The sequence below is a fragment of the Cupriavidus ulmosensis genome, assembly GCF_977008105.1.
This window is the reverse complement of the sequence record NZ_CDRMWP010000001.1, coordinates 225,260-450,252: the sequence shown is the minus strand read 5'-3', so window position 1 is coordinate 450,252 and position 224,993 is coordinate 225,260. Positions and strand designations below refer to the sequence as shown.

The window sequence follows — 224,993 nt, the reverse complement described above, 5'->3', positions numbered from 1 at the left end:
ACGCGCGCGCGCCAGCGCCACGAACTCGCGCACGTCGTGCACCGGCAGGCGCGCATCCACCACCAGCACGTTGGGCGAGGTCGCCACCAGCGAGACCGGCGCAAGCTGGCGCACGGGGTCGTAGCCGAGATGGCGCCACAGCGTCGGCGCCGTGACCAGCGGGCCGTTGATGGTCAGCAGCAGCGTGTAGCCGTCGGGCGCGGCGCGCGCCGCCATGCCGGTGCCGATATTGCCGCCGGCGCCGGGGCGGTTCTCCACCACCACCGGCTGGCCGAGCGACGCCGACAGCTTCTCGGCCAGCAGGCGCGCGATCAGGTCCGGCGAGGAGCCGGCCGGAAACGGCACCACCAGGCGCACCGGCCGCTCGGGCCAGTTGCCGGCCGCGCGCGCGGGAAACGCCAGCGCGGCGGGCACGGCGGCGGCAAGGGCCATCAGGACGCGGCGGCGGGCCGCGATGCAATCTTGGGACATGAGACAGGACCAGGGCGGCCGGACATCCGCGTCGGCGCGGGCATCACCGCCGGGAAAGGAAATGAAGGGGAAAAAGCGGCGCGCTCACTCGTCGCGCGCGTCGCGCTGGAGCAGGCGCGCCACCGCGTCGGCCACCGGCAGGCCATCGAACAGCACCGCGCACACCGCGCGCGTGATCGGCATCTCCACGCCGTGCGCGGCGGCCAGCGCCGCCACCGCCTGCGCGCAGCGCACGCCTTCGGCGACGTGGCCGAGGTCGGTGAGGATCTGCTCGAGCGTCATGCCCTGCGCCAGTTGCTGGCCGACCTTGCGGTTGCGCGAGAGGTCGCCGGTGGCGGTCAGGATCAGGTCGCCCACGCCGGCCAGGCCCATGAAGGTCTCGACGCGCCCGCCCAGCGCCATGCCCAGCCGCGTCATCTCGGCCAGGCCGCGCGTGACCAGCGCGGCGCGCGCGTTCAGGCCCAGGCCGAGCCCGTCGCTGGCGCCGGTGGCGATCGCCAGCACGTTCTTGACCGCGCCGCCCACCTCGGCGCCGACCAGGTCGTCGCTGCCGTAGATGCGCATGGCATGGTGATGGAAACCCTGCTGCGCCAGATCGGCCAGCAGCGGCGAGGTGCCGGCCACGGTCAGCGCGCACGGCAGGCCGAGCGCCACCTCGCGGGCGAAGCTGGGGCCGGTCAGCACGCCGAACATGGCGTCGCCGAGCCGGCCCGCGGCGTCGAGCTCCTCGCGCACCATCTGGTGCGGCAAGGCATTGGTGACGGCCTCGAAGCCCTTGCACAGCCACAGCATGCGCAGGCCGGCGCGGCGCGCGGCCAGCCGGCGCGTCATCTCGCGCAGGCCGGAGACCGGCGTGGCGACGATCAGCAGGCCGTCGGGATCGGCATCCACGTGCGCGGCGGCGCGCTCGAAGTCGGCCTGCACCGCGAGCCGCGCCGACAGCGCCACGCCGGGCAGGTAGGTGGCGTTTTCATGGCTGGCGCCGATCGCCGCCAGCCCGGCGGCCTCCCGGCCCCACAGCACCACGTCGTGGACCGCGGCCGCATGGCTGGCCAGCGCGGTGCCCCAGGCCCCGGCTCCGAAGACAGTGATTTTCATGACGCTTTGCCTCGCTCGAACGGCCTGCCGGCCGCGTGGCCCGCCGGGCGGGCCGGAAAACACAAAACGGGGCACGTGGCCCCGTCTTTACCGCATGCCGCGCCAGGATCCGAGGATCAGTGGCGGGCCTGGCTGCCGTCGGGCATCACGATGCCGCTGTTGCCGCCCTGGGCCGCTTCGGCTTCCTGCATGGCCGCCTGCAGGCGTTGCTCGTAGAGCGCCTGGAAGTTGATTTCCGACAGGTGGATGGCCTGGAAGCCGGCGCGCGTGATCACGTCGGCGATGTTGCCGCGCAGGTACGGGTAGAGGATGGTCGGGCAGGCGATGCCCAGCAGCGGGTCGAGCTGCTCCACCGGCACGTTGCGGATGTCGAAGATGCCGGCCTGGTGCGCTTCGACCAGGAAGGCGACCTTGTCCTGCACCTTGGTGGTCACGGTGCCGGTCACGACCACTTCGAAGATGCCTTCCTGCAGTTGGGTGGCACCCACGTTCACCTGGACTTCCACGGCCGGCGCTTCGGTCTCGAGGAAGATGGCGGGCGAGTTCGGCTGTTCGAGCGACATGTCCTTCAGGTACACGCGCTGGATGTTGAAGAACGGCTGGTCTTCCTGCTGATTGTTTTGCTGGTCGCTCATGAAAGGCTTCCGGGAATGGGCATTGGACGCCAGATACCGCGGCCGCGAGCCCCGCGGGCGGCTAAGGCCCAGGCTGGCGACCCGGGTCGGCACCCGGTTGGGAGGGTAGGAGTATACCATTGCTGGCCATACTCCCCCCTAAGAACCACACGTGCGAGTTTCCCCGCATGCGGCTCAAGCCTTTTACAAAATGTTCAATCGAACACCGGTTTCACAACAGTTTTACCGTAGTGATGTACTTGCTTATGGCAGTCCGGATGTAGCAGCACACGATTCCCTAGAGCATCTGAGCCTCCGTGAGTACGGTACTCGATGTGATGGTCTTCCCATCCCGTCTCCTTGGTAATCTTGCCTTCACACACCGCGCACAAGCCCCGCTGGGACATATACAGTTTGATCCATTGCTTTCGGTGCAACATGCTTTCCAGCATGCGTTCCTGCCGCAATGTCTCGCCATACCGTTCCTGCGCTGGATCGAAAGGATGGTAATCCCCTCGAATCTTCTTGTGCCGCCGGATAGGCGTACTCGCGAGTGAGTACAGCTCCAACCAGTAGCTACTGCCATTGCTTTCCGCGATGCGAGTACCAAACACCCAGTTCCGTTCACCGATTGAGCCGAAATACTTCCGTCGCACCCATTCAGCGTTCTTCCCTCGATGCCGCCGTTTCGCCCACCGCCATAGAGCCCTAAATACATCGCGCTCCACACGTGTAAACGCCGCTTTCGCAACCACTGGGCTGTGATACTGCGCCCAGCCTCTTAGCATCGGGTTCAGCAATCGGATGAGATCCTCCTGCGTCACCGCCTTGTTGGCACTAACGGTCTCCTTCACCTTGCGATAGAACGTTTGCACGTTTTTCTTGCTCGGTTTGATGAGCAGCGTTTCCGAGTATTTCCGGAAATTCCACCCTAGGAAATCGAAGCCGTCAGCGACATTGACAATCCGCGTTTTCTCCGTCGATAGTGTCAACCCCCGTACTGCCAGGAATTGCTCTACCCACGGCTTCACCTCGTTTTCTAATACCTCCGGCGTACAGCCAGTGATCACGAAGTCATCCGCGTACCGTACAACATTGACCTTGAGCTTTCGCAGATTGTTAACCCCCAATTTTGTCCGAAGGGACTCTATCAGTTGTCGTTCCAACCCGTTCAGTGCCACGTTTGCCAGAGTCGGGGAAATGATGCCCCCCTGTGGCGTTCCGGCTTCGGTCGCCTGAAGCTGGCCCTGAAATACCACGCCAGCCTTCAGCCATTTCCGCAGGATCACTTTGTCCATCCGGACATTGCGCTCCAGCCAGTCATGGCTGATATGGTCAAAGCAGCCTTTAATATCCGCTTCCAGAATCCATTGGGCCGAGACCTTTCTGGACAGGTTGACGAATAGCTGAGACATGGCATCCGCAGTGGAGCGATTGCTCCGAAACCCATAAGAGTTCGGATCGCTCGTTCCTTCGGACACCGGTTCCAGCGCCAGCAGATACAACGCTTGCATGGCCCGATCCAACATGGTCGGAATGCCCAGGGGGCGCTCCTTCCCGCTAGATTTGGGGATGTAAACCCTCCGTAATGGCATGGGCCGATACCCCCGGCGCTTCAACCGTCCGATGGCTGCCCACCGGACTTCAGGCGAGTCCCACAGTTCACGGTCGACGCCAGCCGTCCGTTTCCCTTGGTTCTCCGTCACCCGTCTTACCGCCGATGCTTTGGCGGAGAACGAGCGGGTCAGAGACCGTTGCAAGGCTTTCACCCTGCGCCAGTCCCCTTCCTGTGTCGCCTTCGCAATTCGAATCTGCATTGCTCGAACATTCCGTTCGACGCGGCGCCAATTAATGTCGCCCCATCGCTCTGGAATGCCGGAGGGCGCAGATTCATCCTTGCGGATCAATGCTTCCATGCTGCTCTCCTATCTTGAGGACTTCCCCAAACAGCAGAGACAACATGCCCCTTGAGGGACACATTGCCCCTCAAGGGAAGAAAATTAAACAAGCGAGTTCAGTCAGCCGTCTTGCGACGAAAGACCAGTTGGAAGTCTGCCCGCTTTCGCGTGGGATGATGTTTCAACCCCTATCCGGACCATTACAGCCCGGCATTCGCTTTCTCCAACCTCCCATACCCGCACAGCCGACAGCGTCCCTTGCGGTTCGCCTGCCTGAGCCAAACTGCGCTCCGGCAGCCATACGGGCTTACCACGTTCCCCGCGCGTTACACGACTGGGTTAGGGCCTGCCTCTTCGCCGGTGGTCTGATGACGACGTATTCCGAGTTTCCAGCGGAATATCCGACCACGTACCTTTTGGTTGATGCCTATCAGCAGCTTTGGCACCGTCATATTCACGGCGTTTACCAGCAGTTCACTTACATTACCCATACCAGCCAGCCTAGCTCCTCGACCCCATTGCTGCTGGGAGTCTCTGCCCACCGTCCTCACAGAGGATGGACACCCTTGCGGGGGCTACATTGTCAGGAGAGCTTCACACCCCACCGTTACCAGTGACGCATGTCTCCCTAGGCTACTGCTAGTCGCATAGCAGGTTCTCTATCAGAACACCCTCGCGGGTGAGTCCGACCGAACCATAACGCGCAGAGCTTCCGCTCCGGGACCTCACTTCCTTACTTCATGTGCTCCTTTACCAGCGAGCGCTTGACGACGGCGGTCTCTTTCGAGCGCATGCCCTCGTCCCAAAGAACGTAGCGCCGACCCTGATGGGTCGGTTTAAATGCTATGTAGCAGACAGGCAACGAAACAGAAGTTGCATCTCCACCCGCATCCTCCGGAGAGGGTGCGTACCGCAAAGACATCTGCCCAAAGGCAAGCGTCCCCGCCTTTGGGCAATGGCTGGAAATCCATCCAGCAAATAGCAAGCTGAGAGTTAGCCGATACGTTGGCCTTCCCACAACACATGGACTCGCCCCGGCCTTGCGGCTGGGCTTGTCAAAGCAAGAGATGGTTGAGATTGGACGGTTCTGGCCGAGGCCTTCCCCTTGTCTCAACAAAGGTCGATGCTCCTTACGTTGGAGCTACCCGGACACGATAGTGCGTGTCGCACGAAAACGCATATGGTACATGACGCGGGTGGCGAATTCACCCGCATCGCGGCTAGGAATTTGCCTCAGGCCGCCAGCAGCGGCACCAGGCCGCCCTTGCGGTCGAGCGCCGAGAGGTCGTCGAAACCGCCCACGTGGGTCTCGTCGATGTAGATCTGCGGCACCGTGCGGCGGCCGGTGCGGGTCATCATTTCTTCACGCTTGCCGGGTTCGCGGTCGATCAGGATCTTCTCGATCGACTCCACGCCCTTGGCCTTCAGAAGGCGCTCGGCCATCTGGCAATACGGGCAAACTACCGTGCTGTACATCACAACGCGGGCCATGCGGTTCTCCTTGAGACTAGAAACTGGCGCGGCTCGGGGCGGCCGGCGGGACAGCCGGCCCGGCACCCTGCCGCGCCCGGCGCGCGTCTTACTTGACCACCGGCAAGCCGGCTTGCTGCCATGCGGCCAGGCCGCCTTCGAGCGAATAGACCTCACTGTAACCGGCTTCCTTCAGCGCTGCTTGGCCCTTGCCCGAGCGCTGGCCGGTCTGGCACACCACGATGATGGGTACGGACTTGTCCTTTGCAAGGCCGGCGGCGCGGCTGGCCAGGTCGGCGAGCGGCGCGCTCTTGGCCTGCGGCAGGTGGCCCTTGGCGTATTCGGCGGCCTCGCGGATGTCCACCACCACCGCGTTGCGCCTGTTGATCAGCTGCGTCGCGCCAGCCGGGTTGACCGACTTGCCGCCCAGGGAGCCGCGCGAGATGACGGGCCAGGCCAGCAGGCCGCCCGACACCACGGCGATGGCGATCAGGGCAAGGTTGTTGTAGTCGGCGAAGAAATTCACGTTGGCATTCCGGTGGGTTGAGTCGGCGGCATTATAAAATAGACGGTTTCGCGCCCGCGAGCCGGCATTGTCTCCTACTTGACACATGAACGGAGCGAGTGACATGGCGCGCACCGGTTTCTCACGCTTTGGAAGCAGCATGTACAAACTCGTTCTCATTCGTCACGGCGAATCCACCTGGAATCTCGAAAACCGCTTCACCGGCTGGGTCGACGTCGACCTGACCGACACCGGCGTGGCGCAGGCCAAGCAGGCCGGCAAGCTGCTGCGCGAGGGCGGCTTCGCCTTCGACGTAGCCTATACCTCCGTGCTCAAGCGGGCCATCCGCACGCTGTGGCACGTGCAGGACGAGATGGACCAGATGTGGATCCCGGTGCGCAACGAGTGGCGCCTGAACGAGCGCCACTACGGCGCGCTGTCCGGCCTCAACAAGGCCGAGACCGCCGCCAAGTTCGGCGACCAGCAGGTGCTGGTCTGGCGCCGCAGCTACGACACCCCGCCGCCCGCGCTGGCGCAGGACGATCCGCGTGCCTCATACGACGACCCGCGCTACGCCGGCGTGCCGCGCGAGCAGATCCCGCTCACGGAATGCCTGAAGGACACGGTGGCCCGCGTGCTGCCGCTATGGAACGAATTCATTGCACCTGACATCAAATCCGGGAAGCGCGTGGTGATTGCCGCTCATGGCAACAGCATCCGCGCGCTGGTGAAGTACCTGGACCAGGTTTCGGATGACGACATCGTTGGCATCAACATTCCCAATGGCACCCCGCTCGTGTACGAGCTCGACGCCGAACTGCGTCCGCTGCGCCATTACTACCTGGGCGACCAGGAAGCGATCGCCGCATCGCTGGCCGCCGTGGCCAGCCAGGGCAAGGCACGCTGAGGCCAGGGCCGGGCGCGCGCCGCCGCGCGCTGCCCGGCCTTGGCTCGCAGCGGGTCAGGCCTTTTTTTCCACTCCCTCTTATACTGTCGGACACAACCGGCCGGTGTGACGCACCAGGCCGGGTCCGACACCGCATTTTCCTCACACGTTCAGGCAGCCCTCATGCGTAAGACGCTCAAGAACATCAGTCTTGTTACTGCCGGACTCGTCGCCGGCGTGCTGGCTACCATGCAACTCTCGGCCACGGCGCAGAATTCGTCCGGGCCGCTGCCGCTGGAGCAGTTGCGCCTGATGGCGGACATCTTCGGCCAGATCAAGCGCGAGTACGTGGAGCCGGTCGACGACAAGAAGCTGCTGACCGAAGCCATCAAGGGCATGGTCGCCAGCCTCGACCCGCATTCGGCCTACCTGGACGAAAAGGACTTCAAGGAACTGCAGGAAGGCACGCGCGGGCGCTTCGCCGGCCTGGGCATCGAGATCTCGCAGGAAGAAGGCCTGGTCAAGGTCATCAACCCGATCGAGGACACCCCCGCCTTCCGCGCCGGCATCCAGCCGGGCGACCTGATCACCCGCATCGACGACAAGCCCGTGCGCGGCCTGCCGCTGGAGCAGGCGGTCAAGCGCATGCGCGGCGAGCCGGGCACCAAGGTCACGCTGACCATCTACCGCAAGAGCGACGAGCGCACCTTCCCGGTCTCGATCACGCGCGCCGAGATCCGCGTGCAGTCGGTCAAGGCCAAGCTGATCGACAACGACCGCCTGGCCTGGGTGCGCCTGACCAGCTTCCAGGAACGCACCGTGGCCGACCTGGGCAAGAAGCTCGACGAGCTGGCCAAGAAGAACCCCAACCTCAAGGGCGTGATCCTCGACCTGCGCAACAACGGCGGCGGCGTGCTGCAAGGCGCCGTGGGCGTGGCCGCGGCCTTCCTGCCCGACGACGCGACCGTGGTCTCGACCAACGGCCAGGTGCCGGACGCCAAGCGCGTCTACAAGGCGACCTTCAACAACTACCGCCTGTCGTCGCTCGAGGACGATCCGCTCAAGGACCTGCCGGCGCTGTACAAGAAGATCCCGATGGTGGTGCTGACCAACGCCTACTCGGCCTCGGCTTCCGAGATCGTGGCCGGCGCGCTGCAGGACCACAAGCGCGCGCTGATCATGGGCAAGACCACCTTCGGCAAGGGCTCGGTGCAGACCGTGCGCCCGCTGACCAACGACACCGGCATCAAGCTGACCATCGCGTACTACTACACGCCGACCGGCAAGTCGATCCAGGCCAAGGGCATCCGCCCGGACATCCCGGTCGACCAGAACCCCGAGGGCGATCCCGACGACGCGCTGATCACGCGCGAGATCGACACCGAGCGCCACCTGCACAACAAGCAGGAATCGGAAGAGCCGGAGATGAACGAGCGCGAGCAGCGCCGCGTCGAGGAACTGCGCCGGCTCGAGGAAGAAAACGCCAAGAAGACGCCGGAGCAGCGCGACCAGGAACGCAAGAAGAAGCCCATCGAGTTCGGCTCGGCGGAAGACTTCATGCTGCAGCAGGCCGTCGCCCAGCTCGAAGGCCAGCCGGTCAAGCGCTCCAAGTCCAGGCTCGAAGCCGTGGCGACCTCCGACAAGCCGGCCACCAAGCCCGCGCCCAAGAGCACCGCGCCGGCCAAGCCCGCCACCAAGGACAAGGCGCCGGCGAGCGCGCCGATCGGGACCCCGCTGGGCACCCCGACCGGCAAGACTCCCTGAGATCCCGACCGGAAAAAGCGGCCCTGCGGGGCCGCTTTTTCGTTGCCAGGCATGAAGGACGCAAGGACGCATGAACGACGACCAACTGCTGCGCTACTCGCGGCACATCCTGCTCGACGAGCTCGGCATCGAAGGACAAGGCCGGCTGCTGGCCGGCCACGCGCTGGTGATCGGCGCCGGCGGGCTGGGCGCGGCCGCGCTGCCCTACCTAGCCTCGGCCGGGGTCGGCACCATCACGGTGGTGGACGACGACGTGGTCGACCTCACCAACCTGCAGCGCCAGGTGATCCACACCACCGCCAACGTCGGCCGGCCCAAGGTGGAGTCGGCGCGCGAAGGCATGCTGCGCATCAATCCGGACATCGACGTGCGGCTGATTGCCGCACGCGCGGGCGAGCCGGAACTCGCGCGGCTGGTCGCCGGGGCCGACGTGGTGCTCGACTGCAGCGACAACTTCGCCACGCGCCAGGCCGTCAACCGCGCCTGCGTGCGGCACCGCGTGCCGCTGGTGTCCGGCGCCGCGCTGCGCTTCGACGGGCAGGTCAGCGTGTTCGACCAGCGCCAGCCCGGCGCGCCGTGCTACGCCTGCCTGTTCCCGCCGTCGCAGCCCGCGCAGGAAGCCGCCTGCGCCAGCATGGGCGTGTTCGCGCCGCTGGTGGGCATGGTCGGCACCGTGCAGGTCGCCGAGGCGCTCAAGCTGCTGGCGGGCATCGGCACCAGCCTGGCCGGGCGCCTGCTGATGGTCGACGCGCTCGGCATGGAGTGGACCACCATGCGGCTCGCCCGCGCGCCGGACTGCGAGGTCTGCGGCGGGCACGACGGCGGGCACGGCGCCTAGCAATCCGGCTGGCGGCCAGGGACGATTTGCGGGGGCCAGGGCCTCGCCTCAACCGCTGTCCCGCGCGCGCAGGACGGCCCGCCCCGGATGGGCGCGAATGCGCTCGATCCGGCTCGCATGAGCTCGAATGGGAATCTGAATCCGAATGAGAGGAATTCCCGCCAGGACGCGGCGGATGGCGGCAGCACCGGACGGCGCCGCGCGGATGCGGCCACTGCGTTCTCGCGAACTTGCGGCCGACTGCCAGGCTTACTGTTCGCCCGGCTCCATCTGCGATTGCAGATAGTTCGGCAGGCCAACCTTGTCGATCAGGTCGATCTGCGTTTCCAGGTATTCGATGTGCTCTTCGGTGTCGGTCAGGATGTCGACCAGGATCTCGCGGCTGACGTAGTCGCCCACCGATTCGCAGTAAGCGATGCCTTCCTTGACCGTGGCGTGCGCGCCCTGCTCGAGCTTCAGGTCGCACTTGAGCATTTCCGGGGTGTCTTCGCCGAGCAGCAGCTTGTTCAGGTCCTGCAGGTTGGGCAGGCCGTCGAGCATGAGGATGCGTTCGATCAGGCGGTCGGCGTGCTTCATCTCGCCGATGGATTCCTTGTATTCCACCTCGCCGAGCTTCTTCAGGCCCCAGTGACGGTACATGCGGGCGTGCAGGAAATACTGGTTGATCGCGGTCAGCTCGTTCTTGAGCTGCGCGTTCAGGTGTTGGATGACCTTCTTGTCACCTTTCATTTGGAGGCTCCTGTAGCATCGGAACCCCGCATAAACGCGAAGCGGCGCAAGATGCGCCGCATGCAGTCTGGAAATGGGAAAACGCCCCGCAACCTGGAAGTTGCGGGCGAGTTCAGGCAACCAGCTCGGTTTGCTGGTCGTTCGCGACTGCCGGGTCCCGAGTGTCCATTATGGCACGCGGACCTGAGGACGAACAGGACGAAATGTCCACCATCTGGATGGTGGCGACCGTGACGCTGCGCACCGCGGCCACGCCTTCGCACAGCACCTGCTGTGCGCAATCGCGGCAGCGCCCGCAGCAGGTGCCCACGCCCAGCGTTTCCGCCAGTTCGTCGAGCGTTTCCACGCCGAGATGCACGGCGCCATGGATTTCTCGGTCGGTAACCTGGTTGCAGATGCAAACGTACACAAATCCCTCCTTGGGGCAGGGGTGACACCGGCATGTCACCCGCGATGTACGCCAGAATATCAGAGATCGAAAATGATAACAATTCCCATTAAGCCACAAAGGGTACATGCCCGGAAAGCGCCACTCGGACGGCGTTGCCGGCATGCGGGAGGCGTCACAGCGCTGTCTTGAAGTGCCGGATACCGCGCCCGCGGGCGTGGTATCCGGCAGAAAAACCCCAAGGCGGACAGGGTTGTCAGAGCTGCTTGAGCGCGCAGGCCAGCTCGTCCGGCTCGTAGGCCTCGAGCACCTGCCCCACCAGGCGCTCGAGGCGCTGGCAGTCGGCGTGGAGGACTTCCTGCTTGACCCGCAGCAGTTGCGAGGGATGCATCGAGAACTCGCGCAGGCCCATGCCCAGCAGCAGGCGCGTCATGGCCGGGTCGCCCGCCATCTCGCCGCACACCGCCACCGGCACGCCGGCGTGGTTGGCCTCGCGGATGGTGCGCGCGATCAGTTGCAGCACGGCCGGGTGCAGCGGGTCGTACAGGTGCGCCACGGCGTTGTCGGCGCGGTCGATGGCCAGCGTGTACTGGATCAGGTCGTTGGTGCCGATCGAGAGGAAATCCATGCGCCGCAGGAACAGCGGCAGCATCAGCACCGCGGCCGGGATCTCGATCATGGCGCCGACCTTGAGGTTGGGGTCGAAGGCCTGGCCGCGCGCCGCCAGCTGGCGCTTGGCCTGGGCGATCAGCTCCAGGGTCTGGTCGATCTCGCGCGCGTGCGCCAGCATCGGGATCAGCAGCCGCACCGGCCCGAACGCCGAGGCGCGCAGCAGCGCGCGCAACTGGGTCAGGAACATGGTCGGCTCGGACAGCGACCAGCGGATCGCGCGCAGGCCCAGCGCCGGGTTGAGCGCGGTCTCGAAGTCATCGCCGCGGTCGCCGCGCCCGTCCCTGCCGTCGCGCCCGTCGAGCGGCTTGTCGGCACCGATGTCGATGGTGCGGATCGTGACGGGCAGCCCGTGCATGGCATCCACGGCGCCGCGGTAGGCCTGGAACTGTTCCTCCTCGTCGGGCAGCTCGCCGCGCCGGTTCATGAACAGGAACTCGGAGCGGAACAGGCCCACGCCGACCGCGCCCGCGGCCAGCGCCGCGCTGGCGTCCTCGGCCATCTCGATGTTGGCCAGCAGGTCGATCTCCAGCCCGTCCAGCGTCACCGCCGGCGTATGGCGCAGGCGCTGCAGGCGCTTCTTCTCCAGCGCGCGCTCGCTCTGGCGGTGGCGGTATTCCTCGAGGATGATCGCCGACGGGTCCACGATCACCAGCCCGGCGTCGCCGTCGATGATGACCCAGTCGTCCTGGCGGATCAGCTCGCTGGCGCTCTGCACGCCCACCGCGGCGGGGATGTCCAGGCTGCGCGCCACGATGGCGGTATGCGAGGTGCGCCCGCCCAGGTCGGTCACGAAGCCGTGGAACACGGTATGGCGGAACTGCAGCATGTCGGCCGGCGCGATGTCGTGCGCGACCACGATCACGCCCGGCGCGGGCTCGCCGTCCGGCGCCAGCGAGGACGGCGGCGCCGGGGCCGGCGCCAGCATGGCCGCGCCGGCCAGCACCTTGAGAATGCGCTCGACCACCTGGCGGATGTCCGCCTTGCGCTCGCGCAGGTACTCGTCCTCGATTTCGTCGAACTGCCGCATCAGCTCTTCGAGCCGCGTGGTCAGCGCCCATTCGGCGTTGTAGCGGCGGTTGCGGATCAGCGCCTCGGGCTCGCGCGCGAGCGCCTCGTCGTCGAGGATCATCGCGTGCACGTCGAGAAAGGCGCCCATCTCCTCGGGCGCCTCGCGCGGCAGGTCCCGCTTGAGCGCGGCGAGCTCGGCGCGCACCACGGCGCGCGCCGAGCGCAGGCGCTCGACCTCGTCGTCGAGCCGGTCTTCGTCGACCAGGTAATGGGAGACATCGAGCGCGGCAGGCGCCAGCAGATGCGCGCGGCCGATGGCGACGCCGCGCGAGACCGGGATGCCGTGCAGGGCAAATGGCATGTACCGCTCCGTCAGGAACGTTTAAAGAAATCTGGCCAGGGCCAGCAGTCTCAGGAGCCGTTGCGGAACGCGGCGAGGCGGCCCCGGCCGGGCGCGCCGTGGCGGACGCTGCCGCCGCCTGGTCCCGCTCGGGCCTTTACTCTCCCTCGCCGAAGCGGTTGGCGATCAGCGCCAGCAGCGCGTCCATCGCCTCCTGCTCGTCGGGCCCGTCGGTCTCGATGGTCACGGTCGAGCCGATGCCGGCGGCCAGCATCATCACGCCCATGATGCTCTTGGCGTCGACCTGCCGGCCATTGCGCGACATCTTGACCTGACTCACGAAACTGCCCGCCAGCTGCGTCAGCTTGGCGGAAGCGCGGGCATGCAGCCCGAGCTTATTGATGATGTTGGTGTCCCTCTGCAGCATATTTGTCGGGATGATTTGCGATCTGGTTCTGGACGGTGGTGGAGCCTACCTGCAGCACCCCTTGCGAGCCGCCGGCCAGCGCCTTGAGGGCGAGCTGGTCGAGCTTCTCGGTACGGTAGCAAATGGCGCGCACCAGCATGGGAAGGTTGACGCCGGCGAGCACCCTGACGCGGCCCGGCTCGGCCAGGCGCGCGGCGATGTTGGCCGGCGTGGCGCCGAAGATGTCGGTCAGCACCAGCGCGCCGTTGTCCTCGCAGATTTCCGCCAGGCGGCGCCGCGCTTCGGCCAGCACGGCGGCCGGCTCGGCGTCGGGCATGACGTCGATCGCTTCGAGCCGCTGCGGCTGGCCGCAGTAGACGTGGGCGGCGCACTCGCGCAATGCCGAAGCCAGCGGGGCGTGCGCGATGATCAGGATGCCTGCCATGGTGGTGAATCCGTTGGATTGACGCGATTGTAGCAGGCGCTCCAGCCCGCGAATCGGCCAGGACGCCCCGCCTCCGGCGGGGCGCTCAGGCCGCGCGGGCCTGCACCGCCTGCTCCAGCGCGTCGATGAACATGGCGGCCACCCGGAAGCCGGTCTGCTGCGTGATTTCCTGGAAGCAGGTCGGGCTCGTCACATTGACTTCGGTGAGGTAGTCGCCGATCGCGTCCAGCCCCACCAGCAGCAGGCCGCGCTGCCACAGCCCCGGCGCCAGCGCCTCGGCGATCTCGCGGTCGCGCCGCGACAACTCCTGCGCGCGCCCGGTGCCGCCCGCGGCCAGGTTGCCGCGCACCTCGCCGTCCTTGGGAATGCGCGCCAGCGCATACGGCACCGGCTTGCCGCCGATCAGCAGGATGCGCTTGTCGCCGTCCTTGATCTCGGGGATGTAGCGCTGCGCCATCAGCGTGCGCGCGCCATTCTCGCCCAGCGTCTCGATGATGGAGCCGAGGTTCAGGCCGTCCGCGCCGACGCGGAAGATGCCCATGCCGCCCATGCCGTCGAGCGGCTTGAGGATGACGTCGCGGTGCTCGGCGTGGAACGCGCGGATGCGCTCGGCATCGCGCGTGACCAGGGTCGGCGTGATGAACTGGGGATACTTGGCGATCGCCAGCTTCTCGGAAAAGTCGCGCACCGCCTGCGGCTTGTTGAACACGTTGGCGCCATGCGACTCGGCCAGCTCCAGCAGCCAGGTGCTGGTCACGTATTCCATGTCGAACGGCGGGTCCTTGCGCATCAGCACCGCGTCGAAGCCGGTCAGCGGCTGCAGCGACGGCTCGCCGGCGCGGTACCAGTCATGGGCGTCGCCGGTCAGCTGCAGCGGGCTCGTGACCGCCTCGACCTGGTGCGCCGACAGCGACAACTGCGACTGCAGGCAGACGAACAACGTGTGGCCGCGCGCGGCCGCCTCCACCATCATGGCGTAGGTGGAGTCCTTGTAGGTCTTGAAGGTGTCCAGCGGGTCGGTAATAAACAGAATGCGCATGATGGCTCGTCCCGGGTGACAGGATCGCCGCGCGCGTCGCGCGGCACGTCGGGGCGCCGCCCGGGGGCGGCGCCGCCTTACAGAATCGGATTGGGGTCGGTCTTCTCGAGTTCCAGCGAGGCCGCCAGCAGCGCCAGCCGCGCCACCACGCCATACATGTAGAAACGGTTCGGCACCGCCGCGCCCGGCTTGGCATGGCTGTCCGGGATGCCGTTGGGCGCGAACGCCAGCGGCACGAAATGCATGCCCGGCGCGTTCAGGTTCTCGTCGTTGCCGCGGCCGGTGTGCACGCGGTAGAAGCCGCCGACCACGTAGCGGTCGATCATGTACACCACCGGCTCGGCCACCGCCTCGTTGACCTTCTCGAAGGTGTGCACGCCTTCCTGGATGATGACGTCGTTGACCTCGAGGCCTTCCTTGACGACGCTCATCTTGTTGCGTTCCTTGCGGTTCAGCCCCTTGACCTCGGACGGGTCGCGCACGGTCATGATGCCCATGCCGTAGGTGCCCGCGTCGGCCTTGACCACCACGTAGGGCGTTTCCTTGATGCCGTACTCGCGGTACTTCTTGGCGATCTTCTTGAGCACCGCCTCGACCGAGTCGGCCAGCGCTTCCTCGCCCACGCGCTCGTGGAAATCGATGCCCGAGCACTTGGCGAAGTACGGGTTGACCATCCACGGGTCGATGTCGATCAGCTTGGCGAACTTCTTGGCCACCTCGTCATAGGCGGCGAAGTGGCTGGTCTTGCGCCGCGTCGACCAGCCCGCGTGCAGCGGCGGCAGCAGGTACTGCTCGTTGATATTCTCCAGGATCGGCGGGATGCCGGCCGAGAGATCGTTGTTGAGCAGGATCGAACAGGGATCGAAGTCCTTCAGGCCCAGCCGGCGCCCGCGCACGCCCAGGCGCGCCAGCGGCTCGACCACCAGCGTCTGGCCGTCGGGCAGCTCGATCGGGGTGGGCTCGGTGATGTCCTCGGACAGCGAGCCCAGGCGCACGTTGAGCCCGGCCTGGCGCATGATCAGCGACAGGCGCGCCACGTTCTGCAGATAGAACATGTTGCGCGTGTGGCGCTCGGGGATCAGCAGCAGGTTCTTGGCGTCCGGGCAGATCTTCTCGATCGCGGCCATCGCGGCCTGCACCGCCAGCGGCAGCATCTCCGGCGCGAGGTTGTTGAAGCCGCCCGGGAACAGGTTGGTATCGACCGGGGCCAGCTTGAAACCGGCGTTGCGCAGGTCCACCGAACAGTAGAACGGAGGCGTATGTTCCTGCCATTCCAGCCTGAACCAGCGCTCGATGGACGGCGTCGCGTCCAGGATCTTTTTTTCCAGTTCGAGCAGCGGACCGTTCAGCGCGGTGATGAGATGCGGGACCATATACATCCTATTGATCGTCTTTATCGTTCGCCCAGATTGTAGAGGAACGGCCAATTGGCTGCTGGCGCCGCCTGAATAAGCATATGCGAGCACCGGCAAGAGGATGAAGAATATGGGGGTGGCGGGCCGGATTAAAAGGGGGACGCAAAGGGGACCGCGCGCCAGCCGCCAGCCTCCCGGGCCGAGGGCGGCGCCGGGGCGCCGGGACAAAAAAAAGCGCGACGTTCGTCGCGCTTTCAAATGGCCTGACAGATACGGGGAGCGTTCTGCAGGTGGAGGAAACTGCCTCACTCGCACTGTATGTGCGCCGCCCCCCTAAAACAATTGAAGCTTTTTAAGATCGGATTTAAGCACTTGGCGAAAAGTCCATGTCGGCAGTGTGCGTAAGGCACCGCCGGGCGCCGGCGGCGCACGATGCCGGCAGGTTCGGCGCCAAAGCCGCCACGATGCCGGCACCAGAATGAAAAAAGCCCGGCACAAGGCCGGGCGAAACTCCTGAGAGAAGATTCCCAATCAGCTCTCCAGCACAACACCTTTACGATCAGGCCTCATACGCGGTCTCGCCGTGCGAGGTAATGTCCAGACCCTCGCGCTCTTCTTCTTCCGGCACCCGCAGGCCGATCAGCATATCCACCAGCTTGTAGGCCACGAAGGCCACCACGCCGGACCACACGATGGTGGTCAGCACACCTTCGAACTGGATCCACACCTGGCCGGCGATCGAATAGTCGTCGGCGACCTTGTTGGCCACGTAGTCGTAGACACCCGTGCCGCCCAGGCTCGGCGCGGCGAACACGCCGGTCAGCAGCGCACCCAGGATGCCGCCCACGCCGTGCACGCCGAACACGTCCAGCGAGTCGTCCATGCCCAGCAGCTTCTTCAGTCCGGTCACGCCCCACAGGCACAGCAGGCCCGCGGCGATGCCGATCACGATCGAGCCCATCGGGCCGACGAAGCCGGCCGCCGGGGTGATCGCCACCAGGCCGGCCACGGCGCCCGAGGCACCGCCCAGCATCGACGGCTTGCCCTTGCTGATCCACTCGCCGAAGGTCCAGGCCAGCACCGCGGCGCAGGTGGCCAGCAGCGTGTTGACGAAGGCCAGCGCGGCGCCGCCGTTGGCTTCCAGGCCCGAGCCGGCGTTGAAGCCGAACCAGCCGAACCACAGCAGCGAAGCACCCACCATCGTGAAGGTCAGGCTGTGCGGACGCAGTGCCTCGCGGCCGAAGCCGATGCGCTTGCCGAACATGAAGGCACCCACCAGGCCGGCCACGGCCGCGTTGATGTGCACCACCGTGCCGCCGGCGTAGTCGAGCGCGCCCTTCTGGAACAGCCAGCCGCCCTTGGCCGTGGCCGCCGCGCCTGCTGCCGCGTCGGTGTAGGCGTCAGGACCCGGCCAGAACCAGACCATGTGGGCCATCGGGATGTAGGCGAAGGTGAACCACAGCACCACGAACACCAGCACCGCCGAGAACTTGGCGCGCTCGGCGAAGGCGCCGATGATCAGGCCGCAGGTGATCGCCGCGAAAGCGCACTGGAAGGCGAAGAAGGCCAGTTCCGGCACCACCACGCCCTTGCTGAAGGTCGCGGTCACGGCGTCGGCGACCAGACCCTTCATGAAGAGCCGGTCGGTGCCGCCGAAGAAGGCGTTGCCCTCGGTGAAGGCGAAGCTGTAGCCGTAGATGGCCCACAGCAGCGACACCAGCGAGAAGATCACCAGGCACTGCATCAGCACCGACAGCATGTTCTTCGAACGGACCAGGCCGCCGTAGAACAGGGCCAGGCCGGGCAGCGTCATCAGGATGACGAAGGCGGTCGCGACCAGCAGCCAGGCGGTGTCGCCCTTGTTGGGCACAGGTGCCGGGGCAGCCTCGGGCGCGGCGGCCGGTGCGGCGGCGGCCGCCGCGGCAGGCGCGGCCGCTGCGGGCGCGGGCGCGGGTGCCGCGGCAGCGGCGGCCGGGGCCGACGCTTCGGCGGCAGGCTTGTCCTGCGCCACGGCTTGCGTGGCCAGGCCGAGGCCGGCCGTGCCCAGGGCCAGCGCCACGGCGCCGGTTGTCAGGATGCGCTTGAACCAGGATTTCATGTGATTAACCTCTTGTCGTTGGGCTGTGCGTCACAGCGCATCGCCGCCGGTCTCGCCGGTGCGGATGCGGATGACCTGCTCGATCGGGGCGACGAAGATCTTGCCGTCGCCAATCTTGCCGGTGCGCGCCGATTTTTCGATCGCCTCGATGGCCCGGTCCACCACGTCGTCCGGGACCGCCACTTCGATCTTCACCTTGGGCAGGAAGTCGACGATGTACTCCGCGCCCCGGTACAGCTCGGTATGGCCCTTCTGGCGACCGAAGCCCTTGACCTCGGTCACGGTGATGCCGGACACGCCGACGTCGGAGAGCGCTTCGCGCACCTCGTCGAGCTTGAACGGCTTGATGACAGCGATGATGAGTTTCATCCGATTTCTCCTCTGGGCAGCACGGCCGAGTATGCACCGGCCGCCCGCCCTACCTCACGCTTGTTTAGAAAGTCTTGGTGATCGAAGCCCAGGCCGTGGCACGGCCGACATAGCGGCCGGAGGTATTGGTATAGACCGAGCGGTGCGCGTTGGTGTCGATATACGCGATCGCCAGCGCGAAACCCTTGCCCAGGTCCTTGGTCAGGCCCAGCTTCCAGTCCGTGTACGAGGCGCTGTCCACGTGCTTCACGTTCTGGTAGCCGATGTGCGCGTTCGCCGTCAGGTCCCAGAAGTTCAGCGGCACGTTCGCGCTCAGGTCCACGTAGTAGCTGTAGCGGCTGTCGGCATAACCGAACAGGTTGGTCATCGACTGCGAATACTTCAGGAACACCGGGCCGTAGCCGGCGCCAACATAGAGCTCCGTCGTGTTCGGGCGCGTGTAGCCGTTCGGGTAGTCGCCCGGGTAGTAGTACTGCAGCACGCCGGCGTCATAGTTCCACTCCAGTCCGGCGATGGTCACGGTATTCTTGAAGCCGGCGTAGAAATCCATCTCGATCGGCGCCGACACGTCCGGGTTGCTGTCGTCGAGCCAGCTGATGCTCGAGTTCCAGTTGCCGATGTAGAAGCCGCTCGAATGCGCGTAGTCGAACCCGCCCTGGATGGCCGGGCGGCGGTTGGTCTGCATCAGGCCGCGATAGCGATATTCGCTGGCCAGCGTCACGTTGGCCGAGAACGTATGCGGCGAGGCTTCTTCAGCGGCGGGAGCGGCGGCGGGGGCGGCCGCCGCGTCCGGGGTGCTCTGGGCGTAAGCTGCGGGAACAAGACCGCAAAGCACGACTGCACTGGCGCTGACTGCAAAGGCCAACTTCTTCATGGATTTCTTCTCCTTTTTTTGGCTCGGTACTCGTGTGTTTGAATAAATGTAAAACGAGGCTCCTGGTTTCATTACTGCAACTGCCGTGCCAGCCTCACGGACCCCGCCGGCCACGGTTTTTGTGCAGATTGAATCCCTCCCCGATCCCCCCGCCACGGACCGCCGCGAGGGCATCCACACGTCAAAAGGTGTTACCAGGCCGCGCTGGCGCTTTCCCGGCGGCGCGCGAAGCGCGATAATCGGCCCATGCCGGCGGCATGTGCCGAGTGCGCACCGCGTTTGCCCGCGCCCCCGGGAGGCTGCACCGCGATGCAGCAGAGCGGAGCCGCCCACCCATCATCCGCACCAACGCGGTGCAAAAGGAGAATCACCATGAAACCGACCGACCTGTTCAACGACTTCCAGGCCAAGGTCAGCGAGGCGCTGCGCAACTCGCCCGCCAAGGACATCGAGAAAAACGTGCGCAGCATGATGGCGCAGGGCTTTTCCAAGCTCGACCTGGTCACGCGCGAGGAATTCGACGTGCAGTCGCAGGTGCTGGCCCGCACCCGCGCGCGCCTGGAAGAACTGGAAGCGCGCGTGCTCGAGCTGGAACGCCGCGCCGCCGGCGGCACCGACACCCCGGCTGCCGGCTGACGCGCTTGCCGCGTCGCCGCCGCTGCATGGTCCCGGATGGCGTCCCGGATGGCGTCCCGAATATGGTCCCGGACCGCGCCGGGACACCGGGAAGCCCGGGCCGCAGCCCGACCCGCCACGATGGCCGCCGCACTCCGGCGGCCATTTTCGTTAACACTTCCGCAACGCCGGCGGCGCCGCGATGAGCCTCGCCCTGCTGCGCAGCCGCGCCCTGACCGGGCTGGAAGCCCCGCTGGTGTCGGTCGAGGTCCATCTCGCCAACGGCCTGCCCGCCTGCAGCATCGTCGGCCTGGCCGAGACCGAGGTCCGCGAAAGCCGCGAGCGCGTGCGCGCGGCCATCCTCAACAGCCGCTTCGAATTCCCGAACCGGCGCATCACCGTCAATCTCGCGCCGGCCGACCTGCCCAAGGAATCGGGGCGCTTCGACCTGCCCATCGCCCTCGGCATCCTCGCCGCCAGCGGGCAGATCCCGCTCGACGGGCTGGACGCCTGCGAGTTCGCCGGCGAGCTGTCGCTGTCCGGCGCGCTGCGCCCGGTGCGCGGCGCGCTGGCCATGACGATGGGCCTCGGGCGCGACAACGCCGCGCGCGCGGCCGCCGGCGCCGGGCCGGCGCGCGCCTTCGTGGTGGCGGCCGAGAACGCCCCCGAGGCCGCCCTGATCGACGGCGTCACCGTCTACGCGGCGCGCTCCCTGCTGGAAGTCTGCGCTCACCTTGGGCCGCTGCCCGACGGCCGCCTGCCGCGCGCCGAACCGCTGGTCGCGCTCGCCGACAATGGCCCGGACTGCCCCGACATGCGCGACGTGCGCGGCCAGGCCCAGGCCCGCCGCGCGATGGAGATCGCCGCCGCGGGCCAGCATTCGGCGCTGCTGGTGGGGCCGCCCGGCACCGGCAAGTCGATGCTCGCGCAGCGCTTCCCGGGCCTGCTGCCGCCGATGACGCTGGAAGAAGCGCTCGAGTCGGCCGCCGTGCAAAGCCTCACCAACGCCGGCTTCCAGCCCGCCCGCTGGCGCGAGCGGCCCTACCGCGCGCCGCACCACACCGCCTCGGCCGCCGCGCTGGTCGGCGGCGGCGGCAATCCCCGGCCCGGCGAGATTTCCCTCGCCCACCACGGCGTGCTGTTCCTGGACGAGCTGCCCGAGTTCGACCGCCGCGTGCTCGAAGTCCTGCGCGAGCCGCTGGAATCCGGCCGCGTCACCATCTCGCGCGCCAACCGCCAGGCCGACTTCCCGGCCCGCTTCCAGTTCGTCGCCGCCATGAACCCGTGCCCGTGCGGCTACCTCGGCCATCCGTCCCGGCCCTGCCGCTGCACGCCCGACCAGGTCCAGCGCTACCAGTCCCGGCTCTCCGGCCCGCTGCTCGACCGCATCGACCTGCAGATCGAGGTGCGCGCCCAGGATCAGCAGGACATGCTCGACGGCCCGCCCGGCGAAGCCAGCGCCGATGTACGCGAGCGCATACTGGCCGCGCGCGCCCGCCAACAGGCGCGCCAGGGCAAACCCAACGCCGCCCTGGCCGGCCGCGAGATCGACGAGCACTGCCCGCTCGCGCCCGAGGCGCAAGCCATGCTGCGCGCCGCCATGACCAAGCTGGCGTGGTCGGCGCGCGCCTATTTCAGGGTATTGAAGATCGCCCGCACGGTGGCGGACCTGGAAGGCGCCGGGCTATTGCAGCCCGGTCACGTGGGCGAGGCCATCCAGTACCGGCGCGCGCTGCGCGGGCCTTGAGATGGTCTCGGGAGGGTCTTGGGCGAATGCCCTCAGCCGCGCGGCGGCACGGCCACCGGCGGCTCCGCCGGCGGCGGGTCTTCCTCGGGCGGCAGCGGCAGGTCGGGCGGCACCCCCGGCGGCCCGGGCTCCTCCACCGGCGGCACGGTATGGAACGGACGCCCGGACGGCAGGGCCTGCAAGAGGGAGGGACTGCGCATGGCTGGACTCCGCAACGGGACAATGCACCTATTTAAGCAAACCCGCGCCCCCGTGGCCAGCCGCGATGCGGCCGGCGCGGGCGGGCCCGACGGTCAGGCCGGATGGCGCCGCACGAAGAACAGCGCCGTGCCCACCGCCACCAGCACGCTGCCGAACACGCGGTTCTGCCAGCGCATGGCGCGCGCGTTGCGGAACAGGCCGCGCATGCGCGAGGCCAGCAGCGCGTAGCCGTGCATCACCACCAGGTCCACGCCGCACATGGTCGCGGCCAGGATGGCGAGCTGCGGCGCCAGCGGATGCGTGGGGTCGATGAACTGCGGCAGCACCGCCACCATGAAGATGATGCCCTTGGGATTGGTCACGTTGGTCAGCAGCCCGGTGGCGAAGCGCCGGCGCGGGCTCAGCGCGGCCACGCGCGGCGCGGCGGCCGCGTCCTCGGCGGCGGCCGGGCTGTCCTCCACGCGCGCGCGCCACTGCTGCACGCCCAGGTAGATCAGGTAGAGCGCGCCGATCGTCTTGACCACGGCGAAGGCGTGCTCGGAAGCCAGCAGCAGCGCGCCCAGGCCGCCGCCCGCCACCAGCAGGATGATCACCAGCCCCGCCTGCAGGCCGAAGATGGTGGTGGTGGTCTTGCGCAGCCCGTAGGACAGGCCGTGGCTCATCGACAGCACCGCGCCCGAACCCGGCGACACGGCAATCACCCAACAGGCCGCGAAATAGGCCAGCCAAACTTCCCAACGCATGACATCACTCCTTGAAAAAACGTTGCGCCAGTCCCGCACTCAGAACGGGTGGAAACCCGTCAGGAACTGGTCGACCTGCTCGGCCTGGCGCTGATCGCGCGCGGCGTCGCCGGCCTCCAGCACCACCGCCTGGTAGACCCGCACGCCCGAGGCCACCAGCCGCGCGGTCAGCCGGCGCGGCGCCTGGTCCTGCGGCGACACCGCCGCCACCTGCACCTCCACGCCCGGCAGCGCCACCGCCGGCGTGGCGGCGGACATCACCGTCACCTGGCGCGTCTTGACCGCGTCGGGCGCGTGCGGCCCGAGGTTGCCGAGCAGCCCGGCCTGCATCGATTCGAGCGCGGCCTGGCGCAAGGCGGCGTCGTCGGCGGGCAGCGTCACCACGCCCACGGCGAACAGGGTCTCGTCGACGCGCGCCGCGTCCATCGTCATCGGCAGCTTGCGCCCGGCGATGGCCACCTCGCGCGCCGCGCCGGTCGGCTTGCCCGGGTAGAGCGCGGCGTAGGCGCCCTCGCTGGACTGGATGGTGCGCCAGTCGTAGCGCGGCGAGCAGCCGACGAGCGCGCAGACGGCGGCGGCCGCGCCAAGGGCGGACAGCGTGGACGGCAGGCGGGACAACCAGGCGTGGGGCATCGCGGCGGCGGATAGGGCAACGGTCCTGCGGACGGCTGCTGCGTGGTGGTGCGGTCCCGCGCCCGCGGGCCGGCGCGGCGCCACGGGTACGGACGGAAGCCGCTATTATCGGGGAACCCGCGCGCCAGCGCGTATTCTTGCATTCCCCACCCCCCACCCCCACCCCCGCCATGCCGAGCCTGCCCCGCGCCCCGTCCCCGATGCCGCCGCCATGCGCGCGCGCCCGGCATGCCGTGGCCGCCGTGCTGCTCGGTGCCGCCCTGCTCGCCGGCGGCGCGAGCGCGCTGGCCGCGCCCGCTCACCTGCCGCCCGCCACCGACCTCGCCGCGCAGGGCGCGGCCGCCGCCGGCAAGGGCCAGCCGCTGGTGGTGCTGGTCAGCCTGCCCGGCTGCGTCTACTGCGAGACCGTGCGCCGCAACTATCTCGGCCCGCAGGCCGCCGCCGGCGAGATCGAGGCGCGCGAGCTGGACATGACCGCCGCCACGCCGCTGCGCAATGCCGACGGCACCATGACCACCGCGCGCGACTGGGCGCGCAGCCACAACGTGTCGGTGGCGCCCACGGTGCTGTTCCTCGACGCCCGCGGCCGCTCGCTGGCCGCGCCGCTGCAAGGCCTGCAGCCGGATTTCTACGGCGCCTACCTGGAGCAGGCGCTGGACCAGGCCCGCGCGGCGCTGGCGGCGGCGCCACGCTGACGCCGCCCGGCACTGCGGCCAATCGCCGCAGCCTGGCCGCGCCCGGAATTGCCTCCGGCAGCGCTTCGGCCGCGGCAGTAGAATGGGAGCTTATCCCCTGACCCGCCGGCAAGCATCATGACGACCTCGGCTTCCCCCGCCATGTCCACCCCGACCACCCGCGCCGCCCAGCGCAAGCTGTGGCCCGTCATCGGCGCCGTGGTGCTGGTCGCCGTGCTCGGCTTCTTCGGCTACCGCGCGATCGCGCCGGCCAACGCCGCGCCCCCCGCCACCTTCACGCTGCTGTCGGGCCAGAAGATCAGCACCGCCGACCTCAAGGGCAAGGTCTACCTCGTCAACTTCTGGGCCACCAGCTGCACCACCTGCGTCAAGGAGATGCCGGAAATGGTCCGCACCTACGACAAGTTCAAGGGCAAGGGCCTGGAGTTCGTGGCGGTGGCGATGAGCTACGACCCGCCGATGTACGTGATGAACTATGCGCAGACGCGCCAGCTGCCGTTCAAGGTGGCGATGGACTCCGACGGCGCCGCCGCCAAGGCCTTCGGCGAAGTGCAACTGACCCCGACCACCTTCGTGATCGACAAGGACGGCCACATCCTCAAGCGCTACGTGGGCGAGCCCGAATGGGACGCGCTGCACAAGCTGCTCGACGACGCGCTGGCCAAGGCCGTCTGACCCGCCTTCTTTCTCGTCTTTCCCCGCCTCCGCCAGCCTTTGCAGGCACTTTCCCGCAGCGTTTCCCGCTGACAGGGCCACGCGCGCAACGCTGCGGCTTGCGCGCGCGGCCTGTATAGATATACAGTTACCGGCAGCCGTTTTTCGCCCTCGTCCCGCCCATGCCGGGCAGCGCACATGCGCGCCCCCGCAGCCCAGAGGCTCCTGCCGTGCTACTCGATTCCGCCCCCGCTGCCACCCCTACCGCCCCTGCCACCCCTATTGCCGTTCCCGGCGACGCCCCTCCGGCTTCGCCCGCCACGCCGCCGCCGCCCGCCGCGGAGGTGCCGCCGCATCTCGCGAAGCTGAATCCCGAACAGCGCGCCGCCGTGACGCACGAGGCGCACTCGCCGCTGCTCATCATCGCCGGCGCCGGCTCGGGCAAGACCAACACGCTGGCGCACCGCGTGGCGCACCTGGTGCTGGGCGGCGCCGATCCGCGCCGCATCCTGCTGCTGACGTTCTCGCGGCGCGCCGCCGCCGAGATGGGGCGGCGCGTGGAGCGCATCGTCGACCAGGCGCTCGGCAACCAGGCCTCGGGCGCCGGGCGCGCCGCGCTGCAATGGTCGGGCACCTTCCACGCCATCGGCGCGCGCCTGCTGCGCGAATACGCCGAGACGCTCGGCCTGTCGCCCGCCTTCACCATCAGCGACCGCGGCGACGCCGCCGACCTGATGAACATGGTGCGGCACGACCTCGGCCTGTCGGCGCAGGCCACGCGCTTCCCGCGCAAGGAAACCTGCCTGTCGATCTATTCGCGCGTGGTCAACACCCAGGCCCCGCTCGAAGACGTGCTCAAGCACTGGTTCCCGCGCTACGCCCAGTGGGCCGACGCGCTGCGCGGCCTGTTCGCCGGCTACGTGGAAGCCAAGCAGAAGCAGCAGGTGCTGGACTACGACGACCTGCTGCTCTACTGGGCGCAGGCGCTCGGCGAGCCGGCGCTGGCGCAGGACATGGGCGCGCGCTTCGACCACGTGCTGGTCGACGAATACCAGGACACCAACGCGCTGCAGGCCGCCATCCTGCTGCGCCTGAAGCCGCACGGGCGCGGCCTCACGGTGGTCGGCGACGACGCGCAGTCCATCTACGCGTTCCGCGGCGCCACCGTGCGCAACATCCTCGATTTCCCCACGCGGTTCTCGCCGGCGGCGGACATGGTCACGCTGTCGCAGAACTACCGCTCCACGCAGCCCATCCTGTGCGCCGCCAACGCCGTGATCGGCCTGGCCGCCGAGCGCTTCACCAAGGACCTGTGGTCCGAGCGCGCCTCGGCCGAGAAACCGCACATCGTGGTGGTCAACGACGAGGCCGACCAGGCCCGCTACGTGGCCGAGCAGATCCTGGCGCGGCGCGAGGCCGGGCTGGCGCTGATCTCGCAGGCGGTGCTGTTCCGCGCCGCCGACTACAGCGCGCAGCTCGAGATCGAACTGGTCCGCCGCAACATCCCGTTCGTGAAGTTCGGCGGCCTGAAATTCCTGGAGTCGACGCACGTCAAGGACGTGCTGTCGGTGGTGCGCTGGATGGAGAATCCGCGCGACCGCATGGCGGCCTTCCGCAGCCTGCAGTTGATGCCGGGCGTGGGCCCCAAGACCGCCGCGCGCGTGCTCGACGCCATCGAGGTCGCCACCGAACCGCTGTTCGCGCTCGAATCGTTCGAGGCGCCGCCGGCCGCGGCCGAGGCGTGGCCGGAATTCGTCGCGCTGGCGCGCGTGCTGATGGCGCCGGCCGCGCCGTGGCCGTCGGTCTTCGAGCAGGTGGTGGCGTGGTACCAGCCGCACCTGGAGCGCATGCACGACGACGCCCACGCGCGCGCCGCCGACCTGCAGCAGCTCGAGCGCGTCGCCGCCACCTACGCCTCGCGCGAGCGCTTCCTGACCGAGCTCACGCTCGACCCGCCCGATGCGTCGAGCGACGAATCCGGCGCGCCGCTGCGCGACGAGGACTACCTGATCCTGTCCACCATCCACTCCGCCAAGGGCCAGGAATGGAAGGCGGTCTACGTGCTCAACGCCGTGGACGGCTGCATGCCGTCGGACCTCGCCACCGGCACCACCGAGGAAATCGAGGAAGAGCGCCGCCTGCTCTACGTGGCCATGACGCGCGCGCGCGACCACCTGGACATCGTGGTGCCGCAGCGCTTCTACGTGCAGCAGCAAAGCGGCTTCGGCGACCGCCACATCTATGCCTCGCGCACGCGCTTCCTGCCCAACCGCGTGATGCCGCTGTTCCACAGCCGGGCGTGGCCGGAGCCGCCGCCGGTGCCGCAGGCCCCGGCCAAGGCTTCGCTGCCGAAGCTGGACCTCGGCAGCAAGATGCGCGACATGTGGCGCTAGCCGCCGCGCCTCAACACATTTCGGCGCATCACGGCACATCCCGGCACATCTCAGCGCAGATCGGCGCTAATCAAGCGCCTCAGTGCACCGCGGCGCCCGCCGCGCGCGCCACCGCCACCAGCGCGCCCGCGCGCAACTGCGCGGCGATGGCCTCGATGTCGTCGGTCATGTAGCGGTCCATGTCCAGGAACGGCACGCGCTCGCGCACGAAGCCGAACACCGCGCGCCCGGCCGGCGACAGGTGCGCCACCGCCCCCGCCAGCTCGGCCGCCTGGCACGCGGCCAGCAGTTCCACGGCGAGGATGTACTGATTGTTGTCGATGATGCGGCGCGCGTTGCGCGCGCCGATCAGGCCCATGCTCACCACGTCCTGGTTGTCGCCGTTGGACGGCACGCTCTGGATGCTGGCCGGGCTGCAGATGGTGCGGTTCTCGGCGATCAGCGCGGTGGCCGGATACTGCGCGCCGGCAAAGCCGCAGCTCAGGCCCTCGTTGGCCGCCGCCAGGAACGCCGGCAGGCCGTTGTTCAGGTGCGGGCTCAGCAGGCGGTTCAGGCGGCGCTCGGACACCACGCCGAGCTGCGTCGCCGCGATGGCCAGGAAGTCCATCGCGAACGCCACCTGCTGGCCGTGGAAATTGCCGCCGTGGAACAGCTCGCTGTCGTCGAAGAACAGCGGGTTGTCGTTGGACGAGTTCAGCTCGCGCTCCACCACCGCGGCGCAGTGGCCCAGCGTGTCGCGCACCGCGCCCAGCACCTGCGGGATGCAGCGCAGCGTGTAGGCCTTCTGGATGAACACGCCGGTGCCGGTGTTCTTCTCGGCGCCGGCGCGCGTCTTCATCTCGCCGGCCAGCTCGCCGTGGCCGGACAGGCGCGTGGCGCCCGCCAGCAGCGCGCGCATGTTGGCGGCGGACTGCACCTGCCCGGGGTGCGGCTTGGCGATGTCGTGGCCGTGCGTCATGAAGGCGTCGGCCGAGGCGTTCAGCCCTTCGAGCGCCAGCGCGGCGATGATCTCCGCCTGCGTCACCTGCGCGCGCATGGTCTCCAGCAGCAGGCACGACATGCCGGTCATGGCCGAGGTGCCGTTGATCAGCGCCAGCCCTTCCTTGTAGGCCAGCTTGATCGGCTCGATGCCGTGCTCGCGCAGCACCTGCGCGGTGGGCGCGGTGCCGCCGTCGGCCAGCAGCACCTTGCCTTCGCCGATCAGCGTGATGGCGATGTGCGACAGCGGCGCGAGGTCGCCGCTGGCGCCGAGCGAGCCGACCTGCGGCACCGCCGGCGTGATGCCCGCTTCCACGTAGCGCAGCAGCTGCTCGATCACCAGCGGGCGCACCGCCGAATAGCCGCGCGCCAGCGCGTTGGCGCGCGCCACCATCATGGCGCGCACTTCCTCGCGCGCGAACAGCGGGCCCACGCCGGCGCAGTGGCTGCGCAGCAGGTTTTCCTGCAGCGCGCGGCCATGCTCGATGTCCACCCAGTTGTGGACCAGCTCGCCAAAGCCGGTGGACACGCCGTAGATCGGGATATTGGCCGAGGCCAGTTGCTCGAAGCGCGCGCGCGCATCGGCCACGTGCGCGCGCGCCGCGTCGTCCAGCCGCGCGGCGCCGCCGCGTGCCACCTGCGCCACCGCGGCGGCGGTCAGTTGATGTCCGTCGACCCGCACGGTCGCGCCGGCCTCCAGGGATACCTCGTTCATGGCTTGTTCCGGATGAGCTGTTCGGAGGCACGCCGGGCGGCGCGGGGCCGCGCGGCATGCAGAGCCCGCGAGTGTATCAAGAGATGCAGCCGGCGCCGGCCGCGGCCCGCCGGCGGCCCTTCATGGGCCTTTCATCGGCCCGTCATGGGCCCTTCACAGGCCGTAGCGCTTGATCTTCTCGTACAGCGTGGCCTTGCCGACCTGCAGCAGGTCGGCCGCCTGGCTGACCGCGCCGCCGGTGCGCGCCAGCGTGTCGGCGATCACCGCGCGCTCGTAGTGCTCCATGCGCTCCTTGAGCGGCGTGGAGTCGTCCGGCGCGTCGGCGCGCGCGCCGCCCTCCGGCACGCCCAGCACGAGGCGGTCGGCGGCGTTGCGCAGCTCGCGCACGTTGCCGGGCCAGGCGCGCTGCATCAGCGCCTGGCGCTGCAGCTCGGACAGGATCGGCGCGGGCCGCTGGTAGCGCACCGCCGCCACCAGCATGAAATGCTCGAACAGCGGCACGATGTCCTCGCGCCGCTCGCGCAGCGGCGGCAGCGGGATCGTCACCACGTTGAGCCGGTACAGCAGATCCTGGCGGAAGGTGCCGTTGGCCACCAGCGTCTCCATGTCGCCCTTGGCCGCCGCCACGATGCGCACGTCGATGCCGATCGAGGCATTGGAGCCGAGCCGCTCCAGCGTGCCCTCCTGCAGCACGCGCAGCAGCTTGACCTGCAAGGCCAGCGGCATGCTCTCGATCTCGTCGAGGAACAGCGTGCCGCCCGAGGCATGCTCGAGCTTGCCCACGCGGCGCTTGCCCGCGCCGGTGAAGGCGCCGGCCTCGTGGCCGAACATCTCGCTCTCGAAGATGGCCTCCGGCACCGCGCCGCAGTTCAGCGCCACGAACGGCGCCTGGTGGCGCGTGGACAGCGCGTGCAGGCTGCGCGCCACCAGCTCCTTGCCGGTGCCGGTCTCGCCGTTGATCATCACCGGCACGTCGGTGGCGGCGACGTTGGCCACCAGCATGCGCACCTGCTCGATGGCCGGCGAGCGGCCGATGATGCGCGTGCCCGCCGCGGGCCCGGCCAGCTCGCGCCGCAGCGCGTGGTTTTCCAGTTCCAGCGCGCGCCGCTCGAGCGCGCGGCGCACGGTCTCGGTCAGGCGGTCGGCGCCGAACGGCTTCTCGATGAAATCGTAGGCGCCCTCGCGCATGGCCTGCACGGCCATCGTGATGTCGCCGTGGCCGGTGACCAGGATCACCGGCACGCCCGGCGCGGCGTTGCGGCAGTGCTGCAGCAGGTCCAGCCCGCTGGCGCCGGTCAGGCGCACGTCCGTCACCAGCACGCCGGGAAACTCGGCCGACAGGTGCGGCATGGCGGCTTCGGCCGAAGGCAGCGCCAGCACGTTGAAGCCAGCAAGCTCCAGGCTCTGCGCGGTAGCCTGGCGCACCAGGGGTTCGTCTTCGACGAACAGGACACGCAATCCGTCTTGCATGGCAATGCTCACTCGGTATGGGTAGGGGAAGCGGCGTCGGACGCCGCGGACACCGCCCCGGCGCCGTCCGGCGCGGGCGCGCGCCGCAGCACCACCACGAACTCGGCGCCGCCGCCGGCGCGGTTGGCCGCGCTCAACTGGCCACCGAACTCGCGCACGATGGAGGTGGAGATGGCCAGGCCCAGGCCCAGGCCCTGGCCGATTTCCTTGGTGGTGAAGAACGGTTCGAACAGCCGCGGCAGCGCGTCTTCGGCGATGCCGCCGCCATTGTCGCGCACCGCGATGCTGACGGTGTCGCCCTGCTCGCCGACCACCACCTCGACGCAGGGCGCCGCGGGCGCGGCGGCGGCCAGCGCATCGAGCGCGTTGCCGAGCAGGTTGAGCAGCACCTGTTCGAACTTGAGCTCGTCGGCCCACACCGCCGGGCCGGGCGCCGCCTGCAGGCCTTCCACCCGCAGCGCCACCGCGCCCAGGCGCGGCGCCATCAGCGCCAGCACGTGGTCGAGCGCGGCGCGCACCGGCACCGCGTGGCGGCGCGGGCGCGCCTTGCCGGCGAACAGCTTGAGCTGGCCGGTGATCTTGCCCATGCGCGCGGTCAGGTCGGCGATGGCGGCGAGGTTGTCGGTGGCGGCATCCAGCTTGCCGCGCTCGAGCAGCACGCGCGTGTTGTCGGAAAACGTGCGCAGCGCCGCCAGCGGCTGGTTCAGCTCGTGGGTGATGCCGGCGGCCATCTGGCCCAGCGCCGCCAGCTTGCTGGCCTGCACCAGCTCGTCCTGGGCCGCGCGCAGCTCGCTCTCGGCGCGGGTGCGCTCGGCCACCTCGGCCTCGAGCTGCTCGTTGATCGCCATCAGGTCGGCGGTGCGCGCCTCCACGCGGCGCTCCAGTTCGTCGTAGGCGGCTTCCAGCAGGCGCCGGCCGTACTCGATGTCGCGCGCGCGCTGGCGGCGCTGGCGCCAGTTGAACAGCAGCAGGCACATGCAGGCATAGGCCAGCGCCGCGCCCAGCGTGGCGTTGCGCGCGCTGGCCAGCACCGGGTCGAGCGCGGCCATCACCTGCATGGTCCAGTCGGCCGGGCCGACCTTGCGGCTGATCTCCAGGTAGCGCTCGGCGCCGCCGCCGGTGCCGATGCGCACCAGCCGCGCGCCGTCGCGCAGCACGGCCTGGGTGAGCCAGCGCGTCACCGGCGACTGCAGCGCCTCGAGCGGCAGCGGCCTGACCGCCTGGCCGTGGTACTGGCGCGTGCGGTCCAGCTCCGTCTGCAGCGCCGGCGGCAGCGGGCGCAGCGTGCGGTACTGCCAGGCCGGCACGGAGGACAGGAAGATCACGCCGTGGTCGTCGCTCACCATCACCGGCTCGGTGCCGCCGGCGCCGGCGCGCTGGAACCACTCCAGGTTGAGCTTGACCACCGTCACGCCCACCACGCGCCCGCCCGACCGGACCGGCTGGGCGATGTAGTAGCCGGGCTCGTCGCTGGTCACGCCGATGGCGTAGAAGCGCCCGACCTGGCCGCGCGCGGCCATCTGGAAATAGGGCCGGAAGCGGTAGTCGGTGCCGACGAAGCTGCCCGGCAGGTCATGGTTGCTGGCCGCCAGCGCGATGCCGTTGGCGGCGATCACGTAGGTGGCCGAGGCGCGCGCGCGCCGGTTGACCTCGGCCAGGTAGCGGTTGGCCGCCGCCACGCGCGCGGGATCGTCGGGCGCGGCCAGCAGATCGTGTACGAAGGGATGGAGCGAGACCAGCGCGGGCAGGAACTCGTAGCGGTCCAGCGTGCTTTCCAGCGTGGCCGCGTAGCGGTCGGCGCGCGTGGCGGTGGTCTGCTGCAGTGCGTCGATGCCGCGCTGCACCGAGACCAGCCAGGTCAGCGCGCACAGCAGCAGCAGGCCGGCGGCCAGCGCCGCGGCAAATCCCCGCAGCGTCCCGCCGCCCTCGCCCGGCGCGTGCACCAGGCGGTCGGAAGCGGGATCATGCACGGCGAGGAAATCGTCGGAATGTGGCATCGGCGCATGCGTTGGGACACGCGCCGATGATACCCGCTGGCGGGCGGCGCCGGCGGGCGCCGCGGCCGGCCCGCGGGCGCCGGCGGCGTCCTCAGCGGGCGCCGGTGCCGGCTTCGGCAAGTTCGGCCGTGCCATCGCCGCCGCCGCGCAGCACGCGGTCGAGCTGCTTGCGGTCGAGCTCGCGCTCCCAGGCCGACATCACCACCGTGGCCACGCCGTTGCCGACGATGTTGGTCAGCGCGCGGCACTCGCTCATGAAGCGGTCGATGCCGAGGATCAGCACCATGCCCGCCACCGGGATGTCAGGCACCACCGCCAGCGTGGCGGCCAGCGTGATGAAGCCCGAGCCGGTCACGCCGCTGGCGCCCTTGGAGGTGATCATCGCCACGCCCAGCACGGTGAACTGCTGCAGCAGCGTCAGCTCGATGCCGGTGGCCTGGGCGATGAAGATCACCGCCATCGTCATGTAGATGTTGGTGCCGTCCAGGTTGAACGAGTAACCCGTGGGCACCACCAGGCCCACCACCGACTTGGAGCAGCCGAGCTTTTCCAGCTTTTCCATCAGGTGCGGCAGCGCGGCCTCCGACGAGCTGGTGCCCAGCACGATCAGCAGCTCTTCCTTGATGTAGGCGACGAAGCGGAAGATCGAGAAGCCGGTGAAGCGCGCGATCGTGCCCAGCACCACCACCACGAACACGATGGCCGTGAAGTAGAACGTGCCGATCAGCTTGAGCAGCGGCACCAGCGAGCCCAGGCCGTACTTGCCGATGGTGAAGGCCATCGCGCCGAACGCGCCGAGCGGCGCGACCTTGGTGATGACGTGCACGATGTGGAAGAACACCTTGGAGACCTGCTCGACGAAGTCGAACACGATCTTCGAGCGGTCGCCCATCGCCGCCAGCGCCGAGCCGAAGAACATCGACACCAGCAGGATCTGCAGGATTTCGCCGTTGGCGAACGCGCTGAAGATCGTGTCCGGGATGATGTGCATGAAGAAGTCGACCGTGCTCTGGCCGTGCGCCTGCTTCACGTACTGCGAGATCGCCTTGGTGTCCAGCGTGGCCGGATCGATGTTGAAGCCCACGCCTGGCTTGAGCGCATGGGCGGCCAGCAGGCCGATCAGCAGCGCGAAGGTGGAGACGATCTCGAAGTACAGCAGCGCCTTGCCGCCGACCCGGCCGACCTTCTTCATGTCGCGCATGCCGGCGATGCCGGACACCACGGTACAGAAGATGATCGGCCCGATGATCATCTTGATCAGCTTGATGAACGCGTCGCCAAGCGGTTTCATGGCCACGCCGGTATCGGGCCAGTAGTGTCCGAGCACGATGCCGACCGCGATGGCGAACAGCACCTGCACGTACAGGATCTTGTAAAAGGGTTTCCTCATGATGTCATCCTCGGTGTTTTGACCGTGCCCGCCGCCGCGGCGGCGGCAGGATCGCGCGCCCTTCTCGACGAGGACGCGTCTGGTTTAAGCATCGCAACCGCCGTGCCAGCCCGGCGCCACGCGACAACCTCATGATTCCAAACGGGAATTCTCCAGGCGCAGGCGCGCGCACTCCGGCTTTCCGGAATTCCGGAAAGCGCGCGTCCGGGAATCCGTACGCCGGCGCCGGCATAGGTGCCCGTTACGCCACCCGCGAGCGCGGCCGCCACGTTCCCGCCCGGCGGCGCCGCGGCAAAGCGGTAAATCGCCGCGCGCAACGCCGTATAATTCAGGGCTTCCACCTGACCCAGCGGCCGGCGCACGCCGGGCACCAGCCTCCGGTGCCACAGATCGCCGACCTCCGCCGACACCCGACGACATCCGCCGAGCACGCATGAGCAGCTTCTACCAGCACCACGTTTTCTTCTGCCTCAACCAGCGCGACGACGGCCGGGCCTGCTGCGCCGACCACAACGCCCAGGCCATGCAGGAATACGCCAAGAAGCGCTGCAAGGCGCTCGGCATCAACGGCGAAGGGCGCGTGCGGATCAACAAGTCCGGCTGCCTGGACCGCTGTGAACTCGGCCCGGTGCTGGTGGTCTATCCCGAGGCCGTCTGGTACACCTTCGTCGACGAGCACGACATCGACGAAATCATCGACAGCCACCTGGTGGGCGGCAAGCCGGTCGAGCGCCTGATGATCGACCGCTGAGCCGCCGGTCCGCGCCCGCCGCGCGGACACCCCTGAATCCCCGGCATCGCTGCAAGCCCGCGCGCCACCGCGCCGGCGCCAGCCATACCGCCATCCAGTTCCCTGCTTCCGGTTTTCCATGAACGCGCATACCCAGGTACTCACCATCACCGGCCCGGCCGGCGCCATCGAACTCTCGGTGGACCTGCCGCAGGGCCAGGCGCCGCGCGGCCTCGCGCTGGTGGCCCACCCGCATCCGCTGTTCGGTGGCACCAAGGACAACAAGGTGGCGCAGACCCTGGCGCGCAGCTTCGTGCAGCTCGGCTACGCCACCGTGCGCCCCAACTTCCGCGGCGTGGGCGGCAGCGCCGGCACCCACGACAACGGCGTGGGCGAGCAGGACGACCTGCTCGCCGTGATCGACTGGATGCGCGCGCAGACCGGCTGGTCGCCCGAGGCCGCCACGCTGCCGCTGGCGCTGGGCGGCTTCTCGTTCGGCAGCTTCGTCGCCAGCCACGTCGCCCGGCGCCTGGCCGAGGCCGGCACGCCCGCGCAGCGCCTGGTCATGGTCGGCACCGCCGCCAGCCGCTGGCAGGTGGCCGGGGTGCCGGCCGACACCATCGTCATCCACGGCGAGCAGGACGAGACCGTGCCGCTGGCGAGCGTGTTCGACTGGGCGCGCCCGCAGGAGCTGCCCGTGATCGTGATTCCCGGCGCCGACCACTTCTTTCACCGCAAGCTGCACCTGATCAAGCAGCTCGTCGTCAATGCGTGGGAGCGGTGACGCGGCAGCGCTTCTGCCCGCCCCGCCCGCGCCTTGCCCGTACCCATTTTTTTGTCGGAAACTGAAACATGTTGAATAGAGCCACGCCGCTTCTCGCGTCCGCCAACACGTCCGTCCTGGCCGCCGCCGCCACCGCCGCCGTGGTCGGCGCCGCCACGCTGCTCGCCCCCGCGCCCGCGCGCGCCCAGGGCGTGCCAACGCCGCAGGTCGCGGCCAAGTCCTGGATGCTGTTCGACGCCACCAGCGGCCAGGCCCTGGCTTCGCAGAACGCCGACCAGCGCATCGAGCCGGCCTCGCTGACCAAGCTGATGACCGCCTACCTGGCCTTCGCCGCGCTCAAGGAAAGGCGCCTGACGCTGGAGCAGACCGTGGTGCCGACCACGCTGGTGCTCAAGGTCAAGAGCGACGAGTCGCGCATGTTCCTCGAGCCCAACAAGCCGGTCAGCGTGCAGGACCTGCTGCTGGGCCTGATCGTGCAGTCCGGCAACGACGCCGCGCTGGCGCTGGCCGAAGCCGTGGGCGGCTCGGAAGAAGGCTTCGTGGCGATGATGAACCGCCAGGCCCAGCAACTGGGCATGAAGAACACCCACTTCACCAACACCGACGGCATCCCCGACCCGAACCACTACACCACGGCCAACGACCTGGCCACGCTGACCACGCGCCTGATCAAGGACTTCCCCGAGTACTACGGCATGTACTCGCAGAAGGAATTCACCTACAACAAGATCCGCCAGCCCAACCGCAACCGCCTGCTCTACATCGACCCGACCGTGGACGGCGTCAAGACCGGCCACACCAAGTCGGCCGGCTACTGCCTGATCTCGTCGGCCAAGCGCCCGCTGGCCAACGTGCCGAACGGTTCGCGCCGCCTGATCTCGGTGGTGATCGGCACCGCCACCGAAGCCGTGCGCACGCAGGAAAGCCTGAAGATCCTCAACTACGGCTTCCAGTTCTTCGACACGCTGCGCCTGTACGACCGCGGCCAGGTGCTGGCCACGCCGGACATCTACAAGGGCCGCGCGTCCACCATCAAGATCGGCGTCAAGGACGAGACCTTCATCACCGTGCCCAAGGGCACGGGCGCGCGCATCAAGCCGGTGCTGGAGCGCCAGGAGCTGCTGGTGGCGCCGATCGCCGCCGGCCAGCAGGTCGGCACCGTCAAGCTGATGGACGGCGCCACCAAGGTGGCCGAGTTCCCGGTGGTGGCGCTCGAGGAAGTGCCCGAGGCCGGCTTCTTCGGCCGCCTGTGGGATACCATCCGCCTGTGGTTCAAGCGCAAGTAAGCAGGAGGGCTTTGCCATGAGCACCGACGACCCCAAGGGCAGGCCGGGCGACATCCCGCCGTCCGAATCGCTGATCGAATACCCCAGCCATTTCCCCATCAAGGTGATGGGCAGCATGCAGGACGGCTTCGCCGAAGCCATCGTCACGCTGGTGCAGGAGTTCGACGCCGACTTTCACGCCGGCAAGCTGGAAATGCGCCCCTCGCGCAACGGCAACTACCTCGGCCTGACCATCACCGTGTGGGTCACCAGCCGCGAGCAGCTCGACGACCTGTACCGCGCGCTGACCTCGCACCCGATGGTCAAGATCGTGCTGTAGTTCGCGCTCCTCTCCTGCTTGCGGGAGAGGAGACGGGGGTTGCGAATGCTGCCGTGCTGGAAAAAACCGGCGGCTTCGTTTCTCGCCTCTGCGCTGGGAAAAACCGCTGGCTCCGCTTGATGTGGCTCCTAGCTAAACCGCCCCTCTCCCCGGCCCTCTCCCCGTGAGGGGAGAGGGGGGACACCTTGCTTGGGCCAGCTCTGGCGGTGTGGGCCCATTCGCGGGCTTCGTCGATCGCCCCGGGGGGGGGGTTCCTCCCCTCTCCCGCCCGCGGGAGAGGGGCCGGGGGAGAGGGCGGGGGCTTGCGAATGCCGCCGTGCCGAAAAAACCCCCGGCTTCGTTGCCCGCCGCTGCCAGCCCCAAAACCAAAAAAACCATGAACACCATCACCCTCAAGCCCGGCAAGGAAAAATCGCTGCTGCGCCGCCACCCCTGGGTCTACGCCACCGGCGTGGCCGCCACCGAAGGCCGTTGCGAGCCGGGCAGCACCGTGATCGTGCGTGCCGCCGACGGCCGCTTCCTGGCGCGCGCGGCGTACAGCCCCTCTTCGCAGATCCGCGCGCGGGTGTGGAGCTTCGACGAGAACGAGCCGGTCGACCACGCCATGTTCAAGCGCCGCGTGTCCGCCGCGCTCGCGCACCGCAAGCAGTGGGTCGCCGACAGCAACGCCGTGCGCCTGGTCTTCGGCGAGTCCGACCGCCTGCCGGGCCTGATCGTCGACTACTACGGCAGCGGCGCGGGCGGCCAGCTGGTGTGCCAGTTCAACTCGGCCGGCGTGGAAGCCTGGAAGGACGCGCTGGTGCAGGCGCTGGTCAAGGAAACCGGCTGCCCCAACGTCTACGAGCGCTCCGACGCCGCCGTGCGCGAGCGCGAAGGCCTGCCGCTGGTCACTGGCGTGCTGGCCGGCGCCGAGCCCGACCCGGCGCTCAACGTCACCGAGCACGGCGTGCGCTATTACGTGGACGTGCGCAACGGCCACAAGACCGGCTTCTACGTGGACCAGCGCGACAACCGCAAGCTGGTCGGCGACCTCGCCGCCGGCCGCGAGGTGCTCAACTGCTTCTGCTACACCGGCGGCTTCTCGCTGGCCGCGCTGCGCGGCGGCGCCACCGCCGTGACTTCGATCGACTCGTCGGGCGAAGCGCTCAAGACCGCCGCCGGCAACGTCACGCTCAACGGCTTCGACCCCGCGCGCGCCACCTGGCTCGACGCCGACGTGTTCAAGACGCTGCGCCAGTTCCGCGCCGAGGGCCGCCAGTTCGACCTGATCGTGCTCGACCCGCCCAAGTTCGCGCCGTCGGCCCAGCACATCGACCGCGCCGCGCGCGCCTACAAGGAGATCAACCTGGTCGGCATGCAGTTGCTGCGCCCGGGCGGCCTGCTGTTCACGTACTCGTGCTCGGGCGCGATCAGCATGGAGCTGTTCCAGAAGATCGTGGCCGGCGCGGCGACCGACGCGCGCGTCGACGCGCGCATCCTGCGGCGCCTGTCGGCCGGCACCGACCACCCGATGCTGGCGGCCTTCCCCGAAGGCGAATACCTCAAGGGCCTGCTGCTCGAAAAAATCTGAGGCCGCGGCGGCGCCGTTTCCGGCAATGCCAGGCAGCCCGCCCGCCGCGCCAGGCAGCGCGGCGGGCTTTTTTTTGCCGGGACTCAGACCTGCGCGAGCCCGCCGTCGACAAAGAATTCGGCGCCGTTCACGAAGCTGCTGTCGTCCGACGCGAGGAACAGCGCGGCGGCGGCGATCTCGGCCGGATCGCCGACCCGGCCGAGCGGCGTGGCGGCCGCCAGGTGGCCGTAGATCGCATCGGCCTGTCCTTCGGGCACCAGCCCGGTCAGCCCGGGCGTGCGCGTGGCCCCGGGGCTCAGCACATTGACGCGGATGCCGCGCGGCTTCAGGTCGAGGATCCACGAGCGCGCGAAGTTGCGCACCGCGGCCTTGCTGGCGCTGTACACGCTGAACGCTTCGGTGCCCGAGGAGCCGGCGGTGGAGCCGGTCAGGATCACCGAGGCGCCATCCTTGAGCAGCGGCAGCGCCTTCTGCACCGTGAACAGGGTGCCCTTCACATTGGTATCGAAGGTGCTTTCATAGTGCGCCTCGGTGATCGTGCCGAGCGGCGCGAACTCGCCGCCGCCGGCATTGGCGAACAGCACGTCGATCCGTCCCGCCTCCTGCCCGACCAGCGCGTAGAACCGGTCCAGGTCGTCGAGGCTGGCGACGTCGCCGCGCAATGCCGTGACATTGCCGCCGAGCTGCGCGACCGCGGCGTCGAGCGCATCCTGGCGGCGGCCGGTGATGAAGACGCGCGCGCCTTCGGCGACGAAGCGCCTGGCGGTGGCCAGGCCGATGCCGGAACTGGCGCCGGTGATGACGGCGATCTTGCCTTCGAGTTTGTTGCCCATGCTGCGATTCCTTGCGGTGTCTTGCGGCCTGCCACCATTGGCACGCCGGTGTGGGAGCAGAATAGGCCGCGCCCAGGTGCGGAACAAGGCAGCCTGCGGCAAGGGATCGTTCTATATTTGCAATAGTTCAAAGGAGCCACTTTTGCCCGCCGCAGCCGACCTGCCCGATTTCCCCGACGTGACCGACATGCTGCTGTTCGCCCAGGTGGTCGAGCACGGCGGCTATACCGCCGCCGCGCGCGCCACCGGCATGCAGGCATCGAAGCTGAGCCGGCGCGTCGCGGAACTCGAGGCGCAGCTCGGCGTGCGGCTGCTCCAGCGCACCACCCGCAGCGTCACCGTGACGGAGATCGGGCAGACGCTCTACCGGCATTGCGTGGCGCTGCAAAGCGAGGCGCGCGCGGCGCGCGAAGCCGTCGAGCGCGTGCGTTCCGCGCCGCAGGGCGTGGTGCGCCTCAGTTGTCCGCCCGGGCTGCTGCGCAGCGACGTGGCGGCCATCCTGTCGCGCTACCTGGCCGAACACCCGCTGGTGCGCATCGACCTGGTCGCCACCAACCGGCGCGTCAACGTGGTGAAGGAAGGGTTCGACATCGCCATCCGCGTGCGGCGGCCGCCGCTCGACGACTCCGACCTGGCCGTGCGGCCGCTGGGCGACTCGGCAATGGTGCTGGTCGCCAGCCCCCGCCTGCTCGCCTGCTACGGCCATCCGGCCACGGTGGCGGCGCTCGCCGGCCTGCCCACGCTGGGCACCGCGCGCATGGCCGACAAGCACGTATGGCCGCTGCGCGGGCCGGGCGGCACGGAAGTGCCCTTTCATCACGTGCCGCGGCTGGCGACCGACGACATGTCCACTCTGCTGCATGCCGCCTGCGATGGCGCCGGCGTGGCATGCCTGCCCCACAACTTCGTGCAGCGCGCGCTCGACGAAGGCGCGCTGATCCGCGTGCTGCCGGAATTCCGCCTGCCGGTCGGCATCGTCCACGCGGTATTCCCGAGCCGGCGCGGGCTGGTGCCGGCGGTGCGCACGCTGCTCGACGCGCTCGTGCGCGGCTTCGGCACGCCGGCCGCGGGCGGGCGCTAAGGCGATGCGCGCGCGGGCGCCTTCCGCTAGCGCGCCGCCCCGCGCCGTCATCGCCGCCGCCGTCATCACGTCTTCATGCGAACGTCTTCGGTCCGTCACAAAACCTGCCTATAGTCCGCTGTGCGGATGCGGCATTGGCAGGTGTCCTTCCGCCTCTTCCTATCAGTCTTCGTGGTAGTTGCCCCGCGGCGTAGCGGGGCTTTTTTTTGCCTCGCCGGCGCTGCTGGGCAAGCGGCGCTGCCCCGCGCTCGCGTACCAGCGCGCGAATTCCAGCGGCGGCATCGGCCGCGCGTACAGGAAGCCCTGCATGAACGACACGCCGCGCGCGCGCAGGTAGTCGAACTGCACCGGCCGCTCCACGCCCTCGGCCACCAGCCCGGCGCCGAGGCGCTGCGCCAGGCCGATGATGGTGTCCAGCACCGGCGCGTTGCCCTGCTCCGGGTCGATGGCCTGCACGAAGCCCTTGTCGACCTTGAGCAGGTCGAACGGAAACCGCTGCAGGTACGACAGCGCGCAATAGCCGGTGCCGAAGTCGTCGATGGCCACGCGCACGCCCTCGGCGCGCAGGGCATGCAGGTTGCGCTGCGCCTGCTCCGGGTTCTCGACCAGGCCGCGCTCGGTGATTTCGAGCACCACCACCGGCTGGCGCGCCGACACCTCGGCCAGGAAGGCGCGCATGTCGGCCAGCAGGCCCGGGCTCGACAGGTGCTCGGCGGCGAGGTTGATGCCGAGGTGAAACCCGGGCCGGGTCTGCCAGCCGCGGAAATCGCGCGCCACCATCTCCAGCAGGTGCCGCGTCAGCGGCACGATGACGTGGGTCTGCTCCGCGGTGGCGATGAAGGTATCGGGACGCACCGGGCCCGTGCCCGGGCGGTCCCAGCGCAGCAGCGCCTCCGCGCCCTCGCAGCGGTCCTCGGCGGCGCTGTAGACCGGCTGGTACTCGACGCGGAACTCGCCGTCGCGGATGGCGCGCAGCAGTTGCTCGCGCTCCGAGCGCCGGCCCTGCTGCAGCCGGTGGCAAAGGAACACCAGCACGCCCGACAGCAGCACCGCGAACGGCATGAAACGCTGCAGCAGCTCGTGCCACGCGGCGTACAGGCGCGCGCGCAGGCCGTGCACGCGCACGCCGATCCGGGTGCCCGACACGTCGGCGTCGCCCTCGAACAGCATCGAGGTCATCGCGCGGGTGGCCTCCGGCACGCCGCCGCGCAGGGCGATGCCGTCGCCCACGCGCAGCTCCAGGCTGTAGCCGCCGAGCGGCGCCACCGCCTGCAGCAGGTCGAGCAGGTGCTGGCCGTCGACGATGGTCAGCACCGAGCGCGCGCCGCCGGATTTCTCCACCAGCAGAGCCGGGCGGTCCGGCATCAGCGGCGAGCCGCTCACCATGCGGGTCCACGGCTTGCCGGGCACCCTGGCCGGGAACGCCTTGACCGAGGACAGCGGGTAGTCCACCGGGCCGTCGATCGACGAGCAATAGATGCGGTCGTGGTCGGTCAGCAGCACGGAGCGGAAATACGGCTCCAGCGAGCCCACGCGCGCCAGCTGGTTGGCGATCGGCGCGCACGGCTGCTCCGTCAGCGGCAGCAACTGGCCCGCCACCAGGCGCGCGTGCCCGAGTATGCTTTCCGCCCGGTTGCGCACGAGGTCGGCGACCTGCATCGCCTCGCGCCGCTCGTGGCGGCGCGCCTCGGTCCAGCTCAGCACCGCGCACAACAGCAGCGGCACGAGCGCGACGCAGGCCAGCAGCAGATGGCGGCGCCACGGCGGGCGGTCCGAGATGGCCGATTCGGACAAGATTGACTCCCTGTGATGAAAAGCGCCGGTGCCCGGCGAGCGGAGCGCGTCGCCCGGGCGCGGCGCTCCGGCATGATCAAAGCCCGGCTATGGTACGGCGATGGCTTCGCAGCCGGTGAAATTGGCGCACGAGCGTGGCGCGCGGGCAGCTTGCAGATGTCTCGTCTTTTTTATCGAACAGGAATTTTCCGATATCGTCCGATAAATTTCCGATAAATTTCCGATAAGCGTCCGGCAGCGTCTGATCGAATATCCGGATCCGGTCCCGCGAAAACGGATGCCTTGCCGTTTTTTCAAGACACTGCCATCGCCATGAGGCGAGGTCAATCATATCTATGCCGGCATTGTGGATTCCCCTCATTGCCGGCGGCCATTCCCGCGCCAAATTGAACTCCGTTCTTCCATTTCGCCACTCCCGGCCTGATTTCGCGGCGAATTCTCCATGAAATAAGGCGGCCCGCACTTCAATCGCGCGGGCAATTGATATAAAACAATCAATAAAGAAATTTCCGAAACGAATTCACGAATTGTTTTTAAACCCGGCATGGCGGGCGGCATGACGACCGCGGCACATTACCGGAAAATGCCGGCGGAAACGTCACCGAAAGCGGAACCGAAAGCACCGCCAGGAAGGACGCGCGGCCACGCGCCAGGAACCGAACGGCCCGCCGCCCTACCGCGCACCCTGCCCCATCGCCGCGCGCACGCCGTTGCAGTGCCGCACCATGTTCGGCCGCGACAGCACGAAGCGCTTGAGCGGCGTGTCGATGTCGTAGCAATGGATGTTGGCGACGAAGCCGTAGATGCCCGCGTCGGTGCTGGCCGGCGCGTCGCCGAACAGGAAGGCCCGCTCGCCGATCAGGCGGGACACCACCGCAAGGTCGGCCATGCCCCGCGCATACACCTCGTCCCGCTCGTAGCGCCCGATGCCCTGGTAGTAATAGCGCTCGAAGTTGTACTTCCGCGCGGCGAGGAGCGCGTCCTCGGTGAGGTCGGCATGCGTGCGCAGCAGCGCCGCCATGAACGCCGGCCAGTAGCGCTCGTCGCGCCAGCGCGAATACGACATCACCCAGTACAGGTCGTCCAGCGTGCGCCGCACGAGGTGATCAAGGTCGCGCTGCGCGTCGGTCAGCGCCGCGTCGATGGACAAGCCGTAGTGCTGCGTCAGGTGGCGCACGATGGCGTCGCTGTCGCCGATGGCGTGGCCGTCGTCGTCCACGTAGGGCAACTGCGCGCGCGGCGCCGACCGCGCGTCGAGGATGTGGCGATGCCCGAACGCCAGCCCGCACAGCTTGAGGAACGCGAAGACCTTGAGGCCGTAGGGATTGTTGTCCTCCACGCCGAACAGGTCCGGGTAGGAATAGAGTGTGATCACGCGGCGCTCCTTGCTGGCGGCCAGCCTGGCACGAGGGTCCCCGCAGTGTTCGGGAAATGGCCGCGCAAGGCAAGCACCAGCGCGGCGGGCGCGGCAGGCGGGCGCCCACGCCGCCACATTCGCCGGCGGCGCGACGGCGCCGATGCCTGCGGCGTCACCTCATGCTGCGTCGCCGCGCGCGGACCAGCTTGCCAGGCCGCCTTCGTTGAGCGCAGGTATCGCCGCGAACGCGCTGGCGATGAAATCCATGAACACCGCCGCACGCCGCGGCAGCAGCCGGCTTGCCGCATAGACGATCTGGATCGGCACCGGCGGCGCGGCATGCTCGCGCAACAACAGCCGCGCCTGTCCGCTGCGCAGCGCGTCCTCGAACAACCAGGGCGGTGCGTAAGCAATACCGACGCCGGCAAGCACCGCGGCACAAACACCGTCGGGCGAATTGACGCGAAAGCGCCCGGCGACGGCAACCTCGCCGTCGCGGAAGCGCCAGATGCTGCCCGAGGACAGCAGCGTGTAGACGATGCAGTCGTGGTCGCGCAGTTCGGCGGGCGTGCGCGGCTCGCCGCGCCGCGCCAGGTAGTCGGCGCTGGCCACGCATACCCGCTCCGACATGCCGATGCGCCGCGCGCGCAAGGCGCTGTCCTTCAACGTGCCGATGCGGATCGCGAGGTCCGCGGCTTCGTCGACGAGATCGACATAGCGGTCGCTCATCAGCAAGTCGAGTTCAAGCTTGGGATAGCGCTCCAGCAGCGGCGCCACCAGCGGCAGCAGGTGGATCCTGCCCAGCGTGGTAGGACATGCCACGCGCAGCAGCCCCGATGGCTGCGCATCGCCGCGAGCGGTCGATTCGGCCTCCATCACGGCATCGAGCACGCGCCGCGTCTCGGCGTAATAGCGCTCGCCCTCGGGAGTCAGCGCGAGCCTGCGCGTGGAGCGGTGCAACAGGCGGGTGCCGAGGTGCTGCTCCAGCGCCGCCACGTGGCGGCTGACATTGGGCTGGCCGATGCCCAGCTCTCGCCCGGCCGCCGAAAAACTCCCGGTTTCCACGGCGCGCGCAAAGCAGGTCATCAACAGGAAGCGGTCCAATCTTCACCTCACCGTGGCAATTCATGCAATCAGAGCATGAATCATATACGTTCCACCCCACTTATCGGCCAGGGCCCGGGAGCGCATTCTCTGCGGCAAGGCAAGCAGCATCCGCTGCCCGAACCACGGCATTCCCATCCCAGAGAAAAAGCATGTCCCGACTGCAAGGCAAACGCACCCTCATCACCGGCGGCACCAGCGGCATCGGCCTGGAGACCGCCAGGCAATTCCTGGCCGAAGGCGCCCGCGTCATCGTCACCGGGGTCAATCCCGAATCCATCGCCAGGGCCCGCGCCGAACTCGGCTCCGAAGTCCTGGTCCTGCGCGCCGACTCGGCCAGCGTCACCGCCCAGCAGGCGCTTGCCCAGGCCGTCAAGGACCACTATGGCCAGCTCGACGTGGCATTCCTCAATGCCGGCGTCGCGGTATGGATGCCGGTCGGCGACTGGACCGAGGCGATGTTCGACCGCACCTTCGATACCAACGTCAAGGGTCCCTACTTTCTGGTCCAGGCGTTGCTGCCGGTATTCGCCAGTCCCGCCTCAGTCGTGCTGAACACCTCGATCAACGCGCACGCCGGCGCCGCCCGCTCGACCGTCTATGCCGCCAGCAAGGCCGCGCTTCTCAGCATGGCCAGAACGCTGTCGGGCGAACTGCTGCCGCGCGGCATCCGCGTCAACGCCGTCAGCCCCGGGCCGGTGGATACGCCGCTCTACGACAAGCTGGGCATCCCCGATGCGTATCGCGCGCAGGTCAGCCAGGACATCGTCAAGACCATCCCCGCCGGACGCTTCGGCAAGCCGGAGGAAGTTGCCAGCGCGGTGGTCTACCTGGCGTCGGATGAATCGGCGTGGACGGTAGGCTCGGAGATCGTGGTCGACGGCGGGCGGCTGCTCAACGGGTAAGCACGCCTGCCGGGCTGCGCCACGGATCCTGAAACGATCGCTAAGGCCGCGCGTAGGCCACCAGCCCCTCGACCAGCGCATCGAACGTGACCCGGCAGCGCGGGCTGTTGCGCAGGTCCTCGTGCATCGTCACCCAGGTGTCGAGCTGCATGGAGAACGCGCCTGGCAGCACCCGCGCCAGCGTGTCGTCACGCGCGGCGAGCGCGGCCTGGCAGATACCGATGCCGGCGCCGCTGCGGATCAGCGCGAGCTGCGCGAGGTCGCTGTCGGTGCGGATCGAGAACGCATCGCGGTCGAAGCCCGTGAAGGACCGGCTGGCCGCGCGCACGAACGCGCTCGGCTGGTCGTAGCCGATCAGCGCGTGCCCGGCCAGCTCGCTGACCCGGCGCGGCGCGCCATGCCGGGCGAGGTAGTCCTTGCGCGCGTGCAGGCCGATCTCGATGTTGCCGACGCGGCGGGCAAGCAGTTGCGCCTGCTCGGGCCGCATCATGCGCACCGCGATGTCGGCCTCGCGCCGCAGCAGGTCCTGCACCCGGTTGGTCAGGACCAGCTCGATCTTCAGTTCCGCGTGCCGGCGCCGCAGGCGCTCGACGATGGGCGGCAGCACCTCGACCCCGACCACCTCGCTGGCCGACACGCGCACCACGCCGCGCACGCCTTCGCCATAACCGGAGGCCGCGCGCTCGAGCGAGGCGGCCGTGCTGGCCATGATCTCCGCGTGGGCGCGCAGGCCCAGCGCCACCTCGGTCGGCGCGAGGCCGACCTGCGAGCGCGTGAACAGGGCCACGCCCAGCGCCGCCTCCAGCGCCGCGACGTGGCGCCCCACGGTCGGCTGGGTCAGGCCCAGTTCGCGCGCGGCGCCGGACAGCGAGCCGGCCTTCAGCACGCCGAGGAAGGAGCGGTAGAGTTCCCAGCCGATATTCGAGGTCATGCGTAAATGTATAGCGACTAGTCGGAATTCGGTAATTTTCGTTTAGTCCATCCGCTCGCAGAATACCGCCATCGACACGCCTTTTCGGAGAGCAAGATGGCAAACGGCAACACGGTCCTGGTTCTCGGCGCCACCGGCGGCGCCGGCGGCGAAGTGGCGCGCCAGTTGCGCGACGCGGGCTGGGACGTGCGCGCGCTCCGGCGCGGCGCGGCGCACGCCACCGGGCGCAGGGACGGCATCCTGTGGCTGCGCGGCGATGCGCTCATCGCCGCGGACGTGGCCAGCGCCGCGGCGGGCTGCGCGGTGATCGTCCATGCGGTCAACCCGCCCGGCTACCGCAACTGGCAGCAGCTGGTGCTGCCGATGCTCGACAACACCATCGCCGCCGCCATCGCGCAGCGCGCGACCATCGTGCTGCCCGGCACGGTCTACAACTACGGCGCCGACGCCTTCCCCGTGCTGCGCGAGGACGCGCCGCAGCACCCGGCCACGCGCAAGGGCGCCATCCGCGTCGAGCTCGAGCGGCGCCTGGAACAGGCCAGCCGCGCGGGCGCCCGCGTCATCATCGTGCGCGCCGGGGACTTCTTCGGGCCGGGCGCCGGCAACAACTGGTTCTCGCAAGGGCTGGTCAAACCCGGGCAGCCGGTGAAGACCATCCGCTACCCGGGCCGGCGCGGCGTCGGGCACCAGTGGTCCTACCTGCCCGACGTCGCCCGCACGATGGTCGAGCTGCTCGCGCGCCGCGACACGCTCGACGCCTTCGCCGCGTTCCACATGGCGGGCCACTGGGACGCGGACGGCACGCAGATGAGCGGCGCCATCCGCCGCGTGGTGGCGCGCCGCACCGGCGCCGCGCCGCGCGTGGCCGCCTTCCCGTGGTGGCTGACCGCGCTGGCGTCGCCGTTCGTGGCGACGCTGCGCGAACTGCGCGAGATGCGCTACCTGTGGAACACGCCCGTGCGCATGGACAACGCGCGCCTGCTGGCGGTGCTGGGACACGAGCCGCACACCCCGCTCGACGAAGCGGTGGAGGCGACGCTGGCCGGCATGGGGAACCTCGCGCCCGGCGGGCCGAAGGCAATGGCGGCGGCATGAGGCCGCGGACGGCGGCGATTGCTGCTCTGCACCGTACCGCGGTACGGGTTTATGCCGACTTTTCGCCGCCCCCGCGTTGCGGTCTACTGAACGCGCATCAAGACGTGGCTGGAGCGTGGACCCGTACCGCTGTGCTTGCCATCGCGGTGCCCGCCATCGACCTTCGGCCGTGGATTCCTATATCGGGAGACGACATGGTGACCAAGCAGGATGATGCCTTCGTTTTGAAGAACCTTCTCGCACTGGCAGCACTGGAAGCCCTCGGCGGCGCGATCGCGCTGGGGTTCGCGTTCAACCTCCTGACCTGACGCGGGGACAGCCCCGGGGAGCACGCCGGCCACGGCCCCGAGCGCGGCTCCCCACCCGCCGCAAGCCGGCGCAGGCGCAGGCCCATGACGGGACTTCGCCGGCGCCTTCCCGCCATCGCGAACCGCGGCGCTTGCAAATTTCCATGCCTTGGGTAAAATGCGCGGCTCAGCTTGCCCAGGTGGCGAAATTGGTAGACGCACTAGGTTCAGGTCCTAGCGGTGGCAACACTGTGGAGGTTCGAGTCCTCTCCTGGGCACCACGAAGCTGTATTGCAGTGAGAAAGCAGTAAAAAGACAGTGAGAAGGTAGCAACAAGCAATCCGTCAGAGCCCCGCAAAGCCTCGTGCCCGCGGGGTTTTCTGTTTTCCGGCGCCGGTTTTTCGCCATGCCACTCGCCACGCCCCGCCAGCCGCGCGCCCGCGCTTCACGCTCCCCGAAGTCTCCTGACAGAAACTGACAGCAGCCTGGTCTATGCTCCCGCCAGCAGACCGAACGGCGGTCTGACCGGCACGAGACCCATGACCAAAGCTGCGCCAGCTCCGCTGAAACTGGCAATGGACACGCAGCGCTTCCGCCAGCTGGCGAAGCGCCTGCGCGCCGTTGCGCCCGACTTCGACGACAAGACCTTTCTCTCGGTCGCGCTCGACGGCCTGGAAGACCTGACCCTGATGGCGCGCGTGCGCCGGGCGAGCGTGGCCATCCACGCGGCTTGCCCCGCCGGCTTCGACGGCGCGCTGCGCATGCTGACCGAAGCCGCGCCGCATATCGGCGCAGGCTTCATGTCGCTGGTGCCGCCCGACTATGTCGGACAATACGGGCGCCATGCCGGACGCCGCGCGTTCGATGCCTCGATGAACGCGCTGAAGTTCTTCACGCAGTTCGGCACGTCGGAATTCGCGGTCCGGGAATTCCTGCGCGACGACCTGCCGCGCGCGCTCGCCATCATGGAAACGTGGTCCACGGACAGCAGCGACGCGGTGCGCCGCCTCGCCAGCGAAGGCAGCCGCCCGCGCCTGCCGTGGTCCTTCCGGCTCGGCGAGATAGAAGCCGACCCGGCGCTGACCGCGAACATCATCGACAACCTGCGCGCGGACGAGAGCCTCTACGTCCGCAAGTCGGTGGCCAACCACCTCAACGACATCACCAAGCGGCATCCGGACTGGGTGCTGGACCGGGTCGAGGCCTGGGCCGCCGGCAATCCGCGCACCGCGTGGATCGTGAAGCAGGCGCTGCGCACGCTGGTCAAGCAGGGCAACCCGCGCGCGCTGACGGTGATCGGCGCGGGCGCCGCGCCGCTGGTGGAGATCGGCCGGTTCGCCGTCACGCCGGCCAGCATCGCGCTCGGCGACGCGGTCACGCTGTCGTTCGAGCTGGTGTCGACCTCGCCGGCGCCGCAGCGGCTCGTGGTCGACTACCGGATCACCTACGTGAAGAAATCCGGCGCGACCTCGGCCAAGGTGTTCAAGCTCAAGGCACTGTCGCTGCCGGGCGGGCAGCGCGTGTCCGTGCGGCGCAGCCAGCATATCCGCGACTTCACCACGCGCACCCACTACCCGGGCCGCCACGAGGTCGAACTGGTCGTGAACGGCCGGCGCATGGCGAGCGGGTTCTTCGATCTGCGCTGCTAGCAAGCCGTTTCGAGAAGATCGGCGCGGCAAGTACCGCTTGCGGGCGAACCATCCGCGGCACCCTTGGCGCGGCCGCCGGCACCGTGTTAATATACGATTCGTTTACGTTTCGTATATTAAAAAACATGGGTATCGTCAAGATCTCGGACCAGATGCACGAGAACCTGCGCCTGAGCAGCAGTGCACTGTCCCGCTCCATCAACGCGCAGGCCGAGCACTGGATGCGCATCGGCATGCTGGCCGAGCTGTACCCGGCGCTGAACCACGCGCAGATCTGCCAGCTGCTCATGCGCGCCGAGCAGGCCGGCCATTTCGACCTGGCCGCCATCCTGGCCGACGAAGCGCCGCGCCTGGCCGCCGCCGGAGGTGCGCGATGAGACGCGGCGTTCCGATCAAGTCGCCGGCGGAAGTCGCCCGCGCCCGCGAGGCCGGCAAGCTGGCCGCCGACGTGCTGCGCATGATCGCGCCCCACGTGAAGCCCGGCGCCAGCACCGAGGACCTGGACCGCATCTGCCACGACTACATCGTCCACGAACTCAAGGTGACGCCGGCCAACATCGGCTATCACGGCTACCAGAAGACGCTGTGCGCGTCGGTGAACCAGGTGGTGTGCCACGGCATCCCGTCGCCGGCCAGGGTGCTCAAGGCCGGCGACATCGTCAACCTCGACGTGGCCATCATCAAGGACGGCTGGTTCGGCGACACCAGCCGCATGTACTTCGTCGGCGAGCCCGCGCCGCTGGCCCGCAAGCTGGTGCGCACCACCTACGAGGCGCTGCTGGCCGGCATCCGCCAGGTGCGCCCCGGCGCCACGCTCGGCGACGTGGGCCACGCGATCCAGACGGTGGCGCACCGCGAGGGCTTCAGCGTGGTGCGCGAATACTGCGGGCACGGCATCGGCACCATCTACCACGACGAGCCGCAGGTGCTGCACTACGGCAACCGCGGCGAAGGGCTGCGCCTCAAGGAAGGCATGGTGTTTACGATCGAACCGATGATCAACGCCGGCAAGCGCCACGTCAAGGAACTGCCCGACGGCTGGACCGTGGTGACGCGCGACCACTCGCTTTCCGCGCAGTGGGAGCACATGGTGGCGGTGACGGCGGACGGCGTGGAGATCCTCACGCCGTGGCCCGACGGCCCCGGCGAATACGAAGGCATCTAGCCGCGTCCGATGCGCGTGCGGCGCGCCGCGTCACAGCGGCGAAGCGCCCGAGCCCGCCACGGTGGCGACGGCCAGGCCCAGGCACTGCCCGCATCCGGGCGGCCGGGGAATTTGTGGACGGAAAACCGCTCGATTGTAGGCGTCCGGCGGCGCGCGCCGCGCGAAGCGCCGCGCGCGAATGTGGCCGACCGCACCGTGCACGATATTTCCCTTGGCCGCCGGTTAACGGCGTATGCTGGATGCGCCCTCCGGCAAGCAATGCACCACCACGCCACAGGAGTACATCATGGCCAAGAGTCAACTACGCGGTAATCGCGAAGCCAAGAAACCGAAGCAGCCCAAGAAGCCCGCCGCGCCGGCCACCCCGTTCGGCGCCGTGCAGTCGCGCGTCGGCAACGATGGCGCCGCCAAGAAGAAGTAGCCTCCCCCGCGCCGCGCCGGACCCGGCGCAGGCAGGCGCCGCCACACAGCCGCCGGTTTCGCATCCCGCCAGGTCTTGCCCGATTTAAGTCTTGCTTAAGACTCGGCCCCTAGACTGGGAGCACTCAACAACCCGGATAGGTGGTGCCATGACCCCCCAAGAGATGCAAGCGCTGGAAGGCTTCCTGAACCAGCTGACGCAGGCCCGCGCCGGCGTGAAGGACCCGCAGGCCGACGCGCTGATCGCCGAAGCCGTCGCCCGGCAGCCCGATGCCGCCTACCTGCTGGTCCAGCGCGCCATGCTGCTCGACCACGCGCTGGCCTCGGCCAGGACCCAGATCACCACGCTGCAAAGCCAGTTGCAGGCCGCCCAGGCCGGCGGCGCCAGCCGCTTCCTCGACACCGAGAACGCCTGGGGCGTCCACGCCAACGCCAACCCCAGCCCCGCCGCCGCGGCGCGCCCCGTCATGGCGCCGCCGCCCAGCGCGCCGGCACCGCTGCCGCCGGAACCCCAGGCCATGCCCGCGCAGGCGGCCCGACCCGGATTCCTCGGCGGCGGCTTCGGCAGCGCGCTGGGCGGCATCGCCACCACGGCGGCCGGCGTGGCCGGCGGCGCGTTCCTGTTCCAGGGCATCGAGAGCCTGTTCCACCGCAACGGCGGCGGCGGCTTCCTCGGGCAGTCCGCCACGGGACAGGCGCCGACCGAGACCGTCGTCAACAACTTCTACGGCAGCGACGACCGCGCGCTGGCGGACGGGCGCGACACCGGCGTGGATGCCGCGCTGGACAACGGCGGCCTCGACGACGGCCTCGACGATTTCCTGGACGACGACTCGTTCAACGCCTGATCCGGCACGTCACGCATGCGGCGCGGGCATCGCGCCGCGCCGCATTCCCGCCAGCCGCCGCCATCGCCGGAAGCCCTGCTCAACGCGCGCCGTATTCGTCATGGCGGCGCCACCACACGCCGGTCTCGTTGCGTCCCCTGGGCGCGCGGTCCAGCCACTGGTACATGCCCCACAGGCCGTCCAGCCCGCGCGCGTAGGTGGAATAGGTGTGATAGACCTCGCCGTCCTCCAGCACGAACGCGCTCATGCCCGGCCGGTCGCGCGAGTAGGTGGGCGCGTCGGTGCCGCAACTGGCGGCGAAGCGCGCGACCGGCTCCGGCACCGGCGCCGCGTCCATCGCGTGGCCGCCACGGCGGTAGTTGTATTCCACGTCGCCCGCGCGCTGCTGCGCCTCCGTGACCGCGACGTTGAAATCGAAGTTGAAGTCGCCGCCGAGCGAGGACGCCCACGGAAACGTCCAGCCCATGCGCCGCCGGTACGCCAGCAGCTTCGCCAGCGGCGCGCGCGACACCGCCGCCAGCGTGACGTCGTGATGCGCCAGGTGGACGGCAAAGCCGTCGAAGCCGTCCGCGAGCGCCGAGCAGGACGGGCAGCCCGCCGTGTAGTCCGGGCCGAACATGAAGTGATAGACCAGCAGTTGCGAACGCCCGCCGAACAGGTCCGCCAGCGAGGCCGCGCCCGCCTCGGTCTCGAAGCGGTACGCCTTGTCCACGCGCACCCACGGCAGCGCCTGCCGCTGCCGCGCCAGCGCGTCGCTGCGCCGCGTCAGCGCCTTCTCCTCCTCCAGCAGCGCAAGCCGCGCCGCCAGCCATTCCTCGTGTGTTCCGGTGATGTGCGTGGTCATGGTTCGTCCTCCTTGGCTTGGCCCGCGGCGCCGCATCCGGCGCGCCGGCCGATGGATGGTCGTGTGCTAGATTAGCCCCGGACATCGAACGGCGGGAGTGACAAGCGTGGCGGGATTCCGATGGACTCGCTGATCACGGCGGCAGCACGCGCGCTCGCGGCCGGCGATCCGCTCGGCGCGCTCAACCGGATCGCCCTGCGCGACGACGCGCCCGCGCTCGCGCTGCGCGGCATCGCGCTGGCGCAGCTCGGCGATTTCGCGCGCGCGCGGGCGCTGGTGCGCGGCGCCGCGCGCGCCTTCGGCCCGCAGGAAGCCGTGGCGCGCGCACGCTGCGTGGTCGCCGAGGCCGAGATCGCGCTGGCCGCGCGCGACCTCGGCTGGCCCGCCCGCGCGCTCGACGCGGCGCGCGCCACGCTCGCCGCGCACGGCGACCCGGTCAACGCCGCGCATGCGGGTTATCTCGCCATCCGGCACCTGCTGCTGACCGGCCGCGTCGACGCCGCCGGGCACGCGCTCGCCGCGCTCGACCCCGCGCCCCTGCCGCCCGCGCTGCGCGCCGCCCACGAGCTGATCGCCGCGGGCATCGCGCTGCGGCGCCTGCATGCGCAGGCCGCGCGCGCCGCGCTCGCCCGCGCCAGGCTCGCCGCGCGCGACGCGGGCATCCCCGCGCTGCTGGCGGAAGTCGAGCACGCCGGCGCCGTCCTCGACACGCCCGCCGCGCGCGTGGTCGCGCATGGCGAGTCGCGCGCCGTGCTGCTCGACGAAGTGGAAACGCTGCTGGCATCGCCGGCGCTGGTGGTGGATGCCTGCCGCCACGCGGTGCGCGACGCCGGCCACGCGGTCTCGCTCGCCACGCGCCCGGTCCTGTTCGCGCTCGCCCGCGCGCTGGCCGAGGCGTGGCCCGCCGACGTGCCGCGCGACACGCTCATCGCGCAGGCCTTCCGCACCCGGCACGCCGACGCCTCGCACCGCGCGCGGCTGCGCGTCGAGATCGGCCGGCTGCGCGCGTTGCTGCGCGCGCTGGCCGGCGTGGACGCCACGCCGCGGGGCTTCGTGCTGGCGCCGCGCAACACGCGCGAAGTGGTCCTGCTGGCGCGCCCGGTCGAGGACAAGCACGCCGCGCTGCTGGCCTGCCTCGCCGACGGCGAATCGTGGTCCAGCTCCGCGCTGGCGCTCGCGCTCGGCGCCAGCCAGCGCACCGTGCAGCGCGCGCTCGACGCGCTGGCCGCCGCCGGCAAGGTGCAGCCGTGCGGCCACGGCCGCGCGCGCCGCTGGATGACCCCGCCCGTCCCCGGATTCGCGACGGCCTTGTTACTCCCCGCGCCGCTGCCGAGTGAGTAGGATGCACTCCACCACCGCGTGACCACGAGGACAGACATGAAACCATCCGCAGCCGAAATCCTCCGCGAATACGGCCCCTTCCCCGGCGTCGACCAGATCGGCGGCGTCACCTACGACGGCCGCCACGTCTGGTTCGCCAGCGGCGACAAGCTCAACGCCCTAGACCCGGCCAGCGGCGAGACCGTGCGCGCCATCGCGGTCCCCGCGCACGCCGGCACCGCCTTCGACGGCCGCCACCTGTTCCAGATCGCCGAAGACCGCATCCAGAAGATCGACCCGCAAAGCGGCCGCGTGCTCGCCACCATCCCGGCGCCCGGCGGCGGCGCCGTCTCGGGCATGGCATGGGCCGAAGGCACGCTGTGGGTCGGCCAGTACCGCGAGCGCAAGATCCACCAGGTCGACCCCGAGACCGGCGCGGTCCTGCGCACCATCGCGTCGAGCCGCTTCGTCACCGGCGTCACCTGGGTCGACGGCGAACTCTGGCACGGCACCTGGGAAAACGAGCAGAGCGACCTGCGGCGCATCGATCCGCAAACCGGCGAAGTGCTGGAACAGCTCGACATGCCGGCCGGCGTCGGCGTGTCCGGGCTCGAGTCCGACGGCGCGGACAGGTTCTACTGCGGCGGCGGCAACAGCGCCAAACTGCGCGTCGCGCGCCGGCCCGCGCGCGGCGCGGCCGGCGCCGCGGACGAATGAGCGGGCGCGGGCGCCGCGCTCAGTGTTTCTCCGCGGCATCCCTCTCGGCGCGCTGGAAAGCCGGCACCTCGGACAGCCGCAAACCCTCCGGCACGCGCGCGCGCTTGGCATGGCCGACGCGCTGCGCGGGATAGATGCCGGTGTGGCCCGAGAACAGATAGCTCACCACGCAGGCGATGCCCGCGAACACGCCCACCTCCGGGCCGAACAGTTCCATCGCCATGATGGTCGAGGCGATCGGCGTGTTGGCCGCGCCGGCGAACACCGCGACGAAACCCGCGCCGGCCAGCAGCGGCACCGGCAGCGGCAGCACGTAGGCCAGCGCGTTGCCGAGCGTGGCGCCGATGTAGAACAGCGGCGTCACCTCCCCGCCCTTGAAGCCCGAGGCCAGCGTCGCCACCGTGAACGCCATCTTGCCGGCGAAGTCGTAGGCCGGCAGCGGCCCCTGGAACGCCGCCACGATGGTCGGGATGCCCAGCCCCAGGTACTTGTCGGTGCCGATCAGCATGGCCGCGCCCGCGACCACCGCGCCGCCCAGCAGGGGCCGCAGCGGCCCGAACGCGACGCGGCGCTTGAGCGCGCGCGACAGGCGGTGCGTGGCCTCGGCGAACGTCATGCCGGCCACGCCGAAGACGATGCCCGCCAGCACCATCGCGCCCAGCGTCAGCGGCCCGGGATGCGGCACGAACGGCACCGCGTAGACGGTGTGATGCACGCCCAGCAGCGGCGGGATCAGGTCGCCCACGATGGCCGCCACGAAGCACGGCAGGATCGCGTCATAGCGCAGCCGCCCGATCGCCAGCACCTCCAGCCCGAACACCGCGCCGGCCAGCGGCGTGCCGAACACCGAGGCAAAACCCGCGCTGATGCCCGCCATCAGCAGGATGCGGCGCGCCTGCGCGCCGAGCCGGAACAGCCGCGTGAGGTAGTCGGCAAAGCTGCCGCCCATCTGCACCGCCGTGCCCTCCCGCCCCGCCGAGCCGCCGAACAGGTGCGTGACCACGGTGCCGGCGAGAATCAGCGGTGCCATGCGCTTGGGCACGATGCGCTTGGGGTCGTGGATCTCGTCGATGAGCAGGTTGTTGCCGCCCTCCACCGACTGCCCCAGGTAGTGATAGGCCAGCCCGACCGCGAGGCCCGCGAACGGCAGCAGCCACAGCAGCCACGGATGTGACACGCGCGTGGCCGTGGCCCAGTCCAGCGCGGCCAGCAACGCGGCCGAGCCGGTGCCGGCAAGCACGCCGGCGGCGGACGCGAGAACGAGCCAGCGGCCCAGGTAAGGCAGCATCGCCAGTTGTTCCGGCGGAACGAATGTTTTCTTCATGATGACCAGATTCGCAGAACACAAACCTGGACGGCGGGACGCCGCATGGTGATCGCATAGACGCGAGCCTACGACTTCCCTGTCCAGGAATTCGTAGGCATCATCAGCCGACAAGGTTGCTGCCGTCGGCGGTTAAGGGAGGCATGCCATCTCCGCAAGCTGTGCATTTTGCCGCAGCCCGATGCCGGGCGCAAGCGCCCGGCGCGCGCCAGGCCAGCCGGCCGGGTCAGTCGTCCCAGCGCACGCCCGCGAAGCGCTCCACGAGGTAGTTGACCAGCGCCCGCACCTTGGGCGGCAGGTGCTTGCGCGACGGATACACCGCGTAGATGCCGAGCTCGATGGCGCGGTAGCCCGGCAGGATTTCCACGAGATCGCCGCGCCGGATGTCGTCGGCCAGCATGAAGCTCGGCTGCAGCAGGATGCCGCCGCCGCTCAGGCCGATGGCGCGGCAGGTGTCGCCGTTGTTGCAGCGTACCGCCGGCTGCGTCTGCACCGTGGCCTCGCCCGCCGGGCCGGTGAAGGTCCATTCATTGCGCGAGGCGAAGTGGCTATACGCGATCACCTTGTGCGCCAGCAGGTCCGCCGGCCGCGCCAGCGGCGGATGCCGCGCCAGGTACGCCGGCGCCGCGCACAGGCGCATGCGCGTGCTGGCCAGCCGGCGGCCCACCAGTGACGAATCCTCCATGCGCGCGATGCGCACCGCCACGTCGAACCCCTCCTCCACCAGATCCACCACGCGGTCGTTGAGGCTGATGTCGAGCTCGATCTTCGGGTGCGCGCGCATGAAGTCCGCCCACAGCGGCGCGAGGTGCGCGATGCCGAAGCTCAGCGGCGCGTTGACGCGCAGCACGCCCGCCGGCTCCTCCGAGCCGGACGCCGCTGCGCCCTCGGCCGCGTCCATCAGCGCCAGCACGTCGCGCGCCTGCTGGTAGAAGATGCGCCCCTCCTCGGTCAGCGACAGCCGCCGCGTGGTCCGGTGCAGCAGCCGCACGCCGAGCCGCGCCTCCAGCGCGTTCACGTAGCGCGACACCGCTGCCTTGGACATGGCCAGCGGCTCGGTGGCGGCGATGAAGCTGCCTTTGTCCACCACCGTGCAGAACACCTGCATCTCGAGGGCGCGATCCATTTATCTCACCTGCCTTTGTCTCACCTGCCGGGATGATTTGTCGCATTAGACCATCTTTATCCCTGCAACCGAATCTATACACTCGGAATCACGTTCCTACCGATTTGCAGAGGCCCCCATGAACACCCCGATGCAGCACGCATCCCCGGTTCTCTTCGTCTCCCACGGCGCGCCCACGTTCGCCATCGAACCGGGCCTGGCCGGCGCCAGCCTCGCCGCGCTCGGCCAGGCGCTGCCGCGCCCCGGCGCCGTGGTCGTGATCTCGCCGCACTGGCACACGCGCGGCGGCGTGCGCATCGGCGCCAGCGCCGCGCCGGCCACCATCCACGACTTCGGCGGCTTCCCCGAAGCGCTGTACCGGCTGCAATACTCCGCGCCGGGCCAGCCCGCGCTGGCCGCGCGGATCCAGACGCTGCTCGGCGCCGCCGGCTGGCCCGCCACGCTCGATCCGCAGCGCGGCCTCGACCACGGCGCCTGGGTGCCGCTGATGCACCTGCTGCCCGCGGCGGACGTGCCCGTGGTGCAGGTCTCGCTGCCCGCGCCGCTCGCGCCGGCCGACGCGCTGCGCCTCGGGCAGGCGCTGCGGCCGCTGCGCGAGCAGGGCGTGCTGATCGTGGCATCGGGCAGCCTCACGCACAACCTGTACGAGTTCCGCGCGTCGCGCGACGGCTCGCCGGAGGCGGCCGGCGATGTGGCCGGCTATGTGGTCGACTTCGCGCGCTGGACCGCCGGCGCGCTGCGCGACAGGCAGCGCGACAAGCTGCTGGCCTACCGCGACCTCGCGCCCGGCGCCGCGCGCGCGCACCCGACCGACGAGCATTTCCTGCCGCTGTTCGTCGCGCTCGGCGCCGCCGGCGAAAACTACACGCTGCGCGTGCTCGACGGCGGCATCACGCACGGCGTGCTGTCGATGGACAGCTATCTGTTCGACGGCCCGCCGGCGCAAACCCAATCCACGCAGCCCGAGCAACGCGAGGTGGCCGCATGAACGACGCGAACGGAATCGCCAGCCTCGAACTGGAACCCCACTCCGGCCTGCACTACCGCCGCGCCTGCCAGCCGCAAGCGCCGCGCGCGCGGCTGGTGCTGCTGCACGGCGTGGGCGGCAACGAAACCAACTTCGCCGGGCTGGAAAGCGACTGGCCCGACGGCCTCGAAGTGCTGCTGCTGCGCGCGCCGCTGCGCATGGGGCCGTCCGGCTTCGCGTGGTTCCCGGTCAGCTTCACCGCCGGCGGCCCGGTCATCGACGCCGCGCAGGCCGAAGCCAGCCGCGCGCGCGTGCTGCGCTTTCTCGACGCCCTGCCGCCGCTGCCCACCGTCGTCGCCGGCTTCAGCCAGGGCGGCATCGTCAGCGCCAGCGTGGGCCTCAGCGCGCCGCACAAGGTCAGCGGCTTCGGCCTGCTCAGCGGCCGCATCCTGCCCGAGATCGAACCGCATATCGCCCCGCCCGAGGCGCTGCGCACGCTCGACGCCTTCGTCGCCCACGGCCGCCACGACGACAAGCTGCCCGCGTTCTGGGCCCAGCGCGCCGACGCGCTGCTGGCGCGCCTCGGCGTGCGCCGCGAGACCCGCCTCTACGACATGGGCCACGAACTGGTCCGCGCGGAAATCGCCGATTTCGCGCAGTGGCTGCGCCAGACCCTCGACCTCGGTTCGCCGCGCGCGGGCCGGGCATGAATACATCACACAAATGACAATCATTCGCATTTATAATCGTGCGCACCTCGACAGAACCAGGTTCTCCCGGCCGTGCTACGCGACCCCGCCCACCTCACGCTGTTCGCCACCCTGATACGGCACTATGACGACCTGGTCGACCACGTCCGGCGCCGCTTCGGCGACCGCCATTTCGCCCGCGACGTGGTGCAGGACGTCTGCGTGCAGGTGCTGGAGCGCCCGCCGGCCGGCATCGTCGCCAGGCCGCTGGCGTTCCTGCGCCACGTCTCCACGCACCGCGCGATCGACCGCTACCGCGCCGAGCAGGCCCGCCAGCAGGCGCTGGACGAATGGGCCGCGGTAACGCAGGCGCATGGCGCGAGCGCGCCGGACGGCGCCCAGGCACTGGCGTTCCGCCAGCAGGTGGACCGGCTCGCGGCGTGCATCGCCGCCCTGCCGCCGCGCTGCCGGGACGCCTTCGTACTGCACCGGCTGCACGACCTGCCGCAGGACGAGGTGGCCGAGCGGCTCGGCATCTCGCGCGGCATGGTGGCGCGCCACATGGCGCGCGCCATGACGCTGCTCGCGCCGGCGCTTGACGAACTGGCCGCCAGCGCCCAACCTCCGGGGTCCGCCTCATGAAGCCGATTGCCGCGCCAGCCCGGGCCAGATCCGACGCGCCCATGACCGAACCATCCCCGCCCTCCTCCCAGCCATCCCCGCCATCCCCGCCCGCGCCGGCCGATCCGCTCTCGCCGTACCAGCAGGCGCTGCGCGAGCGCTTCCCGTCGGTGGAGGCCATCACGCAGGCCGCCCAGGCGCGCCGCGAGCGCCGGCGCCGCGCGCGGGCCGGCACCGCCGCGTGCGCCGCGCTGCTCGCCGCGGCGCTGTGGGTGACCGATCCCGCATACCGCACCGATCACGTTACCGCCGCGGCCGGCCAGCCCGCCACGCAGGTGCTGGCCGACGGCAGCGAGATCGAGCTCGACCGCGGCAGCCGCGTCGACGTGGCCTGGCACCTGCGCTCGCGCCGGCTCACGCTGGCCGCCGGCGAGGCGCTGTTCCGCGTCGCCCACAGCCCGCGCGCATTCACGGTGCAGGCCGGCGACACGCGCGTGCGCGACATCGGCACCGTGTTCGACGTGCGCCGGCATGACGGCAGCACGCGCGTGGTGGTGCTCGAAGGCGCCGTGGAAGTCAGCGCCGGCGGCGGCACGCGCCGCGTCGGCGCCAACCAGCGGGTGGACGTGCCTGACGGCGGCGCGCCGTCGGCGGCCAGCCGCGTCGACGCCGAGCGCATCACCGCCTGGCGGCGCGGCAAGCTCTCGTTCGACGGCCTGACGCTGGCCGAGGCGGTGCGCGAGATGCAGCCGTTCACCGCGCGCCGCATCGTCATCGACGACAGCCGGGCGGCGGCGCTGCGCCTGTCCGCCGAGTTCGACCGCGACCAGGCCGACGCCATGCTGCCGCTGCTGCCCGGCATCCTGCCCGTCACGCTGCGTACCGCGGCGGACGGCAGCGCGCACCTGGCGCTGCGGGCCGGACAGGGCGGCAACTAGCGGCGGCCGGCGAACATCGGCAAACCGCGGCGGCGGCGAACCCCGGCCGCCGCCGCGCACCCGAAAATTTTTTCCGCGCGCAGGTGTACATCGCGCGCCTCCTGCTCGGCAACTCTCTGACAAGGCCGGATGCACCGGCCGAATTCGGGAGAAATCATTGAAGCCGATCGTTCGTAACCAGCCCGCGCGCCGCCCGGTGGCGCGGCTGTTGTCTCTGGCCGTGCCGGCCGTGGCCGCGCTGTTCGCCGCCGGCGCCATCGCGCAGAGCGCCGCGCTGGCGGTCGACCTGCCCGCGCAGCCGCTGGCGCAATCGCTCGCGGCGCTGGCGCGCCAGGCCGACGTGCAGATCCTGTTCTCGACCGCGCTGGCCGAAGGCCACCGCGCGCCGGCCGTGCGCGGCTCGCTCAGCGTGGAAGACGCGCTGGGCCGCCTGCTGGCCGGCTCGGGGCTGCGGCTGGTGGCCAACAGCCCGCGCACCTACACCATCGTCGCCGCGCCGGCCCCGGGCGCCGAAGCCACGCTGCCGCCCGTCACCGTGCGCGCGCTGGCCGACCAGCCCGAGCCGCCCGCCGGCCTGGCCTACCGCGCGGACAGCGCCAGCCTCGGCGCCCTGGGCAACAAGGCGCTGCTCGACACGCCCTACAGCGTGGACGTGGTCACGCGCGCGCTGATGGACAACCAGCAGGCGGGCTCGCTGGTGCAGGCGCTCAAGAACGACGCCTCGGTCTCGCCCACCAGCAACAACATCGGCGGCCTGTCCTCGCAGATCGCCATCCGCGGCATCGGGCTGGACCTGCTCAACGGCCGCAAGATCGACGGCCTCAACGTCTTCGGCTGGAGCGGCGACCTGCCGCTGGAGCACTTCGAGCAGCTGCAGGTGCTGCGCGGCGCCACCGGCTTCCTCTATGGCTTCGCGCAGCCCGGCGGCACGGTCAACTTCGTCAGCAAGCGCCCCACCGACACGCCCGTGCGCAGCGTGCTCACCTCCGTCACCGGCAGCGGCACCTTCCTGCTGGCCGGCGACCTCGGCGGGCGCTTCGGCCCCGACGACCGCTTCGGCTACCGCGCCAACCTGGTCGGCGAGGAAGGCGACAGCTATGTCACCGACGGCGGGCGCGTCAAGCGCGGCTCCGCCTCGCTGGCGCTGGACTGGCGCATCCTGCCCAACCTGGTCTGGAGCGCGGACGCGCTGGGCATGGACCGCGTGGTCAAGGGCTCCTCCACCTGGGGCCTCTTCCCCAATGCCAGCGGCACCGACAGCGACTTCACCGTGGCGCAGCCGCCCGGCCCGATCCGCGGCAGCAAGCGCATCTTCTCGCCGTTCACCAGCTACGAGACGCGCGCCAAGGTCTACGGCACCGCCGTCGACTGGGGTTTCGCCGAAGACTGGAACGCGCGCCTGGCCTATCGCGGCTCGGTCATGGACCGGGTCTACCTGAACGGCTCCGTCTACGCCAACGCGCAGGGCGACTACACCGAGGCCCAGTACGGCGGCACCGACCGCTTCAAGACCGACGACGCGCAGGCGCTCGTCACCGGCAAGGCGCGCACCGGCTTCGTCTCGCACGACCTCGCCTTCGGCCTGTCCTACGGGCGCACCCGCTCCTACTATTCGAGCGTGTCGAACTACGCCGTGCTCGGCACCGGCAACCTCGCCAACCCGGGCAATTTCGCCAACCCCGGCATCGCCGCCGAGCCCGCCGACACGCTCGGCAGCTACGCCGCGCAGCGCGCCGTGTTCGCCTCGGACACGCTCCATCTCGGCCAGCACTGGGACGTGGTGGCCGGCGTGCGCCGCAACAGCATCAAGGACACCATCAACCATTACGACAAGAGCGCCACCACGCCCACGGCGGCGCTCATCTTCAAGCCGGTGAACTGGCTGTCCACCTACGGCAGCTACGTCGAGTCGCTGGAGCAGGGCTCGACCGCGCCGCTGTCCGCGGCCAACGCGCAGGAAGTGTTCGCGCCGCTCAAGAGCAAGCAGATGGAAGTGGGCGTCAAGGCCGAGCGCGCCAACTGGTCCGCCAACGCCGCGCTGTTCCGCATCAAGCGCGGACTCACGTACACCAATGCGTCGAACGTGTTCACGCAGGACGGCGAAGCGCGCTACGACGGGCTGGAACTGTCCGCGCGCGCGCAGGTGACGCCGCTGTGGCTGGTCAGCGCCAGCGTGCTGTTCCTCAACGCCCGCAACGAAAACGTCGCCCAGGAGCTCAACGGCAAGCGCGTGGACGGCACGCCCAAGCAGCAGGCCGCGCTGTACACCGAATACCGCCTGGCGGACACCGGCTTTACGCTCACCGCCGGCCTGCAGTACTACGGCGCGCGCCCGATCGACGCCGCCAACACCGCGTCGGTGCCGTCGTACACGCTGCTCGACGCCGGCGTGCGCTACGTCACGCGCGTGGCCGGCAAGCGCGCCACGGTGCGTTTCAACATCGACAACCTCGCCGACCGGGCGTACTGGCTCACCAGCGCCTCGTACCTGACGCAAGGCGCGCCGCGCACCTTCATGCTGAGCGCGCAGGTCGATTTCTGACCCTTCCCTCCCTGCCGCGCCGGCTGCCTCCGCCGCCGGGCGCGAACCCCGCCGCCGCGCGCGCCGGCGTGCGTCGCCATCCTCACTAGGGTTTTTCCCGTGTGAGTAGCGGGCTGTGACCCATGCCCGGCGTCTTCGGCCTATAGTCGTATCGACCCTCCCGCAAGAATGGAGGGAACGACAACGACGGAGACGACATCTTGTCCACCACGCTCACCCCAGGCGCACGCCGGCCCGGCCACGCGGCACGGCCGCGGCGGCAGGATCGTGCCGCATCGCACAACGCCGCCTCTCCCCTCCCGACAACCGCCATGTGAAGCACGCAGGCGCGCGACATCATGCGAGACACCGCCCGCGGCGGACCACGCCCGTCGAACCCTTCGGAGCAGACACCGTGAAAACCATTCCCATCGTGCACATCCGCGAGCGCGGCGATGCAGCGCACAAGACCACGCCGACGCTCACGCGCCGCTCGCTGCTCAAGGGCACCGGCGTGCTGATCGGCACGCTGGCCATCGGCAGCCCGCTGGCGCTGCTGGCGCCGTCGACCGTGTGGGCGCTAGAGCTCGCCGCGCTGGACCAGGGCGAAGGCGAGGCGCTGCTGCGCATGGGCCGCGTGCTGTACCCGCACGAGCGCCTGCCGGACGCCGTCTACGCGCTGCTGGTCAAGGACCTCGACGCCGCCGCGGCCAAGGACGCCGCCGTCGCCAGCCAGCTGCGCGCCGGCGTGGCCTCGCTCGACAAGCTCGCCGGCGGCAGCTTCACCGCCGCCGCGCCGGACCGGCAGCTGGCCGCCGTCAAGGCGCTCGAAGGGCAGCCGTTCTTCGACACCGTGCGAGGCAAGTGCGTGACCGCGCTCTACGACAACGAAATGGCGTTCGCCACCTTCGGCTATCCCGGCTCCTCCTGGGAAAAAGGCGGCTACATCCTGCGCGGCTTCCAGGACCTCAAGTGGCTGCCCGCGCCGCCCGCGGCGGCGAGCCCGCCGCCGTACATGGGCTGACGCCGGCGGCAGTCCCCCGATCCGGCCGCAGAGCCGGGGCAAGACGCAACCCGGACGCAACCCGGACACAACCCGAGCCGCGCGCCCGGGCCCACAAAGGAGACATGCACATGGCCAAGTTCGACTTCGGCGACGACTCCGTCGTCGTCATCATCGGCTCCGGCGCCGGCGGCGGCACGCTGGCCAACGAGCTGTGCCAGAAAGGCGTCAAGGTGGTGGTGCTGGAAGCCGGCGGCACGCAATCCAACGCCAGCTTCATCAACGACGAATGGAAAGCGTTCAGCCAGCTCGCGTGGCTGGACAAGCGCACCACCTCCGGAAGCTGGCGCGTCGCCAAGGACTTCGCCGGCCTGCCCGCGTGGATCTGCAAGACCGTGGGCGGCACCACCACGCACTGGGCCGGCGCGTCGCTGCGCTTCCAGGAACACGAATTCCGCGCGCGCACGGTCTACGGCGACATCAAGGGCGCCAACCTGCAGGACTGGCCCCTCACGCTGCGCGAACTCGCGCCCTACTACGGCAAGGCCGAGGACAAGATGGGTGTCACGCGCACCCACGGCATCCCCGGCCTGCCCGGCAACAACAACTTCAAGGTCATGTACAACGGCGCCACGCGCCTGGGCTACAAGGAAGTGCACACCGGCAACATGGCCATCAACAGCCGCCCGCGCAACGGCCGCGCGCGCTGCCTGCAGCTCGGCTTCTGCTTCGAAGGCTGCAAGAGCGGCGCCAAATGGTCCACCCTCTACACCGAACTGCCCGAAGCCGAAGCCACCGGCAAGTTCGAGCTGCGCACGCAGGCGCACGCCACGCGCATCGAGCACGACGACAAAGGCCGCGTCAACGCCGTGCTCTACGTGGACGCCGACGGCAAGACCCAGCGCCAGAAAGCGCGCATCGTCTGCGTGGCCGGCAACGCCATCGAAACGCCGCGCCTGCTGCTGCTGTCCGCCTCCAGCCTGTTCAAGGACGGCCTGGCGAACTCCTCCGGACAGGTCGGGCGCAACTACATGCGCCACATGACCGGCTCCGTCTACGCCGCCTTCAACGAACCCGTGCACATGTACCGCGGCACCACGATGGCCGGCATCGTGCGCGACGAATCCCGCCACGACACCAAGCGCGGCTTCGTCGGCGGCTACGAGCTGGAAACGCTCTCGCTCGGCATCCCGTTCATGGCCGCCTTCCTCAACCCCGGCGGCTGGGGCAGCGACTTCACGTGGTGGATGGACCGCTACACCAGCCTCGCCGGCATGTGGCTGGTCGGCGAAGACATGCCGCGCGAAACCAACCGCGTCACGCTCAACCAGAACGTCAAGGATCAGTGGGGCAACTACGTGCCCAACGTCCACTTCGACGACCACGACAACGACATCGCCATGCGCAGCCACGCCTACACCCAGGCCGAGCGCATCTACGGCGCGGTCGGCGCCATCAAGACCTTCCGCACGCCGCCCTACCCGTCCACCCACAACCTCGGCACCGCGCGCATGAGCGCGCGCCCCCGCGACGGCGTGTGCAACAAATGGGGGCAGACCCACGACATCCCCAACCTGTTCATCAGCGACGGCAGCCAGTTCACCACCGGCGGCTCCGAAAACCCCACGCTCACCATCGTGACGCTCGCGATCCGCCAGGCCGACTACATCGCCGCGCAGATGTCCAGGCGCACGATCTGAGCGCGGCATCCGAGCGCCCCCCTGCCGCCAAGGAGGCCCCCATGTGCGAATTCTTCGTCACGGCCGACCCGATCCACTACGAATCCCGCACGCGCTCGGTGCGCATCCACGGCGTGCACACCAGCATCCGCCTGGAGAACTTCGTCTGGGACACGCTGGCCACCCTGGCCGCCGAAGAAGGCATGACCACCAACGCGCTGATCGTGCAGTTCCACGACGAGATCATGCTCCACCGCGGCGACGTGCAGAACTTCACCTCGTTCCTGCGCGTGACGTGCCTGCGCTACCTGCGCCGCAAATGCGACCGGCTCGAAAGCGCGCAGGAAAGCCTGACCGAACCCGCGCCGCCCCCGAAGAAAACCACCGTCACCACCCACTAATCATGGCCAAGCTGATCCACACGATGATCCGCGTGCGCGACCTCGACGCATCGCTGCGCTTCTACGACGAAGTCCTCGGCCTCAAGCCTGCCCACACGCTGGATTTTCCGGACTTCGCGCTGGTGTATCTGCGCAATGCCGAGAACGATGTCGAGCTTGAGCTCACGTTGAACAAGGGGCGCGAGGAGCCCTATACGCATGGCGACGGGTACGGGCATGTGGCGGCGGTCGTTGACGATGTTGCGGCCACGCATGCGGCGCTGACCGCGGCCGGGTACAGTCCGCTGCCGGTCAAGGAGTTCAGGGTTGGGGAGGAACTGCTGGCGCGGTTTTTCTTTATCCAGGACCCTGACGGATACAAGATCGAAGTCTTGGAAAGGCATGGGCATTATCGGTGAGGTGGCGTCCGGGTCAGACCGTTGTCATGCAACCGGGATAGCGTGCGAAGACTTACAGCCCGGAGAAACACCCTGCTCCGGAGGGGAATCCAGCGAAGGCAAGCATCTGCAGAATCCCCCTCGGGAGGATTGCGATGCGGATACCGCTACTATTGCTGCTGATCGTGACCGGCACGGGCGTCCAGGCCCAGACGATCTATCAATGCCGAAATGCCGCGGGGAAAGTCACGCTCCAGGATTCACCTTGCCCGGACAGCGCCAAGACCGAACTGACTCGCAAGTCCATCGGGCAGCTTAACGCCGAGGATCGTGCGCAGCCGTTCGTGATTGGGGATCAGCAATCCGCCAAGCGGTTGGCGTCCAGCATTGTCTGCCCTTCCCTTCGGCAAACGTACACGGCAAACCTGGCTTGGTCGGAGCGCGCGATGGCGCGCGGCGATGCAGCGGAGGCACAGCGGGCGGCGGAGGCGGTTCAGAGGACGGGGGCGCAGATTTCGGCCAATCGGTGTGAGTGACCGGAAACGTCCCCTGGGCTACACAGGCACAGTCCGAAAATCAGCACTCTGCGATGCCCCCTCTCCGCCACACTGGACGCAAATCGACACCGTGACCTATCATCACTACGCCATGAGTCACGCTCTCGTCACCCCTCGTCTGCTCACCTGGTCCCGCCTGCGGGCCGGGCTGTCCGAGTTCGACGTGGCGGACAAAATCCCCGTGAAGCCAGAGAAAGTCTTTGAGTGGGAGGTAGGCGATAGCCAGCCCACTTTCAAGCAGGCACAGAAGTGGGCCCTTCTGTCTCACATACCGTTCGGATTCCTGTTCCTGAAGGAACCACCCTCTGACGAACTGCCGCTGCCGGACCTGCGCACGCTGGGTGGCGCGGCGCCGGCCCGGCCGAGCCCCGAATTGGTCGATGCGGTAAAGGACGTTCTCTGGAAGCACGGCTGGTATCTGGACTATCTCAAGGAACACGAGTTCGGGCCGCTACCGTTCGTCGGGCGCTTCACCAGCCAGAGCCCTGTCAAGGAGGTCGTCGCGGACATGCGGAAGACGCTGCATGTTGCAGAAAATGCCGCGCGGCCGACCCATGAAGAATTCCTTCGCACGCTCATAGCAGCTGCCGAGTCTGTCGGCATACTCGTGATGCGCAGCGGCATCGTGGGCACCAATACCCATCGCAAGCTCGACGTGGGCGAATTCCGCGGCTTTGCCATCAGCAACCCGCTGGCGCCCGTGGTGTTCATCAACAGCGCCGATGCGCCGGCAGCGCGACTCTTCACGCTCATCCACGAATTGGCGCATGTCTGGATCAACAGCAGCGGCATTTCCAGCGTATCGGTGAACGCCAACCAGCGGGAAGAGATTTTCTGCAACGCCGTTGCCGGGGAATTTCTCGCGCCGGAGGCCGCCTTCCGCCAAGCCTGGCGCGGTGATGTCGACTGGAAGGAGAATCTTCCCGTGCTCGCCGCCGACTTCAAGGTCAGCAAGCTGGTCATTGCCAGGCGCGCCGCCGATCTTGGCCTCATCGCCAGGGAGGCCTACAGCGGCTACTACCTCGCCGAACTCCAGGCATACCGGGACAAAGACAACGGCGGCGGGAATTTCTACCGCAACGCCGGCGCCAAGAACAGCGCGCGCTTCAGCAGAGCCGTGCTGGCGGAGACGATGCGAGGCAACATGCTGCTGCGCGACGCCGCCAGGCTACTCGGTATCCAGCCATCGAAAATGAAAGCCTACGCCAGTACCGTCACCGAATGAAGCATCTGCTCGACTCCAACACGTTGATTGAGGCAAAGAACCGGTATTACAGCATGACCTTCTGTCCGGCTTTCTGGCAGTGGGTTCATGGCCAAAATCAGTTGTTGCAGGTAGGCAGCATCTCTATGGTTGCCGACGAGTTGAAGAAGGGCAACGACGAACTGGCCCAATGGGCCAAGGACAATGCAGGGCTTTTCATGGATGTCAGCGACGACGCCACGCAGTTGGCCTTCGTGGATGTTGCACGTGTTGTCGCCGAACAGGCACCAGTGATGAAAGTCGGTGCCCTTGAAAAGTTCATGGCCGGAGCCGATCCTTGGTTGATTGCCAAGGCTATGGCAACCGACGCGATTGTGGTCACGCATGAGGCTTTTCACAGGGATGCTCGTAGGAAGTTCTTGATTCCGAATATTTGTCAGCACTTTGGCGTGCCGTGGATGAATACGTTTGAATTGCTAGATAAGCTTGGGGCGCAGTTTGTGTTGGCGGCTTAGTGTTTTCTTGGTGCTCTACAATAAGGCTGCCGTTAAGCCTCCCTCCACCCACACGGCGGACGCAGCGCTTGCTAATGGTAAGAGTATTGCCCCCGCTCCAGATCTCTTGCATTGCTTAAACTAGTAACTGCCGATAGGCTTTCGTTGCCAGTCTAGTTCGGCAATGGTTCACGTTTCAACAGCGGTCATAGATTACGAGCCTGCCACTGGCCGCTGTCGGCCATGAGCAGTCGGTCAACGTCTGCCCTCAAATTGTGTGCAATCCTTGTCCAAAATAGAGGTCGTCGATGGATGGATGTTGAGTCCTCGTGAGGCTCGTCGACCTCCTGTAGGTGATCGACGGGTGCCACACGGCAAGGCAACTTAAACCGTACGGCCGCTGCGTTGACCCGTTGCGCAGTGAAGCCGCAATGTCTGGTGAACCGGTCGTGCGTGCGGCTGCGATTGCTGGCCCACTGATCCCGCGCGCCATGCCCGGACAGGGTGCGCGGCGCGGCGTTGCCCGGCGCCTGGAGATGACCAGTGCCGGTCAGTCCGAGCGCTTGGGCTATGACAATGAGTTCGGCGGGCGTTGTCCAAAAAGGATATCTACAACCCCGCCATCGGCATATCCGCGGGGACCGTCGGTATACGCCCCAAGGGGGTTTCCTTCAATGAGCGTGGTGCCAAACGAGTTCATGGAGCGCTTCCCCCCTGCGTAGAGCGATTCCAAAGATGACAACGAAGACAATATAGAGCTTTCGAATGGTCTAGGTCACGCCCAGGAGCGAAATTGAGCGTAACAAGCGGCGCACAAGCCGACATCAAGAGCGTCGGAGGCGTTGTACACCGAAAGCTAATATCCACGGGCCGCGTCGTGATTCGATTAAACTAGAGCCTCAGTCGCCAATGGCGCACCTTTTGAAACCGGTGTTAAACGTGAGAATACAATGCGCTGGCAAGATCTAGAACGCGAAGTAAAAAAAATCGCGGAATCCGTGTGGTCAACGAAGGCCGAGCCCGAAGATATTGCCGGTGTTCGGTGTGACGTGGTCTTGAAGACTAAAAAGGACTATTGGATTTTAATAGAAGTATCAAAGCGCGATGACATCAACAAGCTGCGCGATGATGTCGCCAAACTAAATGTGATGAAGCAAGGACTATTTGCACGAAGAATCTTCTCTGAGTGCTACTTTGTCACACTTGGCGATCACAATTCGTTAAGGACTACGGGCGAAGCGCTTGACGTTGATGTCCATAGTCTTGAGACATTTGCGTCAAAATTTATTGGATCATCTCAGTACATCACCGAACGACTGCGAAGTCCATTCGGAAGTGCGGTCGATCCCGACACCGGCGAAGTGGACGAGAAATCCTACACCGCAATACGTTATTTCGATTCCGCTGATCGGGAATATTCTATAGAAAATATAGTATCCGCTCTCAAATCGGGAAAGAAAATTGTTCTGACGGGCGAGTTTGGTTCTGGAAAATCTCGTTGCATTATGGAAATTTTCAAAGACCTAATTCAATCAAATGGTCAATTTCCACCTATAGCAATCAATCTTCGCGAAAACTATGGCGTAAAAAAGTTCAATCGACTTATATCAGATCATTTGGATAGTCTAGGACTAGGGGAGTACACGGACAATATCGTTCGTAGTGTACGAAGAGGGCAGCAAATCCTTCTTCTTGATGGATTTGATGAAATAGGATCACAGGCATGGTCTGGGGACCCGAACAGACTCAGAGAAACGCGAAAGCGTAGCTTGGAAGGGGTTCGTGATCTCATTGCGAATTGTGCTAATTCGGGAATTTTACTGACGGGGCGTGAGCACTACTTTTCCACTCACGAGGAAATGGCAGAATGTTTGGGCGTGGCTTTATCGGATATTTTGCTCCTAAAATGCCCAGAGGAATTTTCTGACGAGGAGCTTGGGGATTATCTGAAAACAAACACTGCGCTCAAGTCGGTCCCCCATTGGATGCCTCGCAAGCCGCTAATATGCCAATTGCTGGCGCGGCTCAGTCCTGAGGAAGTTGATCGTATCGAGTCAGCGGCAGAAGGTGAACTTGAATTTTTTGAAAGCGTATTTGACGCGATTTGTGCTCGAGAAACTAAGCTGAATCCCGCAATTTTCAAAGACAGCTTGAAGAGTATTTTGTTGCTGCTAGCGCAGCGCACTCGAGAAAAATACGAAGACGAAGAAAAAATTACTGCTGAAGAGATCAATCGAGTTTTCTTTGACGTGACTGGGGCCGCGCCTGTTGATGAGGCAGCTCAATTACTTCAAAAGCTTCCGTACTTAGGTCGTACGGGAGAAGGCGGAGCCGAGCGCATATTCGTTGATGATTACGCGAAAGATGGTTTGCGAGGTATTGCGCTGGCCAGGTCTGTGCAGAGATTTGACAAGGATCTTCCTCGGCAGAATTGGATTAAGCCTTTGGGTCAGCTCGGACTGCGGATGCTAGCGCGCAACGCCGGTCTAGGCCACGACACCGAAAAATTTGCAAAACACTGTTCGGCACATGTAAATAACCAGGTGGGTTGTGATTTCATAGCGGCTCGTGTGTTGTTAGAAGACGATGAGATTGATTTTCATGGTTTTAGTATACATGATGGTCGAATCAAAAATCTTATATTGATTGATATCAAGATTAAAAATTTGTCCGTGAACGCCGTTGAGATAGAGGAGCTTGTAATCGAGGGCGTTGAGTTTGAAGCAGCGCGTTTTTCGGATTGCATGATCGAAATTTTGAAAGGCGCATCTGATCTTTCGGGATTTAAGGATGCCTTCGTCAATCCAACAATTGGCAAAAGCGAGGATGCATCGTCGGCGGCACGAATCAGCGAACTCAATCTTTCGAATTCTCAGAAGACTCTGTTGGCGATTCTCAAGAAGCTTTTTTTCCAAAAAGGGCGAGGACGTCGCGAGGATGCGCTTTTGCGCGGCGCAGAGCGGTATTGGGACCGTGACGCGGCAGATGGTGCAATTCAATATATGATAAATAACGGGATTATCATCTTAGGCGCCGGCGATGAGGGGGCATTATATATTCCACAGAGAAAACATACCCGACGAATTTCTCAAATAATGAAAATGCAAAACAATTCCAAGGATGATTTGTGGTTGCTAATGAAATAAAAGTTGCCGAAGTGCTGGCGTACTGAATGCGGGGAGGCTTGCGCGACTTAATGTCGCGCAAGCCCTTTATTTTGATTAAAAAATATTATTTAATACTATTTCATCGACGTCTACCAAGGCATCCATGCCGCCGTTGTGCAAGATGGTTTCCCGATTCGGTCTCACGTCAATGAGGTAGCAGCACAACCGACGTTTCGCATAAGGCACCGCAAAGCTTCCGCGCGACGGCATTGCAAACGAGCACATTGCGGATTGCGGCAGCTATGCGGCGAATTCCAGCGACACACTTGGACCGACGCTCGAAACGTCTGCTCGCGAAGTAGAAACTGCCATTGGGAGCACGCGAGGCACGGGCCGATGATGGCCGATTGGGTGAGGTCGCCAGCGGCCGCTTAGTGCACTGCGGCTTGCAAAATCTGGATTCGGCTGACTGACCGGTTTGATGAAAGTTGCCTGACCGGAGTGGGTCGGCAGCAGCCTTCTGACAGCCTCGCCCAATGTCCGCTTACCGACCCCTCCCTTAGCTCAAAAAAAATGGCCCACGAGTTCAAACACCTGTGATCCATTCCCTGCAAACAACAGTCAGCGTTCTAGATAGGCTAGGTCCAAGAGACACTTGTCTCACCCATCAACCACCCCCTCCCGCCCCGCCACCCCCACCATCTCACTCAACGCCAACACCTCCCCCGCCAGCTCCGCAGCCAGCGAAAAAACACTCTCCCGCTCCATCGGCTGCAAGCCGTTGGCCGAGCCATCGGCCACCACGAAATCGCTGGCCATCAACAACAACGCATGCAGCTGCGCAGCCTTCAATACCGCAAGGCTCAGGGGATTTTCATGTGGAAAGCGCGCAGTCAAGGACATGTCTGCGCCGTTGTGGTCGGCGGTGATGCCGTCTCGGGTGTGCTGGTGCATTGGGCGTTCTCGCAGGCTGAAATAAAGTGTCCGCCGGATGCCGGCGGCTCGTCCTTCGTATTCAGGCTGCTATTCCCGGTCGCCGCAGAAAGCGGCAACGACTAGAGTCTAGCTCCGAGTTGGCGTGCGATTTGATAACTTCTGTTACCAACCGCAGATTTTTTTGCACCCCTGAACGCCAGTCCCACAACCGCCTGCAACACCCTCCACCCTGGCATTTCAGCAGTCACAGCAAACGCCTCGCTCAACTGCGGCGACGCAGGATCAGCAAACGCGCGCGCCTGGACCGAGCCCAAAGTCACTGCATGCGCAAGCACCCGGCACATGTCCGTCTTCAGCAAGAACATGCAACAAGGCCCCGCATTGCGGGGCCTTCAGGCTGTTGATGAAGTCGGCCTGGCGCTTTGTGGCACGCTGCTCTCCCGTGTGCGGGGCAGCGGCGGGGGAGGAAATCAGGTGCTCTGCAAAGTGACCGCGTTCGTCATTCGCAAGCGCTCTGCCCTCTCCCCCGCCCCCTCTCCCACTGCGCGGGAGAGGGGAGCAAACCGGGAAGTCAGTCAGCAGATCAGCAACCACGCAGCGCGGGGCCACGCCGCTGCAATACCTGCACCACCTCAAGCCTTCCGGTGCGCATCCTTATCCAGCTCACGTTCCGCCGCGTCGCCAGTGGCACCCTTGTAGTAAAGATGCACGCCGATGGCCAGCGAGTCGTGGCGGATTTCCTGCAGGGTCTTCCACGCCTTGTCGGGTTCCTTGAACACGAGGTAGTGCGCTTCCTGCGCGATCAGTTCGGCCGTCTGGTGCAGCCCGTGGTTGTGCAGCGCGCCGACCAGGGCGTCCAGGCTGCGGTGGGTGCGGGCGTCGGTGCGCGGGTAGAGCATGTGCAGGATGGCGACGTTCTTCTCGGCGACCAGCGCTGACAGGGCGACGACGATTTCCTGATGGTTGAGCGCCGTGACCACGCGATCGGGGTCGCCGATGTGCCTGGAGAACAGGGCTTCGAGGATGGAACTCATGAATGCACTCCTTTGCTGCTGACTACTGGCTGGGGACGCGCGCCGGCCGGGCCGGCGCTGCTGCCTGGTTCCGTGGCCGTCGCCTTGCGGCGGCGCGGAAGCCTGGCGGTTCACGAAATGTACGCCTGGGATTGACCTAGGGGAAACCCTGATTCAGTCAATACACTGTTCTGCAAAAGAAACAATTTGCGCGGAACCAAGCTGCATATGCACCAGTCACCGCGCGCCATCTCGTATGGGTTTAACGGATGAGGCGTATGCGCCGTGTACCGGGGCGGGCTCCGGGCTTGTATCCGTTTCTTACACGCGCCCGCGCCGGCCAGCCGGCCGTAGACTGGCGCGTCTAGCCAGCCCCCAACGCCGCCGCGCGGAAACTCCCTATAATCGAACGATCGTTCACATCCCGGGCGCTGGTCGCGGCGCCCGCCGTGGTTCAGGAGACACCATGCCCGCCGCCAGACAATTGCCGAAGGTCCTGCAGAACCTCGCCCTGCCCGTCATTGCCTCGCCGATGTTCATCGTCAGTTATCCGGAGCTGGTGCTGGCGCAGTGCAAGGCGGGCATCGTCGGTTCCTTCCCCGCGCTGAACGCGCGCCCGGCGGAGGTGCTGGGCGACTGGCTGACGCAGATCGAGGAGGCGCTGGCCAGCTTCCGCGCGGCCAACCCGGGCGCGCCGGTGGGGCCGGTGGCGGTGAACCAGATCGTGCATGCGTCCAACGTGCGGCTGGAGCATGACATCAAGGTGTGCGTGGACCACAAGGTGCCGATCTTCATCACCTCGCTGCGCGCGCCGCCCAGGGAGATGATCGACGCGGTGCACAGCTACGGCGGCATCGTGCTGCACGACGTGATCAGCATCCGCCATGCGCAGAAGGCCATCGAGGCCGGCGTGGATGGCCTGATCCTGGTGGCGGCCGGCGCGGGCGGGCACGCGGGCACGCTGTCGCCGTTCGCGCTGGTGGGCGAGGTGCGCAAGATCTTCGACGGCGTGATCGCGCTGTCGGGGTCGATCGCCACCGGCGAGGCGGTGCTGGCCGCGCAGGCGATGGGCGCGGACTTCGCCTACGTGGGCACGCGCTTCATCGCTTCGCAGGAGGCGCACGCGAGCGAGCAGTACAAGCAGTCGATCACCACGTCGGCCGCGGCGGACATCATCTACACCAACCTGTTCACCGGCGTGCACGGCAACTACATCCGCGAGAGCATCGTGGCGTCCGGGCTGGACCCGGAGAACCTGCCGGAAGCGGACAAGAGCAAGATGGATTTCTCCAGCGGCGCGTCCAAGGCGAAGGCGTGGAAGGACGTGTGGGGCGCGGGCCAGGGCGTGGGCCAGATCCACGATGTCCCGGCCGCCGGCGAGATCGTGGCGCGCATGAAGGCCGAGTACGACGCGGCGCGCGCGCGCCTGGGGCTGGCGGTCTGAGCGCGAAGCGGCCGCCCGCCGGCTCCGGCACCAACGCCGACGCAGACACTGACGCCGGCGCCAATGCCGGTACCGGCGCCGCCGTGTGCAGCCACCGCGAGCGCTTGCTGCGCGCGCTGTTCGTCGCGCTCGGCGCGCTCAGCCTGCTGCTGGGCATCGTCGGCATCTTCCTGCCGGTGCTGCCGACCACGCCGTTCGTGCTGCTGGCCGCGGCGTGCTTCGCGCGCGGCTCGGAGCGTTTTCATGCGCGGCTGCTGGCGCATCCGCGGCTGGGGCCGCTGGTGCATGACTGGCAGCAGCACCACAGCGTGCCGCTGCGCGCCAAGTGGCTGGCCATCGGCACCATGTGGCCGTCGATGGGCGCCACGGCGTGGCTGCTGCGCGAGCGCCCGTTCGTCTCGGTCGCCTTGCTGGCCTGCGCGGCGGCCGTGACCACGTGGCTGCTGTGGCTGCCGACGCGCCCGCGCGGCGGCTATCCGCCGTCCGCCCCGGACGGCGAGGCCTGAGCGGCCGGCTCAGGCCGCTTCGTTTGCCCGCGCGGCCACCGCCAGCGCGCGCGCCTTGTACCAGCCGAAGTAAGCCACCGTCAGCACCGCCAGGAACGGCACGCCGAACACCAGCGTCATGCGGAATGCCTGCGTGAACGCCGTGGTGAGCATCACGGCCAGCATCAGCCCCGCGCCGAGCAGCGTGAGCACCGGAAAGCCCCACATGCGAAAGCGCAGCGGCGCGCCGCCCCGGGCATGCCACGCGCGGCGGAAGAAGTAGTGGGTGACGAAGATCATCATCCACGTGAACAGCGCGCCGAACATCGACACGGCCATCATGATGGTGAACGAGGCGTCGGGATAGAAGATGCTCACCAGCGTGGCGATGGCGATGCCGCCGGTGGACAGCAGCAGCGCCGGCAGCGGCACGCCGCGCGCGCTGAGCTGGCCGAGCGGCCGCGGCGCGTAGCCGGCGCGCGAGAGGCTGAACATCATGCGCGTGGTGATGTAGAGCTGGCTGTTCATGGCCGACAGCGCGGCGATCAGCACCACGAAGTTGATGACGCCGGCCGCGCCGGGAATGCGGATGGCTTCCATGACCTTGACGAAGGGGCTCTGGTCGTGGCCGGCGGCCGTCCACGGCACGATGGCCAGCATCAGCGCGAGCGTGAGCAGATAGAACAGCACCAGCCGCAGCATGGTGGAGCGGAACGCGCGCATGACGGCGCGCTCCGGGTCCTGCGCCTCGCCGGCGGCCACGGCGATCATCTCGATGCTCAGGTAGCTGAAGATGGAGACGATCACCGCCACCCACGTGCCGCCGATGCCGTTGGGAAAGAAGCCGCCGTGCGCGGTGTAGTGGTGGAAGCCGGCCTGCCGCGCGCCGTCGCCGACCAGCGTGGGCGCGCCGAAGACCACGTAGGCGCCGAGCAGGATGAAGCCGACGATGGCGGCGATCTTGATGACCGAGAACCAGTACTCCACCGCGCCGAAGATGTTGACGCTCAGCGCGTTGACCAGCACCAGCGCGCCCGAGAACGACACGATCCAGAACCAGCCCGGCACCGCCGGCAGCCAGTACTTCATGTAGAGCGCGGTGGCCGTGACCTCGGCGCCGACCGCCAGCACGATGCAGGCCCAGTAGGCATAGCGCACCAGGAAGCCGGCCAGCGGCCCGACGTAGTGCTCGGCATAGGCGCCGAACGAGCCGGAGGTCGGGTGCGCGACCGTCATCTCGGCCAGGCAGCCCATCAGCAGCAGCGCGATGCACGCGCCGATGGCGTAGCTCACCAGCACGCTCGGGCCGGCAAAGCCGATGGCGAAACCGCTGCCGAGGAACAGCCCGGTGCCGACCGCGCCGCCGATGGCGATCATGGTCATCTGGCTGGCGCTGAGGCTGCGCCGCAGCCCTTTCTCGCGCTCGACGATCTGCTGGAACTGCTGCGGGGGATTTGTCATGGCTTGTCTCCTTCGTGTGCGCGGCCGCGCCGGCGCGAGGCCCGCGGTTGCCGCATCGTCCCTGGACCGGGGACCGGATGATGCGAAGCGCCGCGGCTCAGAAGCTGTGGCGGATGCCGAGCGCCACGCCGGTCTGGTTGCCGCGCCCGGGCAGTTCCGTGGCGGCGCCGCCGCTGACGATGTTGTGGTCCACCGTGCCGTACAACTGCGTGCGCCGCGACAGCGCGTACTCGGCCAGCGCCACGCCCGTGTAGCGCCTGCCGCCGTTGCCGGCGATGCCGTTGGCGTTGCGGATGCGGTCGTAGTAGAAGACGGCGGTCAGCGTGAGCGCCGGCGCCATCTGATAAGCGAGGCCGGCGTAGACGGTGTCGTCCCGGCGCGGGTTGGCCGTGAAGGTGCCGTGGGCGACGGTGCGGGCGGCATCGTTGAGCGCGGCGTCGAGCGAGCCGGTGGCGTCCCGGCCGCCGAGGTAGCCGAGGAAATACCTGCCGGCGCCCGCCGCGTAGCGCGCGGCCGCGCCCCACATGCGCTGCGCGTTGCTGGCGGCGTCGCGCGTCTCCTGGTACACGCTGCCCACGCTGACGGCGCCGGCGGTGTAGGCGGCGCGCGCGCCCCAGTACGCGTTGCGGCCCACGCTGCCGGGCTGCTCGCCGAAGCCGTAGCTGGCGCCCACGTTGAGGCCGCCGAAGGTGCCGTCATAGCTGGCGGCGTTGTCGATGCGGCCCGCGGTGATGAAGTACGGCCAGTAGTTGGCGGTGTAGTTGGCGATGGTGAGCAGGTCGAAGTCGCCGAACAGGTTGAAGCCTTCGGTGGACTGGCGGCCGAGCCGCAGCGTGCCGAGGCGGCCGGACAGGCCGACGTAGGCGTAGCGGCCGAACAGCCGGCCGTTCTGGTTGGTGTGGCCGGTCTGCGGGTCGAAGCCGTTTTCCAGGCGGAAGATGGCCTTGAGGCCGGAGCCCAGCGTTTCCTCGCCGCGCAGGCCAAAGCGGCTGTTGGTCACGGCGCCGTTGGCCAGCGCGATGTCGTGGTCGTTGGCGGCGTTGGCGTGGGTGGTGAAGCGCAGGCTCTGGTCGACGATGCCGTAGAGCGTGGCCGAGCCCTGCGCGCTGGCGCCGCCTGCGGCGAGCATGCCCGCCAATAGCGGCGGTCCGAATGTCTTCATCGATGCGTCTCCTCTCTTTTTTGTTTTTCCGGCTCCGCGCGCCTCGCGGCGAACGGACCAGCCTGATGCGCGGCACTGCATGCCAGCCAGTGCTTTTACGCTCAGGGAGAGGTATATTAACAAACAGATAATTGAATTTTCTTCGACTTTTTATCGCATCAAATCGTTTTGCGCTGCATTTATTTCGCCAAATAACGATTTCGCGGTTAAATATTCAGAATGAAACTTGACCTGATCGATGTCCGCATCCTGCGCCACCTGACCCGCGACGGAAAAACCACCAACCAGGAACTGGCCGAGGCGGTGAACCTGTCCGCCTCGGCATGCTTCCGGCGGGTGAAGCTACTGGAAGAGGCCGGCGTGATCGCGGGCTACCGCTGCGTGCTCGACGCCAAGGCGCTGGGCATGGAGTTCGAGGCACTGGTGCAGGTGTCGATGCGCACCGACGTGGAGCGCTGGCACGAGAATTTCGTGCAGGCCTTGAACGACTGGCCGGAGGTGGTGACCGCACGGATCGTGTCGGGGCCGTCCAACTATGTGCTGACTGTGCGGGCACGGAGTTTAGAGCATTATTCTGAGTTTGTTGTCGATCGGTTGCATAAGGCGCCGGGGGTGATGGCTATTAATTCTCATATTGTTTTGGCTACAGTTAAGAGGACGGGGTCTGTTCTTGATATCTTGGAGATTTGATATTTCTCTATGAAAAAACTTAAATTCAACGGCCTAATGTCAAGATCAAAATCAACATCAAAGTCAAAATCAACTTCAAAGTCAAAGGCTTTCGCTCCCCCGGAGCGACCTACTTTCTTTTCCCCGAAAAGAAAGTAGGCAAAGAAAGCGGGCTGCCTGGCCGGCAGGGGCAGAAACGTTGGGGTTTCTTGTTGTTGGTGGTTTCGTCGTGGGGCCTGTGGTTCTGCTGGCATCCTGCCATTACCGGTGCGAGCGGCCACGATCTGGCTGGCGGTATGGGTTGCGGGGTCAGACCTATGATGGCGGGCGCACTGCTGGTTCGGGCATCTGCCGTTACCGGTGCTGGCGGTCACGGCGTAGCACCGGCACTGGTTTCGTGGTGGGCGTGGTGGACCCCGCGCGGGTGTGCGGGGTTGCTTTGAACCGGATTGCCTCTCAAGTCAAAACCGTTTGGCACTGAGATCGAATGGGGCCACCACGCCCACCACGAAACCAGCACCGCCCCTACGACGATCCCCTCCGCCCCGGTCGCGGCAGCAGCCCGAAGGGCCTGGGCCACCGCCATCATGCAGCGCCACCACGAATCGAACACCACCCGAGAGACAGTGGCCGCCAAGACCGGTACCGGCAGAACCCCAGCAGAACCACCACCCCCACCACGAAACCACCAACCCAAGAAACCCTGTTCGGCTCTGCCCCTGCCGGCCAGGCAGCCCGCTTTCTTTGCCTACTTTCTTTTCGGGGAAAAGAAAGTAGGTCGCTCCGGGGGAGCGAAAGCCTTTGACTTTGACTTTGACGTTCAGCCGTTGATGTTAAGCCGTTGATGTTAAGCCGTTGACTTTGACGTTCAGCCGCCGACGTTAAGCCGTTGACTTTGAAGCCAAGCAGCACAAATAAACCACTCCCCCTCACTCATAACTCCTAGCATCCTCAATAACCCTCCCATCCTGCGGCAACGCCCCCACCGCCACAAACCGTACCTCCCCACGCAACCGCAACACCTCCCGCACCGATTCCCCGATCGCGCGGGCCAGGTTCTCGTCATTCCCCACAGCCTCGCAATGCAGGGTCATCACATCGGCTCCCACGCGGCCCGTGACGATGAGGCGAGCGGCCCGCACTTCGGGATGCCGCCGCATGACCTCCCCAACCTGTCCGGGATGCACGAACATGCCCTTGACCTTGGTGGTCTGGTCGGCGCGGCCGAGCCATCCCTTGAGCCGCAGGTTGGTGCGCCCGCACGGGCTGGCTTGCTCGGCGGAGCCGGCCACGAAGGCGGAGAGGTCGCCGGTGCCGAAGCGGATCAGCGGATAGTCGCCGTTGCCGAGCACCGTCACCACCACCTCGCCGACCTCGCCGTCGGGCATCGGCTGCGTGCCGCCGGGCTCGACGATCTCCACCAGCACGCCTTCGTCCACCACCCAGCCGTCCGCGCCCTCGCTCTCGTAGGCGACCAGGCCGACGTCGGCGCTGCCGTACATCTGCTGCACGCGGATGCCGCGCTCGCCGAACCACGCGCGCAGCGAGGGCGGCAGCGCCTCGCCGGAGACCAGCGCCTTGCGCAGGCTGGTGCACGGCAGGCCCATCTCGTCGCCCTTCTCCAGCAGGATGCGCAGGAACGAGGGCGTGCCCGCGTAGGCGGCCGGCTGCAGGCTGGCCAGCGCCTGCACCTGCGATTCGGTCTGGCCCACGCCGGCCGGGAACACGCAGCAGCCCAGCTTGTGCGCGCCGCTTTCCATCATCATGCCGGCCGGCGTGAAGTGATAGGAGAAGGTGTTGTAGACCAGATCCCCGGCGCGAAAGCCCGCGGCGAACATGGCGCGCGCGATGCGCCACCAGTCCGCGCCGTGGCCGTCCGGCTCGTGAATGGGGCCGGGCGACTGGAAGATGTGGCGCAGCCCGCCGAGCGGCGTGGCGTTGAGCCCGCCGAGCGGCGGCGCGGCGCGCTGCCGCTGCGTCAGCTCGGACTTGCGCGTCACCGGCAGCGCGGCCAGCGCCGCGCGCGAATCGAGCGCGTCCGGGTCCACCTCGCGCAGCAGTTGCGCGAAGTACGGCGCGTGCGCCTTGGCGTGGGCCACCTGCCGGCGCAGGTCCGCCAGCAGGGCCTGCGCGCGCGCGGCGGGCGCGCGCGTTTCCAGCGAATCGAAGTGTTCGGACATGGTTTGCGTATGAGTCGCGTGAATAGGGGCGATGCGGAAATCAGGCGAGCCAGCGCTTCCGGCGGCGATAACTCTTGACGTCGCGGAACGAGCTGCGCCCGCCGCCCTCGCCGTCGTTGGCCGCCACGCCGAGGTAGAACTCCTTCACGTCCTCGTTGGAGCGCAGCGCCTCGGCGGCGCCGTCCATCACCACGCGGCCGTTCTCGAGGATGTAGCCGTAGTCGGCGTAGCGCAGCGCCACCATCGTGTTCTGCTCGGCCAGCAGGAAGCTGACCTTCTCGCGCTGGTTGAGGTCGCGCACGATCTCGAAGATCTCTTCCACGATCTGCGGCGCGAGGCCCATCGAGGGCTCGTCGAGCAGGATCATGCTGGGCTTGGCCATCATGGCCCGGCCGATCGCGCACATCTGCTGCTCGCCGCCGGAGGTGTAGCCGGCCTGCGACTTGCGGCGCGTCTTCAGGCGTGGGAAATAGGCGTAGATGCGCTCCAGCGCGTCGCGCGTCTCGGCGCGCGAGAGGCCGCGCGTGTAGGCGCCGGTGAGCAGGTTTTCTTCCAGCGTGAGGTGGGCGAAGCAGTGGCGCCCTTCCATCACCTGGATCACGCCGCGCCTGACCAGCGCGTTGGGCGTGAGGCGGTCCACGCGGTCGCCGCGGTATTCGATGGAGCCCTTGGTGACGTCGCCGCGCTCGGCATGCAGCAGGTTGGAGATGGCCTTGAGCGTGGTGGTCTTGCCCGCGCCGTTGGCGCCCAGCAGCGCCACGATCCGGCCTTCCGGCACGTCGAGCGAGACGCCCTTGAGCACCAGGATGACGTGGTCGTAGATGACTTCGATGTTGTTGACGGACAAGAGGGTCATGGTACGGCTCGGTTGGTGGTTCTTTCTGGCTGCGCCTGGCGTTTTCCTGCTCCCTTCTCCCACTTCATGGGAGAGGGGAGCAAACCCACAGCATCAGGCCATCACGACTTCATGCACCCCGGCGTGATTCCCTTCTCCTTGGCGAACTGCGCGGCGGTGGCCTTGAACAGCGGGTGGATCAGGTTCTTGTTGCCTTCGATCCAGTCGGACACCACGGTCCACCTGGTGCCGTCCCATTGCTGGATCTTCACCTTGCCGGAGCCTTCGTGGTTGTCGCAGCTGGTCTTGATCTCGGGCAGCAGGCCGGTGGCGCCGAGCTGCTGCAGGCGCGCGCTGGTGAGGTTGAGGTTCTCGAAGGCCCAGCGCATGTCGTCGCCGCTCATGACCTTGCCCTTGCCGTACTTGGCCTGGGCCACGCGGATGGCTTCCACCGTGACCACGGCGGCGGACACGCCGCGGTTGTAGAGCACGGAGCCGACCTTGTTGCGGTCCTGCATGTTGCCCTTGCCGGCGCCGTAGACCACCTTGTCGATGTCGGCGATGACGGGCACGGTCTTGCCGGCCACGTTCCAGGTGGCGCTCATGTAGCCCTTGGCGGCGTCGCCGGCGGGCACGGTGTCTTCCTCGGAGCCGGCCCACCACGAGCCGATCATCTTGTCGCGCGCGTAGCCGACCTTCTGCGCGGCCTTGAGCGCGGTCTGGTTCATCACGCCCCAGCCCCAGAAGATCACGTAGTCGGGATTTTCCTGGCGGATCTTGAGCCACTGCGCGCCCTGCTCGTTGCCGGGATGCGCCACCGGGATCTCGACCAGGTTGAACTTGCCAAGCTTGGCCTCGGCTTCCAGCGCCACGATGGGCTCCTTGCCGTAGGCGGAGTCGTGGTACAGGTAGACGATCTTCTTGCCGGCGAGCGAGCCGCCGTTCTTGCCGGCCAGGAACTTGACGATGGCCGAGACCTGCATCTGGTAGGTGGTCACGAGCGGGAAGGCATAGGGGAACACCGAGCCGTCCACCGCGTCGGTGCGGCCGTAGCCCATCATCACCAGCGGCACCTTGTCGGCCGAGGTCTTGTCCACCAGCGCGTAGGAGATGCCGGTGGACATGGTGTGGTACGCGGTGCCCTTGCTGGCCGCGCTCTTGGACTTCAGGCGCTCATAGCATTCCACGCCCTTGGCGTTGTTGTACTCGGTCTCGCACTCTTCCCAAGAGAGCTTGACGCCGTTGACGCCGCCGTCCTTGAGGTTGACGTAATTGAGGTAGTCGATGAAGCCGCCGTAGAAGGACTGCCCGTTGGCGCCGTACGGCCCCACGCGGTAGCTGGGCAGCGCCACGAACTGCTCGCCGCTCTGGGCCTGCGCGGCCGGCGGCGCCAGCAGCGCGGCGCACGCGCCCGCGGCCACGGCGATGCGCCGCAGGTTGCGAATCAGGATGGTCATGACAGTCTCCTTCACCTTGGCAGGTGTGTGTTTGTTATGGAATACCCGTTTTGCTTGGTCCGACCTCGAAATCTCGTCAATGTCTCAATGCGGGAACGGCCACAGCCGCAGCTTTTCCTTGGCGATCTGCCATAGCCGCGCGAGCCCGTGCGGCTCTACCACCAGGAAGAAGATGATGAGCGCGCCGAACACCATCAGCTGGATGTGCGACACCGCCGCGTTGGTGAACGGCAGGTGCAGCAGCGCGGCCAGCGGCGGCAGCACGTTGTCCAGGAAGATCGGCAGCAGCAGGATGAAGGCCGCGCCGAGGAAGGCGCCGAGGATGCTGCCCACGCCGCCGATGATGATCATGAACAGCACGCGGAACGACAGGTCCAGCGAGAAGCCGTCCGGCTCCACCGAGCCGAGGTAGCAGAACGCATAGAGCGCGCCGGCCACGCCGCAGTAGAACGAGCTGACGGCGAACGCCAGCAGCTTGGTGCGCATGAGCGGGATGCCGATCACCTCGGCGGCCACGTCCATGTCGCGCACCGACATCCACGCGCGGCCCGTGGACGAGCGCACCAGGTTCTTGGCCACCACCGCCAGCACCGTCACCAGCGCCAGCACGAACAGGTATTTCTTCACGGGCGTATCGATGGCGATGCCGAACAGCGCGAGCTTCTGCGCGGTGATCACGCCGGAGGAGCTGTTGTTGGAGAACCAGGGAAACTTGGTCAGCGCCCACACCACGAAGAACTGCGCGGCCAGCGTGGCCACGGCGAGGTAGAAGCCCTTGATGCGCAGCGACGGCAGGCCGAACGCCACGCCGACCAGCGCGGCGGACAGCCCCGCCAGGATGAACGTGAGCAGCACCGGCAGCCCTTCGATGCGCAGCTGGAAGTTGTACGCGGCGTAGGCGCCCACCGCCATGAACGCGGCGGTGCCGAGCGAGAGCTGGCCGGCGTAGCCGGTCAGGATGTTGAGGCCGAGCGCGGCCAGCGCGAAGATCAGGAACGGGATCAGGATGGCGGAGAACCAGTATTCCGACGCGGTGAACGGAATCGCCACGAAGGCCACCGCCATCAGCACGGCGAAGCCGATGCGGTCCTGGCGGATCGGGAATACCTGGCTGTCGGCCTCGTAGGTGGTCTTGAACTGGCCGGCTTCACGATAGAACATGGGGTTGTCTCCTGTTGGGGCCGTGCCGCTCAGACGCGGTCGATGTGTTTTTCGCCGAACAGCCCCTCGGGCCGCACCAGCAGGAAGAGCAACGCGAACACGTAGGGGAACCACCCTTCGATGCCGCCGAAGTTGCCGCCGAACGCGGACTGGAACACCGGCGGAATGTAGATCTCGGCCAGCTTCTCGGACGCGCCGATGATGAGCCCGCCGACGATGGCGCCCGGCACCGAGGTGAAGCCGCCCAGGATCAGCACCGGCAGCGCCTTGAGCGCCGTCAGCGTCAGCGCGAACTGCACGCCATTGCGCGAGCCCCACAGCATGCCGGCCACCAGCGCGACGAACCCCGCCACGCCCCACACGATGGCCCAGATATGCTGCAGCGGAATCCCCAGCGACAGCGCCGCCTGGTGGTCGTCCGCCACCGCGCGCAGCGCGCGGCCGACCTTGGTGAACTGGAAGAACAGCGCCAGCGCGCCGACCAGGATGCCGGCGATGGCCGCCGCCGCGAGGTCGAACTTGGACAGCACGATGTTGAAGCGCGTGAGGATGGCCTCGATCGGCTCGTCGACGATGCCGAGGTTGATCGGCCGCACTTCGTTGCCGAACAGCAGCGGCCCCAGCCCTTCGAGGAAGAACGACAGGCCGATGGTGGCCATGAACAGCGTGATGGGCGGCTGGTTGACCAGCTTGCGCAGCACGAAGCGCTCGGTGCTGATGCCCACCACCAGCATCACGCCGAACGCGCCGATCACCGCGGCCCACATCGGCAGGCCCTTGTCCATCAGCCCCACCACCGCGAGCGCGGCGAAGTAGACCATCGCGCCCTGGGCGAAGTTGAACACGCCCGAGGCCTTGTAGATCAGCACGAAGCCGAGCGCCACCAGCGAGTACATCAGTCCCGACAGCAGGCCGCCGATCAGGATCTCGAAGAAGAACGTCATGATGTTCCTTGTTCCCTGTTACCTGGATCCCGCGCGTCAGTGGCCGGCGCCGAGGTAGGCGCGGATCACGTCCGGGTTGGCCTTGACCACGTCGGGCGTGCCGTCGCCGATCTTCTTGCCGTAGTCGAGCACCACCACGCGGTCGGAGATGTCCATCACCACGCCCATGTCGTGCTCGATCAGCACGATGGTGGTGCCGAACTGGTGGTTCACGTCGAGGATGAAGCGGCACATGTCCTGCTTTTCTTCCACGTTCATGCCGGCCATCGGTTCGTCGAGCAGCAGCATGGACGGCTCGGCCGCCAGTGCCCGCGCGAGTTCCACGCGCTTTTGCAGGCCGTAGGGCAGGCGCCCCACCGGGGTCTTGCGGATGGCCTGGATCTCCAGGAAGTCGATCACTTCCTCGACCTTGCGGCGGTGCCGCGTTTCCTCGTTGCGCGCCGGGCCCCACCACAGCGCGTTGGCCAGCAGGCCGCTGCGGAATTTGGTGTTGCGCCCGGTCATGATGTTGTCGAGCACGGTCATGCCCTTGAACAGCGCGATGTTCTGGAAGGTGCGCGCGATGCCCTGGCGCGCGGCCTCGGTCGGATGCATCTTGCGGCGTTCCTCGCCGCGAAAGACGATGCGGCCCTGCTGCGGGTGGTAGACCCCGTTGATGACGTTGAGCATGGAACTCTTGCCCGCGCCGTTGGGGCCGATGATGGCGCGGATCTCGTGCTCGCGCACGTCGAACGAGATGTCCGTGAGCGCCTTCACCCCGCCGAACGAGAGCGAGATGTTCTGCAGGTCCAGGATCACGTCGCCGGCCTGGCGCGCGTGCGCCTGCGCGGCCTGCGCATCCTCCCGCGGAGACTCCGCCGCGATCGCCGCGGCGGACGCGCCGCTCCATGCGGGCTGGCCATCGCCGCCGCGCGCTACGCCTTGCCATGCCATCTGCGTCATCCTTGCGTCCCCGCTCATGCCGCGCGCGCCGCGCCGGCGGCCGGCGCGAAGCGCTTCACATCGACCAGCTTCAGGGTGGCCGAGACGCTGCCTTCGCGTCCGTCCTCGAACTTCACGCGCGTCTCGATGAACTGTTCGCCGCGGCCGGCGAACAGCGCATCGACCAGCGCGGCGTATTTCTCCGCGATAAAGCCGCGCCGCACCTTGCGCGTGCGCGTGAGCTCGTCGTCGTCGGGGTCGAGCTCCTTGTGCAGGATCAGGAAGCGCGCCACCTGCGAGCCGGCCAGCATGGCGTCGGCCGCGAGGTCCGCGTTCACCTGCGCCACGCACTCGCCGATCATGGCGATCACCTCGGGCTGCGCGGCCAGGTCGATATAACCGGCATACGGCAGGTGGCGCCGCTCGGCCCAGTTGCCCACCGCGTCGAAGTCGATGTTGATGAACGCGCAGACGCGCTCGCGCCCGGTGCCGAAGGCCACCGCTTCCTTGATGTAGGGGAAGAACTTGAGCTTGTTCTCGATGTACTTGGGCGCGAACATCGCGCCGTCGGCGAGCTTGCCCACGTCCTTGGCGCGGTCGATGATCTTGAGGTGGCCGTCGGCGTCGATCACGCCGGCGTCGCCGGTCATGAAATAGCCTTCGTCGTTGATGGCCTCGCGGGTGGCGTCGTCGCGCTTGTAGTAGGACTTGAGCAGGCCCACGCCGCGCACCAGCACCTCGCCGTTGTCGGCGATGCGGATCTCCATGCCGGGCGCGGCCGGGCCGACCGAGTCGAACTTGACCTTGCCGTCGGGCTGCAGGCAGACGTAGGCGCAGGTCTCGGTCTGGCCGTAGAACTGCTTGAGGTTGACGCCGATGGAGCGGTAGAAGCGGAACAGGTCCGGGCCGATGGCCTCGCCGGCGGTGTAGCCCACGCGGATGCGGCTCATGCCGAGCACGTTGCGCAACGGCCCGTAGATCAGCGCTTCGCCGGCGGCGTAGCGCAGGCGCTCGGCCAGCGGCACCGGGCGGCCGTCGAGGATGTCGGTGCCGCAGCGGCGCGCCACGTTCATGGCCCAGCGGAACAGGCGCCGCTTGGCCCAGCCCGCGTCTTCCATGCGGATCATCACCTGTGTGAGCAGGTTCTCGTAGATGCGCGGCGGCGCGAAGTAATACGTGGGGCCGATCTCGCGCAGGTCGGTCATCACGGTGTCGCGCGACTCGGGGCAGTTCACCGTGAAACCGGCCACCAGCGCCTGCGCGTAGGAGAACAGGTTGTCGCCGACCCACGCCATCGGCAGGTAGGACAGCACGTCGTCGCCGGGCACGAGGCCGTCGAACGCGCAGCCGTTGCGCGCCGCGCCGATCAAGCCGCGGTGCGAATGGCACACGCCCTTGGGCTTGCCGGTGGTGCCGGAGGTGTAGAGGATGATGGCGGTGTCCTCGGGCGAGCCAGCCTCGACCGCGGCATCGAAGAAACCAGGGTTGGCGCGGTCGAACTCGCGGCCGATCTCCTGCAGGCGCGCATACGACATCAGCGCCGGATGGTCGTAGCCGCGCAGCCCGCGCGGGTCTTCGTAGACGATGTGGCGCACGGCGCGCTGCGCCTGGACTTCGAGCAGCTTGTCGACTTGCTCCTGGTCCTCGACGATGGCGAAGTCGATCTCGGCGTCGTCGAGCACGTAGACCATCTCGCCGCCGATGGCGTCCTGGTACAGCGGCACGGGCACGCCGCCGAGCGCCTGCGCGGCGCTCATGGCCCAGTACAGGCGCGGGCGGTTGTCGCCCACCACCGCGAGGTTCATGCCGCGCGCAAAACCGAGCGCGGCCAGCCCGCAGGCGAGCGCGCGCACCTCCTGCGCGGCCTGCGCCCAGCTGTAGGTCTGCCAGATACCGAGGTCCTTCTCGCGGTAGGCCGGGCTTCCGGGCCGCTGCTGGGCATGCGCCAGCAGCAGGCGCGGGAAGGTCGTCGCCGACGGTTCCTGCATCGCTGTCTCCTTTCCCTCGGCGGCGGGGCTCCGCGGCCGGTGTCAAGCCTGCTTCCGCTGGTTATACTTGGCCTGTTTTGCCCGCCGGCGGCCCTGCGGCTGCCGCGTCGCAACAAGCCCGCCGCGCCTGTCCTGGCGCGCACTCGCGGTTCGTGGTGATCGTAAGATAGTTCATGCCATTTCCCCCGGTTGTCACGCCGGTGACAATTCGGGGTTAATCCCTACGGGAAGGGTTTTCAGCTAATGCTTAACGATTTCGTGGACCGCTGCGTGTGGGCGGCCGACCTCACGCCCGAGCAGCGCGACCGCGTGCGCCGCGCGATGTGCGTGCGCGAGTACAGCCAGGGCGACTACGTCTGCCACAAGGGCGACGTGGCCGAGCACTGGCTGGGCGTGCTCGAAGGCATCGTCAAGATCACCACGGTGTCGCCCTCGGGCAAGTCGGTGACGTTCACCGGCGTGCCCACCGGCGGCTGGTTCGGCGAGGGCGCGGTGCTCAAGCGCGAGATCCGCAAGTACGACGTGATGGCGCTGCGCCGCTCGCGCATCGCCTTCCTGCCGCTCGACACCTTCCAGTGGCTGCTCGATACCAGCCTGCCGTTCACGCGCTTCCTGCTCACGCAGTTCAACGAGCGGCTCGGGCAGTTCATCGCCGCGGTGGAATACGAGCGCCTGCTCGACATCGACTCGCGCGTGGCGCGCGCGGTGTCGTCGCTGTTCAACGAGCACCTGTATCCGGGGCTGGGCACCACGCTGGAAATCTCGCAGGAGGAGATCGGCCTGCTGGCGGGCATCTCGCGCCAGCGCGCCAACCAGGCGCTCAAGGTGCTGGAGCAGCAGGGGCTGGTGAAGGTGGACTACGGCGTGATCGAGGTGCTGGACCTGGAGGGGCTGCGGCAGTACGGAGAGTGACGCTCCGGGTTGCTTCCCCGCGGCGCCGGCTACCGCCGCCGTGCGTCAGGATGATGACGGCGGCGGGCCGATGCGCGCCGCGCGACAGGGCCGCATCCGGCGGGCATGCGCGTCACGCCGCTCCTATACAATCGCGCCTCGTCTCCCAGCGTCCTCCGACAAGTATCCCCATCATGCGAAAGGCTTTCCTGGCCGCCCTGGCGGCGCTGACCTGCGGCGCGTCCGCGCTGGCCGCCACCGAGATCCGCGGCGCGGGCTCCACCGCCGCCGCGCCCATCTACCGCGTCTGGGCGGACGGCTACAAGGCCGCCACCGGCGTCACGCTCCAGTACGACGCGGTCGGCTCGGGCGAGGGCCTCAAGCGCGTGCGCGCCGGGCAGGTGGATTTCGGCGCGTCGGACGTGCCCATGCCGGAGGCGGAAGCGAAGAAGGCCGGGCTGGTGTTCGTGCCGTCGGTGGTGACGGGCGCGGTGCCGGTGGTCAACCTGCCCGGCGTGCCGCAGGGCAGGCTCAAGCTCACCGGCGAGGTGCTGGCGGCGATCTTCCTGGGCAAGCTCACGGCCTGGGACGCGCCGGAGATCCGCGCGCTCAACCCCGGCGTCGCGCTGCCGCGCCTGCCGATCCGCCCGGTGGTGCGCGCCGACGGCTCGGGCACCACCTACCATTTCAGCAGCTACCTGAGCGCGGTCAGCGCGGACTGGAAGGCCACCTACGGCACCCAGTCCACCTTGCCGTGGCCGTCGTCCTTCACCGCCGCGCGCGGCAGCAGCGAGGTGGTCGGCGCCGTGCAGGGCACGGCCGGCACCATCGGCTACGTGGACTACAACTACGTGCTCGACGCCGGCCTCAACGCCGTGCAGCTGCGCAACGCGGCCGGGCGCTTCGTGCCGGCGCAGGTCGACAACTTCCGCGAGGCGGTGGTGCAGAGCGAGTGGAACCAGAAGGGCAACTTCACCGCGAGCCTGGTGAACCAGCCGGGCACCAACGCGTGGCCGATCACGATGGGCACCTTCATCGTGGTGCCGGCGGTCAGCCAGAGCGGCGCGCGCACGCTCGATGCGCTGAAGTTCGTCACCTGGGGCTACCTGCGCGGCGACGACCTGGCGCGCGAGGCGAAGTTCGTGCCGCTGCCCGAGCGCGTGCAGGCGCGCGCCTACCGCGAGCTGGCGCGCGTGACCGACCGCTCGGGCGCGCCGATCGGCCTGAGCAGCATCGGCGCGCCGGGCCGCTGACGCGCGGGCCGCCCCGCTGCCGGGCGGCGACCACGGGGTGACGGCTACAAGGTGACGACGATCTTGCCGACCTGCGCGTTGGACTCCATGTAGCGGTGCGCCGCGGCCATGTCCTCGAAGGCGAAGGTCTTGTCCACCACCGGGCGCAGTTGGCCGGAGGCGAGCCCGGCGTTGACGAAGTCGCGGGCCTTGCCGAGCCGCTCCGGATCGGTGGTGATCTCGAACAGCTCGTAGCCGCGCAGCGTCAGGTGCTTGCCGAGCAGGTCCATCACCGGCACCGGGATGTCGCCAGTGTCGAGCGCGCCGTACTGGAAGAAGATGCCGCCCGCGCATAGCGCCTTGAACAGCCTGGCGGCCTCCGGCCCGCCGACCGGGTCGAACGCCATGCGCGCGCCGGCGCCGCCGGTGATGCGCGCCACCTCGGCAACGAGATCCTGCTCCTGCGTGGCGATGACGTGCGCCGCGCCGGCGTCCAGCAGCGCCTGCCGCTTGCCGCTGCCGCGCGTCAGCGCCACCGGCACCGCGCCCGCCATCCTGGCGATCTGGATCGCGGCCAGGCCCACGCTGCTGGAGGCCGCGCGCACCAGCACGGTCTCGCCGGCGCGCAGGTTGCCGAGTTCGACCAGCGCGCCGTAGGCGGTGACGAACATCATCCACGCCGCGGCGGCATCGACGAACGACAGGCCGCGCGGGTGCTTCACCACCGCATGCGCGGGCGCGTTGACGAGCTCGCCGTACATGCCGTAGTCGGCGAACGAGAAGGCGGGCACCACGCTGACCTCGTCGCCGGGCGCGAAGCCCGCCACGCCGGCGCCGACCGCGTCGACCACGCCGGCGGCTTCATAGCCCAGGCGGGCCGGAAAGCGCGGCTCGATCACGTATTGGCCGCTGCGGTACATCACTTCGGCGCGGTTCAGGCCGATCGCCTTGACGCGGATGCGCACTTCGCCGGCGCCGGGCGCGGCCACTTCCACTTCATGCAGCTCCAGCACCTCGGGACCGCCGGTGCGGTTGAACTGATAGACCTTTGGCATTGCGTCGTTCTCTTGGCGAATCTGGCGGTTGTCTGAAAATGAGGCGAAGCGGGGAATGGCGGTCAGAACGCGTAGCGGCGCATGCCGCCGTCGACCAGCATCACCGTGCCGGTGATGTAGCGCGCCCGCGGCGACACCAGGAACGCCACCGCGTTGGCCACGTCCTCGGGCTCGCCGAAGTCGCGCAGCGCGATCTCGCGCTCGGCGAACTTGCGGCGCTCGTCGCCAGGGTACAGGCGGCGGATCTGCGCGGTGTCGATCAGGCCGGGCTGCACGCAGTTGACCGTGATGCCGTGCTGGCCGAGCTGCTCGGACAGGCCCTTGGACCAGACCACGAGGCCGGCCTTGGCCACCATCGCGGCGTTGACCACTTCCGGCTCGAGGTTGCCGGACAGGCTGACGATGGCGCCCGACTTGCGTTCGAGGAAATTGGGCAGCAGCGCCTGGGTGAGCTGGCGGTGGCGGTCGAAGTTGAGCGTCATGCCTTCGAGCCATTGCGCCTCGGGCGCGTCCACGCCCATCGGGCGGCTGCCGCCGGCGTTGTTGACGAGGATGTCGACGTGGCCGAGCCGCGCCAGCGCGGCGTCGGCGATGCGGCGCGGGCCGTCGTCGGCGACGAAGTCCTGCACCAGCAGGACGGGGTCGGCGCCGCCGGCGGCGACGATCTCGTCGGCCAGGCTGGCGAGCAACGCTTCGTCGCGCGCGGTCGCCAGCACCCTGGCGCCCTCGGCGGCCAGCGTCCTGGCGATGGCGCGGCCGATGCCCTGGCTGGCGCCGGTGACGACGGCGGTCTTGCCGCTGAGCTGCAGGTCCATCTTGTTTCCCGGTTCGGTGCCGCGTGGGCGGCAAATGCGATTGGCAGGCGGGCGCAGGCGCCGACCTCGTCGCCCGGCCGTGGCATGCGAAGACCCGCGAAGACCAGCAAGGACCGGCACTGCCCGCGGCGGGAATCTACGCGCAATGCCCGCGCCGATAAACGCGCGCCGGCGAACTTGACTATTGCCGTGGCAATAACAATGGCGCGCGGCCGGCGCTCAGGCCAGCCCGCGCTCGACGAACAGCGCCTCCAGCCAGCCGATGAACGCATCGACCTTGGGCGGCCGGTGGCGGCGCTGCGTCATGACCACGGAGATCGGCCTGGGCACCGGCTTGCAGTGCGGCAGGACCTCGACCAGCTGGCCGGCGTCGATGTAGGGCTGCAGCGCGGGCCGCAGGCCCTGCAGCAGGCCAAGTCCGGCCAGCCCGCAGGCGTGGAACGCTTCGGAGTCGTCCACCACGATGTCGCTGGGCACCTGCCTGGTGACGATGCGGTCGCCCGCGTCGAACTGCCATTCGAGCGTGCGCCGGCCGTGCTGGACCAGGAAGTTGACCGCGACGTGGCGGTCGAGGTCGTCGAGCGAGGCCGGCGTGCCGTGCCGGGCCAGGTAGCCGGGCGAGCCGCACGTCACCATCGGGATGGTGCCAATGCGGCGCGCCACCAGGCTGGAATCGGCCAGCTCGCCCAGGCGCACGGCGCAGTCCACGCCTTCGCCGATCAGGTCGACGTGGTGGTCGGATGAGCGCAGCACGAGCTCGATGGCGGGATAGCGCCGGCGGAAGTCGGGCAGCGCCGGCACGATGATGGCCTTGGCCACCGCCGTGGGCATGTCCAGGCGCAGCTTGCCCTTGGGCGGGCGCGTCGGCGAGAACAGCGCGAGCGTGTCGGCGAAGTCGCCGAGCAGCTGGGTGCAGCGCTGGTAGAACTCCTCGCCTTCCTCGGTCATGCTCAGCTTGCGCGTGGTGCGGTGGAGCAGTTGCACGCCCAGCTCGCGCTCGAGCTGCTGGATGGCCTTGGTCACGGCGGGGCGATGGAACTGATTGGCCTGCGCGGCGCGCGCGAAGCTGCCGTGGTCGACCACCTGGACGAAGATTCCCATCGCTTCGAACATATTCATGCTTGCCTTGTCCTGTCTGAGATCTGAAAGTTGCCGGCGCGCGCCATTTTCGTTCATTGCCCGCGCGCGGGCGGGACGCGGCTTCGCGTGCGCTCTTTCGTGCGGTTTTTTGTGCGGACTCGCGCACCAGAATGGATCATCGCCGCGCCGCCACTGCGACAACATGCCGCATGCGACGGCGCCGCATCGGGCACCGCATTAATCGTTTGAAATATTTCGCCCGGACAATGTCGGGAAAACCCTGCGTAGCCGGGATAGAATCACCTATCTGCGTATCGGTAGGCGCACTCACGCCACGCATCGTGAGGCCCCGGCGGCACGTTCCTTGCTCGCTTCTGCGGCATGACTGCCACCGTCCCGAAACGCCCGACACCGGGCTGCCTCGTGCCCCGCGCCAGGAACCAAACTCCGGCGCAGGCTGCCTGAGCGTTCGTTGCCCGGTATTTCATTTCCCTATCATCCTCTTGTAATCATCTGACCTGTCAGCTATCTTCGCATCCACAATCGCAATTGCCGCCGGACTTCCGGCGTAGGCGCCTGCTGGCGGGCGCTCTCACTCAACCGTATCGGCTGACCCACGCGACCGCAGAATGGACGGTCCGGCGGTCGAGCGGGTCTCGCAGTCTTTCAATCTTCTAGGAAATCGCAATGCAACGATCGCGCATCACGCGTGCTTTGATTCTGGGCGTGCCGGGGATTGCCCTGGCCGCGCTCGCCGGATGCGGCAAGAAAGAACAGGCGGCCGCGGCACCGCAGCCGCCGCAGGTCGGGGTGGTCACGCTGGCGCCGGAGTCGGTCATGGTGAACTCCGAGCTGCCGGGCCGCACCACCGCCTACCTCGTCGCCGAAGTGCGGCCGCAGGTCGACGGCATCATCCAGCACCGGCTGTTCAAGGAAGGCAGCGACGTCAAGCAGGGTCAGCAGCTGTACCAGATCGACCCGTCCACCTACGACGCCGCCTACAAGAGCGCGCAGGCCACGCTGGAATCGAGCCGGCTGCTGGCCGAGCGCTACGGCAAGCTGGTCGCCGACGAGGCGGTCAGCAAGCAGGCCGCGGCCGAGGCCAAGGCGTCGTTCCTGCAGGCGCAGGCCGCCGTGCAGCGCGCCGAGATCAACCTGCGCTACACCAAGGTGCTGGCGCCGATCTCCGGGCGCATCGGCCGCTCCAGCGTGACCCAGGGCGCGCTGGCGGTCAACGGGCAGGCCACCGCGCTGGCCACGGTGCAGCAGATCGACCCGATCTTCGTCGACGTGACGCAGCCCTCGTCCACGCTGCTGCGCCTGCGCCGCGAGCTGGCCGACGGCAAGCTCGACGGCGCCGGCGCCAACGCGGCCAAGGTGAACCTGCGGCTGGAGGACGGCACGACCTACCCCGAGACCGGCCGGCTCGAGTTCTCCGAGGTGTCGGTGGACCAGGGCACCGGCTCGGTGACGCTGCGCGCGGTGTTCCCGAACCCGAACCACGTGCTGCTGCCGGGCATGTTCGTGCACGCGCGCCTGAGCGAAGGCGTCAAGGCCAACGCGATCCTGGCGCCGCAGGTCGGCGTCACGCGCGACCTCAAGGGCCAGGCCACCGCGCTGGTGGTCAACGCCAAGGACGAGGTCGAGCTGCGCACGCTCACCACCGAGCGCGCGGTCGGCGACAAGTGGCTGGTGAGCAGCGGCCTGAACGCCGGCGACCGCGTCATCGTCGAGGGCCTGCAGTTCGTGCGCCCGGGCGCCAAGGTCAAGGCGGTGCCGGCGGCCGCGCAGGCTTCCGGCAACGCGCCGGCCGCCGCCGCGCCGGCCAAGTCCTGAGCACGCGCCCGAGCAAGGAACAAGGGATAAGGAATCCTCCATGTCTAAATTCTTCATCGATCGCCCGATCTTCGCGTGGGTGATCGCGCTGGTCATCATGCTCGCCGGCGTGCTGTCGATCCGGGCACTGCCGATCAGCCAGTACCCGGCGATCGCGCCGCCGACCATCGCCATTTCGGTCAATTACCCCGGCGCTTCCGCCGAGACGGTGCAGGACACGGTCGTGCAGGTCATCGAGCAGCAGCTCAATGGCCTGGACCGCCTGCGCTACATCTCGTCGGAAAGCAATTCCGACGGCAGCATGACCATCACCGTGACCTTCGAGCAGGGCACCAACCCCGACATCGCGCAGGTGCAGGTGCAGAACAAGCTGCAGCTGGCCACGCCGCTGCTGCCGCAGGAAGTCCAGCAGCAGGGTATCCGCGTGACCAAGTCGGTGCGCAACTTCCTGCTCATCGTGGGCCTGATCTCGACCGATCCGAAGGTGACGCGCGAGGACTTGTCGAACTACATCGTCTCGAACATCCAGGATCCGCTGTCGCGCACCTACGGCGTGGGCGACTTCCAGGTGTTCGGCTCGCAGTACGCGATGCGCGTGTGGATCGACCCGGCCAAGCTCAACAGCTTCCAGCTCGCGCCGCTCGACGTCAGCAACGCCATCAAGGCGCAGAACGTGCAGGTGGCCTCCGGCCAGCTGGGCGGGCTGCCGGCGGTCAAGGGCCAGCAGCTCAACGCCAGCGTGATCGGCAAGACCCGCCTGCAGACCAGCGAGCAGTTCGGCAACATCCTGCTCAAGGTCAACCCGGACGGCTCGCAGGTGCGCCTGAAGGACGTGGCGCAGGTGGAGCTGGGCGGCCAGGACTACAACATCAACGCGCTCTACAACGGCCAGCCGGCTTCCGGCATCGCCGTGCGCCTGGCCAGCGGCGCCAACGCGCTGGAGACGGTCAAGGCGATCCGCCAGACGCTGGACCAGTTGCAGCCGTTCTTCCCGCAGGGCATGAAGGTGGTGTACCCGTATGACACCTCGCCGGTGATCTCGGGCTCCATCCACGAGGTGGTGAAGACGCTGCTCGAAGCCATCGTGCTGGTGTTCCTGGTGATGTACCTGTTCCTGCAGAACGTGCGCGCCACGCTGATCCCGACCATCGCCGTGCCGGTGGTGCTGCTGGGCACGTTCGGCGTGCTGGCGGCGTTCGGCTACTCGATCAACACGCTGACCATGTTCGGCATGGTGCTGGCGATCGGCCTGCTGGTGGACGATGCCATCGTGGTGGTGGAGAACGTCGAGCGGGTGATGGCCGAGGAAGGGCTGTCGCCCAAGGAGGCCGCGCGCAAGTCGATGGGGCAGATCCAGGGCGCGCTGGTGGGCATCGCGATGGTGCTCTCGGCGGTGTTCCTGCCGATGGCGTTCTTCGGCGGCTCGACCGGCGTGATCTACCGCCAGTTCTCGATCACCATCGTCTCGTCGATGGTGCTGTCGGTGCTGGTGGCGCTGGTGCTGACGCCGGCGCTGTGCGCGACCATGCTCAAGCCGATCGACAAGGGCGACCACGGCGAGCACAAGCGCGGCTTCTTCGGCTGGTTCAACCGCAAGTTCATCTCCACCACGCAGAGCTACGAGCGCAGCGTGCAGGGCATCCTGCGCCGGCGCATTCCGTTCCTGCTGCTCTACGTGGCGATCGTCGCGGCGATGGCCTTCCTGTTCACGCGCATCCCGACCTCGTTCCTGCCGGAAGAAGACCAGGGCGTGCTGTATGCCCAGGTGCAGACGCCGCCGGGCGCGACCGCCGAGCGCACGCAGAAGGTGCTCGACCAGATGCGCGAGTACCTGCTCAAGGACGAAGGCAAGGTGGTGGACTCGCTGTTCACGGTCAACGGCTTCAACTTCGCCGGCCGCGGCCAGAACTCGGGCCTGGCGTTCATCCTGCTCAAGCCGTGGGAAGAGCGCAGCGGCGAGAACACCAGCGTGTTCGACCTGACCCAGCGCGCGCAGCGCAAGTTCGCCTCGTTCCGCGATTCGCTGTCGTTCGCGTTCGCGCCGCCCGCGGTGCAGGAGCTCGGCAACGCCACCGGCTTCGACCTCTACATGCAGGACCAGGCGGGCCTCGGCCACCAGGCGCTGATGAACGCGCGCGACAAGTTCCTGCAGCTCGCGTCGAAGAACCCGGTGCTGCAGCGCGTGCGCCCGAACGGCCTGAACGACCAGCCGCAGTACATGCTGGAGATCGACGACGAGAAGGCGCGCGCGCTGGGCCTGTCGCTGTCGGACATCAACAACACGGTGTCGATCGCGTGGGGCTCGAGCTACGTCAACGACTTCATCGACCGCGGCCGCGTCAAGCGGGTCTACCTGCAGGGCCAGCCCAACTCGCGCATGAACCCGGACGACGTGGACAAGTGGTTCGTGCGCAACGACAAGGGCACGATGGTGCCGTTCTCGGCCTTCGCCACCGGCCGCTGGGGCTACGGCTCGCCCAAGCTGCAGCGCTACAACGGCGTGCCGGCGGTGGAAGTGCTCGGCGAGCCGGCCGCGGGCCGCAGCTCGGGCGAGGCGATGGCCGCCGTCGAGGAAATCATGAAGCAGATGCCGCCGGGCATCGGCTATGCGTGGACCGGCCTGTCGTATGAAGAGCGGCTGTCGGGCTCGCAGGCGCCGGCGCTGTACGCGCTGTCGCTGCTCGTGGTGTTCCTGTGCCTGGCTGCGCTGTACGAAAGCTGGTCGATCCCGTTCTCGGTGATGCTGGTGGTGCCGCTGGGCGTGATCGGCGCGCTGCTGGCCACGCTGCTGCGCGGGCTGTCCAACGACGTGTTCTTCCAGGTGGGCCTGCTGACCACGGTCGGCCTGTCGGCCAAGAACGCGATCCTGATCGTGGAATTCGCCAAGGAGCTGCATGAGCAGGGCAAGGGCCTGGTCGAATCCGCGGTCGAGGCCTGCCGCATGCGGCTGCGCCCGATCATCATGACCTCGCTCGCGTTCATGCTGGGCGTGGCGCCGCTGGCGGTATCGAGCGGCGCCGGCGCCGGCAGCCAGCACGCGATCGGCACGGGCGTGATCGGCGGCATGGTGACGGCCACGGTCCTGGCCATCTTCTGGGTGCCGCTGTTCTTCGTCGCGGTGGGCGCGCTGTTCAAGCGCAAGCCCCACGACGACGCCGCCCCCATCAAAACGGAAGCGCTCCAATGAAAAAACACGTGATTGGCCTGGCCGCCGCGGCGGCGCTCGCTGCGCTGTCCGGTTGCAGCCTGATTCCGCACTACGAGCGCCCGGCCGCGCCGGTGGCGGGCGCGTACCCGCAGGGCCCGGCCTACCCGCAGGCCGCCCCCGCCCAGGCGCCGCAGGCGACCGAACTCGGCTGGCGCGATTTCTTCGCCGACCCGCGCCTGCGCCGCCTCATCGAGACGGCGCTCGACAACAACCGCGACCTGCGCGTGGCCGCGCTCAACGTCGAGGCCTACCGCGCGCAGTACCGCATCCAGCGCGCCGAGCTGTTCCCCGAGGTGGACGCCAGCGGCTCGGGCTCGCGCCAGCGCGTGCCGGCCGACCTGTCCACCACCGGCCAGCGCGTCATCAGCAGCAGCTACGGCGTGTCGCTCGGCACCACCGCGTGGGAGCTCGACCTGTTCGGGCGCGTGCGCAGCCTGAGCACCGCCACGCTGGAACGCTACTTCGCCAGCCAGGAAGCCATGCGCGGCACCCACGTCGCGCTGGTCGCCAGCGTGGCGGACGCCTACCTGACGCTGCGCGCCGACGAGGCGCTGCTGAAGCTCACGCGCGACACGCTCGGCACCTACGAGCGCAGCTACCGCCTGACCAAGCGCAGCTACGACGAAGGCGTGGCCTCGCGCCTGGACCTGCGCCAGGCGCAGACCAGCGTGGAAACCGCGCGCGCCAGCCTGGCACGCTACACGCGCCAGGTCGCGCAGGACGAGAACGCGCTGCTGGTGCTGCTCGGCACCGCCAGCATGCCGGCCGACCTGCCGCCTGGGCTGGACCTCGACCAGAAACTGCTGGCCGAAGTCCCGGCCGGCCTGCCGTCCGACCTGCTGCAGAACCGGCCCGACATCCTCTCGGCCGAGCACCAGCTGCTGTCGGCCAACGCCGACATCGGCGCGGCGCGCGCGGCGTTCTTCCCCAGCATCAGCCTGACCGCCTCCGCCGGCACGGCCAGCAACCAGCTCTCCGACCTGTTCTCGGCGGGCTCGGGCACCTGGCTGTTCCAGCCGCACATCAACCTGCCGCTGTTTACCGCGGGCAGCCTGTCGGCAAGCCTGGACTACGCGCGCATCCAGAAGGACATCAACGTGGCGCAGTACGAACGCACCATCCAGACCGCCTTCCGCGAAGTCGCCGACGGGCTGGCCGCGCGCGGCACGTTCAGCGAGCAGCTCCAGGCGCAGACGCGGCTGGTCGACGCCACGCAGGACTACTACAAGCTGGCCGAGCAGCGTTACCGCACCGGGGTCGACAACTACCTGACCGTGCTCGACGCGCAGCGCCAGCTGTATAGCGCGCAGCAGGTGCTGATTGGCGACCGGCTCAACCAGTTGAGCAGCGAGGTCAATCTGTACAAGGCGCTTGGAGGTGGGTGGAAGGATGTGGTTGGGGGGGCCGGGGCGCCGGCTTCGTAGGGTGGAGGCTGGGTTCCTTGTTCTAGCTGCTGTGGGCCTGGCGGCTCGGACTTGATTGGTGGTTCGAGCTTGGGGTCCTTGTTCTAGCTTTCGTGGGTCTTTAGGCTCGGGCGGTTTTGGTGCTTGAATCCAACGGCCATATGACATCCCCGCTGCGCGGGGCTGCCAGTCACTTTCTTTTGTCTGAAAAGAAAGTAACCAAAGAAAGCAGACCCCTTGCAGGGGGGCTGGGCGCTCAGACTTTATGGTTGGTGGTGGTTTCGTGGTGCGGGCGTTGGCTTCGATGAGACTGCTGACGCTACCGGTTTGCCCGCCTGCGGCGTCGCAAACGAAATTGGATTCGTGGTGGCACTGCATGATGGCGTTGGCCCAGGCCCTTCAGGCTGCTGCCGCGACCGGGGCGGATGGGTGCGTCATGGAATCGACACTGGTTTCGTGGTGGGCGCGGTGGCTCCGACACGAAAGTGCCCGCCAACACCCGCGCACCGGTCCACCGCGCCCACCACGAAAACACGAGGGTGCTATGTCGTGGCCGCCCAAACCGGTAACGGCAGATGGCCGAACCAGCAGTGCGCTCGCCATCATAGGTCTGACCCCGAAACCAACGCCACCAGCAGAATCGTGGCCGCCCGCACCGGTAACGGCAGGATGCCAGCAGAACCACAAACCCCACGACGAAACCAGAAACAATAGAAACCCCAACGTTTCTGCCCCTGCCGGCCAGGCAGTCCGCTTTCTTGGCCTACTTTCTTTTCGGACAAAAGAAAGTAGGTCGCTCCGGAGGAGCGAAAGCCTTTGACTTTAAGCCTTTGACTTTGAAGTTAAAGCTCTTGAAGTTAAAGCCTTTGACTTTAGGCCTTTAAAGCCTTTGCCCCCATAAAATCAACTTCCCCCCAAATAAACAAAAAACCGGCCAACGGGGCACCCCCGTCGCCGGTTTTTTTATTTCAACCGCCCCCACCTATTTACTATAAACATACACCCCACGACCCGTCTTCCGCCCCAGATAACCCGCCGCCACCATCTCCCGCATCAGCATCGCCGGCCGGTACTTCGGGTCGGCGAATTCGGTGTACAGCACCTCCATCACCGCCAGCATGGTGTCCAGGCCGATCATGTCGGCCAGCGCCAGCGGGCCGATCGGGTGGTTGCAGCCGAGCTTCATGCCTTCGTCGATTTCCTCGGGCGAGGCCAGGCCTTCGCCGAGCACGCAGAACGCTTCGTTGATCATCGGGCAGAGGATGCGGTTGACCACGAAGCCCGGGTTGTTCTTGACCGTGATCGGGTACTTGCCGAGTTCCTTCGACAGCGCCTCGACCAGCGCGTGCGTGTTGTCGCTGGTCTGCAGGCCGCGGATCAGCTCGACCAGGGCCATCATCGGCACCGGGTTGAAGAAGTGCATGCCGATGAAGTTGGCCGGGCGGCTGATGACGGCGGCCAGCTTGGTGATCGAGATCGAGGAGGTGTTGGAGGCCACCACCACGTCGTCGCCGACGATGGCGTCGATCTGCTTGAGGATCTTGACCTTGAGGTCGAAGTTCTCGGTGGCGGCCTCGATCACGATGTCGGCAGCCTTGAGGTCGTCGTAGGCGGTCGAGCCCTTGATGCGCGCGAGCGCCGCGGCCTTGTCGGCTTCGCTGATCTTGTCCTTCCTGATCAGGCGGTCCAGGCTGCCGGCCACGGTGGAGATGCCCTTCTGCACGGCGGCGTCGCTGATGTCCACCATCACCACGTCCAGGCCCGCCACGGCGCACGCCTGCGCGATGCCGTTGCCCATCGTGCCGGCGCCTACGATGCCCACTGTCCTGATTGCCATTTTGTCTTCCTTGTTGCTGGTTGCTTGATGGGATTGGCGCGCCGCGCGGGCGGCGCGCGCGGATGCGGTGCTCAGGCCTCGCGCAGCGCGGCGATGATGCGCTCGGCGTGCCCGGCCAGCACGGCCGGGTCCTGCATGTCGCTGCCGTGGCCGCGCAGGGGGCGGTCGGCATAGCGCGGCACGATGTGGAAATGCACGTGCGGCACGGTCTGGCCGGCGGCGGCGCCGTTGAACTGGCCGATCGAGATGCCGTCCGGGCTGAACGCGGCGCGCACGGCGCGCGCGACGCGCTGCGTGGTGCGGATGGCGGCGCCGGCGGCGGCTTCGGACAGGTCGAAGATCTCGGCGGCGGCTTCCTTGGTCACCACCAGGGTGTGGCCGTCGGACTGCGGCATGATGTCCATGAAGGCGATGGTGTCGTCGTCTTCATAGACCTTGTTGCACGGCAGCTCGCCGCGCAGGATGCGGGCGAAGACGTTGTTGGGATCGTAAGAAGCGTTGCTCATGTCTGGTCTCGTTGCTGTTGGGCGGGCCGCGGTGCGCTGCGGCGCACCACGGCGCTCGACGGCATGCCGTGGCGGGCCGTGGCGGGCGCAGCCTTGAAGTTTAACGCAGCGCAGCGTCACGCCAAACCCCACGGCTGCCACGCCGCCGTCACATATTGCGACGGTACTGGCCGCCCACCTCGAACAGCGCGTGCGTGACCTGCCCCAGCGAGCAGGTGCGCACCGCGTCCATCAGCACGGCGAACACGTTGCCGTCGTCGATCACGGCCTGGCGCAGGCGCGCCAGCGCGGCGGGCGCGGCGCCGGCGTGGCGCGCGTGGAAGTCCGCCAGGCGGGCGAGCTGGCTCTGCTTTTCCGCGTCGCTGGAGCGCGCCAGTTCCAGCGCCTGCGGCGTGGGGTCGCCATCCGGGTTGCGGAAGGTGTTCACGCCGATGATGGGCAGCGTGCCGTCGTGCTTGCGCTGCTCGTAGTACAGCGACTCTTCCTGGATCTTGCCGCGCTGGTAGCCGGTCTCCATCGCGCCGAGCACGCCGCCGCGCTCGGCGATGCGCTCGAACTCCTGCATCACCGCCTCTTCCACCAGGTCGGTCAGCTCCTCGACCAGGAAGCTGCCCTGGTTGGGGTTCTCGCAGCGGGCCACGCCCCATTCGCGGTTGATGATGAGCTGGATGGCCAGCGCGCGCCGCACCGATTCGCCGGTGGGCGTGGTGATGGCTTCGTCGTAGGCGTTGGTGTGCAGGGAGTTGCAGTTGTCGTAGATGGCGATCAGCGCCTGCAGCGTGGTGCGGATGTCGTTGAAGTCGATCTCCTGCGCGTGCAGCGAGCGGCCCGAGGTCTGGATGTGGTACTTGAGCTTCTGGCTGCGCTCGTTGGCGCCGTACTTGTCGCGCAGGGCCACCGCCCAGATGCGGCGCGCCACGCGGCCTAGCACGCTGTATTCGGGGTCCATGCCGTTGGAGAAGAAGAACGACAGGTTGGGCGCGAAATCGTCGATGTGCATGCCGCGCGCGAGATACGCCTCCACGTAGGTGAAGCCGTTGGAGAGCGTGAAGGCGAGCTGCGAGATCGGGTTGGCGCCGGCCTCGGCGATGTGGTAGCCCGAGATCGACACCGAGTAGAAATTGCGCACCTGGTGGTGCACGAAGTATTCCTGGATGTCGCCCATCACCTTGAGCGAGAACTCGGTGGAAAAGATGCAGGTGTTCTGGCCCTGGTCTTCCTTGAGGATGTCGGCCTGCACCGTGCCGCGCACGTTCTGCAGTACCCACGCGCGGAGCTTGGCTTCCTCGCCGGCGCTGGGCTCGCGGCCGTTGTCGGCGCGGAACTTGTCCACTTGCTGGTCGATGGCGGTGTTCATGAACATCGCCAGGATGGTCGGCGCGGGGCCGTTGATGGTCATCGACACCGAGGTCGACGGGCTGGTCAGGTCGAAGCCGTCGTAGAGCGCCTTCATGTCGTCCAGCGTGGCGATGGACACGCCCGAGTTGCCGACCTTGCCGTAGATGTCCGGGCGCGTGTGCGGGTCCTCGCCGTACAGCGTGACCGAGTCGAACGCGGTGGACAGGCGCTTGGCGTCCATGCCCTCGGACACCAGCTTGAAGCGGCGGTTGGTGCGGAACGCATCGCCCTCGCCGGCAAACATGCGCGTGGGGTCCTCGTTCTCGCGCTTGAAGGCGAACACGCCGGCGGTGTACGGGAAGCTGCCGGGCACGTTCTCGCGCATCAGCCAGCGCAGCACCTCGCCGTCGTCCTCGAAGCGCGGCAGCACCACCTTGCGGATGGTGGTGCCGGACAGGGTCTTGCCGGTGAGCGCGGTGTGGAGTTCCTTGTCGCGGATCTTCACCACGTATTCGTCACCGCCGTAGGCGCGCCGCATCTCGGGCCACATCGCCAGCAGCTTGCGCTCGTGCGCGCCGAGCGCGGCGTCGCGCTCGCCGGCCAGCGCCTGCAGGGCGTCGCCGCCATCCTGCCCGTGCGCGGCCAGCAGCATGCGGCGCGCTTCGCTCAGCTGCTGGCGCTCGCGCGCCAGCCGGCTCTGCGCCGCCACGCGGCGGTGGTAGGCGCGCACGGTATCGGCGATCTCCGCCAGGTAGCGGCTGCGCGCCGGCGGCACGATCACGTTGTGGCCGGTGGAGATGCGCCCGGCCAGCCGCGGCAGCGTGCCTTCGGCCACGCGCATGCCGCGCGCGTGCAGCGCATCGCGCAGGCCCTGGTACAGCATGGTGACGCCGTCGTCGTTGAAGCGCGAGGCCTGCGTGCCGTAGACCGGCATGTCCTCGGGCTTGCCGTGCCACTGCTCGCGGTTGCGCTGCACCTGCCTGGCCACGTCGCGCCAGGCATCCTGCGCGCCCTTGCGGTCGAACTTGTTGATGGCGACGAAATCGGCGAAGTCCAGCATGTCGATCTTCTCGAGCTGGCTGGCCGCGCCGAACTCGGGCGTCATCACGTACAGCGACAGGTCCGCGTGCGGCACGATGGCCGCGTCGCCCTGGCCGATGCCCGAGGTCTCCACCACGATCAGGTCGAAGCCGCCCGCCTTGCATGCGGCCAGCACGTCCGGCAGCGCCTGCGAGATCTCCGAGCCGGCATCGCGCGTGGCCAGCGAGCGCATGAAGATGTTCGGGTGATCGATCGCGTTCATGCGGATGCGGTCGCCCAGCAGCGCGCCGCCCGACTTGCGGCGCGACGGATCGATGGAGATCACCGCGATCGACAGCGCCTCGCGCTGGTCGAGCCGGAAGCGGCGGATCAGTTCGTCGGTCAGCGACGACTTGCCGGCACCGCCGGTGCCCGTGATGCCCAGCACGGGCGTCTTCACGCCCGCCGCTTCGGCGCGCAGCGCCTCGGCCAGCCCCGGCGCGGCCTTGCCGTTCTCCAGCGCCGTGATCAGTTGCGCCAGCGCGCGGCGGTCGCCGCCCCTGACCGCGTCGAGCGTGGCGGGCGCGTAGCGCGCGAGGTCGATGTCGCAGCGCCGCACCATGTCCGCGATCATGCCGGCCAGGCCCATGCGCTGGCCGTCCTCCGGGCTGAAGATGCGCGCCACGCCGTAGGCCTGCAGCGCGCGGATCTCCTCCGGCACGATCACGCCGCCACCGCCGCCGAACACCTGGATGCGCTCGCCGCCGCGCTCGCGCAGCAGGTCGACCATGTACCTGAAATACTCGACGTGGCCGCCCTGGTAGCTGGAAATCGCGATGCCCTGCACGTCCTCCTGCAGCGCCGCGCCGACCACCTCCTGCACCGAGCGGTTGTGCCCGAGATGGATCACCTCGCAGCCCGAGGACTGCAGGATGCGCCGCATGATGTTGATCGAAGCGTCATGGCCGTCGAACAGCGAGGCCGCGGTGACGAAACGCACCTTGTTGACGGGACCCTTCGGTTCCTGCGCCGGATGGGCGGCGCCCGGTTGCGCGCCCGGTTGCGCGCCCTTTTGCACGTCGGAAAGATCGGTCATTGTCTCCACCTAAGACGTGAAATCCTCGCGGGCAAGGATTTACGGGTAGTTTTCTCTCCCTTTTCTGTTCTGGCTACCCGCGTGGTTTTCCCGTTGGGAAAGCGGCCGGGTGCGATGGGATGAGATGCATCGAGGGTACTGCTATCTGCTCTTGACGGGAAGGTGCTCCGCCGCGGCTTGCCGGAGGGCGGCACCGGATATATAAATTCTTATATAATCCAGTGCCATGAAATCCCTTCGCTTCGTGGGCTCGGCCCTGGACGATTTGCGCAATTTCCCTGCCGAGGCCAGGCGCCATGCCGGCTTCGCGCTGGATGCGATCCAGCGCGGCATGATGCCGCCCGACTTCAAGCCGATGGTGACGGTCGGCCCCGGAGCCTATGAGGTGCGCATTCACGTGGAGGGCGAGTGGCGCGTCATCTACGTGGCCAAGTTTGCGGATGCGGTCTATGTGCTGCACGCCTTTCCCAAGCGCACGCAGAAGACCACCAAGGCCGATATCGAGCTCGCTGCCCGCCGCTACAGACAGATTGAAGAGTGACCTCATGAAAGACATCATCACCGAATCGGGCGGCAACGTGTTTGCCGACCTCGGCTTCTCCGACGAGGAAGCCACCCTGCTCAAGCTGCGGGCCGATCTCATGGCCTCGCTGCGTCAGGTCATCGACGCCCGCGGATGGACCCAGGCCCAGGCGGCGGACGCGCTGGGCATCAGCCAGCCGCGCGTCTCCGATCTGGTGCGCGGCAAGTGGGACAAGTTCAGCCTCGACATGCTGGTGTCGCTGGTGGTGCGCTCGGGGCTGCATCCGCGCCTGGAAATCGAGGCGGCATAACCGGGACCGGACCCGGAGCCGGCCATGCCGGCACCGCGCATGACGCGGCGTTTCGCGCCGGTCATTCCAAACGCAAAAAGGGCGCCGAAGCGCCCTTTTGCAAATCAACAATCCTGACGGCACCTGGCGCCCGGCAGCGCTCAGAACCCCTCGAGCACGATCTTGCCGCGCGCGCGGCCGCTTTCCAGCAAGGCATGCGCGCGGCGCAGGTTGGCCGCGTCAATGGTGCCGTAGTGCTCGCCGAAGGTGGTCTTGAGCGTGCCGTCGTCGATCAGCCCGGCCACGCGGTCGAGGATCTCGTGCTGGCGGATCATGTCCGGGGTCTCGAACATGGAGCGGGCGAACATGAATTCCCAGTGCAGCGAGGCCGACTTGCGCTTGAGCGGCATGGCGTCCAGCGTGGCGGGGTCGTCGATCAGCGCGAACTGGCCTTGCGGGGCCAGCGCTTCGACCAGCGCGGCGTAGTGCGCGTCGGTATGGGTCAGGCTGGCGATGTGCTCGACCTGCCTGACGCCGATGCGGGCCAGCTCGGCCGCCAGCGGCTGGCTGTGGTCGATGACGTGGTGGGCGCCGAGGTCCCGCACCCATTGCTGGGTTTCGGCGCGCGAGGCGGTGCCGATGATGGTCAGTCCGGTGAGCTTGCGCGCGAGCTGCACCAGGATCGAACCCACGCCGCCGGCCGCGCCGACCACCAGCAGGTGCTGGCCCGCGCCGCCGCCTTCGGCGATGTGGAGGCGGTCGAACAGCAGTTCCCAGGCGGTGAGCGCGGTCAGCGGCAGCGCGGCGGCGTGGGCATCGCTCAGCGTGGCGGGCTTGTGGCCGGCGATGCGCTCGTCGACGAGGCTGTATTCGGCGTTGGTGCCGGGGCGGCCCAGCGTGCCGGCGTAGTAGACCGCGTCGCCGGGCTGGAACAGCGTGACCTCGGCGCCCACGGCCGTCACCGTGCCGGCGGCGTCCCAGCCCAGCACGCGCGGGGCTTCGGTCGGGAAGTTGGCGCGCACCTTGGTGTCCACCGGGTTGACCGAGATGGCGCGGATCGCCACCAGCAGGTCGCGCGGGCCGGGCGTGGGCACGGGCAGTTCGATGTCGACCAGCGAGGCCGGGTCGGTGATGGGCAGGTCGTTGCGGGTGTAGGCGATGGCTTTCATGGCGGACAGGTTCCTGGACATGGGAATCGGGCGAACAAGGCAGGCGGTAAGCGACGGTGAGCGGCAACCGATGCATGCCGCGATGTTCGCCTATCCGGCTTCCGCGAAAAATGCTCTAATCGAGCAAACACTTTCGCTGATCCGAAGAAAATGCTCAGGCTCGACGATCTCCAGGTATTTGTCCGGACCGCCGAGTCGGGCAGCTTTTCCGCGGCGGCCCGGCTGCTGGACATCACGCCGGCGCTGGCCAGCAGCGCCATGAAGCGGCTGGAGCAGGAGCTGGGCCTGCGCCTGTTCGTGCGCTCCACGCGCAGCCTGCGCTTGTCGGAAGAAGGCGAGCGCTACCTGCCGCACGCGCAGGCGGCGCTGGCAGCCATCGACGGCGGGCGCCAGGCGCTGGCGCAGGCCAGCGCCGAGATTGCCGGGCCGATCCGGCTGTCGGCGCCGTCGGACCTGGGGCGCAACGTGCTGCTGCCCTGGCTGGACGCGTTCCAGCAGGCGCATCCGAAAGTCTCGCTGTACCTGCGCATCAGCGACCAGGCCGCGGACTTCTTCCGCCAGCCGCTCGACATCGGCGTGCGCTACGGCACGCTGGCCGATTCCAGCCTGGTGGCGCTGCCGCTGGCGCCGGCCAACCGCCGCACGCTGTGCGCCTCGCCCGCCTACCTGAAGCGCCACGGCGCGCCGGCCTCGCCGGCGGACCTGCGCAAGCACAACTGCCTGCGCTACGTGATGGGCGACCAGACCCACGAGCGCTGGACCTTCCACCTGCCGCGCGGCGTGGAAACCGTGACCGTGAAAGGCGACCGCGTCAGCGACGATGCCGACGTGGTGCGGCGCTGGGCCGTGGCCGGCCACGGGCTGGTGTACAAATCGCGCATCGATGTCTCGCCGGACCTGTACGCCGGCCGCCTGGTCGAACTGTTCCCGCCCGAGCACGGCGAGCCGACGCCGCTGCAACTGGTCAGCGCGCACCGCACGCTGCTCACGCCGGCGGTGCAGCGGCTGCACGAGTTCCTGCGCACACGCTGCGCCGACATTCTTTACCGACGGAAATAACCGGGCCGCGCGCGCCTCACAGCCCCGGCTCCGGACACTGCGTGGCGCCGGCGCGCCGCTGGCCCAGGCGCCGGCCCAGCGCGCGCCCGAGGATGGCCAGCCAGCGCCACGACAGCGGCACCGGGGTTTCGGCCAGCGTGAAGCGGGCGCCCTCGCTCTCGCCGGACAGCCAGACCCTGGCGCCGGCCGGCAGCGCGCAGCAGGCGCCGGGCAGCAGCCAGATGTCGGCGTGATGGCCTTCGATCGTCAGCCACAGGCGTCCTTCGACCGCCTTGACGGTCTGCCCTTCGCGGGCGCGCCAGCCCACCGGCCGGCCGGGTTCATCCAGTTCGAAGATCCGTAGTTCACGCATGTTGCCGCTCCTGTCTCTGCATTGCGGTGTGCTCCATGCCCTGCCGCGCCGACTGGCGGGGGCACCTCCTCCGCATGCCTTCCATTATTCACGGCGGCAACTACAATCCCATGAACAGTTGTGAACAGTTTTCCATGCACTGTTCAGTAGTTTTTCCTGACACTTGCCTTTTCCGGCACACGTTCTTCCCCGACACGCGCCCTCATGAAGCTCACTCTCGTCCCCGCCACCGGCGTGCCCATCACCGACCAGATCGTCAACGAGGTCAAGAGCTGGATCAGCTCGAGCGAGGTGCGCCCCGGCGCGCGCCTGCCGTCGATCCGCCAGCTCGCCGCCGAGCACGGCATCAGCCGCTTCCCGGTGATCGAGGCCTATGACCGGCTGGTGTCGCAGGGCCTGCTCGATTCGCGCCACGGCTCGGGCTTCTTCGTGGCGGACAGCCCGCTGCTGGCGCGCGGCGCCAACGGCTGGTCCAACCCGAGCCTGGCCGAGGATCTCTCCGACCACATCCTGGAGCAGTTCAACCACCCGAGCGCCACGCTCAAGCTGGCGGGCGGCTTCGTGCCGGAGCAGTGGCGCGACCTCGAAGGCCTGACCCAGGCCATCCGCCAGGTCTCGCGCACGGAAGTGGCCAGCGTGATCCACTACGCCACGCCGATGGGCCTGCCGGAGCTGCGCCAGCACGTGCTCACGCGCGTGCGGCAACTCGGCATCACCGCCGAGCTGCCGCAGGTGCTGATCACCAGCGGCGCCAGCCAGGCGCTGGACCTGGTGGTGCGCCGCCTGCTCAAGCCCGGCGACACGGTGTTCGTGGAAGACCCCGGCTACTACAACCTGTTCGGCCTGCTGCGCCTGCACGGCGTGCGCCTGGTGGGCGTGCCGCACACCGCCAACGGCCCCGACCCCGACGCCGCCGAGGCGCTGCTGCGCGAGCACAAGCCCAAGCTGTTCTTCACCAACAGCGTGCTGCAGAACCCCACCGGCTCCACGCTGGCGCCGCCGGTGGCGTTCCGGCTGCTGGAGCTGGCGCGCAAGCACGGCTTCCGCTTCGTCGAGGACGACATCTTCTCCGACTTCCAGACCCACTTCACCGACCGCCTCGCCACGCTGGACCAGCTCGAGCACGTGATCTACATCGGCGGCTTCTCCAAGACGGTGTCGGCCTCGCTGCGCATCGGCTACCTGGTGGCCGACAAGGCGCTGGTCAAGGACCTGGTGGACGTGAAGGTGCTGACCAGCGTGGCCGGCTCGCACTTCGCGGAAGCCGTGACCGCGGCGCTGCTCGAGCGCGGCGCCTACCGCAAGTACATGGAGCGGCTGCGCCTGCGCGTGCGCCAGGCCACCGCGGGCGCGGTGCGGCGCCTGCACGGCGCGGGCTGGGAAGTCTATTGCGAACCGGCCGGCGGCAACTTCCTGTGGGCGCGCACGCGCGGCGTGGCGGACTCGCGCGAGCTGGTGACGCTGGCCGAGCAGCACGGCGTGACGCTGGCGCCGGGCAATTACTTCCGCCCCGGCGGCGAGACCTCGGCCTGGATCCGCATCAACTCGGCATTCGTGGAGGAGCCGCGCGCGCTGGCTTTCCTGGAAGAGGCCGGCGCGCGCCGGGGATAAGCGGGAGAGAAGGCAGGCCCGCTCCTGGTTTACTTCGCATGCAAAGTAGATATACTTTGCATGCGAACTTTATTTCAGGAGACCGCATTGATCCCGGAACTCGACACCGACCTCGCCGGCGGCGTGCTCACGCTGACCATCTCGCACACCGACAAGAAGAACGCGCTGACCAACGCCATGTACGGCGCGCTGGCGGACGCCATCGAAGGCGCGCAGGATGACCCCCGCATCCGCGTCGTCGTCATCCGGGGCGCCGGCGACACCTTCAGCGCCGGCAACGACGTCAGCGAATTCGCCGCCCAGGCCGCCGGCAACGGCCCGGCCGAGCGGCACGTGACGCGCTTCCTGCACAGCCTCGCCACCGCCAGGCTGCCGCTGGTGGCCGCCGTGCAGGGCAAGGCGGTCGGCGTGGGCACCACCATGCTGCTGCATTGCGACTACGTGCTGCTGGCCGACGATGCCCAGCTCATCACGCCGTTCATCAACCTCGCGCTGGTGCCGGAAGCCGCCTCCAGCCTGCTGATGCCGCTGCGCGTGGGGCACGCGCGCGCGTTCGAGATGTTCGCGCTCGGCGAGCCGGTGGCGGCCGCGCAGGCGCTGGCCTGGGGCCTCGCCAACCGCATCGTGCCGGCGCGCCAGCTGCATGCGGAAGCCAAGGCGATGGCCGCGCGCATCGCCGCCAAGCCGGCCGGCTCGCTGCTGGCGATGAAGGGACTGATGCGCGACGGGCAGGCGCTGGTCGCGCAGATGGAGGCGGAAAGCGCCTGCTTCGAAGCGCGCCTGAAGAGCGCCGAAGCCCGGGAAGCCTTCAGCGCGTTCGCGCAGCGCCGCCCGGCCGATTTCTCGAAGGTGGCGCGCGCGTAGGCGCCTGCCTTCGGTCATTCAGTCGCTCAGTCGCTCGGTCGCTCGGTCGCTCAGTCGCCCGGCCGCTCAGTCGTCGACGGCGGGAAACTTCTCCTGCAGGCTCTGCAGCCAGCGCGCGACGATGGCCATCTCCGCCTCGCTGAAGCCTTCGGTCAGGCGGGCGTTGAGCTGCGCCAGCCCCGCCTTGGCGCGGGCCCGCGCGGCGCGGCCCGCCGGCGTCAGCCAGATGCGCGAGGCGCGCCCGTCGTCCGCGTCGGCGCGCCGCTCCACCAGGCCCGCCAGGGCCATGCGGTCCACCAGGCCACTCATGCCGGGGGCGCCCATGTCGAGCGCGGCGGCCGCCTCGCTCATCAGCGCGCCGTTGTTTTTGCCCAGGAAGTACAGCAGGCCCGCCTGCGCCGCGGTCACGCCGCCGGCCGCGGCGCGCGCCTGCGTCCAGCGCTGCAGGCGGCGCTGGCCCACGTTCAGCAGGTAGACCAGGCGGCGCTCCGAATCGTCCTTTACCGTCAACTTGTCGTCCTCGATCGTCGTCCTCGAATCGGTGGCTGCCCTTGCTCGTGAAAGGCGCGCGAAGAGATTCGCGTGCGAACCTTATCATGCCGGGCGGCGTTCGGGCACGCCGGCGGCGGCGCGCACCTCAGCCGCCATGCGGCACCGCGTCGCGGCGCGCGTAGGAAAAGCCGTACTCGAGAGCAGCAAGTCCCGGCCGATCATCCACGCGGCGATTTCGCCTGGCGTGGCTGTATGCGTGGACCACATGTCAACATGTGTTAGAAGCGCCGCCTACAGCACGTAGTCGGCTTTACAGATGGAGGCATATATCTAGAATGGCGCGGTAAGGTCATCCATTCCACAGGAGGTGCCATGCGTACCGTTGCCATTTTCAGGAACAACGCCGGCCAGGCCATCCACATTCCCAAGGACATGCAGTTCGACGGCGTGACCGAACTGGAGATCCGCCGCGACGGGGACACGATCCTGCTGCGCCCGGTGCGGCCGTCGTGGGTGTCGTTCACGGGCGAGCCGCTGGCGGATGGCGATTTCCTCACCGAGCGCCCGGCCGTCGTCCAGATGGGAGGCTTCGATCTGTCCGGCACGGATGGGAACAAGGAGGCGACCCGGGAGTGAAGCGGCTCTACATGCTCGACACCAATATCTGCTCGTTCGTCATGCGCGAGCGCCATCCCGAAGTGCTCGCCAGGCTCCAGGCCTGCGTCAGCGCGCAGCACCGCATCGTCGTATCGGCCATCACCTATGCGGAAATGCGCTTCGGCTCGGTCGGCAAGAAAGCCTCGCCGAAGCACACCGCACTCGTTTCCGCTTTTGTCTCGCGCCTCGACGGCATCCTGCCCTGGGATGCGGCCGCCGTCGATACCACCACGGCAATCCGCGTGGAACTGGCCGCGCGCGGCACGCCGGTCGGCGACAACGATGCCGCCATCGCGGGACATGCCAGCGCCGCCGGCGCCACGCTGATCACCAACAACGTGCGCGAGTTCCGGCGCATACCGGGACTTCGGTTCGAGGACTGGGCAACGCCGCCCGCGTGAGCCGCGGCGGCGCCAGCCGCAAAAGAAAAATGCCCTTGCACCATCCGGTGAAGGGCATTCGCAGCGCCAGGGCCAGGGGCGGACATCGCCGCCCGCCCCCGCCGGCAGCGTTATTTCGCCACCGGCATCGTGAACTCCGCGCCCTTGCCGATGCTGTCCGGCCAGCGCTGCATGATGCTCTTGTAGCGCGTGTAGAAGCGCACGCCTTCCTCGCCGTAGGCGTGGTGGTCGCCGAACAGCGAGCGCTTCCAGCCGCCGAACGAGTGCCACGCCATCGGCACCGGGATCGGCACGTTGATGCCGACCATGCCGACCTGGATCTGGCGCGAGAACGCGCGCGCCACGCCGCCGTCGCTGGTGTAGCAGGACACGCCGTTGCCGAACTCGTGCGCGTTGATCAGCGCCACCGCGTGGGCGAGGTCGTTTACGCGCACCACCGACAGCACCGGGCCGAAGATCTCTTCCTTGTAGATGGTCATGTCCGGGGTGACGTGGTCGAACAGCGTGCCGCCCACGTAGAAGCCGCCTTCGTGGCCGTCGACCTTGTGGCCGCGGCCGTCGGTCACGAGCGTGGCGCCCTCTTCCACGCCGCGGGCGATGTAGCCCTCGACCTTGGCCTTGTGCGCGGCCGTGACCAGCGGGCCCATCTCGGCGTCGGCTTCCATGCCGTTGCGGATCTTCAGCGTCCTGGCGCGCTCGGCCAGGCGCGGCACCAACTTGTCGGCCACGTCGCCGACCGCCACCGCCACCGAGATCGCCATGCAGCGCTCGCCGGCCGAGCCGTAGGCGGCGCCGATCAGCGCGTCCACGGCCTGGTCGAGATCGGCGTCGGGCATCACCACGAGGTGGTTCTTGGCGCCGCCCAGGGCCTGCACGCGCTTGCCGTGCCTGGTGCCTTCGGTATAGATGTACTCGGCGATCGGCGTGGAGCCGACGAACGACAGCGCCTGCACGTCCTTGTGCGCGAGCAGCGCGTCGACGGCTTCCTTGCCGCCCTGCACGACGTTGAACACGCCGTCGGGCAGGCCGGCCTGCTTGAGCAGGTCGGCGATCAGCAGCGAGGGCGACGGATCGCGCTCGCTCGGCTTGAGCACGAAGGTGTTGCCGCACGCCAGCGCCACCGGGAACATCCACATCGGCACCATCACCGGGAAGTTGAACGGCGTGATGCCGGCCACCACGCCGAGCGGCTGGCGCAGGTTCCAGTTGTCGATGCCGCCGCCGATGTTGTCGGTGAAGTCGGTCTTGAGCAGGTTGGGGATGCCGCAGGCGAACTCCACCACCTCGACGCCGCGCGTGACTTCGCCCTTGGCGTCGGAGAACACCTTGCCGTGCTCGCGCGTGATCAGCGCGGCGAGGTCGTCGTGGTGGCGGTCGAGCAGTTCCTTGAACTTGAACAGGATGCGCGCGCGCTTGAGCGGCGCGGTCTCGGACCAGGCCGGGAACGCCGCGTGCGCGGCGGCCACGGCGGCGTCAACGTCCCGCGCGCCGCCCAACGCCACGCGGGCGGCCACGGCGCCGGTGGCCGGGTTGAAGACATCGGCGAAGCGGTCCGAGGAGGCGGCGCGCACGGTGCCGCCGATGTAGTGCCCGATGTCGGCGATCTGCCGGTTTTCTGCGATGTTCACGTCGGTGTCCCCTGTCTGGTCGCCGCGGTTACTGCAATTCCTGCAGGACCTTCTTCACGGTGTCGAACATGTGGCCGATCTGCTCTTCGGTGATGATCAGCGGCGGCGAGAAGGCCAGGATGTCGCCGGTGTAGCGCACCAGCACGCCGCGCTCCAGGCACTTGAGGAAGGCCTCGTAGCCGCGCGCGCCGGGCTGGCCCGCGCGCGGCTCCAGCTCGATGCCGGCCACCAGGCCGAAGTTGCGGATGTCCTTCACGTGCGGCGCGCCGCGCACCGAATGCGCGGCGGTCTCGAACGCGGGCGCCAGCGCGGCGGCGCGGCCGAACAGGTCCTCGTTCTTGTAGATGTCCAGCGTGGCGATGGCCGCGGCGGCGGCCAGCGGGTGGCCCGAATACGTGTAGCCGTGCAGGAACTCGATCGCGCCCGGCGCGGCGGAGTTGATCACGGCGTCGTGCACTTCGCGGCGCACCGCCACCGCGCCCATCGGCACGGCCGCGTTGTTGATGGCCTTGGCCATCGTGATCAGGTCCGGCGTGACCTTGAAGCGCTCGGCCGCGGTGGCCGCGCCCAGGCGGCCGAAGGCGGTGATGACCTCGTCGAAGATCAGCAGGATGCCATGCTTGCTGGTGATCTCGCGCAGCTTTTCCAGGTAGCCCACCGGCGGCACCAGCACGCCGGCCGAGCCGGACAGCGGCTCGACGATCACGGCGGCGACGTTGGACGGGTCGTGCAGCGCCAGGATGCGCTCGAGATCCTCGGCCAGGTGCGCGCCCCATTGCGGCTGGCCCTTGGAGTAGGCCGCCTCGGCGATGTTGAGCGTGGCCGGCAGGTGATCCGCGCCGGGCATCAGGTTGCCAGAGAAGACCTTGCGGTTGCCGCCGATGCCGCCCACCGCCATGCCGCCGAAGCCCACGCCGTGGTAGCCGCGCTCGCGGCCGATGAAGCGCGTGCGCTGGCCCTCGCCGCGCGCGCGGTGGTAGGCCAGCGCGATCTTCAGCGCGGTGTCGACCGATTCCGAGCCCGAGTTGGTGAAGAAGATGCGGTCCAGGCCCGCGGGCATGATGCCGGCGAGCTTGGTGGCGGCTTCGAACGTGAGCGGGTGGCTCATCTGGAACGGCGGCGCGTAGTCCAGCGTCTGGATCTGGCGCGCCACGGCTTCGGTGATCTCGGTGCGGCAGTGGCCGGCGGCCACGCACCACAGGCCGGCGCAGCCGTCGAGCACCTGGCGGCCGTCATGGGTGGTGTAGTACATGCCGCTGGCCGAGGCCAGCAGGCGCGGCGCCGCCTTGTACTGGCGGTTGGCGGTAAACGGCATCCACAGGGCGTCGAGATCGGGGATCACGGTCTTGGCGGCATCCATACGTCCTCCTCAGGGGGTTCGGCTAGGGGCGCGGCGTGCGGGCCGCGCCCGGGTTGTTCGGTCGGTTGTCCGGGGGCACTGCTGGTGAATGCGGCCACTGTAGCGGTACGGCCTGTCTTGAAGAATATACGGTCGGCAAAACCTCGCCTGACCGTACAGGTTCTAGTGCAACAACCGTACAGATCACGGCATGGCGCCGATGCCGGCCGGCACGGCCGATGGCAACGCGATTGCGCATTGCGTCATGGAAATCCGCGCCCGCGCGGGCATTGCGCGGCAGCGTGGCATCGAGGTGCCGCGAGGCCGTGCTTCCCGTTGGCCGGGCGGTGCGCTTAAACTGTACAGGTTCATTTCCATCGCGCGTGACGCATGCTCAACCTGGAACTCGTGCGCGGCCGCCGCAGCGGCGACACCCTGACCGAACAGATCGTGGCCGGCATCGCCAGCCTGGTCGACCGCCGCGTGCTGCGCGCCGGCGTGGCGCTGCCTTCGGTGCGGCGCTTCGCCCAGCAGCATGGCATCAGCACCTTCACCGTGGCCGAGGCCTACGGCCGCCTGACCGCGCTGGGCTACCTGAGCGCGCGCGTGGGCTCGGGCTACACGGTGGCGCACCGCCACGCGCCCGCCGGACAGGTGCCGGCGGCACGCTGGGAAGCACCCGGACTCAACGCCGCCTGGCTGCTGTCGGACGTGTTCGCCGACCACTCGGTGCCGATCAAGGCCGGCGCGGGCTGGCTGCCCGGCGACTGGCTCAACGAGGAAGGGCTGCATCAGGCCATGCGCGCGGCCGCGCGCGTGCCGGCCGCGCAGGTGTCGGGCTACGGCCATCCCTACGGCTTCGCCGCGCTGCGCGAGCATATCGCCGCCGGCCTGAGCCAGTACGGCATGCCGGTGCAGGCCCAGCAGGTGGTGCTCACGCAGGGCGCCACCCAGGCGCTGGACCTGGTGGTACGCACGCTGCTGCGCCCCGGCGACACGGTGCTGGTGGAGGATCCCTGCTACTGCAACCTGCTGCAGATCCTGCGCCTGGCCGGGCTGCGGGTGGTGGGCGTGCGCCGCACCGCGGCCGGGCTGGACACCGACGCGCTCGACCACGCCATCCGCACCCACGCGCCGCGCGCGCTGTTCGTCAACACGGTGCTGCAGAACCCGACCGGCGGCACGCTCACCAGCATGAACGCGCACCGCGTGCTGCAGCTGGCCGAGCAATACCGGCTGCTGGTGGTGGAAGACGACATCTACCGCGAGCTGGCGCCGGCCGGCTCGCCGATGCTGGCGGCAATGGACGGGCTGTCGCACGTGATCTACGTGAACGGCTTCTCCAAGACCATCGCGCCCTCGCTGCGGGTGGGCTACCTCGCGGCCAGCCCGGAACTGGCCAAGGCGCTGGCGCGCACCAAGATGGCGGTGGGGCTGACCTCGTCGGAAGTGACCGAGCGGCTGGTGTACTCGGTGCTGGCCAGCGGCCACTACGGCCGCCACGTGGCGGCGCTGGCCGAGCGGCTGCGCGGCCAACAGGACCGCATCACGGAGAAGATGGAGGCGCACGGGCTGGAAGTGCTGCTGCGCCCGGAAGGCGGGATGTTCGCCTGGGCGCGCGTGCGGCCGGAGGACAGCGGGAAGAACGGGGCAAGCGGAGAAAGAGAAGGAAGCGACGGCGAGGCCGCGCGCTCCGGCAACCGGCTGGCCACGCTGGCGCTGGAGCACGGCATCTGGCTCGCGCCGGGATCGTATTTCGTGCCGGACGAGGGCGATTCGCCGTGGATCCGCTTCAACGTGGCCACCAGCGACGCGCCGGCGCTGTGGCGCTTCTTCGATTCGCTGCGCGGCGGGCAGGACCGCGCCGCGCCGGCGGAAAGCCCGGCGCGCGGCGCGCGTGGCGCGCGCCCGGGGCTGGCGCGGCTGGCCTGATGGGCGCCGGGCGTCAGGCCCGGCGGTTCGCTTCAGAAGCGATAACGCACGTAGCCGGTGTAGAAGCCGCTGCCCGGATTGGGCTGCTTGATGCCGGCGTTGGAGACGTGCTGGTAGCGGAAGCCGGCCTCATAGGCGGTCTTCGGGCCGAAGGCCACGCCCAGGCCCAGCATGTCCGAGAACTGGAACAGGCTGCCCGAACGGTGCTCTTCCGAGGTGTACTTGCTGCTCAGCATGCGCACGCCGACCGCGGCTTCGAGGAACGGCACCCAGGCGCCGCCGCGCTTTTCCAGGCGCCACACCGGCGTGAAGCCGAATTCGGTCAGGTTGTGGTGGTTGGTGCCGCTCAGGGTGTTCCACTCGGCGACTTCGGCTTCCCACTGCAGCTTGAACTGCCAGCCCTGCGGGTTGCCCCAGGCAAAGCCGGAATCCCAGTTGACGCCGACTTCGTACTTGTTGATGTTGTGGCCGGGATCGCGGCCGACGGCCACGTGGACCGCGGGATCGGCGTGCGCGGCAGCGCAGGCGCCCAGAGCGGCGACGGCGCCGAGCGCCTTGAATTGCGATGCGAACCGGCGGGCAAGGCCGGCCTTCTTCTTCTGATTGGTCATGTGCAAGGTGGTGGTGAAACCGCGAGAATGGCAAGTCCTGGCGAAAACCTTGCCACCTCCGCGCGGCAAGGCCGACCACCCGTACTCAGGACCAGAGGCGCTCCATCACCCAGCCCGCGGTCACGGCGATCGCAAGCCAGGTGCCGATGCATCCGGCAATAAAACGGTAAGTCATGGTCAAGTTCCGCAACAGACGCCTGGACTCCCAGGCGAACAATCGCGAAATTATACATCCATTCATGAATGTATGTTGAGCCGGTCGACCACTTCGGCCAGGACGTGTCGTACTGGTGGGCGATTATGCACCTCCGGGCCCCATCGTGCTCGGCATGACTGCGGGTTGTTGCCGCGCTGCGTCATCCGCGCCCGGTGGCTCCGCCGCCGCGCATCACGGCGGCGAACTCGGCCGGCGGCAGCGGCCGGCCGAGCAGGAAACCCTGCGCCGCGTCGCAGCCCTCGTCGGCCAGCAGGCGCTGCTGGGCCTCGTTTTCCACGCCCTCGGCGAGGCTGCGCAGGCCCAGCGAGCGCGCCAGCGCGATCACCCCGCGCATCACCGCCAGCGCCTCGGGCGCGCGGCCCAGCGCGGCGACGAACGATTTGTCGACCTTGAGCGTGTCGACCGGCAGGCGCGTCAGGTAGGCCAGGCTGGAGTAGCCCGAGCCGAAATCGTCCAGCGAGGCGCTGATGCCGGCCCGCTTGAGCTCGCCCAGCGCCGCGGCGGCGTTGTCGAGGTCGGTCATCAGCGCGTTCTCGGTGACTTCCACGTCGAGCAGCGCGCACGGCACCCGGTGCTCGCTCGCCAGCCCGGTCAGGACCCCGGCCAGCCCCGGCATCACCAGTTGGCGGGCCGACAGGTTGAGCGAGATCTTGGGCACCGGCAGGCCCTCGCGGCGCCAGCCGGCGATCTGGCCGCACACGGCGCGCATCACCCACATGCCGACCGCGGCCTCGAGCGGCGACTCGAGCACCACGTCGAGGAAGGCGCCCGGCAGCAGCAGCCCGTGCACCGGGTGCTGCCAGCGCAGCAGCGCCTCGGCGCCCACCAGGCGCGCGTCCGGCAGCGACCATTGCGGCTGGAAGTGCAGCACGAGCTGGTCGTCGGCCAGCGCCGCCAGCAGGTCGGCGCGCAGCTGCAGGCGCTGGCGCATGCCGTGCGCGAGATCGCGGTGGAAGGTGCGGAACTGGAAGCGGCCCGCGCCCTTGGCGGCGTACATGGCGGCGTCGGCGTGGTTGAGCAGCGTGTCGGCGCCGCTGCCGGCCTCGGGCCATTGCGCGATGCCCACGCTGGCGCCCAGCAGCACCGTGTGGCCCTCGACCTGGAACGGATGCGAGACGCCGGCCAGGATGGTGCCGGCGAAGCGCTCGGCCTGGCCGGCATGGGCGCAGCGCAGCACGAAGACGAACTCGTCGCCGCCCACGCGCGCGACGAAGGCGTCGGGGCCGAGCAGCGCCAGGAAGCGCTCGGCCACTTCGCGCAGCAGGGCGTCGCCGGCGGCGTGGCCGAACGCATCGTTCACTTCCTTGAAGCGGTCCAGGTCGACGAACAGCACGGCCACGCCGTCGCGCGCGCCGTCGCCGCCGTCATTGCTGCCGCCCGCCGCGGCGGCGCGCGCCGCGGCCGCCTCGGCCACCGCGTCAGCCAGCACCTGCGTGCAGCGGCGGCGGTTGGGCAGGCCGGTCAGGTAATCGTGGCCGGCGTGGTATTCGAGCTGCGCGGACTGCTCGCGCTCGCTGCTGACGTCGCGGAACAGGATGGCCAGCCCGCCGGCGTGCGGGAACACGCGCGCCTCCAGCCAGCAGGCCAGCGGCGCATGGAACGCGGTGCTGGTGCGGGGCTCGCCGCTGGCGGCGGCCTCGACGCCGGCCTGGTAGCTGGGCGAGCCGTCCAGCTCGGGGCAGCAGTCGCGGATGGCGCGGCCCAGCAGTTCGGCGCGGCTGCGCCTGAACAGGCGCTCGGCGGGCCGGTTGACGTAGGTGAAGCGCCAGTCGCGGTCGAACGCGACGACGGCATCGGCGATGCTGTCGAGCAGCAGGTCCGGCTGCCCGGCGGCGGCGGCCACGCCCGCCGCCGCGCTCGCGCCTGCAGGCGCGGCGAACGTGGCGGGAGGTGACGGGATCGGTGCGCGCGGCGGGGTGTCGTCCATAGGGGAGAGAAGTGCCGGGCTGCCGCGCGTCCCGGACCGGGACACGACGGCAAATGGCAGGCATGGCGCGCATTTTATCCCCGAACACCGCGCTTTGTGCCCTCATTGCGCGATAAAGCGCGGGCCGTGGCGCGCATGCACGCGCGGGCTACCCCCCGTCATCCCCACTCGCGCCGGGCGGCGCAATGCGTCTGCGTGCAGCGCGATGTGCCTCGATGTGTCTCGATGCGGCTCAGTGTGGCTCAGTGCGCGGCCAGCAGGAACGGCAGCGTCTCTTCCAGCAGCAGCTCGGGCGCTTCCTCGGCGATGTAGTGGCCGCACGGCAGGCTCTTGCCGCGCACGTCGCGCGCCACCTTGCGCCACTCGTCCAGCGGCGCGAAGCAGCGGCCCACCGCGCCCTGCTCGCCCCACAGCGCGAGCATCCCGCACTCGACCTTGCGCCCGGCGGCGAGATCGGCGCGGTCGTGCTCGAGGTCGATCGAAGCGCTCGCGCGATAGTCCTCGCACAGGCCGTGCGCGGCGCCGGGCAGCTCGAGGCAGCGCAGGTATTCGGCCATCGCCGCGTCCGTGAACGGCGCCAGGCCGGCCCTGCGCGCGCCCATCGTGCTGCGCAGGTAGAGCGCCGGGTCGGCCTCGATCAGCGTCTCGGGGAACGGCGCCGGGCGGATCAGGAAGAACCAGTGCCAGTACGCGGTGGCGAACTGCAGGCTGGTCTGCTCGTACATCGCCAGCGTGGGCGCGATGTCCAGCGTCACCAGCCGCCGCACCGCGCCGGGATGGTCGAGCGCCATGCGGTGCGCCACGCGCGCGCCGCGGTCGTGCGCCATCACCAGGAGGCGCTCGAAGCCGAGCGCGTGCATGAGCGCGACCTGGTCCTGCGCCATGACGCGCTTGCTGTAGTTGGCGTGGTCCGGCAGGCCGGCGGGCTTGCCGCTGTCGCCGTAGCCGCGCAGGTCGGTGGCGACCACGGTGAAGTGGCGCGCCAGCGCGGCGGCCACCTTGTGCCAGATCACGTGGGTCTGCGGATGGCCGTGCAGCAGCAGCAGGGCCGGGCCCTGCCCGCCCACCACGGCGTGGATCTCGACGTCGCCGCAGGGCACGCGGCGCGGGGTGAAGCCTTCGAACACGATCGGTCCTCCTGAATGCGGCCGCGCCTAGGCGGACAGCCGCGCCATCGTCCGGGCCGCGACATCCTGCAGCCACGGCTGTGCATTGTGATGGCGCCGCGCGAATTCCGCTATGCGCGCCTGCTGCGCCAGCGTAGCGCCGATCATGTCCAGGCCCTGGCGGAACATCAGGCGGTGGCGCTCGGCCAGCGCGAAGCCGAAGCACAGCGCGCCGGCGCGCACGGTCATGGCGGCCAGGTCGATCTCGATGCGCGCGGGCGCGGGCGCCGACACCGCGGCCATCAGCGCGTCCACCTCGGCCTGCGGCAGCATCACCAGCAGCAGGCGGTTGTTGATGGCGTTGGAGTAGAAGATCTCGCCGAAGCTCGGCGCGATCACCGCGCGGATGCCGAACTGCTGCAGGCCCCACACCGCGTGCTCGCGGCTGGAGCCGCAGCCGAAGTTGGGCCCGGCCACCAGCACGCCGGCGCCCTGGTACTGCGGCTGGTTGAGCACGAAGTCCGGGCGCGGCGCGCCGTCGGCGTCGAAGCGCATGTCGTACAGCAGCCCGCGGTCCAGCCCGGCCTTGTCGATGATGCGCAGGAACTGCTTGGGCATGATCTGGTCGGTGTCGAGGTTGCCCACCGGCAGCGGCGCGCCGGTGGCGGCGATCAGGTCGTGTCCGGCCTGGCTTGCGCCGTGTCCGGTCTGGCTTTCGGTGCGGATTTCGCTACGGTTGTCAGGCATCGGTCTGCTCCAGGCGGCGCACGTCGGTGATGCAGCCGGTCAGGGCCGCGGCGGCGGCCATCGCGGGACTCATCAGGTGGGTGCGCCCGGCGCGCCCCTGGCGTCCCTCGAAATTGCGGTTGGTGGTGGAGGCGCAGCGCTCGCCGGGCGCCAGCACGTCGTCGTTCATGGCCAGGCACATCGAGCAGCCCGGCTTGCGCCACTCGAAGCCGGCGTCGCGCAGCACCTGCGCGATGCCCTCTTCCTCGGCCTGGGCGCGCACCGCGCCCGAGCCCGGCACCACCATCGCGCGCACGCCCTCGGCCACGCGGCGTCCGCGCACGATGCCGGCCACCGCGCGCAGGTCTTCGATGCGGCCGTTGGTGCACGAGCCGATGAACACGCGCTGCACCGGCAGCCCTTCGAGCGTGGCGCCGGCCTCCAGGCCGATGTAGTCGAGCGCGCGCGCCGCGGCGCTGCACGCCACGTCGTCGGCGGCGTCCGCGGGCAGCGGCACGCGCGCGTCGATGGCGATGGCCTGATCGGGGCTGGTGCCCCAGCTGACGTAGGGCGCGACGTGGCTGGCGTCGAACGCGAGCTCGCTGTCGAAGCGCGCATCGGCGTCGGAATGCAGCTCGCGCCAGCAGGCCAGCGCGCGCTCGCGCAGCTCGCCGGCGATATCCGGCGCGCGCGCCAGCACGTAGTCGACGGTGCGCGCGTCGGGGGCGATCAGCGCGCCGCGCGCGCCGGCTTCCACCGTCATGTTGCACAGGGTCATGCGCGCCTCCACGGACAGCGCGCCGATGGCGCTGCCGCAGAACTCCACCACGTAGCCGCGCGCGCCCTGCGCGCCGATGCGGCTGATGACGTGCAGGATCAGGTCCTTGGCGGTGGCGCCGCGCGGCAGCGTGCCGTCCACGCGGATGCGCATGTCCCGCGCCACGCGGTACACCAGCGTCTGCGTGGCCAGCACGTGCTCGACCTCCGAGGTGCCGATGCCGAAGCCGAGCGCGCCCAGCGCGCCGTAGGTGGTGGTATGGCTGTCGCCACACAGCACCACCATGCCCGGGCGGATCATGCCGTGCTCGGGCGCGATCACGTGCTCGATGCCCTGCAGCGCGTCGTCGGTGTCGAACAGCGCGATGCCGTGCCGCTCGCAGTTGCGCTTGAGGTTGCGCGCCTGCAAGGCGGAGGCCGGGTCCTGGATGCGGCGCGGGCTTTCCGCGTGGGTGGGGATGATGTGGTCCACCACCGCCACCTGCTGGCCCGGCGCGGGCACCGCGCGCCCGTGCTCGGCCAGCCCGGCGAACGCCTGCGGGCTGGTGTATTCGTTCATCAGGTGCAGATCCGCGTAGAGCAGCACGTGGTCGGCGTCGAGCGCCGCCACGGTGTGCGAATCCACCAGCTTGCGGTAAAAGGTACGGCCTGGCATGAGACTTGTGCTTGTGGGTGCTTGTTTGTGGGTAGCCGGCCGGCGGCGGTGGCCGCCGCGCGGCATGGCTATTCCGGCGTGATGCCGGCCTGCTTGATCTGCGCGGCCCAGCGCAGGGTTTCCTTGTGCAGCATGGCGTCGGCCTGGGCCGGGCTCATGGTGAGCGGCTCGAAGCCTTCCTTGAGCAGGCGCGCCTTCATCTCCGGCGTGGACAGCGCCTGGTTCAGCGTGCGGTTGAGCGTGGCGATGACGTCCTTGGGCGTGCCGGCCGGCGCGCTGACGATGAACCAGGTCTCGAACGTGTAGTTGGGCAGGCCCGCCTCGGCGACGGTCGGCACGCCCGGCATCAGCGGCGAGCGCTTGGGCCCGGTCACCGCCAGCGCGCGCAGCTTGCCGGCCTGCACCTGCTGCTGCGCGGCCGACAGCACCGGGAAGCTGATCTGCACCTGGCCGGCGATGGTGTCGAGCATGGCCGGGCCGCCGCCCTTGTAGGGCACGTGCAGGATGTTGGCGCCGGACTCGGACTTGAACAGCTCCGCCGCCATGTGGAGGGTGCTGCCGGTGCCGGCCGAGCCGAAGCTCAGCTTGCCGGGCTCGCTCCTGGCCAGCGCGATCAGCTGCTTCACGTCCTTGGCCGGCAGGCTGCTGGTGACCACCAGCACATGCTGCGAGGTGCCCATCGTGCCGACCGACATCAGATCGCGCTCGGTGTCGAACGGCAGCCTGGCGAACAGCGAAGGATTGACCGCCAGCGCCACGTTGTTGATGGCCAGCGTGTAGCCGTCCGGCCTGGCCTTGGCGGCCTGGTCCATGCCGATGTTGCCGGAGGCGCCGGCGCGGTTGTCCGCCACCACCGGCTGGCCGAGCTGGCGGCCCCACGCTTCGGTGATCAGGCGCGCGGCGATGTCCACGCTGCCGCCCGGCGCGAACGGCACGATCAGGCGGATCGGGCGCGCCGGGAAGGTCTCGGCGGCGCCGGCGGGCGCCAGCGCGGCGCACAGGGCGAGCGCGCCAAGCGCGGCAGCCGGGGCCCGGCGCACGCGGCGGGCCAGGGTGGTCAACGCGCGGGTCGCGGTAAAGCGGGTCATGGTGGGTCTCCTTGGTCCGGCGGCTTGGAAACGGGACCGCTTCCGCCGCGCTGTTTTATGGAGATGCCAGTGTAACCATTGAACGCGCCGCTATAATTTCATCCACAGACTTTCATTCGGTCCTTCAGTTCACCAATTCCCGTTTGGATACCTTCTCCGACCTCGCCTTCTTCGTCACCCTGGTCAAGCGCGGCAGCCTGGCCGGCGCGGCGCAGCAGTTCGGCATCACGCCGTCGGCCGCCAGCAAGCGGCTGGCCGCGCTGGAGGCGCGCCTGGGCGTGCGCCTGCTCCACCGCACCACGCGGCGCCTGAGCGTGACGCAGGAGGGCGAGGCCTACCTGGAACAGGGCGCGCGCATCCTGGCCGAACTGGAGGAGCTGGAGCAGGGCCTGGGCGGCAGCCGCGTGGCGCCGCGCGGGCTGCTGCGCGTCAATGCCACGCTCGGCTTCGGCCGGCGCCACGTGGCGCCGGCGGTGGGCGCCTTCCTGCTGGCCTGCCCGGAAGTGGAGGTCCAGCTCGAGCTGACCGACCGGCCGCTCAACCTGGCCGAGGCCGGCTTCGACGTGGGCATCCGCGTGGGCGGCCTGCCCGACGCCCGCCTGACCGCGCGCCCGCTCGCCCACAACCGCCGCCTGCTGTGCGCCGCGCCGCGCTACCTGGCCAGCCACGGCGAGCCGGCCTCGCCGCGCGAGCTGCAGCGGCACCGCTGCATCGTGCTGCGCGAGAGCGACGCCACCTACGGCACCTGGCACCTGCGCTCGGCCAGCCGCCAGGAGACCGTCAAGGTGCGCGGCCCGGCCAGCACCAACGACGGCGAGGTCGCGCTCGGCTGGGCCCTGCAGGGCCACGGCATCCTGATGCGCTCGGAATGGGAAGTGGCGCCGATGCTGCGCTCGGGCCGGCTGCGCCAAGTGCTGGCGGAGTGGTCGACGCCGCCGGCGGACGTGTCCGCCGTGTTCCTCACGCGCGACCATCTCACCGCCAAGGTGCGCGCCTTCGTCGACTACCTGGCGCGGCATTTCGCCGCACACCGCGCGCCGGACGCGCCTTACAGCGGCTGGTAGCGACTGGCAGCGGCGGCTGGCGGGCTCAGCGCAGCAGCACGATGGCCATGCCGGCCAGCCCGCAGCCCAGGATCACCGGGATCACGCCGGCCTTGAAGCGGAACAGCGCCACCGCCGCGGCCAGCCCGATCAGCGCCGAGGGCCAGTCGAAGCGGCCTTGCAGCCCGGCCGGCCACAGCACGTGATAGGCGAAGAACACCGCCAGGTTGACGATCACGCCGACCACCGCCGCCGTGATGGCGGTCAGCGGCGCGGTGAACTTCAGGTTGCCGTGCGTGCTTTCCACGAACGGGCCGCCCAGCAGGATGAACAGGAAGGACGGCAGGAAGGTGAAGAACGTCACCACCGCGGCGGCCGCCACCGCCGAGGCCACCAGCGCGTGGGCGCCGAACACGGCGTGGGTCCAGCCGCCGACGAAACCGACGAAGGCCACCACCATGATGAGCGGGCCCGGCGTGGTCTCGCCCAGCGCCAGCCCGTCGATCATCTGCGGCGCGGTCAGCCAGTGGAAATGCGCCACCGCGCCCTGGTAGACATAGGGCAGCACCGCGTAGGCGCCGCCGAAGGTCATCAGCGCGGCCTTGGTGAAGAACCAGCCCATCTGCGTGAGCGTGCCCTGCCAGCCGTAGCGCCACGCCAGCGCGCCCAGCGCCAGCGCCCATACCGCCAGGAACACCGCCAGCACGCGCGCGAAGCGCCGCCACGAGAACAGCGCGTGCGCGGGCGTGGGCGTGTGGTCGTCGATCAGCGCCGGGCCGTGCCCGGCCTTGCCGGCGCCATGCCCGCCGCCGCCGGCGAAGCGCTGCGGCGCGATGCGCCCGCCCACGTGGCCGGCCACGGCGGCGGCCACCACGATGGCCGGGAACGGCAGCCCGAGCGCGAAGATCGCCACGAACGACGCCGCCGCGATGGCCCACAGCCAGCCGTTCCGGAGCGTGCGCGAGCCGATGCGCCACGCCGCCGACACCACGATGGCCGTCACCGCCGGCTTGATGCCGTACAGCACGCCGGCCACCGCCGGCACCTCGCCGAAGCGCAGGTAGATCCACGACAGCAGCATCAGGATCAGCAGCGAAGGCAGCACGAACAGCCCGCCCGCGATCACTCCGCCCCAGGTGCGGTGCATCAGCCAGCCGATGTAGGTGGCCAGCTGCTGCGCCTCGGGGCCGGGCAGCACCATGCAGTAGTTGAGCGCGTGCAGGAAACGGCTCTCGGAGATCCAGCGGCGCCGCTCGACCAGGTCCTCGTGCATGATGGCGATCTGCCCGGCCGGGCCGCCGAAGCTGATGAAGCCCAGCTTGAGCCAGTACCAGAACGCCTGGCGCAGCGGGATCGGCGCCGGGGCGGCCGCGGAAGTCAGGGTGGAGGCATGCATCGTCTGTGGCGCTGTCTTGTAGGGTGTCTTGTGGGTTATCTTGTGCCTTGCCTGCGGCGGGCAGCGCGCCAACAATAGCAGAGACGCGTGACAGCCCGCGCCGGCGCGCCTGCCCATGCTGCCGGCAGGGACGAATCGCCCCGGTGGCGCCGCGCGCTGTTACGCTTGCGCCCGACGATATTTCCAAGCTGCACAGGACCGCCATGCATACCCAGGATCTCTCCCGCTGGACCCACAGCCACGTCTTCGACACCGGCAACCGCGCCGCCGAGCGCGGCACCCGCCTGGTGATGCTGATCACCGCCGCCACCATGGTCGTCGAGATCGCCGCCGGCCTGTGGTTCAACTCGATGGCGCTGCTGGCCGACGGCTGGCACATGAGCTCGCACGCGCTGGCCATCGGCCTGACCGCGTTCGCCTACGCCGCGGCACGCCGCTATGCCGGCGACCGGCGCTTCGCCTTCGGCGCGTGGAGGATCGAGGTGCTGGCCGGCTTCGCCAGCGCCATCTTCCTGCTCGGCGTGGCCGCGCTGATGGTGTACGGCTCGGTCGAGCGGCTGTTCAGCCCGCAGGCCATCCACTACCGCGAGGCGCTGGCCGTGACCATCGCCGGCCTGCTGGTCAACCTGGCGTGCGCGCTGATCCTGGGCGGCGCCCATCACGGACATGACCACGGGCATGACCACGGACACGGGCACGGGCATGAGCACGGCCACGATCATGGCCACGATCACCACGGCCACCACGACCTGAACCTGCGCTCGGCCTACCTGCACGTGCTGGCCGACGCCGCCACCTCGGTGCTGGCGGTGCTGGCGCTGGCCGGCGGCTGGTGGCTCGGCCTGGGCTGGCTCGACCCGGTGATGGGCCTGGCCGGCGCCGCGCTGGTCGGCCACTGGGCGCTGGGCCTGCTGCGGCAGACCGGCACCGTGCTGCTGGACCGCGAGATGGACCACCCGGTGGTGGACGAGGTGCGCGAGGTGCTGGCCGGCTTCGACGACGGCCCCGAAGGCACGCGCGTGGCCGACCTGCACGTGTGGCGCGTGGGCAAGCAGAAGTTCGCCGTGATCGCCAGCCTGGTGACGCACGACGACGCGCTCACGCCGGCGCGCGTGAAGGAGGCGCTGTCCGTGCACGAGGAACTCGCGCACGTGACGGTGGAAATCCACCGCTGCGGGCACTAGGCGGCCTGCACCTCGCCGCACTGCATCGCGCCGCCGGCGCGGCCGGCCTAGGCCATGCCGCGCTGCGCCGCCGCCACCGCCGCGGTGCGCGTCTCCACGCCAAGCTTCTCGTAGATGTGCTCGAGATGCTTGTTGACCGTGCGCGGGCTCATGCCGAGGATCTCGGCGACGTCGCGGTTGGTTTTGCCGCGCGCCACCCACACCATCACCTCCGCCTCGCGCGGCGTCAGCTCGGTGGCAGAACCGGCCACACCAGCCACGCCGCCCTCCCCGGCGGCCTGCGCGGCATAAGCCGCCAGCTCCACCACCGTCACGCCCGCGCTCACGCCGGTCAGCCGGCGCAGCTGCAGCGCGCCCAGGCGCGCGCACTGCGGGCCGGCATCGTCGCGCAGCGACTCCAGCGCCGAGGCCAGCGGCGCCGGCAGCAATTGCCCCGGCGGCACCGCGGCCAGGCCCTGCGCGCGCAGCAGCGCCGCGGCGCTGTCGTTCATCCACATCAGTTGCCCGCCCGCGCCGGCGGCCAGCATCGGCACCGCGCTGCCCAGCACGGCCGCGCGCGCGCTGCGCGCCAGGCGCGCCTTGGCGGCGTGCGAGCGCACGCGCGCCACCACCTCGGCGATCGCCACCGGCTTGGTCACGTAGTCGCAGCCGCCGACCTCGAAGCCGCGCACGATGTGGCCGGTCTCGCCCAGGCCCGTCATGAAGATCACCGGCAGGTCGGCATGGCGGTCGACCAGCGCGGCGCAGGTGGCGAAGCCGTCCATGCCGGGCATGTCCACGTCGAGCAGCACCGCGTCGGGCTCGAAGAAGGCCAGCGCGGCAAGCGCGGCGTCGCCGCTGTGGGCGGCGTGCACGGCCATCGCCTCGCCGCCGAGCGCGCGCGCGATGAAGCCGCGCGCGTCGGCGTTGTCGTCCACCACCAGCACGCGGGTCTGCAGGTCAGGAGCGGGATTCATGGAGCGCCTCGCCTAGGGAATGGTTGAATGCGTCGGCATTGCTGCGCGCCAGCGCCAGCATGCGGGCGGCCCACGGCGCGCTGGCGTCGGCGCCTTCGGCCAGCTCCGCCAGTTGCGCCTCGAGCGCGCGCTGGCGCCCGGTGGCGCCGAGCAGCAGCAGCTCGCGCAGCAGGTCGGCGGGCGGCGCCGGGGGCGGCGCCGATGAAGCGGTGGCGCTGGCGGCCGCCAGCGCGCGCCGCACCACCTCGATCAGCTCGGCCTCGCGCACCGGCTTGCTGACGAAAGCGAAATAGCCGTGCGTGGCGCGCGCCTCCTCGGTGTTCTCGTGCGCGTTGGCGGACACGATCACCACCAGCGGCGGCTGCGGCAGCGCGCGCAGCATGCGGCACAGGTCCCAGCCCGAGGCGTCCGGCAGGTTGAGGTCGAGCAGCACCAGCTGCGGCTGCCAGCGCTGCACCGCCGGCAGCACCGCGGCGCCCTCGCCGGCCTCGCGCACGGCCAGGCCGAGCGGCGCCAGGAAGCCGAGCAGCACGGCGCGGTGCGCGGCGCGGTCGTCCACCACCAGCACGCGCGCGTTGGCCGGCAGCGGGCTGTCCGGCGCGGCGGCGCGGCGCGCCAGCGGCGCCGTCACCGCCGGCAGGTACAGCCGCACCGCGAACTCGCTGCCGGCGCCGGGCGCGCTGCGCACGCGGATCTCGCCGCCCATCAGGTCGGCCAGCAGCCGCACGATGGCCAGCCCCAGGCCGATGCCCTCGCGGTCATCGTGGCCGCCGGCGCGCTCGAACGGGTCGAAGATGCGCGCCTGGTCGGCCGCGTCGATGCCGGGGCCGGTGTCGCTCACCACGATGGTGGCCAGCTCGCGCTGGTGCCGCACCGACAGCGTGACGGCGCCCTGCTCGGTGAACTTGATGGCGTTGCTGACCAGATTGATGACGATCTGGCGCAGCCGCTTGGGGTCGCCGTGCACGTGCGTGGGCAGCGCGCCCTCCACGCGGTAGTGGAACGCCAGCCCGCGCGCCGCGGCCAGCGGGCGGAACATGCGCACCAGTTCGTCGAACAGGCCCTCCAGCGCCACCGCTTCCTGCGCCAGGCGCAGCTTGCCGGCCTCGATGCGCGACAGCTCCAGCAGCCCGTCGACCAGGCTGGAGAGATGCTCGCCGGCGCGGCCGATGGTGCGCACGTCCTCGCGCAGCGCGCCCGGCAGCTGCGGCGCGCGCAGCAGCAGCTGCGAGTAGCCGAGGATGGAGTTCAGGCCGGCGCGCATCTCGTGGCTCATGCCGGTGATGAAGCGGCTCTTGGCGAGGTTGGCCTTCTCGGCGGCTTCCTTGGCGCCCTGCAGCAGCGCGTCGGTGTGGCGGTGCGCGTCGATTTCCTTCTGCAGCAGCATGTTCTGCCGCTCCGACTCTTCCTGCGCCACCGCGCGGCTCTCGTTGGCCAGCACCAGCCACCACGCCGCCACCGCGGCGAACAGCAGCAGCCCGGCGAAGATCTTGACGAACAGGCCGGTGCGCGGCTGCATGGCCGCGTACAGCGAGCCGGACAACTGCTCCTGCGTGTAGAGCAGCCACAGCAGCGTGCCGAACGCGAACACCATGCCCGCCAGCACCAGGCAGAACTGGCCGATGCGGCGCGCCATCACCGGCGGCGTGCCGGCCGGCAGCACGCGCGCCAGCGCCGTGGCGATCTGCTCCTGCGCGCTGGCGCCGGGCTTGCAGCGGTCGCCGCAGCGCGCGTCGAGCGTGCAGCACAGCGAGCAGATCGGGCCGCGGTAGGCCGGGCACGCGGCCACGTCCTCCACCTCGAACGGGTTGCGGCAGATCGTGCAGCGCACGCGCTTGTGGCGCGGGCCGAAATCCACCGGCACGCGCGCGATGTAGTAGCGGCTGTGGGTGGCGAACGCGATCAGCGGCGGGAACGCGATGGCCAGCGCCAGCCCCACGCCGATCGAGGCCGGCCGCAGCGTTTCGCCGAACGCGCCCAGGTGCACCAGCATCGACAGCGCCGAGGCCAGCATCATGGCGCCGAAGCCGGCCGGGTTGATGTCGAACAGGTAGGCGCGGCGGAACTCGATGGTGCGCGGCGACAGCCCCAGCGGCTTGCTGATGACGAGGTCGCCGACGATGGCCCCGACCCACGCCACCGCGAGGTGCGCGTACAGCGCCAGCACCTGCTCGAGCGCCTCGAACACCCCCATCGCCATCAGCATCACCGCGATCAGCACGTTGAAGCCCAGCCACACCACGCGCCCCGGGTGGCTGTGCGTGAGCCGCGCGAACACGTTGGACCACGCCAGCGAGCCGGCGTAGGCGTTGGTGATGTTGATCTTGGTCTGCGACAGCAGCACGAACAGCCCGGTCAGCGCCACCGCCAGCCACGCCGGGCCGGCGCCGCCGAGCGCGCGCGCGAAGCCGGCCAGGTACATCTGCGTGGGCTCGAGCGCGTGCGAGATCGGCACCTCGGCCTGCAGCGCCACGAACGCGAGGAACGCGCCGCCCGCCATCTTGGCCGCGCCCAGCAGGATCCAGCCCGGGCCGGCGGCGATCAGCGCGCTCCACCAGCGCAGCCGGTTGCGCCGCGTCAGCTCGGGCATGAAGCGCAGGAAGTCGACCTGCTCGCCGATCTGCGCGATCAGCGCGGCGGTCACGGTGGCGGCGGCGCCGAACGCATGCCACGAGAAGCCGTCGCCCTCGGCCAGGCGGCCGTTGAACGAGAGGAAGTCGGCGTACAGGCCCGGCTCGCGCCACGCGATCGCCGCGTAGGGCAGCGCCAGCAGCAGCAGCCACAGCGGCTGCGTCCACAGCTGGAAGCGCGAGATCAGCGTCACGCCGTGCGTGACCAGCGGGATCACCACCAGCGCCGAGAGCAGGTAGCCGAACGAGCGCGGCAGCCCGAACAGCAGCTCGAACGCCTGCGCCATGATGGCCGCCTCGAGCGCGAAGAAGATGAAGGTGAAGCTGGCGTAGATCAGCGAGGTGACGGTCGAGCCCAGGTAGCCGAAGCCGGCGCCGCGCGCCAGCAGGTCCATGTCCAGGCCGTGGCGGGCGGCGTAGTAGGAGATCGGCAGGCCGGTCAGGAAGATCGCCAGGCTGACCACGCCGATGGCCCACATCGCGTTGGTGAAGCCGTAGCTGAGCGTGATGGCCGCGCCGATGGCTTCGAGCGCCAGGAAAGCCACTGCACCAAAAGCGGTATTGGCCACGCGGAAGGCGCTCCACTTGCGGAACGTCCTTGGTGCAAAACGCAGCGCGTAGTCCTCCAGGGTCTCGTCGGCAACCCAGCGGTTGTAGTCGCGCCGGATCTTGCTGATGCGCTGTACGGGCTGGCTGGCGGTGGGCATGAGGGTGGATGACTCCGGACGGTGCGGACGCGGGCCGGGCGTGGGCCGCGCTGCGCTGATGCAAGAGCTGTGCCGTGCCGGCGCCGCTGCCGAGCATGCGCAGGCGGGTACGTCGAATGACGTATGGAAGCGTGCGTTGCGCTGCACCATGATCCAGCCGCAGGGTCAATCACCGCCTTCCATCGCCATCCAACCACGCCTCCAAGGAGCGTCGATCATGCGTGACAAAGCAAAGAACGGGTCCCTCCCACCGCAGCAAACCGAAGACGGCGCCACCATCTCGCCGCAGCGCCGGCGCATGATGCAGGGCCTGGCCTCGCTGCCGGCGCTGTCGCTGGCGGGCCTGTCCGGCCTGAGCATGCAGGCGCGCGCGGCGGTGCCCACGGCGGTGGCCAACACCACCAAGCTGGCCGTCACCGATACCGAGGTCACGGTCGGCCAGCTCCATTCCGCCACCGGCACGATGGCCATCTCCGAGACCGGCTCGATCCAGGCCGAGCAGCTCGCCATCGACCAGATCAACGCGGCCGGCGGCATCCTCGGGCGCAAGATCAAGGTCATCAAGGAAGACGGCGCCTCCGACTGGCCGACCTTCGCCGAGAAGTCCAAGAAGCTGCTGGTCAACGACCGCGTGGCGGCCGTGTTCGGCTGCTGGACCTCGGCCTCGCGCAAGGCCGTGCTGCCGATCTTCGAGAAGGAGAACGGCCTGCTCTACTACCCGACCTTCTACGAAGGGCTGGAGCAGTCCAAGAACGTCATCTACACCGGCCAGGAAGCCACCCAGCAGATCATCTGGGGCCTGGACTGGGCGGCCAAGCAGAAGAACGCCAAGAGCTTCTTCCTGATCGGCTCGGACTACATCTGGCCGCGCACCTCGAACAAGATCGCGCGCAAGCACATCGAGAACTTCCTCAAGCTCAAGGTGGTGGGCGAGGAGTACTACCCGCTGGGCCACACCAACTTCAACTCGCTCATCAACAAGATCAAGGTGGCCAAGCCGGACTGCATCTACGCCATCGTGGTGGGCGGCTCCAACGTGGCCTTCTACAAGCAGCTCAAGGCCGCCGGCATCACCGCCGACAAGCAGTTCCTGCTGACCATCTCCGTCACCGAGGACGAAGTGCTGGGCATCGGCGGCGAGAACATCGCCGGCTTCTACGCGGCCATGAAGTACTTCCAGTCGCTCGACAACCCCAACAACAAGGCCTTCGTGGAAGCCTTCAAGGCCAAGTACGGCGCCAAGTCGGTGATCGGCGACGTGACCCAGGCCGCCTACCTCGGCCCGTGGCTGTGGAAGGCCGCGGTGGAGAAGGCCGGCAGCTTCGACATCGACAAGGTGGTGGCCGCCTCGCCCGGCATCGAGCTGAAGACCGCGCCGGAAGGCTTCGTCAAGGTCGACCCCAACCACCACCTGTGGAGCAAGACGCGCGTGGGCCTGGCCCAGCTCGACGGACAGTTCAAGGTGGTGGCCGAGTCGCCGCAGCTGATCCCGCCGAATCCGTTTCCGAAGGGGTATCAGTAAAGCCTGGTTGGCTCCCCTCTCCCGCTTGCGGGAGAGGGGTCGGGGGAGAGGGCCGGCGCTGGCGGATGCCGCCGTGCTGGAAAAAACCGGCGGCTTCGTTTCTCGCCTCTGCGCTGGACAACACCGCTGGCCCCGCTTGATGTGGCTCCCAGCTAAACCGCCCCTCTCCCCGGCCCTCTCCCCGTGAGGGGAGAGGGGAACACCTTGCCTGGGCCAGCTCTCGCTGGTGTGGGCCCGTTCGCCGGCTTCGTCAATCGCCCGGGGGGGGGGTTCTCCCCTCTCCCGCCCGCGGGAGAGGGGCCGGGGGAGAGGGCGGAGGCCGGCCAATGCTGCCGCGCGGGACAAGACCATCGGCTTCGCTTGTTCTGCGCCCCGAAAACCGATAACCGACGCCTTCGTCCGGCGTCTTCTCTGCATTCTTTCCTTGGCGAGCGCGACATGAATCTAACCGACATGCTGAACATCGGCCTGATGCAGGGCTTTGCCGGCCTGAGCCTGTTCTCGGTGCTGCTGCTGATGGCGCTGGGCCTGGCCATCATCTTCGGGCAGATGGGCGTGATCAACATGGCCCACGGCGAGTTCATGACGATCGGCGCCTACACCATCTTCCTCGCTTCCACGCTGACCGAGCGCCTGGCGCCGTCGTGGATGCCGTTCTATTTCCCGCTGGCGATCGGCGCGGCCTTCGTGCTGGCGTTCTGCGCGGGCTGGGTGGCCGAGTGGGCGCTGATCCGCCATCTCTACCGCCGCCCGCTCGACACGCTGCTGGCCACCTGGGGCCTGTCGCTGGGCATGCAGCAGACCTTCCGCTCCACCTTCGGCCCCAAGGAGGTCAGCCCCACGCTGCCGGAGTGGCTGATGGGCTCGTGGGCACCGGCCGCGGGCCTCGACATTCCCATCAACGGCCTGTTCGTGATGGCGCTCACGCTGTTCGTCACCGGCATGGTGTGGCTGGCGCTGTACCGCTCGCGCTGGGGGTTGCGCGTGCGCGCCACCACGCTGAACCGGCCGATGGCCAACGCCGCCGGCATCAACACGCGCCGCACCGACCGCCTCACCTTCGCCATCGGCTGCGGCATCGCCGGCGTGGCCGGCGCGGCCTTCACCACGATCGGCTCGACCGGGCCCACCAGCGGCTCGCTGTACATCGTCGACTCGTTCCTGGTGGTGACCTTCGGCGGCGCGGCCAGCCTGCTCGGCACCGTGGCCTCGGCCTTCGGCATCGCGCAGGCGCAGTCGATCAGCGAGTTCTTCCTGACCGGCTCGATGGCGCGCGTGCTGACGCTGCTGCTGATCGTGACCATCCTGATGATCCGCCCGCAAGGCCTGTTCGCGCCGGCGGTGCGGCGCTGACGCACCACCGCCCTTCCACCGAACCGCACCGACTCGAACCGGACCGCCCCAGGAGCTTGTGATGTCTCCCTCCGCCCCTTCCTCTTCTCCGTCCTCCGCCGCCGCGCCGGCGCCGCGCCGCCCGTCCCTGCCGCTGCGCCTGCTGCGCAGCGAGCTCTCGGGCTACCTGCTGCTGGCGCTGGTGCTGGTGGTCATCATGCCGCTGGCGCTCGACGTGTTCCGCCTCAACCTGGTCGGCAAGTACCTCAGCTACGCCTTCGTCGCCGTCGGGCTGGTCATGCTGTGGGGCTACGGCGGCGTGCTCAGCCTCGGCCAGGGCGTGTTCTTCGGCCTCGGCGGCTATGCGATGGCGATGTTCCTCAAGCTCGAGGCGTCCGACCCCAAGAGCACCGCGATCCAGTCCACGCCCGGCATCCCCGACTTCATGGACTGGAACCAGATCACCGCGCTGCCGTGGTGGTGGGAGCCGTTCCGCCACCTGCCGTTCGCGCTGGCCGGCGTGATCGCGGTGCCGGTGGCGCTGGCCTTCGTGGTGAGCTTCGCCATGTTCCGCCGGCGCGTGGGCGGGGTCTACTTCGCCATCATCACGCAGGCCGTAGCGCTGATCCTGTCGGTGCTGATCATCGGCCAGCAGGGCTACACCGGCGGCGTCAACGGCATCACCGACCTCAAGACCATGCTGGGCTGGGACATCCGCGGCGACGGCGCCAAGGTGGCGCTGTACTTCGCCAACGTGGCGCTGCTGTTCGGCGCCATCGCGCTGTGCCGCTGGATCCAGCGCAGCAAGCTCGGCGTGCTGCTGCTGGCCATGCGCGACAAGGAAGACCGGGTGCGCTTCTCCGGCTACGACGTGGCCATGTTCAAGGTCTTCGTGTTCTGCCTGGCCGCGGCGCTGTCGGCGGTGGGCGGCGCGCTGTTCACGCTGCAGGTGGGCTTCATGTCGCCGTCGTTCGTCGGCATCGTGCCGTCCATCGAGATGGTGATCTTCGCCGCGGTGGGCGGGCGCATGAGCCTGGTGGGCGCGGTGTGGGGCACGCTGCTGGTCAACTTCGGCAAGACGTATTTCTCCGAGAGCTTCCCGGACCTGTGGCTGTTCCTGATGGCGGCGCTGTTCATCGGCGTGGTGGTGGCCTTCCCCGACGGGCTGGCCGGCCTCTACCGCAAGTACATGGCGCGCCGCGACCACGCCGCCACACCGGCATCGCCGGCCGCCGCCGGCGACGCCGGGACCACCGAAGCCGGCGCGCAGCAGCGCGCCTGAACGCGAGGAAGACGCCATGAGCAATACCGATTTCATGCTGGCGGTGGAGGACCTGACCGTTTCCTTCGACGGCTTCCGCGCCATCGACAACCTCACGCTCTACGTGGACCGCGACGAGCTGCGCGTGATCATCGGCCCCAACGGCGCCGGCAAGACCACGCTGCTCGACCTGATCTGCGGCAAGACGCGCGCCACCGGCGGCAGCATCAAGTTCGCCAACCGCGAGATGACCGGACTGGCCGAGTACCGCATCGTGCGCGCCGGCGTGGGCCGCAAGTTCCAGACGCCCTCCATCTACGAAAACCTCAGCGTGTTCCAGAACCTCGCGGTGTCGTTCCCGCGCGGGCGCGGCGTGTTCGGCGCGCTGATGTTCCGCACCACGCCCGAGGTGCGCCAGCGCGTGGCCGACGTGGCCGCCGAGATCGGCCTGGGCGACGCGCTCGGGCGCGAGGCCGCGCAGCTCTCGCACGGGCAGAAGCAGTGGCTGGAGATCGGCATGCTGCTGATGCAGGAGCCGCAGTTGCTGATGCTCGACGAGCCCATCGCCGGCATGAGCGTGCGCGAGCGCGAGCAGACCGCCGAGCTGCTCAAGCGCATCAGCCGCGGGCGCGCGGTGATCGTGATCGAGCACGACATGGATTTCGTCAAGCGCATCGCCGACAAGGTCACGGTGATGCACCAGGGCAAGATCCTCGCGGAAGGCTCGATGGAGCAGGTGCAGAACGATCCGCGCGTGATCGACGTCTATCTCGGCCACTGATGCTGGCCACTTTACCGGAGGAAACCAGCATGCTCACAGTCGACAACGTGGTCGTGAACTACGGCCAGAGCGAGGCGCTGCACGGCGTGTCGTTCGCCGCCGCGCAGGGCGAGACGGTGGCCATCATGGGCCGCAACGGCATGGGCAAGACCACGCTGTTCAAGGCCATGATCGGCATGCTGCCGGTGCGCTCGGGGCAGGTCTGCGTGGACGGCCGCGACGTGGCCAACGACGAAAGCTACCGCCGCGTGCGCGCGGGGCTGGCCTACGTGCCGCAGGGGCGCATGATCTTCTCGCACCTGACCGTGGAGGAGAACATCCTCACCGGCATGGAGCAGGGCAGGACGCGCCGCATCCCCGAGGAGATCTTCGCCATGTTCCCGGTGCTGTTCGACATGCGCCGGCGCAAGGGCGGCAACCTGTCCGGCGGCCAGCAGCAGCAGCTCGCCATCGCGCGCGCGCTGGTGGCCAACCCCAAGGTGCTGCTGCTCGACGAGCCCACCGAGGGCATCCAGCCTTCCATCATCAAGGACATCGCGCGCGCGCTGCTGGAGATCCGCCGCACGCGCGACATCACCATCGTCTTCTCCGAGCAGGTGCTCAGCTTCGCGCTCGACGTGGCCGACCGCCTGCTGGTGATCGAAGGCGGGCGCTTCGTGCACGAGACCCAGCGCGACAGCACCGACGTCGAGCACATCCGGCAGCTGCTGTCGGTGTAGACACCTTTCCTACGCTTTCCGACCCCATCCCCTCACGCCAACACTGGAGGCATGTCATGACGGACACCCTGATCAAGGTCGACCTGGCCCAATCCCCGTACGAGAACCCCGACGTCCACAACCGCTGGCACCCGGACATCCCGATGGCCTGCTGGGTCAAGCCCGGCGACGATTTCATCCTGGAGACCTACGACTGGACCGGCGGCTTCATCAAGAACAACGACTCGGCCGACGACGTGCGCGACATCGACCTGTCGATCGTGCACTTCCTGTCCGGCCCGGTCGGCGTGGAAGGCGCCGAGCCCGGCGACCTGCTGGTGGTGGACCTGCTCGACATCGGCGCCAAGGCCGAAAGCCAGTGGGGCTTCAACGGCTTCTTCTCGAAGCAGAACGGCGGCGGCTTCCTGACCGACCGCTTTCCGCTCGCGCAGAAATCGATCTGGGATTTCCACGGCCTCTACACCTCGTCGCGCCACATCCCGGGCGTCAACTTCGCCGGGCTGATCCACCCGGGCCTGATCGGCTGCCTGCCCGACAAGGCCATGCTGGAGACCTGGAACAAGCGCGAGCTGGACTTCATCGCCACCGAGCCGGCGCGCGTGCCGCCGCTGGCCAACCCGCCCTTCGCCGCCACCGCGCACATGGGCCGCCTGCAGGGCGACGCGCGCGACCAGGCCGCCGCGCACGGCGCGCGCACCGTGCCGCCGCGCGAGCACGGCGGCAACTGCGACATCAAGGACCTGTCGCGCGGCGCCAAGGTGTACTTCCCGGTCTACGTGGACGGCGCCGGCCTGTCGGTGGGCGACCTGCACTTCTCGCAGGGCGACGGCGAAATCACCTTCTGCGGCGCCATCGAGATGGCCGGCTGGGTGCACATGCGCGTGTCGCTGATCAAGGGCGGCATGGCCAAGTACGGCATCAAGAACCCGATCTTCAAGCCCAGCCCGATCACGCCGCACTACAACGACTACCTGATCTTCGAAGGCATCTCGGTGGACGAGGCCGGCCAGCAGCACTACCTCGACGTGCACGTAGCCTACCGCCAGGCCTGCCTCAACGCCATCGAGTACATGACCAAGTTCGGCTACTCGCCCGCGCAGGCCTACTCCATCCTCGGCACGGCGCCGGTGCAGGGCCACATCAGCGGCGTGGTGGACATCCCCAACGCCTGCGCCACGCTGTGGCTGCCCACGCAGATCTTCGACTTCGACATCCGCCCGAGCGCGGACGGCCCCGTCAAGCACATCAAGGGCGACGTGGACCTGCCGATCTCGCAGGACGTTTGAGCGAACCAGCGCGGCCCGCGCGCGCCGTCGCGCGCGGGCCGCGCCCGCAAACCAGACCGGAGGCCACCGCATGCCGACCTACGACTACCGTTGCCGCGACTGCGGCGACTTCGCCGCGCTGCGGCCCATGTCGCGCCGCGACGACCCCTGCGCCTGCCCGTCCTGCGGCAGCTTCGCCGAGCGCGCGCTGGTCGCCGCGCCGTCGCTGGCCGGCATGCCGGCCGCGTCGCGCCGCGCGCACGCCATCAACGAACGCAGCGCGCACGCGCCGAAGGAGTCCGGGCGCGGGCACGGCGCGGGCTGCGGGTGCTGCTCGGGCGGGGGCAAGGTGAAGCTGGCCGGCGCGCCGGCTGGCGCGCCGAAGGGCAACCCGAACGGGCGGCCCTGGATGATCAGCCATTAGGCGGGAGGCACGCTAGCGCACGAGGCGCACGGGACCGGGCATGGTACGCCCAACTAAACTAAGTTCGGTTGGTCCAGTCTATGCATTCACGCATGGCAAGCGCGGACTGGGCGCCCCCGGCGCACCTTCACATCTCGTCCACCGCCGTACTCGCCGTAGCCACCCCTGCCTCCGTGTCCAGCGAGAACCGGTCGCGCGTGGTCACGTAGAAGCTCGCGCCGAAGCGGCCCACCGGGAAATAGTCCTGCAGGCGCACGCGCCAGGTCTCGGTGTCGATCAGGCCGTCGCGCGCGTGCAGGCGCAGCACGCGGCCGATGAAGATCTGGCGGCTGGTGGTTTCCAGCGTTTCCCACAGCGTGCATTCGAACGCCACCGGCGCCTCGGCGATGCGCGGCGGCGCCACCGCGCTGGAGGGCAGCGGCGTGAGGCCCACGCGCGCCAGCTCGCTCTGGTCGGGCGGCAGGCGCTCGCCGCAGTCGTGCATCTTCTGCGCCATCGCTTCGTCGCTCAGGTGCACCACGAACTCGCGGCTGCGCGCGATGTTGACGGCGGTGTCCTTGAGCGCGCCGTCCTGCATGCGGTTCACGCTGATCATCACGATGGGCGGCTCCTCGCCCAGCATGTTGAACATGGAGAACGGCGCGGCATTGACGGTGCCGTCCGCGGACAGCGTCGTCACCAGCGCGATCGGGCGCGGCACGATCAGGCTGGCCATCAGCTTGTAGCGCTGGTACTCGGTGATCGCTTCGAAATCGACTTCCATGCTTACTCCTTGCTCAGGCCGAGCAGTTGCGCCAGGCTTTTCTCGCCCTGCATGCGCGAGGTCTCGATGCGCTGTTCCAGCTCGCGCAGGTGCGCTTCCATGCGCTGCACCGCGCCGGCGGCGTCGCGCCGCTCGATGCAGTCGACGATGGCGGCGTGCTCGTCGTGCTCGCACGGCGCGTGGCCGGGCGGCTCGTACAGGCCCACGATCAGCGAGCAGCGCGACACCAGCTCGGTCAGGTAGCGCTGCAGCACCGGGTTGCGCGCCAGCGCCGCGATGCGCAGGTGGAAGCCGCTCGCCAGCCGCGCCCACGAGGGCTGGTCGAAGCGGTGCATGGCTTCGTGCTCGGCGGCGAGCTGGGCGCGCAGCGCGCGCAGGTCGGCGTCGGTGACGCGCGCCACCGCCAGTTCCACCAGCACGCGCTCCAGCGCGCGGCGCGCCTCGAAGATCTGGCTGGTCTCGGCCGGCGTGGGCTCGGCGATGACCGCGCCCTTGTTGGGGCGCAGCTCGACGATGCCGTCGTGCGCGAGCTTTTCCAGCACGCGCCGCACCACCGCGCGGCCCACGCCGAACAACTGGCACAGCTCGGGCTCGGGCAGCTTGGTGCCGGGCGTGAGGCGGTGGTTGAGCACGCCGTCGAAGATGGACTGGTAGATGCGCGTGTCGGCATCCGGCGCGGCCGCGCCGGCGGGATCGATGGTGGAATCTGCGACGGGATCGGCAATGGAACCGGTGGTGGCGGCGCGCTTGCGCGCGGCCTTGGGCGGCGCGCCTGCCGGTCTGGCGGTGCGGGGCGATGCGGTGCGGGGCATGACGTCGGCCGGGGACAGGTTAGCGTTCGAGCGCATGATGTTAGCGCGAAGCGGTGACGGGCAGCGGCGCCACCTGTTCGAGGTGGTCGCAGATCGCGCCCGGCGTGGCCAGCCACACGCCGCCCTGCGCCGCGCGCGCGGCGATGTGCGCCAGCGCGCGGCGCAGGTGGCGCAGCCGGTAGGGCTGGCCGACCAGGTAGGGATGCAGCGCGATGCCCATCACCAGCGGCTGCGGGTGCAGCGGGTGGTCCGCCTGCGCCAGCATCTCGTCGAACTGGTCGACGATCATGTCGGCGAAGGCGCGGCCGTCCATCTGGCGGCCCACGATCATCGGGATGTCGTTGAGCTCCTGCGGATAGGGAATCGCCCACAGCGGGCCGGCGCGCGTATCCATGCGCACCGGGCGGTCGTCGTGGCACCAGTTGAGCGTGTAGCGGTAGCCGGCCTCGGCCAGCAGGTCGGGCGTGCGCGCGGTCTCGGCGATCCACGGCGACAGCCAGCCCGACGGCGCCGTGCCCGCGTGCGCGGCGATGCGCGCGCGGCAATGGCGCAGCAGCGCGCGCTCGCCGGCTTCGTCGAGCTCGCTCTGGCGGCGCGCGTTGGTGTGGCCGTGGCCGATCAGCTCGTCGCCGCGCGCGAGGAAGGCGTCCACCACTTCGGGGCAGTGGTCGTAGAGCGCGGTGTTGATGATGACGCCGGCCGGCAGCGCCAGTTCGTCGAACAACTCCAGACAGCGCCACACGCCCACGCGGTTGCCGTACTCGCGCCAACTGTAGTTGAGCACGTCCGGCTGCGGCGAGACCGGGCCGAGGTTGGCGCCCAGCCCCTCGCCGAAGGCGAAGTGCTCGATGTTGAAGCCGAGGTAGACCGCCAGCCGCGCGCCGCCGGGCCAGCGGTAGTCGTCGGTGTCGGTGATGGGCCGGTACGGGAAGCGGCCGTGCGTGCGCAGCGGTCCGAACTCGTGGCCAGGCTCGGCGCCGGCCGGCGCCTCGGCGGCGGGGGAAAGCAGGTCTTGCGTCATGGTCCGGTGGTCTCGCGTCGTGCCCGCCCTGGCGCCGCTTCGGTGCAGCCCCGCCACCGCTCAGGGCGCCGGGCACCGACATCGTGCAGGGACGGGCTGCGTTGATCGTATGCAACTTCTTTGCAGAATCGTTCGCAAAAAGCAGGCCATATCGTCTACGTATCGAATTCCGCGTCGTCGCGGGGTTTCACCCCGTTTCGCCGACGGATGGCATGCGTCTTGCGAGCGGCAGTGCCCGTAGCCCATTCCCATCCTCGCCTGCCCCTGCTTTTTCCCATTTCCGGAGAACTGCCATGACCACCGTCTCTCGCCGCGCCGTGCTGGCCGCCATCGCCGCCGCCTGCGCCTTGCCCGCCCTGCCCGCGCTCGCGGCCGACACCATCAAGATCGGGCTGGTCACGGCCCTGTCCGGCCAGTCGGCGCGCGCCGGCGAGGCGCTCACGCGCGGCATGACCATCGCCATCGACGAGATCAACGCCAAGGGCGGCCTGCTGGGCGGGCGCAAGCTGGAGCTGGTGCGCCGCGACGACGAAGGCAACCCCGCCAAGGGCGTGCTGGCCGCGCGCGAGCTGATCTACAAGGAGAAGGTCGCGGTGCTGTTCGGCGGACTCGACACGCCGGTGTCGATGGCCATCGTGCCGATCGCCAACCAGGAGAAGGTGCCGTTCATGGGACCGTGGGCGGCCGGCACGCCGATCACGCGCAACGGCGCCAATCCCAACTACGCCTTCCGCGTCTCGGCGGTGGACGAGGTGGTCGACAAGGCCATGCTGCAGTACGCGCAGAAGAGCTTCAACGCCAGCAAGCCCGGCCTGATCCTGGTCAACAACCCGTGGGGCGAATCGAACGAGAAGGGCATCGTCGCCGCGCTCGCGGCCAAGGGCATGAAGCCGGCCGGCGTGGAGAAGTTCGAGGCCAACGACGTCGACGTGGTGCCGCAGCTCGGCCGCCTCAAGGCCGCCGGCGCCGACGTGCTGTTCATGGTCGGCAACGTGGGGCCGTCGGCGCAGGTGGTGAAGTCGCTCGACCGCATGGGCTGGAAGGTGCCGGTGGTCTCGCACTGGGGCCCGGCCGGCGGGCGCTTCACCGAGCTGGCCGGCGCCAATGCCAGGAACGTCCACTTCGTGCAGACCTACAGCTTCTTCGGCACGCCCACGCCGGTCAGCACGCGCGTGGTCGCCGAGCTCAAGGCCAAGTACAGCGACATCAAGGGCCCGGACGACATCACGCCGGCGGTCGGCGTGGCCAACGCCTACGACGCCACGCAGCTGGCCGCGCTGGCCATCGCGCGCGCCGGCTCCACCAAGGGCGACGCGGTGCGCGAGGGCTTCTACAAGATCGACCGCTACGAGGGTCTGATCAAGACCTACGTCAAGCCGTTCACGCCGGAAGTGCATGACGCGCTGAGCGAAAACGACTACGTGTGGGCGCAGTTCGTCGACAACCGGATCGTGCCGGTGGCGAAGTAAGGCGGGAGCGTCATTGCGGGCGCCCCCCGAACTACATCCGCATAGAAAGAGAAAGGCACCACAAGGACTCACCATGTTATGGATCTCCGCCCTCATCAGCGGCCTCGGCCTGGGCAGCATGTACGGGCTGATGGCACTGGGCTTCCACATCACCTACGCGGTCTCGGCCACGGTCAACTTCGCGCAGGGCAGCTCGATGATGCTCGGCGCGGTGCTGGCCTACACCTTCGCGCAGACGCTGGGCTGGCCGATGCCGCTGGCGGTGCTGCTGGCGCTGGCGCTGTGCGCGCTGTACGGGCTGGCGGTGGAGTTCCTGGCGGTGCGCCCGTTCGCCAGCCGCGGCTCCAATGCGTGGCTGATGGCCACGGTGGCGCTGGGCATCGTGCTCGACAACGTGGTGATGCTGACCTTCGGCACCGAGCCGCGCAGCCTGCCCTCGCCGCTGGCGGCATCCTCGATGCAGCTTGGCGACACCGGCGTGGGCGTCTACCCGCTGCAGTTGCTGATCCCGGTGATCGGGCTGGCGCTGGCGGGCGTGCTGCATCTCGCGCTGCGCCGCTCGCGCTGGGGCGTGGCGATGCTGGCGGTGGTGCAGAACCGCGACGCCGCGCGCCTGATGGGCATCCCGATCCGGCGCCTGGTGGCGGCGTCGTTCGCGCTGTCCACGCTGCTGGCCGGCATTGCCGGCGTGCTGATCGCGCCGCTGTTCAACGTGCAGTCCGACATGGGCACCGTGTTCGGCCTCAAGGCCTTCGCGGTGGCCATCCTCGGCGGGCTGGGCAGCGCCTGGGGCGTGATGGTGGCGGGGCTGATCTTCGGCGTGGCCGAGGCGCTGGTGACGGCGTCGCTCGGCTCGGGCTACACCCAGATCATCACCTTCACGCTGGTGATCGTGCTGCTGGCCATGCGGCCTGACGGCCTGTTCGGGCGCGCGGAGGTGCGCAAGGTATGAACGATTCCACTCTGGCATCCGCGCCGCGGGCAACGCCCGCCGCCGACGCGCCGAAAGCGCCGCTGCTGGGCCTCGGCACGCCGCTGCAGGTCGGCGCGATGGCGCTCGCGCTGGCGGCCGCCGGCGCCGCGGCGCTGCTGGTCAACGGTTACTTCGTCTTCGTCATCGCCGGGGTCGCCATGCTGGCGATCTGCGGCGTGGGCCTGAACCTGCTGCTCGGGCTGACCGGGCAGGTCTCGTTCGGCCACGTGGGTTTCTATGCGATCGGCGCCTACGCGGTGGCGGTGCTGACCGGGCAGGCCGGCTGGAGCTTCTGGGCGGCGTGGCCCGTGGGCGCGCTGCTGGCGGCGGCCACCGGCGCGCTGCTGGCGCTGCCGGCGCTGCGCGTGAAGGGGCCCGGGCTGGCGATGGTGACGATCGCCTTCGGCTTCATCGTCGAGCACGGCGCGGTGGAATGGCGCGCGCTGACCGGCGGGCAGAACGGCCTGATGGGCATCGCCCAGCCGGCGCTGCCCGGCGTGGACGGCGGCGAGCGCGCGCTGGCGCTGATCGCGCTGGTGGTGCTGGGGCTCGCGCTGGCGGCCTATGCGCGCATCGCGCGCGGGCCGTGGGGCGCGGCCATGCGCGCGGTGCGCGACAGCGAGACCGCGGCGGCCTCGGTCGGCATCGACCCGCTGGTGGTCAAGACCGTGGCGTTCGCCATCTCGGCCGCGCTGGCGGGGCTGGCCGGCGGCCTGTTCGCGCCGCTGCAGGGCATGGTCACGCCGGGCATGTTCTCGTTCCTGCAGTCGATCCTGTTCGTGCTGGTGGTGATGATCGGCGGCGCCGGCACGGTGGCCGGGCCGGTGCTGGGCGCGGTGGTGGTGGGCGTGCTGCCCGAGCTGCTGTCGAGCCTGGAGAACCTGCGCCTGCTGTTCTTCGGCGGCCTGCTGTTGCTGGTGCTGTGGGTGGCGCCGGGCGGCATGGCCGGCCTGCTGGCACGGCTGTGGCAGCGCGCGCGCGGGCCGCGCGCCGCGCCGCGCGAGGGCGCGGCCGCCGGGCTGCCGCAGTTGCCCACCGAGGCGCGGCGCGGGCTGGCCGCGCGCGGCCTGTCGATGGTGTTCGGCGGCGTGCGCGCGGTCGACGACCTGTCCTTCGACCTGCCGGCCGGCGCCGTGACCAGCCTGATCGGCCCCAACGGCGCGGGCAAGTCGACCGTGCTCAACATGCTGTCCGGCTACTACCGGCCGCGCGCCGGCGGCCGCAGCCTGGGCGAGGCCGCGCTGCCCGCGCGCGGCGCGTGCCACAGCGCGCGCAACGGCATCGCGCGCACCTACCAGACCTCGCAGCTGTTCGCCGGCATGAGCGCGGTGGACAACGTCGCCATCGCGCTGCGGCGCGGGCGCCTCGGGCCGCTGCTCGGCATCGCCGGCTTCAACGCGCCGGCGGTGCGGCGCCAGGCGCTGGCACTGCTGGCCGCGTGCGGCTACGCCGGCGACCCCGACGCCGGCGCGGCCGACCTCGCCCACGTCGACCGGCGCCTGGTGGAGATCGCCCGCGCGCTGGCCACGCGCCCCGCGGTGCTGCTGCTCGACGAGCCGGCCGCCGGCCTGTCGCGCGAGGACAAGGCGCGCCTGGGCGCGCTGCTGCGCGGCATCGCCGCCAGCGGCATCGCGGTGGGGCTGGTGGAACACGACATGTCGCTGGTGATGGACGTGTCCGACGGCATCGTGGTGATCGACGCCGGCCAGCACCTCGCCGCGGGCACGCCGGCCGCCATCCGCGGCGACCCGCAGGTGCGGCGCGCCTACCTGGGCGAGGCCGGCGCGCTGGCCGGGCAGGACGGCGCGCGGGCGCGCAAGGCGTCTTCCGAGGCGTTGCCGGAAGTGCTGGGCGTGTCCGCGCTATGCGCGGGCTACGGCGCCGCGCCGGTGCTGCACGACGTGGCGCTGCAGGTGCGCGAAGGCGAGATGGTGGCGCTGCTCGGCGCCAACGGCGCCGGCAAGTCCACGCTGATGCGCGCGCTGTCGGGCCTGCACCGGCCGGTGCAGGGCGGCATCACCTTCGACGGCACCGACCTGGCCCGGCTCGACGCCGAGCAGATCGCGGCGATGGGCGTGGTGCTGGTGCCGGAAGGCCGGCAGGTGTTCCCGGAACTGTCGGTGCTCGACAACCTGCGCCTCGGCGCGTTTCCGTCCGGCCCGCTGCCGCACATGGAGATGGTCAGGCGCGTGGAGGCCATGATGGCCCGCTTCCCGCGCCTGCGCGAGCGCCAGCATCAGCGCGCCGGCCTGCTGTCCGGCGGCGAGCAGCAGATGCTGGCGATCGCGCGCGCGCTGATGTCGCGCCCGCGCGTGCTGCTGCTGGACGAACCGTCGCTGGGGCTGGCGCCCAAGGTCATCGCCGAGCTGTTCGATTCGCTGGACCAGTTGCGCGAGGCGTCGATCAGCATCCTGCTGGTGGACCAGATGGCGGCGCTCGCGCTGGCGCTGGCCGACCGCGGCTACGTGATGGAGGAAGGCCGCGTGGTGGCCAGCGGCCCGGCCGACCGGCTCGCGCGCGATCCGGCGCTGGCGCAGGCCTATCTGGGCGGTCACTGAGAAGCCGGCTCGCCGTCGGCCGCGTCGGCCCCGTCGAACAGGTGCAGGAAATGGTCGAGGATCAGCAGGTGGTCCTCGAACATCTGCCCTTCCCGCGCCAGCAGTTCGTGCTGCGGCACCCAGCGTACCGCGGCCGCGTCGTCGGCGGCGTCCACCTCGGGCAGCGCGTCGAGCGCGAGGTCGAAGAAGAACGCATGGGTCAGCGTGCGCCCGCGCTGGCTGCGTTCGGGATGGTCGAACAGCGCCTGCCCGCGGCACGCCTGCCGCAGCGCCGCCTTGGGCAGGTCGAAGCGAGTCTCCTCGTCGAGCTCGCGCAGCACCGCGTCGGCCACGCGCTCGTGCTGGTCGAGGAAGCCGCCCGGCAGCGCCCACGCGCCGCGCCCGGGCTGGCCGCCGCGGCGGATCAGCAGCACGTGGCCGCGGCAGCGCACCACCGCATCGACGGTGACGAACACCGGCGGATACGGCGCGGCCGCCCAGCGGCGGCGATGGTCTTCCAGAAAACGGTACTCCGCCAGCAGCACGGCGAAGGCCTCGCTGCCGGCGAACTCGCGCAGGAAGGCCGCGACCGGGGCCGGCAGCACGTGCGCCACGCCGTCGAGCGCGCCGGCCTGCGCGAACCACTGGCGGCGCACGTCGGCCGCGTTGAGCTGGCCGAAGCTCGGCTGCGGCACCAGCGGCCAGCCGGGAAAATCGTTGAGATACCCCGAGGAAGCATCCTTGAAATGGCCGAACAGGCCGACGCGCGCGGCGGGCTTGCCGCCGGCCTCCGCCTCGAGCGCCGCGCCCACGGCGGCGCGCACCGCGGCGGCCCAGCGCTGGCCCTGGTAGTAGTCGCGCACGGCGACGAAGCGCAGGTCGGCCACGCGGGCGGCGTCCCAGCCGGCCACCGCGGCTTCGATCATGCGGCGGCGCTCGGTTTCGGTAAACGGGTTCTTCACGGTGCGCGCGCCGCCGGCCGAGCCGAGCACCACCACCACCGCGCGCGCCTGCGACAGCGCCCGGCGCAGCATGGCGAAGTGCCCGTCGTGGAACGGCTCGAAGCGGCCGATGTAGACCAGGTAGTCGAATGGCGCCGGCTCCGGCTGCATGGGTGCCGCCACCGGCGTGGGCGAGGTCATCGGTATTTCATCTCTGTGTCATCCGGCGCTGGCCGGCCTATTTCAGCTCGCAGCACATGCACAGCGGCAATGCGCCTTCCTGCCGCTGGAACTCGCGCGAGGCGCGCACCGCCGGCGGCAGGCACTCCGCCGAGATCAGCGAGAAGCCGTAGCGGGCAAAGTAGTTGGGACAGTTGGCGCTGAGCAGCACCGCCCGCACGCAGCCGTTGGCGCGCGCGCGCATCATCGCGGCGGACACCATGTGGGTGGCGACGCCGCGGTCGCGGTATGGCGGCAGCACCGCCACCGAACGCACCACCACCGTGTCGCCGTAGGCCTCGGTGCCGGCGCAGCCGACCAGCAGGCCGTCGAGCAGGGCGACATGGAACGATGCCTGCGACGGATCGAGATCGTCGCTGGCAAGCCCGCAGGACTGGAGTATTTCCGCGATGGCCGGCCAGTCGGCCGGTTGTGCGGCGCGGACACGCAGATCTCTTGTCATTGCAATTGTCTCCCCGCCACGCACGATGACGGAGGTTGTCATGGATGGACTGCGTTGACTTCACACTACATGATTCGGCCGACTTGTTCCAGCCGGGAATACGGCAGGAAACCCTCTGTGCGCATGGCGCGGGCGCGCGGCGAACGGCGGGCCACATCGCGCGGGGTCGCATCACGCATTTGGGGGGGAACAGCGGGGAAAAAACGGAAAACGGGAAAGGTGCGCGGAGCGCCTGCCGCATGCCGCGGCGGCCACACACATGGCCGATGCGCGAAGCGGCACCGGCCAGCGATGCTGGAGGCGGGGGGAACGGAATCGAACCGCCGTGTACGGCTTTGCAGACCGTCGCATAACCACTCTGCCACCCCGCCGCCGAGGAGGACGCCGCGCTGCGCGTCCTCGTTCAGTGCGGGGCGCAGTGTATCCGGAAACGGAAAACTCTGCACGGCGCGGCGCGCATCAGGCCGGCCGCGCTGCGCCGCCGGGCCGCCCCGCGAACAGTTCGTCGATCAGCAGGCGCGCGCCCGGCGACGGCGCCGAGCCGGCGCGGCTGACCACGCCGAACGGCTCTTCCAGCGACGGCAGCGTGACCGGCAGGCGCGCCACCAGCCCGAAGCGCTCGCCGAACAGCGCCACCTCGCGCGGCATGACCGCCACCAGCGTGGGGTCTTCCTGCAGCATGGCGAAGGTGGTGAAGGTGGAGGCGGTCTCGAGCGGGAAGCGCGGCGCCTTGATGCCGGCGCTGGCGAGCTCGCGCTCCAGCGCCACGCGCATCGGCATGTCGACCGGGTAGGCGATCCAGCTCGAGCCGGCCAGCGCTTCGAGCGCCACCGCCGGCGCGCCGGCGAGCGGATGCGCGCGGGCCACCACCACCGACAGCGGCTCCTCGTCCAGGCGCAGGCAAGTGTAGGCGTCGGGCCGGCGGCTCACGCCGCTGCGGCAAATGGCCACGTCCACGCGGCCCTCGTCGACGAGATCGAGCAGGCGCGCGCTGGTGTCCTCCACCACTTCCACGGACAGCGTCGGATGCTTGCGGCGCAGCGACGCCAGCGCCCGCGTGAGCAGCGGCACCGCGCCCATGATGGTGCCCACCGCGAGGTGCCCGCCGTGGCCCTGCGCGATGGCGGTCATCTCTTCGCGCAGATGTTCGAGGTCGCTGTAGATCAGGCGCGCGTAGCGGATCACGCAGCGGCCCAGGTCGTTGGCGACCAGCCCCTTGGGCTGGCGTTCGAACAGCGGCATGCCGAGCAGGGTCTCGATCTCGCGCAGCACCCTGGTCGCGCCCGGCTGCGAGATGGCGATCTCGTCGGCGGCCTTGTGCAGCGAGCCGTGGCGGTCGAGCTCGATGAGCAGGCGCAACTGCTTGAGGCGCAGGCGCGAGGCGAGGATGTGCAGCGAGGGAACGGTGTGGCTCATGGCGATGGCGGCGCGGGAGGAAGCGCCACTATATCGGCTGCGGCGCCCGGCGGGCTTGCCGGGGCGCCCGGGGCGTCCCGCGCCGGGTGCGGGAAGCGGCCCGGCAAGGCGGCCCGGCTTGCCGGCCGATGGCACCCGACCGATAACGCCCGCTTATCACCCCGGGCCGAAACGTCATTGGCCGGGCGCGGCCGCGGCCGCTACAGTCGACGGCCCGGACGCGCGGCCGGCTCGGCCACGCCGCGCGCCTCGTTGCGGATCGCAGCACCATCCCCCCATCCACAGGAGACCATCGCCATGCCGGAAACGTCGGGCTACAACTACATCGGCGGCGAGCGCCGCGCGGAAGGCTCGGCCTTCCTCTACAGCGTCGACGCGGCCAGCGGCGAACGCCTGCCGCTGCGCTTCGTCGAGGCCACGCCGGCGGAGATCGACGCCGCCGCGCAGGCCGCGGCCGCCGCCTTCCCGGCGTTCCGCGCGCTCGCGCCGGGCCGGCGCGCCGAATTCCTCGATGCCGTCGCCGACGAGATCGACGCGCTCGGCGAGGATTTCGTCGAGCTGGTCTGCCGCGAGACCGCGCTGCCGGCCGCGCGCATCCGCGGCGAGCGCGGCCGCACCAGCGGCCAGATGCGGCTGTTCGCGCAGGTCCTGCGCCGCGGCGACTTCCTCGGCGCGCGCATCGACACCGCGCTGCCCGCGCGCCAGCCGCTACCGCGCCCGGACCTGCGCCAGTACCGCGCCGGCATCGGCCCGGTGGCGGTGTTCGGCGCCAGCAACTTCCCGCTGGCGTTCTCCACCGCCGGCGGCGACACCGCCTCGGCGCTGGCCGCCGGCTGCCCGGTCGTGTTCAAGGCGCACATGGGCCATATGGCGACCGCGCAGGCGGTCGCCGACGCCATCCTGCGCGCGGCGGACCGGCTCGGCATGCCGGCCGGCGTCTTCAACATGGTGTTCGGCGACCGCGTGGGCGAGCGCCTGGTCAAGCATCCGGCGATCCAGGCGGTGGGCTTCACCGGCTCGCTGCGCGGCGGGCGCGCGCTGTGCGACATGGCCGCCGCGCGGCCACAGCCGATTCCCGTGTTCGCCGAGATGAGCAGCATCAACCCGGTGCTGCTCATGCCGCGCGCGCTGGCGCGCCGCGGCGCGCAGGTGGCGGCGGAGCTGGCGGCGTCGGTGGCGCTGGGCGCCGGGCAGTTCTGCACCAACCCGGGCCTGGTGCTGGGCGTGCGCGGCGAGGCGTTCGGCGCGTTCGTGGCGCACCTGTGCGCGGCGGCCGAGGCGCAGCCGGCGCAGACCATGCTGAGCGCGGGCGGGCTGGACCACTACGCGCACGGCTCGCAGGCGCTGGCGGCGCACCCGCGCGTGGCGCGGCTGGCCGGCGCGGCGCCGCGCGACGGCAAGGCCGGCGCCCAGGTCTTCAAGGCCGACGCGGCGCTGCTGCTCGCAGGCGACGCGCTGCTGCAGGAGGAAGTCTTCGGCCCCGCCACGGTGGTGGTCGAGGCGGCCGACGCGGCGGAGCTCGGCCGCCTCGTCGACAGCCTGCGCGGCCAGTTGACGGCCACGCTGATCGCGGACGACGACGACCTCGCCGACTGCGCCGCGCTGGTCGCGCGGCTCGAGCAGAAGGTGGGCCGGCTGCTGGTCAACGGTTATCCGACCGGCGTGGAAGTGTGCGACGCGATGGTGCACGGCGGCCCCTACCCGGCCACCTCGGACCCGCGCGGCACCTCGGTCGGCACGCTGGCGATCGACCGCTACCTGCGCCCGGTCTGCTACCAGAACTTCGCCGACGCGCTGCTGCCCGACGCGCTGAAGGATGGCAACCCGCTGGGCATCGACCGGCTGGTCGACGGCGTCCACACGCGCGCGCCGGCGAGCCGGCCCGCATAGCGGGCACCGCGCGGGCGGGGCGGGCGCGTGGCGGCCTGCCCGCCCCACCCGCGCTGTTTGCCCCGCCCTACCCTTCGCCGCGCGTCTTCGCGCGGTTCCAGGCCCGCCCCGCCGCCAGCCCGGCCGCCGTCGGCACCAGCTGGTCCGACAGTTCCGGCGCGCCCTTGTCGTAGGTCAGCAGACCCGCGTGCACCATCTTGCCGATCTGCCAGCAGTGCACGACCTCGGCCTGGTCTTGCGGCCCCGGCCCGGCCAGCGTCACGCTGGGCAACAGATTGCCCCAGGGGTCGCGCGTGATGCGCAGGACCGCGCCGTCCACCACCCTGCCCAATAGCTCGCCCTGCCTCATCCCTGCTCCATGCTTCGTATCTCTCGCATTTGCCGCGTCGCGCAGGAGAAGGATGATTCCGCCGCGACGGCGTTGCCGTCATGGCGCGATGGCGTCTCGAGGCGCCGCGCCCGTGGCGAAGCAGCTTACAAAAATACGCGGCGGCAAAGCTCACAAATGCTCACTGAGGCACACCGCGCCTCGCCGTCCCGCGCGCCCTAGGCCGTGACCGCCAGCCACGGCTGCACCAGCAGGTAGCCGACGCCGCGCACGGTGCGGATGGCCGGCGCGTGGGGCCAGGCCCGCGCGAGCTTGCCGCGCAGGCGGCTGACCGCGACCTCGATGCGGTGCTCGTCGAACTCCAGGTAGTTGCCGCCCAGCGCCTCGACCAGTTGCCGGCGCGTGGCCGGGCACGGCGCGCTGCGCGCGAGCGCCCGCAGCAGCAGGCATTCCACGCGCGTCAGGATCAGCGCGCGGCCGGCCGGCGTGGTGGCGAGCAGGCGGCGCGCGTCGAGGCGCCACGCCGGCGCGCCGTCCGCCTGCGGCGCCGGCCCGGCATCGGGCGCGGCATCGAGCCGGCGCAGCAGGTTGGCGATCACCAGCAGCAGCTCCTCGACCGGCACCGGCTTGACGAGATAGGCGTCTGCGCCGCCGCGCAAGCCGTCGAGCCGGTGCTGCAGCGTGCCGCGCCCGGTCAGCACCACGATGCCGAGCTCGGGCCGCGTGCGGCGCAGGCGCTCGCAGATCGAGAGCCCGTCCTCGCCGGGCAGGCCGAGGTCGAGCACCACCAGCCGGCACGGCTCGCTGGCCAGGTGCGCGTCGAGCGCCGCGCCGTGGGCCAGCCCGGTGGGCGCGTAGCCCGCATGGGCGAGATGGAACAGCAGCTCGGCGCACAGCAGCGCGTTGTCGTCCACCAGGGCGATGGGCGCGCGCGGTGCCGCGGAACTGGCGACAGGCGCGGCAAGGCGGTTGCACATCATGGGGCCTCCGGCAGCCACAGCGCGAAGCAGGCGCCCGCGCGCCAGTCCGGCTCGCAGCGCAGCGCGCCGCCGTGCAGCTCGGCGATGCGGCGCGCCAGCGGCAGCCCGAGGCCGAGGCCGGGATGCCCGGCACGCTCGTCGAACCGCTGGAATTTCTCGAAGATGGCCTCTTCCTTGCCGGGCGGCACGCCCGGGCCGTGGTCGCGGATGCGCCAGGCCACGCCGCGCCGGCCCAGATGGCCGCGGGCGGCGATGTCGATGCGGATGGCCGTGTCCGGGTAGGCGTACTTGAGCGCGTTGTCGACCAGGTTGAACAGCGCGAAATGCATCAGGCGCGCGTCTCCGGCCAGCTGCGGCGGCGCCTCGCCGGCCGCGCCGGCGCGCACCGCCAGCGCGACCCGCGCCGCGGCCTGCGGCTCCAGCGTGGCCAGCACCTGGCGGCTGAGCCCGTGCAGGTCGAAGGGCTCGGCTGGCTGGTGTCCGTCGCCGGGCGCCAGCCGCTCGCGCGCCTCGGCCAGCTCGCTCAGCAGCGTCAGCCGCCGCACGGCGAGGCGGATGCTCTGGTAGCGGCTGTCGCGCTGGGCGCGGTCGGGGCGGGCATCGTCGAGCAGGCGCAGGCTGTGGGCGGCGGCGTCGATCACCGCCACCGGCGTGCGCACTTCGTGCGCCATCATGGCCAGCAGGCGGTCCTGCTCTTCGCGCGCGCCACGCTCGCGCTCGGTGGCGGCAACGGCGTGGCTGGCCTGCAGCATGGCCTGGTTGCGCTCGCGCTCGGCGTCGCGCATGCGCAGCATCAGCACCAGGTGCAGCGCCAGCACCGCGGGCAGGTCCACGAGCTGCGCGGCCTGCAGCGCGAGCGGGTGCAGCGGCACCAGCCCGAGCGCGCCGAGCATGGCCGGCAGCAGCACCGCGCAATACAGCAGCAGCGCCGCCACGATCAGGCGCCCGGCCGCCCCGCCGGTGCGCCACAGGCTGGCGTACACCGGCAGCGAGAGCACGTGGCCGGCCAGCGTGGCCGCGTAGAGCAGGCGCATCGCGGCGGTGAAGTGGCCGGTCGGCGCGGCGGCCACGGCCAGCGCGCCGAGCAGCACCAGCCCCTGGAAATAGCGCAGCAGGCGCGGGGCGCGCTCGCGCAGCTGCAGCAGCCGGATGCGGAACAGGTTGGCGCACAGCGCCTGCAGGGCCAGCAGCGCGTCGGCCAGCGGCTGCGGCACGGCGGGGCCGGCGGGGAACAGGAACTGGCCGGCCAGCCCGCCGGAGACAAACCAGCGCAGCGCGCCGGCGGCCACGAACAGCGCGAACAAGCCGTACAGGCCGCGCCGCGTCACCAGCCAGCCGGCCAGGTTGAACAGCGCCACCGTCAGCATCAGGCCCAGGTACATGCCGGCGCCGAGCGTGGCGACGCCGGCCGCGGCCTGCAGCGCGGGCTCCCGCCACAGGCGCAGTTCGGCCGCCATCGCCTGCCCGGTGCGGATGCGCAGGTACAGCACGTCGCCGGGGCGCGGGCGCGCCAGCCGGAAGACCGCGCCGCGCACGGGCATCTCGCGCTGCCGGAACGGCACGGCGCCGCCGCCGGGGCGCTCGCGCCAGGCGCCGCCGCGGCCCTCGTACAGGCGCACGTCGGCCAGCCCGCCCGGAGACACCTCCAGCAGGTGCCCGCTGTCGCGCACGGCGGGCGGCAGCACCACCCGCAGCCAGAAAGCGTCCTGCGAGCGGCCCGCGCGCAGGCTGCCGCGCAGCGGCGCGAAGCCGCCGGCCGCCGCCACCTGGGCGATGCCGAGGCGGCCGCCGGGGTCGCGCAGCCAGGACACGGCCGTGCCTTGCAGCAGCAGCGGGCCATCGTCGGCCGCCGCGGCGCGCGCCATCAGCAGGCAGGCCAGCGCCAGGCCCCGCCACGCCGGCCGCAAGCATCCCGCGCCAACGCGTCTCCTGGCCGGCGCGGCCCCCCACTCCGGGCGGCATCCCAGCCGCCCGGCAAGCCAATCATGAATCATTCCCGAGACAAAGTGCGCGGCACGGCGAATCGGTGATTCCCGGCCACATATACGACAACGGTGAAGCTTCTAGTCTTCCCGCTGCGGCTGGCGCGGCGGGGTGCCCTGTGCCGGGCAGGTCTTTGGTCTTGGCGTGGGCCGCGGGCCGGCGGGATCCTTACCCATCCCTCCGGGAAACCCGGGGCCGGTGCTGCCCATGCCACTCCAGGAGCAGTAAACGGCCTGGCCCGCTCCGGCCCGCCTTTCGCTGGCCGGACCGGGCGCGCGCCGAACCGCTTCCGCGCGGGAGTTTGCCACATCCCGATGACGCGACAAAGGTCGGCTGCCGGGTCCCGCGCCGGCAGCGGCGGCGCGGCGGCGATGATCGGGGCGGTGAAGTGCGCCCCCAGGGAGCGTGAGGGGGGAGCATGGCCGCGATGCGAGGTGGCGTCCCTCCCCGTTGACGCGCGGCGCGGTCACATGCGGACAGGCAGTCTCACGCGTGTCTCGTACTTGCGCCGCTTGGCTGGAGGCGGCCTGCGGGTCGCTGCGCAGATGCCGCCCCCATTTGCCCGGTTTGCCCGGTTTGCCCGACGGCGAGATGCGCACGCCGACGCGGTCGGCGCCCCGCACCGGGACCGGCGTGGACCGCGCGGGCGATCGCCTGCCGGCCGGCCATCCGGCCATCGTGGTGGATGGTGGAGCATGACGAAGTCCCGGGACGCCCGGAGACAAAGGCTCAGGCAGCGCGGAGCGCGCTGCCGTGTAGGCGGACGGCCGATAGCGGCCGGCGCGGCTCTGGCCGACACTCGGCTCGTGAACCACGTTCCCCGCCCGCCTCCCGGGCAAAGTTGCCTCGCCCGGGGCGGCGCGGGATGGAAGCGCATGTCCGACGCAGCCGGGACAAACCCGCCGCGGCCGTGCGGCGAGCCCGCCCGTATCTCGCGCGGGCCGCGCCGGCGCCCGCTATGCCGCTTACTCGACCGTGACCGACTTGGCCAGGTTGCGCGGCTTGTCGACGTCCGTGCCGCGCGCGCAGGCCGTGTGATAGGCCAGCAGCTGCAGCGGCACCACGTGCAGGATCGGCGAGAGGTCGCCGTAGTGCTCGGGCAGGCGGATCACCTGGATGCCTTCGCTCGACTGGATGTGGGTGTCGCTGTCGGCGAACACGTACAGGCGGCCGCCGCGCGCGCGCACTTCCTGGATGTTGGACTTGAGCTTTTCCAGCAGCGCGTCGTTGGGCGCCACCGTGACCACCGGCATGGCCTCCGTCACCAGCGCCAGCGGGCCGTGCTTGAGCTCGCCGGCCGGGTAGGCCTCGGCGTGGATGTACGAGATTTCCTTGAGCTTGAGCGCGCCTTCGAGCGCGATCGGGTAATGCAGGCCGCGGCCCAGGAACAGCGCGTTCTCGCGGCGGGCGAAGTCCTCGGACCACGAGATGATCTGCGGCTCCAGCGCCAGCACGCCATGCAGCGCGACCGGCAGGTGGCGCAGGTTGGTCAGCGCGGCGGCCTCGGCCTCGGCGGTAAGCCTGCCGCGCACCTTGGCCAGCGCCAGCGTCAGCATGTACAGCGCGGCGAGCTGGGTGGTGAAGGCCTTGGTGGAGGCCACGCCGATCTCGGTGCCGGCGCGGGTCAGGAAGCGCAGCTCGGTCTCGCGCACCATCGCGCTGGTGGACACGTTGCACACGGCCAGCGTGTGGGTGTGGCCGAGCGACTTGGCGTGGCGCAGCGCGGCCATCGTGTCGGCGGTCTCGCCGGACTGCGAGATCACCACCACCAGCGCGCGCGGGTTGGGCACGGTCTCGCGGTAGCGGTATTCGCTGGCGACCTCGACCTGGGTCGGGATCTTCGCCACCGCCTCCAGCCAGTACTTGGCGGTGCAGCCCGAGTAGTAGCTGGTGCCGCAGGCCAGGATCAGGATGCTGTCGATCTCGGCGAACACGCTCGCCGCGTTGGCGCCGAACAGTTCGGGCACGATGGCGTCCACGCCTTCGAGGGTGTCGCCGAGCGCGCGCGGCTGCTCGAAGATTTCCTTCTGCATGAAGTGGCGGTACGGGCCCAGCTCGACCGCCGCGGCGTGGGTCTCGACCACGCGCACCTCGCGCTCGACCAGGTGGTCGTGCAGGTCGCGGATGGTGGCGCCCTCGCGGGTCAGCTCGACCACGTCGCCCTCTTCGAGGTAGATGATGTGGTTGGCCGTGCCGGCCACGGCCAGCGCGTCCGAGGCCAGGAACGATTCGTTCTCGCCCAGCGCCACCACCAGCGGCGAGCCGGCGCGCGCGCCGACCACGCGCTCGGGATGGTCCTTGGCGAACACGGCGATGGCGTAGGCGCCGTGCAGGCGCTTGGTCACGGCGCGCACCGAGGCGAACAGGTCGCCGCGCGTGGCGCTGCTCGGGTAGCTGTAGGCCTGGTGAATCAGGTGGGCCACGACCTCGGTGTCGGTCTGCGACTCGAAGCCGTAGCCGGCCGCGCGCAGTTCCTCGCGCAGCGGCTCGTAGTTCTCGATGATGCCGTTGTGCACCAGCGCGATGGTCTCGCCCGAGAAATGCGGGTGGGCGTTGGTGGTGTCGGGCTTGCCGTGGGTGGCCCAGCGCGTATGCGCCACGCCGGTGAAGCCGGCCAGGCCGGAGGCGCGGGTCTGCTCGTCCAGGTCGGCCACGCGCGAGACGGTGCGCGCGCGCTCGAGCGCGCCTTCGCGCACCACGGCCACGCCGCACGAGTCATAGCCGCGGTATTCGAGGCGGCGCAGGCCTTCGATCAGGACCGGTACGATGTTGCGCGTGGAAACCGCGCCGACGATGCCGCACATAGTTTTCTCCCGATAGGCGCGGTCATGGCCGCGCCGGTTGGTTTGCGCGGTAACGGCGGCGCCGTTACCCGCGTATTGCCAATGCCGCCCGGCTTTTCCCGGGCCGCGCGGAGGCGGGGGTTATTTCTTTGCCTGCTTGACCGGACGCTGCCAGCCGTCGAGGGTCATCTGCTTGGCGCGCGACAGCGTCAGCTTGCCGGCCGGCGCGTCCTTGGTCAGCGTGGTGCCGGCGCCGAGCGTGGCGCCGCGCCGCACGGTCACGGGCGCCACCAGCTGCGAGTCGGAGCCGATGAAGACGTCGTCCTCGATCACGGTGCGGTGCTTGTTGGCGCCGTCGTAGTTGCAGGTGATGGTGCCGGCGCCGATGTTGACGCGCGAGCCGACCGTGGCGTCGCCCACGTAGGCGAGGTGGTTGGCCTTGCTGTGCGCGGCGATCTGGCTGTTCTTGACCTCGACGAAGTTGCCGATGTGCACGTCCTCGCCCAGCACGGTGCCGGGGCGCAGCCGCGCATACGGGCCGATGCGGCCGTGCGCGCCCACGCTGGCGTCCTCGAAGTGGCAGAACGGCTGCAGGTGCGCGCCGGCGCCGACGGTGCTGTTGCGGATCACGCAATTGGCGCCGACATGGGCGCCGTCTTCGAGGTGCACGCGGCCTTCGAACACGCAGTTGACGTCGATGGTCACGTCGCGCCCGCAGGTCAGCTCGCCGCGGATGTCGATGCGCGCCGGGTCCATCAGCGTCACGCCGGCCTCGAGCAGGCGCTGCGCGAGGTTGCGCTGGTGGATGCGCTCGAGCTCGGCCAGCTGCACCTTGCTGTTGACGCCGAGCGTCTCCCACAGCGCGCCGGGCTGCGCCGAGACCACTTCCACGTCGTCGGCGACGGCGCGCTCGACGGTGTCGGTCAGGTAGTACTCGCCCTGGGCGTTGTCGTTGCGCAGCGTGGACAGCCAGCGGCGCAGGTGGCCGGTGGGCGCCATGATGATGCCGGTGTTGATCTCGCGGATGGCGCGCTGCGCCGCGCTGGCGTCCTTCTGCTCGACGATGCGCGTGATGCTGCCGGTGTTGTCGCCGCCCTCGCGCACGATGCGGCCGTAGCCGGTGGGATCGTCCATCTCCACGGTGAGGATGCCGAAGCGCTCCGCGCCGGCCTCGGCCACCAGGCGCCGCAGCGTGGCCGGCTCGGTCAGCGGCACGTCGCCGTAGAGCACCAGCGTGGGCCGGCTGTCGTCGAGCAGCGGCAGCGCCTGCGCCACGGCGTGGCCGGTGCCGAGCTGCTCGGCCTGCAGGGCGAAGGCGACGTCGTCCGCGCCCACGGCCTCGCGCACGCGCTCGGCGCCGTGCCCGACCACCACCACCAGCCGCGTCGGCGACAATTGGCGGGCCGTCGCAATCACATGCGCAAGCAGCGGCCGGCCGGCGAGCGGATGCAGTACCTTGGGCAGCGCGGAATTCATCCGCTTGCCCATTCCCGCAGCGAGAATGACGATATTCACAAGGAGGATCCTAAGTGAGTGTGTCCATGAAACCGTTTGAAGCCGCCCTCCGGACCGAGTCGGGGACGAACGCACCCGCCGGCCGGATGATCGGGTTTCCGGGGCGCGCGGCACAGCCCACCACGGAGGGGGGCCGGGCGCGCGCGGCAGCGCCGGGGGAAGCGCCGGATCGCGCGGGAAAGGATTCTATCATGGGGGTTTTACGCAGTTTGTCACCAAATCTCACGTTTTTGCGCGGCTTGCGGCACCTGGCCCTGGCCGGCGCCGTGCTGGCGCTGAGCGCCTGCAATGCACTGAAACTGGGCTACCAGCAGGGCGACCGGCTGGCGTTCTGGTGGGTCGACAACTACGTGGACGTGTCGGCCAGCCAGGAGCCGCCCACGCGCGACGCCATCGCCCGCTTCTTCGCCTGGCACCGCCGCGAGCAGTTGCCCGAGATCGCCGGCCTGCTGCGCCAGGCCCGCAGCGAGGTGCAGCAGCCGGTCACGCCGGCCGAGGTGGCCCGCATCCAGGAAGGCGCCCAGCGCCTGGCGCGGGTGGCGTTCGACCGCTCCGCGCCGGACGTGGCCGACCTGCTGCTGACGCTCGCGCCCGAGCAGATCGCCCGCATGGAGAAGAAATTCAGCGACGCCAACGCCAAGTACCGCAAGGAATACCTGCGCCCCGACCCGTCCGCGCGCGCCGAGGCCCGCTTCGACAAGGTGATGGACTATGCCCGCCTGGTCTACGGGCGCTTCTCCGACGAGCAGGAAGACGCCATCCGCCGCGCGATCGGGCCGGTGGTGCAGGGCGCCGAGGCGCGCTACGACGAGCGCGTCAAGCGCCAGCAGGAATGGCTGGCGCTGGCGCGGCAGGTGCAGGCCACCCATCCGCCCCGTGCCCAGGTGGTGGACATGCTCAAGCGCTACGGCGACCACTGGCAGAACCCGCCGACGCGCGAGCGCGACGCGCGCTACGACGCCAACAACGAGGCCGGGCTGGTGCTGACGGCCACCATCGCCAACCTGACCACGCCCGAGCAGAAGCACCACGCGGCCGAGCGCTTCCAGAAATGGATCGACGACGCCAACGCGCTGATGCGCGAAGGCCAGTCCGGCAAGACCGCCGGCGCCCTGCCGGCCCGGGCGGACAACTGAGGGCGGCCGCCGAGGGCGGCCATCGCAGGCGACGGTCGCGGGCGTCGGCCGGGGCGCCGGCGGCGTCCCCCGCCGCCCGGCCCTTACTCCGCGCCGGCCGGCTGCGTGTCCGCCGGCGCGGACTTCTCGAAGCGCACGAACTCCAGCTTGTTCTCTTCCATGCCGCCGGCGAACACCAGCGGCTGCTGGGAAAACGCGGTCTGGCCGAACAGCATGGCCTCGTCCACCTTGGCCAGCCCGGTGGCCAGGCCGTTGAAGTCGAACAGCTCGGTGTCGGCCAGGTGCGACGGCACCACGCTGCGCAGCGCCGCGAAGATGTTGTCGATGCGGCCCGGGTTCTGACGTTCCCACTCCAGCAGCATCTCCTTGACCTTCTTGCGCTGCAGGTTCTCCTGCGAGCCGCACAGGTTGCACGGGATGATCGGGTAGGCCATCGCGCGCGCGTAGGCGGCGATGTCCTTCTCGGGGCAGTAGGCCAGCGGGCGGATCACGATGTGCTGGCCGTCGTCGGTGGCCAGCTTGGGCGGCATGGCCTTCATCTTGCCGCCGAAGAACAGGTTCAGGAAGAAGGTCTGGACGATGTCGTCGCGGTGGTGGCCCAGCGCGATCTTGTTGGCGCCCAGCTCCTTGGCGGTGCGGTAGATCACGCCGCGGCGCAGGCGCGAGCACAGCGAGCAGGTGGTCTTGCCCTCGGGCACCTTCTCCTTGACGATGGAATAGGTGTCGGCGTCCACGATCACGTACTCGACCCCGACCGACTTGAGGTAGGCCGGCAGCACGTCGGCGGGAAAGCCGGGCTGCTTCTGGTCGAGGTTCATCGCGATCAGCTTGAAGTCGATCGGCGCGCGCTTCTGCAGCGCCATCAGCACCGACAGCATGGTGTACGAGTCCTTGCCGCCGGACAGGCACACCAGCACCGTGTCGCCGTCCTCGATCATCTTGAAGTCGCCGATGGCGCGGCCCGTCTGCGACTGGAGGTAGGTTTCCAGGCGGAAGAAGTTCTTGGAATGCGTGGTGGCGGTCATGGCGCTCTGATCGGGAATGCGGGGGCGGAACGGCCTGCGGCGCGGCACGCGCGTCGCTTGTGAGTCACCCGTACATCACTTGTAGGTAACTCGCGCGGTGCCGCCGGGTCCGGTCCGTGGCTGGACAGCCCGGTATTTTAGCGTGAGCGCGCCGGCCGCGCCGGAGGGCGGCCGGCGGCGTTGCGCGGCTTCGTGCCGCCGCATGCGCTCATTGGGCGGTCGCTGGCCGCGTTTGTGCGGCGTTTGGGCGCTTGTGCGGCGCTTGTGCGAAGTTTGCGGCGGCGTTTGGGCGACGTGCTGGCGCGCCCGATGGCCTTATATCGCCTCGGCCGCCTTGATGTGGAACACCTCGACGCCGACCGAATCACAGTCCGGGTACACGTCCGGCTTCTCGGTCGAGACGCGCACGGCGCGCACCTTGGGATGCCGGAGCATGGCGCGCGCCACGTCGTCGCACAGCGTTTCCTGCAGGTGCACGTGGCCCTGCGCCATGCGCTCGGCCACGGTGTTGCGCATGAAGTCGTAGTCCACCACTTCCTGCAGCTTGTCTTCCTGGGGCGTGCTCTGCGCCAGCGGCACGAACAGGTCGATGTTGATCAGCACGCGCTGCTCGCCCTTTTTCTCGAATTCGTGCACGCCGATGTTGATCTGCACTTCATAGTTGCGCAGGAACATGCGGCGGCAGTCTTGCAGGCTGGGGTGGGTAAGGGCGGCGAGCATGGTCATGATGGGGGAAAAACGGGTCGGGAAGGCGCGCGGGCCGGGTCGCGGCCGCGCGCCGGGTACGTCAAAGCGTCATTCGGTGAGGAACATCACGTCGCGCGCGAGCGGCATCAGGTGCTGCCCGCCATCGACGTAGAGCGTGGTGCCGGTCACGGCGCGCGCCTCGGCCAGGTAGGCCACCGCCTGCGCGATGTCCTCCGGCGTGGACGAGTGGCCCAGCGGCGTCATGCAGTGCGCGCGCCGGAAGCCGGAGCCGGACTGGTCGGCCGAGACCATCGTGATGCCGGGCGCCACGCCCACCACGCGCAGCTTGGGCGCGAGCGCCTGGGCGAGCTGCACGGTGGCGGTCTGCAGCGCCGCCTTGGACAGCGTGTAGGACAGGAAATCCGGGTTGAGGTTGTCCAGCTTCTGGTCCAGCAGGTTGATCACCACGCCAGTCTGCCCTTCCGGCAGCGCGCGGTGCAGCTCGCGCGACAGCAGCAGCGGCGCCGCCACGTTGGTGCGCATGTGCGTGTCGAGCGAGGCGTAGGAGAAGCTGGTGGCCACGTCGTACTGGAACAGCGAGGCGTTGTTGACCAGGCAGCCCGGCACGCCCAGCGCCGCGGTGCAGGCGGCGATCAGCTTGCCGGTGGCGGCCTCGTCGGCGAGGTCGGCCTGCAGCACCGCGGCGCGGCGGCCGCGCGCGCGGATCTGCTCGGCCAGCGCCTCGGCCTCGGCCAGCGAGCGGTGGCAGTGCACGGCCACGTCCCAGCCGCGCGCGGCCAGTTCCAGCGCGATCACGCGGCCGAGCCGGCGCGCCGCACCGGTCACGAGCGCGACGCCGCGCGCCGGCGCGGCGGCCGCGGAAGCGGCGGCGCAGGCGCTGCCGGGCGAGGCGGAGTCAGGAGATGTGGAGTCGGGCATTGCTACAATCGCGATATGCACAAAGGCGCTAGTCTACCCCTTCCCCCCGCGGACGCGCTGAGCGCCTCTGCCACGCTCGGCGCACATATCGCCCAGGCCATCGACGAAGCCGGCGGCTGGCTCGGTTTCGACCGCTACATGGCGCTGGCGCTGTACGCGCCCGGCCTCGGCTATTACAGCGGCGGCGCCGCCAAGTTCGGCCGCGACGCGCGCGACGGCAGCGACTTCATCACCGCCCCCGAACTGAGCCCGTTCTTCGCCCGCACGCTGGCGCGCCAGTTCGCGCCGCTGCTGGCGCGTCCCGGCCTGGCGCAACTGCTCGAATTCGGCGCCGGCACCGGCCGCCTGGCGGCCGACCTGCTGCTGGCGCTGGAACAGGAAGGCCAGTTGCCCGCGCGCTATGCCATCGTCGAGCTCTCCGGCGAGCTGCGCGCGCGCCAGCAGGCCACGCTGGCCGAGCGCGCCCCGCACCTGGCCGCGCGCGTGGCGTGGCTCGACACGCTGCCCGAGCGCTTCGAGGGCGTCATCGTCGGCAACGAAGTGCTCGATGCCATGCCGGTGCGCCTGTTCGCCCGCAGCCACGGCCGCTGGCTCGAGCGCGGCGTGGTCCGGGCGGATGCCGAGGATGGCGCCGGAGATCGCGCCGAGACGGCGCAGGGCGGCAACGCCTTCGCCTTCTCCGACCGCCCGCTGCCCGCCGGCGACCTGCCCGAGGCGCTGCACGCCATCCCCGGCGACCACGACATCGTCACCGAGACCCACGCCGAGGCCGAAGGCTTCATGCGCGCGGTCGGCGCGATGCTCGCGCGCGGCGCCGCCTTCTTCATCGACTACGGCTTCCCGGGCGCCGAGTATTACCACCCGCAGCGCACCGGCGGCACGCTGATGTGCCACTACCGCCATCACGCGCACCCGGACCCGTTCCTCTACCCCGGGCTGCAGGACATCACCGCCCACGTCAACTTCAGCGGCATCGCCCACGCCGCCGCCGACACCGGCCTGACCGTGGCCGGCTTCGCCTCGCAGGCGCGCTTCCTGATGAACGCCGGCATCACCGACCTGCTGATGGCGCTCGACCCCAACGACACGCACAGCTTCCTGCCCGCCGCCAACGCCGTGCAGAAGCTGCTGTCCGAGGCCGAGATGGGCGAGCTGTTCAAGGTCATCGCCCTGACCCGCGGGCTCGACGACGCGCTGCCGCTGGCCGGCTTCGCGCGCGCCGACCGCAGCCACGCGCTGTAACGCCGTGGCGCTATAGTCAGGCACCCCGACCTCACAGGCACCCATCATGCTGCGCTGGACCTTCACCATCTTCCTGGCCGTCATCGTGCTGTCGGCGGCCTTGCCGTGGCTGCAGAAGCTGGGGCTGGGGCGGCTGCCCGGGGACGTGCGCTTCCGGCTGTTCGGGCGTGACTTCATGCTGCCGTTCGCGTCGACGATCCTGTTGTCGATGGTGGCGTTGCTGGTGGGGAAGCTGATCTGATTCGGTGGCGGGGACGGTGGCGGTAGCGGTTCTGCGAGCGCCGGCCCTCTCCCGGCCCTCCCCCGGCCTGTCTCCCGCGAGCGGGAGAGGGGAGCAAACCTTGGGCATGTGGCAAAACCGCTCAAGCCAACGGATGCGCCGAAGCCACTAGTGGTGCCCGACGGTTGTCATTCCCCTCACTGCAAGAACCCCGCTTCCAGCGCCCGCGCCTGCCGTTCGGCCTCCTCCGGCTTGCCGCGGCGGAATCTCTCGAGGTTCAGCAGTTTCCAGCGTATGGCCGGCAGCTCGGCGACATGCGCCTGCTGCAGCAGGGACCAGTCGGGTTGCGCGCGCACCAGGCCCGCGAGGAACCGCCGTTGCGCCTCGCTGAAGCGGCGCGGCAGCTCTCGTCTGAGCGTCTTCCGCGTTTCCAGCAGGGTCTCCAGCGGGCAATCGATTTCCATCATGCCGGCGAAAGCGCGCTCGTACTCGCGGGCGATGTCCTTGTCATTGCCGAACAGGATTTCGTGCGGCGGGCGCGGATGGCCCGCGAGATAGACGACGACGCACTCGACCATCTGCGCTGTGAAGCCGCCCGACCCGAGCAGTTGCCACACGTCGAACAGGTCGCGTGGATGCTGGCGGTCCATCGCGGCAACCAGCTTGCCCGCGTAGAGTTCGTCGGGAGCCAGGACCGGCAGATCGAATTCGACGCCGAAACGGTCCGCTGTCCTCGCCATGAGCGGACGCCGTTCGACCGGCAGCACCGTGCCGCGCAGGACGATGTTGACTTCGACCTTCACCTGGCTGTTGCCGGCCTCGACGAGCAGCTTGGCGCCGGCATCTTCCTTTCCGCCTCGCACGCGGCGCACGCGGCGCACGCCGAGGCCACGCGCCGCCAGGCGGTCGGCGATGGCGCCCAGTTCGCGCTCGATCTCCTGCATCGCCTCGTCGCGCTGCGCGTCCCTGGGGACGTAGACCACGTCGATGTCGACGGACAGCCGCGGCATGTCCTGCACGAACAGGTTGATCGCCGTGCCGCCCTTCAGCGCAAATATCTCGTTGCGGAAGACATCGGGAGCGATGTCGAGCAGCAAGCGGACCGTGTCCGCGTAGGCTTTATCCATGCGGCTTGAGGCTCAGCAGCGTGCCGTCGTCCAGCCGGCTCATCCAGCGCCGGTTGCTGCCGGTGCGGACCGGGAACCGTTCCAGCAGCGCATCCACGTCCACCACGCCGGTCTCTCGGGCCCAGGTCAGGAAAAGCCGGACCGCCTTCACGCTGGTGCAACAGGCCAGCAACTGGCCCATGAGTTCCTTGCGCGGGCTGCGCAGCCCTTCGAAGAGGTTGCGCGCCTCCTCCAGTCCCTGGTGAACCCCGACGTCATAGAGCAGTTCGAGGATGGCGCGCTCGGGCACGGAGACCGGCAGGCCGTCCGGCAGGCCCGGCGGCGTGGCCAGCGTCTTGCCGGCCAGGCTCTCTCCAGCCCAGTCGAACAGGCGCGCATGGCGATAGCGCGCCGGGAATCTCGACGCGAACCAGTCCGGTATCTCGAAGCGCGCATCGCCCCACAGGGTCAGCGTTTCGCGCGTGCCGAGATTGTGCCGCACGCCTTGCAGCGCCAGCGCGCTCTTGCCGCCGACGTGCAGCCCGGCCACCCGCTGCCGGAGGAATCCAAGCGCGCCATAGACGCCGAATGCATCGTTGGGAAATGCGTAGACGCCCTGGGCCAGCCGCAGGAGCCAGCCGCTCGACACGTAGTGCGCGGCGAGCTGCGCGGACACGTCGAGACGCTGGAGGGCCTGCAGATCGAAAGGGGCGCCGCGGGGCAACTCAAGCTGCAGGCGCTTGATTGGATGCTTCCTTGGATTTTCAACCATGCTTTAAAAATAGCACGAATTCTAATCAACTCGACCGGAATCGATTCGACTTAGACTGAAAATATAGTATCAGATACTATTTCTGATACCGAATCTAATCAGATTTCCGCTCATTCATGCCGACGCTTTCCCCCAGCGCCGCCTCCACCGCCGCCACCCGCGCCACATGCACGCGGTCCTTGATGAGGCTGGCATTGCCGGCGCATTCCCGCGCCACCGCGCCGGCATCCACCGCCGCCGCCGCGGCCAGCGCCGCCATCAGCCGCGCCGCCTGCGGATAGCTGCGCTGCTCGAAGCCGAGCCGGCCGCGCGCGTCGGCTTCGCAGGCCTGCAGGATGCCGGCGAAGCGCGCGGGCTTGCGCAGCGCGTCGCAGCGCTCCAGCAGGCGCGTCAGCGCGGCCGCGCCGAAGGCGTCGCTGCGGTGGATGTTGCCGTGCTCGCGCGCCACCGCCACCGCGAGGTCGCGGCATTCGGTGGGCACGCGCAGGCGCTTGCAGACGTCTTCGAGCAGCGCCACGCTGCGCTGCTCGTGGCCGATGTGGCGCGGCAGCACGTCGGCCGGCGTGGTGCCCTTGCCGAGGTCGTGCACCAGCGCGGCGAAGCGCACCGGCAGCGGCGCGTCCATGCCGGCGGCGGTATCGACCACCATCATCACGTGCACGCCGGTATCCACCTCGGGGTGGTAGTCGGCGCGCTGGGGCACGCCCCACAGCCGGTCCAGCTCGGGCAGCAGGCGCGCCAGCGCGCCGCAGTCGCGCAGCACCTCGAACATGCGCGAGGGCCGGGCCTCCATCAGGCCGCGCGCGATTTCCTGCCAGACGCGCTCGGCCACCAGCGCGTCGACCTCGCCGGCCTGGACCATGCCGCGCATCAGCGCGAGCGTGTCCGGCGCCACGGTGAAGTCGTGGAAGCGTGCGGCGAAGCGGGCCACGCGCAGGATGCGCACCGGGTCTTCGGCGAATGCCTCGGAGACGTGGCGGAACTGGCGCGCGGCGAGGTCGCGCCGGCCGCCGTAGGGATCGATCACCGGGCCGGCAAGCTCGCCGCCGGCATCGACCGCGCGCGCCATCGCGTTGATGGTGAGGTCGCGCCGCACGAGGTCGTCCTCGAGCGTGACGTCGGGCGCGCAGTAGAACGCGAAGCCCTTGTAGCCGGCCGCGGTCTTGCGCTCGGTGCGGGCCAGCGCGTACTCCTCCCTGGTCCGTGGATGGAGGAACACCGGGAAATCCTTGCCGACCGGCTTGTAGCCGGCGGCTTCCATCTCGGCCGGGGTCGCGCCCACCACCACGTAGTCGCGGTCCTGGCTGGGCTTGCCCAGCAGGGCGTCGCGAATGGCGCCGCCGACGGCATACACCTGCATGAACGGCCCTCAGTGATTGATGATGATGGCGTCGGCGCGGTCCGGCGCGAGCCGGTACGGCTCGTCCGCCACGATGAAGTCGCGCTCCTCGCGCGCATCGGCGATCCACGCCTGCATGGCCGGCAGCGCCAGGATGAAGTCGGCGTAGCGCTTGGCTTCATCGGGCAGGTGCGTGCCGTAGGTGGCGAAGCGGCTGACCACCGGCGCGAAGTACGCGTCGGCGATGGTGAAGGCGCCGAACAGGAACGGGCCGCCGGCGCCGAAGCGCGCGCGCAGGTCGGTCCAGATCGCGGCGATGCGGTCCACGTCGCGCTGCACGGCGGCGTTCCAGCCCAGGCCGGGCAGCATCGCGGTGGCGTTCATCGGCATCTGGCTGCGCAGGTTGCCGAAGCCCGCATGCATCTCCGCGCAGACCGAGCGCGCCAGCGCGCGCGCGCCGCGCTCGGCCGGCCACAGCTGCTTCTCGGGAAAGCGCTCGGCCAGGTATTCGGCGATCGACAGCGTGTCCCACACGGCGAGGTCGCCGTCGACCAGCACCGGCACCTTGCCGGCCGGCGAATGGCGTGCGACCACCGCATCGAAGTCCGGCGTGGACAGGCGCACCTTGATCTCCTCGAAGGCGATGCCGGCCTGCCGCATCAGCAGCCACGGGCGCAGCGACCAGGACGAATAGTTCTTGTTGCCGATGACGAGCTTCATCGCGGAATCCTTGCTGGAACTGGGAGAGGGAGCGGCCGGGAAAGCACACCGGCGGAACAAGGCATTGTATCCAGCCGCGCCTGGCCGATCCAAGCGAATTGCGCTCGCAGCGATGTGAGCGCGGGTCACAAGCAGATCACAAGCGGGTCACAAGCCGATCACTGGCGCGTCACAGGCGGGCCGCGCCCGGCCCGCCGGCCCGCGCCATCCGCGCCATCGGCGCCGGCAGCTTCAGCGATACACGCTGCGCCGCAGGGTCTGCATCTGGCTCTCGTGGCCGCGCCCGGCCAGCACGTCGGTCATCACCGCTTCCAGGCTGACCGGCTGGCGCAGGCCCAGTTCCGGCGCGAGCGAGCCGGCCATGACGTTGTCGAGCCGCATGGAGTCGAGGTTGTCGCGCGTCATCACCGGCGTGCCCGGCATGTGCTCCAGCACGGCCGCCTGCAGGCGCGCGAGCGCGTCGGGCAGGTGCAGGACCGGGCGCGGGTGGCCGCTGGCGCGCCCGGCATAGCGCACCAGCGCCTCGAGCGTGTAGACCTGCGGCCCGGCCAGGTCGTAGGCGTAGCCGACGGTGGCCGGCGTGGCCATCGCGTTGACGAAGGCCTGCGCCACGTCCTGCACGTAGACCGGTTGGAAGCGCGCCTGCGCGCACGCCAGCGGCACCACCGGCGCGATCTGCTGCATGTGGGCGAACAGGTTGAGGAAGTGATCGTCGGGCCCGAAGATCACGGACGGGCGGAAGATGGTCCAGTCCAGCCCGCTTTCGCGCACCACGCGCTCGCCGTCGCCCTTGCTGCGCAGGTACATCGACGGGCCGGCGCTGTCGGCGCCCAGCGCGCTCATGTGCAACAGCCTGCGCACGCCGGTGCCGCGGCAGGCCGCCACCAGGCGCCGCGGCAGCTCCACGTGCGCCGCGGCGAAGGCGGCGCCGTAGGGCTCGGCGCGCTCGCCGTGCAGGATGCCGGCGAGGTTGACCACGATGCCCTCGGTGCCCAGCGAGCCGACCGCGGCGTCGAGCGCCGCCTCGTTGCGCACGTCGAGCTCGACGACTTCCACGCGCGGCAGCAGCAGCAGGTGCTGGGCGTGCTCGGCATCGCGCGCGGCGGCGACAATGCGCTCGGGGTCGATGGGCGGCTCGGTCACGCTGCCCGGCTCGAGCGGCGTGGCCGAGGCGGTGGCCACGCCCGCCAGGCGGGCCACCAGGTGGCTGCCGACGAAACCGGCGGCGCCGATCACTAGAACGTTGCTGGTCTGCATGGATTCCTCCGTGGCAAGGCCCGGCCGGCGCGCGCCCCGGATGGGGCATGCGCCGGCGGCCGCACTCGCCGGCAGACCGCGCGCCGGCTCAGGGCAAGGCGGTGGTGGTGATCTGCGACGGCGACACCGTGCCCAGGCGATCCTTGAGCGACTGCGGCCTGCCGCTCATCAATGCAGCATAGTACGTGGCGTTCGACAGCACGTTCTTGACGTAGGTGCGGGTCTCCGCGAACGGGATGGTCTCGGCGAAGACCGCGCCCTCGACCTGGCGCGGCAGGCTGGAGCGCCAGCTCTTGGGGCGCCCCGGGCCGGCGTTGTAGGCGGCCGAGGCCAGCGTCCACGAGCTGTCCAGGTCGGTGAACACCATGCTCATGTAGTTGGTGCCGAGCATGATGTTGACGTTGGGATCGCCCATCATCGACGGCGAGAAATCCGTCATGCCGATCTTGCGCGCGACCCACTTGGCGGTGGCCGGCATCACCTGCATCAGGCCGTGCGCGCCGGCCGACGAGCGCGCGTTCATGATGAAGCGCGATTCCTGGCGCACCAGGCCGTAGGCCCACGCCATGTCGAGGCCGACGTCGTCGGTGGCGCGCTGCATGATGTCGCGGTAGGGCATCAGGAAGCGCAGCGAGAAATCGTGCTCGGCCTGGGTGCGGTCGGCGGTGTTGACGGCGCGGTCCAGCAGCTCGATGCGGCGCGCGTAGTCGGCCGCGGCCAGCAACTGGCGGTCGGTCATGCCGCGCAGCTCCCAGTTCCACTCGCGGTTGCCTTCGAAGCGCAGGTTGAGGTCGTAGAGCTTCTGCGCGCGCAGGAAACCCGGGCGCGCGCGCATGGCGTTGACCTCGGCGTCGCTGACCTGGGTACGCGCGGGCAGCACGGTGCGGTTGCCCAGCTCTTCATTGGCGAGCTGGCCGTAGAAGTTGAACTGGCCGGCGATGGCCTGGAACTGCTGCTGCGCCTCGGCGGCGCGGTTGTCGGCCTTGAGCGCGCGGCCGTACCAGTAGGTCCAGGCCGGGTCCTTGGCGCGCAGCTCGGGGCGCATGGCCTCGACCGCCATGCGCACCTGCTTCCAGTCGCCCTGGCGCAGCGCGGCGCGCACGCGCCACTCCTGGCTTTCGTCGGACAGCCACTGGTTGCCGCCCAGGTCCATCTGGCGGCGGTAGTAGCCGGCCGCCTCGGGCGCCAGCTTCTTGGCCGCGAACTGGCCGATCACGCCCCAGCCCGCGCCCTGCTCGTCGCGCGACAGGCCGGCGGCGCTGGCGTTCAGATAGGCGGCGGCCTGCGACGGATCGTTGCGCGCCATCTTGACCACGGTGGCCAGCGTGTTGCTGTCGCCGCGCGCCTCGGGCGCGGTGGCGGCGATGCGCCCGGCCAGCGTGACGAAGTTCTGCTCCAGCGCCTGGCGTGCCTGGAAGGCCACGTCGCTCGGCTCGATCTGGCGGCTCTGCGCGAGATAGCCGATCAGGTCGACGCAGCCTTCGCCGTAATACTTCGGATCGGCCAGCGCCGCGCGTGCCTCGGCCGCCACGTTCTGGCCCTTGAGCGCGCGCGACAGCAGCGCATAGCACTCCACCTGGGTGTCGTCCTTGAGCACGAACTGCGGGTACTCGGCGTCGAAGTTCGCCCAGTCGCGCTTCTTGCCCAGCACCAGCAGCCAGTCGTTGCGCATGCGGTCGGCGATGGCCTCGCCCTTGTAGCGCTGCAGGAACGCGCGCACCTGGTCGTCCGGCGCGTCGATGCGGGCCAGGCCGCTGGCGTCGAACATCTGCGGCTTGATGCGGAAATATTCCACGTACGACGAGATCGGGTAGTCCACCAGCGTGGCCGAGATGGCATCGGTGCGGACCACGTCGTTCTTGCGCGCGGCGTCGCGCAGCGCCACGAAAGCGTCGTCGGGATTGCCCGGGATGAAGGTTGCCGGGGATTGTGACTGCGGCTGCGGCGATGGCCGCTTCTGCGCAAACGCCGGCGCGGCAAGCAGCGCACACGCGATCGCCGCGAGGGCGGCCCTGGCCGCACGCTGCGGATATACTCCCTTCGGCATTCTTGGCTTTCCTTGTTGTGACGGCCGGACGGCATCGCCTTCTCCGCTCTTGTCGAAGGGCCCGCGTCCGACCGTGCGATATTTGGTCGACAGCAAACATTATCCCACGCAGCCATGCCCAGCGACGAGGTTCGCAACCGTTCCGGCGCGCCCGGCAAACCCGCCGCGCAGGCCCCCGCCAGCGAAGCACGCGGCGCCCTGCGGCGCCGGCTGCTGGCGCTGCGCGCCACCCTGCCCGCGCGCGCCGACGCCGATGCCGCCATCGAAGCCGCGCTGGCCACCCTGCTGGAACGCCTGGCCGCGCGGCGCCTCGGTTTCTACTGGCCGATCCAGCACGAGTTCGACGCGCGCGCCACCGTGACGCGCTGGCTGGCCGCCGACCCGGGCCGCCAGGCGGCCCTGCCGGTAGTCAGCCGCCCCGGCGCGCCGCTCGACTTCCACCTGTGGCAACCCGGCACCGCGATGACCAAAGGCCACTACGGCATTCCGATTCCCGACGGCACGCCGGCCGTGGTGCCCGACGCGCTGCTGATTCCATGTGTCGGTTTCAGTGCCGATAAGTTCCGGCTTGGATATGGGGGCGGGTTTTATGACCGCACACTGGCGGCGCTGGCAGCCGGCGGGGTCACTCCGGTGGCGATTGGGGTTGGTTTTGAGGCTTGCCGGATTGCGCTGGCCGCGCAGGGGCATGATTTGGCTATGGATTGGATTGTTAGCGAGAGGGGGTGTTTTTGAGGGGGTTTCTTAGTTTTCTTGTTTGGGCTTGGGTGGGGGCTTTGTTCTAGCTGCTGTGGGTCTGGCTTGAGACTTGGATGGGGTCCTTGTTCGGGCTGTTTGTGGGCCTTGAGGCTCGGGCGGTTTTGGTGCTTGAACCCAAAGGCTGTATGACATCCCCGCTGCGCGGGGCTGCCAGTCACTTTCTTTTGTCTGAAAAGAAAGTAACCAAAGAAAGCAGACCCCTTGCAGGGGGGCTGGGCGCTCAGACTTTATGGCTGGTGCGGGATTCGTGGTGCGGTCTGTGGCTTCGATGAGGCTGCTGACGCTACCGGTTTGCTTGCCTGCGGCGTCGCAAACGAAATTGGATTCGTGGTGGCGCTGCATGATGGCGGAGGTCCAGGCCCTTCGGGCTGCTGCCGCGACCGGGGCGGATGGGCTCGTCATAGAGATGGTGCTGGTTTCGTGGTGGGCGCGGTGGCTCCGGCGCGAGAGTACCCGCTGACATCCGCGCCCCGGTCCACCGCGCCCACCACGAAAACACGAGGATGCTACGCCGTGGCCGCCCAAACTGGTAACGGCAGAAGCTTGTACGACCTGAGCTTTGGCCATCATGGAGCCGGAATGTGAAACGCCCCCATCCGAAATGGCACCGCGGCCAGCACCGGTAGCGTCAGCAGTCTCATCGAAGCCAACGCCCGCACCACGAATCCCGCACCAGCCATAAAGTCTGAGCGCCCAGCCCCCCTGCAAGGGGTCTGCTTTCTTTGGTTACTTTCTTTTCAGACAAAAGAAAGTGACTGGCAGCCCCGCGCAGCGGGGATGTCATATGGCCTTTGGATTCAAGCACCAACAACCGCCCGAGCCTCAAGGCCCACAACAGCCAGAACAAGGCCCCCACCCAAACCCAAACCCCAAAAAACTCACCCCACCTGATTAGCCAACCTCAACGTAGCCTCCACCGACCACCGCGCCCACGTCGTCATCTCCTCCGCCGACTCCAGACAAACCGCGGGCAGACTCAGATAATGCCGCATGGTGACTTCACGCCCGCGGCTGCTGTACCGGAACGGCTCGCCGCCCTCGGCCTCGAACCGCGCGCGGGTCTGCTCGTCGGTCTTGAGCCAGCAGCGCCCGTCCGACACCAGCGCGAACATCAGCCCGTCGTAATACAGCCCGTGGCCGCCGAACATGCGGCGCGCGGTGATGGGGCCGATGCGCGCGGCCAGCGGGCCCATCAGCTCGAGCAGATGGTCGACGAAGGGATCGGGGCGGCGCGCGGTGGCCATGCGTGAAGCGCCCGGCGCTCAGAGCTTGAGACGCTGCCAGATCGCCTTGGTGGCGCCGGCGGTGTTGAGCGTGTAGAAATGCAGCCCCGGCACGCCGGCCGCGAGCAGGCGCTCGCACAGCGCAGTGACCACGTCGAGGCCGAACGCGCGGATCGATTCGCGGTCGTCGCCGAAGCCTTCCAGGCGCCGGGCGATCCAGCGCGGCACTTCGGCGCCGCACATCTCGGAGAAGCGCATCAGTTGCGAGGAGTTGGTGATCGGCATGATGCCGGGCACCACCGGCACGTCCACGCCCATCGCGCGCGCGTCGTCGACGAAGCGGAAATAGGCGTCGGCGTTGAAGAAATACTGGGTGATGGCGGAGTCGGCGCCGGCCTTGACCTTGCGCACGAAGTTCTCCAGGTCCACGCGCGGCGACTTGGCCTGCGGGTGGTACTCGGGATAGGCCGCCACCTCGATGTGGAACCAGTCGCCGGTCTCGGCGCGGATGAATTCCACCAGTTCGTTGGCGTAGCGGAACTCGCCGATCTCGCCCATGCCCGAGGGCATGTCGCCGCGCAGCGCCACGATGTGGCGGATGCCGCCGTCGCGGTAGGTCTGCAGGATCTGGCGGATGCTCGCGCGCGTGGAGCCCACGCACGACAGGTGCGGCGCGGCCTCGATGCCGTCGCGCTGGATTTCCAGCACGGCGTCCAGCGTGCCCTGCTGGGTGGTGCCGCCGGCGCCGAACGTCACCGAGATGTACTTGGGATGCAGCGGAGCGAGCTGCGCGCGCGTATTGCGCAGCTTCTCGGCGCCCTCGGCCGTCTTGGGCGGGAAGAATTCGAAGCTGAAGTAGCGGTCTTGCATGATGGTGGCGCGCCGCGTGTGGCGCGGCGCGCTGGAAGGTTTGGCGTGCGTCAGGCGCTGCGGCGTTCGCCGAGCAGCAGGCTCGACAGCGCCCAGGAAATCACGCTGTACAGGATCGATCCGAGCAGCGCCGCGCCGAAGCCGCTGACCACGAAGCCGGACAGCAGCTTGCCCACGAACAGGAACAGCAGCGCGTTGATCACGAAGATGAACAGGCCGAGCGTGAGCAGCGTCACCGGCAGCGTGAGGATGACCAGGATCGGGCGGATCAGGGTGTTGACCAGGCCCAGCACCAGCGCGGCGATCATGGCCGAGCCGAAGCCGCCCAGGTGAATCCCGCTGATCAGGTTGCCCACCAGGAACAGCGCGGCGGCGTTGATGATCCAGACGGCCAGCAATCTCATGACGACTCCTTAGCTCGGGTCAGACGAAACAGGATGCGGAACACCGCGGCAGCCGGGACAGCCCGGCCGTGCGATCGTACCCGCGATCCACGGCCGCGATCAATGCGCGCGGTCAACCGGCGCGCAGCGCGCGCGCCGGCCCGCCGCGATCAGTAGCGGTAGTGGTCGGCCTTGTACGGGCCTTCCTTCTTCACGCCGATGTAGGCGGCCTGCTGGTCGGTCAGCTCGGACAGCTGCGCGTTGAGCTTCTTGAGCTGCAGGCGCGCGACCTTCTCGTCCAGGTGCTTGGGCAGCGTGTAGACGCCGACCGGGTACTTGCCGCTATCGCGTTCCAGCCACAGCTCGATCTGGGCGATGGTCTGGTTGGCGAACGAGCTGCTCATCACGTAGGACGGGTGGCCCGTGCCGCAGCCCAGGTTCACCAGGCGGCCCTTGGCCAGGATGATCAGCTTCTTGCCGTCGGGGAAGATCACGTGGTCGACCTGCGGCTTGATCTCGTCCCATTCGTACTTCTCGATCGAGGCGATGTCGATCTCGTTGTCGAAGTGGCCGATGTTGCAGACGATGGCCTGGTCCTTCATCTTCGCCATGTGGTCATGGGTGATGACGTGGTAGTTGCCGGTGCAGGTGACGAAGATGTCGCCATGCTCGGCGGCGTAGTCCATCGTCACCACGCGGTAGCCTTCCATCGCGGCCTGCAGCGCGCAGATCGGGTCGATCTCCGTCACCCACACCTGCGCCGACAGCGCGCGCAGCGCCTGCGCGCTGCCCTTGCCCACGTCGCCGTAGCCGGCCACCACGGCGACCTTGCCGGCGATCATCACGTCGGTGGCGCGCTTGATGCCGTCCACCAGCGACTCGCGGCAGCCGTACAGGTTGTCGAACTTGCTCTTGGTGACGGAGTCGTTGACGTTGATGGCCGGGAAACGGAGTTCACCCTTTTGCGCCATCTGGTACAGGCGGTGCACGCCGGTGGTGGTTTCCTCGGTCACGCCCTTGATGGCGTCCAGGTTGCGGCTGTACCAGGTCGGGTCCTTGGCCAGCTTGTCCTTGATGGCGGCGAACAGGTAGGTTTCTTCCTCGCTGCCCGGCTTGGAGATCAGCGTGGCGTCCTTCTCGGCGCGCGCGCCCAGGTGCAGCAGCAGCGTGGCGTCGCCGCCGTCGTCGAGGATCATGTTGGGGGTGCCGCCGTCCTTCCAGTCGAAGATGCGGTGGGTGAAGTCCCAGTATTCCTTCAGCGACTCGCCCTTGAAGGCGAACACCGGCGTGCCCGAGGCGGCGATGGCCGCGGCGGCGTGGTCCTGGGTCGAGAAGATGTTGCACGAGGCCCAGCGCACGTCGGCGCCGAGCGCAACCAGCGTCTCGATCAGCACGGCGGTCTGGATGGTCATGTGCAGGGAACCGGCGATGCGCGCGCCCTTGAGCGGCTGGGCGGCGGCGAACTCGTCGCGGATCGCCATCAGGCCGGGCATCTCGGTCTCGGCGATGGCGATTTCCTTGCGGCCCCAGCCGGCCAGGTCGATGTCGGCGACCAGGTAGTCGTTCTTCAGGTCAGTCACTGCGTTCATGTTTCACTCCGGTGAAGAGTGGCGCGATGGCGGCGAGTGCGGGGGGATACGCGGCGCGCGGGCATGCCGGGCAACGCGGGCATGCAAAGCGGGCGGATAGGTCGACTCGCCACCGTGGGGGCCACGGATCAGCGAGCGCCGTTGAGACAGTCCGAGCCTGGCGAATGGCCAATCGCGCACTGGGGCACAATGGTCGCATCCGTTGCAACGCTCCTCGGAGTGGCGGTATTGTAGCCTGACCGCCGGCGCCGCGCACCGGCGCCGCGTGATTTTTTGCCTGGCGCTTCCGTTGGTGCTGTCTTTGGCGCTGTCTTTAGTGCCGTCCCTGGCGCCTTTCTTGCTCTTTCTTGCTGCTTGTTTTGTTGCTTCCTTTGCCGTTTCTCGCCGCCCCGCGGCGGCCTGCCTCGCACCGCACATGACCCCGACCACACACCGTCCTCCGCGCACCCTGACCATCGCCGGCTCCGACTCCGGCGGCGGCGCCGGCATCCAGGCCGACCTCAAGACCTTCGCCGCGCTGGGCTGCTTCGGCATGAGCGCGATCACCGCCATCACCGCGCAGAACACGCTCGGCGTGAGCGGCGTGCACGCGATCCCGGCGGAGATGGTGGCCGCGCAGATCGACGCGGTGGCCAGCGACATCGGCGTGGACGCCGCCAAGACCGGCATGCTGGGCACCGCCGACATCGTCGAGGCGGTGGCCGCCGCGGTGGACCGCCACGCCATCCGCCAGCTGGTGGTGGACCCGGTCATGATCTCCACCTCCGGCGCCACCCTGGCCGACGACGCCACCAGCCAGGCCATGACGCGCCTGCTGTTCCCGCGCGCCGTGCTGGTCACGCCCAACCTGCCGGAAGCCTCGTGGCTGCTGGGCCGCAGGATCAGCCGCCGCGGCGAGATGGAACAGGCCGCGCGCGACCTGCTGGCGCTGGGCTGCCGCGCCGTGCTGCTCAAGGGCGGCCACCTCGACCCGGCCGACGGCGGCCTCGACGACCTGCTGATGACCGCCGACGGCACCGTGCGCGTGTTCTCGCACCCGCGCGTGGAGACCCGCAACCTGCACGGCACCGGCTGCACGCTGGCCGCCGCCGTCGCCGCGCAGCTCGCGCGCGGCAACGCGCTGGCGGACGCGGTGGACGCGGCGCTCGACTACGTGGCCGAGGCCATCGTCGCCGGCGCCGACCTCGAGCTCGGCGCCGGCAACGGCCCGCTCAACCACGCCTTCGCGCCGCGCGCGATGGGATGACGCACGGGCCGGCACACCGGCCCGCGGGCGGCGGTATGATCGGGCTCTCCATCGTCCGGCCGCCAGCGCCATCCTTGCCACGCCATGACCCTGCTGTCCCAGATCGACCTGCGCGCCGACCCCGCCGCCGCGCCCTACCGGAAACACGAAGTGGTGCAGGTGGCGTTCGCCGCCGCGCCCGGCGAGCTCGCCAGCCTCGAAGGCCCCAACCGCTACCAGCCCGGCGACGCCCTCGTCACCGGCTCCACCGGCGACCGCTGGGTGGTGTCGCGCGACCGCTTCGACGCGCGCTACGAGCCGCTGGAAGCCGGCGCGCACGGGCGCGACGGCGCCTACCGCAACAAGCCTGCGACGGTGCTGGCAAAGCGCATGGCGGCGGCCTTCGGCATCGCCCGCTCGGCCGGCGGCGACGTGCTGCGCGGCGAGGCCGGCGACTGGCTGATGCAGTACGCGCCGGGCGACTACGGCATCGTGCAGCAGGCGCGCTTCGCCCAGGTCTACCGGCCCGCCTGACGGCCGGCCGCGGCGGCGCCCGGGGCGGCTAGTTGCCGCCGCTGCTCAGCGGCACCAGCTTGAACGCCGCGCGCGCCACGCACACCACTTCGCCGCCGGCGTTCTTCACCTCGCCCTCGCAGAACGCGATGCGCGCGCCGCGCCGCATGCAGCGCGCCTCCAGGTGCAGCTCGCCGCGCGCGGCGGCGAGGAAATGCGTGGACATGTCGATGGTGATCACGCCGGTCTGCATCGGCGCGTGCGAGCGCGCCGCGCCGCTGAGCGTGAAGTCCAGCGCCGCCATCAGCGTGCCGCCGTGCACGTCGCCGCGGCTGTTGACCAGGAACGGGCTGGCCGGCAGCCGCGTGCGGCACAGGCCCTCCTCGATCTGCACCGGCTGCAGGCCAAGGTGGCGCATCAGCGGCACGTCGATGCCGAAATAGGGCTGCTCCGGGGTGCCGGGCGCCACCGGGACGATCTGCGAGGGAAATTCCAAAGCTTGTCTTCCTTTATCCGAGTCTGATTGCTGCCTGGGCTGCCGTCATCGCGCCCGCCGACCGCAATGGTAGCGCCAACCCCGGCGCGAATGGCGCCGGCAGGCGGCTCACGGCTCCAGCAGCACGCGCAGCATGCGCTGCGGATCGGCCAGGAAATCGCGCGTCACGCGGAAGTGCTCGGTGTCCTCGTAGGCGATGCGCTGCACGCCGTCGGCGCCGAGGCGGTAGATCCACGCATCGGGGTAGGCCATCAGGATCGGCGAGTGCGTGGCGATGAGGAACTGCGAATCGGCGCGCACCAGGTCGTGGATGCGCGACAGCACGGCAAGCTGGCGCTGCGGCGAGAGCGCGGCCTCGGGTTCGTCGAGCAGGTAGAGGCCGTTGCCGCGGAAGCGCTCGGTCAGCAGCGCGAGGAACGATTCGCCGTGCGACTGCTCGTGCAGCGAGCGAGCGCCGTAGGCCGGCATCACCGGCGCGCCCGGGCCGGGCTCGGCATCGAGGCGCTCGATCTCGGTGGCGACGTTGAAGAAGCTCTCCGCGCGCAGGAAGTAGCCGTCGCGCGGGCGCCGGAAGCCGCGCGCCAGGCGCAGGTATTCGTTGAGCACCGAGTGCGAGCGGCGCGTGCCGAAGCTGAAGTTGCGCGAGCCGCCCTCGGCGTTGTAGCCGGCCGCCACCGCGATCGCCTCCATCAGCGTGGACTTGCCCGAGCCATTCTCGCCGACCAGGAACGTCACCTTGGGATGGAGCTCCAGCACGTCGAGCGCGCGCACCGCGGGCAGGCTGAACGGGTAGCGCGCGAAGCTCTCGACGATGTCGCGGCGCAGGGTGACGCGGCTGAGGAACTGGGACGAGATCATGGCGCGGCGGCGGGGGACGGAAGTGGCGTCCATCGTACCGCATGGCGCCGGCTGGTCAGACGCGCATCAACCCGCCGGAAACATCCCCAGCAGGTTCGCCACCGCCGCCGGCACGTCGGCAGCCTCGGTGATCGCGCGCACCACCGCCGCGCTGCCGACGCCGACCGCCAGCACCTCCGGCAGCCGCGCGGCGTCGACGCCGCCGATGCCGACCAGCGACGGGATCACCGGCTGCATCAGCTTCGCATAGGACTGGAAGCGGCCCATGCCCTGCGGCGCGGTCGGCATGACCTTGGTGGTGGTCGGGAAGATCGCGCCGAGCGCGAGGTAGCTCGGGCCGATGGTGGCCACGCGCAGCATCTCGGCGTAGCCGTGGGTGGACACGCCGAGGCGCAGGCCCGAGGCGCGCAGCGCGCCGAGGTCGGCTTCGTCGAGGTCTTCCTGGCCGAGGTGGATGCCGTAGATGCCGCTGCGCGCGCTGTCGTTGCCGAAGCCGGCGTGCAGCGCGATGGCCTCGCGCCAGTGGTCGTTGATGAACAGGCGCGCGCGGCTGCCGCGCGCGGCATCGGCGGCGCGCGCGATCTCGTCGCGCACGGCCTGCGCGTCGTCGGACTTGAAGCGCAGCTGCACCGTGGGCACGCCGAGCGGCACCAGCCGCGCGATCCATGCGGCGCTCGGCACCACGGCGTACAGGCCCAGCGGCGGGCACGGCGCGAACGGCGCGGCGGGCTGCTCGGGCGCGACCAGCGCGGCGTGGCGCACCTGCGGGAAGCGCGCGAAATCGGCCGGCCAGTCGAGCGAGCCGGGCCGCCACGCGCGCGCCAGGCAGAGCGCGTCGTGCGCGGGGAAATGCAGCGCCAGGCAGGCCAGCAGCACGGCGGTGAACGCGGGCGAGTGCGCGCTGTCGCCGTCGGCGTGGGCGCTGAACACCCAGGTGCCCATCGGCGAGCGCACGGTGTCGATCCAGCGGCCGCCCTCGCGCTCGCTCTCGATGGCGGTCGCGCCGGCGGCGGCGATGCGCGCGAGCGTGGCGGCGTCGGCCTCGCCGTCGCACAGCACCACGTCGGCACTGCCGGGCGCCTCGGCGCCGGCCTGCGCCAGCGCACGCCAGGGCTGGTCGCTGGTGCCGAAGGTGGCGCCGTAGCGCGCCAGCAGCGTGTCGCGCAGCGCGGCGTCGACGAGCGCTTTCACGGCGGCGCGGCTCATGCGCGGTCCTCCGTGCCCGCGGCGTGCCAGAACGGCATGCCGACCACGGGGGTGCTGGCCTGGGCGATGTCGCGCTCGGGCATCGGGCCGGCCAGGTAGGCGGTGCGGCCGGCGTCGACGGCCTGCGCGAACGCGCGCGCCATGTCGACCGGGTAGGCGGCCTGCGCCACCGCGGTGTTGAGCAGCACGCCGTCGTAGCCCCACTCCAGCACCTGCGCCGCGTGCGACGGCAGGCCGAGGCCGGCGTCGACGATCAGCGGGGTGTCGGGCAGGCGCTCGCGCAGCAGGCGCATGGCGTGCGGGTTGACCACGCCCTTGCCGGTGCCGATCGGCGCGGCCCACGGCATCAGCGCCTGGCAGCCCACGTCGAGCAGGCGGCGGCACAGCACGAGGTCCTCGGTGCAGTACGGCAGCACCTTGAAGCCTTCCTTGACGAGGGTCTCGGCCACCGCGGGCAGGTTGAGCGTGTCGGGCTGCAGCGTGTAGTCGTCGCCCACCACTTCGAGCTTGATCCAGTCGGTCTCGAACACCTCGCGCGCCATCATGGCGGTGGTGATCGCTTCCTGCGGCGCCATGCAGCCGGCGGTGTTGGGCAGCACCGGCACGCCGAGCGCCTTGAGCATCTGCCAGAACGACTGGCCGCCTTCGCCGTCGCCGACCGCGCCCTGGCGGCGCAGCGCCACCGTCAGCATGGCGGGGCGGGACGCTTCCACGGCGGCCTGCAGGGTGGCGGGGGACGGATAGCGCGCGGTGCCGAGCAGCAGGCGCGAGGCGAACCGCTCGCCGTACAGCACGAAGGGGTCGCCGAGCAGGCCGCCGCGTTGGTCGAGAGGATCGAGGGTATCGAGGGTCATGTCGGTTCAGCCTCCCGTGACGGGTTGCACGAGGTCGATGCGGTCGCCGGCGGCGAGCGCTGTTGCGCCATGCGCGGCGCGCGGCACGAACTGGCCGTTGAGCGCGGCGGCGAACGGCGGCGCGATGCCGGCGCCGGCCACCGCGTCGGCCAGCGTGGCGTGGTCGGCAAGGGCCAGCGGGCGGCCGTTGAGCAGGATTTCCATGGTCTGTCTGCGTCTGTTCAGTGCAGCACCGGCGAGCCGCCGGCGACGGTGTCGAGCGCCGGGCCGATCATGCCGGGCCAGCGCAGCGCGGCAGGCACGGCATGCGCGGCCGGGTCGCCGTCGAGCAGCGCGCGCACCACCTCGCAGGCGGCCTCGGTGACGGCCGGCGCGATCAGGAAGCCGTGCCGGTACAGGCCGTTGAGGCGCACGATGCGCGCATGCTGGTCGACCCGGATGGCGGGCAGGTGGTCCGGCCGCGTGGGGCGGCGCTGCACGTTGAGTTCGAGCACGCGCGCCTCGCCGAAGGCCGGATGCAGCGAGTAGGCCGCCGACAGCAGCTCCAGCGCGGAGCGCACGCTCATCGGCGAATCGTCGTCGCTTTCGATTTCGGTGGCGCCGATCACGTAGAGGTCGCCCGGCTTGGGCGCGATGTAGATCGGGTAGCGCGGATGCAGCAGGCGCACCGGGCGCTGCAGCTTGACCTCGGGCGCATGCACGCGCACCACCTCGCCGCGCAGGCCGCGCAGCCCGGGGATGGTGCCGCGCGCGGCCGCCTGCGCGGGCCACGCGGCGCGCGCGCCGAGGCCGCGGCAGTCCAGCACCACGCGGGCGCGGATGCCCAGCGCCGGCAGGTCCTGCGCCTCGACTTCGCCGGCTTCCCACACGCAGTGCACGCCGCTGGCCACGGCGCAGGACAGCAGCGCGCGCAGCGTGCCGCGGTTGTCGAGCTGGCCTTCGCCGGCCAGCAGCAGGCCCTGCGGGAAGCGGCCCGCGAGCGCGGGCTCCAGCGCGGCCACGCCGTCGCCGTCGAGCGCGCGCATGCGCTCGGCCACCAGCGCCGGCGGCGCCACCGCGCGCACGCGGCTGGCGAACAGCGACATCTCGCCGCGGTCGCGCGCATGCCAGACCACCAGCGTGCCGCCTTCCTGGAAGAACACCGGCTCGGGCAGCTCGGCCAGCCAGCCGCGCCACAGGTCGACGCTGGCGATGCCGAGCTCGACGATACGGCGCTCGGCGATCGCGGATTCGGCCAGCGGCGCCAGCATGGCGGCGGCCACGTGCGCGGCCGAGCCGGCGCCATCGGGACCGGCGCGCTCGACCAGCGCAACGCGCAGGCCGGCCCGCACCAGTTGCCAGGCGGAAAGCCGCCCGGCCAGGCCGGCGCCGAGCACGGCCACATCAAACGACTGCACTGTCATGGGGATGTTTGCGCCAGTGCCTGCCGCGACTGCGCGGCGGGCTCCGGCCTCCTTTCATTCATGGCGCGCCCCGCGGGCGGGGCGCGGTACTTCACGCGGCGCGCACGCAGGCGCGCGCCGCACCCTGCCTCACGAGTAGATCTTGCTGCCGCTCTTGACGAACTCGATCGACTTTTCCTGCATGCCCTTCTCGGCCTCCGGCTTGAGCGAGGCGGCGTAGTCGCGCACTTCCTGCGTGATCTTCATCGAGCAGAACTTGGGACCGCACATCGAGCAGAAGTGGGCGATCTTGGCGCCCTCGGCCGGCAGCGTGGCGTCGTGGAACGAGCGCGCGCGCTCCGGGTCCAGGCCGAGGTTGAACTGGTCTTCCCAGCGGAACTCGAAGCGCGCCTTGGACAGCGCGTTGTCGCGCAGCTGCGCGCCCGGCCAGCCCTTGGCAAGGTCAGCCGCGTGCGCGGCGATCTTGTAGGTGATGATGCCTTCGCGCACGTCCTCCTTGTCGGGCAGGCCCAGGTGTTCCTTGGGCGTGACGTAGCACAGCATGGCCGTGCCCATCCAGCCGATGTTGGCCGCGCCGATGCCGCTGGTGATGTGGTCGTAGCCGGGTGCGATGTCCGTCACCAGCGGTCCGAGCGTGTAGAACGGGGCTTCGTAGCAGTGCTTGAGCTCCTCGTCCATGTTGGCCTGGATGCGCTGCAGCGGCACGTGGCCCGGGCCTTCGATCATGACCTGCACGTCGTGCTTCCAGGCCTTGGCGGTCAGCTCGCCGAGCGTGCGCAGCTCGCCGAACTGGGCGTCGTCGTTGGAGTCGGCGATGCAGCCCGGGCGCAGGCCGTCGCCGAGGCTGAACGAGACGTCGTAGGCCTTCATGATTTCGCAGATCTCGTCGAAGTGCGTGTACAGGAAGTTTTCCTTGTGGTGCGCGAGGCACCACTTGGCCATGATCGAGCCGCCGCGCGAGACGATGCCGGTGACGCGGTCGGCGGTCATCGGCACGTAGCGCAGCAGCACGCCGGCGTGGATGGTGAAGTAGTCCACGCCCTGCTCGGCCTGCTCGATCAGCGTGTCGCGGAACATCTCCCAGGTCAGGTCCTCGGCGATGCCGCCGGTCTTGTCGAGCGCCTGGTAGATCGGCACCGTGCCGATCGGCACCGGCGAATTGCGCAGGATCCATTCACGGGTCTCATGGATGTGCTTGCCGGTGGACAGGTCCATGATGGTGTCGGCGCCCCAGCGGATCGACCACACCATCTTCTCGACTTCCTCGGCCAGCGACGACGTCACCGCCGAGTTGCCGAGGTTGCCGTTGATCTTGACGCGGAAATTGCGCCCGATCGCCATCGGCTCCAGCTCGGTGTGGTTGATGTTGGCGGGGATGATGGCGCGGCCGGAGGCGATCTCGCGGCGCACGAATTCCGGCGTCATGTCCTCGGGGCGCAGCGGCAGCGCGGCGCCGAGCGCGTTGCCCGGGTGCTGGCGCAGCAGCGCCTTGTACTCGGGCTTGTCGTAGAGCGCCTGCAGGTTGAGCGACTCGCGCAGCGCCACGTATTCCATCTCGGGCGTGATGATGCCCTGGCGCGCATAGTGCATCTGCGACACGTTGGCGCCGGCCTTGGCGCGGCGCGGGTTGGTCAGCTGTGCGAAGCGCAGGTGCGCGGTGGCCGGGTCGGCGGCGCGCGCCAGGCCGTATTCGGACGACAGGCCGGACAGCACCTCGGTGTCGCCGCGCTCCTCGATCCACCTGCCGCGCACCGACGGCAGGCCGGCCTTGAGGTCGATGTGCACGTCCGGGTCGCTGTACGGGCCCGAGGTGTCGTACACGGGAATCGGCGGATTGGACATCTCGCCCTTGTCCGTGCGCGTGGAGGTCTGCAGGATCGTGCGCAGCGGCACCCGGATGTCGGGCCGGCTGCCGGTCAGGTAGGTCTTGCTGGAAGCCGGATAGGCAAACTTCTTGTCGAGATCGGTCTCGAGCGATTCGAAGGAAGCGGCAGGGGCGGAATTTGTGCGGGCCATAGGTATCGTCCTCTCTCTTGCGGGGATGGACGAAACCAGGAGCCCTGAGCATGGGCCGGGCGCGATGGCCGGGTCATGTGCCTCGCGGGAGGCAGGAGCTGTTCGGTAGTCATGAAACTTCCCACGCCGGTACTAGCCGGATCGGGTTCGAAGGGACTCTCTCAGCCGCACGGCCCATCCGTGTGGCACCCCTGTTTCATCCAACGGGGTGAATTTAAGCACAAGGGCCGGGGCTTGACCACCCTTGTTTCAATCTGGACAGCCGTGCGCGCAAGTCAGGACTGGCGCTTGCTGCGGCGCGGCAAAAAAGCCGTGGGGCGCGATGGAGCGCGGTGGGACCCGGGCACCACACCCGGCAGACCTTGCCGGCCGTCACATAGCGCGCGGCTTGCTCTACCATGCAGAAAACAGCAGAAAACAGGACAACGCGGCCACGCGCCGCCCATTCCAGGAGACCGCATGACCGACGCCGCCACCCATCGCGTGTTCAACCAGGTGCCGGACCTTGCCGGCTACAACCTGTTCGCCGGCGATCCGGCCCTGCGCGCGGCGCTCGAGCGCCTCGGCGGCGGCTGGCATGCCGGCGCGCTCGACGTGTTCGGCGCGCGCCTGGGGCAGGCCGACGTGCAGCGCTGGGCGGCCGAGGCGAACCGCCACACGCCCGAGCTGCATACGCACGGCCGCACCGGCGAGCGCATCGACGAGGTGGAATTCCCCGCCGCGTGGCACGAACTGCTGGCCCTGCTGCGCAGCCAGCAGCTGCAGGCGCTGCCGTTCGCGCAGCCGCGCGACGGCGCCTGGGTGGCGCGCGCGGCGGGCTATTACCTGCAGGCGCAGGTCGAATCGGGCTCGCTGTGCCCGCCGACCATGACCTTCGCCAGCATTCCCGTGCTGCAAAAGGAGACCGCGCTGTTCGCCGGGCTGGGGCCGAAGCTGTTCGCCACCGAGCACGACGCGCGCGACCTGCCGTGGCGCGACAAGCGCGCCGTCATGATCGGCATGGGCATGACGGAGAAGCAGGGCGGCTCGGACGTGCGCAGCAACACCACGGTGGCGCGCGCCGTGCGCGGCGAGGGGCGCGGCGCCGAGTACGAGCTGACCGGGCACAAGTGGTTCTTCTCCGCGCCGATGTGCGACGCGCACCTGGTGGTGGCGCGCATGGGCGCCGAGGACGGACCGCTGTCGTGCTTCTTCGTGCCGCGCTTTCGCGACGACGGCAGCAAGAACCCGGTGCAGATCCAGCGCCTCAAGGACAAGCTCGGCAACCGCTCCAACGCCAGCAGCGAGGTGGAGTTCCGCGGCGCCACCGGCATCCTGATCGGCGAGGAGGGCCGCGGCATCCCGACCATCATCGAGATGGCGACCTATACCCGGCTGGACTGCGTGATCGGCAGCGCCGCCATCCTCCGCGCCGCGCTGGTGCAGGCGCTCCACCACGCGCGCCACCGCATGGCCTTCGGCCAGCTGCTGGCCGAGCAGCCGCTGATGCGCAACGTGCTGGCCGATCTGGCGCTGGAAAGCCAGGGCGCGACGCTGCTGATGATGGAACTGGCGCACGCCTTCGAGCGCGCCGACGCCGACCCGCTGGCGGCCGCGTGGAAGCGCATCGTCACGCCGGCGGCCAAGTTCTGGATCTGCAAGCGCGCGATCGAGGCCACCGGCGAGGCGATGGAGGTGTGGGGCGGCAACGGCTACGTGGAAGAGGGGCCGATGGCGCGGCTGTACCGCGAGGCGCCGGTCAACTCGATCTGGGAAGGCTCGGGCAACATCATGTGCCTGGACGTGCTGCGCGCGCTGCAGCGCAATCCCGAGGACGGCGCGCGGCTGCTGCAGGACCTCGCGCAGCGCGCCGGCGGGCATCCGGCCGTGCGCGCCGAGCTGGCCTCGCTGCAGGCGATGCTGCGCGACGCGCCCGAGCACCTCGAGGCCGGCGCGCGCCGCTTCGCCCAGGGCCTGGTGCTGACCGCGCAGGCAGCGCTGATGCTGAACCATGCCGACGCCGAGGACGCCGAGCGCTTCGTCGCCAGCCGCCTGGGCCGCCAGCACGGCCGCGTGTTCGGCACGCTGGAGGGCGACGCGGCGGCGCTCGCGCGCGTGGCGGCGCGCGCGTGGCCGGGCTGAGCTCGCCGCGCGCGGCACCGCGCCCGCCCTATCCGTCACTTCCGGAAATATTCTCCCGGCGCCGCTACAGGTGCCGGGAGACCTGCCGTAAACAGGCCTTGACCCAAATGGCATACATTCCATACATAAGTGCCGGCCGGTCCTCTTTCCTGACCTAGTGGCGCGCCTCCCGACGGGGGCCTATCAAACATGAACATCAGTCAACGCCTGTTGCTTTCGCTTTCGCTTGCCTTGCTCGCCCTGCTGGTCGTGGGCCTTGGCGGCATCTGGCAGCTCAGCCAGTCCGAAGCGCGCTTCGAATACTTCAACGACAACACGCTGGGCAGCGTGCGCACGCTCGGCGACATGAAGGACAACGTGAACGCCATGCGCATCGCGCTGTACCGGCACACCATGAGCGACGACCTCAAGGCCAAGGCCGAGGACGAGGCGGCGCTGGCCCGCGCCGAGGACAAGTTCGAGGCCACCGCGGCCAAGTATGCGCGCGACGACATCAGCGACGACACCGACCGCAAGCTGCTCGATGCCGACCTCGCCGCCTTCAAGCGCTTTCGCAGCGCGCGGCCCGCGCTGCTGGAAAAATCGCATGCCAACGATTACCAGGGCGCCCAGCAGATGCTGCTGGGCGGCGAGCTGAGCGAGGCGGCCTCCGCGCTGCGCAAGGCGCTCGACGAACATATCGCCTACAACGCCGAGCTCGGCGAGCACGCCGTCGCGGACAACCGCGAGCGCTACCACACCGCGGTGCTGGTGTTTTCCATCCTGATCGCCGCCGCGGTGCTGGGCACGGGCGCGCTGGCCGTGGCGCTGTACCGCCGCATCCACGGCAGCCTGGCCGAGATCGAGCAGACCCTCGAGTACGTCAGCGGCAGCCTCGACCTGGAGCGCCGCGCGCCGGTGGGCCGCATGGACGAGGTCGGCCGTACCGCGAGCGCCTTCAACCGGCTGCTCGAACGGGTCGGCGCCGCCATGCGCGAGGTGCGCGAGTCGACCGAATCGGTGGGCGTGGCCGCGCGCCAGATCGCGGCGGGCAACACCGACCTGTCGGCGCGCACCGAGCAGCAGGCGGCCTCGCTGGAGGAAACCGCGTCGAGCATGGAGGAGCTGACCACCACCGTGCGGCAGAACGCCGACAACGCGCGCCAGGCCAGCGGACTGGCCGGCGACGCGGCCAGCGTGGCCGAGCAGGGCAGCCACGCGGTGCAGCAGGTGGTGCAGACCATGGGCGCGATCGCGGCCAGCTCGGGCCGTATCGCCGAGATCACCAGCCTGATCGAGGGCATCGCGTTCCAGACCAACATCCTGGCGCTCAACGCGGCGGTGGAAGCCGCGCGCGCCGGCGAGCAGGGCCGCGGCTTCGCCGTGGTGGCCGGCGAGGTGCGCACGCTGGCGCAGCGCTCGTCGAGCGCCGCCAAAGAGATCAAGGACCTGATCGACGAATCGGCCGGCACCGTGCGCGCCGGCTCCACGCAGGCGCAGGACGCCGGCAAGACCATGGACGACGTGCGCCAGGCCGTGAAGCGCGTGTCCGACATCATCAGCGAGATCAGCGCGGCCTCGGCCGAGCAGAGCGCGGGGATCGAGCAGGTCAACCAGGCGGTCGGCCAGATGGACCAGGTCACGCAGCAGAACGCCGCGCTGGTGGAACAGGCCGCCGCGGCGGCGCAGTCGCTCGACGACCAGGCCGGCAAGCTGCGCGACACGGTGTCGACGTTCCGGCTGGCCGGGGCCTGAACAACCGGCATCGGTCGCGCCGGCTACACCGCCAGTATCTCGGCCAGGCGCAGCACCACGCGCGGGCCGTGGCGGATCAGGTCGTGCGCGCGCTCGCCGATCATGACGGCCGGCGCGTTGGTGTTGCCGCCGATCAGCGTCGGCATGATCGACGCATCCACCACGCGCAGACCCTCCACGCCGCGCACGCGCAGTTGCGGGTCGACCACCGCGCCCTGGTCCATGCCCATGCGGCAGGTGCCGACCGGGTGGTAGATGGTGTCGGCATGCTCGCGGATCATGGCGCGGATGGCGGCGTCGTCGCTGCCGTCGGCCTGCAGGTGCGCGGAATAGAGTTCCTTGCCGCCGAACGCCGCCAGTTGCGGCTGGGCCAGGATGCGGCGCACGATGCGCACGCCGGCCACGAGGTCGTCGAGGTCGCGCGGGTCGGACAGGAAGCGCGGGTCGATCAGCGGGGCCTCGCGGATGTCGGGCGAGGCCAGCCGGACCTCGCCGCGGCTGCGCGGGCGCAGCACGCAGACATGGCACGAGTAGCCGTGGCCGAAGCGGAGGCGGCGCATGTGGTCGTCGGCCATGCCGACCACGAAATGCAGTTGCAGGTCGGGCTCTTCGAGCTCGGGCCGGCTCTTGAGAAACGCGCCGGCCTCGGCGAAGTTGGAGGTCAGCATGCCGGTGCGCTCGCGCCGGTAGCGCAGCATCTCGGCCAGCAGGCGCAGCGCGCCGCCCGGCGACACGCCGAACAGTTCGGACGCCGCCACGCGCTTGTGCACGACGACATCGATATGGTCCTGCAGGTTCGTGCCCACGCCGGGCAGGTGGTGCACCAGCGGAATGCCGAGCTCGCGCAGGTGCGCGCCCGGGCCCACGCCCGATGCCATCAGCAGTTGCGGCGAGCCGAACGCGCCGGCCGCGACGATCACCTCGCGGCGCGCGCGCAGCAGCGTCTCGCGGCCGTCGAGCCGCACCATCACGCCGGCCGCGTGGCGGCCTTCGAAGGCAATGCGCAGCACCTGCATGCCGGTCAGCACGTGCAGGTTGGCGCGGCCGCCGTTGCTAGCCGGGTCGGCGGCATCGCCGCGGTGCAGGTAGGCGCGCGCGGCGTTCCAGCGCTCGCCGCCGTGCTGCGTCACCTGGTACCAGCCGGCGCCTTCCTGCTCCATGCCGTTGAAATCGTCGTTGCGGCGGTAGCCGGCCTGCTGCGCCGCCTCGATGAAGCGCTGGCCGAACGGATTGGGCGTGCGCAGGTCGGCGACGTGGAGCGGGCCGCTGCCGCCGTGCAGCGGGTCGTCGTCGCGCCCGGCCAGGCGCTCGTTGCATTCGGCGCGGCGGAAATACGGCAGCACGTCGTCCCAGGCCCAGCCGTCGCAGCCGGCCGCGGCCCAGCCGTCGTAGTCGGACGGACGGCCGCGCGTGTAGATCATGGCGTTGAGCGACGAGCTGCCGCCCAGCCCGCGCCCGCGCGGCTGGTAGCCGCGGCGCCCGTCCAGGCCGGGCTGCGGCACGGTGCGGTAGCCGTAGTTGTGGCTGCCGGCGCGCGGCAGCATGGCGGCGACGCCGGCCGGCGTGGAGACCAGCACGTGGTGATCGTGGCCGCCGGCCTCGAGCACCGCCACGCTGTCGCTGCCGCTGTCGGCCAGCCGTCCGGCCAGGGCGCAGCCGGCCGAACCGCCGCCGACGACGAGATAGTCAAAGGTGGTTTCCATCTGTCTCCCCGCGTGGCCGGGTGGCCGGCGCGCCGGCGTTGCCGCGCCCGCCACGGCGATCCCCGAGCCGGTCTGAAAACCAGTGTAGGCGCTTTGCGGGGAGGGGGAAAAGGACGAAGCGCAGACCGCCGCGGCCGCCGCCGCGCGCGGGCGCGCCCGCGCGGAGGCGCCGGCCGGCGCACCAGGAAAAGGCATGCGGACGGCCGCCCGGCGGGCCGTGGCGCACCTTGCCGTGCTTCCGCCCGAATGTCCGCCTGAACGCCTGTTTGAAGCGCCGCGCGCTAGAGGCGCGCCGCGATTGTGCGAGGGAGCGGCATGGCATATGGTGCGGGGATCGATAACGCCATGCGCGCCAGGGGCAGCGCACGGCCCCGGAGACCGAGAGATGAGAGAAGTGCCCGAGATGTCATCCGTGTTCGGCGCCATGCACGCCGCCTCGCGCAGCGACCAGGCGCCCGCCTGGGGCGTGCGCGCCGACCGCCTGCGGCGCCTGCGCCGCCTGGTCACGGACCACCGGGACGAGATCGCCGCTGCCATCAGCGCGGATTTCGGCAACCGCGCGCGCCAGGAAACCGCCCTGCTGGAGATCTTCCCGAGCGTGTCCGGCATCGACGACGCGCTGCGCCACGGCAAGCGCTGGATGCGCGTGCGGCGCGCGCGCACCGGCATCTGGTTCCGGCCCGCCAGCTCGCGCCTGATGCCGCAGCCGCTCGGCGTGGTCGGCATCGTGGTGCCGTGGAACTACCCGCTCTACCTGACCGTCGGCCCGCTCGCCGGCGCGCTGGCCGCGGGCAACCGCGCCATGATCAAGCTTTCCGAATACACGCCGCGCTTTGCCGCGCTGTTCGCCACGCTGGCGCAGCAGACCTTCGCCGCCGACGAAGTCACCGTGATCAACGGCGACGCCCTGGTGGCAAGCAACTTCTCCGCCCTGCCCTTCGACCACCTGTTGTTTACCGGCTCGACCCAGGTCGGCCACCACGTCATGCGCGCGGCCGCCGCCAACCTGACGCCGGTGACGCTGGAGCTGGGCGGCAAGTCGCCCGCCATCCTCGGCCCCGGCGCCGACCTGGAGCGCGCGGTGGAGCGCATCCTGGTCGGCAAGCTGCTCAACGCCGGCCAGACCTGCATCGCGCCCGACTACGTGCTGCTGCCCGAAACGATGCGCGAGCGCTTCGTCGAGTCGGCGCGCGCCTGCGCCGGCCGGCTCTACCCTGACCTGGACACCAACCCGGACTACACCACCATCATCAGCCCGCGCCACTTCGCGCGGCTGGGCGGCCTGGTGGACGACGCCGCGCGCGCGGGCGCGCGCGTGGTGCCGCTGACGCAGGCCGCGTCGGACGCCGCGCGCCGCCGGCTGGCGCCGGTGCTGCTGCTCGACGTGCCCGGGGACGCCACCGTGATGCGGGAGGAAATCTTCGGCCCGGTGCTGCCACTGGTGACGTACCGCTCGCTGGAAGACGCGATCGCCTACGTCAACGCGCGCCCGCGTCCGCTGGCGCTGTACCTGTTCGAGCGGGAGCGCGGCGCGATCGACCGCGTGATGGCGCAGACCGTGGCTGGCGGCGTCAGCATCAACGAGACGCTGCTGCACATCGCCCAGGAAGACCTGCCGTTCGGCGGCGTCGGGCCCAGCGGCATGGGCGCGTACCACGGCGAGGCGGGCTTCGCGACCTTCTCCAAGTTCAAGCCGATCTTCCGGCAGTCGGCGCTCAACGGCGCGGGGCTGCTCAAGCCGCCCTACGGCAAGCGCTTCGAGACGATGATCCGCATGCTGCTGCGCTGAAGCGGCCGGGGCCGCCTTACGAAGCCAGCATCGGCCGGCCGAGCATGCGCGACAGCACCGCCTCCGGCGAGTGCGTGTGGTCGCCGATGGCCTTGGGCGACAGGTAATAGGTCTGCTCCATCATGGCGCGCCCGCGCATGGCGGCGTGCAGCACCTGGTCGCTGAACACCATCCAGGTGGCGCCCGGCGGGAACTGGAATTCCTGCTGCGGCACATTGGCCTGGTAGGCCAGGTCGGCCTTGGCCAGGTCGTGCAATTGCAGCATGCGGTGGTCGTATTCCGAGCGGCGGCGCTTGGTGATGTGCAGCAATTCCATCAGGCGCGCCTGGCCCGGCCACATGCCCTTGGTCTGCGGCACGAAGCGGCGCGCGAAGTCGCCGAACGGCTCGCCCACGCGCCACACGCGCGGCGCCTGCGGGTCGATGTTGTGGAACACGCGCAGCAGGCGCTGGCCCAGCAGCGGGTTGGACGGGAAGGCATCCACGTGCAGGCGGGTGTCGTCCTTGCGCCAGCTCACCGGGCGGCCGGCGATCTCGCTCGGGCGCAGCGAGGTGCCGGCGCGCACGAGGTGCGGGCCGTACTCGGGGAACAGGCTCAGTACCAGCTTTTCGCTGGACTCGGCATAGCGGCGGATCAGGCGGTAGAGGTCCTTGAGGTCCTGCTCGCCGCCCTGGGCGCCGCGCACGGCGTGGTCGCTGGCGCGCAGGTTGATGTTCTTGGACTTGCCGTCCGACCAGCGGCTGTCGAGAAAGCGTTCCTCGCCCGGCTCGAAGCGGAAATGCAGGTTCGGGAAATACAGCACCGCGCCCTGCTCGAGCTGCTGACGCAGCCCGGCCGCGGTGGCGGCGTCGACCTGCGGCGCCCAGTCGGCGTAGGGCTGGGGACGGATCAGGTTGAAGGCGGGGCCATCCGCGCCGGGCATGGCGGCCTGGCCGGCTGCGGCCGGCGCCGGCGTCGAATGGGTCGTGTCTTGTGACATGGGCGTCCTCGGGTATGCGGGCTGCGGGCTCCGCCGCGCGGCAATCCGGCGGACTCCGGCAGGCTCTGGCGGGCTTCGGCAAGAGCGCGGAGCGCCACTTGCCGGGCCGCTCCGCGATCCCGCGATTCTACCCTCGCGCGCTGCGCGCGCCATCCCGGCCACCGGCCGCGCTTGATCTTCGACAAGATCGCGGGCGCCAGAAAAAACGCCGCCCGGAGGCGGCGTTCTGCGCGGCGGAGGCGAGCCTTACAGGCCGGCGGCGGCGCGCAGCGCGGCGGCCTTGTCGGTGGCTTCCCACGAGAATTCCGGCTCTTCGCGGCCGAAGTGGCCGTAGGCGGCGGTCTTCTCGTAGATCGGGCGCAGCAGGTCCAGCATCTGCACGATGCCCTTCGGGCGCAGGTCGAAATGCTCCTGCACCAGCGCGGCGATGGCCTCGTCGGAGATCTTGCCGGTGCCTTCCGTGTACACGGTCACGTTGATCGGGCGGGCCACGCCGATGGCGTAGCTGACCTGCACCTGGCACTGGCGCGCCAGGCCGGCGGCGACCACGTTCTTGGCGACGTAGCGCGCGGCGTAGGCGGCCGAGCGGTCGACCTTGGACGGGTCCTTGCCCGAGAACGCGCCGCCGCCGTGCGGCGAGGCGCCGCCGTAGGTGTCGACGATGATCTTGCGGCCGGTCAGGCCGCAGTCGCCCTGCGGGCCGCCGATGACGAAGCGGCCGGTCGGGTTGACCAGGTACTTGGTGTCCTTGAGCATCGCGGCCGGCAGCACCGGCTTGATGATTTCCTCGATCACGGCTTCGCGGATCTGCGCCTGGCTGATGTCCGGCGCGTGCTGGGTCGACAGCACCACGGTGTCCACGCTGTGCGGGCGGCCGTCGACGTAGCGCACGGTCACCTGCGACTTGGCGTCCGGACGCAGCCAGGGCAGGCGGCCGTCGCGGCGCAGCTGCGACTGGCGCTCGACCAGGCGATGCGAATAGTAGATCGGGAACGGCATCAGTTCCGGCGTCTCGTCGCAGGCGTAGCCGAACATCAGGCCCTGGTCGCCGGCGCCCTGGTTCAGGTAGTCGTCGGAGGCGCGGTCCACGCCCTGGGCGATGTCGGGCGACTGCTTGTCGTAGGCCACCAGCACGGCGCAGCCCTTGTAGTCGATGCCGTAGTCGGTGTTGTCGTAGCCGATGCGCTTGATGGTGTCGCGTGCGACCTGGATGTAGTCGACGTTGGCGGTCGTGGTGATTTCCCCGGCGAGGACCACCAGCCCGGTGTTGCAAAGCGTCTCGGCCGCCACGCGCGCGTACTTGTCCTGGGACAGGATGGCGTCCAGGACTGCGTCGGAAATCTGGTCAGCGACCTTATCGGGATGGCCTTCGGAGACGGATTCCGAAGTGAACAGGAAGTCGTTTGCCACGAACTTTTTCTCCAGGTTGGCTATTGCGCGCCAACCTGTTCAGCCCGGGCGGCGACGCTTTAGCGGTATTTTCAAGCCGTTCCGGTAGAACGGTATCGCCCCGCAAGTTGTCAGTTAACTCGGCGATACGCGCTATTATACGCGCCTGCCGGCCGCTGTGCAGCAGGCCCCACAGCCATCGGGGTTGCCTGCGCGCGGCGCCGTCGCGGCCATTGCCGGCGGATGCGGCCGGGTTCCCGGCCACGCCGGCCGCGCGGACCGTGCAGGTGCGAAGACGGGCCCGGAACACGCCGCCCGCCTCGTTTCGATTGCCCCAATATCGGCGCCACCGGGCAAAAACCTTAATCCCTTACCCGGCCACGATGCCGCTGAGCGCGATCCGATGACCTTTTTGTTCTGGCTGATTTCCCGCCTGCCGCTGTCGTGGCTGCACGCCGCCGGCGGTGCGCTGGGCCTGCTGGCGGCGCGCCTGCCGGGACGCTACGGCACCCGGCTGACCGCCCACCTGCGCCAGGCCTATCCGCGCGCGGACGCCGCCACGCTGGCCGAGGCCGCGCGCGCGACCGGCCGCATGATCCTGGAAATGCCGTATTTCTGGTGCCGCCGCAACCCGCCCGGGCGCATGTACGGCTTTGCCGGCCCGCTGTGGCCGGAGCTGGACCGACTGATGGCGCAGGAGCGCGGGCTCATCATCCTGGTGCCGCACCTGGGCTGCTTCGAGGTGCTGCCGCAGGCGTTCGCGCTGCGGCATCCGGTCACCGCGCTCTACAAGCCGCCGCACCAGCCGTGGCTGCGCGCCTGGATCCTCAAGATGCGCACGCGCCATAACCTGGCGATGGCGCCAGCCGAGCCGCGCGGCGTGCGCATGCTGCTCAAGGCGCTCAAGCGCGGCGAGGCGGTCGGCATCCTGCCCGACCAGGTGCCGCCCGGCGGCGAAGGCGCGTGGGCGCCGTTCTTCGGCAAGCCGGCCTATACCATGACGCTGGTGCAGCGCCTGCAGCAGCACACCGGCTCGCCGATCGCGGCGATCTTCGCCGAGCGCCTGCCGCGCGGTGCCGGCTTCCGCGGTCACATGCAGGTGATCGAGGAGCCGCTGCCGGCCGACCCGGCCGCCGCAGCCGCCGTGCTCAACCAGGCCATCGAGGCCCTGGTCGAGGCGGCGCCCACGCAGTACCTGTGGGGCTACAACCGATACAAGCAACCGCGCGGCGCCGAGGCTCCTCCCGCACCGGCGCCGCTTCCCAACTAGAACAGATGAGCCGTATCTTTACCTGGCTGGGCATTGCCCTGCTGACCGTGCTGGGCAAGCTGCCCTATCCGCTGGTGGCGCGCTTCGGCGAAGCGCTGGGCAGCCTGCTCTACCTGTTTCCGAGCAGCCGCCGCGGCGTGGTGCAGACCAACCTGCGCCTGAGCTTTCCCGAGCGCAGCGAGGCCGAGATCGAGGCGCTGTCGCGCCAGACCTTCCGCACCGTGTTCCGCAGCTTCGCCGAACGCGGCATCTTCTGGACCGGCAGCGAGAAGCAGATGCGCCGCTGGGTCCGCATCGAGGACCACGCCGACCTGGTGGCGCTCGACGGCAAGCCGCACATCCTGGTCACGCTGCACCTGTCGGGCGTGGAGGCCGGCGCGATCCGCCTGACCATCCACCTGCGCGACCACGTGGGGCGCTCGGGCGCCTCGCTCTACACCAAGCAGAAGAACGACCTGTTCGACGGCTTTCTCAAACACGCGCGCGGGCGCTTCGGCGCCAACATGATCGCCCGCAACGACAGCGCGCGCGACATCATCCGCTGCCTGCGCAAGGGCGAGGCGCTGCAACTGATCGCCGACATGGACTTCGGCGAGCGCGACTCCGAGTTCGTGCCGTTCTTCGGCGTGCAGGCGCTGACGCTGACCTCGGTGTCGCGCCTGGCGCGGCTGACCGGCGCCAGGGTGGTGCCGATCTACACCGAGATGCTGCCCGGCTACCAGGGCTACGTGCTGCACATCCTGCCGGCCTGGGAAGACTATCCCGGCGACAGCGTGACCGACGACACGCGGCGCATGAACGCCTTCTTCGAGGACTGCATCCGCCCGCGCATCGCCGAGTATTACTGGGTGCACAAGCGCTTCAAGCACCGTCCGCCGGGCGAGCCCGAGATCTACTGACACTACCGACACGGCCCGCGGCGCGCCATGCACGCGCGCCCGGCCAGGCATACAATCGCACCATGAGACTCCAGTTCACCAAGATGCACGGCGCCGGCAACGACTTCGTCGTGCTCGACGGCATCCACCAGACCCTGAACCTGACGCCCGCGCAGTGGCGCGCGCTCGCCAGCCGGCATTTCGGCGTGGGCGCCGACCAGATCCTGGTGGTCGAGAAGCCCACCCGCGACGACGTCGATTTCCGCTACCGCATCTTCAACGCCGACGGCGGCGAGGTGGAGCATTGCGGCAACGGCGCGCGCTGCTTCGTGCGCTTCGTCACCGAACGCGGCCTGACCGACAAGCGCTCGGTGCGCGTGCAGGTCATGAACGGCGTGATCACGCTGACGCTGCAGGACGACGGCCAGGTCACGGTCGACATGGGCGCGCCCGAGCTCGAGCCAGCGCGCGTGCCGTTCCGCGCCGAGGGCCTGCCCACGCGCGGCGAAGGCCGCGACACGCTGTACGGCCTCGAGGTCAACGGCCGCACGGCGTGGATCTCCGCCGTGTCGATGGGCAACCCGCACGCGGTGCAGGTGGTGGACGACACCGAGGCCTTCCCGGTGCTGCAGGACGGCCCCGTCATCGAGCATCACCCGAGCTTCCCCAACCGCGTCAACGCCGGCTTCATGCAGGTGCTGGCGCGCCACATCGTGCGCCTGCGCGTGTTCGAGCGCGGCGCCGGCGAGACGCTGGCCTGCGGCACGGGCGCCTGCGCGGCGGTGGTGGCCGGCATCCGCCGCGGCCTGCTGGACTCGCCGGTGGTGGTCCACACCCACGGCGGCGACCTCACCATCGCCTGGGACGGCGAAGGCGAGCCGGTGCGCATGACCGGCCCGGCCACCACCGTGTTCGAGGGCAGCATTGACCTGGAGCGGCTGCCTGCCTGACCATAGGGGATTGCGGCCCGCCCGGGCCGCGCCCCCGATGGAGTGCCAATGCCCCTCGCCGACTTCCGCATCACCTCCGGCAAGAACTTCCGCCTGGCCGACTTCGACCCAGGCGCCAAGCCGCTGTCCAGCGGCGACAAGGCCGCCGACCTGGCGCGCATCTCCGAGCTGAGCACCGAGCTCGACCTGCAGCAGGACGTCTTCTACGCCGAGCACCGGCGCAAGCTGCTGATCGTGCTGCAGGGCATGGACACCGCCGGCAAGGACGGCACCGTGCGCGGCGTGTTCCGCAGCTTCGACCCGCTGGGCATCCGCGTGGTCAGCTTCAAGTCCCCCACCGCCGAAGAGCTCGCGCACGATTACCTGTGGCGCATCCACGCGCAGGTCCCGCGCGCCGGCGAGATCGTGGTGTTCAACCGCAGCCACTACGAAGACGTGCTGATCACGCGCGTGCACGAGTGGATCGACGAAGACGAATGCGAGCGACGCTACAAGCAATTGCGCGCGTTCGAGACGCTGCTGATGGAAACCGGCACCACCATCGTCAAGTGCTTCCTGCACATTACCAAGGACGAGCAGAAAACCCGCCTGGAGTCACGGCTGGCCGATCCGCAGAAACACTGGAAGTTCGATCCGCGGGACCTGGAGGAACGTCAGTACTGGAAAAGCTACATGACCGCCTACGAGGCGGCGATCGCCGCGACCAGCACGCCGGAGGCGCCCTGGTACATCGTGCCGGCGAATTCCAAGACGCATCGGAACCTGATGGTCGCGGAGATTGTGTTTGATGTTTTTTCGAGGTTGAAGCCGGCTTATCCGGCAGGGGATCCGGGGTTAGGGAAATTGAAGGTGGTTTGATTATTTTTAAGGTTTTTAAAAGTCTAAAGGCTTAACTTTAAAGTCAGAGGCTTTAGCTTCAAAGTCAAAGGCTTAAAATCAAAGGCTTAAAGTCAACTACTGAACGTCAACTTCAAAGTCAAAGGCTTTCGCTCCTCCGGCGCGACCTACTTTCTTTTGTCCGAAAAGAAAGTAGGCCAAGAAAGCGGACTGCCTGGCCGGCAGGGGCAGAAACGTTGGGGTTTCTGGTTGTTGGTGGTTTCGTGGTGGGGGCGGTGGTTCTGTTTGTATCCTGCCGTTACCGGTGCGGGCGGCCACGATCTGGCTGGCGGTATGGGTTTCGGGGTCAGACCTATGATGGCGAGTGCACTGCTGGTTCGGGCATCTGCCGTTACCGGTTTTGGCCACCCCGACATAGCACCCTCATGGTTTCGTGGTGGGCGTGGTGGACCGGGGCGCGGGTGTCAATGGGTACCCTTGCATTGGGGCCACCGTGCCCACCACGAAACCAGTGCCGCTCCCATGACGTGCCCATTCGCTTCGGTCGCGGCAGCAGCCTGAAGGGTCTGGGCCGCCGCCATCATGCAGCGCCACCACGAATCCAATTTCGTTTGCGACGCCGCAGGCAAGCAAACCGGTAGCGTCAGCAGCCTCATCGAAGCCAACGCCCGCACCACGAATCCCGCACCAGCCATAAAGTCTGAGCGCCCAGCCCCCCTGCAAGGGGTCTGCTTTCTTTGGTTACTTTCTTTTCAGACAAAAGAAAGTGACTGGCAGCCCCGCGCAGCGGGGATGTCATACAGCCTTTGGATTCAAGCACCAAAACCGCCCGAGCCTCAAGGCCCACAACAGCCAGAACAAGGAAACCAATACCCCCAAAAACCCAATCACGCCCCCCCATTCCCCCGATGAATATCATGCGTGACGAACGGCCGCTCGTGCGTCGGCATCGCTAGCCATTCCGGGTGCTTGAGCGTCTCGCGGATGTCGTCCAGCCCGCTGGTCCAGTGCTCGTTCATGGTCAGCAGACCGAACTGGTAATCCTTGGCATTGCCCTCGAAGGTCTTGTCGCGGTAGATGAGCTGGATCACGTTGCGCCGCGCGTCGCATGCGTATTCGGCTGCCTTGCGGTACCAGTCGCTGTCGCGCTGCGCCTGCGGCACCAGCGCCATCACTTCGCTGAGCATGCGGCGGTAGTTCTGCTGCTCGCCCATGTAGTCGGTGATGGTGCGGGTACGGCTGGAGTACTGGATGTCCTTCTGGCGCTCGGCCACGTCCAGCAGGTTGTGCGGCAGCTTGCCGCGCGCGCTCCACAGGTCGACCTGGAAGATCAGCGCGTCGCGGCGGGGCTGGGCGGTCAGCACCTCGGACAGCGGCGTGTTGGACACGAGGCCGCCGTCCCAGTAGAACTCGCCGTCGATCTCCACCGCGGGAAAGCCCGGCGGCAGGGCGCCCGAGGCCATGAAATGCTCGGCGGACAGCTTGCGGCGGGTGTTGTCGAAATAGGCGAAATTGCCGGTGCGCACGTTGACCGCGCCCACCGAGACGCGCATCTCGTTGTGCTGGTGGTTGATGCGGTCGAAATCGGCGAAGCGCTCGAGCGTGGACTTCAGCGGCGAGGTGTCGTAGTAGCTGGCGGTGCCCGGTCCGCCCTGGTGCTCGAACAGCGTGGGCCACAGGCGCGGCTGGAAGAAGCCGCGCTGGCCTTCGAGCACGGCGCGGGCGGCTTCGATGCCGTCGAAGAAGACGCGCACCGGATCGGGCCAGTGCACGGCGCTCTCGGCGATCGCCTCGTAGGGCAGCAGGCTGGGCAGCCAGGGCTGGCGGCAGATGTATTCCCAGAACGCGCGCAACTGCTCGACGCGGCGCTCGGGCGCGTTGCCGGCGATGACCGCGGCGTTGAGCGCGCCGATCGAGATGCCCGCCACCCAGTTGGGCTGCACGCCGGCCTCGGCCAGGCCCTGGTACACGCCGGCCTGGTAGGAGCCGAGCGCGCCGCCGCCTTGCAGCACCAGCGCGCGCACCGTGTATTCGTGGTGCACCGGGCGTTTCTGCCCGGCGCCCTGGGGCGCGAGATCGGGCGGCGCGCAGCCGCCGGGCGGCAGGTAGTTGGGCTCCGGCGCCTTGGGCGCCTTCGCCTTTGCCGCGCGCTTCACCGCGGGCGCCGCGGGATCGGCCACCACGGCCGCCGCCGCGCCGGGCGCGCCGGATTCTCCGGGCGCGCCGTTTTTCCCGACCTTCGCTGCCATCTGATCCGCTTTCTGCCGACGTCCTACTGCCACGGCCTCTCCTTGCTCTGGTTCGTCCTTCAGGCTGCCGGCGGCGCGGCACCGCGTCGCCCGGCTGCCCCTGGAAGTTGTTTCAAAATGAAGCGAAGCGGTCCTGGCTAGGCGCGGGGCCGCAGACAGTACGACTGGTACTTGCCGTGCCCCGCAACGACGCCAGGATCTTCTTGAGACGACTTCCTACTGCATGTACCAGCCGTGGCTGACGATGAACGACTGCCCGGTCAGCGCCGCCGACGGGAACGCGCACAGGAACAGCGCGGTCTGGGCCACGTCGTCCACGGTGGTGAAGACGCCGTCCACGGTGCCGCCCAGCATCACGCGGCGGATCACTTCTTCCTCGCTGATGCCCAGTTCCTTGGCCTGCTCGGGGATCTGCTTGTCCACCAGCGGCGTGCGCACGAAGCCCGGGCAGATCACGTGCGAGCGCACGTTGTATTCCGCGCCTTCCTTGGCCAGCACGCGCGCCAGCCCGAGCAGCGCGTGCTTGGCGGCGACGTAGGCGGATTTCAGCGGCGAGGCTTCGTGCGAATGGACCGAGCCCATGTAGATCACGGTGCCGCCGCGCTTGTCCTGGTACATGTACTTGAGCGCGGCCTTGGTGGTCAGGAAGGCGCCGTCCACGTGGATGGCCTGCATCTTCTTCCAGTCGGAGAACGCGTAGTTCTGGATCGGGTTGACGATCTGGATGCCGGCGTTCGAGACCAGGATGTCGATATGGCCGAAGACCCTGGCGACCTCGTCGGTGGCGTTGTTGACGGCATCCTCGTTGGTCACGTCCATCGCCACGGCGATGGCGCGTCCGCCGGCGGCCTCGATGTCGGCGGCGGCTTTCTGCGCGGCCTCGAGATTCAGGTCGGCGATGGCGACCGCCGCGCCCTCCTTGGCCAGCAGGTCGGCGATGGCTTTGCCGATGCCGCTGGCGGCGCCGGTGACGATGGCGGTTTTTCCCTGGAGCTTCATGAAGACACCTCGTGTGATTGATGCGGGTTGGGCGCGGCGGGCGGAGGGCTCGCGATGCGCGGAAGATCGGAAAGAGCGAAAGAAAACGAAAGGAACGAAAGGAACGAAAGACGAAAGGCCGGCGGGCGGGCCGCTCAGGCCAGGTAATCGAACACCACCTCGCCCAGGCCGAGCGTAAGGTCGGCCACGAAATGCTTCGCGCCGAGCACCTCCAGCACCGGCAGCGCGGACACCGGCGCCAGCGCGTGCGGCGACAGCGACAGCGCGGCCGGGCCAGTCCAGGCGCCCTTCATCTCCACGTCCTTGAGGAAGTAGCACACCAGCTCGCAGATGCGCGGGCTGCCATCCACGTGCGGAATCACCTTGAGCAGATAGTTCGGCGTGGTGGAGAGCGACAGGCCGAGCGCGTCCTTGTCGAGCTCGCGGTGCTTGTAGCCCATCGTGCCGGTGGCCACGCGCACCGGGCCGTAGTCGAGCGTGCCGACCAGGGTGTCGGTGTGGACCTCCAGCCTGGGGCTGGCGAGTTTCTTCGGGAAGCCCCACAGTTCGCGCCCGCCCGCCAGCGGCGGATGGTCGTCGAGGTACATGGCGTGGGTGTAGGTGGCGGGCTTGCCCTGGTAGGTGACGGGAATCACCTGGCCCGATTCGGTGTAGTCGCCGAAGCCGGTGGAGTCCGGCATGCGGATGAACTCGTAGTTGACCACCGCGTCGGCGATCTCCAGCGGTTCCGGCACCACCGCGCGCAGTAGCGCGGGATCGGTGCGGTAGGTGATGATGAAGAATTCCCGATGGATGAAGCGGTACGGGCCCATCGGATAGGCCGGACTGGTAAGCGGCATGGCGAATGCCTGCTCGCGGATCGTCTTGATGTCCATGCCAGCTAACCTCCTGAAGAGATGCTGCGCCGCCTTGCCGGGCGGCAAGGCGAATCGCTGGCGGCGGGCGGTCCCGGCCGGCCGGCGAGATCAGTCAGACCGGCGAATTTTCCGCGCGGTTCCCGTCATCTGCTGCATTGCGACAAAGCTTTGCAATGCAGCGGGCAACAGATCCCAGACTATACGCCGTAGCGCTGGCGATAGGCAGCCACGGCCTCGCGCGAGGCGCTCAGCGCGGGATCGCGGGAGGCGTCCAGGTAGGCGAGCAGGTCCTTGAGGCTGGCGATCGAGATGACGGGCACGCCATATTCGCGCTGTACATCCTGCACTGCGGAATGGGTGCCGACCTGCTCGGCGGTGCCGCTTTTCTCCATGCGGTCGAGCGCGATCAGCACCGCGGCGGGCTCGGCGCCGGCCGCGCGGATCATCTGCATCGATTCGCGCACCGAGGTGCCGGCCGAGATCACGTCGTCGACGATCACCACCTTGCCCTTGAGCTTGGCGCCGACCAGCGTGCCGCCCTCGCCGTGGTCCTTGGCTTCCTTGCGGTTGTAGGCGAAGCCCACGTCACGCCCGAGGCCGGACAGCGCCACCGCGGTGGCCGAGGCCAGCGTGATGCCCTTGTAGGCCGGCCCGAACAGCACGTCGAAGTCCACGCCCGAGGCCAGCAGGGTTTTCGCATAGAATTGCGCCACCTGGCCCAGCATCGCACCCTGGTTGAACAGGCCCGCGTTGAAGAAGTACGGCGACTTGCGCCCTGCCTTGGTCACGAATTCGCCGAAGGACAGCACGCCGGCGTCCAGCGCAAAACGGATGAAAGTCTGGCTGAGGTCGCCAGCGCCGGGCTGCGGCGTCGTCTGCTGCGTCATCTTTTCTCTCTGATTTCAAATTTCCCGAGATGTTACGGATTATCAGCGCCAACCTCAACGGCATCCGCTCCGCGGCCAAGAAAGGCTTTTTCGAATGGATGGGCAAGCAGGACGCCGACATGGTCTGCGTCCAGGAGCTCAAGGCCCAGTCCGCCGACATGACCGAAGCGTTCCTCGCGCCGCACGGCTACCACGGCTACTTCCACTACGCGGAGAAAAAAGGCTACAGCGGCGTCGGCCTCTATACCCGCCACAAGCCGGAGCGCGTGGTCACGGGCTTCGGCTGCGCCGAGTTCGACAGTGAAGGGCGCTACGTGGAGGTGCAGTATCCGCACCTGGCCGTGATCTCGGTCTACGTGCCGTCCGGCTCCAGCGGCGAGGAACGCCAGCTCGCCAAGTTCCGCTTCATGGCAGCCTTCCTGCCCCACCTGCTGCAGCTCAAGGCCAGCGGGCGCGAGATCGTGCTGTGCGGCGACGTCAATATCGCCCACAAGGAAATCGACATCAAGAACTGGAAGGGCAACCTGAAGAACTCGGGCTTCCTGCCGGAGGAGCGCAGCTGGATCGGCGAACTGTTCGACGTGCACGGCTACGTGGACGTGTTCCGCAAGCTCGACCCGCGGCCCGAGCAGTACACGTGGTGGAGCAACCGCGGCCAGGCCTACGCGAAGAACGTGGGCTGGCGCATCGACTACCACCTCGCCACGCCGAAGATCGCCGACACGGCCAGCGCCACCTCGATCTACAAGGACGAGAAGTTCAGCGATCACGCGCCGCTGTCGATCGACTACGATTTCCCGCTGTAAGAAACGGGCGGCTCCGCGCGGCGCCTACGCGGCGCGCACTTCTTCCAGCAGTTCCGGATGGCGCTCGAGCAGCTTGAGCAGCTTCACCAGCGCCAGCGGCGGCCGGGTCCGGCCGGTCTCGTAGCGCGAGAACGCGTTGACGCCGCCGCCGAAGATCTCGGCGGCCTCGCGCTGGTCCAGCGCGAGGCGCTTGCGCACGCCGGCGATGAATTCGGGGTCGACGATGGCGGCGTTGACCTGCTTGTTGAATGCCACCACCGCTTCGCCGTAGCGGTCCTCCTGCCCCCGGTCGAGCACGATTTCGCCGCATGCCGGGCAGAAATCGCCAGAGACGGCCGGAATGAGCGTGGTTTCGCCCTTGTACGTGTAGGGCACGTCGCGCGTGTCGTGCACCAGTTCCGCGGCGCCGCATTCCGGACAGATCATGATTCCCACTCCTTGAATGACACGACCAGCACCGCATCGGTCACGGTCAGTTTCAGATAGAGCGCGCCGGCCGCGGTGACTGGCCGGTAGACGTCCTGCCATACCGTGTGATTCGCGTAGGTCGTCATGCTCTTGTAGAAGTCCGCCGGCGTCAGCGCGGCAACCACGGCAACGATTCCGTCCCGGTCGAACCCGAGCAGGCGGCCATGACGCGCGGCAGAGGCCGTCAGGCGCACCTGGTCCGCCTCGATCAGCGTCCTGACCACGGACAGCCGACAATGCGGCCTATGTTTCTCCATGCGAATTTAACCTACTAGGTTATCGGGATCAAGGGATTCGCGCTGCGCCGCCGCATCAAGGCCCATCAAAGCCCATCAAGGCCCGCATCGACACCGCAGCGTCATCCCAACCTAGTTACAATGCTGGTTCCCGTCCGATTCCGGCATGGGAACCTTCGTATTTCCGAGTGAGTCCGCCATGGTTTTCAAAGTGTTCGTAGATGGTCAGGAAGGCACTACCGGCCTCCGGTTGCTCGACTATCTGTCCGGCCGTTCCGATGTGGAACTGCTGCGTATCGCCGATGACAAGCGCAAGGACCCGGCCGAGCGAGCACGATTCCTGAATGCCGCGGACGTCGCTTTCCTGTGCCTGCCCGACGTGGCGTCGCGCGAAGCCGTGTCGCTCGTGACCAATCCGGATACCTGCGTGATCGACGCCAGCACGGCGTTCCGCACCGCAGACAACTGGGCCTACGGCCTGCCGGAACTCACGCGCGGCCAGCGCGAGAAGGTCCGCGCGAGCAAGCGCATCGCGGTGCCGGGCTGCCACGCCAGCGCCTTCGTGCTGGCGGTGCGCCCGCTGGTGGAGGCCGGTGTGATGCAGGCCGACTACCCGGTCTCGGCGTTCTCGCTGACCGGCTACAGCGGCGGCGGCAAGCAGATGATCGCGGAGTTCGAAGCCGGCGGTAATCCGAAGCTGAACAGCCCGCGTCCCTATTCGCTGGGCCTGGCGCACAAGCACCTGCCGGAGATGCGCGTGCAGACCGGCCTGGCGCACGCGCCGATCTTCAGCCCGATCGTCGGCAACTTCCTCAAGGGCCTGGCCGTGACGGTGCCGGTGTACCCGGACCGCCTCGCGCGCAAGGTCACGCCGGAGCAGATCGCCGACATCTACCGCAAGCACTACGAAGGCGAGCAGTTCGTGCGCGTGATGCCGGTGGGCGACGAAGCCAACCTCGACGGCGGCTTCTTCGACGTGCAGGCCAGCAACGATACCAACCGCGTCGACCTGTTCGTGTTCGGCTCGGCCGAGCGCATCGTGCTGATGGCGCGCCTGGACAACCTGGGCAAGGGCGCCGCCGGCGCCGCCGTGCAATGCATGAACGTGCATGTGGGCGCGGACGAGGCGACCGGGCTGCGCGCCTGAGTGGCGCCGTCCGGTTGTCCGGGGTAGATGAAAAAAGCCGGCCTCGGCCGGCTTTTTTCATGGCTCGGACTCAACTGCCCGTGCGGACCACCACGCCCTTGAGCGCCACGCCGATATACGCGGCACCCTTGGCGCAGACATAGGTGCTGTCGCTGGCGGTCTCGTCGTTCTTCCAGTTGCTGCGGATGTCGACCACCGCGTTGCCGCCTTCCTTCATGGCGCGCTGCTGCAGCTCCTGCACGGCCTGCACGAAGGTGGTGGCGCACAGTTCCTCGTCTCCGGGCGGCGGCGCGGCGCCGGTGGCGCCGCTGTTGTCCACCGGCCGGCGGATGCGCTTGACGGTCTTGTAGGTCTGGCCGCCCTGCGCGTCGGGCAGCCGGTTGAAACCGAACAGCAGCCTGATCGACGGATCCACGCGCGACTTGGCCTCGGCCGAGGCCAGCGCCTTGTCGATCGGCTGGTTGAGCAACTGGTCGGCCGCCTGCGCGCTGGCGCCGGCCAGCAGCGCGCCGGCCATCAGGCTGATCCGCATCCATCGTTTCATATCCCGCTCCTTGCTCCGTGACATCACGAGAAAAGGCGGCACGGCGCCGCGCCGCGGGCCGCGCACATCTTCATCCTATGCGATGCGCCGCGCGGCGGAGGCCCTTGCCGCCCTACTTTTTCAGCGGCTTCTGGCGATCGTCGTCGCCGCTGTCCTCGGGGGCGCCGCCCAGGTTGGCCATGTTGGCTCGGTACTCGGGCAGCTTCGCCATGCTCGACTCGATCGCGCGCGCGTACAGCGGCAGCACCTCGGGCAGATGCTTTTCCAGCTCGGCGATGCGGGTGCGGCCGGAGGGATGGGTGGACAGGAACTCGGAGCCCTGCTGCGCCGGCGCCTTCGACACCATGCCCATCTTCTGCCACAGCGAGATCGCGGCGCGCGGGTCGAAGCCGGCGCGCGCGGCGATGTCCATGCCGACCAGGTCGGCCTCGGTCTCGTCGGCGCGCGAGAAACGCAGCGTGAGCAGTTGCGCGCTGGTGCCGATCGCCATGTTGCCGAGGTTGCCGAAGCCGAACAGTTGCGAGATCACGTTGGCGCCGAGGTTGGTGATCTCGGACTTGGCGGCGCGCTCGCGCGCGTGCTCCTGCAGCGCGTGGGCGATCTCGTGCCCCATCACCTCGGCGACTTCGTCGTCGGTGAGCTTGAGCTGGTCGAGCAGGCCGGAGTAGAAGGCGATCTTGCCGCCCGGCATGCAGAAGGCATTGACCTGCCTGGAGTTGATCAGGTTGACCTCCCACTTCCACTGCCGCGCGCGTTCGTTCCAGCGCGTGGTCTGCGGCAGCAGGCGCCTGGCGATGGCGCGCAGGCGGATCAGCTGCGGGTTGCCGTCCGGCGCCAGCGTGCGCTTGGACTGCGCCTCGGTCTTGATCTGCTCGTATTCCTGCGCGGCCTGCTGCTCGATCACCTCGACCGGCACGATCAGCCGCACCGGCGCGCCGCCGCGCTGCACGCGGATGCCGTCGTCCGGCTCGGCGTCCTGGGCCAGGGCCGCCGGCGCGCCGAACGCGGCCGAGGCCGCCAGCGCCAGCGCGGCGAACTGCCGCGGCATCGCCAGCCCGGCCTGGCGGGGGCGGTTCTGACAATGCTGGCAATCGGACATGGAGGATTCCCCGGAAGCGGTTTGCCGGACGTGGTTTGCAGGCTGGTCTGCAGCAGGCGGCGCGGTCGCGCCGCGAAAGCGCCCGGCACCTGCCGGCCCGGCCGCAGCGTAATGCAATAATACACGGCGCCCCGCCTGGCCCATCGCCGCCGATTCATGACCTTCCAAGACTATCTCGACATTTTCCGCAACCGCCGCATCGGCGCCATGCTGACGCTGGGCTTCGCCTCCGGGCTGCCGCTGGCGCTCACCTCCGGGACCCTGCAGGCCTGGATGACGGTGGAGGGCCTCGACATCAAGACCATCGGCTTCTTCTCGCTGGTGGGCCAGGCCTACATCTTCAAGTTCCTGTGGGCGCCGCTGATGGACCGCTACACGCCGCCGCTGCTGGGCCGGCGCCGCGGCTGGCTGCTGGTCACGCAGCTCGGGCTGGTGCTGGGCATCGCCGGCATGGCCTTCTGCCCGCCGCGCGAGGCATTGTGGGCGCTGGCGGCGCTGGCCACGCTGGTGGCCTTCCTGTCGGCCTCGCAGGACATCGTGTTCGACGCCTACAGCACCGACGTGCTGCGCGCGCCCGAGCGCGGCGTGGGCGCGGCGGTCAAGGTGCTGGGCTACCGGCTGGCGATGCTGGTCTCGGGCGGGCTGGCGCTGTGGCTGGCCGACCGCGTGATGGGCTGGCAGCAGATGTACATCCTGATGGCCGGCCTGATGGGCATCGGCATCTTCTCGCTGTCGTGGGCGCCCGAGGCGGAATCGCCGGCGCGCATGCCGCGCTCCATCGAGGAGGCGATCCTCGGCCCGCTGCGCGACTTCTTCTCGCGCCCGGGCGCGTGGTGGCTACTGCTGCTGATCGTGCTGTACAAGCTCGGCGACGCCTTCGCCGGCAGCCTGTCGACCACCTTCCTGATCCGCGGCGTGGGTTTTTCCGCCGGCGAGGTCGGGCTGGTCAACAAGACGCTCGGGCTGGCCGCCACCATCGTGGGCGCGCTGTTCGGCGGCACGCTGATGGTGCGCCTGGGGCTGTACCGCTCGCTGATGCTGTTCGGCATGCTGCAGGCGGTGTCCAACCTCGGCTACTGGCTGCTGGCGGTGACGCCGCCGCACCTGTGGAGCATGGGCGCCACCATCTTCGTGGAAAACCTGTGCGGCGGCATGGGCACGGCCGCCTTCGTGGCGCTGCTGATGACGCTGTGCAACCGCTCGTTCTCGGCCACGCAGTACGCGCTGCTGTCGGCGCTGGCCTCGGTCGGGCGCGTCTACGTGGGGCCCAGCTCGGGCTACCTGGTGGAGGCATTCGGCTGGCCGGCGTTCTACCTCAGCACGGTGGTGGTGGCGCTGCCGGGCGTGGCGCTGCTCTGGGCGATGCGCAACACCGTGCACCGCTACGAGGCCAGCGCGCGCGCCGCCGCCTGACGCGGCGGGGCCGCCGGCCTTACTGCTTGTAGTAGACGATCTGGTGCGAGGTGGCGAGCAATTCGCCCTGCGGGCTCCAGATCTGCGCGCCCTGGTCGAAGAAGCCCTGGCGGAACACCTGCGCCTGGGCGCTGCCCAGCACGTGGCTGTCGCCGAGCGCGGCCAGCGTGGCGGCGTCGGCATGGAAATACGTGGTCAGCGACACCGTGCCGGCCGGCACGAAGCCGGCGCGCTTGAGGAAGATGCGCGGGTAAAAGGTGTCGCACCACGCCGCCATCGCGGCGAAGTCCGGCGTGCGCGCCGGCGCGTCGCGCAGCCAGAACTGCGTGAGGCTGTCGGGATGCTCGGTGCCGGGCTCGGCGCTCGGCCTGGCGCCGCGCACCGGGCGCAGCTCGTAGGCATCGAGCCAGCGCACCGGCGCGAAGCCCGCCATCGGCGGCACGGCCTGCGCGGGCGGCACCTGCGGGAATGCCGCCTCGGCGCAGTTCCACGTCTCGCGGCGCACGGCGAAGAAGGCGGTGGCGGTGGTGGCCACCTCGTCGCCCTGGCGCAGCTCGATCGACCAGTGCTGGGTGTTGCGGTTGGTGCGCACCGGGCGCGCCTCGATCACGAACGGCCCTGCCACGATCGGGCCGGCGAAGTTGACGGTCAGCGCGGACGGGTCGCCGAGCCGGGCCGGATGCCGGAGCGCGGCCTGCAGCAGCGTGGCCGCGGTGATGCCGCCGAACGGCCCGATCATGTTCCAGTACTCCGGCGTGGTGCGGCCGTGGAAGAGATTGCCGCCCGCGTGCTCCAGCGCGATCGCGTGGTCGAAGGAGTGGACGGGCTGGCTGGCGGCTTGGGTGGCGGTCATGATGTCTCTGCGTATTATGTTTGGATCGATGCCGAAAAAAGTACGGTCGTTCGATAATACGCCAAAGCGCCGCGCGCTGCCGGCGCGCGCCGCCAGGGCCGGACGCGCCCGTTCAGGCTGCCGTCACACTACCTTCGCGCTGCCTTCATGCTACCTTCGCGCCGCCCTCAGGCGGCACACACCCGGTACACCGCCAGGCTGCCGCGCCAGTTCCGCCCCCAGTTGACCGTCACGCCTTCGTGCATCACCACGCGGTCCAGCACGCGCAGCCCGACCTTGGGCGCGAGCGCCTCGAAGTCGCTGATGGTCAGCACGCGCACGTTGGGCGTGTTGTACCACTGGTAGGGCAGCGCCTCCGACACCGGCATGCGGCCGCGGAACACCGACAGCCGGTGCGGCCAGTAGCCGAAGTTGGGAAACGACACGATGCATTCGCGCCCCACGCGCAGCGTCTCGCGCAGGACCTGCGCGGTGTTGTGGATGGTCTGCAGCGTCTGCGACAGGATCACCGTATCGAAGCTCTTGTCCTCGAACAGCGCCAGTCCGCCTTCCAGGTTCTGCTGGATCACGTGCACGCCCTTCTGCGCGCACGCCAGCACGCCTTCGTCCTGGATCTCGATGCCGTAGGCCTGCACGTCGAGCTCGTCCTGCAGCACGCGCAGCAGGCTGCCGTCGCCGCAGCCGAGGTCCAGCACGGTGGAATCGGGCTCGATCCAGCGCGCGATGGCGCGGAAGTCGGGGCGCAGCGCCAGGATGTTGGGGTTGGCAGCGGCGTTCATGCGCCAATCTCCTCGGCGATGCGCTGGTAGTAGGCGCGCATCAGGTTGTGGTAGCGCGCGTCGTCCAGCAGGAAGGCGTCGTGGCCGTGCGGCGCGTCGATCTCGGCGTAGCTGACCGGGCGCTTGTTGTCGAGCAGCGCCTTGACCAGCTCGCGGCTGCGGTTCGGCGCGAAGCGCCAGTCGGTGGTGAAGCTGGCCACCAGGAAGCTGGCGCGGGTCTGCGCCACCGCGCGCGTGAGGTCGCCGCCGAAGGCCAGCGCGGGATCGAAGTAGTCCAGCGCGCGCGTGATCAGCAGGTAGGTGTTGGCGTCGAAATACTCGGCGAACTTGTCGCCCTGGTAGCGCAGGTAGCTCTCCACCTGGAACTCGACGTCGAACGAGAAGCGGATGTCGTCGGTCTTGAGCTCGCGGCCGAATTTCTCGGCCATGTCCTCGTCGGACAGGTAGGTGATATGGCCGATCATGCGCGCCACGCGCAGGCCGCGCTTGGGCTTGACGTTGTGCGCGTAGTAGTTGCCGCCGTGGAAGTCCGGGTCCGACAGGATGGCGCTGCGCGCCACCTCGTTGAAGGCGATGTTCTGCGCCGACAGCTTGGGCGTGGAGGCCACCACGATGCAGTGGCGCAGCCGGTCCGGGTACATCAGGCTCCACGCCAGCGCCTGCATGCCGCCGAGGCTGCCGCCCATCACCGCGGCGAACTGCGCGATGCCGAACTGGTCGGCCACGCGCGCCTGCGCGTTGACCCAGTCTTCCACCGTCACCACCGGGAACATCGCGCCGTAGGGCTTGCCGGTGGCCGGGTTGGGGCTCATCGGGCCGGTCGAGCCGAAGCACGAGCCGAGGTTGTTCACGCCGATGACGAAGAAGCGGTTGGTGTCGAGCGGCTTGCCGGGGCCGACCATGTTGTCCCACCAGCCCACGTCGTGCGGATCGTGCGCCGACACGCCCGCCACGTGGTGCGAGGCGTTGAGCGCGTGGCACACCAGCACGGCGTTGGAGCGCGCGGCGTTGAGCGTGCCGTAGGTCTCGACCATCAGGTCGTAGTCGGCGATCGAGGTGCCGTTGCGCAGCTTCAGCGGCTCGGGGAAATGCATGCGCCGCGGCGTGACGATGCCGACCGAATCGGCCGGCGGTGCCAGCGTGGCAGGAGGCGTAGCTACGTCTGTCATGAAGTGGGCCCGCCGGGAGACGGGCGTAAAAAAACCCGACCGGCATTTGCATGGCCGTCGCGTGCGGTTGCGGTTTGCATTTGCATTTGCACGAACGGTGGCGCAGCCAATCGGGTTTTGCGCGGGCCTTGTCGCCGCTTGCCGGTGCCTTGCGTGGCAGGGTACCGGCCCAACCTCTTTAGCCGCATTTATATTGGCCGCCGCGACATCCCGACAAGGGAACCGTGGCTGCCGCGCGCCCGCAAGCCAGTCATCAAATCGGCGCGACGCGCTTATTATAGAGCAAACGGCGCCGGCGCCGCCTGCCCCGCGCCGTTGTCCCTACTGCCAGCGAGCCTTGCCTTGACGAACCCGCCCAGCATCCTGGTCATCGAAGACGAAGCCGCGATCGCGGACACCATCCTCTACGCGCTGTCCACCGACGGCATGTCGGTGGCGCATTGCGCGCTCGGCGGTGCGGCGCTGGCGCGGCTGCGCGCGCAGGTGCCCGACCTGGTGATTCTCGACGTGGGCCTGCCGGACATCAACGGCTTCGAGGTCTGCCGCACGCTGCGCACGTTCTCCGACGTGCCGGTGATCTTCCTGACCGCGCGCCATGAAGAGATCGACCGCATCGTGGGCCTGGAGATCGGCGCCGACGACTACGTGGTCAAGCCGTTCTCGCCGCGCGAGCTGGCCGCGCGCGTGCGCGTGATCCTGCGCCGCGCCGGCACGCGCGCTACACCGCCGCCAGCGCCGCCAGCCGCCGCCGCCGCCGCGCAAGGATTCACGCTCGATGCCGACGGCGCGCGCGTGGCCTGGCGCGGCCGGTGGCTGGACCTGACCCGCTACGAATACTTGCTGCTGTCGCTGCTGCTGCGACACCCGGGGCGCATCTACTCGCGCGCGCAGCTGATGGCGCTGGTCTGGCACGATGCCGCCGACACCATCGACCGCACCGTCGACACCCACGTCAAGACCGTGCGCGCCAAGCTGCGCGCGCTCGATCCCGCCTGCGACCCGATCCGCACGCACCGCGGCATGGGCTATTCGCTCGCGGCCTGATCCCGCTCTCCCCTCCTTCGCGCCCACGCATGCACATCGGCCTTCGCATCTTCTTCGGCTTCTTCCTGATCGTCGGACTGGCGGCCTTCCTCACGCTGCGCGTGTTCGTGCAGGAGGTCAAGCCGGGCGTGCGGCAGGCGATGGAGGACACGCTGGTCGACACCGCCCACGTGCTCGCGGTGCTGGCCGCCGACGACCTCAAGAGCGGGCATATCGCCGACGGCGCCTTCGCGCGGCGCCTGGCGCGGCTGCGCGAGGACAAGGTCGACGCCAACGTGTGGGGCATGCACAAGGACGCGGTCGGCTACCGCATCTACGTCACCGACGAGCGCGGCATCGTGCGCTTCGACTCCGGCGACGCCGGGACAAGCGCGACAGGCGCGACAGGCGCCGACTACTCGCGCTGGAACGACGTCTACCGCACCCTGCGCGGCCAGTACGGCGCGCGCAGCACGCGCGCCGACCCGGACGACGACGCCAGCACCGTCATGCACGTGGCCGCGCCGATCCGCGACGGCGGCCGGATCATCGGCGTGCTGACCGTGGCCAAGCCCAACGTGACGATGGCGCCGTTCATCGCGCGCAGCCAGCGCAAGATCCTGCTCAACGGCCTGCTGCTGATGGGCGGCGCCTTCGCCATCGGCCTGGCCTGCACGCTGTGGCTGGTGCACGGCCTGCGCCGCCTGCAGCGCTACGCGCGCGCGGTGGCGGCCGGCGAGCGCGCCGAGATGCCGCTGCGCGGCGCCAGCGAGCTGGCCGAGCTGGGCCGCGCGGTGCAGGGCATGCGCGCGCGGCTGGAAGACAAGCAGTACGTCGAGCACTACATCCACACCCTCACGCACGAGATGAAGAGCCCGCTGGCGGCCATCGGCGGCGCGGCCGAGCTGCTGCAGGAGGACATGCCGGCGGCGGACCGCGGCCGCTTCGCCGCCAACATCGGTCGCCAGGCGCAGCGCCTGGAACAGATGATCCGCAAGCTGCTGGCGCTGGCCGCGCTGGAGCAGCGCCAGCGCCTGGAGACGCGCGAGCGCGTGGCGCTGCTGCCGCTGATCGGGCAACTGCTGCAGGAGCTGGAGCCGCGCGCGCGCCAGCGCGAACTGTCGCTGCGCCTGCTGCCGCCCGCGCAGCCGGACCCGGCCGTGGAAGGCGACCCGTTCCTGCTGCGCCAGGCGCTGGCCAACCTGCTGGAAAACGCGCTCGATTTCGCGCCGGCGGGCAGCGCGGTGGACATCTCGGTGGAGCAGGCCGGCGCCACCACCGCCGTGCGCGTGGCCGACCAGGGGCCGGGCATCCCGGACTACGCGCTGCCGCGCCTGTTCGAGCGCTTCTACTCGCTGCCGCGCCCGGGCGGCCAGGACAAGAGCACCGGGCTGGGGCTGTGCTTCGTGCGCGAGATCGCCACGCTGCACCAGGGCGCCATCGCGCTGGCCAACGACGCGCGGGGCGGGGCCTGCGCCACGCTGACGCTGCCGTCGGCATAGCGCCGGCGGCGGCCGGTTCGCCACACATTCGGCTCGCCACACATTCGCTTCACACAGGCTTCCGCGGCGCCTCACACGGCGGCGGCACACTGGCGGCATTCTCATTGCCGAGCCCAAAGGAAACCGCCGCTCATGCCGACCTATCTCCATTGCGCCCCGCCGCTGGCCCTCGCGGCCGCGCTCGGCCCGCGCCGCGTGCCGGCCGGCCTGCTGGCCGCCGGCGTGGCGGCCAGCGTGCTGCCGGACCTGGACATGCTCGCCGTCTGGCACGCCGGCGCGCGCTACGACACGGTGCTGGGCCACCGGGGCCTGACGCACTCGATCGGCTTCGCGCTGGCGCTCGGCCTGCTGGCCGCGCTGGCGGCGCGGCGCCGCGGCTGGCGGCCCGGCATCGCGTTCCTGTTCGTGGCGGCGAGCGCCGTGTCGCATCCGCTGCTGGACCTGCTCACCGACCGCGGCATCGGCTCGGCGCTGTTCTACCCGCTGACGGACCGGCGCGTAAACTTGCCGTGGCGGCCATTGCCGCTGTCGGCGGCGGGCCTGTTCGGCGTGGCGCGCCTGCGGCTCGAATGCCTGTGGATCGGCCTGCCGCTGCTGGCGGCGGGCACGCTCGGCGCCGGCCTGCGGCTGTGGCTGGAGCGCGCGGGGCTGGCGCGGCGTCCCGCGCTGGCCAAGTGAGGCGCGCATGAGACCGGCCACCGGCGCGGCCCTGGCCGCCACCAACCGCATCGACCGCTTCCTGACCGCGCCGCGCCCGGCGCTGGCGCTGGCGGGCACGCGGCGCGCGCTGTGCGAATTGCTCGCCTTCGGCATCAAGGAGGCGCGCGCCTGCCTGTTCGCCGGGCTGTTTTTCCTGGCGGTGTTCGCGGTGCCGCGCGGCGGCTGGCTGGGCATCCCGCGCTACGACCTGCTGCTGGCCGCGGCGCTCGCCATCCAGGCGGCGATGGTGTGGGCGCGGCTGGAAACCGTGGACGAGCTCAAGGCCATCAGCCTGTTCCACGTGGTGGGCTTCGCGCTGGAGGCGTTCAAGACTTCCGGCGACATCCAGTCGTGGAGCTATCCCGACTTCGCCTACACCAAGGTGCTTGGCGTGCCGCTGTTCGCGGGGTTCATGTACGCGGCGGTGGGCAGCTACATCATCCAGGCCTGGCGCATCCTCGGCGTCAGCGTGCGGCACCATCCGCCGCACTGGATGGCGGCCGCGATGGCGGTGCTGGTGTATGCCAACTTTTTCATGCACCACTATATCGGCGACTACCGCTGGTACCTGGCCTGCGGCATCTGCGGCCTCTACGCGCGCGCCACGGTGCGCTTCCGCCCGCTCGACCGCGAGCGCGGCATGCCGCTGCTGCTGGCCTTCGTGCTAATCGGGCTGTTCGTCTGGATCGCCGAGAACATCAGCACCTTCTTCTCGGTATGGCGCTATCCCGACCAGCTCGGCGCGTGGTCGGCGGTGCACGTGGGCAAGTGGAGCTCGTGGTCGCTGCTGATCGTGATGACCTTCACCATCGTGGCCAACCTCAAGCACATCAAGGCCAGCATCCACGTGCCGCGCTGATCGCGGCGGCTCAGCCCAGCAGCACGCGCAACTGCGCGTCGGCGTTCTCGCTGGGCAGCTTGCGGAAGCCGCTCTTGGCGTAGCGGTGCCACTGGCCCTGCACCGCCGCCACGATCAGCGCGGCGCGCACCGGCACGTCGGCGTCGGCCGGGAAGGCGCCCTGGCTGATGGCGACCTTCAGGCACTGCCGCAGCGAGGCCTCGATGCGGTCCACCAGCTGGTTGATGCGCTCCTGCAGGCGGTCGTGCTCGCCGACCAGCGCCTCGCCGGTCAGCACGCGCGTCATGCCGGGGTTCTTCTCGGCGAACGACAGCAGCATGCGCACGATGGCGTGCGCCTGGCGCAGGCCGTTCTCTTCCTGCGTGGTGATCTGGTTGATGAGGCCGAACACGGTCTGCTCGATGAAGCCGATCAGGCCTTCGAACATCTGCGCCTTGCTGGCGAAATGGCGGTACAGCGCCGCCTCCGACACGCTCAGCTTGGCGGCCAGCGCGGCGGTGGTGATCTTCTCCCCGCGCGGCACTTCCAGCATGCCGGCCAGCGTCTGCAGGATCTGCACGCGCCGCTCGCCGGGGCGCGGCCGCTTGCGCACCGGCGCCCCGTCGGCGCCCGCGGCCGGCGCGCCGGCGGCCGCGGTGGTGCCCGCGGTGGTGCCGGCATTGCTGCCTGAAGCGGCGCCCGAGGGGCGCCCATTGCTCTGCATCATGACCCGATTCCCCGCATTCTTTGTTTGAGTTGATGCATGGATTGTACTTTTACGTCCACATAGCCGGGACGATTTACGATGCGCGCGCGCACGCGCGGCGCCGAAGCGGGCAGCGCCTGGGGCGCGGTGCCGCCGGCCGCGCCCTGCGCGGCCGCGGCCGGCGGGTCCTGCGTCTCGGCCGCCACCAGCGTCACCGAGCGCTCCTGCGCGGCGTGGCCGGCGCGCTGGCGGTCTTCGGCATCGAGCGTGCTGCGCAGCACGGCGTCGCCGCTCACGCCGGCCACCGCGGCATCGGCCGGCAGCGGCACCGCGTGCGGGCGCGACGGCGCCAGCGTGCGCAGATAGCCCGTCACCCAGGCGGTGCGGACGCCGGTGCCGGCGTAGCGCTTGAGGTGGGACAGCGTGTCTTCCACCAGCACCGCGCGGTGCGGCGCCACGCCGTGCTGGGCCAGCAGCCGGCGCAGCATGCGGCGGTCGGGCTTGGGCCGCAGGTGGCCGTGCACCCACATGTCCTCGACCGCCACCACGCGCTCGAAGCAGTGCGAGATGCCGGCCACGCGCAGCACCGCGCGCGCGTACTGCGCGGGCGCGTTGGTGACGAGGATCTTGCGGCCCGGCAGGCGCATCAGGTGCGCGACCAGCCCGCGCTGCACGCGCACCATCTGCGCCAGCTCGGGAAAATCGTGCGCGGCACGCAGGAAGTCGGCCGGGTCCACGCCGTGGTGGCGGATCATGCCGAGCAGCGTGGCGCCGTAGCGCTGCCAGTACTTCACCCGCACCTCGCTGGCGGTGGCCTCGTCGCAGCCGATCACGCGCGCCACGTACGCGGTCATCAACCGGTTGATGGCCGGGAAGATCGCGTGCGAGGCGTCGTGCAGCGTGTTGTCGAGGTCGAACAGCCAGACGGTGCGGCCGGAATTGTCGCCGGCGGGGCGGCGGCGGCGCGCACCGCGCAGGCTGGGGCGCGGGGTCTGGGTGGGTGTCGGCACGCGGGAAGGGGAGGAAGGCAGGACCGGCCGCGCGCGGCGCGCGCGGCCGGCGGACGCCGCTCAGTGCGAGCGGATCATGGTGCCGAACGCCTGTTCGGTCAGGATTTCGAGCAGCAGCGAGTGTTCGATGCGGCCATCGACGATGTGCACCGAGTTGACGCCGCTCTTGGCCGCGTCCAGCGCCGACGAGATCTTCGGCAGCATGCCGCCGGAGATGGTGCCGTCGGCGAACAGCTCCTCGATCTCGCGCGCCGACAGGTCGGTCAGCAGGTTGCCGGCCTTGTCCATCACGCCCGGGATGTTGGTCATCATGACCAGCTTCTCGGCCTTGAGGATCTCGGCCATCTTGCCGGCGACCACGTCGGCGTTGATGTTGTAGGCCTGGCCGTCGTCGGAGAAGCCGATCGGCGAGATCACCGGGATGAAGGCGTCGTCCTGCAGCGCCTTGACCACGGCCGGGTTGATGGCCTCGATGTCGCCCACGTAGCCGATGTCGATGAAGGCGCCCGGGTTCTCGCGGTCCGGCATCTTCAGGCGCTTGGCGCGGATCAGGCCGCCGTCCTTGCCGGTCAGGCCCACGGCCTGGCCGCCGTACTGGTTGATCAGCATGACGATGTCCTGCTGGACCTCGCCGCCGAGCACCCACTCGACCACTTCCATCGTTTCTTCGTCGGTCACGCGCATGCCCTGGATGAAGGTGCCGACCTTGCCGACCTTCTTCAGCGCCTCGTCGATCTGCGGGCCGCCGCCGTGGACCACCACCGGGTTCATGCCGACCAGCTTGAGCAGGATCACGTCGCGCGCGAAGCCGTGCTTGAGCTTTTCCTCGGTCATGGCATTGCCGCCGTACTTGACCACGATGGTCTTGCCGTGAAACTTGCGGATATAGGGCAGCGCCTCGGCAAGGATTTCGGCCTTGAGGGCGGGGGCGATGGCGGCCACCGCAGTTGCGGCAGGCCCGGGGTTGTCGGCGTTCATGGCAAGGGACATCCGTGAGATTCAACAGGTATCATGGCGGTTCTGGCCGGCGGCAGGCAGGCGCGTCATGGGCATCGTGCCCCTGACAAGCCACCTCCGGCCGCGGCAGGCGCCGATTTTACAAGAAACCGGAGCACACGCGAGCGGACCGTGGCGCAGCGGGGGCACAAGGCCGGCACATGCGTCCTGCGGCGCACCATGACGTCCCCTCCACGCAACAGTCCAGCCGGCGATCTGCCCGCCGGTCGCGCACAAGTCTCGCTACACATTAGAACAGCGGCATGACAAAGAGCCTGCACCCTGACAAACCCGATGCCCTGCGCACCGACAGGCGCCGCCCGGGCACCGCAGACAATGCCGGCAAGCCCGGCGCCGCGCCGTGAGCGACCCGGCCACCGTGCTGACCGGCCAGCTGCGCCCGGTCGAGCATTGCAGCGCCTGCGGCGCCGGCTTCGTGTGCGGCTACGCGGCCGGCCTGCCGCAGTGCTGGTGCGCCAGCCAGCCGCTGCTGCCGGCGCGGCTGATCGTGCCGGGCCGGCACTGCCTGTGCCCGGCTTGCCTGGCCAGGCGCCGCGAGGCCGCCGAAGCGGCGCCCGGCGCCGCCTGAGCGGCGGGCCTGCCGCGGTGCCCCGCGCAAAATATTGCGCAACGAATTTCCATTTCCCATTCATGCGGCTACTATTCGCCCCATGAATGATCTACGTGCAATCGACCTGAACCTGCTGGTGGTGCTGGAAGCGCTGCTGGCCGAACGACATATCTCGCGCGCGGCGCTGCGCCTGCACCTGAGCCAGCCTGCCGTCAGCCACGCGCTGGGCCGCCTGCGCCAGTTGCTGGACGACCCGCTGCTGGTGCGCGGCCAGGGCGGGCTGGTGCCGAGCCCGCGCGCCCACGAGCTGGCCGGGCCGCTGGCCGAGGCGCTGGCGCAGGTGCGCATCCTGCTCGGGCCGACGGGCTTCCAGCCCGCCACGGCGCGCCGCAGCTTCCGCCTGGCCATGTCCGACTACGGCGCGATGGCGCTGCTGCCCGGCCTGCTGCGCGCGGTGCGCAAGGCCGCGCCGGGCATCGACCTGGTGGTCTCGCAGGCCAGCCGCGAAGGCATGGTGGCCAAGGTGGCGGACGGCGAGATCGACCTCGCGCTGGGCGTGTTCGAGGCGCCGCCCGAAGGCATGCGCGGCGCGCCGCTGTTCGAGGAAGCCTATGCCTGCATGGTGGATGCGGCCACGGTGCGCGGCCAGGGCAAGCTGGACCAGGTGGCTTACCTGGCCCGCTCGCACGTGCTGGTGTCGGCCCACGGCGAGCGCGTGGACGCCATCGACGCCGCGGTGGCCAAGGCCGGCGGGCGGCGCAAGATCGCCTGCGTGCTGCCCCACTGGAGCGTGGCGCCGGCGCTGATCGCCGGCACCAACCTGGTCCTGACCACGGCGCGCCGCAGCCTGGCCGCGTTCGAGGACGACGCGCGCTTCGCGGTGTTCGAGCCGCCCTTCGCGCTGCCGGGCTTCACCTTCAGCCTGATCTGGCACGACCGCACCGACGCCGACCCGGGCCAGACCTGGCTGCGCGAGCGCGTCAAGGCGGTGGCGGCCGGCGACGAGCCCGGCGACGCGATCAGCCTGCGCCGCTGAGCCGCGCCGGACCGCTGACCGGACTGCCGGAGCGCGCAACCGCCGGCCGGAGCCGGGACTTCAATTTCAGTGCTTGTGGTCGCCGTGCGCGCCGGCCGCGGGCGCGCCGGCCCCGAGGTCGCGCACCTCGGCGTCCACCTTCTCCTCGATCACCTTGCCGCCCTGCTCGATCCTGAGCGTCAGCGGCACGGTGTCGCCCTTCTTGAGCGGCGCCTTGAGGCCCATCAGCATCACGTGGTAGCCGCCCGGCTTGAGCTCCACGTCCTGCATGCGCGGCAGGTCCAGCGCGCCGACCGCGCGCATGCGCATGACGTTGCCGTCCATCTTCATTTCATGGACCTCGGCGGTGGCCGCGGCGGGCGTGCTCACGCCGACCAGTCTGGCCGTCTCGTGCGCGTGCAGGGTCATGAACACGCCGGTCGCGGTCTGCGCCGGCACGGTGCCGCGGGCCCAGGCGTTGCTGACGTCGACCTGCGCGAAGGCCGTGCCCGAACAGAGCGCGGCCAGCACGGCAGCGGCGGCGGGCAGGGCGGCGAGGAATCTGGCTTGCATGGGAATCTTCTCCACTGAACTTCACTTGCGTCGCAAAGGCGCCATTAGACCATGCCGGCGCGGGCGGCGTGGCCGGCGCCGGCGGTCAACGAACCAGTCTGGCAGCGCGCCGCGGGGTGGCCAATGCGGCACGGTGTCGCATAATGCGGGCCCGCGCCGCGCCATTGTTAAACTCGCGGCATGGATACCTCCTCCGCCGTGCCGCCCGGCCCGGCCTCTCCCGCCGCCGCGTCCGCCGCTGCCGCTGCCGCCGCGGCGACCTCCGCCCGCACCGGCCCGCTGCGCCACAACCTGGTGAGCCTGCGCCGCCTGTTCTGGCTGCGCTGGGCGCTGCTCGGCGGGCAGGCGCTGCTGCTGGTGTCGTGCGAGGCGGTGGCCGGCGTGATCCTGCCCTACAGCCCGCTGCTGGCCATCCTCACGCTGCAGACGCTGTTCAACCTGCTGACCGGCCTGCGCCTGCGCCACCAGCGCGGGCGCGGCGCGCGGCCCAGCGACGCCGAGCTGATGGGCCAGCTGCTGGTCGACCTGACCGCGCTGTCGGCCGCGCTGTTCTTCACCGGCGGCGCGACCAACCCGTTCGTCTCGTTCTACCTGCCCGGCCTGGCCATCGCCGGGGCGGTGCTGCCGTGGCGCCTCGTGGTGGTGCTGGCCTTCTACGCGATGGCCTGCTACAGCGTGATGCTGATCGAGTACGTGCCGCTGAACCTGCACAACCCGGACAACGCCATCACCTACCACCTCGCCGGCATGTGGCTGAACTTCGTCGTCAGCGCCACCATGATCGCGGTGTTCGTGGCGCGCCTGTCCAACGTGCTGCGCCAGCGCGACGCCGAACTCAACCTCGCGCGCGAGCAATTGCTGCGCGACGCGCGCATCGAGGCGCTCAACGACCAGGCCGCCGCCGTGGCGCACGAGATCGGCACGCCGCTGGCCACGCTCGCGGTGATCGCGGGCGAACTGCGCGCCGATGCCGCCGACGCGCGCCTGGGCGCCACCCCGGTCAACGCCTACCTGCCCGACCTGCAGACCGTGGAGCAGCAGCTCGACCTGTGCAAGTCGATCCTGGCGCGCCTGCGCGACGACCACCAGACCGCCGCGCCGCAGCGCGTGGACGCCTGGCTGGACGGCTTCGTCGAGCGCTGGCAGTTGCGCCACCCGCATGCGCGCCTGGAAGCCAGCGCCATCGGCGAGGCCGCCGCGCTGCCGGTGGAAGCCGCGCGCGTGGGCCAGATCCTGACCATCCTGCTCGACAACGCCGCGCGCAGCCAGCTCGCCGCCGGCCACGCGCAGGTGCCGCTGCGCCTGGCCATCGTGCTCGACAAGCAGGAGGGCCAGCCCACGCTGACCTTCCGCGTCACCGACCGCGGCCTCGGCATCCCGCCGGCGCAGCGCGCGCGGCTCGGCGAGGCGCCCATGAGCAGCATGCACGGCGGCCAGGGCATCGGCGCCTACCTGGCGCAGAGCGCCGCGCTGCAGATGGGCGGATGGCTGGCCTGGCACGACCACCACGAAGGCGGCACCGTGGCCGAGCTGCACCTGCCCGAGCCTGTCGCCGCGCCGCCCGAAGCCCAACCGATTGCCTCACCCGCGGCCCCATCCACGGCCGCACCCACGACAACGAGCCAGCCATGACCGACGCCTCCCACGACCCCGCCGCCACGCAGCAGCCCGGCACCGGCGATGCCGGCCCCTTCCTGGTCATCGACGACGATGCCGTGTTCGCCGGCGCGCTGGCGCGCGCGCTCACGCGCCGCGGCTACGCGGTGCAGATCGCGCACACCGGCGCGCAGGCGCTCGCGCTGGCCGCGCAGACGCCGTTCGCCTACATCACGCTGGACCTGCACCTGAGCGCGCCGCCCGAGGCCGGCAGCACCGCGCCGGCGGAATCCGGCCTGCACCTGGTCGGGCCGCTGCGCGCGGCCCTGCCGGACGCGCGCATCCTGGTGCTGACCGGCTACGCCAGCATCGCCACCGCGGTGGCGGCGGTCAAGCATGGCGCCGACGAGTACCTGGCCAAGCCGGCCAATGTGGATTCGATCCTGACCGCGCTGATGGCGGGGGTATCGGAAGACGCGGCCGAAGCCGCGATGGAAGAGCCGGTGCCGCTGTCGGTGGCGCGCCTGGAGTGGGAACACATCCAGCGCGTGCTGGCCGAGCACGACGGCAATATCTCGGCCACCGCGCGCGCGCTCAACATGCATCGGCGCACGCTGCAGCGCAAGCTGGGCAAGCGGCCGGTCTCGCGCTAGCGCGCTGATGCACTAGCGCGGCGCGCGGGCCGCGCGCGGCATCGTCAGAGCCGCAGCTGGACGTAGTCCCAGTCGAGATCGTCTTCCCGCACCGGCTGCTGCGCCACGCGCAGCGCGTCGCTGGCATGGCGGTCGGCGCGCGAGCCGAGGTCGCCGGCCTCGACCGCCAGTTCGGCGGCGGGCGGCACGGCGTCGGCGCGCGTGCCGGCTTGTGTCTCGGTGCGCGTTTCAGTGCGCGTTTCAGTGCGTGTGTCGGTGCGCGTGCCGGTGTGTGTGTCGGCGGCGGCGCGGATCGCGGCGGGCGTGGCCAGCGCCGCGTGTGGCGCGACATCGGGGCGCGCGCACAGGAACAGGGTGGCGGCGGCCATGCCGCCCAGCACGGCGAAATAGGACAGCAGCTCGCGTTTCATTTCGGTCCTCCTGCCTGATCGGTTTGCGGTTGTTGTCATGAAGGCCGCCGGCGGCATGGCCGGCAGCCTCCGTGGAACGACCCGCCGCGGGGCCGTGGAGATGACC

Annotated in this window: 202 protein-coding genes, 2 tRNA genes and 3 riboswitches (1 of these 207 cut by a window edge); of the genes, 90 read left to right on the top strand and 114 right to left on the bottom strand. The window is 69.3% G+C overall.

Features of this window, described 5'->3' with window-relative positions; all coding sequences use genetic code 11:
- The 6 genes from ACWTPI_RS02010 to ACWTPI_RS01985 form a co-directional block, all read right to left on the bottom strand.
- A protein-coding gene (locus tag ACWTPI_RS02010) for a Bug family tripartite tricarboxylate transporter substrate binding protein (RefSeq protein WP_454730852.1) crosses the window boundary here: on the bottom strand, positions 1-471 show its start. It extends 525 nt beyond the left edge of the window; the window shows 471 of its 996 coding nt (coding positions 1-471); it begins with the start codon at positions 469-471; its stop codon lies off the left edge, out of view.
- Between the two features lie 84 nt (positions 472-555).
- Positions 556-1,569, bottom strand: a complete 1,014-nt coding sequence (locus ACWTPI_RS02005; RefSeq protein WP_059410393.1) for an NAD(P)H-dependent glycerol-3-phosphate dehydrogenase — start codon at positions 1,567-1,569, stop codon at positions 556-558.
- A gap of 116 nt (positions 1,570-1,685) precedes the next feature.
- Complete coding sequence (gene secB, locus ACWTPI_RS02000; protein ID WP_020202622.1) at positions 1,686-2,204, bottom strand: protein-export chaperone SecB; 519 nt, start codon at positions 2,202-2,204, stop codon at positions 1,686-1,688.
- A 194-nt stretch (positions 2,205-2,398) separates the two neighbouring features.
- Entirely contained in the window at positions 2,399-4,099 is a 1,701-nt protein-coding gene (gene ltrA / locus ACWTPI_RS01995; RefSeq protein WP_454730851.1) for a group II intron reverse transcriptase/maturase, read from the bottom strand.
- 1,215 nt (positions 4,100-5,314) lie between these two features.
- A complete protein-coding gene (gene grxC, locus ACWTPI_RS01990; RefSeq protein WP_020423754.1) occupies positions 5,315-5,572 on the bottom strand; it encodes a glutaredoxin 3 in 258 nt (85 codons plus the stop codon).
- An 88-nt stretch (positions 5,573-5,660) separates the two neighbouring features.
- Positions 5,661-6,077: a rhodanese-like domain-containing protein gene (locus tag ACWTPI_RS01985; RefSeq protein WP_020202620.1), complete on the bottom strand. Its 417-nt coding sequence runs from the start codon at positions 6,075-6,077 to the stop codon at positions 5,661-5,663.
- Between the two features lie 139 nt (positions 6,078-6,216).
- Between ACWTPI_RS01985 and gpmA the strand changes: the two genes are divergently transcribed.
- The 3 genes from gpmA to ACWTPI_RS01970 all read left to right on the top strand — a co-directional run bounded on the left by gpmA (position 6,217) and on the right by ACWTPI_RS01970 (position 9,544).
- A complete protein-coding gene (gpmA, locus tag ACWTPI_RS01980) occupies positions 6,217-6,963 on the top strand; it encodes a 2,3-diphosphoglycerate-dependent phosphoglycerate mutase (protein ID WP_059410392.1) in 747 nt (248 codons plus the stop codon).
- A gap of 162 nt (positions 6,964-7,125) precedes the next feature.
- Positions 7,126-8,706, top strand: a complete 1,581-nt coding sequence (locus ACWTPI_RS01975; RefSeq protein ID WP_454730850.1) for a S41 family peptidase — start codon at positions 7,126-7,128, stop codon at positions 8,704-8,706.
- Positions 8,707-8,776: 70 nt separating this feature from the next.
- On the top strand, positions 8,777-9,544 hold the full coding sequence (locus ACWTPI_RS01970; protein WP_454730849.1) for a HesA/MoeB/ThiF family protein: 768 nt from the start codon (positions 8,777-8,779) through the stop codon (positions 9,542-9,544).
- Positions 9,545-9,793: 249 nt separating this feature from the next.
- On the opposite strand, the gene bfr is transcribed toward ACWTPI_RS01970, so the two are convergent.
- The 10 genes from bfr to ACWTPI_RS01920 all read right to left on the bottom strand — a co-directional run bounded on the left by bfr (position 9,794) and on the right by ACWTPI_RS01920 (position 19,267).
- The gene (gene bfr, locus ACWTPI_RS01965; RefSeq protein WP_020202616.1) at positions 9,794-10,273 is read right to left on the bottom strand and encodes a bacterioferritin; all 480 of its coding nucleotides are present in this window, start codon (positions 10,271-10,273) and stop codon (positions 9,794-9,796) included.
- A gap of 112 nt (positions 10,274-10,385) precedes the next feature.
- Positions 10,386-10,682: a (2Fe-2S)-binding protein gene (locus ACWTPI_RS01960; RefSeq protein WP_020202615.1), complete on the bottom strand. Its 297-nt coding sequence runs from the start codon at positions 10,680-10,682 to the stop codon at positions 10,386-10,388.
- Between the two features lie 235 nt (positions 10,683-10,917).
- Complete coding sequence (ptsP, locus tag ACWTPI_RS01955) at positions 10,918-12,702, bottom strand: phosphoenolpyruvate--protein phosphotransferase (protein WP_020202614.1); 1,785 nt, start codon at positions 12,700-12,702, stop codon at positions 10,918-10,920.
- Positions 12,703-12,838: 136 nt separating this feature from the next.
- A complete protein-coding gene (locus tag ACWTPI_RS01950; protein ID WP_020202613.1) occupies positions 12,839-13,108 on the bottom strand; it encodes an HPr family phosphocarrier protein in 270 nt (89 codons plus the stop codon).
- Positions 13,077-13,532, bottom strand: coding sequence for a PTS sugar transporter subunit IIA (locus ACWTPI_RS01945; protein ID WP_020202612.1), 456 nt, complete (start codon positions 13,530-13,532; stop codon positions 13,077-13,079). The genes ACWTPI_RS01950 and ACWTPI_RS01945 overlap by 32 nt, the downstream gene beginning before the upstream one ends.
- 85 nt (positions 13,533-13,617) lie before the next feature.
- The gene (gshB, locus tag ACWTPI_RS01940; RefSeq protein ID WP_454730848.1) at positions 13,618-14,571 is read right to left on the bottom strand and encodes a glutathione synthase; all 954 of its coding nucleotides are present in this window, start codon (positions 14,569-14,571) and stop codon (positions 13,618-13,620) included.
- Between the two features lie 77 nt (positions 14,572-14,648).
- Positions 14,649-15,944 carry a glutamate--cysteine ligase gene (gshA, locus tag ACWTPI_RS01935; RefSeq protein WP_029043517.1) on the bottom strand — a complete coding sequence of 432 codons (1,296 nt, stop codon included), beginning with the start codon at positions 15,942-15,944 and terminating at the stop codon, positions 14,649-14,651.
- A 541-nt stretch (positions 15,945-16,485) separates the two neighbouring features.
- Positions 16,486-18,024, bottom strand: a complete 1,539-nt coding sequence (locus tag ACWTPI_RS01930; RefSeq protein ID WP_020202609.1) for an ammonium transporter — start codon at positions 18,022-18,024, stop codon at positions 16,486-16,488.
- A 30-nt stretch (positions 18,025-18,054) separates the two neighbouring features.
- The gene (locus ACWTPI_RS01925; protein WP_006159494.1) at positions 18,055-18,393 is read right to left on the bottom strand and encodes a P-II family nitrogen regulator; all 339 of its coding nucleotides are present in this window, start codon (positions 18,391-18,393) and stop codon (positions 18,055-18,057) included.
- A gap of 64 nt (positions 18,394-18,457) precedes the next feature.
- Positions 18,458-19,267 (bottom strand): TorF family putative porin, encoded by an 810-nt coding sequence (locus tag ACWTPI_RS01920; protein WP_059410386.1) that lies wholly within the window; start codon positions 19,265-19,267, stop codon positions 18,458-18,460.
- Positions 19,268-19,639: 372 nt separating this feature from the next.
- Here ACWTPI_RS01920 and ACWTPI_RS01915 point away from each other — a divergent pair, with 372 nt between their 5' ends.
- Positions 19,640-19,903, top strand: a complete 264-nt coding sequence (locus ACWTPI_RS01915) for an accessory factor UbiK family protein (protein WP_020206861.1) — start codon at positions 19,640-19,642, stop codon at positions 19,901-19,903.
- Between the two features lie 181 nt (positions 19,904-20,084).
- Positions 20,085-21,629, top strand: a complete 1,545-nt coding sequence (locus ACWTPI_RS01910) for a YifB family Mg chelatase-like AAA ATPase (RefSeq protein ID WP_454730847.1) — start codon at positions 20,085-20,087, stop codon at positions 21,627-21,629.
- A 32-nt stretch (positions 21,630-21,661) separates the two neighbouring features.
- Here ACWTPI_RS01910 and ACWTPI_RS01905 read toward each other — a convergent pair whose 3' ends face one another.
- From ACWTPI_RS01905 to ACWTPI_RS01895, 3 genes are all read right to left on the bottom strand, one after another.
- Positions 21,662-21,829, bottom strand: coding sequence for a hypothetical protein (locus ACWTPI_RS01905; RefSeq protein WP_196812966.1), 168 nt, complete (start codon positions 21,827-21,829; stop codon positions 21,662-21,664).
- Positions 21,830-21,922: 93 nt separating this feature from the next.
- Positions 21,923-22,573, bottom strand: a complete 651-nt coding sequence (locus ACWTPI_RS01900) for a LysE family transporter (RefSeq protein ID WP_059410384.1) — start codon at positions 22,571-22,573, stop codon at positions 21,923-21,925.
- A gap of 39 nt (positions 22,574-22,612) precedes the next feature.
- A complete protein-coding gene (locus ACWTPI_RS01895) occupies positions 22,613-23,206 on the bottom strand; it encodes a hypothetical protein (RefSeq protein ID WP_454730846.1) in 594 nt (197 codons plus the stop codon).
- A 200-nt stretch (positions 23,207-23,406) separates the two neighbouring features.
- On the opposite strand from ACWTPI_RS01895, the gene ACWTPI_RS01890 reads away from it, so the two are divergent.
- The 3 genes from ACWTPI_RS01890 to ACWTPI_RS01880 all read left to right on the top strand — a co-directional run bounded on the left by ACWTPI_RS01890 (position 23,407) and on the right by ACWTPI_RS01880 (position 26,948).
- Entirely contained in the window at positions 23,407-23,901 is a 495-nt protein-coding gene (locus tag ACWTPI_RS01890) for a thioredoxin fold domain-containing protein (protein ID WP_454732432.1), read from the top strand.
- A gap of 117 nt (positions 23,902-24,018) precedes the next feature.
- Positions 24,019-24,576 carry a TlpA disulfide reductase family protein gene (locus ACWTPI_RS01885; RefSeq protein WP_454730845.1) on the top strand — a complete coding sequence of 186 codons (558 nt, stop codon included), beginning with the start codon at positions 24,019-24,021 and terminating at the stop codon, positions 24,574-24,576.
- Between the two features lie 323 nt (positions 24,577-24,899).
- A complete protein-coding gene (locus tag ACWTPI_RS01880; protein WP_454730844.1) occupies positions 24,900-26,948 on the top strand; it encodes an ATP-dependent helicase in 2,049 nt (682 codons plus the stop codon).
- Between the two features lie 79 nt (positions 26,949-27,027).
- Here the strand turns inward: ACWTPI_RS01880 and cmdF are convergent, their stop codons facing one another.
- From cmdF to ACWTPI_RS01860, 4 genes are all read right to left on the bottom strand, one after another.
- Positions 27,028-28,641: a tyrosine 2,3-aminomutase gene (gene cmdF, locus ACWTPI_RS01875; RefSeq protein ID WP_454730843.1), complete on the bottom strand. Its 1,614-nt coding sequence runs from the start codon at positions 28,639-28,641 to the stop codon at positions 27,028-27,030.
- Between the two features lie 153 nt (positions 28,642-28,794).
- Positions 28,795-30,111, bottom strand: a complete 1,317-nt coding sequence (locus tag ACWTPI_RS01870) for a sigma-54-dependent transcriptional regulator (RefSeq protein ID WP_029043905.1) — start codon at positions 30,109-30,111, stop codon at positions 28,795-28,797.
- 8 nt (positions 30,112-30,119) lie between these two features.
- Complete coding sequence (locus ACWTPI_RS01865; RefSeq protein WP_454730842.1) at positions 30,120-32,108, bottom strand: sensor histidine kinase; 1,989 nt, start codon at positions 32,106-32,108, stop codon at positions 30,120-30,122.
- Positions 32,109-32,199: 91 nt separating this feature from the next.
- Entirely contained in the window at positions 32,200-33,498 is a 1,299-nt protein-coding gene (locus ACWTPI_RS01860) for a dicarboxylate/amino acid:cation symporter (RefSeq protein WP_020204438.1), read from the bottom strand.
- Positions 33,499-33,931: 433 nt separating this feature from the next.
- Here ACWTPI_RS01860 and ACWTPI_RS01855 point away from each other — a divergent pair, with 433 nt between their 5' ends.
- The 5 genes from ACWTPI_RS01855 to ACWTPI_RS01835 all read left to right on the top strand — a co-directional run bounded on the left by ACWTPI_RS01855 (position 33,932) and on the right by ACWTPI_RS01835 (position 38,187).
- Positions 33,932-34,249, top strand: coding sequence for a (2Fe-2S) ferredoxin domain-containing protein (locus tag ACWTPI_RS01855; protein WP_020204439.1), 318 nt, complete (start codon positions 33,932-33,934; stop codon positions 34,247-34,249).
- 118 nt (positions 34,250-34,367) lie between these two features.
- Positions 34,368-35,012, top strand: a complete 645-nt coding sequence (locus tag ACWTPI_RS01850; protein ID WP_059410378.1) for an alpha/beta hydrolase — start codon at positions 34,368-34,370, stop codon at positions 35,010-35,012.
- 68 nt (positions 35,013-35,080) lie between these two features.
- Positions 35,081-36,298 carry a D-alanyl-D-alanine carboxypeptidase family protein gene (locus ACWTPI_RS01845; protein ID WP_454730841.1) on the top strand — a complete coding sequence of 406 codons (1,218 nt, stop codon included), beginning with the start codon at positions 35,081-35,083 and terminating at the stop codon, positions 36,296-36,298.
- A 16-nt stretch (positions 36,299-36,314) separates the two neighbouring features.
- Entirely contained in the window at positions 36,315-36,617 is a 303-nt protein-coding gene (locus tag ACWTPI_RS01840) for an HP0495 family protein (protein ID WP_020204442.1), read from the top strand.
- A gap of 376 nt (positions 36,618-36,993) precedes the next feature.
- On the top strand, positions 36,994-38,187 hold the full coding sequence (locus tag ACWTPI_RS01835) for a class I SAM-dependent rRNA methyltransferase (protein WP_020204443.1): 1,194 nt from the start codon (positions 36,994-36,996) through the stop codon (positions 38,185-38,187).
- 83 nt (positions 38,188-38,270) lie between these two features.
- On the opposite strand, the gene ACWTPI_RS01830 is transcribed toward ACWTPI_RS01835, so the two are convergent.
- The gene (locus ACWTPI_RS01830) at positions 38,271-39,020 is read right to left on the bottom strand and encodes an SDR family NAD(P)-dependent oxidoreductase (RefSeq protein WP_020204444.1); all 750 of its coding nucleotides are present in this window, start codon (positions 39,018-39,020) and stop codon (positions 38,271-38,273) included.
- A gap of 142 nt (positions 39,021-39,162) precedes the next feature.
- Here ACWTPI_RS01830 and ACWTPI_RS01825 point away from each other — a divergent pair, with 142 nt between their 5' ends.
- Entirely contained in the window at positions 39,163-40,101 is a 939-nt protein-coding gene (locus ACWTPI_RS01825) for a LysR substrate-binding domain-containing protein (protein ID WP_454730840.1), read from the top strand.
- A gap of 162 nt (positions 40,102-40,263) precedes the next feature.
- Here ACWTPI_RS01825 and ACWTPI_RS01820 read toward each other — a convergent pair whose 3' ends face one another.
- From ACWTPI_RS01820 to ACWTPI_RS01805, 4 genes are all read right to left on the bottom strand, one after another.
- Positions 40,264-41,895, bottom strand: coding sequence for an EAL domain-containing protein (locus ACWTPI_RS01820; RefSeq protein ID WP_020204446.1), 1,632 nt, complete (start codon positions 41,893-41,895; stop codon positions 40,264-40,266).
- 76 nt (positions 41,896-41,971) lie between these two features.
- Positions 41,972-42,226 (bottom strand): hypothetical protein, encoded by a 255-nt coding sequence (locus tag ACWTPI_RS01815; RefSeq protein WP_454730839.1) that lies wholly within the window; start codon positions 42,224-42,226, stop codon positions 41,972-41,974.
- A gap of 342 nt (positions 42,227-42,568) precedes the next feature.
- Entirely contained in the window at positions 42,569-43,270 is a 702-nt protein-coding gene (locus ACWTPI_RS01810) for a glutathione S-transferase C-terminal domain-containing protein (protein WP_454730838.1), read from the bottom strand.
- 159 nt (positions 43,271-43,429) lie between these two features.
- Positions 43,430-44,338 carry a LysR family transcriptional regulator gene (locus ACWTPI_RS01805; protein WP_454732431.1) on the bottom strand — a complete coding sequence of 303 codons (909 nt, stop codon included), beginning with the start codon at positions 44,336-44,338 and terminating at the stop codon, positions 43,430-43,432.
- 170 nt (positions 44,339-44,508) lie between these two features.
- On the opposite strand from ACWTPI_RS01805, the gene ACWTPI_RS01800 reads away from it, so the two are divergent.
- The gene (locus ACWTPI_RS01800) at positions 44,509-45,261 is read left to right on the top strand and encodes an SDR family oxidoreductase (RefSeq protein WP_454730837.1); all 753 of its coding nucleotides are present in this window, start codon (positions 44,509-44,511) and stop codon (positions 45,259-45,261) included.
- Positions 45,262-45,301: 40 nt separating this feature from the next.
- On the opposite strand, the gene ACWTPI_RS01795 is transcribed toward ACWTPI_RS01800, so the two are convergent.
- Entirely contained in the window at positions 45,302-46,192 is an 891-nt protein-coding gene (locus ACWTPI_RS01795; protein ID WP_020204448.1) for a LysR family transcriptional regulator, read from the bottom strand.
- A 96-nt stretch (positions 46,193-46,288) separates the two neighbouring features.
- Here ACWTPI_RS01795 and ACWTPI_RS01790 point away from each other — a divergent pair, with 96 nt between their 5' ends.
- The 7 genes from ACWTPI_RS01790 (at position 46,289) to ACWTPI_RS01760 (ending at position 51,656) form a co-directional block, all read left to right on the top strand.
- Positions 46,289-47,287 (top strand): NAD-dependent epimerase/dehydratase family protein, encoded by a 999-nt coding sequence (locus ACWTPI_RS01790; protein WP_454730836.1) that lies wholly within the window; start codon positions 46,289-46,291, stop codon positions 47,285-47,287.
- A 481-nt stretch (positions 47,288-47,768) separates the two neighbouring features.
- A tRNA-Leu gene (locus tag ACWTPI_RS01785) sits at positions 47,769-47,855 on the top strand.
- A gap of 258 nt (positions 47,856-48,113) precedes the next feature.
- Positions 48,114-49,223: a DNA alkylation repair protein gene (locus ACWTPI_RS01780; protein ID WP_454730835.1), complete on the top strand. Its 1,110-nt coding sequence runs from the start codon at positions 48,114-48,116 to the stop codon at positions 49,221-49,223.
- 125 nt (positions 49,224-49,348) lie between these two features.
- On the top strand, positions 49,349-49,600 hold the full coding sequence (locus tag ACWTPI_RS01775) for a ParD-like family protein (protein ID WP_020204452.1): 252 nt from the start codon (positions 49,349-49,351) through the stop codon (positions 49,598-49,600).
- Positions 49,597-50,388 carry a type I methionyl aminopeptidase gene (map, locus tag ACWTPI_RS01770; RefSeq protein ID WP_020204453.1) on the top strand — a complete coding sequence of 264 codons (792 nt, stop codon included), beginning with the start codon at positions 49,597-49,599 and terminating at the stop codon, positions 50,386-50,388. The genes ACWTPI_RS01775 and map overlap by 4 nt, the downstream gene beginning before the upstream one ends.
- A gap of 286 nt (positions 50,389-50,674) precedes the next feature.
- Entirely contained in the window at positions 50,675-50,809 is a 135-nt protein-coding gene (locus tag ACWTPI_RS01765) for a hypothetical protein (RefSeq protein WP_269432131.1), read from the top strand.
- A 148-nt stretch (positions 50,810-50,957) separates the two neighbouring features.
- Complete coding sequence (locus tag ACWTPI_RS01760) at positions 50,958-51,656, top strand: DUF2076 domain-containing protein (protein ID WP_454730834.1); 699 nt, start codon at positions 50,958-50,960, stop codon at positions 51,654-51,656.
- A gap of 79 nt (positions 51,657-51,735) precedes the next feature.
- Here ACWTPI_RS01760 and ACWTPI_RS01755 read toward each other — a convergent pair whose 3' ends face one another.
- Positions 51,736-52,500 (bottom strand): DUF899 domain-containing protein, encoded by a 765-nt coding sequence (locus ACWTPI_RS01755; RefSeq protein ID WP_454730833.1) that lies wholly within the window; start codon positions 52,498-52,500, stop codon positions 51,736-51,738.
- Positions 52,501-52,620: 120 nt separating this feature from the next.
- On the opposite strand from ACWTPI_RS01755, the gene ACWTPI_RS01750 reads away from it, so the two are divergent.
- Positions 52,621-53,841, top strand: a complete 1,221-nt coding sequence (locus ACWTPI_RS01750) for a helix-turn-helix domain-containing protein (protein WP_454730832.1) — start codon at positions 52,621-52,623, stop codon at positions 53,839-53,841.
- A 36-nt stretch (positions 53,842-53,877) separates the two neighbouring features.
- Positions 53,878-54,537, top strand: coding sequence for a Vgb family protein (locus ACWTPI_RS01745; RefSeq protein WP_454730831.1), 660 nt, complete (start codon positions 53,878-53,880; stop codon positions 54,535-54,537).
- Between the two features lie 19 nt (positions 54,538-54,556).
- Here the strand turns inward: ACWTPI_RS01745 and ACWTPI_RS01740 are convergent, their stop codons facing one another.
- Positions 54,557-55,861 (bottom strand): voltage-gated chloride channel family protein, encoded by a 1,305-nt coding sequence (locus tag ACWTPI_RS01740; protein ID WP_454730830.1) that lies wholly within the window; start codon positions 55,859-55,861, stop codon positions 54,557-54,559.
- An 87-nt stretch (positions 55,862-55,948) separates the two neighbouring features.
- A riboswitch (Fluoride riboswitch) is annotated at positions 55,949-56,024 on the bottom strand.
- Between the two features lie 63 nt (positions 56,025-56,087).
- Positions 56,088-56,987, bottom strand: coding sequence for a LysR family transcriptional regulator (locus ACWTPI_RS01735; RefSeq protein ID WP_454730829.1), 900 nt, complete (start codon positions 56,985-56,987; stop codon positions 56,088-56,090).
- A gap of 118 nt (positions 56,988-57,105) precedes the next feature.
- Between ACWTPI_RS01735 and ACWTPI_RS01730 the strand changes: the two genes are divergently transcribed.
- From ACWTPI_RS01730 to ACWTPI_RS01670, 13 genes are all read left to right on the top strand, one after another.
- Positions 57,106-57,975, top strand: a complete 870-nt coding sequence (locus ACWTPI_RS01730; RefSeq protein WP_454730828.1) for a DODA-type extradiol aromatic ring-opening family dioxygenase — start codon at positions 57,106-57,108, stop codon at positions 57,973-57,975.
- Positions 57,972-58,664, top strand: a complete 693-nt coding sequence (locus ACWTPI_RS01725; RefSeq protein WP_020204462.1) for an alpha/beta hydrolase — start codon at positions 57,972-57,974, stop codon at positions 58,662-58,664. The genes ACWTPI_RS01730 and ACWTPI_RS01725 overlap by 4 nt, the downstream gene beginning before the upstream one ends.
- A 72-nt stretch (positions 58,665-58,736) precedes the next feature.
- The gene (locus ACWTPI_RS01720) at positions 58,737-59,285 is read left to right on the top strand and encodes an RNA polymerase sigma factor (protein ID WP_059410368.1); all 549 of its coding nucleotides are present in this window, start codon (positions 58,737-58,739) and stop codon (positions 59,283-59,285) included.
- Between the two features lie 41 nt (positions 59,286-59,326).
- Positions 59,327-60,202 (top strand): FecR family protein, encoded by an 876-nt coding sequence (locus tag ACWTPI_RS01715; RefSeq protein WP_454730827.1) that lies wholly within the window; start codon positions 59,327-59,329, stop codon positions 60,200-60,202.
- A 157-nt stretch (positions 60,203-60,359) separates the two neighbouring features.
- Positions 60,360-62,744: a TonB-dependent siderophore receptor gene (locus tag ACWTPI_RS01710; RefSeq protein ID WP_454730826.1), complete on the top strand. Its 2,385-nt coding sequence runs from the start codon at positions 60,360-60,362 to the stop codon at positions 62,742-62,744.
- A 394-nt stretch (positions 62,745-63,138) separates the two neighbouring features.
- Entirely contained in the window at positions 63,139-63,747 is a 609-nt protein-coding gene (locus ACWTPI_RS01705; protein WP_059410365.1) for a twin-arginine translocation signal domain-containing protein, read from the top strand.
- A 110-nt stretch (positions 63,748-63,857) separates the two neighbouring features.
- Positions 63,858-65,426: a GMC family oxidoreductase gene (locus ACWTPI_RS01700; protein ID WP_454730825.1), complete on the top strand. Its 1,569-nt coding sequence runs from the start codon at positions 63,858-63,860 to the stop codon at positions 65,424-65,426.
- Between the two features lie 41 nt (positions 65,427-65,467).
- Positions 65,468-65,806: a ribbon-helix-helix domain-containing protein gene (locus ACWTPI_RS01695; RefSeq protein WP_454730824.1), complete on the top strand. Its 339-nt coding sequence runs from the start codon at positions 65,468-65,470 to the stop codon at positions 65,804-65,806.
- A 2-nt stretch (positions 65,807-65,808) separates the two neighbouring features.
- Entirely contained in the window at positions 65,809-66,204 is a 396-nt protein-coding gene (locus ACWTPI_RS01690; protein WP_454730823.1) for a VOC family protein, read from the top strand.
- 152 nt (positions 66,205-66,356) lie between these two features.
- Positions 66,357-66,719 (top strand): DUF4124 domain-containing protein, encoded by a 363-nt coding sequence (locus ACWTPI_RS01685; protein ID WP_454730822.1) that lies wholly within the window; start codon positions 66,357-66,359, stop codon positions 66,717-66,719.
- Positions 66,720-66,810: 91 nt separating this feature from the next.
- Positions 66,811-67,965: an ImmA/IrrE family metallo-endopeptidase gene (locus ACWTPI_RS01680; protein ID WP_454730821.1), complete on the top strand. Its 1,155-nt coding sequence runs from the start codon at positions 66,811-66,813 to the stop codon at positions 67,963-67,965.
- Complete coding sequence (locus ACWTPI_RS01675; protein ID WP_454730820.1) at positions 67,962-68,459, top strand: DUF4411 family protein; 498 nt, start codon at positions 67,962-67,964, stop codon at positions 68,457-68,459. Before ACWTPI_RS01680 ends, ACWTPI_RS01675 begins: the two co-directional genes overlap by 4 nt.
- 929 nt (positions 68,460-69,388) lie before the next feature.
- Complete coding sequence (locus ACWTPI_RS01670; RefSeq protein WP_454730819.1) at positions 69,389-71,584, top strand: hypothetical protein; 2,196 nt, start codon at positions 69,389-69,391, stop codon at positions 71,582-71,584.
- Between the two features lie 621 nt (positions 71,585-72,205).
- On the opposite strand, the gene ACWTPI_RS01665 is transcribed toward ACWTPI_RS01670, so the two are convergent.
- Complete coding sequence (locus tag ACWTPI_RS01665) at positions 72,206-72,499, bottom strand: hypothetical protein (RefSeq protein ID WP_454730818.1); 294 nt, start codon at positions 72,497-72,499, stop codon at positions 72,206-72,208.
- Between the two features lie 614 nt (positions 72,500-73,113).
- The gene (locus tag ACWTPI_RS01660; protein ID WP_020206943.1) at positions 73,114-73,515 is read right to left on the bottom strand and encodes a hypothetical protein; all 402 of its coding nucleotides are present in this window, start codon (positions 73,513-73,515) and stop codon (positions 73,114-73,116) included.
- Positions 73,516-73,960: 445 nt separating this feature from the next.
- Here ACWTPI_RS01660 and ACWTPI_RS01655 point away from each other — a divergent pair, with 445 nt between their 5' ends.
- Together ACWTPI_RS01655 and ACWTPI_RS01650 are read left to right on the top strand one after the other, a co-directional pair.
- Positions 73,961-74,938: an NAD(P)H-dependent flavin oxidoreductase gene (locus ACWTPI_RS01655; RefSeq protein WP_454730817.1), complete on the top strand. Its 978-nt coding sequence runs from the start codon at positions 73,961-73,963 to the stop codon at positions 74,936-74,938.
- 83 nt (positions 74,939-75,021) lie between these two features.
- Positions 75,022-75,444: a YbaN family protein gene (locus ACWTPI_RS01650; RefSeq protein ID WP_454730816.1), complete on the top strand. Its 423-nt coding sequence runs from the start codon at positions 75,022-75,024 to the stop codon at positions 75,442-75,444.
- A gap of 9 nt (positions 75,445-75,453) precedes the next feature.
- On the opposite strand, the gene ACWTPI_RS01645 is transcribed toward ACWTPI_RS01650, so the two are convergent.
- Positions 75,454-76,884: an amino acid permease gene (locus ACWTPI_RS01645; protein ID WP_454730815.1), complete on the bottom strand. Its 1,431-nt coding sequence runs from the start codon at positions 76,882-76,884 to the stop codon at positions 75,454-75,456.
- A gap of 97 nt (positions 76,885-76,981) precedes the next feature.
- Positions 76,982-78,046 carry a porin gene (locus tag ACWTPI_RS01640; protein WP_454730814.1) on the bottom strand — a complete coding sequence of 355 codons (1,065 nt, stop codon included), beginning with the start codon at positions 78,044-78,046 and terminating at the stop codon, positions 76,982-76,984.
- Positions 78,047-78,265: 219 nt separating this feature from the next.
- On the opposite strand from ACWTPI_RS01640, the gene ACWTPI_RS01635 reads away from it, so the two are divergent.
- The gene (locus tag ACWTPI_RS01635) at positions 78,266-78,736 is read left to right on the top strand and encodes an Lrp/AsnC family transcriptional regulator (protein ID WP_020206949.1); all 471 of its coding nucleotides are present in this window, start codon (positions 78,266-78,268) and stop codon (positions 78,734-78,736) included.
- A 908-nt stretch (positions 78,737-79,644) separates the two neighbouring features.
- Here the strand turns inward: ACWTPI_RS01635 and ACWTPI_RS01630 are convergent.
- The 7 genes from ACWTPI_RS01630 to ACWTPI_RS01600 form a co-directional block, all read right to left on the bottom strand.
- Positions 79,645-80,895 (bottom strand): phenylacetate--CoA ligase family protein, encoded by a 1,251-nt coding sequence (locus ACWTPI_RS01630; RefSeq protein ID WP_454730813.1) that lies wholly within the window; start codon positions 80,893-80,895, stop codon positions 79,645-79,647.
- A 40-nt stretch (positions 80,896-80,935) separates the two neighbouring features.
- Positions 80,936-81,751, bottom strand: a complete 816-nt coding sequence (locus ACWTPI_RS01625; protein ID WP_059410357.1) for an ABC transporter ATP-binding protein — start codon at positions 81,749-81,751, stop codon at positions 80,936-80,938.
- Positions 81,752-81,852: 101 nt separating this feature from the next.
- The gene (locus ACWTPI_RS01620) at positions 81,853-83,187 is read right to left on the bottom strand and encodes an ABC transporter substrate-binding protein (RefSeq protein ID WP_059410356.1); all 1,335 of its coding nucleotides are present in this window, start codon (positions 83,185-83,187) and stop codon (positions 81,853-81,855) included.
- An 84-nt stretch (positions 83,188-83,271) separates the two neighbouring features.
- Positions 83,272-84,348 carry a branched-chain amino acid ABC transporter permease gene (locus tag ACWTPI_RS01615; protein ID WP_059410355.1) on the bottom strand — a complete coding sequence of 359 codons (1,077 nt, stop codon included), beginning with the start codon at positions 84,346-84,348 and terminating at the stop codon, positions 83,272-83,274.
- Positions 84,349-84,377: 29 nt separating this feature from the next.
- On the bottom strand, positions 84,378-85,292 hold the full coding sequence (locus tag ACWTPI_RS01610; protein ID WP_020206308.1) for a branched-chain amino acid ABC transporter permease: 915 nt from the start codon (positions 85,290-85,292) through the stop codon (positions 84,378-84,380).
- A 36-nt stretch (positions 85,293-85,328) separates the two neighbouring features.
- A complete protein-coding gene (locus ACWTPI_RS01605; RefSeq protein ID WP_020206309.1) occupies positions 85,329-86,234 on the bottom strand; it encodes an ABC transporter ATP-binding protein in 906 nt (301 codons plus the stop codon).
- A gap of 14 nt (positions 86,235-86,248) precedes the next feature.
- Complete coding sequence (locus ACWTPI_RS01600) at positions 86,249-88,201, bottom strand: AMP-dependent synthetase/ligase (RefSeq protein WP_454730812.1); 1,953 nt, start codon at positions 88,199-88,201, stop codon at positions 86,249-86,251.
- A gap of 243 nt (positions 88,202-88,444) precedes the next feature.
- Between ACWTPI_RS01600 and ACWTPI_RS01595 the strand changes: the two genes are divergently transcribed.
- The gene (locus ACWTPI_RS01595) at positions 88,445-89,113 is read left to right on the top strand and encodes a Crp/Fnr family transcriptional regulator (protein ID WP_020206311.1); all 669 of its coding nucleotides are present in this window, start codon (positions 88,445-88,447) and stop codon (positions 89,111-89,113) included.
- 173 nt (positions 89,114-89,286) lie between these two features.
- Entirely contained in the window at positions 89,287-90,345 is a 1,059-nt protein-coding gene (pstS, locus tag ACWTPI_RS01590) for a phosphate ABC transporter substrate-binding protein PstS (protein WP_454730811.1), read from the top strand.
- Between the two features lie 44 nt (positions 90,346-90,389).
- Here the strand turns inward: pstS and ACWTPI_RS01585 are convergent, their stop codons facing one another.
- The 3 genes from ACWTPI_RS01585 to ACWTPI_RS01575 form a co-directional block, all read right to left on the bottom strand.
- Positions 90,390-91,379, bottom strand: coding sequence for a zinc-dependent alcohol dehydrogenase family protein (locus ACWTPI_RS01585; protein ID WP_059410352.1), 990 nt, complete (start codon positions 91,377-91,379; stop codon positions 90,390-90,392).
- A gap of 62 nt (positions 91,380-91,441) precedes the next feature.
- Positions 91,442-92,194 carry an SDR family NAD(P)-dependent oxidoreductase gene (locus ACWTPI_RS01580; RefSeq protein WP_020206314.1) on the bottom strand — a complete coding sequence of 251 codons (753 nt, stop codon included), beginning with the start codon at positions 92,192-92,194 and terminating at the stop codon, positions 91,442-91,444.
- Between the two features lie 219 nt (positions 92,195-92,413).
- Positions 92,414-93,313 carry a LysR family transcriptional regulator gene (locus ACWTPI_RS01575; protein ID WP_029044302.1) on the bottom strand — a complete coding sequence of 300 codons (900 nt, stop codon included), beginning with the start codon at positions 93,311-93,313 and terminating at the stop codon, positions 92,414-92,416.
- A 648-nt stretch (positions 93,314-93,961) separates the two neighbouring features.
- On the opposite strand from ACWTPI_RS01575, the gene ACWTPI_RS01570 reads away from it, so the two are divergent.
- Genes ACWTPI_RS01570 through ACWTPI_RS01560 form a run of 3 tightly spaced genes read left to right on the top strand, consistent with a single transcriptional unit; the run spans position 93,962 to position 99,742 of the window.
- Positions 93,962-95,110, top strand: a complete 1,149-nt coding sequence (locus ACWTPI_RS01570) for an efflux RND transporter periplasmic adaptor subunit (RefSeq protein WP_454730810.1) — start codon at positions 93,962-93,964, stop codon at positions 95,108-95,110.
- Positions 95,111-95,150: 40 nt separating this feature from the next.
- A complete protein-coding gene (locus ACWTPI_RS01565) occupies positions 95,151-98,297 on the top strand; it encodes an efflux RND transporter permease subunit (protein ID WP_020206317.1) in 3,147 nt (1,048 codons plus the stop codon).
- Positions 98,294-99,742, top strand: a complete 1,449-nt coding sequence (locus ACWTPI_RS01560; RefSeq protein ID WP_454730809.1) for an AdeC/AdeK/OprM family multidrug efflux complex outer membrane factor — start codon at positions 98,294-98,296, stop codon at positions 99,740-99,742. Before ACWTPI_RS01565 ends, ACWTPI_RS01560 begins: the two co-directional genes overlap by 4 nt.
- 961 nt (positions 99,743-100,703) lie before the next feature.
- Here the strand turns inward: ACWTPI_RS01560 and ACWTPI_RS01555 are convergent.
- From ACWTPI_RS01555 to icmF, 3 genes are all read right to left on the bottom strand, one after another.
- Positions 100,704-101,558 (bottom strand): 3-hydroxybutyryl-CoA dehydrogenase, encoded by an 855-nt coding sequence (locus tag ACWTPI_RS01555; RefSeq protein WP_454730808.1) that lies wholly within the window; start codon positions 101,556-101,558, stop codon positions 100,704-100,706.
- A 71-nt stretch (positions 101,559-101,629) separates the two neighbouring features.
- Positions 101,630-102,064 (bottom strand): HIT family protein, encoded by a 435-nt coding sequence (locus ACWTPI_RS01550; RefSeq protein WP_454730807.1) that lies wholly within the window; start codon positions 102,062-102,064, stop codon positions 101,630-101,632.
- Positions 102,065-102,212: 148 nt separating this feature from the next.
- Complete coding sequence (icmF, locus tag ACWTPI_RS01545) at positions 102,213-105,518, bottom strand: fused isobutyryl-CoA mutase/GTPase IcmF (RefSeq protein WP_454730806.1); 3,306 nt, start codon at positions 105,516-105,518, stop codon at positions 102,213-102,215.
- 226 nt (positions 105,519-105,744) lie between these two features.
- Between icmF and ACWTPI_RS01540 the strand changes: the two genes are divergently transcribed.
- Together ACWTPI_RS01540 and ACWTPI_RS01535 are read left to right on the top strand one after the other, a co-directional pair.
- The gene (locus ACWTPI_RS01540; RefSeq protein ID WP_029044013.1) at positions 105,745-106,059 is read left to right on the top strand and encodes a type II toxin-antitoxin system RelE/ParE family toxin; all 315 of its coding nucleotides are present in this window, start codon (positions 105,745-105,747) and stop codon (positions 106,057-106,059) included.
- Positions 106,060-106,063: 4 nt separating this feature from the next.
- On the top strand, positions 106,064-106,351 hold the full coding sequence (locus ACWTPI_RS01535; RefSeq protein ID WP_059415679.1) for a helix-turn-helix domain-containing protein: 288 nt from the start codon (positions 106,064-106,066) through the stop codon (positions 106,349-106,351).
- A gap of 140 nt (positions 106,352-106,491) precedes the next feature.
- Here the strand turns inward: ACWTPI_RS01535 and ACWTPI_RS01530 are convergent, their stop codons facing one another.
- A complete protein-coding gene (locus ACWTPI_RS01530; RefSeq protein ID WP_454730805.1) occupies positions 106,492-107,499 on the bottom strand; it encodes a zinc-binding alcohol dehydrogenase family protein in 1,008 nt (335 codons plus the stop codon).
- 150 nt (positions 107,500-107,649) lie between these two features.
- Between ACWTPI_RS01530 and ACWTPI_RS01525 the strand changes: the two genes are divergently transcribed.
- Positions 107,650-108,558 carry a LysR family transcriptional regulator gene (locus ACWTPI_RS01525; protein WP_059415675.1) on the top strand — a complete coding sequence of 303 codons (909 nt, stop codon included), beginning with the start codon at positions 107,650-107,652 and terminating at the stop codon, positions 108,556-108,558.
- A 16-nt stretch (positions 108,559-108,574) separates the two neighbouring features.
- Here the strand turns inward: ACWTPI_RS01525 and ACWTPI_RS01520 are convergent, their stop codons facing one another.
- On the bottom strand, positions 108,575-108,910 hold the full coding sequence (locus ACWTPI_RS01520; RefSeq protein ID WP_020204928.1) for a DUF2917 domain-containing protein: 336 nt from the start codon (positions 108,908-108,910) through the stop codon (positions 108,575-108,577).
- Positions 108,911-109,114: 204 nt separating this feature from the next.
- Here ACWTPI_RS01520 and ACWTPI_RS01515 point away from each other — a divergent pair, with 204 nt between their 5' ends.
- Both ACWTPI_RS01515 and ACWTPI_RS01510 read left to right on the top strand, forming a co-directional pair.
- Positions 109,115-110,521 (top strand): aminotransferase-like domain-containing protein, encoded by a 1,407-nt coding sequence (locus ACWTPI_RS01515; RefSeq protein ID WP_020204927.1) that lies wholly within the window; start codon positions 109,115-109,117, stop codon positions 110,519-110,521.
- Positions 110,522-110,608: 87 nt separating this feature from the next.
- Positions 110,609-111,385 (top strand): enoyl-CoA hydratase, encoded by a 777-nt coding sequence (locus tag ACWTPI_RS01510; protein ID WP_454730804.1) that lies wholly within the window; start codon positions 110,609-110,611, stop codon positions 111,383-111,385.
- Between the two features lie 66 nt (positions 111,386-111,451).
- Here ACWTPI_RS01510 and ACWTPI_RS01505 read toward each other — a convergent pair whose 3' ends face one another.
- Complete coding sequence (locus ACWTPI_RS01505) at positions 111,452-111,895, bottom strand: MarR family winged helix-turn-helix transcriptional regulator (protein ID WP_454730803.1); 444 nt, start codon at positions 111,893-111,895, stop codon at positions 111,452-111,454.
- 354 nt (positions 111,896-112,249) lie between these two features.
- On the opposite strand from ACWTPI_RS01505, the gene vapB reads away from it, so the two are divergent.
- Entirely contained in the window at positions 112,250-112,513 is a 264-nt protein-coding gene (gene vapB / locus ACWTPI_RS01500; protein WP_020204924.1) for a type II toxin-antitoxin system VapB family antitoxin, read from the top strand.
- Positions 112,510-112,935 (top strand): type II toxin-antitoxin system VapC family toxin, encoded by a 426-nt coding sequence (locus ACWTPI_RS01495; protein WP_020204923.1) that lies wholly within the window; start codon positions 112,510-112,512, stop codon positions 112,933-112,935. Before vapB ends, ACWTPI_RS01495 begins: the two co-directional genes overlap by 4 nt.
- A 110-nt stretch (positions 112,936-113,045) precedes the next feature.
- On the opposite strand, the gene ACWTPI_RS01490 is transcribed toward ACWTPI_RS01495, so the two are convergent.
- Positions 113,046-114,563: a CoA-acylating methylmalonate-semialdehyde dehydrogenase gene (locus ACWTPI_RS01490; protein WP_020204922.1), complete on the bottom strand. Its 1,518-nt coding sequence runs from the start codon at positions 114,561-114,563 to the stop codon at positions 113,046-113,048.
- A 28-nt stretch (positions 114,564-114,591) separates the two neighbouring features.
- Positions 114,592-115,923: an aminotransferase class III-fold pyridoxal phosphate-dependent enzyme gene (locus tag ACWTPI_RS01485; RefSeq protein ID WP_454730802.1), complete on the bottom strand. Its 1,332-nt coding sequence runs from the start codon at positions 115,921-115,923 to the stop codon at positions 114,592-114,594.
- A 369-nt stretch (positions 115,924-116,292) separates the two neighbouring features.
- Here ACWTPI_RS01485 and ACWTPI_RS01480 point away from each other — a divergent pair, with 369 nt between their 5' ends.
- Positions 116,293-117,834, top strand: a complete 1,542-nt coding sequence (locus ACWTPI_RS01480; RefSeq protein WP_454730801.1) for an aminotransferase-like domain-containing protein — start codon at positions 116,293-116,295, stop codon at positions 117,832-117,834.
- A 32-nt stretch (positions 117,835-117,866) separates the two neighbouring features.
- Here the strand turns inward: ACWTPI_RS01480 and ACWTPI_RS01475 are convergent, their stop codons facing one another.
- The 6 genes from ACWTPI_RS01475 to ACWTPI_RS01450 form a co-directional block, all read right to left on the bottom strand.
- Positions 117,867-118,445 (bottom strand): acyloxyacyl hydrolase, encoded by a 579-nt coding sequence (locus ACWTPI_RS01475; protein WP_020204919.1) that lies wholly within the window; start codon positions 118,443-118,445, stop codon positions 117,867-117,869.
- A gap of 356 nt (positions 118,446-118,801) precedes the next feature.
- On the bottom strand, positions 118,802-120,589 hold the full coding sequence (locus ACWTPI_RS01470) for a putative bifunctional diguanylate cyclase/phosphodiesterase (protein ID WP_454730800.1): 1,788 nt from the start codon (positions 120,587-120,589) through the stop codon (positions 118,802-118,804).
- Between the two features lie 242 nt (positions 120,590-120,831).
- Positions 120,832-121,716, bottom strand: coding sequence for an alpha/beta fold hydrolase (locus tag ACWTPI_RS01465; RefSeq protein ID WP_454730799.1), 885 nt, complete (start codon positions 121,714-121,716; stop codon positions 120,832-120,834).
- Between the two features lie 27 nt (positions 121,717-121,743).
- On the bottom strand, positions 121,744-122,442 hold the full coding sequence (gene leuD / locus ACWTPI_RS01460) for a 3-isopropylmalate dehydratase small subunit (RefSeq protein ID WP_454730798.1): 699 nt from the start codon (positions 122,440-122,442) through the stop codon (positions 121,744-121,746).
- Positions 122,435-123,853, bottom strand: coding sequence for a 3-isopropylmalate dehydratase large subunit (leuC, locus tag ACWTPI_RS01455; RefSeq protein WP_454730797.1), 1,419 nt, complete (start codon positions 123,851-123,853; stop codon positions 122,435-122,437). The genes leuD and leuC overlap by 8 nt, the downstream gene beginning before the upstream one ends.
- A 68-nt stretch (positions 123,854-123,921) precedes the next feature.
- The gene (locus ACWTPI_RS01450; protein ID WP_454730796.1) at positions 123,922-124,941 is read right to left on the bottom strand and encodes a tripartite tricarboxylate transporter substrate binding protein; all 1,020 of its coding nucleotides are present in this window, start codon (positions 124,939-124,941) and stop codon (positions 123,922-123,924) included.
- Positions 124,942-125,084: 143 nt separating this feature from the next.
- Between ACWTPI_RS01450 and ACWTPI_RS01445 the strand changes: the two genes are divergently transcribed.
- Positions 125,085-126,005 carry a LysR family transcriptional regulator gene (locus ACWTPI_RS01445; protein ID WP_020204912.1) on the top strand — a complete coding sequence of 307 codons (921 nt, stop codon included), beginning with the start codon at positions 125,085-125,087 and terminating at the stop codon, positions 126,003-126,005.
- Between the two features lie 25 nt (positions 126,006-126,030).
- On the opposite strand, the gene chrA is transcribed toward ACWTPI_RS01445, so the two are convergent.
- Positions 126,031-127,380, bottom strand: a complete 1,350-nt coding sequence (gene chrA, locus ACWTPI_RS01440) for a chromate efflux transporter (protein ID WP_454730795.1) — start codon at positions 127,378-127,380, stop codon at positions 126,031-126,033.
- Positions 127,381-127,583: 203 nt separating this feature from the next.
- Here chrA and dmeF point away from each other — a divergent pair, with 203 nt between their 5' ends.
- On the top strand, positions 127,584-128,564 hold the full coding sequence (gene dmeF / locus ACWTPI_RS01435; protein WP_020204910.1) for a CDF family Co(II)/Ni(II) efflux transporter DmeF: 981 nt from the start codon (positions 127,584-127,586) through the stop codon (positions 128,562-128,564).
- 47 nt (positions 128,565-128,611) lie between these two features.
- Here dmeF and ACWTPI_RS01430 read toward each other — a convergent pair whose 3' ends face one another.
- Both ACWTPI_RS01430 and ACWTPI_RS01425 read right to left on the bottom strand, forming a co-directional pair.
- Positions 128,612-129,520, bottom strand: a complete 909-nt coding sequence (locus tag ACWTPI_RS01430) for a response regulator transcription factor (RefSeq protein WP_020423878.1) — start codon at positions 129,518-129,520, stop codon at positions 128,612-128,614.
- A complete protein-coding gene (locus ACWTPI_RS01425) occupies positions 129,504-132,857 on the bottom strand; it encodes a hybrid sensor histidine kinase/response regulator (protein WP_454730794.1) in 3,354 nt (1,117 codons plus the stop codon). The genes ACWTPI_RS01430 and ACWTPI_RS01425 overlap by 17 nt, the downstream gene beginning before the upstream one ends.
- A gap of 298 nt (positions 132,858-133,155) precedes the next feature.
- On the opposite strand from ACWTPI_RS01425, the gene urtA reads away from it, so the two are divergent.
- From urtA to ACWTPI_RS01390, 7 genes are all read left to right on the top strand, one after another.
- Positions 133,156-134,379 carry an urea ABC transporter substrate-binding protein gene (urtA, locus tag ACWTPI_RS01420; protein WP_052165975.1) on the top strand — a complete coding sequence of 408 codons (1,224 nt, stop codon included), beginning with the start codon at positions 133,156-133,158 and terminating at the stop codon, positions 134,377-134,379.
- 438 nt (positions 134,380-134,817) lie between these two features.
- Positions 134,818-135,732 (top strand): urea ABC transporter permease subunit UrtB, encoded by a 915-nt coding sequence (urtB, locus tag ACWTPI_RS01415; RefSeq protein ID WP_029044011.1) that lies wholly within the window; start codon positions 134,818-134,820, stop codon positions 135,730-135,732.
- Positions 135,733-135,793: 61 nt separating this feature from the next.
- A complete protein-coding gene (gene urtC, locus ACWTPI_RS01410) occupies positions 135,794-136,993 on the top strand; it encodes an urea ABC transporter permease subunit UrtC (RefSeq protein ID WP_454730793.1) in 1,200 nt (399 codons plus the stop codon).
- Between the two features lie 16 nt (positions 136,994-137,009).
- Positions 137,010-137,753: an urea ABC transporter ATP-binding protein UrtD gene (urtD, locus tag ACWTPI_RS01405; protein ID WP_020204904.1), complete on the top strand. Its 744-nt coding sequence runs from the start codon at positions 137,010-137,012 to the stop codon at positions 137,751-137,753.
- A gap of 29 nt (positions 137,754-137,782) precedes the next feature.
- Positions 137,783-138,472: an urea ABC transporter ATP-binding subunit UrtE gene (gene urtE, locus ACWTPI_RS01400; protein ID WP_020204903.1), complete on the top strand. Its 690-nt coding sequence runs from the start codon at positions 137,783-137,785 to the stop codon at positions 138,470-138,472.
- A gap of 56 nt (positions 138,473-138,528) precedes the next feature.
- Complete coding sequence (gene fmdA / locus ACWTPI_RS01395; protein WP_454730792.1) at positions 138,529-139,758, top strand: formamidase; 1,230 nt, start codon at positions 138,529-138,531, stop codon at positions 139,756-139,758.
- A 70-nt stretch (positions 139,759-139,828) separates the two neighbouring features.
- A complete protein-coding gene (locus tag ACWTPI_RS01390) occupies positions 139,829-140,161 on the top strand; it encodes an FmdB family zinc ribbon protein (RefSeq protein ID WP_454730791.1) in 333 nt (110 codons plus the stop codon).
- Positions 140,162-140,288: 127 nt separating this feature from the next.
- Here ACWTPI_RS01390 and ACWTPI_RS01385 read toward each other — a convergent pair whose 3' ends face one another.
- From ACWTPI_RS01385 to ACWTPI_RS01375, 3 genes are read right to left on the bottom strand one after another with little or no spacing between them, the layout of a single operon-like run.
- Entirely contained in the window at positions 140,289-140,924 is a 636-nt protein-coding gene (locus tag ACWTPI_RS01385) for a flavin reductase family protein (RefSeq protein ID WP_454730790.1), read from the bottom strand.
- Positions 140,925-140,926: 2 nt separating this feature from the next.
- Positions 140,927-141,736: a GntR family transcriptional regulator gene (locus tag ACWTPI_RS01380; protein ID WP_454730789.1), complete on the bottom strand. Its 810-nt coding sequence runs from the start codon at positions 141,734-141,736 to the stop codon at positions 140,927-140,929.
- A 40-nt stretch (positions 141,737-141,776) separates the two neighbouring features.
- A complete protein-coding gene (locus ACWTPI_RS01375; protein WP_454730788.1) occupies positions 141,777-142,757 on the bottom strand; it encodes a polysaccharide deacetylase family protein in 981 nt (326 codons plus the stop codon).
- A gap of 293 nt (positions 142,758-143,050) precedes the next feature.
- Between ACWTPI_RS01375 and ACWTPI_RS01370 the strand changes: the two genes are divergently transcribed.
- From ACWTPI_RS01370 to ACWTPI_RS01360, 3 genes are all read left to right on the top strand, one after another.
- The gene (locus ACWTPI_RS01370; protein ID WP_020205252.1) at positions 143,051-144,226 is read left to right on the top strand and encodes an ABC transporter substrate-binding protein; all 1,176 of its coding nucleotides are present in this window, start codon (positions 143,051-143,053) and stop codon (positions 144,224-144,226) included.
- Between the two features lie 73 nt (positions 144,227-144,299).
- Positions 144,300-145,178 carry a branched-chain amino acid ABC transporter permease gene (locus ACWTPI_RS01365; RefSeq protein WP_020205251.1) on the top strand — a complete coding sequence of 293 codons (879 nt, stop codon included), beginning with the start codon at positions 144,300-144,302 and terminating at the stop codon, positions 145,176-145,178.
- Positions 145,175-147,757 carry a branched-chain amino acid ABC transporter ATP-binding protein/permease gene (locus ACWTPI_RS01360; protein WP_454730787.1) on the top strand — a complete coding sequence of 861 codons (2,583 nt, stop codon included), beginning with the start codon at positions 145,175-145,177 and terminating at the stop codon, positions 147,755-147,757. Before ACWTPI_RS01365 ends, ACWTPI_RS01360 begins: the two co-directional genes overlap by 4 nt.
- Here ACWTPI_RS01360 and ACWTPI_RS01355 read toward each other — a convergent pair.
- The 4 genes from ACWTPI_RS01355 to ACWTPI_RS01340 all read right to left on the bottom strand — a co-directional run bounded on the left by ACWTPI_RS01355 (position 147,751) and on the right by ACWTPI_RS01340 (position 150,775).
- Positions 147,751-148,878, bottom strand: a complete 1,128-nt coding sequence (locus tag ACWTPI_RS01355) for a bifunctional nicotinamide-nucleotide adenylyltransferase/Nudix hydroxylase (protein WP_454730786.1) — start codon at positions 148,876-148,878, stop codon at positions 147,751-147,753. The genes ACWTPI_RS01360 and ACWTPI_RS01355 overlap by 7 nt on opposite strands.
- A gap of 37 nt (positions 148,879-148,915) precedes the next feature.
- Positions 148,916-149,359, bottom strand: coding sequence for a GNAT family N-acetyltransferase (locus ACWTPI_RS01350; protein ID WP_454730785.1), 444 nt, complete (start codon positions 149,357-149,359; stop codon positions 148,916-148,918).
- A gap of 295 nt (positions 149,360-149,654) precedes the next feature.
- Positions 149,655-149,730: transfer RNA gene (locus ACWTPI_RS01345), tRNA-Cys, on the bottom strand.
- Between the two features lie 88 nt (positions 149,731-149,818).
- Complete coding sequence (locus ACWTPI_RS01340; RefSeq protein WP_454730784.1) at positions 149,819-150,775, bottom strand: LysR family transcriptional regulator; 957 nt, start codon at positions 150,773-150,775, stop codon at positions 149,819-149,821.
- 297 nt (positions 150,776-151,072) lie between these two features.
- Here ACWTPI_RS01340 and ACWTPI_RS01335 point away from each other — a divergent pair, with 297 nt between their 5' ends.
- Positions 151,073-152,665, top strand: coding sequence for an aldehyde dehydrogenase (NADP(+)) (locus tag ACWTPI_RS01335; RefSeq protein WP_454730783.1), 1,593 nt, complete (start codon positions 151,073-151,075; stop codon positions 152,663-152,665).
- A 67-nt stretch (positions 152,666-152,732) separates the two neighbouring features.
- Here the strand turns inward: ACWTPI_RS01335 and ACWTPI_RS01330 are convergent, their stop codons facing one another.
- From ACWTPI_RS01330 to glmU, 5 genes are all read right to left on the bottom strand, one after another.
- Positions 152,733-153,014 carry a hypothetical protein gene (locus ACWTPI_RS01330; RefSeq protein WP_454730782.1) on the bottom strand — a complete coding sequence of 94 codons (282 nt, stop codon included), beginning with the start codon at positions 153,012-153,014 and terminating at the stop codon, positions 152,733-152,735.
- Between the two features lie 197 nt (positions 153,015-153,211).
- Positions 153,212-153,973: a response regulator transcription factor gene (locus ACWTPI_RS01325; RefSeq protein WP_020205244.1), complete on the bottom strand. Its 762-nt coding sequence runs from the start codon at positions 153,971-153,973 to the stop codon at positions 153,212-153,214.
- A complete protein-coding gene (locus ACWTPI_RS01320) occupies positions 153,970-155,880 on the bottom strand; it encodes a sensor histidine kinase (protein WP_454730781.1) in 1,911 nt (636 codons plus the stop codon). Before ACWTPI_RS01320 ends, ACWTPI_RS01325 begins: the two co-directional genes overlap by 4 nt.
- A gap of 1,041 nt (positions 155,881-156,921) precedes the next feature.
- A complete protein-coding gene (gene glmS, locus ACWTPI_RS01315; RefSeq protein ID WP_020205242.1) occupies positions 156,922-158,760 on the bottom strand; it encodes a glutamine--fructose-6-phosphate transaminase (isomerizing) in 1,839 nt (612 codons plus the stop codon).
- Between the two features lie 120 nt (positions 158,761-158,880).
- The gene (gene glmU, locus ACWTPI_RS01310) at positions 158,881-160,254 is read right to left on the bottom strand and encodes a bifunctional UDP-N-acetylglucosamine diphosphorylase/glucosamine-1-phosphate N-acetyltransferase GlmU (protein ID WP_454730780.1); all 1,374 of its coding nucleotides are present in this window, start codon (positions 160,252-160,254) and stop codon (positions 158,881-158,883) included.
- 239 nt (positions 160,255-160,493) lie between these two features.
- On the opposite strand from glmU, the gene ACWTPI_RS01305 reads away from it, so the two are divergent.
- On the top strand, positions 160,494-161,390 hold the full coding sequence (locus tag ACWTPI_RS01305; protein ID WP_231586648.1) for a DUF6279 family lipoprotein: 897 nt from the start codon (positions 160,494-160,496) through the stop codon (positions 161,388-161,390).
- 83 nt (positions 161,391-161,473) lie between these two features.
- Here the strand turns inward: ACWTPI_RS01305 and ttcA are convergent, their stop codons facing one another.
- From ttcA to ACWTPI_RS01290, 3 genes are all read right to left on the bottom strand, one after another.
- Positions 161,474-162,415: a tRNA 2-thiocytidine(32) synthetase TtcA gene (gene ttcA, locus ACWTPI_RS01300; protein ID WP_020205239.1), complete on the bottom strand. Its 942-nt coding sequence runs from the start codon at positions 162,413-162,415 to the stop codon at positions 161,474-161,476.
- A gap of 315 nt (positions 162,416-162,730) precedes the next feature.
- Positions 162,731-163,141 carry a dihydroneopterin aldolase gene (locus ACWTPI_RS01295; RefSeq protein ID WP_029044086.1) on the bottom strand — a complete coding sequence of 137 codons (411 nt, stop codon included), beginning with the start codon at positions 163,139-163,141 and terminating at the stop codon, positions 162,731-162,733.
- A gap of 69 nt (positions 163,142-163,210) precedes the next feature.
- The gene (locus tag ACWTPI_RS01290) at positions 163,211-164,041 is read right to left on the bottom strand and encodes an SDR family oxidoreductase (protein WP_020205237.1); all 831 of its coding nucleotides are present in this window, start codon (positions 164,039-164,041) and stop codon (positions 163,211-163,213) included.
- 15 nt (positions 164,042-164,056) lie between these two features.
- Between ACWTPI_RS01290 and ACWTPI_RS01285 the strand changes: the two genes are divergently transcribed.
- Together ACWTPI_RS01285 and ACWTPI_RS01280 are read left to right on the top strand one after the other, a co-directional pair.
- Positions 164,057-165,283 carry a class I SAM-dependent methyltransferase gene (locus ACWTPI_RS01285; protein ID WP_454730779.1) on the top strand — a complete coding sequence of 409 codons (1,227 nt, stop codon included), beginning with the start codon at positions 164,057-164,059 and terminating at the stop codon, positions 165,281-165,283.
- A gap of 46 nt (positions 165,284-165,329) precedes the next feature.
- Positions 165,330-165,524, top strand: coding sequence for a DUF2905 domain-containing protein (locus ACWTPI_RS01280; protein ID WP_020205235.1), 195 nt, complete (start codon positions 165,330-165,332; stop codon positions 165,522-165,524).
- Between the two features lie 176 nt (positions 165,525-165,700).
- Here ACWTPI_RS01280 and ACWTPI_RS01275 read toward each other — a convergent pair whose 3' ends face one another.
- The 6 genes from ACWTPI_RS01275 to ACWTPI_RS01250 all read right to left on the bottom strand — a co-directional run bounded on the left by ACWTPI_RS01275 (position 165,701) and on the right by ACWTPI_RS01250 (position 172,744).
- The gene (locus tag ACWTPI_RS01275) at positions 165,701-166,630 is read right to left on the bottom strand and encodes a nucleotidyl transferase AbiEii/AbiGii toxin family protein (RefSeq protein ID WP_454730778.1); all 930 of its coding nucleotides are present in this window, start codon (positions 166,628-166,630) and stop codon (positions 165,701-165,703) included.
- Complete coding sequence (locus tag ACWTPI_RS01270; protein ID WP_029044084.1) at positions 166,623-167,381, bottom strand: type IV toxin-antitoxin system AbiEi family antitoxin domain-containing protein; 759 nt, start codon at positions 167,379-167,381, stop codon at positions 166,623-166,625. The genes ACWTPI_RS01275 and ACWTPI_RS01270 overlap by 8 nt, the downstream gene beginning before the upstream one ends.
- A gap of 94 nt (positions 167,382-167,475) precedes the next feature.
- Positions 167,476-168,741 carry a multifunctional CCA addition/repair protein gene (locus ACWTPI_RS01265; RefSeq protein WP_454730777.1) on the bottom strand — a complete coding sequence of 422 codons (1,266 nt, stop codon included), beginning with the start codon at positions 168,739-168,741 and terminating at the stop codon, positions 167,476-167,478.
- A gap of 9 nt (positions 168,742-168,750) precedes the next feature.
- Complete coding sequence (locus ACWTPI_RS01260) at positions 168,751-169,440, bottom strand: glutathione S-transferase family protein (RefSeq protein WP_454730776.1); 690 nt, start codon at positions 169,438-169,440, stop codon at positions 168,751-168,753.
- Positions 169,441-169,671: 231 nt separating this feature from the next.
- On the bottom strand, positions 169,672-170,697 hold the full coding sequence (locus tag ACWTPI_RS01255) for a complex I NDUFA9 subunit family protein (protein ID WP_020205230.1): 1,026 nt from the start codon (positions 170,695-170,697) through the stop codon (positions 169,672-169,674).
- Between the two features lie 88 nt (positions 170,698-170,785).
- Entirely contained in the window at positions 170,786-172,744 is a 1,959-nt protein-coding gene (locus ACWTPI_RS01250) for a transglycosylase SLT domain-containing protein (protein ID WP_454730775.1), read from the bottom strand.
- Between the two features lie 114 nt (positions 172,745-172,858).
- Here ACWTPI_RS01250 and ACWTPI_RS01245 point away from each other — a divergent pair, with 114 nt between their 5' ends.
- On the top strand, positions 172,859-173,479 hold the full coding sequence (locus ACWTPI_RS01245) for a 5-formyltetrahydrofolate cyclo-ligase (protein ID WP_454730774.1): 621 nt from the start codon (positions 172,859-172,861) through the stop codon (positions 173,477-173,479).
- Between the two features lie 902 nt (positions 173,480-174,381).
- Here the strand turns inward: ACWTPI_RS01245 and ACWTPI_RS01240 are convergent.
- The 4 genes from ACWTPI_RS01240 to ahcY all read right to left on the bottom strand — a co-directional run bounded on the left by ACWTPI_RS01240 (position 174,382) and on the right by ahcY (position 177,568).
- The gene (locus ACWTPI_RS01240) at positions 174,382-174,747 is read right to left on the bottom strand and encodes a TfoX/Sxy family protein (protein WP_020205951.1); all 366 of its coding nucleotides are present in this window, start codon (positions 174,745-174,747) and stop codon (positions 174,382-174,384) included.
- Between the two features lie 18 nt (positions 174,748-174,765).
- A complete protein-coding gene (gene metF / locus ACWTPI_RS01235; protein WP_020205950.1) occupies positions 174,766-175,596 on the bottom strand; it encodes a methylenetetrahydrofolate reductase [NAD(P)H] in 831 nt (276 codons plus the stop codon).
- Between the two features lie 50 nt (positions 175,597-175,646).
- Entirely contained in the window at positions 175,647-176,000 is a 354-nt protein-coding gene (locus ACWTPI_RS01230) for a phage holin family protein (protein ID WP_029044232.1), read from the bottom strand.
- A gap of 149 nt (positions 176,001-176,149) precedes the next feature.
- A complete protein-coding gene (gene ahcY / locus ACWTPI_RS01225; RefSeq protein ID WP_454730773.1) occupies positions 176,150-177,568 on the bottom strand; it encodes an adenosylhomocysteinase in 1,419 nt (472 codons plus the stop codon).
- A 126-nt stretch (positions 177,569-177,694) separates the two neighbouring features.
- Positions 177,695-177,790: riboswitch (S-adenosyl-L-homocysteine riboswitch) on the bottom strand.
- A gap of 193 nt (positions 177,791-177,983) precedes the next feature.
- Here ahcY and thiD point away from each other — a divergent pair.
- Together thiD and ACWTPI_RS01215 are read left to right on the top strand one after the other, a co-directional pair.
- Positions 177,984-178,814: a bifunctional hydroxymethylpyrimidine kinase/phosphomethylpyrimidine kinase gene (gene thiD, locus ACWTPI_RS01220; RefSeq protein ID WP_454730772.1), complete on the top strand. Its 831-nt coding sequence runs from the start codon at positions 177,984-177,986 to the stop codon at positions 178,812-178,814.
- 84 nt (positions 178,815-178,898) lie between these two features.
- On the top strand, positions 178,899-179,327 hold the full coding sequence (locus ACWTPI_RS01215; protein ID WP_059414884.1) for a PGDYG domain-containing protein: 429 nt from the start codon (positions 178,899-178,901) through the stop codon (positions 179,325-179,327).
- A 28-nt stretch (positions 179,328-179,355) separates the two neighbouring features.
- Here the strand turns inward: ACWTPI_RS01215 and ACWTPI_RS01210 are convergent, their stop codons facing one another.
- The 7 genes from ACWTPI_RS01210 to thiC all read right to left on the bottom strand — a co-directional run bounded on the left by ACWTPI_RS01210 (position 179,356) and on the right by thiC (position 186,139).
- Entirely contained in the window at positions 179,356-179,802 is a 447-nt protein-coding gene (locus ACWTPI_RS01210) for a PaaI family thioesterase (protein ID WP_020205945.1), read from the bottom strand.
- 108 nt (positions 179,803-179,910) lie between these two features.
- The gene (locus tag ACWTPI_RS01205) at positions 179,911-180,660 is read right to left on the bottom strand and encodes an AAA family ATPase (protein WP_020205944.1); all 750 of its coding nucleotides are present in this window, start codon (positions 180,658-180,660) and stop codon (positions 179,911-179,913) included.
- A gap of 66 nt (positions 180,661-180,726) precedes the next feature.
- Positions 180,727-181,866: a thiamine phosphate synthase gene (locus tag ACWTPI_RS01200; RefSeq protein ID WP_454730771.1), complete on the bottom strand. Its 1,140-nt coding sequence runs from the start codon at positions 181,864-181,866 to the stop codon at positions 180,727-180,729.
- On the bottom strand, positions 181,863-182,720 hold the full coding sequence (locus ACWTPI_RS01195) for a thiazole synthase (protein ID WP_454730770.1): 858 nt from the start codon (positions 182,718-182,720) through the stop codon (positions 181,863-181,865). Before ACWTPI_RS01195 ends, ACWTPI_RS01200 begins: the two co-directional genes overlap by 4 nt.
- A gap of 6 nt (positions 182,721-182,726) precedes the next feature.
- Complete coding sequence (gene thiS, locus ACWTPI_RS01190) at positions 182,727-182,924, bottom strand: sulfur carrier protein ThiS (protein WP_020205941.1); 198 nt, start codon at positions 182,922-182,924, stop codon at positions 182,727-182,729.
- Between the two features lie 17 nt (positions 182,925-182,941).
- A complete protein-coding gene (locus ACWTPI_RS01185; protein ID WP_020205940.1) occupies positions 182,942-184,123 on the bottom strand; it encodes an FAD-dependent oxidoreductase in 1,182 nt (393 codons plus the stop codon).
- A gap of 129 nt (positions 184,124-184,252) precedes the next feature.
- A complete protein-coding gene (gene thiC, locus ACWTPI_RS01180; protein ID WP_020205939.1) occupies positions 184,253-186,139 on the bottom strand; it encodes a phosphomethylpyrimidine synthase ThiC in 1,887 nt (628 codons plus the stop codon).
- A gap of 101 nt (positions 186,140-186,240) precedes the next feature.
- A riboswitch (TPP riboswitch) is annotated at positions 186,241-186,342 on the bottom strand.
- A gap of 256 nt (positions 186,343-186,598) precedes the next feature.
- Here thiC and ACWTPI_RS01175 point away from each other — a divergent pair.
- Both ACWTPI_RS01175 and ACWTPI_RS01170 read left to right on the top strand, forming a co-directional pair.
- Positions 186,599-188,260 (top strand): acyl-CoA dehydrogenase family protein, encoded by a 1,662-nt coding sequence (locus ACWTPI_RS01175; protein WP_454730769.1) that lies wholly within the window; start codon positions 186,599-186,601, stop codon positions 188,258-188,260.
- A gap of 189 nt (positions 188,261-188,449) precedes the next feature.
- Entirely contained in the window at positions 188,450-189,994 is a 1,545-nt protein-coding gene (locus ACWTPI_RS01170) for a methyl-accepting chemotaxis protein (protein ID WP_454730768.1), read from the top strand.
- Between the two features lie 23 nt (positions 189,995-190,017).
- Here the strand turns inward: ACWTPI_RS01170 and ACWTPI_RS01165 are convergent, their stop codons facing one another.
- Entirely contained in the window at positions 190,018-191,697 is a 1,680-nt protein-coding gene (locus ACWTPI_RS01165) for a GMC family oxidoreductase (RefSeq protein ID WP_454730767.1), read from the bottom strand.
- A 385-nt stretch (positions 191,698-192,082) separates the two neighbouring features.
- Here ACWTPI_RS01165 and ACWTPI_RS01160 point away from each other — a divergent pair, with 385 nt between their 5' ends.
- Positions 192,083-193,486 (top strand): coniferyl aldehyde dehydrogenase, encoded by a 1,404-nt coding sequence (locus tag ACWTPI_RS01160; RefSeq protein WP_454730766.1) that lies wholly within the window; start codon positions 192,083-192,085, stop codon positions 193,484-193,486.
- A gap of 16 nt (positions 193,487-193,502) precedes the next feature.
- Here ACWTPI_RS01160 and ACWTPI_RS01155 read toward each other — a convergent pair whose 3' ends face one another.
- Together ACWTPI_RS01155 and metK are read right to left on the bottom strand one after the other, a co-directional pair.
- On the bottom strand, positions 193,503-194,408 hold the full coding sequence (locus tag ACWTPI_RS01155) for a Kdo hydroxylase family protein (RefSeq protein WP_059414908.1): 906 nt from the start codon (positions 194,406-194,408) through the stop codon (positions 193,503-193,505).
- Between the two features lie 303 nt (positions 194,409-194,711).
- Positions 194,712-195,875 carry a methionine adenosyltransferase gene (metK, locus tag ACWTPI_RS01150; protein ID WP_020205933.1) on the bottom strand — a complete coding sequence of 388 codons (1,164 nt, stop codon included), beginning with the start codon at positions 195,873-195,875 and terminating at the stop codon, positions 194,712-194,714.
- 382 nt (positions 195,876-196,257) lie between these two features.
- On the opposite strand from metK, the gene ACWTPI_RS01145 reads away from it, so the two are divergent.
- From ACWTPI_RS01145 to ACWTPI_RS01130, 4 genes are all read left to right on the top strand, one after another.
- Positions 196,258-197,124: a lysophospholipid acyltransferase family protein gene (locus ACWTPI_RS01145; RefSeq protein ID WP_020205932.1), complete on the top strand. Its 867-nt coding sequence runs from the start codon at positions 196,258-196,260 to the stop codon at positions 197,122-197,124.
- A 5-nt stretch (positions 197,125-197,129) separates the two neighbouring features.
- Positions 197,130-198,023: a lipid A biosynthesis lauroyl acyltransferase gene (locus ACWTPI_RS01140; RefSeq protein WP_059414857.1), complete on the top strand. Its 894-nt coding sequence runs from the start codon at positions 197,130-197,132 to the stop codon at positions 198,021-198,023.
- Positions 198,024-198,085: 62 nt separating this feature from the next.
- Positions 198,086-198,952 carry a diaminopimelate epimerase gene (gene dapF, locus ACWTPI_RS01135; protein WP_454730765.1) on the top strand — a complete coding sequence of 289 codons (867 nt, stop codon included), beginning with the start codon at positions 198,086-198,088 and terminating at the stop codon, positions 198,950-198,952.
- A gap of 48 nt (positions 198,953-199,000) precedes the next feature.
- Positions 199,001-199,810, top strand: a complete 810-nt coding sequence (locus ACWTPI_RS01130) for a polyphosphate kinase 2 family protein (RefSeq protein ID WP_454730764.1) — start codon at positions 199,001-199,003, stop codon at positions 199,808-199,810.
- Positions 199,811-200,676: 866 nt separating this feature from the next.
- Here the strand turns inward: ACWTPI_RS01130 and ACWTPI_RS01125 are convergent.
- The 4 genes from ACWTPI_RS01125 to pyrE form a co-directional block, all read right to left on the bottom strand.
- The gene (locus tag ACWTPI_RS01125) at positions 200,677-202,038 is read right to left on the bottom strand and encodes a DUF3734 domain-containing protein (protein WP_020205128.1); all 1,362 of its coding nucleotides are present in this window, start codon (positions 202,036-202,038) and stop codon (positions 200,677-200,679) included.
- 216 nt (positions 202,039-202,254) lie between these two features.
- A complete protein-coding gene (locus ACWTPI_RS01120) occupies positions 202,255-203,037 on the bottom strand; it encodes a 3-hydroxybutyrate dehydrogenase (protein ID WP_020205129.1) in 783 nt (260 codons plus the stop codon).
- A gap of 134 nt (positions 203,038-203,171) precedes the next feature.
- Positions 203,172-203,912: an acetoacetate decarboxylase gene (locus tag ACWTPI_RS01115; RefSeq protein ID WP_020205130.1), complete on the bottom strand. Its 741-nt coding sequence runs from the start codon at positions 203,910-203,912 to the stop codon at positions 203,172-203,174.
- A 179-nt stretch (positions 203,913-204,091) separates the two neighbouring features.
- Positions 204,092-204,781: an orotate phosphoribosyltransferase gene (gene pyrE, locus ACWTPI_RS01110; RefSeq protein WP_020205131.1), complete on the bottom strand. Its 690-nt coding sequence runs from the start codon at positions 204,779-204,781 to the stop codon at positions 204,092-204,094.
- A 29-nt stretch (positions 204,782-204,810) separates the two neighbouring features.
- Between pyrE and ACWTPI_RS01105 the strand changes: the two genes are divergently transcribed.
- Complete coding sequence (locus tag ACWTPI_RS01105; protein ID WP_020205132.1) at positions 204,811-205,587, top strand: exodeoxyribonuclease III; 777 nt, start codon at positions 204,811-204,813, stop codon at positions 205,585-205,587.
- A gap of 24 nt (positions 205,588-205,611) precedes the next feature.
- Here the strand turns inward: ACWTPI_RS01105 and ACWTPI_RS01100 are convergent, their stop codons facing one another.
- Both ACWTPI_RS01100 and ACWTPI_RS01095 read right to left on the bottom strand, forming a co-directional pair.
- A complete protein-coding gene (locus ACWTPI_RS01100; RefSeq protein WP_020205133.1) occupies positions 205,612-206,013 on the bottom strand; it encodes a type II toxin-antitoxin system MqsA family antitoxin in 402 nt (133 codons plus the stop codon).
- Positions 206,010-206,312 (bottom strand): type II toxin-antitoxin system MqsR family toxin, encoded by a 303-nt coding sequence (locus ACWTPI_RS01095; protein ID WP_029044058.1) that lies wholly within the window; start codon positions 206,310-206,312, stop codon positions 206,010-206,012. Before ACWTPI_RS01095 ends, ACWTPI_RS01100 begins: the two co-directional genes overlap by 4 nt.
- 178 nt (positions 206,313-206,490) lie before the next feature.
- On the opposite strand from ACWTPI_RS01095, the gene argC reads away from it, so the two are divergent.
- Positions 206,491-207,438, top strand: a complete 948-nt coding sequence (gene argC / locus ACWTPI_RS01090) for an N-acetyl-gamma-glutamyl-phosphate reductase (protein ID WP_029044059.1) — start codon at positions 206,491-206,493, stop codon at positions 207,436-207,438.
- Between the two features lie 70 nt (positions 207,439-207,508).
- On the opposite strand, the gene ACWTPI_RS01085 is transcribed toward argC, so the two are convergent.
- Together ACWTPI_RS01085 and ACWTPI_RS01080 are read right to left on the bottom strand one after the other, a co-directional pair.
- Complete coding sequence (locus ACWTPI_RS01085; RefSeq protein ID WP_231586627.1) at positions 207,509-207,982, bottom strand: excinuclease ATPase; 474 nt, start codon at positions 207,980-207,982, stop codon at positions 207,509-207,511.
- Between the two features lie 112 nt (positions 207,983-208,094).
- Positions 208,095-209,030, bottom strand: a complete 936-nt coding sequence (locus ACWTPI_RS01080) for a M48 family metallopeptidase (RefSeq protein WP_020205137.1) — start codon at positions 209,028-209,030, stop codon at positions 208,095-208,097.
- Positions 209,031-209,237: 207 nt separating this feature from the next.
- On the opposite strand from ACWTPI_RS01080, the gene ACWTPI_RS01075 reads away from it, so the two are divergent.
- Positions 209,238-210,494, top strand: coding sequence for a muropeptide transporter (locus tag ACWTPI_RS01075; RefSeq protein WP_020205138.1), 1,257 nt, complete (start codon positions 209,238-209,240; stop codon positions 210,492-210,494).
- A 19-nt stretch (positions 210,495-210,513) separates the two neighbouring features.
- On the opposite strand, the gene ACWTPI_RS01070 is transcribed toward ACWTPI_RS01075, so the two are convergent.
- The 3 genes from ACWTPI_RS01070 to metX form a co-directional block, all read right to left on the bottom strand.
- Positions 210,514-211,347, bottom strand: a complete 834-nt coding sequence (locus ACWTPI_RS01070; protein ID WP_454730763.1) for an acyl-CoA thioesterase — start codon at positions 211,345-211,347, stop codon at positions 210,514-210,516.
- 167 nt (positions 211,348-211,514) lie between these two features.
- Positions 211,515-212,126 (bottom strand): methionine biosynthesis protein MetW, encoded by a 612-nt coding sequence (gene metW, locus ACWTPI_RS01065; RefSeq protein ID WP_020205140.1) that lies wholly within the window; start codon positions 212,124-212,126, stop codon positions 211,515-211,517.
- Positions 212,123-213,295, bottom strand: a complete 1,173-nt coding sequence (gene metX, locus ACWTPI_RS01060; RefSeq protein WP_029044061.1) for a homoserine O-succinyltransferase MetX — start codon at positions 213,293-213,295, stop codon at positions 212,123-212,125. The genes metW and metX overlap by 4 nt, the downstream gene beginning before the upstream one ends.
- 342 nt (positions 213,296-213,637) lie before the next feature.
- Here metX and creB point away from each other — a divergent pair, with 342 nt between their 5' ends.
- The 4 genes from creB to ACWTPI_RS01040 all read left to right on the top strand — a co-directional run bounded on the left by creB (position 213,638) and on the right by ACWTPI_RS01040 (position 217,378).
- Positions 213,638-214,339 (top strand): two-component system response regulator CreB, encoded by a 702-nt coding sequence (gene creB, locus ACWTPI_RS01055; protein WP_454730762.1) that lies wholly within the window; start codon positions 213,638-213,640, stop codon positions 214,337-214,339.
- Between the two features lie 29 nt (positions 214,340-214,368).
- Entirely contained in the window at positions 214,369-215,820 is a 1,452-nt protein-coding gene (gene creC, locus ACWTPI_RS01050) for a two-component system sensor histidine kinase CreC (protein ID WP_454730761.1), read from the top strand.
- A 132-nt stretch (positions 215,821-215,952) separates the two neighbouring features.
- Positions 215,953-216,498, top strand: coding sequence for a metal-dependent hydrolase (locus ACWTPI_RS01045; protein WP_454730760.1), 546 nt, complete (start codon positions 215,953-215,955; stop codon positions 216,496-216,498).
- Between the two features lie 7 nt (positions 216,499-216,505).
- Positions 216,506-217,378 carry a DUF817 domain-containing protein gene (locus ACWTPI_RS01040; RefSeq protein WP_454730759.1) on the top strand — a complete coding sequence of 291 codons (873 nt, stop codon included), beginning with the start codon at positions 216,506-216,508 and terminating at the stop codon, positions 217,376-217,378.
- A 10-nt stretch (positions 217,379-217,388) separates the two neighbouring features.
- On the opposite strand, the gene slmA is transcribed toward ACWTPI_RS01040, so the two are convergent.
- From slmA to argB, 3 genes are read right to left on the bottom strand one after another with little or no spacing between them, the layout of a single operon-like run.
- A complete protein-coding gene (gene slmA, locus ACWTPI_RS01035; protein ID WP_020205146.1) occupies positions 217,389-218,084 on the bottom strand; it encodes a nucleoid occlusion factor SlmA in 696 nt (231 codons plus the stop codon).
- The gene (locus ACWTPI_RS01030) at positions 218,081-219,073 is read right to left on the bottom strand and encodes a pyrimidine 5'-nucleotidase (protein WP_454730758.1); all 993 of its coding nucleotides are present in this window, start codon (positions 219,071-219,073) and stop codon (positions 218,081-218,083) included. The genes slmA and ACWTPI_RS01030 overlap by 4 nt, the downstream gene beginning before the upstream one ends.
- Positions 219,074-219,133: 60 nt before the next feature.
- Positions 219,134-220,063: an acetylglutamate kinase gene (argB, locus tag ACWTPI_RS01025; RefSeq protein WP_369796926.1), complete on the bottom strand. Its 930-nt coding sequence runs from the start codon at positions 220,061-220,063 to the stop codon at positions 219,134-219,136.
- A 367-nt stretch (positions 220,064-220,430) separates the two neighbouring features.
- On the opposite strand from argB, the gene ACWTPI_RS01020 reads away from it, so the two are divergent.
- Together ACWTPI_RS01020 and ACWTPI_RS01015 are read left to right on the top strand one after the other, a co-directional pair.
- Positions 220,431-220,658 carry a cysteine-rich CWC family protein gene (locus ACWTPI_RS01020; protein WP_059414823.1) on the top strand — a complete coding sequence of 76 codons (228 nt, stop codon included), beginning with the start codon at positions 220,431-220,433 and terminating at the stop codon, positions 220,656-220,658.
- A gap of 82 nt (positions 220,659-220,740) precedes the next feature.
- Positions 220,741-221,676 (top strand): LysR family transcriptional regulator, encoded by a 936-nt coding sequence (locus tag ACWTPI_RS01015; RefSeq protein WP_020205150.1) that lies wholly within the window; start codon positions 220,741-220,743, stop codon positions 221,674-221,676.
- Between the two features lie 66 nt (positions 221,677-221,742).
- On the opposite strand, the gene ACWTPI_RS01010 is transcribed toward ACWTPI_RS01015, so the two are convergent.
- On the bottom strand, positions 221,743-222,228 hold the full coding sequence (locus ACWTPI_RS01010; protein WP_454730757.1) for a copper chaperone PCu(A)C: 486 nt from the start codon (positions 222,226-222,228) through the stop codon (positions 221,743-221,745).
- A gap of 180 nt (positions 222,229-222,408) precedes the next feature.
- Here ACWTPI_RS01010 and ACWTPI_RS01005 point away from each other — a divergent pair, with 180 nt between their 5' ends.
- Both ACWTPI_RS01005 and ACWTPI_RS01000 read left to right on the top strand, forming a co-directional pair.
- Positions 222,409-223,860 (top strand): ATP-binding protein, encoded by a 1,452-nt coding sequence (locus ACWTPI_RS01005; protein WP_454730756.1) that lies wholly within the window; start codon positions 222,409-222,411, stop codon positions 223,858-223,860.
- A complete protein-coding gene (locus ACWTPI_RS01000) occupies positions 223,857-224,477 on the top strand; it encodes a response regulator transcription factor (protein WP_020205153.1) in 621 nt (206 codons plus the stop codon). Before ACWTPI_RS01005 ends, ACWTPI_RS01000 begins: the two co-directional genes overlap by 4 nt.
- 44 nt (positions 224,478-224,521) lie before the next feature.
- Here ACWTPI_RS01000 and ACWTPI_RS00995 read toward each other — a convergent pair whose 3' ends face one another.
- Entirely contained in the window at positions 224,522-224,887 is a 366-nt protein-coding gene (locus tag ACWTPI_RS00995) for a hypothetical protein (RefSeq protein ID WP_454730755.1), read from the bottom strand.
- Between the last annotated feature and the right edge of the window lie 106 nt (positions 224,888-224,993).

Coding starts and splice junctions, on each gene's coding strand:
- ACWTPI_RS01840 (WP_020204442.1), top strand. CDS start 36,315: ATGAGCACCGACGACCCCAAGGGCAGGCCGGGCGACATCCCGCCGTCC.
- ACWTPI_RS01525 (WP_059415675.1), top strand. CDS start 107,650: ATGCTCAGGCTCGACGATCTCCAGGTATTTGTCCGGACCGCCGAGTCG.
- ACWTPI_RS01635 (WP_020206949.1), top strand. CDS start 78,266: ATGAAACTTGACCTGATCGATGTCCGCATCCTGCGCCACCTGACCCGC.
- ACWTPI_RS01605 (WP_020206309.1), bottom strand. CDS start 86,234: ATGACGCAGATGGCATGGCAAGGCGTAGCGCGCGGCGGCGATGGCCAG.
- ACWTPI_RS02005 (WP_059410393.1), bottom strand. CDS start 1,569: ATGAAAATCACTGTCTTCGGAGCCGGGGCCTGGGGCACCGCGCTGGCC.
- creC (WP_454730761.1), top strand. CDS start 214,369: ATGCACATCGGCCTTCGCATCTTCTTCGGCTTCTTCCTGATCGTCGGA.
- ACWTPI_RS01860 (WP_020204438.1), bottom strand. CDS start 33,498: ATGAGGAAACCCTTTTACAAGATCCTGTACGTGCAGGTGCTGTTCGCC.
- slmA (WP_020205146.1), bottom strand. CDS start 218,084: ATGATGCAGAGCAATGGGCGCCCCTCGGGCGCCGCTTCAGGCAGCAAT.
- ACWTPI_RS01515 (WP_020204927.1), top strand. CDS start 109,115: ATGAAGCTCACTCTCGTCCCCGCCACCGGCGTGCCCATCACCGACCAG.
- ACWTPI_RS01385 (WP_454730790.1), bottom strand. CDS start 140,924: ATGGAAGTCGATTTCGAAGCGATCACCGAGTACCAGCGCTACAAGCTG.
- ACWTPI_RS01900 (WP_059410384.1), bottom strand. CDS start 22,573: ATGCGTTGGGAAGTTTGGCTGGCCTATTTCGCGGCCTGTTGGGTGATT.
- ACWTPI_RS01645 (WP_454730815.1), bottom strand. CDS start 76,884: ATGACAAATCCCCCGCAGCAGTTCCAGCAGATCGTCGAGCGCGAGAAA.
- ACWTPI_RS01885 (WP_454730845.1), top strand. CDS start 24,019: ATGACGACCTCGGCTTCCCCCGCCATGTCCACCCCGACCACCCGCGCC.
- ACWTPI_RS01930 (WP_020202609.1), bottom strand. CDS start 18,024: ATGAAATCCTGGTTCAAGCGCATCCTGACAACCGGCGCCGTGGCGCTG.
- ACWTPI_RS01125 (WP_020205128.1), bottom strand. CDS start 202,038: ATGGCAGCGAAGGTCGGGAAAAACGGCGCGCCCGGAGAATCCGGCGCG.
- ACWTPI_RS01365 (WP_020205251.1), top strand. CDS start 144,300: ATGTTATGGATCTCCGCCCTCATCAGCGGCCTCGGCCTGGGCAGCATG.
- argB (WP_369796926.1), bottom strand. CDS start 220,063: ATGTCCCTTGCCATGAACGCCGACAACCCCGGGCCTGCCGCAACTGCG.
- ACWTPI_RS01275 (WP_454730778.1), bottom strand. CDS start 166,630: ATGGATAAAGCCTACGCGGACACGGTCCGCTTGCTGCTCGACATCGCT.
- ACWTPI_RS01240 (WP_020205951.1), bottom strand. CDS start 174,747: ATGGCCACCGCGCGCCGCCCCGATCCCTTCGTCGACCATCTGCTCGAG.
- ACWTPI_RS01615 (WP_059410355.1), bottom strand. CDS start 84,348: ATGTTCTATCGTGAAGCCGGCCAGTTCAAGACCACCTACGAGGCCGAC.
- thiC (WP_020205939.1), bottom strand. CDS start 186,139: ATGGCCCGCACAAATTCCGCCCCTGCCGCTTCCTTCGAATCGCTCGAG.
- ACWTPI_RS01160 (WP_454730766.1), top strand. CDS start 192,083: ATGAGAGAAGTGCCCGAGATGTCATCCGTGTTCGGCGCCATGCACGCC.
- ACWTPI_RS01910 (WP_454730847.1), top strand. CDS start 20,085: ATGAGCCTCGCCCTGCTGCGCAGCCGCGCCCTGACCGGGCTGGAAGCC.
- urtA (WP_052165975.1), top strand. CDS start 133,156: ATGATGCAGGGCCTGGCCTCGCTGCCGGCGCTGTCGCTGGCGGGCCTG.
- ACWTPI_RS01485 (WP_454730802.1), bottom strand. CDS start 115,923: ATGGATGCCGCCAAGACCGTGATCCCCGATCTCGACGCCCTGTGGATG.
- ACWTPI_RS01835 (WP_020204443.1), top strand. CDS start 36,994: ATGAACACCATCACCCTCAAGCCCGGCAAGGAAAAATCGCTGCTGCGC.
- ACWTPI_RS01570 (WP_454730810.1), top strand. CDS start 93,962: ATGCAACGATCGCGCATCACGCGTGCTTTGATTCTGGGCGTGCCGGGG.
- ACWTPI_RS01245 (WP_454730774.1), top strand. CDS start 172,859: ATGCCCAGCGACGAGGTTCGCAACCGTTCCGGCGCGCCCGGCAAACCC.
- ACWTPI_RS01890 (WP_454732432.1), top strand. CDS start 23,407: ATGCCGCCGCCATGCGCGCGCGCCCGGCATGCCGTGGCCGCCGTGCTG.
- ACWTPI_RS01080 (WP_020205137.1), bottom strand. CDS start 209,030: ATGCCGCGGCAGTTCGCCGCGCTGGCGCTGGCGGCCTCGGCCGCGTTC.
- secB (WP_020202622.1), bottom strand. CDS start 2,204: ATGAGCGACCAGCAAAACAATCAGCAGGAAGACCAGCCGTTCTTCAAC.
- ACWTPI_RS01750 (WP_454730832.1), top strand. CDS start 52,621: ATGGACTCGCTGATCACGGCGGCAGCACGCGCGCTCGCGGCCGGCGAT.
- ACWTPI_RS01690 (WP_454730823.1), top strand. CDS start 65,809: ATGGCCAAGCTGATCCACACGATGATCCGCGTGCGCGACCTCGACGCA.
- ACWTPI_RS01540 (WP_029044013.1), top strand. CDS start 105,745: ATGAAATCCCTTCGCTTCGTGGGCTCGGCCCTGGACGATTTGCGCAAT.
- ACWTPI_RS01255 (WP_020205230.1), bottom strand. CDS start 170,697: ATGCAGACCAGCAACGTTCTAGTGATCGGCGCCGCCGGTTTCGTCGGC.
- ACWTPI_RS01765 (WP_269432131.1), top strand. CDS start 50,675: ATGGCCAAGAGTCAACTACGCGGTAATCGCGAAGCCAAGAAACCGAAG.
- ACWTPI_RS01200 (WP_454730771.1), bottom strand. CDS start 181,866: ATGAGCCGCGCCGCCGTGAAAGCGCTCGTCGACGCCGCGCTGCGCGAC.
- ACWTPI_RS01015 (WP_020205150.1), top strand. CDS start 220,741: ATGAATGATCTACGTGCAATCGACCTGAACCTGCTGGTGGTGCTGGAA.
- grxC (WP_020423754.1), bottom strand. CDS start 5,572: ATGGCCCGCGTTGTGATGTACAGCACGGTAGTTTGCCCGTATTGCCAG.
- ACWTPI_RS01725 (WP_020204462.1), top strand. CDS start 57,972: ATGAACGACGCGAACGGAATCGCCAGCCTCGAACTGGAACCCCACTCC.
- ACWTPI_RS01335 (WP_454730783.1), top strand. CDS start 151,073: ATGCCGGAAACGTCGGGCTACAACTACATCGGCGGCGAGCGCCGCGCG.
- ACWTPI_RS01655 (WP_454730817.1), top strand. CDS start 73,961: ATGCCCGCCGCCAGACAATTGCCGAAGGTCCTGCAGAACCTCGCCCTG.
- pstS (WP_454730811.1), top strand. CDS start 89,287: ATGCGAAAGGCTTTCCTGGCCGCCCTGGCGGCGCTGACCTGCGGCGCG.
- dapF (WP_454730765.1), top strand. CDS start 198,086: ATGAGACTCCAGTTCACCAAGATGCACGGCGCCGGCAACGACTTCGTC.
- ACWTPI_RS01530 (WP_454730805.1), bottom strand. CDS start 107,499: ATGAAAGCCATCGCCTACACCCGCAACGACCTGCCCATCACCGACCCG.
- ACWTPI_RS01270 (WP_029044084.1), bottom strand. CDS start 167,381: ATGGTTGAAAATCCAAGGAAGCATCCAATCAAGCGCCTGCAGCTTGAG.
- ACWTPI_RS01745 (WP_454730831.1), top strand. CDS start 53,878: ATGAAACCATCCGCAGCCGAAATCCTCCGCGAATACGGCCCCTTCCCC.
- ACWTPI_RS01260 (WP_454730776.1), bottom strand. CDS start 169,440: ATGAAGCTCGTCATCGGCAACAAGAACTATTCGTCCTGGTCGCTGCGC.
- ACWTPI_RS01140 (WP_059414857.1), top strand. CDS start 197,130: ATGAGCCGTATCTTTACCTGGCTGGGCATTGCCCTGCTGACCGTGCTG.
- ACWTPI_RS01265 (WP_454730777.1), bottom strand. CDS start 168,741: ATGCAGGTGTATGCCGTCGGCGGCGCCATTCGCGACGCCCTGCTGGGC.
- urtB (WP_029044011.1), top strand. CDS start 134,818: ATGAATCTAACCGACATGCTGAACATCGGCCTGATGCAGGGCTTTGCC.
- ACWTPI_RS01950 (WP_020202613.1), bottom strand. CDS start 13,108: ATGCTGCAGAGGGACACCAACATCATCAATAAGCTCGGGCTGCATGCC.
- ACWTPI_RS01550 (WP_454730807.1), bottom strand. CDS start 102,064: ATGAGCAACGCTTCTTACGATCCCAACAACGTCTTCGCCCGCATCCTG.
- ptsP (WP_020202614.1), bottom strand. CDS start 12,702: ATGCCATTTGCCCTGCACGGCATCCCGGTCTCGCGCGGCGTCGCCATC.
- ahcY (WP_454730773.1), bottom strand. CDS start 177,568: ATGAACGCAGTGACTGACCTGAAGAACGACTACCTGGTCGCCGACATC.
- ACWTPI_RS01185 (WP_020205940.1), bottom strand. CDS start 184,123: ATGACAGTGCAGTCGTTTGATGTGGCCGTGCTCGGCGCCGGCCTGGCC.
- ACWTPI_RS01095 (WP_029044058.1), bottom strand. CDS start 206,312: ATGGAGAAACATAGGCCGCATTGTCGGCTGTCCGTGGTCAGGACGCTG.
- leuC (WP_454730797.1), bottom strand. CDS start 123,853: ATGCCAGGCCGTACCTTTTACCGCAAGCTGGTGGATTCGCACACCGTG.
- ACWTPI_RS01350 (WP_454730785.1), bottom strand. CDS start 149,359: ATGACAAGAGATCTGCGTGTCCGCGCCGCACAACCGGCCGACTGGCCG.
- thiS (WP_020205941.1), bottom strand. CDS start 182,924: ATGGAAATCCTGCTCAACGGCCGCCCGCTGGCCCTTGCCGACCACGCC.
- gshB (WP_454730848.1), bottom strand. CDS start 14,571: ATGCGCATTCTGTTTATTACCGACCCGCTGGACACCTTCAAGACCTAC.
- ACWTPI_RS01855 (WP_020204439.1), top strand. CDS start 33,932: ATGAGCAGCTTCTACCAGCACCACGTTTTCTTCTGCCTCAACCAGCGC.
- ACWTPI_RS01195 (WP_454730770.1), bottom strand. CDS start 182,720: ATGACCCTCGATACCCTCGATCCTCTCGACCAACGCGGCGGCCTGCTC.
- ACWTPI_RS01295 (WP_029044086.1), bottom strand. CDS start 163,141: ATGACCATGCTCGCCGCCCTTACCCACCCCAGCCTGCAAGACTGCCGC.
- ACWTPI_RS01560 (WP_454730809.1), top strand. CDS start 98,294: ATGAAAAAACACGTGATTGGCCTGGCCGCCGCGGCGGCGCTCGCTGCG.
- argC (WP_029044059.1), top strand. CDS start 206,491: ATGGTTTTCAAAGTGTTCGTAGATGGTCAGGAAGGCACTACCGGCCTC.
- ACWTPI_RS01070 (WP_454730763.1), bottom strand. CDS start 211,347: ATGACCGCCACCCAAGCCGCCAGCCAGCCCGTCCACTCCTTCGACCAC.
- ACWTPI_RS01730 (WP_454730828.1), top strand. CDS start 57,106: ATGAACACCCCGATGCAGCACGCATCCCCGGTTCTCTTCGTCTCCCAC.
- chrA (WP_454730795.1), bottom strand. CDS start 127,380: ATGCATGCCTCCACCCTGACTTCCGCGGCCGCCCCGGCGCCGATCCCG.
- fmdA (WP_454730792.1), top strand. CDS start 138,529: ATGACGGACACCCTGATCAAGGTCGACCTGGCCCAATCCCCGTACGAG.
- ACWTPI_RS01945 (WP_020202612.1), bottom strand. CDS start 13,532: ATGGCAGGCATCCTGATCATCGCGCACGCCCCGCTGGCTTCGGCATTG.
- ACWTPI_RS01905 (WP_196812966.1), bottom strand. CDS start 21,829: ATGCGCAGTCCCTCCCTCTTGCAGGCCCTGCCGTCCGGGCGTCCGTTC.
- ACWTPI_RS01075 (WP_020205138.1), top strand. CDS start 209,238: ATGACCTTCCAAGACTATCTCGACATTTTCCGCAACCGCCGCATCGGC.
- ACWTPI_RS01000 (WP_020205153.1), top strand. CDS start 223,857: ATGACCGACGCCTCCCACGACCCCGCCGCCACGCAGCAGCCCGGCACC.
- pyrE (WP_020205131.1), bottom strand. CDS start 204,781: ATGACGCAGCAGACGACGCCGCAGCCCGGCGCTGGCGACCTCAGCCAG.
- ACWTPI_RS01325 (WP_020205244.1), bottom strand. CDS start 153,973: ATGATGTGCAACCGCCTTGCCGCGCCTGTCGCCAGTTCCGCGGCACCG.
- ACWTPI_RS01145 (WP_020205932.1), top strand. CDS start 196,258: ATGACCTTTTTGTTCTGGCTGATTTCCCGCCTGCCGCTGTCGTGGCTG.
- ttcA (WP_020205239.1), bottom strand. CDS start 162,415: ATGACCGCCACCACGCATTCCAAGAACTTCTTCCGCCTGGAAACCTAC.
- icmF (WP_454730806.1), bottom strand. CDS start 105,518: ATGACCGATCTTTCCGACGTGCAAAAGGGCGCGCAACCGGGCGCGCAA.
- ACWTPI_RS01630 (WP_454730813.1), bottom strand. CDS start 80,895: ATGTCCGAACACTTCGATTCGCTGGAAACGCGCGCGCCCGCCGCGCGC.
- ACWTPI_RS01120 (WP_020205129.1), bottom strand. CDS start 203,037: ATGAAGCTCCAGGGAAAAACCGCCATCGTCACCGGCGCCGCCAGCGGC.
- ACWTPI_RS01740 (WP_454730830.1), bottom strand. CDS start 55,861: ATGAAGAAAACATTCGTTCCGCCGGAACAACTGGCGATGCTGCCTTAC.
- ACWTPI_RS01565 (WP_020206317.1), top strand. CDS start 95,151: ATGTCTAAATTCTTCATCGATCGCCCGATCTTCGCGTGGGTGATCGCG.
- ACWTPI_RS01805 (WP_454732431.1), bottom strand. CDS start 44,338: ATGACCTGCTTTGCGCGCGCCGTGGAAACCGGGAGTTTTTCGGCGGCC.
- ACWTPI_RS01205 (WP_020205944.1), bottom strand. CDS start 180,660: ATGATCTCGTCCCAGTTCCTCAGCCGCGTCACCCTGCGCCGCGACATC.
- ACWTPI_RS01610 (WP_020206308.1), bottom strand. CDS start 85,292: ATGACGTTCTTCTTCGAGATCCTGATCGGCGGCCTGCTGTCGGGACTG.
- ACWTPI_RS01625 (WP_059410357.1), bottom strand. CDS start 81,751: ATGACCCTCTTGTCCGTCAACAACATCGAAGTCATCTACGACCACGTC.
- ACWTPI_RS01975 (WP_454730850.1), top strand. CDS start 7,126: ATGCGTAAGACGCTCAAGAACATCAGTCTTGTTACTGCCGGACTCGTC.
- ACWTPI_RS00995 (WP_454730755.1), bottom strand. CDS start 224,887: ATGAAACGCGAGCTGCTGTCCTATTTCGCCGTGCTGGGCGGCATGGCC.
- ACWTPI_RS01695 (WP_454730824.1), top strand. CDS start 65,468: ATGTGCGAATTCTTCGTCACGGCCGACCCGATCCACTACGAATCCCGC.
- urtC (WP_454730793.1), top strand. CDS start 135,794: ATGTCTCCCTCCGCCCCTTCCTCTTCTCCGTCCTCCGCCGCCGCGCCG.
- ACWTPI_RS01165 (WP_454730767.1), bottom strand. CDS start 191,697: ATGGAAACCACCTTTGACTATCTCGTCGTCGGCGGCGGTTCGGCCGGC.
- ACWTPI_RS01040 (WP_454730759.1), top strand. CDS start 216,506: ATGAGACCGGCCACCGGCGCGGCCCTGGCCGCCACCAACCGCATCGAC.
- ACWTPI_RS01215 (WP_059414884.1), top strand. CDS start 178,899: ATGACCCTGCTGTCCCAGATCGACCTGCGCGCCGACCCCGCCGCCGCG.
- ltrA (WP_454730851.1), bottom strand. CDS start 4,099: ATGGAAGCATTGATCCGCAAGGATGAATCTGCGCCCTCCGGCATTCCA.
- cmdF (WP_454730843.1), bottom strand. CDS start 28,641: ATGAACGAGGTATCCCTGGAGGCCGGCGCGACCGTGCGGGTCGACGGA.
- ACWTPI_RS01970 (WP_454730849.1), top strand. CDS start 8,777: ATGAACGACGACCAACTGCTGCGCTACTCGCGGCACATCCTGCTCGAC.
- ACWTPI_RS01520 (WP_020204928.1), bottom strand. CDS start 108,910: ATGCGTGAACTACGGATCTTCGAACTGGATGAACCCGGCCGGCCGGTG.
- ACWTPI_RS01480 (WP_454730801.1), top strand. CDS start 116,293: ATGCTCAACCTGGAACTCGTGCGCGGCCGCCGCAGCGGCGACACCCTG.
- ACWTPI_RS01735 (WP_454730829.1), bottom strand. CDS start 56,987: ATGGATCGCGCCCTCGAGATGCAGGTGTTCTGCACGGTGGTGGACAAA.
- ACWTPI_RS01675 (WP_454730820.1), top strand. CDS start 67,962: ATGAAGCATCTGCTCGACTCCAACACGTTGATTGAGGCAAAGAACCGG.
- ACWTPI_RS01115 (WP_020205130.1), bottom strand. CDS start 203,912: ATGGACATCAAGACGATCCGCGAGCAGGCATTCGCCATGCCGCTTACC.
- ACWTPI_RS01800 (WP_454730837.1), top strand. CDS start 44,509: ATGTCCCGACTGCAAGGCAAACGCACCCTCATCACCGGCGGCACCAGC.
- ACWTPI_RS01535 (WP_059415679.1), top strand. CDS start 106,064: ATGAAAGACATCATCACCGAATCGGGCGGCAACGTGTTTGCCGACCTC.
- ACWTPI_RS01665 (WP_454730818.1), bottom strand. CDS start 72,499: ATGCACCAGCACACCCGAGACGGCATCACCGCCGACCACAACGGCGCA.
- ACWTPI_RS01760 (WP_454730834.1), top strand. CDS start 50,958: ATGACCCCCCAAGAGATGCAAGCGCTGGAAGGCTTCCTGAACCAGCTG.
- ACWTPI_RS01715 (WP_454730827.1), top strand. CDS start 59,327: ATGACCGAACCATCCCCGCCCTCCTCCCAGCCATCCCCGCCATCCCCG.
- ACWTPI_RS01755 (WP_454730833.1), bottom strand. CDS start 52,500: ATGACCACGCACATCACCGGAACACACGAGGAATGGCTGGCGGCGCGG.
- ACWTPI_RS01795 (WP_020204448.1), bottom strand. CDS start 46,192: ATGACCTCGAATATCGGCTGGGAACTCTACCGCTCCTTCCTCGGCGTG.
- ACWTPI_RS01340 (WP_454730784.1), bottom strand. CDS start 150,775: ATGAGCCACACCGTTCCCTCGCTGCACATCCTCGCCTCGCGCCTGCGC.
- ACWTPI_RS01330 (WP_454730782.1), bottom strand. CDS start 153,014: ATGAGGCAGGGCGAGCTATTGGGCAGGGTGGTGGACGGCGCGGTCCTG.
- ACWTPI_RS01380 (WP_454730789.1), bottom strand. CDS start 141,736: ATGCCCCGCACCGCATCGCCCCGCACCGCCAGACCGGCAGGCGCGCCG.
- ACWTPI_RS01780 (WP_454730835.1), top strand. CDS start 48,114: ATGACCAAAGCTGCGCCAGCTCCGCTGAAACTGGCAATGGACACGCAG.
- ACWTPI_RS01010 (WP_454730757.1), bottom strand. CDS start 222,228: ATGCAAGCCAGATTCCTCGCCGCCCTGCCCGCCGCCGCTGCCGTGCTG.
- ACWTPI_RS01355 (WP_454730786.1), bottom strand. CDS start 148,878: ATGACCTCGCCCACGCCGGTGGCGGCACCCATGCAGCCGGAGCCGGCG.
- ACWTPI_RS01475 (WP_020204919.1), bottom strand. CDS start 118,445: ATGACCAATCAGAAGAAGAAGGCCGGCCTTGCCCGCCGGTTCGCATCG.
- urtD (WP_020204904.1), top strand. CDS start 137,010: ATGAGCAATACCGATTTCATGCTGGCGGTGGAGGACCTGACCGTTTCC.
- ACWTPI_RS01155 (WP_059414908.1), bottom strand. CDS start 194,408: ATGCCCGGCGCGGATGGCCCCGCCTTCAACCTGATCCGTCCCCAGCCC.
- ACWTPI_RS01105 (WP_020205132.1), top strand. CDS start 204,811: ATGTTACGGATTATCAGCGCCAACCTCAACGGCATCCGCTCCGCGGCC.
- ACWTPI_RS01700 (WP_454730825.1), top strand. CDS start 63,858: ATGGCCAAGTTCGACTTCGGCGACGACTCCGTCGTCGTCATCATCGGC.
- ACWTPI_RS01865 (WP_454730842.1), bottom strand. CDS start 32,108: ATGCCACATTCCGACGATTTCCTCGCCGTGCATGATCCCGCTTCCGAC.
- metX (WP_029044061.1), bottom strand. CDS start 213,295: ATGACAGACGTAGCTACGCCTCCTGCCACGCTGGCACCGCCGGCCGAT.
- ACWTPI_RS01660 (WP_020206943.1), bottom strand. CDS start 73,515: ATGAGTTCCATCCTCGAAGCCCTGTTCTCCAGGCACATCGGCGACCCC.
- ACWTPI_RS01280 (WP_020205235.1), top strand. CDS start 165,330: ATGCTGCGCTGGACCTTCACCATCTTCCTGGCCGTCATCGTGCTGTCG.
- metF (WP_020205950.1), bottom strand. CDS start 175,596: ATGCAAGACCGCTACTTCAGCTTCGAATTCTTCCCGCCCAAGACGGCC.
- ACWTPI_RS01915 (WP_020206861.1), top strand. CDS start 19,640: ATGAAACCGACCGACCTGTTCAACGACTTCCAGGCCAAGGTCAGCGAG.
- ACWTPI_RS01290 (WP_020205237.1), bottom strand. CDS start 164,041: ATGCCCGACTCCACATCTCCTGACTCCGCCTCGCCCGGCAGCGCCTGC.
- vapB (WP_020204924.1), top strand. CDS start 112,250: ATGCGTACCGTTGCCATTTTCAGGAACAACGCCGGCCAGGCCATCCAC.
- ACWTPI_RS01425 (WP_454730794.1), bottom strand. CDS start 132,857: ATGCCCACCGCCAGCCAGCCCGTACAGCGCATCAGCAAGATCCGGCGC.
- ACWTPI_RS01555 (WP_454730808.1), bottom strand. CDS start 101,558: ATGGCAATCAGGACAGTGGGCATCGTAGGCGCCGGCACGATGGGCAAC.
- leuD (WP_454730798.1), bottom strand. CDS start 122,442: ATGCCTGACAACCGTAGCGAAATCCGCACCGAAAGCCAGACCGGACAC.
- ACWTPI_RS01595 (WP_020206311.1), top strand. CDS start 88,445: ATGCTTAACGATTTCGTGGACCGCTGCGTGTGGGCGGCCGACCTCACG.
- ACWTPI_RS01600 (WP_454730812.1), bottom strand. CDS start 88,201: ATGCAGGAACCGTCGGCGACGACCTTCCCGCGCCTGCTGCTGGCGCAT.
- ACWTPI_RS01585 (WP_059410352.1), bottom strand. CDS start 91,379: ATGCCAAAGGTCTATCAGTTCAACCGCACCGGCGGTCCCGAGGTGCTG.
- ACWTPI_RS01640 (WP_454730814.1), bottom strand. CDS start 78,046: ATGAAGACATTCGGACCGCCGCTATTGGCGGGCATGCTCGCCGCAGGC.
- thiD (WP_454730772.1), top strand. CDS start 177,984: ATGACCCCGACCACACACCGTCCTCCGCGCACCCTGACCATCGCCGGC.
- ACWTPI_RS01085 (WP_231586627.1), bottom strand. CDS start 207,982: ATGAAACGATGGATGCGGATCAGCCTGATGGCCGGCGCGCTGCTGGCC.
- ACWTPI_RS01045 (WP_454730760.1), top strand. CDS start 215,953: ATGCCGACCTATCTCCATTGCGCCCCGCCGCTGGCCCTCGCGGCCGCG.
- ACWTPI_RS01775 (WP_020204452.1), top strand. CDS start 49,349: ATGGGTATCGTCAAGATCTCGGACCAGATGCACGAGAACCTGCGCCTG.
- gshA (WP_029043517.1), bottom strand. CDS start 15,944: ATGGTCCCGCATCTCATCACCGCGCTGAACGGTCCGCTGCTCGAACTG.
- ACWTPI_RS01370 (WP_020205252.1), top strand. CDS start 143,051: ATGACCACCGTCTCTCGCCGCGCCGTGCTGGCCGCCATCGCCGCCGCC.
- ACWTPI_RS01845 (WP_454730841.1), top strand. CDS start 35,081: ATGTTGAATAGAGCCACGCCGCTTCTCGCGTCCGCCAACACGTCCGTC.
- ACWTPI_RS01230 (WP_029044232.1), bottom strand. CDS start 176,000: ATGAGATTGCTGGCCGTCTGGATCATCAACGCCGCCGCGCTGTTCCTG.
- ACWTPI_RS01470 (WP_454730800.1), bottom strand. CDS start 120,589: ATGGACGACACCCCGCCGCGCGCACCGATCCCGTCACCTCCCGCCACG.
- gpmA (WP_059410392.1), top strand. CDS start 6,217: ATGTACAAACTCGTTCTCATTCGTCACGGCGAATCCACCTGGAATCTC.
- ACWTPI_RS01830 (WP_020204444.1), bottom strand. CDS start 39,020: ATGGGCAACAAACTCGAAGGCAAGATCGCCGTCATCACCGGCGCCAGT.
- ACWTPI_RS01920 (WP_059410386.1), bottom strand. CDS start 19,267: ATGAAGAAGTTGGCCTTTGCAGTCAGCGCCAGTGCAGTCGTGCTTTGC.
- ACWTPI_RS01005 (WP_454730756.1), top strand. CDS start 222,409: ATGGATACCTCCTCCGCCGTGCCGCCCGGCCCGGCCTCTCCCGCCGCC.
- ACWTPI_RS01620 (WP_059410356.1), bottom strand. CDS start 83,187: ATGACCATCCTGATTCGCAACCTGCGGCGCATCGCCGTGGCCGCGGGC.
- glmS (WP_020205242.1), bottom strand. CDS start 158,760: ATGTGCGGCATCGTCGGCGCGGTTTCCACGCGCAACATCGTACCGGTC.
- ACWTPI_RS01580 (WP_020206314.1), bottom strand. CDS start 92,194: ATGGACCTGCAGCTCAGCGGCAAGACCGCCGTCGTCACCGGCGCCAGC.
- ACWTPI_RS01175 (WP_454730769.1), top strand. CDS start 186,599: ATGACCGACGCCGCCACCCATCGCGTGTTCAACCAGGTGCCGGACCTT.
- ACWTPI_RS01430 (WP_020423878.1), bottom strand. CDS start 129,520: ATGAATCCCGCTCCTGACCTGCAGACCCGCGTGCTGGTGGTGGACGAC.
- ACWTPI_RS01375 (WP_454730788.1), bottom strand. CDS start 142,757: ATGACGCAAGACCTGCTTTCCCCCGCCGCCGAGGCGCCGGCCGGCGCC.
- dmeF (WP_020204910.1), top strand. CDS start 127,584: ATGCATACCCAGGATCTCTCCCGCTGGACCCACAGCCACGTCTTCGAC.
- bfr (WP_020202616.1), bottom strand. CDS start 10,273: ATGAAAGGTGACAAGAAGGTCATCCAACACCTGAACGCGCAGCTCAAG.
- ACWTPI_RS01670 (WP_454730819.1), top strand. CDS start 69,389: ATGCGCTGGCAAGATCTAGAACGCGAAGTAAAAAAAATCGCGGAATCC.
- ACWTPI_RS01390 (WP_454730791.1), top strand. CDS start 139,829: ATGCCGACCTACGACTACCGTTGCCGCGACTGCGGCGACTTCGCCGCG.
- ACWTPI_RS01850 (WP_059410378.1), top strand. CDS start 34,368: ATGAACGCGCATACCCAGGTACTCACCATCACCGGCCCGGCCGGCGCC.
- ACWTPI_RS01360 (WP_454730787.1), top strand. CDS start 145,175: ATGAACGATTCCACTCTGGCATCCGCGCCGCGGGCAACGCCCGCCGCC.
- ACWTPI_RS01870 (WP_029043905.1), bottom strand. CDS start 30,111: ATGCAAGACGGATTGCGTGTCCTGTTCGTCGAAGACGAACCCCTGGTG.
- ACWTPI_RS01815 (WP_454730839.1), bottom strand. CDS start 42,226: ATGATTGACCTCGCCTCATGGCGATGGCAGTGTCTTGAAAAAACGGCA.
- metW (WP_020205140.1), bottom strand. CDS start 212,126: ATGAACGCCGCTGCCAACCCCAACATCCTGGCGCTGCGCCCCGACTTC.
- ACWTPI_RS01575 (WP_029044302.1), bottom strand. CDS start 93,313: ATGAATATGTTCGAAGCGATGGGAATCTTCGTCCAGGTGGTCGACCAC.
- ACWTPI_RS01450 (WP_454730796.1), bottom strand. CDS start 124,941: ATGACCCGCTTTACCGCGACCCGCGCGTTGACCACCCTGGCCCGCCGC.
- ACWTPI_RS01895 (WP_454730846.1), bottom strand. CDS start 23,206: ATGCCCCACGCCTGGTTGTCCCGCCTGCCGTCCACGCTGTCCGCCCTT.
- ACWTPI_RS01170 (WP_454730768.1), top strand. CDS start 188,450: ATGAACATCAGTCAACGCCTGTTGCTTTCGCTTTCGCTTGCCTTGCTC.
- map (WP_020204453.1), top strand. CDS start 49,597: ATGAGACGCGGCGTTCCGATCAAGTCGCCGGCGGAAGTCGCCCGCGCC.
- ACWTPI_RS01130 (WP_454730764.1), top strand. CDS start 199,001: ATGCCCCTCGCCGACTTCCGCATCACCTCCGGCAAGAACTTCCGCCTG.
- ACWTPI_RS01925 (WP_006159494.1), bottom strand. CDS start 18,393: ATGAAACTCATCATCGCTGTCATCAAGCCGTTCAAGCTCGACGAGGTG.
- ACWTPI_RS01250 (WP_454730775.1), bottom strand. CDS start 172,744: ATGCCGAAGGGAGTATATCCGCAGCGTGCGGCCAGGGCCGCCCTCGCG.
- ACWTPI_RS01285 (WP_454730779.1), top strand. CDS start 164,057: ATGCACAAAGGCGCTAGTCTACCCCTTCCCCCCGCGGACGCGCTGAGC.
- ACWTPI_RS01100 (WP_020205133.1), bottom strand. CDS start 206,013: ATGATCTGTCCGGAATGCGGCGCCGCGGAACTGGTGCACGACACGCGC.
- urtE (WP_020204903.1), top strand. CDS start 137,783: ATGCTCACAGTCGACAACGTGGTCGTGAACTACGGCCAGAGCGAGGCG.
- ACWTPI_RS01790 (WP_454730836.1), top strand. CDS start 46,289: ATGGCAAACGGCAACACGGTCCTGGTTCTCGGCGCCACCGGCGGCGCC.